The following is a 168,503-nucleotide window of genomic DNA, read 5'->3' on the forward strand; positions in this document are numbered from 1 at the left end:
CGGGTGCGGGCATCGACGCGGCCCTGCTCGGCTCGGTGACCCGGGCCGACGGCAGCAGGCAGCTGACGGTCGGGGGCTGGCCGGTGTACCGCTACGCCAAGGACACCAAGGCGGGCGACGCCCTCGGCGAGGGCGTCGGCGGCACCTGGCACGTCCTGGGCCCCGACGGGAAGCCGGCCGGCCCCGGAAAGGGGGCGGGAACGGAAACGGGCACGGGAATGCAGGGACACGGAATGGAACAGGGGGGAGCGGCGAAGGAAGGGACGAAGGAAGCGCCGAAGGTCGCGCTTTCGGTACGGCAGGACGCGAAACTCGGAAACATCGTCCAGAATGCCGAGGGATGGACCCTCTACCGATTCGACAAGGACAGCGCCTGGCCGATGAAAATCGGCTGTGTGGATTCCTGCACGGACACCTGGAAGCCCGCCCCGCTCGTCGACAAGACGCAGGTGTCGGGAATCGATCCCAAACTGATCGGCTCGGTGAAGAGGCCCGACGGCACGGAGCAGCTGACCATCGACTGCTGGCCGGTCTACACGTTCACCGGCGACAAGGCTCCCGGCGACGTCAACGGGCAGGGCAAGCAGAACCTCTGGTGGGCCGTCACCGACAAGGGCAAGAAGGCGAAGGCGGCCGGCTGAGCCGGCCGGCACACCCCTGAACCGTGGTGCCCGGCCCCCCTCCCCTCCCCGCCGGGCACCACACCCCTTCCCCTCCCTCTCCTCGCTCCGCCCGCTCCCCGTGAGGTCGCCATGTCCCCCTTCCACCGCCGCAGCCGCCGCCTCCTCACGGCCCTGGCCGTCCTGTGCGGAGCACTGCCGGCCGGGGCCTGCGCCGCGGATCCGCCCGCGCACGGCGACGCGACCGCCCACGCGGCGCACGCGGGCGCCGCGCCCGCCGGGAAGGCCACCACGGTGGAGGAGCTCGCCTCCGCCCTGGGCTGCACCGCCGAGTCCGTCACCGAGGCCGACGAACTGCGCCAGGGGGCCTGTTCGACCGGGCAGGGCGCCTACCGCCTGACCACCTTCACCGCCGAAGAGGGCCTGCGGTCCTGGCTGGCGGAGACCCGGACGTACGGCGGGGTCTACCTGGTGGGCGACCGCTGGGTGGTCACCGCCCCGTCCGCCGAAGCCCTGACCGCGCTGCGCGAACGCATGGGCGGCACCGTGGAAACCGGCACCGAGCACACCGGCCACTGACCCCGCAGCCGCGCTCGGGAGGCCCCAACAGGCGCGGCGAGTCGGCCAGTTGTCCGGAAGATCCCTCATTCGCGAGTTGCACGGAGCAGCACGGGAGCCCCCCTTCGGGATGATTCGCACCACCGCCCGCGTACTCCAAGGTGGGCACGGAATCGCCCCTCTCCGAAAGGAACGGCTCTTCGTGCGCATGAAACGCCTCGCGCCCCTGCTCGCCTCCGCCGGCCTCCTCGCGACCTCCGTCCCCCTGCTGTCCGCCACCCAGGCGGCGGCCGCCCCCGCTCCCGGTGACTACCGCCCGCAGCAGCCCTCCTGGCACCGGTGCAGCCCGGACCAGCCGGCCGCGTACGAGTGCGCGACCCTCAAGGTGCCGCTCGACTACCAGCGGCCCCGCGGCGCGGCCATCGACCTCGCCATATCCCGGATCAAGAGCCAGGCCCCGGCCAAACGGCACGGGATCATGCTCCTGAACCCCGGCGGCCCGGGCGGCTCGGGGCTCGACCTGCCGCTGATGATGGACGCGGCCATGCCGAAGGAGGTCCGGGAGCAGTACGACCTGATCGGCTTCGACCCGCGCGGCGTCGGGGCCAGCAGCCCGATCAGCTGCGGCCTGAACGAGGCGGAGCAGAACTTCGAACGCCCGTACCGGCCCGAGACCTTCCCCTCCGACGTCGCCTGGGCGCGCACCGTCGCGGACAAGTGCCGGGAGAAGGCCGGTGCGGTGCTCCCGCACATCACCACGCGCAACACGGCCCGCGACATGGACGCGATCCGCGCGGCCCTGGGCGAGCGGAAGATCTCCTACGTGGGCTACTCGTACGGGACCTACCTCGGCGCGGTCTACACGCAGATGTTCCCGTCCCGGACCGACCGCTTCGTGCTGGACAGCGGTGTCGACCCGCAGTCGATCTGGCGCGGGATGATCCAGGTGTGGGCCACCGAGGCCGAGCCGGCCTTCGCCCGGTGGACGCGCTGGACGGCGGAGCGGGACGGCGAGTACCGGCTCGGCGCGACGCCGCAGGCGGTGTCGGCGACGTTCTGGGGGCTGGTGGCCCGGGCCGACCGGGAGCCGATCGAGTTCCAGGGCATGAAGCTGACCGGTGACGTCATCCGCACCGCCCGCCCCCTGTTCTTCTCCCCGCAGCAGGCGGCCCCCCTGATCGCCGCGGTCAAGGCGGCCGCCGAGGGGGCGCCGCAGCCCGCCGGCGCGGCCGTGCCCGACCTGAAGAAGCTGCTGCGCTCCGCGGCGCCGGCGGACGACAACGGCACGGCGGTGTTCTGGTCCGTGGTGTGCGGGGACACCGCCGCCTGGCCGCGCGATCCCGGCCAGTACGCGCGGGACGCGGCACGGGACAAGGCCCGGTACCCGCTGTACGGGGACTTCGCGTCCAACATCAAGCCGTGTGCCTTCTGGCAGCGGCCCGTCGAGGCGGCCACTCCGATGAAGACCCGGGCGGAGGTGCTGACCGTGCAGAACGAGTGGGACTCGCAGACCCCGCTCAAGAGCGGGCTGGGGATGCACCGGACGCTGAAGGGCTCCCGGATGGTGCTCGCGGCGGGCGGGGAGGGCCACGGCGTGTACCTGGCCGACCCGAACTCCTGCGCCAACGCCCCGGTCGACTCCTACCTGGCCACGGGCCGGCTGCCCGCCCGGGACGTGACCTGCACGGCGTCCCCGGCCCCGGCGCAGCGGCAGGACGTGCTGCCGGCGCCGAAGCCGCTGCCGTTCCCGGCCGGTCCGCTGCGGTTCTGATCCCGCGGGCTCAGCCGAGCAGGGCGTAGACCGTGGAGGCCTTCGCCGCCGGTTCCGCGGCCCCGTCGGGGGTCATGGTGACGTCGGCGAAGGCCATCCGCTTGCCCAGCTTGGTGATGCGCACGTCGATCAGCACGTCGGTGCCGGTCACCGGCCGCTGGAAGCTCGTCGACTGCTGGACGGTGGTCATCGGGCCGTACGCGCCCCGCGCGGCGGACACGGCGATGACGGTGGCGGTGTCGGCGGCGGCCATCAGGGCCTGGCCGGACAGGCCTCCGCCGTCGCGGGCCAGGGAGTCCGACCAGGGCAGCCGCAGGACGGCGTGCCGCTCGCCGGTCTCCTCGACGGTGAGGCCGAGGGCCAGCACCCAGGGGGCGAAGTTGTCGGTGAGGATCTTGTCCGCGTCTGCCGGTGTCAACGTCACCCGGTGATTGTGGCGGCCCGGAGCGGGCCGCCACAAGCCGCGGACCGGACCCCCTAGAGGGAGGCCGCCACTTCGGTGCCCTGGCGGATGGCGCGCTTGGCGTCGAGTTCGGCGGCGACGTCGGCGCCGCCGATCAGGTGGGCCTCGACGCCCTCGGCGCGCAGCGCCTCGTACAGGTCGCGGCGCGGCTCCTGGCCGGTGCACAGGACGACCGTGTCGGCGGGCACCAGGTGCGGTTCGCCGCCCACGGTGATGTGCAGGCCCTCGTCGTCGATCCGCTCGTACGTGGCACCGGCGACCGAGACGACCCCGCGGTGCTTGAGCTCGGCGCGGTGGATCCAGCCGGTGGTGGTGCCGAGGCCGGCGCCGACCTTGGTGGTCTTGCGCTGGAGCAGGGTGACCTGCCGGGGGGCGGCGGGCCGCTCGGGGGCGGTGAGGCCGCCCGGGCCCGCGTACGCGGTGTCGACGCCCCAGTGCCGGAAGTAGACCTCGGGGTCCTGGGCGGCGCCCTCGCCGCTGTCGGTGAGGTACTCGGCGACGTCGAAGCCGATGCCGCCGGCGCCGACGACGGCCACCCGCTGCCCGACGGGGGCGCCGTCGCGCAGGACGTCGAGGTAGCTGACGACGTTGTCCCGGTCCACGCCCTCGATGGCGGGGGTGCGGGGGGTGACGCCGGTGGCGACGACGACCTGGTCGTAGCCGCGCAGGGTGTCCACGTCGGCGCGGGTGCCGAGGCGGACGTCGATGTCGCGGGCGGCGAGCTGGGTGCCGAAGTAGCGGATGGTCTCCTCGAACTCCTCCTTGCCCGGGATGCGGCGGGCCACGTCGAGCTGCCCGCCGATGTGGCCGGAGGCCTCGAACAGGGTGACGGCGTGGCCGCGTTCGGCGGCGGTGACCGCGCAGGCGAGGCCGGCCGGACCGGCGCCGACGACGGCGACGCGCTTCTTCGTGCGGGTGGGCGAGAGCACGAGCTCGGTCTCGTGGCAGGCGCGCGGGTTGACCAGGCAGCTGGTGATCTTGCCGCTGAAGGTGTGGTCGAGGCAGGCCTGGTTGCAGCCGATGCAGGTGTTGATGGTCTCGGAGCGCCCGGCGGCGGCCTTGGCGACGAAATCGGCGTCGGCGAGGAAGGGACGGGCGAGGGAGACCAGGTCGGCACGGCCGTCGGCGAGGATCTCCTCGGCCTTCTCGGGGGTGTTGATGCGGTTGCTGGTGACGAGGGGCACGCCGACCGCGCCCATCAGCCGCTTGGTGACCCAGGTGTAGGCGCCGCGCGGGACCGAGGTGGCGATGGTGGGGATGCGGGCCTCGTGCCAGCCGATGCCGGTGTTGATGATGGTCGCGCCGGCCGCCTCGATCTCCTTGGCGAGGTCCACGACCTCGTCCAGGGTGGAGCCGCCGGGGATCAGGTCCAGCATCGAGAGCCGGTAGATCAGGATGAAGTCGTCGCCGACGGCCGCGCGGGTGCGTCGGACGATCTCCAGCGGGAAGCGCACGCGGTTCTCGTACGCGCCGCCCCAGCGGTCGGTGCGCCGGTTGGTGGCGGCGGCGATGAACTCGTTGACCAGGTAGCCCTCGGAGCCCATGATCTCGACGCCGTCGTAGCCGGCGAGCCGGGCGAGGCGGGCGGCGCGGACGAAGTCCTCGATGGTCTGCTCGACCTCGTCGTCCGTGAGCTCGTTCGGCACGAAGGGGCTGATGGGGGCCTGGATCGCGCTGGGGGCGACGAGGTCCTTGTGGTAGGCGTAGCGGCCGAAGTGGAGGATCTGCATCGCGATCTTCCCGCCCTCGGCGTGCACCGCTTCGGTGATCACCCGGTGCTCGGCGGCCTCTTCCTCGGTGGTGAGGCGGGAGCCGCCCTCGAAGGGGCGTCCGGCGTCGTTGGGCGAGATGCCGCCGGTGACGATCAGGCCGGCGCCGCCGCGGGCGCGCTCGGCGTAGAAGGCGGCCAGGCGCTCGAAGCCGTGCGCGTGCTCTTCGAGGCCGGTGTGCATCGACCCCATGATCACGCGGTTCGGCAGGGTGGTGAAGCCGAGGTCCAGGGGGCTCAGCAGGTGCGGGTACCGGCTCTGGGAACTCATGAGGGGGCGCCTCCTCGCGCGGGGGTGATGCACCTGTTCTAGCGAGGAGGGCCGGGTTTTGCAACTAAGTGCATAACCCGGTGCGCGCCCCCGGCCCCGGGAATCCCGGGCCCGGGGGCGCGCACCGCCGCGGGTGTGGCGCAGTTCACGCCGCGTCCCGCGCCGGGGCCCGTCAGTGGATGACCCTGAAGCTGCGCCAGGGCAGGCTGCGCGGGGCGGTCACGTTCGAGAGCGTCGTGGCCACGTAGATGCCGTCGCCGCCCTCCCCCCGCGCTGCCTCTGCCTGGCCGCAGTTCTCCGTCCGGTACAGGACGATGTCCACGAGGGTGTTGTTCTCCACGTGGGTGGCCCCCTTCGGGATGCCGATCTTGTGGCAGCCCTTGACCGGGGTGTTGGAGTAGCTCAGCTCGACCGGTGAGTCGTGCCCGCGGAACGTGAGCATGCCCACGGTGCTCCGGCCCAGGCCGGAGCAGGCGGAGGCGGTCAGCAGCAGCGCCGCGACCCCCACGATGGTGCTGATCCGTCGGCTGTGGGACATGGGGCGGTCCTCGTCTGTGCGGTGGTGGCGGTCCTCCCCACAGCCTCGCCCGGCCGGGCCCCGGCGGCCTGCGCTGCTCGGCCGACCGGATGAACGGGGCGGAGCCGGGCCCCGGCCGGCCCGGCTCCGCGGCCCTCACGCCCGCCGGAGGCGGACCGTGACGATCTGGAACGGCCGCAGGGTCAGGGGGACGGTGCCGTCCGGGGCGGGGGCGCCGACCGCCGCACCCGGCAGCGGCCGCTCCAGGAGGTCGCTCTCGACCGCCTCCGCGACCGCGAACCCGGGCCGCAGGACGGCCCGCGCCCGGCCGCCCCGGGACTCGTAGAGCCGGACGACCACGTCGCCGGAGCGGTCCTCCGCGAGCTTCACCGCCTCCACCACCACCGCGTCCCGGTCGACGGCCAGCAGCGGCTCCACCGGCCCCGCGCCCCGCAGGATCCGCTCGGGCAGGTTGAACGCGTGTCCCTCGCGCACCGCGTCCCCGATGCCGGCGCCGGGCGCGAGGGAGTAGCGCAGGGTGTGCCGGCCCTGGTCGGTCTCCGGGTCCGGGTAGCGGGGGGCGCGCAGCAGGGAGAGCCGTACGGTGGTGGTCTGGCCGCCGTCCGCCCGGACGTGCCGGGTGACGTCGTGCCCGTACGTGGAGTCGTTGAGCAGCGCCACCCCCCAGCCGGGCTCCTCCGCGTGGATCCAGCGGTGGGCGCAGATCTCGAACTTGGCTGCCTCCCAGGAGGTGTTGGTGTGGGTGGCTCGGTGGACGTGCCCGAACTGCGTCTCGGAGGCGGTCCGTTCGGCCTTGACGTCCAGCGGGAAGGCGGCCTTGAGGAACTTCTCCGTCTCGTGCCAGTCCACCTCCGTGGTGATGTCCACGGTCTTGGCCCCGGCCCGCAGGGTGACGGCCTGGGTGACCGCGGAGGAGCCGAAGGAGCGGGTGACCGTGACGGTGCAGGCCTCCGGGTCCCGCCCGGTGACCTCCAGGGAGTCGAGGGCGGTGAGGTCGGTGACCCGGTTGCGGTAGAAGGCGTCGACGTCCCAGGCGTCCCACATGTTCGGGAAGTCGGGGTGGATCTGGAGCAGGTTCGCGGCACTGCCGGGGGCGAGCGCCTCACGGCCCTCCTCCAGGTCGTACGCGGAGACGAGCAGGCCCCGCCCGTCGATCTCCACCAGCAGCCGTCCGTTGGCCAGGACGTGCCCGCCGCCGTGGCGCTCCTCCACCGTGACCGGCTGTTCGGCGGGGCGGGCCGGGCGCGCGCCGCCGGCCGGGACGCCGCGCCGCTCGTGCGGGGCGCAGTTGAAGACCAGTTCCTCCTCGCCCGCGCCCGCGAGGGCGGTCTGCGCCGCGAGGGTGATCGCGGCCAGTTCCCCGCGGACCCGCTCGTAGGTGGCGCGGGCCTCGCGGTGCACCCAGGCGATGGAGGAGCCGGGCAGGATGTCGTGGAACTGGTGCAGCAGGACGGTCTTCCAGATGCGCTCCAGGTCCTCGTACGGGTACCCGAAGCCCGGTACGCGGACGGCGGCGGTCGCCGCCCACAGCTCGGCCTCGCGCAGCAGCGACTCGCTGCGCCGGTTGCCCTGCTTGGTCCGGGCCTGCGAGGTGTAGGTGCCCCGGTGGAGTTCCAGGTAGAGCTCGCCGGCCCAGACGGGTGCGTCCTCGTACTCGGCGCGGGCCTTCTCGAAGAAGGCGTCGGGCCGTTCGATCTCCACCCGCGGGGAGCCTTCGAGGTCGCGCTGGCGCCGGGCCCGGGCCAGCATCTCGCGGGTGGGGCCGCCCCCGCCGTCGCCCCAGCCGAAGGGCACCAGGGAGCGCGAACCCCGGCCCTTCTCGCGGTAGTTGCGGGCGGCGTGGGCCAGCTGGGCCGCACCGAGGTCGCTGTTGTAGGTGTCGACGGGCGGGAAGTGCGTGAAGACGCGGGTGCCGTCGATGCCCTCCCACCAGAAGGTGTGGTGCGGGAAGGCGTTCACCTGGGACCAGCAGATCTTCTGGGTGAGGAACCACTGCGCGCCGGACAGCCGCACGAGCTGCGGCATCGCCGCGGTGTAGCCGAAGGAGTCCGGGAGCCAGACGTTGCGGGTCTCGATGCCGAACTCGTCGAGGAAGAACTTCTTGCCGTAGAGGAACTGGCGGGCCATGGCCTCGCCGCCGACCATGTTCGTGTCGGACTCCACCCACATGCCCCCGACGGGGACGAACTGCCCGTCGGCGATCTTCTTCTTGACCCGCTCGAAGAGTTCGGGCCGGTGGGTCTTGACCCAGTCGAGCTGCTGGGCCTGCGACATGGCGAAGACGAATTCGGGGTGCTCGTCCATCAGGGCGAGCATGTTGGAGGTGGTGCGCGCCACCTTGCGGACGGTCTCGCGCAGCGGCCACAGCCAGGCCGAGTCGATGTGGGAGTGGCCGACCGCGCTGATCCGGTGCGCGGAGGCGTTCGCCGGGGCGGCCAGCACCCCGGCGAGGCGGGCGCGGGCCGCGGCGGCCGTCCCGGCGACGTCGGCGAGGTCGACCTCGTCGAGGGCGGAGTCGACGGCGCGCAGGATCTCGTAGCGGCGTGCGTCGTCCCCGCCGAGCTGGGCCATCAGTTCGGCGAGGACGTCGAGGTCCTGCACGAGTTCCCAGACCTCGGCCTCGAAGACGGTGAGGTCCATCCGGGCCAGCCGGTAGAGCGGCCGGTCCGCGCTGGTCAGCCGGTCGCCCTCGGCGGTGGGGGCGTGCTCGACCAGGACGGGGTTGGAGGCGGCCTCGACGTACCACTCGACCAGCTCGCCGCCCGTCGCGGCGTCGGCCACCCGCACCCAGTCGTTGTACGGGTTGAGGGCCTTGACCTCGCCGCCGTCGGCCCGGTGCACCAGCCCCTCGCACTGGAAGCCCGGCATCATCCGGTCGAAGCCGAGGTCGAGGACGGCCTCGACGGTTCGGCCCGCCCAGTCGGCGGGCACCTCGCCGGTGACCCTGAACCAGGTGGTGCCCCAGGCGGGCCCCCAGGCGTCGCCGGGCGCGCAGGACGCGTACGGGGCGGCCAGCGCCTCGGCGACGGGCACCGGCTCGCCGGGGGCCTCCCAGCGCTCGACGGCGAGGGGGACGGCGCGGGAGTGGACGGCGGGCCGGATGCGCTCCTTGAGGACCCGGCGGAGGCGTTGTTCGGTGATGCTGCGGTCGTCGTGCACGAGGCGGCTCCAGGAGGTCGTTCGGGGACGTGGACGGACGGCAGGCGGACGGGGGCGGACGGGGGCGAAGGGGTGGGGCGGTCAGGTCTTGACGGCCCCCTCGCCCACTCCCTTGAAGAAGAAACGCTGGAGGAGCAGGAAGAGCAGCACCATCGGGACGAGTGCGGTCATCGCGCCCGCCGCGACGATCCGCTGGTCGCTGGTGGTGGTCGCTCCGGCCAGGGTCTTCAGGCCGAGCTGGAGCGTGTAGTGGTCGCTGTCGGTGAGGACCAGCAGGGGCCACAGGAAGTCGTCCCAGGCGCCCATGAAGCTGGTGATGCAGACGACGGCCAGGGCGCCCCGCGCACCCGGCAGGAACACCCGGGTGAACCGGGTCCACTCCCCCGCACCGTCCAGGACGGCGGCCTCCTCGATTTCCCGGGGGACGGCGAGGAACGCCGCCCGCATGACCATGACGTTGAGGACGGACACCGCGCCGGGCAGCCACACCCCGACGAGGGTGTCGACCAGGCCCATCCCGCGGACCGTGAGGAACATCGAGATCATCACGGACTCGAACGGGAACATCAGCGTCGCCACGAGGACGGTGAAGACGGCCCGGCGGCCCTTCCAGCCGGCCCGGGAGAGGGCGTAGCCGCCCATCGACGCGAACAGCGCGTTGGACGCGACCGCGAGCACCGCCACCACCAGGGTGTTGCCGACGTACCGGGCGAGCGGGAAGGACTCGGCGACGCGCAGGTAGTTGTCCAGGGTGGGGTGCGAGGGCAGCAGCCCGTCGTACACGTTCTCGGTGCGGCCGCGGACCGAGGTCAGGAACTGCCAGACGATCGGCCCGAGCATCAGCACGAGCGTGAGCACGAGGACGGCGTAGCGGGCCGCCAGGCCGCCGCGGCGGCGCCCGCCGCCGGTCCCGGCGGCGCTCAACTCCCGTCCCCCTTCGACAGGCGGTGGCCCAGCAGGCTGAAGGCCAGGGTCAGCAGGAACAGCAGCAGGGAGACGGCGCAGGCGTAGCCGGTCTCCCCGGCGAAGCCGAGGCCGACCTGCCGGATGAGGAAGGGCAGGGTGCGTGCCCCGCCGCCGGGTCCGCCGCTCTCGCCGCCGAGGATGTAGATCTCGGTGAACACGCGCAGCGCGGAGATGGCGGAGAGGGTGCCGACGAGCAGCATCATCGGCTTGACCTGGGGGACGGTGATGCTGAAGAAGCGGCGGACGGGGCCGGCCCCGTCGAGGGCGGCCGCCTCGTACAGGGAGGCGGGGACGTTCCCGAGGGCGGCCAGGTAGAAGACCATGTAGTAGCCGAGTCCCTTCCACACGGTCACGAGCATGGCGGAGAACAGCAGCAGGGTGCTGTCGGTGAGGAAGGGGACCGGCTCCGAGACGACGCCGAGCGCCTCGAAGACGGTGTTGACCAGGCCGTCGCTGCGCAGCACCCACTGCCAGATCAGGCCGACGACGACGGCCGAGGCGATCACCGGGGTGTAGAAGGCCGAGCGGAAGAGGCCGATGCCGGGGACCTTCGTCTGCACGAGGACGGCCAGGGCCAGCGGCAGCAGGACCAGGCAGGGGACGACGACCGCCAGGTAGAGCACGCTGTTGCCGGTGGCGGTCCAGAAGTCGGGGTCGGAGAGCGCCCGGGTGTAGTTGGCGAGGCCGACGAACCGGCCGCCCTGGAGGATCCGGGCATCGGTGAAGGACAGGACGACGGTGTTGAGGAACGGCCAGACGCTGAACAGGGCCACCATGACGAGGCCCGGGGCGAGGAAGAGGTACGGGGTCCACCACGTGCGGTGGACGAGGCCCGGCTCGGCCTCCACGGCCCGTCGCGCGCGCCGCGGCCGCGTCCGGTCCGGCCGGCCGGCGTCCGCGGCGGGGTGCGCGGCGTCCGCAGCGGGTGCGGTCACCTGCGCGTCCCGGCGGCCAGCAGCCGGTTGGCCTCCTCCTGGGCCCTGCGCACCGCCGTCCGGGCGTCCTGCTCGCCCTGGATCGCCCGCTGCACCTCCCTGACCACCGCGTCGCCGACCTGGTTGGTCCACTGGACGGGGGTGTTGGCGTCGAGGTCCGCCGTCTTCAGCTGCTCCGCGCCGATGGCCCGGGCCAGGGTCTCGGCGTCCTTGCCGTCGCCGCGGTCGGCGAAGCGCGGGTCGGCCAGGCCCTTGGCGTTGGAGGGGTAGATGGTGGCGTTCTTCGAGAACTCCACCTGGTTGGGGCCGTTGGTGACCCATTTCGCGAACTCGGCTGCCGCGTCCGGGTGCGCGGTGTCCTTGCGGATGCCGAGGGCCTGGGCGTAGATCCCTATGTGGCCGAGGGTGCCGGTGACGGCGCCCGCGACCCCGGTGCGCTCGTAGACCTGCGGGGCGTTCTGCTTGATGTCGCGGACGAAGCCCGGGGAACCGGGGCCGAAGACGAGCTTGCCGGCGCCGTAGAGCTGGTTGATGTCGTCGGCCTTCAGCAGGGACTCCTTGGGCATGGCGCCCTTGGCGTAGAGGTCCTTCATCCGCTCGACCCAGGCGACGGCCCGGTCCGTGTCGAAGGTGAAGCGGTCCCGCGCCGCGTTGAGGAGGGGGACGCCCGTCTTCTGCCAGTCGCCGGGCAGCCGGCCCTTGGGGTCGGCCATGAAGGCGGCGTACCGGCCGCCGGAGCGGGCGGCGATCTGCTCCGCGGCGTCGAAGAACTGCTCGACGGTGGTGGGCGGCCGGTCCGGGTCCAGGCCGGCCTTGGCGAAGAGGTCCTTGTTGTAGGTGAGGATCTCGGGGGTGACGTACCAGGGGTAGGCGTACACCCCGTCGCCCTTGCCGGGCAGTTTGAACTGCTCCCAGGCGCCCGGTACGTAGTCCCGGGCCACCCCCGGGTCGAGCCGGGCCACGTCGGCGAGCATGCCGCGGTCGCCGAGGAGCTGGAAGGAGTCGGTGGAGAGGTTGACCACGTCGGGCAGGGCCCCGGCCTGGGCGTCGGCGACGAGCTTCTCGTTGTAGCCGTCGCCGGGGACGTCCTCCCACTTCACCCGCACCTTGGGGTGCTCCGCCTCGAAGGAGTCGATGACGCCCTGGACGTAGGCGGTGAACTTCGGTTTGAGCTGGAGGGTGCGGAAGGTGATCTCGCCGGACACCTCGCCGGTTCTGCGGGCCTCCTCGCCGCCGGCGCCGCCTCCGCCGAGGCCGCATCCGGACGCGGTCAGCAGGCCTGCGGCCGCCAGCGCGGCGAGTGCCGTGCGGGTCAGGGGGGAACGGGTCATCGTCGCCGCCTTCGGGGAGGTTCCGGCTCCGCTGCCGGAGGGCGGTGCTCACGCTGGCCGCACGGCCCGGGGGCGTCAACGAGGCCCGCTCCCCGATGGCCTGAAGCGGTTTATCTCCCGGGGCGCCGGGGCGGCCGCCGGCCCCGGCGCGGCACCCGCCGGATCCGGCGCACCCGCGCGCAAAATCCTTTGCGCGGCCGGCGGGCCGCCGCCTAGGTTGACGTCCCATCACGACGTGTAGCTCAGCAGCAGAGCGCCGGGCTCGGGACCCGGAGGGCGCAGGGGCGGAACCTGCCACGTCGGCCATGAACGCACACGCTGACCAGCAGCCTCCGAACCCGTCCCGGCCCGGCCCCGCGCCCGCCGCAGGACCCGCTCCGACACCCGTCCCCGCCGCCGCGCCGGTGGCCGTATCCGTGTCCCCGTCGTACGCGGCGGGCCGGCTCGCCCGGGCGCTCGCGACCGCGCGGGACCACGGCGACGCCGCGACCCGCGAGCGGGCCCTGTCCCGCGCCCGGAAGTGGCAGAGCGTGCTGTCCGGCATCGCGGACGGCTCCCTGCGGATCGGCTCCCGCACCCCCGTCGCCGCGCTGCCCGCCTGGGTCACCCCCGAGGTGGTCACCGGCGGCTTCGCCACCGGAGGCGCCTCGGCCGGGGGACCGCTGCTGCCGTACGAGGAGGAGGCCGCCCGGCGGGCCGGCGTACGGGCGGACCGTGCGGAGCTCTTCGCGCACTTCCTCACCGAGGACGGCCTGGCGCACCTGTGGTCCCTGCTCGACAGCGGCCGCTACGAGGTGCACGTGCCCGAGGAGGCGGCGCTCGCGACCGTGGCGTGGCTGGTGCGCGCCGGGGACTTCGACTCCGCCGCGGAACTCGTCACCGTGCTGCGGCCGTTCGCCGGCCGGCTGCGCTTCTCCCCGCGCCCGGCCGACCGCCCCGCGCCCGGAGTGGACGCCGTGCACCGCCGCACCGTCGGCGAGGCCTCGGCCGCGCTCGCCCGGCGCGGACCCAACACCGCCGTGGAGACCCAGCGCGAGGCGCTCGCCGTCTGGCGCCCCTTCGAGGACGAGCTGCTCGCGCACCGGCTGCTGGCCCACGGGCGGGTGCCCGGCCCGCGGTGGCACGCCGAGGGCGCCGCGCTGCTGGCCCGCTACCGGACGCTGGCCGCCGCGCACACCCTCTGCACGAAGCACCTGGACCCGAGGTCGAACGCCGCGATCCTGCGGCGCGCCCTGGAGGAGGAGGTCGCGGGCCGCGTGCCCGTGCCCCGCCTGGCCGGGCTGCTGCGGGTCGCCGTCGAGTCGATGCTGGCCAAGCGCGGCGCGCCCGGCTCGCCCGGCCACACCCGGCTCCGGGCGGACCAGGCCCGTCAGGCCGCGCTGCCCTCGCACCACGCGCTGGCCGGCCTGGTGCTGCGCCGCATCTCCGCGCTCGACCAGCGCGCGGGCACCCCGGACACGGACGCCCCGGTGGCTCCGGTGAGCGCCGCGGAGGCCCGGGAGACCGGGCTGCCCGCCGGTGCCGAGGTGCCGGCGGCGGTCGGCGCCCCCGTCCGGGCGGCGCTGAGCGCCCCGCTGGAGGTGCTGGTGGAGCGCGGGGTGGTGCCGTCGGCGGAGGTGCTGGCGGAACTGGTGCCGCAGCTCGTCGCGTCGGTCACCGCCGAGCAGTACGCGGACGGGCCGCTGCGGAACCTGATGGCGGCGACGTACCGCGCCTTCCGGAGCCGCCGCTCGCTGCTCCTGCTCGACCTGCAGTCGCAGGTGCGGATCGAGGAACTCCCCTGGCTGCGGGCGGTCTCCGGCCACCGGCACGCCGACGGTGCGGACACCGGGCCGGCCGCGGAGGCGCTGCGCCGCCTCGGCGGGCTGGCGGTGCGCGCCTTCCCGGGCACGCTGCTGCCCAATCCGCTGGTGCGCGAGCTGGGGCAGCTGGCCCGGCAGGCGGAACTGGGCGCGCCGTTCACGGAGGAGCTCGCCGCCGACATCTTCATGGGCACCTTCGGCCCGAAGTTCCTCGTGGCCGCCCGGGTCGCCGGGGAGCTGCTGGAGGAGAGCCTGTACGCCCGGTACTACGGCATCGACTACGCGGTCCTGCGCCGGATGGCGGTGTCCCAGGCTGCCGAAGCGGCGCGGAGCGGCCGTCCGGCGCGCACCGCGCCCGGGTTCGCCGCGCTGTGCGCCGAGCGGGCGGGCGGCGGGCGGGCCTGGTCGACGGCGGCGAACGGCAAGGTGATCGAGCAGGCCCAGATCCTGACCACGCACAACCTGGCCACCCTGGTCGGGCGGGGCGGGGTCACCGTGCCGGGCGGCTGGGAGCGGCCCGCGCGGGAGTGCTTCGAGACCGTGTGCCGGCTGGTGGCGCGGGTGGAGGGGAACCCGCGCCCGCTGTCCACCATCAAGGACGCGGCGTACGCGTGGCGGCAGATGCTGTTCCACCTGTCGCTGTGCGGGCCGGACGGGCAGGCGGCCGTACTGGCCTGGATCGAGGCGGAGTCGGCGCTGCGCCCGGCGCACGTACGGGCCCGGCTGGCCCCGGCGCTGGCCGGTCTGCGCCTGGTGGCCGCGGGCGGCGCCTTCGACGCGGACGGCACGGCCGAATCCGGCCGCGCCCGCCGCCTGCTGGGCTGGACCACGGACGGCCACTGGATGCGCCTGCCCTAGCCGGGCGTTACGGGGGCACCACCCCGGCCGGGCGGGGCCCTCTCCCTCCCGGGCCCGGGCCCGGGAGGGAGCGGCCGGCGCCGGTGGGAGTCGGGGGGCGCCGGTGCGGATCCGGGCGGCCGGGGCCTGGCGCCGTCGCGTCAGGCCACGAGCAGGCGGAGGCCGAGGTCCGCCGTGTCGAGGGTGGCGAGCCGGCCGTTGCGGTCGGCCCAGCGGCCGGAGTCGAGGTCGTCGGCGAGGTGGCGCACCGCCCGCCGTTCGGCCTCCGGTCCGACCCTCGTCCACACCGACACCGCACGGCGCACGCGCTCCTCCAGGTACGCCTCCGGCCGCCGCCAGTACGCCTCGAACAGCCCGTCGGCGCAGTCCCACGGGACGGGCACCGGCTCGACGCGGGCGCCGATCGCGTCGGCCATCCCGGCGAGCGGGGGGAACCCCGCGAGGACGGAGCTAAATTCGGGCAGGTAGTCGCGGGTGAGCCAGAACCGGTCCCGCCACCCGGGCTCGTCGGTGTCGAAGGTGAGCACGACCACGCGGCGGGCCACCCGCCGCATCTCGCGCAGCCCCGCCATCGGGTCGCCCCAGTGGTGAACGGTCGAGACGGCCATCGCGACATCGAACGAACCGTCGTCGAACGGCAGTTCCTCCGCGGCGGCGGCCACGCACGGCGCCGCGCCGGCGGGCCGCCGCCCCCGCATGACCGCCGACGGCTCCACCGCTATCACGTGGCGGTCGGCTGGCTCGTAGGAGCCGGTGCCCGCACCGACGTTCAGCACCGTCCGCGCGTCCCCGAGCGCCTCCCGGATCTGCGCGGCGAACCGCGGATCGGTGCGCCGCGTCGCCGTGTAGGCGTCGCCGATCTCGTCGTACAGCCGTGCGCCCAGCACCTCGAACTGCCTCTCCGGTGTCACTTCCAGTCCCTTCGCCCGTGCTTCCAGTTCCCTGTCGATGGCCGCCACCATGGCGCCGGCCCGGTCGCGCCGCTCCAGCAGCAGGCCGCGCAGCCGGCGCAGGTGCGCGACCGCGTCGGCGGACGGGTCGCCGACCAGTTCGGCGACCTCCCGCAGCCCGAAGCCCAGGCGCCGGTAGCCCAGCACCTCCCGCAGCCGCTCCACGTCGTCCGCCGCATAGGCCCGGTACCCGGCCGCGTTGCGGGCCGAGGGGCGGACGAGACCGATCGCGTCGTAGTGGTGCAGCGTGCGGACGCTCACTCCGGCCAGCCCGGCCACGCGTCCCACGTTCCAGTGATCTTCCACGCCGGCCAGCATGCGGCCTGACGCCGCGTGAGGGTCAACGGCCGGATCCGGAGCCCGGGCATAACACGCGCTGCGGGCGGCCGCCAGGGCTTCCTCGGCGTCCGACCCGAAAGGATCATGGATTTTGCCTTGATCAACGCAATGTGATGGATTGATCACCCACCGCTTCCGCCCGCTCCGCGAAGGAACCCCCATGCGCACGGTCCGCGAGTCGGCCCTCGACGTCCTGCGAGCCCGCGGGATGACCACGGTCTTCGGCAACCCCGGTTCCACCGAACTGCCCATGCTCAAGCAGTTCCCCGAGGACTTCCGCTACGTACTGGGGCTCCAGGAGGCCGTGGTCGTCGGCATGGCCGACGGCTTCGCCCTCGCCTCAGGCACCACCGGCCTCGTCAACCTGCACACCGGACCGGGCACGGGCAACGCGATGGGCGCCATCCTCAACGCCCGCGCCAACCGCACCCCCATGGTGGTCACCGCCGGCCAGCAGGTCCGCGCCATGCTCACCATGGAGGCCCTGCTCGCCAACCCGCAGTCCACCCTGCTGCCGCAGCCCGCCGTGAAGTGGGCGTACGAGCCCCCGCGCGCGGCGGACGTCGCCCCGGCCCTGGCCCGGGCCGTGCAGGTCGCCGAAACCCCGCCGCAGGGACCGGTGTTCGTCTCGCTGCCGATGGACGACTTCGACGTGGTCCTCGGCGAGGACGAGGACCGGGCCGCCCTGCGGACCGCGGCCCGCACCGTGACGCACGCCGCCGCCCCCGCCGCCGAGGTGGTCCGCGGGCTCGCCGCCCGGCTGGCCGGGGCCCGCAGCGCCGTCCTCGTCGCCGGGAACGACGTCGACGCCTCCGGGGCCTGGGACGCCGTCGTGGAACTGGCCGAGCGCACCGGCCTGCCCGTCTGGTCGGCGCCCACCGAGGGCCGGGTCGCCTTCCCCAAGTCCCACCCGCAGTACCGCGGGATGCTGCCCCCGGCCATCGCACCGCTGTCCCGCTGCCTGGAGGGCCACGACCTGGTCCTCGTCATCGGCGCCCCGGTGTTCTGCTACTACCCCTACGTCCCCGGCGCCTACCTGCCCGAGGGCACCGAGCTGGTGCACCTGACCCGGGACGCGGACGAGGCGGCCCGCGCCCCCGTCGGGGACGCGGTCGTCGCCGACCTCGCCCTGACGGTACGGGCGCTGCTCGCGGAGCTGCCCGTGCGGGAGGCCGCCGCCCCGGCCGCGCGGATCGCGCGGGCCGAGTCCACGGCCGAGGTGGACGGGGTGCTCACCCCGCTCGCCGCGATGACGGCCATCGCCCAGGGAGCCCCCGCCGACACCCTCTGGGTCAACGAGTCCCCGTCCAACCTGGGCCAGTTCCACGACGCCACCCGGATCGACACCCCCGGCTCCTTCCTCTTCACCGCGGGCGGCGGTCTCGGCTTCGGCCTCGCCGCGGCCGTGGGCGCCCAGCTCGGCGCCCCCGGCCGGCCCGTGGTCTGCGTCATCGGCGACGGCTCCACCCACTACGCCGTGCAGGCGCTGTGGACCGCGGCCGCGTACAAGGTCCCGGTCACCTTCGTCGTCCTGAGCAACCAGCGCTACGCGATCCTCCAGTGGTTCGCCGAGGTGGAGCGCGCCCAGGGCGCCCCCGGGCTCGACATCCCCGGCCTGGACATCGCGGCCGTCGCCACCGGCTACGGGGTCCGCGCCCACCAGGCGACCGGCTTCGGCGAACTGGTCAAGCTCGTGCGGGAGTCGGCTCTCCAGCAGGACGGCCCGGTGCTGATCGACGTACCGGTCACCACCGAGCTCCCCACCCTGTAGCGCTCCCCCGCCCCGGAAGGCCGGCATGCCCCCCACCAGCGACACCACCTCCCTGCTCCTCGAACGGCTCCGCTCCGCGCTGCCCGCGCAGGCCCTGCTCACCGACCCGGCGGACCTCGCCGCCCACGCCCGGGACTCCGCGCCCTTCTCCGAGTCCGGCACCCCCGCCGTGGTCGCCGTGCCCCGCACGGCAGAGCAGGTCGAGCACGTCATGCGCACCGCCTACGCACTGGACGTCCCCGTCGTCCCGCAGGGCGCCCGCACCGGCCTGGCCGGCGCCGCCAACGCCGTCGACGGCTGCGTGGTGCTGTCCACCGCCGCGATGGACCGGATCCTGTCCGTCGACCCCGCCAACCGCCTGGTGCGCTGCGAGCCCGGGGTCACCACCCGGCGCCTCTCGGAAGCCGTGGCCGCACACGGGCTGGCGTACCCCCCGGACCCGGCCTCCCGGGACCACTGCACCATCGGCGGGAACATCGCCACCGGCGCGGGCGGCATCTGCTGCGTGAAGTACGGGGTGACCGCCGACTACGTCCTCGGGCTGGACCTCGTGCTGCCGGACGGGCGGCGGCTGCGCACCGGCCGGGACACCGCCAAGGGCGTGGCCGGTTACGACCTGACGCGGCTCGTCGTCGGCTCGGAAGGCACCCTGGCGTTGGTCGTCGGCGCCACCCTGGCGCTGCGGCCCGCCCGTCCACCGGCCCTGTCGCTGCTGGCCCAGTTCCCGGCCCTCACCGCCGCCGGGGAGGCCGTCGCCGCGATCACCGCCGCCGGGCACACCCCGTCGGCGCTCGAACTCCTCGACCGGGCCACGACGCAGGCGATCGTGGACCTCGGCACCCACCCGCTGCTGCGGCCCGGCAGCGCCGCCACGCTGATCGTCGAGAGCGACTCCGCCGACCCCTCCTCGGAGCTGTCGGCCATGGAGATCCTCTGCAAGGAGGCCGGCGCCGAGCACATCGCCACATCGGCGACCAGCGAGGAGGCGTACGAGATCATCGAGGCGCGCAGGCTGGTCAGCCCGGCCCTCGCCGCGTACATGGCCTCCCGGGGCGGCGGGCTCACCGCCTTCATCGAGGACGTCGCCGTGCCGCGGACCGCGCTGCCCACGCTGATCGGGCAGATCGAGGAGATCGCCCGCCGGTACGACCTGAAGATCTTCACCCTCGGCCACGCCGGGGACGGCAACCTGCACCCCACGGTCGTCTTCGACGAGTCCGACGCGGACGAGTTCCGCCGCGCCCGGGAGGCGTACGACGCCATCATGGCCGCCGGCCTCGAACTGGGCGGCACCACCACCGGCGAGCACGGCATCGGCACCCTGAAGCGGGAGTGGCTGGAGCGCGAGCTGGGGCCCGTCTCGCTGGAGCTCCAGCGCGGCCTCAAGCGGCTCTTCGACCCCAAGAACCTCCTCAACCCCGGCAAGGTGGTCACGGCATGACCCAGTCCACCGACACCCTGGACACCGGGCGGGGCGGGGCCCCCGCGCTGCCCCCCGTCCGCGCGGGCCTGGCGGAGACCGTGCGCTTCGTCGCCACCCACACCCTGCCGGTCTTCGTGCGCGGCGTCGCCAACCCCCGCTTCCCGGTCATGGCGCTGTACTCCCGCGTCAACCAGCCCGCCTGGTCGAACGCCACGCTGCGCGCGATGCGGGCCCGGCACCGGGGCGCGCCCGTGATGGTGCGCGCGCTCTCCGGGGAGATGCTCGTCCTGTTCGACCAGGCCGACATCCGGCGGTTCTTCGAGGAGCCGGTCTCGGACCTGGCCATGGACGCCGACGACAAGTACGCCAGCCTCTCCGTCTTCGAACCCACCGGGGTGATCTGCTCGCACGGCCCGGTGCGCGAGGACCGGCGCCGGGTCAACGACCACGCCCTGGCCGCCGACCGGCCGGTGCACCCCTCCTGCACGGAGTTCCAGGCCGTCGTCGAGGAGGAGTGCCGGCGGCTCGCCTCCCGCACGGTCGTCGACTTCCCGCTGCTGTGGAAGACCATGACCCGGATCTCCCGGCGGGTGGTGCTCGGCGACCGGGCCGCCGACGACCAGCAGCTGTCCGACTGGCTGGCCGCCCTGCGCGGCCGGGCCAACTGGATGGGCCGCAGCAACCCGGAGGCCGCCAAGGCGCTGTACGCCCGGATCGAGGCCCGGATCACCCGGTACGCGGCCGACGCGCCCGCGCACACCCTGGCCGCCCGCGCCCTCGCCGAGCCCTCGCCGGAGGGCACCGACCCGCTGGGCCAGACCCACCACTGGCTGCTGGGCATCGACCTGGCCGCGCCCGTCGTCGCCCGCACCCTGCTGCTGCTCGCCCACCACCCGGCCGAGCAGGACGCGGCGCACGCCGAGGCCGCCGGCCGCGTCCCCGGGCTGCCGAGGCTGCGGGCCTGCCTGGAGGAGTCGGTGCGGCTGTACCCGATCGTCCCGGACCTCGTACGGGTCACCCGTGCCGAGACCGAGTGGGGCGGGGTGCGCCACCCGGCCGGCACGAACGTGCTGGTGCCGATGGGGTTCCACCAGCGTGACCCGGAGCAGGTCGACGGCGGGAACCTGTTCGCGCCGGGCCGCTGGCTGGCCCCGGACGTGCACCGGGACACCCGGGTGGCCCCGTTCAGCCACGGCGGCGCCCGCTGCCCGGGCGAGTACGTCGCCCTGCTGCTCACCTCCCTGGTCTGCGCCGAGGTGCTCCGCGGCCACCGCCTCACCGGGGCCCGTCCGGTGCTCGACCCGGGGCGTCCGCTGCCGGGGATCCTCGACACGGCCGGCATCCGGCTGCGCCTCGGCCGGCTGTAGGAGGACCTGCCATGACCGAAGCCGAAGCGTCCGTCACCCAGCCGGACATCGCCTCCCTGCACCACGTCTGCCGCGAGCTCGCCGAGGCGGCCGACGCGGTCCGCGACGCGGCTCGCTTCGCCTCCCGCGTCGCCCTCGGCCCCCGGCTGCCGCTGGCGGCGGCCGGGCCGCGCCGGGACCGTGCCGCGCAGCGCGAGCTGCTGCGGACCCTGCTGGACCGCAAGGGCCTGGGCTGGGCCCCGCAGGGCGGCGCCCCGCTCGCCGGGGCGCTGTGGCTGGCCGGGGTGCTCACCAGCCGGGAGAGCCTGGCGGTCAGCCTCGCCGTCACCGGCCTCAAGGCCAGGATCCGGGCGGCGGCCGTGCGCCACCCGGAGCTGCTCGACAACCCGACCACCTCGCGGGTGCTGCGCGCCATCGACGAGGACCGCCAGGCCGAGGCGGTGCGGCTGTTCAAGGGCCTGCTGACGGAGAAGGGCGCGGAGTACGCCCTCGCGCTGCTGGCGCCGTCCTTCACCGACATCATGGCCTGGAACGCGCTGACCGACGAGAACCCCTTCAACGACACCGCCGGCTGGCAGATCGCCACCGGCCGGCCGCTGACCTCCGACTACTTCGTCGGGATCAGCACCTCGGTGTGGGCGTTCCTCAACCGGGGGAAGGGGCGCGCCGAACCGCACACCCCCTCGGCAGCGCTGCTGGACAGCATCGACACCTCGGGCACGATCGTCGGCTACGTCCGCAACATCGGCCGGATCGGCACCAAGGGGCTGCTGCTCGTCCAGCGGGTCGCCGGGCCGGACGGGGAGCAGCGGTTCGTCGTCCAACTGGCGGGCATGGGGCCGGCTTTCGACCAGGAGAGCCCGCAGGACCTGCTGGGCGGCATCGACGCGGTGGGTTCCATCGACACCACCTACACCCGTGCGGTGGTCAGGGCGCTGCGCCGGCTCGTGCCCTCCGGCTCGCAGGTCGCGCTGGTCGGCCACAGCCAGGGCGGGATCACCGCGATGAACCTGGCGGCGAGCCGGGACTTCAACGCGCTGTACACGGTGACGCACGTGATCGCGATCGGTTCGCCGATCGACCAGAAGCGGGCCGCCGATCCACGGACCCGGGTGGTCTCGCTCGTCAACGAGCACGACATCGTGCCGAGCCTGGAGGGCCGGTCCTCGGTGTCCCCGTACGAACTCCCCAAGGAGTTCACCGAGTTCACCTGGACGGACGACACCCACGCCTTCCCGCTGTGCCATGCCGCCGAGCGGTACGCGCACAACCTCGAACACGACGTCCCGCACGCGCGCTCGCACGTCGACTCCGAGCTCGCCGCCTTCCGCGGCCGGGTCACCGGCACGCACCTCTTCACCCTCCACGACCGCTGAGGACCCCGCATGACCGACACCGAAGCGCACACTCCCCCGACGGACACGGCGCCGGCCACGCCGTCGATGCCGGCCCAGACCTCCCTCGGGCACCGGCCGCCGCCCGCGCCGCCGCGGCCGTACGGCCCGCCGGGACTGCTGGAGCGGCTGGAGTCGGCGGCCTTCGCCCGGGTCAACCGCACCCGCGAGTGGTACGAACTGCCCGCCCCGCTGGGCCTGCTGAACCTGGCCGTGATCCGCGAGGACCTGCGCCGCCACAACCTGCACGACACGTTCGGCGCGGGCGGCGAGCGGGACCGCAGGCCCACGAAGGACCTCGCGCCGTACCGCTCGTACGACGGCTCGGGCTACGACCCGTTCGACGAGGACATGGGACGGACGGGCACCCGGCTGGACCGCAACACCCCGCTGCACCTGGCCTATCCGGACGAGGACGAGGCGCTGATGACGCCCAGTCCCCGCGAGGTCAGCCGGCAGCTGCTGGCCCGGCGCGGCTTCACCCCCGCACCCACCCTGAACCTGCTGGCCGCCGCGTGGATCCAGTTCCAGAACCACGGCTGGGCCAACCACGGGGACAACGAGGAGGCCGAGCCGTTCAGCATCCCGCTCGCCGCCGACGACGACTGGGCGGAACAGGGCGGCGGCTGCCCGATGCGGGTGAACCGCACCCGCCCCGACCCGGTGGCGCACACCACCCCGGACGTCCCGCCCACGTACGAGAACACCGTCAGCCACTGGTGGGACGGCTCGCAGGTCTACGGGTCGGACGAGGCCCGCTGCCGCTCGCTGCGCACCGGGGAGGACGGTCGGCTGATCGTCGACGGCGGGCGGCTGCCCGCCGATCCGCGGCCCGGGATGGACTGCCTCGACGCCACGGGCATGAACAGCGACTACTGGACCGGCCTGTCGCTGCTGCACACGCTCTTCGCCAAGGAGCACAACGCCATCTGCGACCTGGTCCGTTCGCACCACCCCACCTGGGACGACGAGCGGATCTTCCACACGGCGCGGCTGGTCAACACCGCCCTGATGGCGAAGATCCACACCGTGGAGTGGACCCCGGGGATCCTCGACCACCCGGTGGTGCACCAGGCGATGCGCGCCAACTGGTACGGGCTGCTGCCCCGCTGGGTCACCAAGACCTTCGGCCGGGTCGGCGGCGAGGTGCTCAGCGGCTCCCGGGGATCGGGCACCGACCACCACGCCGCGCCGTTCTCCATGACGGAGGAGTTCGTCTCGGCGTACCGGCTGCACCCGCTGATCCCCGACGAGATCACCGTCCGCGACCACCGGCGCGGGGTGCGGCGGGAGGTCGTGGGCTTCGACGGCATGCAGGGCGCGGCCACGCGCACCGCGGTCGACGCGTACGGGATGAGCGACCTGTTCTACACCTTCGGCGTCTCGAACCCGGGGGCGCTGGTGCTGCACAACCACCCGGACGCGCTGCGCAACCTGAAGCGGCTGTCGGGCGAGCACGTCGACCTCGGGACGGTGGACGTGCTGCGCGACCGCGAGCGGGGCATCCCCCGCTACAACGCCCAGCGGAAGATGCTGCGCAAGCGGCCCGTCACCTCCTTCGAGGAGCTCACCGGCGGGCACCCGGGCGACACCCCGCTGCTGCGGGAGCTCTACGACGGCCGGCTCGACCGGGTCGACACGCTGGTCGGGAACCTGGCCGAGCCGCGGCCGGCGGGCTTCGGGTTCAGCGACACCCTGTTCCGGGTGTTCGCGCTGATGGCCACCCGCCGCATCAAGAGCGACCGGTTCTTCACCACGGACTACCGGCCGGAGGTGTACACGGCCGAGGGCCTGCGCTGGATCGACCGGAACTCGATGGTGACGGTGCTGCTGCGGCACCACCCCGAACTGGCCCCGGCGCTGTCCGGGGTGGACAACGCCTTCGCCCCCTGGAAGGAGCGGTCGTGAGCGGACACCCCGCCGAAGGCCTGCGCAGTCACGCCGCCGCCCTGCGGGAGCGGGCGGACCGGCTGCGCGGGGCCTGTGACGGCCTGGACTGGAGGGGCCCGCAGGCCGACGCCTTCCGGGCCCGGGTCGAGGAGCTGGCCCGGCGGTGCGCCACGGCCGCGGACGGGCTGTCGCGCTCGGCGGCCCGGCTGGACGGCCGGAGGTAGGCCGGAGCGGTGGGGCCCGGTCCCGGTGCTACTTCATCCGGTACTGGGCCTTCTCCGCGAGCTTGCCGTCCTTGAAGCAGAACCGGAGCACGTCCTCGGTCTGGCCGTCGGCGGCGGAGAGGTACCAGGCGCAGACGCTGCCCGCGGGCTCGGCGGGGCCGCCGTCCTTGAGGGCGTCCTTGACGAAGCTGTCGCCCGAGGGGAGCTTCGCGCGGACCTCGCCCTCGGCGTCGCCGACCTTGACCGCCTCGTAGACCTTCGGGTCGAGCAGGGTCTTGTCGGCCACCTCCAGGACCTTGGCCGCCCCGAAGAACAGCGCCACGAGGAGCCCCACCCCCAGCACCAGCGCGATCCCGCACCCGATGAGACAACCCTTGCGCTGAGCCATGGCCCCGTTCCTCCGTGCCCTCGACGTTCCGGTGCGGTCCGCACCGGTGTGTCAGAGCCTCGCAAGGGGCCGGGCGGGTGCGCCGTACTCCAAAGTCGCGGGCCGGGGCGACCATCGTCGCTGCGTTCAGAGGTCCCCGGGGTCGGTGTTGGCCCCGCACAGGACGACGGCGACCCGTCCGCCCAGCGGCCGCGGTGCGGTGCGCAGGGCCGCGAGCGCGGTGGCGGCGCCGGCCTCGACGACGATCCGGTGTTCGTCCCAGAGGGCCCGGCGGGCGGCGCCGATCGCCTCGTCGGGGACGAGTACCGACACGGCGTTCGCGTGCCGGGCCGCGGCGAGGGCGTCGGCCGAGACGCGGGTGGCGCCGAGGGAGTCGGCGGCGACGGAGTCGACCGGGACGTCGACGGGTTCGCCCGCCTCCAGGGCGGCGTTCAGGGCCCGGCAGTGTTCGGGCTCGGCCGCGACGACGCGTACGCCGTGCTCGCGGGCGGCGGTGGCGACGCCGGCGAACAGCCCGCCCCCGCCGACCGCGACGACGACGGTGTCCAGGCCGGGCAGCGCGGCCCGCACCTCGTCGAGCAGGGTGCCCGCGCCGGCGGCGACGAGCGGGTGGTCGTAGGCGTGGCTGCTCAGGGCTCCGCTCCCGGCGGCGAACTCCCGGCAGGCGGCGAGGGCCTGGTCGTACCGGTCGCCGACGAGCCGTACGTCGGCCCCGTAGCCGCGCAGCCGCTCCACCTTGACGCGCGGGGCGTTGCCGGGGAGGAAGACGGTGGCGGGGACGCCGTGTGCGCGGGCCGCCCAGGCGCAGGCCAGCCCGGCGTTGCCGCCGGACGCGATGGTGACCCCGGCGGCCGGGAGGAGCCCGGCGTCGCGGTGCGCGGCGAGGAAGTTGTGGGCGCCGCGGGCCTTGAAGGAGCCGGTGTGCTGGAGGTACTCCAGGGCGTACCAGACGCCTTCGGAGGCGGGGACGACCGCGGCGGGCCGGACGGCGCCCGCGGTGCGGGCGGCGGCGGCGCGGACGGCGGCGTAGTCGAGCTGCTGTTCCATGGTCGGTCTGCCTTTCTCGGTCTCAGGGCTGTCCCGGTCTCAGGGTGCGGCCGGTCCGGGTGCGGCCGGTCCGGGTGCGGCCGGTCCGGGTGCGGCCGGTCAGGGTGCGGCCGGTCCGGGGACGGGCCGGGCGGCCTCGATGAGCTGGCGCAGGGCGCCGTAGTACACCTCGTGGTCGGTCAGCGGGGGCAGTACGTCGGCCAGCGCGCCGGTCAGGGCGGGGAACGCGGCCGGGTCCAGGGCGGCGATGGCGGCCCGGGAGGCGGCGGTGACCCCGGCCGGGTCGCGGTGGTCGACGAAGGCGGCGCTGCCCAGGGTGAGCAGGTACATCCGCCGGTAGGCGGTCATGGCCGCCGCCGGGGTCAGGCCGGCGGCGATGCCGTCCGCGAGGGCAGGTTCGACGAGACGGGCCAGCAGCTGCCGGCCGAGCCAGGGGCGGCCGCCGCGCAGGGCGAGCAGTCCGGGGTGGGCGGTGAGCAGCCGGTAGAGGGCGCCGAAGCGCTGTGCGCAGGCCTCGTCCCAGCCGGTGCCCGCGGGGACTTCGGGGAGTTGTCCGGCGAGGTGGTCGGTGCACAGGTCCAGCAGTCCGGCGAGGTCGGTGCAGCGGCGCTGGACGGTGGCGTGGGAGACGTCGAGCCGTTCGGCGAGGGCGCGGAAGCTGAGGGCGCCGGGCCCTTCCTCGTCGAGGATGCGCAGTGCGGCGACGGCGATGACCTCGGGGGTGGCCCGGTCCAGGGCGGGTGATCTCCTCGGCATGAGATACACCGTATCAGCCGACGTAACATACGGCGGCACCCCAACCGGCCCGCCACGGACGTGTGACATCGACTGCGGCCATATTGCTGGTCATTGAGACATATCCACCGACTTATGTTGACAGCGGGTAGTCGCACCGCTGCACTGAGGCACGCATTCCCGTCGGTACTCCCCCACGCCAAGGAGACCCCGTGCCGCCTCGCCCGCGCGCCTCGCTCCCCTGCCTCACCGCGGCCGCCCTGCTCGCCCTCGCGCTCGTCCCCGCCCCGGCGGCGGCCGAACCGACGGCGACCTGGGACACCCCGCTCGCCCTCACCCCGCCCATGGGGTGGAACAACTGGGCCCACTACATGTGCGACATCGACGAGGCCAAGGTGGTCGCCAACGCCGACGCCCTGGTCTCCAGCGGTCTCGCCGCCAAGGGCTACGACACGGTGACCGTGGACGACTGCTGGATGCTCAAGGAGCGCGACGCGCAGGGGAACCTGGTCACCGACACCGCGAAGTTCCCGCACGGCATGGCCTGGCTCGGCGAGTACCTGCACGCCAAGGGACTGAAGTTCGGCATCTACGAGGACGCCGGCTCCCTCACCTGCGAGCGCTACCCGGGCAGCGGCTCCCCCGACGGCGGCGGCCCGGACCACTACGCCCGCGACGCACGGCAGTTCGCCTCGTGGAAGGTGGACTACGTCAAGATGGACGGCTGCAACCTGTGGGTGCCGCCCGGGAAGACGAAGGAGCAGGCCTACCGGGACGCCTACAACTCCGTCGCCCGGGCGCTGCGCGACAGCGGCCGCCCGATGGTGCTGTCCGCCTCCGCGCCCGCCTACTTCCAGCAGGGCGAATGGGGCGGCTCCGACTGGCACAAGGTCCTCGACTGGGTCGGCGAGACGGGCCAGTTGTGGCGCGAGGGCCGGGACATCAAGGTCTACGCCCCGGGCGCCCCCGCCACCTCCCGCTGGAGCTCGGTCCTCGGCAACTACGGCTACAACCGCTGGCTCGGCCGGTACGCGGCCCCCGGCAACTGGAACGACCCCGACTTCCTGATCGCCGGCGCCCCCGGCCTCACCGACGCGGAGAGCCGCAGCCAGGTCGGGCTGTGGGCGATGATGGCGGCCCCGTTCATCCTGTCCTCCGACGTGTCCGCGCTCACCCCGGGCGGGCTGGCCGCGCTGGGCAACACCCGGATGATCGGGCTGGACCAGGACCCGATGGGCCGTCAGGGCGCCGTGGTCTCCTCCAACGCGACCTTCGAGGTGCTGGCCCGGCCCCTGGCGAACGGGGACCGGGCGGTGGCGGTGCTCAACCGCTCCGGCAGCGCCCGCGACGTCTCCGTACCGCTGGCGGACGTCGGGCTGCCCGCCGCGTGCGTGGTGGACGCCGAGGACCTGTGGACCGGGCGGCGCACGGAGGTGGCCGACGCGCTGACCGGGCGGCTCGGCGCGCACGACACCGCCGTGTGGCGGCTCACCCCGCACGGCTGCGCCGGGGCGGTGCCCACCGGGCAGATCAACGGGCTCGGCGCCAAGTGCGCCGACGGGGCCAGCACCAGCGGGGCCGGCTCGGTGGTCCTGGGCACCTGCACCGCCGGCGCCGACCAGCGCTGGACCCTGGGCGGCGGCGGGCGGCTCCGGCTGGCCGGCGAGTGCCTGACGGCCCGCGCGGGCGGCCCGGTGGAGCTGGCGGACTGCGCCCCGGGCCGGCAGGCGGGCCAGAGCTGGAGCCACCGGCGCGACGGGGCCCTGGTCGAGGAGACGAGCGGGCAGTGCCTGACCGCCCCGGCCGCGCCCGCGACCCCCGACGCCCCGGCCGAGCGGCTGCGGCTGGCGGCCTGCGGCGACCACCAGCCCGACCAGGCCTGGTCACTCCCCGTCTAGGGGGCTCCGGCGGGGACCCGGTCCAGGGGTACTCCGGCGGGGAGCCGCCCGGCGCCCTCACACTTCCGGGGGAATCGGCGCCGGGCGGACCCCGCCCGGCAGGGGTGCCGGGTTCACTGGCCCGGACCGGAGGGGTGGCCGCCGGAACGATTCGGCGGCCGCCCCTTCCCGATGCGGGCCACGAGGCGACAGGAGTGCACCGACATGTCCGAGACCGCGCACGAGCGCACCCAGCCCCCCGCGCCCGCCGCCGGCATCACCGACGGGGTCGTGGAGCTGCGCAAACGCCGCCCGGCCGGCCCCGCCCCCGAGGGGCGCACCGCCGGCGGCGGCTGCGGCTGCGAGGCGGCGCGGGCGCAGCCGCCGGGCGCGGGGCGCCCGTGAGGGATCCGGAGCTACCGTGGCAGGGCAGGGCGGAGGTGGCTCCGGATGGACCGTGTGGGGCAGGACCGGGGCGGGCGCCCGGCGGGTGCCGTCGCCGGGCTCGCCGCGGCGTTCGCCGGGCTGGCCGTCGCGGAACTCGCGGCGGCGTTCACGCGCCCCGAGGCGGCCCCGCTCACGGCCGTCGGCGGGGCCGTGGTGGACCGTACTCCGGCCGCCGTCAAGGAGTGGGCCGTACGGTCCTTCGGCACCTCCGACAAGCTGGTGCTGACCCTGGGAACGGTGGTCCTGCTGGCCGCGCTCGCCGCGGCGGCCGGGATCCTCGCGCTGCGCCGGCCCCGCGCGGGCTGCGCCCTGGCCGCCGCCACCGGACTCCTCGGGGCGGTGGCCGCGCTGGGCCGGCCGGGCGCGGACTGGCGGGACGCGCTGCCCTCCCTGGCGGGCGGGGCCGTCGCCGCCGGGGTGCTGTACGTGCTGGCGGCGGCCCTGCGACGGCCCGGTCCGGCCACGGGCCGCTCCGGCGGCGCCCGGCCGCTGGACCGGCGCACCTTCGGCCGGCTGCTCGCGGCCACCGTGGCCGCCTCCGCGGCGGCCGGGTACGCGGGCCGGCGGCTCGGCGCCCACGGCGCGGCGGGGGCCACCGCCTCCCGGGCCGACCTGGTCCTGCCGGCCCCCGCCGTCCCCGCGCCGCCCGTGCCCGCCGGAGCGGACCTGCGCGTGCCGGGCCTGGGCCCGTTCCTCACCCCCGCCCGGGACTTCTACCGCGTGGACACCGCCCTGGTGGTGCCCCGGGTCGACGCGGACGCCTGGCGGCTCGACATCCGCGGGGAGGGCGTCACCAGGCCCTTGACCCTGACCCTGCCGGAGCTGCTCGCCCGGCCGCTCCTCGAGCACGACATCACCCTGTGCTGCGTCTCCAACGAGGTCGGCGGCCCCTACGTCGGCAACGCCCGCTGGCTCGGCGTACGCCTCGCGGACCTGCTGCGCGAGGCCGGGGTCCGGCCACCGTCGCGGGGCGGGCCCGCCGACCAGCTGGTGGCCCGTTCGGTGGACGGGATGACGATCGGCACCCCCGTCGAAGCCGTGATGGACGGCCGGGAGGCACTGCTGGCGGTCGGGATGAACGGGGCGCCGCTCCCGTTCGCGCACGGCTTCCCCGTACGGATGGTCGTCCCGGGCCTCTACGGGTACGTCTCCGCCTGCAAGTGGCTGCGCGAGCTGCGGCTGACCACCTTCGACGCGTACGACGCGTACTGGGTGCGCCGCTCGTGGGCGCGGGAGGCGCCGGTCAAGACGCAGTCGCGGATCGACACCCCGCGCCCCTTCTCCCGTCCCCCGGCCGGCCCGGTGGCGGTGGCCGGGGTGGCCTGGGCGCAGCACCGGGGGATCGCCCGGGTGGAGGTGCGGGCCGACGGCGGGCCCTGGCGGGAGGCCCGGCTCGGGGCGGCGGACGGGGTGGACACCTGGCGGCAGTGGGTGTGGCCGTGGGAGGCGACGCCCGGGCGGCACACCCTGGAGGTCCGGGCGACCGACGGCCGGGGCGGGGTGCAGCCGGAGCGGCGTACGGGCACCCTGCCGGACGGGGCGACGGGCTGGCACTCCGTCACCGTGGACGTCCACGCGTAACCGGCCGGAACCGGGCATGGTGAGGGGATGCGCCGCCCCGCGCGCCGCCCCGGGCCCCGCCCCCGTCCCGCATCCCGGCCTCGATCGCGGGGCCCTGGTGCGGATCTGAGGCCGCGTCCCGCGTTCGGCTCCCCCGGTCCGCGTCCCCCGCATAGGGTCGGGGCATGCCGAAGGAAGAGCGGGACCTCGAAGGCAGGGTGGCCCTGGTGGCCGGGGCGACCAGGGGCGCGGGCCGCGCGATCGCGGTCCAGCTGGGGACGCGGGGCGCGACGGTCTACGCGTCGGGGCGCAGTACCGCCGGGCGGCGTTCCGAGTACGACCGCCCCGAGACGATCGAGGAGACGGCCGAGCTGGTCACGGCGGCCGGCGGCCGGGGCGTCGCGGTGGTCGCGGACCATCTGGAGCCGGCGCAGGTGGAGGCGCTGGTCGGGCGGATCGACGCCGAACAGGGCCGCCTCGACGTGCTGGTGAACGACATCTGGGGCGGGGAGCACCTCTTCGAGTGGGAGAGCCCGGTCTGGGAGCACGACCTGGACCGGGGGCTGCGGCTGCTCCGGCTGGCGATCGACACGCACGCGGTGACGAGCCATTTCGCGCTGCCGCTGCTGCTGCGCCGGCCGGGCGGCCTGGTGGTGGAGATGACGGACGGGACGGCCGACTACAACGCGACCCGCTACCGGAACTCGTTCTTCTACGACCTGGCCAAGTCGGCGGTGCTGCGGATGGCGTTCTCCCTCGGGCACGAGCTGGGGCCGCGCGGGGCGACGGCGGTGGCGCTGACGCCGGGCTGGATGCGTTCGGAGATCATGCTGGAGGCGTTCGGGGTGACGGAGGACGACTGGCGGGACGCGCTGGAGAAGGTCCCGCACTTCGCGATCTCCGAGACCCCCTCGTACGTGGGACGCGCGGTGGCGGCGCTGGCCGCCGACCCGGAGGTGTCCCGCTGGAACGGGCAGTCGCTCTCCAGCGGGCAGCTCGCACGGGTCTACGGGTTCACGGACCTCGACGGGAGCCGGCCGGACGCCTGGCGGTACATGGTGGAGGTCCAGGACCCGGGCCGCCCGGCGGACACCACCGGCTACCGCTGAGCCCGCTCCGGGCGCCGGAACAGGGCCGTCGCGGGGGCGTTGCGGGGTGCGCCGGAGTCGCTCCCCGGACGCATCCGCGGAGGGGAGCACGCCTCACGCGTACGCTGTTCGCAACGGGCTAGGGTGGGGACATGTCCTCTTCAGAGCAGCAGACGTTCGCGCCGCCGCCCTCCGTCTGGACCCGGCCGCGGCGACAGAAGGAGCAGCCCGCGCTCAGCCGGGAGCAGATCGTCGCGGCCGCGGTGCGGCTCCTGGATGCCGAGGGCATCGAGGCACTCAGCATGCGCAAGCTCGGCGCGGAGATGGGAACCGCCGCGACCTCCCTCTACCGGCACGTGGCCAACAAGGACGAGCTGATCGAGCTGGTCGTCGACGAGGTCTACGGCGAACTGGAACTCCCCGCGCCCGGCCGTCCGGACGAATGGCGCGAGGCCCTGGGGCAGTGCGGTCACGGCCTGCGCGCGATGGTGCTGCGCCACCCCTGGGTGGCGTCGGTCCTGGGCCAGGTCGGGCTGGCGTACCTGGGACCGAACCTGATCCGGATGTCGGACCGGCTGCTGGGACTGTCCGTGGCGGCGGGCTTCCCCGCCGGCGAGGCGGACCTCGCGGTGAAGGCCGTCATCTCGTACGTCATCGGCGCCACGACCAGCGAGGCCTCCTACCTCTCCCTCCTCGCCCGCAGCGGCAAGAGCGAGGCGGAGTGGCTGGAGTCGCTGCTGCCCGCCGCCGAGGCGGCGCTGGAGGACCACCCCGTGGTCAAGGACCACGCCTACTCCCGGCACGGCCAGGACCCGGCGCGGCTGCGGGACGAGAACTTCGACTACGGGCTCCAGCGGGTGCTCGACGGCCTCGCGGTCCGGCTCGCCCGGGACTGACGCGGGAGGCCGGGTGTCCCGGACCGCGGGGAGCGGCCCGGGGCGCCCGGCGACCCGGATCAGTCGCGGGCGGCGCCGGGCTGCGGGAAGGTCAGCTCGCGGCCCTCGCCCAGCGGGGCGAAGTGCCGGTCCACCGAGGCCGGGCGGACCTGGAAGAGGGCGGCCGGGGACCAGCGCGGACGGCGGTCCTTGTCGATCACCTGGGCCCGGATCCCCTCCACCAGGTCGGGCGTGGACAGCGCGGCCGCGGAGACCCGGTACTCCTGCTCCAGCACCCGTTCCAGCGAGTCCAGTCCGCGGGCGCGGCGCAGTGCGGCGAGGGTGACCTTGAGGGAGGTCGGCGACTTGGCGTGCAGGAGCTGCGAGGTCTCCCGCGCGGCCGCGAGGCCCGACCCCAGGAGCCGCTGGTGGATCTCCTCCACGGTGTCGGCGGCGTAGCAGTGGTCGATCCACTCCCGTTCGGCGGCGAGCGGGGCCTCGGGGGCGGTGGCGCCGTGGAACTTGGGCAGCACCTCGGCGACGGGCCCGAGGGCGAGCTCGCGGGTGAACTCCTCCAGCCAGTCGGAGGGCAGGTAGTGGTCGGCGAGTCCGCACAGCAGGGCGTCGCCGGCCCCGACGGCGGTGCCGGTGAGGGCCAGGTGGGTGCCGAGTTCGCCGGGGGCGCGGGAGAGCAGGTAGGTGCCGCCGACGTCGGGGACGAAGCCGATGCCGGTCTCGGGCATGGCGACCCTGGAGCGCTCGGTGACGATGCGGACGCCGCCATGGGCGGAGAGCCCGACGCCGCCGCCCATCACGATCCCGTCCATCAGGGCCACGTACGGCTTGGGGTAGCGGGCGATGCGGGCGTTGAGCCGGTACTCGTCCCGCCAGAAGTCGAGGGAGCCGGTGGTGCCGGCCTTCGCGTCGGCGTGGATGGCCCGGATGTCGCCGCCCGCGCACAGGCCGCGCTCCCCGGCGCCGCGCAGCAGGACCTGGCTCACGGCGGGATCGTGCTCCCAGGCCGACAGGGCCTCCCCGATCCGCAGCACCATGGAGTGGGTGAGGGCGTTGAGGGCCTGGGGACGGTTGAGGGTGATCAGCCCCGTACAGCCGTCGGTCTCGATCAGAACGGTGTCGTCGGTCACGTCCGTCAGTATGTATGTTCCGCCGCCATATGAAGATCGTTTCTGGTGATCTCGTCAAGTCTGAGCGGATTCGGGGTGCACCAGGTCCGTACCAGGCCCTTACCGGTCCGGTACCGGGTCAGCCGCGGGGGCGGGCCCGGTGTGCGCGCCAGGCGGCGAGGGCCTGCTCGCGGGTGCCGTCCGGGTGGCGGGCGTGCCAGTCGCGCAGGAACCGGTTGAACTCGAACTGGGCGCCGACCTCCTGGGGTTCGGCGGCCCGCTGCCGGGTGGCGTGCCAGTGGGCGACGGCCTCGTCGAGGGTGCGGCCCGCGCCCTGGGCGACGTACGCGCGCATGAAGGCGTCGAAGTGGAAGCCCGGCCCGATCTCCCGCCGGAAGAACTCCCGGAGCACCTGGCTGCACCGCTGCCCGTCGGGGATCACGGTGGCCCCGTCGACCGGCGCCTCCAGCTGCCGCCCGCCGCGCCGGGCCGCCGGGGTCCGGTCCGGGAGCGGGCGCCCGTCCAGCGCGGCGGCGAGCCGCTCCGTCAGGGCGGCCTTGCCCCCGCCGGCGGGGACGCCCGTCCGCCGGGCGAGCCCGGTCAGCTCCTCCAGCGTCCAGTACCAGCGCAGCAGCTCGGCCCCGGACAGCTCCGGGGTCGGCTCGGGCCGGCGCTCCCCCACCTGATTCGCACTCATGTTCCCATCCTAGGGGAGGGCGACACGCCCGGACGGCCGACGCGCGGGCCCGCGGCCGCGCCCGCCGCCCTACGGTCGTCCCCATGACCTCTCCAGGCTCCGCACCGGCCCTCGACGCCGGCACCGCGCTCGTGCTCATCGACCTCCAGCAGGGCATCCTCGCCCTCCCCACCGCCCGGCCCGGCGAGGAGATCCTGCGCAACGGCATCGCCCTCGCCGAGGCCTTCCGCGCGCACAGGCTGCCGGTCGTCCTGGTGAACGTCGCGTGGTCGCCCGACGGCGGCGACCTGCCCACCACCGACGTCGACCGCCCCGGCCCGGCCACGGCCCCGCCGGCCGCCTTCTCCGAGATCCCGGCCGAACTCGCCGCCCTGGGGGACGTCACCGTCACCAAGCGCCACTGGGGCGCCTTCACCGGCACCGAGCTCGACCTCCAGCTGCGCCGGCGCGGGATCCACCGGATCGTCCTGGCGGGCATCTCGACCAGCATCGGCGTGGAGTCCACCGCCCGCACCGCCTGGGAGCACAGCTACGGCCTGGTCTTCGCCGAGGACGCCACCGCCGACCTGGACGCCGACTCGCACGCCCACAGCTTCGCCAAGATCTTCCCCCGCATCGGCCGGGTCAGCTCCACCCGCGAGATCATCGCGGCCCTGGACGCCCTCCACTGAGGGCGGTCCCCATTGTTCAGCGGTCCGGGTCCGGACCCAGCGCCCGCGCGACATCGGCGTGGACCGGGAAGACCCCGTCCGCGCCGGTGATGCGGAACATCCGGGCGACCGGCCCGCTCAGCCCCGCCAGCTCCAGGCTGCCGCCCGCCTCCTGGGCGGCGAGACGGGCGTGGAGCAGGGTGTTGAGACCGGTCGAATCGCAGAACCGCAGTCCCGCCATGTCCACCAGCAGCCGACCGCCCCGGACGACCGCTGTATCGAGGGCCTCCCGCAGCGGCGCCGCCGTGTCGTGGTCCAGCTCACCGCCGAGGGTGAGGAGTACCGCCCCGTCCACCGTCCGCACCTCGACGGTGAACCGCTTGTCGTCCGTTCCGGAGACCATCCGGCATCACCTTCCGTCAGCCGCCCCCTACGCCTTCCCCGGGCCCGACGCTATATGCGGGGCCGGCGCACCCCCGGGACCCCTCGCGGAACCGACCGGGTTTCCCCCGGGCGGCCCGACCCCTGGCGCCCCATGACGCCACGTGGCATCACATGGCACCACGTGGCACCATCCAGCGCCATCCGAACGATGCGACCGAGCCCCCGACCTCCCCCACCCCACCCCTTCCTCTTACGTTTCCGCAGGTCAGTGCCGCTCACCCCGACCGCGACACCACCCGACGCCACCACCTCTTGCACATGGCGCCATAGTGGTGCCATGATGACGCCATGGACCTGACCCCGTATATCGACACCCTCCGCCGCGAACTGGCGGTGGCCGCCGACGCCGGCGGGGACGAAGCCCGCGAGCTGGCCGAGAGACTCACCGCCCCCCTGGAGTCGGCGACCCGGCTGACCCTGCTCAACGTGCTCTCCGCCGCGATGGACGAGATCACCCGCGAGCTCGCCCCCGGCTCGGTCGACGTACGGCTGCGCGGACTGGACCCCGACTTCGTGGTGACGCTGCCGGCCGCCGCCGGCGCCTCCGCCGCCGAGCCGGGCACGCCGGCCGGCACCCCGGCCCCGGCCGAGGGCGACGAGGGCGGCACCGCCCGCGTCAACCTGCGGCTCCCGGCCCACCTCAAGGCCCGCGCCGAGGAGGCCGCGGGTCGCGAGGGGACGTCGGTCAACGCCTGGCTGGTCCGGGCGGTGTCGGCGGCGGTCGAGGGCGGCACCCGGCCGCGCCCGACGGAGCGCATCCAGACCATCGGCCAGAGCGTCACGGGCTGGGTCCGCTAGCCGGCCCGCACACCCGCACCACGCCACCCCACCACCCGCACCACACCCACCACCACGTCCCACCCGCGGGGACGGGACCCAAGACCCAAGAGGACGGGACAGCCATGCCTTCTTTCGACACTCCCGAACCGATCTCGGTCACGGCACACGTCGAGGCCGGCTCCATCCGCTTCACCGCGGTGGACCGCCGCGACACGGTCGTCGAGGTGCGGCCCCGCACCCCGGAGAAGGACCGGGACGTGCGGGCCGCCGAGCAGACCGAGGTCTCGTACGCTAACGGCGTCCTCACCGTCAGGACGCCGAAGCAGCGCAACTCGCTGCGCCGCCCCGGCACCGTCGACGTGACGGTAGAACTGCCCGCGGGCTCCGACGTCGACACCACCGGCGCCTGGACCCAGGTGCTCGGCGAGGGCCGGCTCGGCGAGGTCCGGGTGAAGACCTCGGCGGGCGACGTACGGCTCGACGCGACCGGCCCCCTGCGGCTGACCGCGTCGCACGGCTCGATCACCGTGGACCGCGTCCAGGGCCCGGCCGAGATCACCACCAGCTCCGGCAGCGTGCGCGTCGGCCTCGTGGACGGCCCCGCGGTGCTCAAGAACTCGCACGGCAGCACGACCGTCGGGGCGGCGACCGGGGAACTGCGGGTGAGCGGCGCCCACGGCGACATCGACGTCCGGCGCGCCGAGGACTCGGTCACCGCCACCACGGCCCACGGCACCCTGCGGGTCGGCGAGGTGGCGCGGGGCACCGTCCACCTGGAGACCGGCTACGGGACCATCGAGGTCGGCGTCCGCGAGGGCACCGCCGCCTGGCTCGACGTCAACTCGGGCTCCGGGCAGGTCCGCAACGCGCTCACCGCGGCCGGCACCCCGGAGGAGGCCGAGGACACGGTCAGGATCCACGCCCGCACCCGGCACGGCAACATCGACGTCCTGCGCGCCAAGGCCTGACCTGCCGCCACCGGCCCTGGCCCCGGCACCCCGCCCCCCCCAGCCGCCCCAGCCTTCGAACGGAGGGCCCCATGCCTTCTTCTGTCATGCCCACAACAATCACGGAACGGCCGGCCGCGGTCCGCGCCGTGGGCCTGCGCAAGTCGTACGGCGACAAGACCGTCCTCGACGGGATCGACCTGCACGTCCCCTCGGGGTGCGTGTTCGCTCTGCTCGGGCCGAACGGCGCCGGCAAGACCACCGCCGTGAAGATCCTCTCCACCCTCGTCACCGCCGACGGCGGACGGGCGCACGTGGCAGGTCACGACGTGGCCGCCGCCCCGGACGGGGTCCGCGCCGCCATCGGCGTCACCGGGCAGTTCTCCGCCGTCGACGGGCTGATCACCGGCGAGGAGAACATGCTCCTGATGGCCGACCTGCACCACCTGCCCAAGCGGGAGGGCAGGCGCGTCGCCGCCGGGCTGCTGGAGCGGTTCGGCCTGACGGCGGCGGCGAAGAAGCCCGCCTCCACCTACTCCGGCGGCATGAAGCGCCGCCTGGACATCGCCATGACCCTGGTCGGCGACCCGCGGATCATCTTCCTCGACGAGCCGACCACCGGGCTCGACCCGCGCTCGCGCCACGACCTGTGGCAGATCGTCCGCGAGCTGGTCGCCGGCGGGGCCACCGTCCTCCTCACCACCCAGTACCTGGAGGAGGCCGACCAGCTCGCCGACCGCGTCGCGGTGCTCGACGGCGGCAGGATCGTCGCCGAGGGCACCCCCGAGGAGCTGAAACGGATGGTCCCCGGCGGGCACGTCCGGCTCCGGTTCTCCGATCCGCGCGCGTACCGCGCGGCCGCCGCCGCGCTGGACGGGGCCGTGCGGGACGACGAGGCGCTGTCGCTGCGGATCGCCGGTGACGGCAGCCAGCGCGAGCTGCGCTCCGTACTCGACCGGCTGGATGCCGCCGGCGTCGAGGCGGACGAACTGACCGTGCACACGCCCGACCTGGACGACGTGTTCTTCGCCCTGACCGGCGGCCCCGACCGCGGGGCCCGGACCGAGGAGGACCCCCGATGAGCTCCCTCTCCCCCGCCCTGCGCGACTCGTCGACGATGCTGCGGCGCAACCTGCTGCACGCCCGCCGCTACCCGTCCCTGACCCTGAACCTGCTGCTGACCCCGGTCGTCCTGCTGCTGCTCTTCGTCTACGTCTTCGGAGACGTGATGAGCGCGGGCATCGGGGGCGGCGGCGCCGACCGCGCCGACTACGTCGCGTACCTGGTCCCCGGCCTGCTGCTGATGACCATCGGCAGCACCACGATCGGCACCGCGGTGTCCGTCTCCAACGACATGAGCGAGGGCATCATCGCCCGCTTCCGCACCATGGCCGTCCACCGCGGTTCCGTCCTGGTCGGGCACGTCGCCGGCAGCGTGCTCCAGGCGGTCGCCAGTGTGGTGCTCGTCGGCGCCGTCGGCGTGGCCATCGGCTTCCGCTCGACGGACGCCACGTTCCTGGAATGGCTCGCGGCGTTCGGGCTGCTCGCCCTCTTCGCCCTGGCCCTCACCTGGATCGCGGTCGGGATGGGCATGGTCAGCCCCAACGCCGAGGCGGCGAGCAACAACGCCCTGCCCCTGATCTTCCTGCCGCTGATCTCCAGTGCGTTCGTCCCGGTCCACGCGATGCCGGGGTGGTTCCAGCCGGTCGCCGAGTACCAGCCCTTCACCCCGGCCATCGAGACCCTGCGCGGGCTGCTGCTCGGCACGGAGATCGGGAACAACGGGTGGATCGCCCTGCTGTGGTGCCTCGGCCTCACCGTCCTCGGCTACCGCTGGTCGAAAGCGGCGTACGACCGCGACGCCGGGTGACCGTCCGCGCCCTCTCCCGCCCCTCCGCGCCCGCGGAGGGGCCTCTTCGTTCACGCTGCGTCACCAGCGCCCCCGGTGGACGGGACGGCGGTGGCACGCGTTGCCTCGATGTCATTCCGCGTTCGCTCAGCGGAGGCTCAGATCCGGATAACGATGACATCACTGCGCAAGGGTCTTTGGACCTGGTCACGGGCGAATGGCCGATTTGCCGGTGATGTTCGCCACGGTCCGGAGCCGGACACCGTGGTACATCTTCTCGACCGCCTGCCGGACCACCCACGTCCGGACAGGGGCGCTGAAGTCGGCCGACCGCCGGCATGCAACTCCATCAGCATCCGGGGGTTCGGAACCCGGTCCGCGGCCGAGCACGACGGCGGACCGGCATGGAGCGGAAAGGCGCACCAGAGCATGACCTCGACGCAGGTCGAACAGCACCACGGCGACGACGACGCCACCACGGGCACCACGCCCGAGGAAGGCTACGAGCGCGGACTCGGCAGCCGCCAGGTCCAGATGATCGCCATCGGCGGCGCCATCGGCGTCGGCCTCTTCCTGGGAGCCGGGGCGAACATCGCCAAGGCCGGACCCAGCCTCATCCTCATGTACGCCCTCGCCGGCGTCATCGTCTTCTTCATCATGCGAGCGCTCGGCGAGCTGCTCCTGTACCGCCCCGTCTCGGGTTCCTTCGCCGAGTACGCCCGCGAGTTCCTGAGCCCCTTCTTCGGGTTCGTGACGGGCTGGACGTACTGGCTGATGTGGGTGGTCACCGGCATGGCCGAGCTGACCGCCGCCGCCATCTACGTGCACTTCTGGTTCCCGGACGTCCCCCAGTGGGTGACCGCCCTGGTCTTCCTGGTGGTCCTGTACGTCGCCAACCTCATCTCGGTGAAGATCTTCGGCGAGATCGAGTTCTGGTTCTCGATGGTCAAGGTCACGGCCCTGATCGGCATGATCGTGATCGGCATCGGCGTGGTCACCTTCGGCTTCAGCCAGGCCGGTGACACCGCCGCGGTGTCCAACCTCTGGGCCTTCGACGGCATCTTCCCCAAGGGCGTCGGCTCCAGCCTGATGACCCTCCAGGGCGTCATGTTCGCCTACCTGGCCGTCGAGCTCGTCGGCGTCACGGCGGGCGAGTCCGAGAACCCGGAGAAGACCCTCCCCAAGGCCATCAACACCCTGCCCTGGCGCATCATCGTCTTCTACGTCGGTGCGCTCAGCGTGATCCTGATGGTCGTCAAGTGGACCGAGTTCCAGCCGGGCGTCAGCCCGTTCGTGGCGGCCTTCGCCAAGATCGGCATCCCGGCCGGCGCCGCGATCGTCAACTTCGTGGTGCTGACCGCGGCCCTGTCGTCCTGCAACTCCGGCATGTACTCCACCGGCCGCATGCTGCGCGACCTGGCCGCGAACTCCGAGGCCCCCAAGCTGCTGGGCAAGCTGAGCTCCACCAAGACCCCGGCCGTGGCCATCACCCTCTCCACCGCCCTCATGGGCATCGGCGTCGTCCTGAACTACGTCGTCCCGGAGAAGGCGTTCGGGTACGTCACCTCGGTGGCGACGGCGGCCGGCATCTGGACCTGGATGATGATCCTGGTCAGCCACATCCGCTACCGCCGCGCGGTGGACGCGGGCAAGCTGCCCGCCTCCTCCTTCCCGGCGCCGGGCGGCACCATCTGCAGCTGGATCGCCGTGGCCTTCCTGCTGCTGGTCACCGTGATGATCGCCATCGACCCCGACAGCCGCGTCTCCCTGTACGTGGGCGCCGGCTGGGCGGTCTGCCTGGCCGTCGGCTGGGCCGTGCTCAAGTCGCGCAACCCCGAGGTCGCGGCGCGTGCGGCGGGCACCGCCGACGAGGCACTGGAGCCCGCGGCCCGGTCCTGACCGCAGACCGCACTCCCCCGACGGGGGCGTGCCGGCCCACCCCCGGCCGGTACGCCCCCGTCGGCGTGTCCGGGGTCAGGCGGCCACGACGGCCAGGCTCCCGGTGGCCGCGTCCAGGCTGTCGACGACCGCCGCGAGGCTGCCCGTCGCCGCGTAGACCGCCCGCTGGCGGCGGGCCCCCGTGCCCCGCCCGCGCGTCGCGGACCACAGGGCCTCCGCGGCGCCCAGGTCGCCGGCCCGCTCCAGGCCCGGGGCCGCCCGCTGCAGCAGCCGGTCGACGAGCAGCCGGGCGGGCACCCGCCGGCCGGTCCACACGTCCAGGCCCGGCCCGTCGATCCCGTGCCGCGCGGCCAGCCGGTGTGCGGCGCGCAGCACCCGCTCGGGCGGTGAGGGCGGCGGTGCGCCCGCGTCCACCTCTTCCAGCAGGACCGCCGCGAGGCCGCGTACGAGGACGGCGAGCAGGACGACGGTGTCGAGGTCGGCGTTGACGTCGCTGATGCGGATCTCCAGCGTCGGCACGTGCTCGGAGGGACGGGCGTACCAGTAGACCATCGCGCGGTCGAGCAGCACCCCGGCGCCGACCAGGCCGTCCACGTACTCGCGGTACTGGTGCTCGTCGAGCAGGAGCGGCGGCGGCCCCACGGTCGGCCACGAGGAGTAGGCGACCGAGCGCCAGCTGTCGAGGCCGGTGTCGCGGCCGCAGACGAACGGGGAGTTCCCGGTGATCGACTGGAGGGCCGGCAGCCACGGACGCATCCGGTTCGCCAGCGCCAGGGCCCTCCCCCGGTCCAGGCAGCCCACGTGCACGTGGCAGCCGCAGACGAGCCGGTAGGGCCCCAGGAGCCCGGCGAACCGGCTCGCCATCAGGCGGTAGCGGGCGTTGTCGGTGACGGTGAGCGGCTCCTGCGGCGGGAGCACCAGGCTGCCCGAGGCCACCGCGCGGCCGTGCACCTCCGCCGCTGCCTCCGCGACGGCGCGCCGCAGCCCGAGCAGCTGTTCGCGCAGGTCACCGCGCTCGGCGGCGGGCAGGGTGCAGACCTCCACCTGCGTGTCGTAGAACTCGGTCTGGATCTGACCGCCCAGTGCCGCCGCGAGCGCGCGGATCACCTCCGGAGCCCGGCCCACCGGCGCCCTGCTGTCGCGGTCGACGATGTGGAACTCCTCCTCCACGCCCATGGTCAGCACGTCCATCGGGGCCTCCTCGCCGAGCGGCCGGCGCTTGCCCGCCGGCCGTGCCCCGGGACGGGGCGGCCGGAGGGGGAGGTCCGCGGTTCTGCGGGCCTCCGCACCCGTGTCCACCTCCATCATGCGCAGCACGACGGCCACCCGGCAGGGCGGAGCTCCGGTGTCCGGCATCCGGGGATTTCGACGGGCCCCGTCGGGTGAGGCGGGGCCATGTCCGACCGTGACGCCGTGCGGGCGGAAGCGGGGAGGCGCCCCATGTCCGCTCGTACCTCCTGCGCCCTCGGGGGAACAGCTCCTCCATGGTCCGGTGGTCCTTGAGGATCACCGCGACGACGTCCTGCTCCCTGTTTCCGCGGCCATGGCCCTGCCTCCTCGCTCGGGGGTCCGCCGTCGTGTGGCGCGTGCTCGTTCACGGGCCCCGTCGAAACCTGCGTACGGGCGGCGCGCGTCCGGGCGGGCCCGGAGTTCGACCGGGCCGGGTGCGCCGCCGTCACTGGTTCGGCCCCGTCCGGTGCCATCCGATCGGCCCTCCCGCCTCGCGCGCACCCGCCGGGCGCTGTTTGGCTGGAGGCCGAATCCGCGGGAGGCCCGAGATGCCACAGGACGATCAGCCGCAGGACGGGGGCCAGGACGAGCTGGCCGCACTCAGGGCGCGGGTGGCCGCGCTGGAGGCGGATGCCGCCGGGCGGCCGCCGCACCGGCACCGCACGCGGTCGTTCGTCGGCGCCGTCCTGATCGTGCTCGGCTGCCTGCTGGCGCCGCTGGGCATCGTGGCCTCCTGGACCTCCGACATCGTCGGGGACACCGACCGCTACGTCACGACCGTCGCGCCCCTCGCCTCCGACCCGGACGTGCAGGCCGCGGTGGCGAACCGGGTCACCGGGGCGGTGATGGAGCACATCGACCTCCCCGCACTGCTGGAGGACGTCGCCCCGGACCAGCGGCCGCTGCTGGAGAAGGCGCTGGGGAAGCTCGGCGGCTCGCTCGAAGGGGCGCTGAGCAGCTTCGTCCGGGAGAAGGCGCAGGACGTCGTCGCCTCGGACGCCTTCGAGACGGTGTGGACGGACGCCAACCGGGCCATCCACACCTCCTTCGTCCGGGCCCTGACCGGCAGCGACGAGGGGGCCGTCCGGATCAGCAACGATGCGGTGACCCTCGATCTCGCTCCGGTGATCGAACAGGTCAAGCAGCGGCTGGTGCAGTCCGGGCTGGGGCTGGCGCAGAAGATCCCGGAGATCCACACGGACTTCACCCTCGTGCAGTCGAAGGACATCGGCCGGGTCAAGACCGGGTTCCGGCTCCTGGAGCTCGCGGGGGCCTGGCTGCCCGTCCTGGCCGTCCTCCTCGCCGCCGGGGGCGTCCTGCTCTGCGCCCGCAGGCGCCGGGCCCTCGTCGCGGCGGCCCTGGGCTTCGCGGCGGCCGCGCTGGTCCTCGGCATCGCGCTGACGGTGTTCCGGACGGTGTACCTGGGGGCCCTGCCCGACACGGTCTCCCAGGCGGCCGCCGGCTCCGTCTACGACGCGATGGTCCACCTGCTGCGGCTGTCCGTCCGCACCGTGGTGGTCCTGGGCGTGGTGCTCGCGCTCGCCGCCTGGCTCTCGGGGCCGGGCCGCCGGGCCGGGGCGGCGCGCGCGCTGTGGGGCTCCGGCATCACCGCCACCCGGGCCACGGCCGACCGGCTGGGACTGCGCACGGGCCCGGTCGGCCCGTTCGTGCGGCGCCACCGCACGTGGATCACCTGGATCCTGGTGGCCGCCGCCGTCGTCGCGTACGTGCTGTGGCCGCACCCGACCGGCTGGGTCGTCGTGGGCTTCGCCCTGGCCCTGCTCCTCGCCCTCGCGGTGGCGCAGTTCCTCGCGGAGGAACCGCAGGCGGCGGACCGGCCGCGCGGCTAGGCCGTCTCTTTCGGATCTTGCCGGTTAAGCCCGCGTCGTCCGGTGCCGTGCATCGGCGCGTTGGCGGGGCGCCCTTGTACTGGACGTACTCGGGTGCTCCGCCAACGCGGCGAGGTGCGGTGCCGGGCGGCGCGGGTCAGGCCAGATCCGGAAGAGACGGCCCAGGCCGTGTCCTGCGGATGAGGGCCGCCCGGCCGGGCGGCCCTCATCCGTGCTCCGCGCGGCTCAGGCAGGGAGGGCCTGCACCCGGCCCTCGGCGACCGCGTCCAGCAGGGCCTGGTGGTCCCGCTCGTTCCGGTCGGCGTAGCTCTCCGCGAACCGCTCCAGCGCCCGGTCGAAGACGTCGCCGCCGCCCAGGTACGCGGCGATCGCGATCCGGTCCCCGGAGCGCGCGTGCGCCCGCGCGAGGGTCTCGCCGCACAGCTGCCCGAAGACCCTCATGCCCCGGGGCACCATGTCCGACGGGTCCGCGATCGCCTTCCAGTCGCGCAGCTGCCTCAGGTAGAAGTCCCGTTCGCGGCCGTCGATGCCCTCCTCGCGGGTCCAGCCGAGGAAGATGTCGCCCGCGGACTGCATCAGGCGCTGCCCGGCCACCACCCGCTCGCCCTGGGTGGCGAACTCGCTCGCCCCGACGTGCGCGGCGAGCACCGATGCGCCGGCCTCCTTGGCCTGCAGGATCAGGGGGTCCCTCCCGTCCCGGCCGGTGAGCAGCACGATCCAGCAGCGGGTGCCGACGCTGCCGACGCCCACCACCTTGCGGGCCATGTCGACGACGGTGAACTGCTTGAGCAGGTGGCGGCGTTCGGGCGGGAGCGAGCGGCCGTACCGGTCGATCAGATCGCGGATCTGCTGTTCGAGGACGCCCCGTTCCCGGTCGGGCAGCAGGTCGGCGACGGGCGTGATCAGGTGCGGCACCGCGGCGAAGCGGCGCTCGCCGCGGACCACCTCGGTGAGCTTCCCGAAGGCCTGCAGGCTGTCGCTGCCGCGGGCCTTCTCCAGGGTCCGCGCGACCCGCCGCCGGCCCCGGGCGCGCAGGGCCTCGGCCGCCACCTCCCGCAGCCGGTCGGCGTCCACGCGCGCGTACCAGACGTCCAGGTTGGACATGGTCGCGAATCGGCGCATCCACTCGCGGTACGAGCGCACTGCGGAGCGCACGATCCGGGCGCGTTCGGTGTCGTCGAAGCCGTTCTCCCGGGCCGCGATGACGAGGCTGGCCGCCAGCCGTTTGACGTCCCACTCCCACGGGCCGGGCAGGGTCTCGTCGAAGTCGTTGATGTCGAACAGCAGGTTGCGCTCCGCCGACCCGAGCAGCCGGAAGTTCAGCGCGTGCGCGTCACCGCACAACTGGACGCGCAGGTCGGAGTCCGGGGTGTCGGCCAGGTCCGCGGCCATGATCGCGGCCGCTCCCCGGTAGAACCGGAACGGCGATTCGATCATCCTTCCGTAACGGACCGGGACCAGCTCCGCCAAACGGGTGGCCGACTGCCTTTCGATCACGCCGACCGGATCACGCTTCTTGCGCGAGGGCGCGAACTCCTCGTGTCCCGACCTCGGGGCCCTCTTGCGGGCCGCCCGGCCCCGCGCGGCCCGCTCCTCGGGGGACAGCCAGGGTCCCCCGCCGACCGCGGTCGTACCGTGCAACGGCGTCATGCGAACCTCCCGGCTCATGGTCCCCCGACCCGTGTGCTTCCAGCATGCGCCTCCCGGAGCGGGCGCCCACCCGGACGGCGGCCGATCAGGGCGGTCCGGCCTCCCGCTGCGGGACCGGTCCGCCCAGGCGGGCGGCCAGGTACGGCTCCTGCGCCAGCACGGCGCCCGTGCTGAGGCCGATCGCGATGGCCACGGACAGCACGATCAGCCAGGACAGCAGCACGAAGACCGAGCCGAAGGCGCCGAACTCCGCCAGCACCCGGTTGAGGGCGACCGGCAGGTAGAAGCGCGCGCAGATCGACAGCGCGGTGACGGCGCCTGCGCTGAGCAGCGCCCCCGGCAGGAGCGGCCACCAGCCGACCGCACCGCCCAGCAGCAGGTGCTGGGTCCACCACCAGGCCAGCGTCTGGAGCAGGAAGGTGAGGGGGACGCCCAGCCACAGCCCGGCGCCGAACCCGTCGCGCACCGGCCCCTGCACCACCAGCAGACCCGTCCAGACGGCGATCCAGACGAGCCAGCGCCAGACCGAGACCCGGGCCGCTCCCCGGGGGATCCCCCACGCGCGCTTGCACAGCCGCTGCACCGCCCGGCTGACCGCGGTGGCGGAGAGCAGCACCATCAACGAGCCCACCACCCCCACCGCGTTCTGCACGTCCTCGTCCGTTCCGGCGAAGAATGCGTCGAGTTGCTCACCGGACTCGCCGGTGAGGCCGAAGACGGACCGCAGCGAGGAGGTCAGCTGCTCCTGGAGGCCCTGCGGGGCGATGGACGCGACGACGAAGAGCAGGGGCACGACGGTCAGGAGGACCTGCGCGGCCACCCGGGTGGCGGAGTCGAAGATGTTCACCGCGATCATGCGCTCGGCCAGGTGGGTGATGACGGGGAAGCGGAGCTCGCTGCGGTACCGGATGCGCCGCCCGGCCTCCGCGGCCTCGCGCGAGCGGGTCCGCCACCACGATGCCCTCAGTACGCCGCGCACCGGCCTCCTTCGTCCGCCTCCAGGTTGGCGGACCCGGTCCGGCGCGGCACCTCGGGGCCGCGGGGGACGCGCGGTGCGAACCGTCCCTGCCCGAGGGGAGGATGACGCACGAAAGGCCGTCCTCTCGTGAAGAGAGAACGGCCTCCGACCTGCGAATGCAGAGTCGGGACGACAGGATTTGAACCTGCGACCCCTTGACCCCCAGTCAAGTGCGCTACCAAGCTGCGCCACGTCCCGTTGTGTTGCTCCGTGCCCCTCACCTGGGGTTTCCCCCTCGTGCCGGGCACATGCAGAACATTACCCCACGCCGAGGGGTGCGTGTGCACGAGTGATCGGCGGCGGGCAGGATGGCCGGGTGGAGGAACGGGAACGCGACCGGGACGGTGCGGGGCGGGCGCGCAGTGCGCGGCCGCGGGACGGGTTGGGGCGGCCGCTGCCGTACGGGGCCGAGGGGGTGGCCCGGCAGCCCGAGGGGGTGGTGCGGGCCCCGGAGCTGACGGTGGCGGAGGCGCAGCGGCTGCTGGACGCCGGGATGCCCTTCCACGCGCACGAGGTGTTCGAGGACGCGTGGAAGTCCGGGCCCGCCGAGGACGCGGGGCTGTGGCGGGGCCTGGCGCAGCTGGCGGTGGGGCTGACGCACGCCGCGCGGGGGAACGCCCTCGGCGGGGCGCGGCTGCTGCGGCGCGGAGCCGGTGCCCTGGCCGGGCGGGAGGACGCGTACGGGATGGACGTGGCCGGGCTGGTCGGGTGGGCCCGGGAGCTGGCCGGGCGGGTGGAGGCCGGCGGCGGCCCGGTCGACCCGGTCCGGGAGGCGCCCCGGCTGGGCGGCGCCTGAACCCGGCCGGGAAGAGACGGCCTAGGCCGGCTGGAGGAGGTCCCAGCGGTTGCCGTAGAGGTCCTCGAAGACGGCGACGGAGCCGTACGGCTCGTGGCGCGGTTCCTCCAGGAAGCGGACGCCCTCGGCCGTCATCCGGGCGTGGTCGGCGGCGAAGTCGGCGGTGTAGAGGAAGAAGCCGACGCGGCCGCCCGTCTGGTCGCCGACCCGGGAGCGCTGGGCGTCGTCCTTGGCGCGGGCCAGGAGGAGCGCGGATTCCGTGGCGCCGGGCGGGCGGACGACGACCCAGCGGGAGCCGTCCGGCCGGGGGGTGTCCTCGGCGAGTTCGAAGCCGAGTGCGCGGGTGTAGAAGTCGATGGCTTCGTCGTAGTCGTGGACCACGAGTGCGGTGAGGGCGATGTGGGAGGGCATGGGCCTATTGTGCGCCGAGGAGGACGACCTCCAGGGTGCGGGGTCCGTGCACTCCCTCCACCCGGTCGAGTTCGATGTCGCTGGTGGCGGAGGGGCCGGAGATCCAGGTCAGCGGGCGGGCCGGGTCGAGGCGTTCGAGGGCCTGCGGGACGGATTCCACCAGCTGGCCGGGGACGCGGACCACGCAGACGTGGTGGTCCGGGACCAGGGTGATGCGGCGCCGGCCCTGGTCGGGGCCGCCGTCGAGGACGAGGGTGCCGGTCTCCGCGATGGCCAGGGCGCAGCCGGTGACCACGCTGTCGACGCGGTCGAGGTCGTACGGGGTGGCGGCGGCACGGTCGTGGATCCGGGTAGCGTCGGCCGCCGAGAGCCAGTGCGGGGGCAGGCCCGGTGGCACGAGGACCGTTTCCGAGCCCCGTTCGGCGAGCAGGCGCGCCAGCAGCAGGGCGAGGCCGGCCTCGTCGGTGCGGTGCACCTTCGCCCGGTACTCCGTGAGGTGGGCGGCGAGGAGGTCGGCGGTCTCCGCCGGGGTGCGGCTGCCGTGGACGTGGAGGTAGTCCCGGGGGACGGGCGGGACGTCCGGGGCCTGTGCGTTGGCCCGCCGGATGCGGGCCAGGATGCGGTCCTTGGTGCTCAACCTCGGGTCCCCCGTTCTCGGAGCCACCAGTCGCGGAAGGATTCCGCGGGGATGTCGGGCAGTGCGCGGGTGTCGGTCCAGGCCCGGCCGGGTCCGGGGAGGGTGCGGGGGCGCAGCCGGCGGGCGCGGGCCATCAGCCGCTCCCCCGCGCGCAGTGCTCCGGGGTGGTCGAGGAGCAGCCGGGCAGCACGCATGGCGGCCCGTTCGGCGGTGTGGCCGTGGGCGGGGCGCAGCCGTACGCGGACGCCCCCGCGGGTCACGGGGCCGCCCTGGACCACGCGTTCGCGCAGGTGGACGAGGATCTCGGGGATGTCGATGGCGACGGGGCAGACCTCGTAGCAGGCCCCGCAGAGGGTGGAGGCGTAGGGCAGGGTGGCGTCGATGGCGCTGCCGGTGCCGCGCAGTTGGGGGCTGAGGACGGCGCCGATGGGGCCCGGGTAGACGGAGCCGTAGGCGTGGCCGCCGGCGCGTTCGTAGACGGGGCAGACGTTCAGGCAGGCCGAGCAGCGGATGCAGCGCAGGGCCTGGCGGCCGGTGGCGTCGGCGAGGGTGTCGGTGCGGCCGTTGTCGAGGAGGACGAGGTGGAAGGCGGAGGGGCCGTCGCCCTCGTGGGTGCCGGTCCACAGGGTGGTGTACGGGTTCATCCGTTCGGCGGTGGAGGAGCGCGGCAGGGTCTGGAGGAAGACCTCCAGGTCGCGGAAGGTGGGGACGACCTTTTCGATGCCGACGACGGAGATGAGGGTGTCGGGCAGGGTCAGGCACATGCGGCCGTTGCCCTCGGATTCGAGGACGACCATGGTGCCGGTCTCGGCGACCATGAAGTTGGCGCCGGAGATCGCGACCTTGGCGCGCAGGAACTTCTCGCGCAGGTGCAGGCGGGCGGCTTCGGCGAGTTCGCGCGGGTCGTCGCCGAGGTCCTCGGGGGCGGGCCGGCCCCATGCGCCCATCTCGGAGCGGAAGACCTCGCGGATCTCGCCGCGGTTGCGGTGGATGGCGGGGACCAGGATGTGCGAGGGCCGGTCGTGGCCGAGCTGGACGATGAGTTCGGCGAGGTCGGTCTCGTAGGCGGCGATCCCGGCGGCTTCCAGGGCTTCGTTGAGGCCGATCTCCTGGGTGGCCATGGACTTGACCTTGACGACCTCCCGTTCGCCGGTGGCGCGGACCAGGCCGGTGACGATGCGGTTGGCCTCGTCGGCGTCGGCGGCCCAGTGCACGGTGCCGCCGGCCGCGGTGACGGAGGCCTCCAGCTGAAGCAGGTAGCGGTCGAGGTGGCGCAGGGTGTGGTCCTTGACGGCCTTGCCCGCGGCGCGGAGCCGGTCCCAGTCGGCGAGTTCGGCGACGGCGCGGGCCCGTTTGCCGCGGATGGTGTGGGTGGCGTGCCGGAGGTTGGCGCGCAGTACGCCGTCGTGCACGGCCTCCCGGGCGGCGTCGGGGAACGGCGGGAAGGCGGGCATGCCGAGGTGCGTACCGGTCATGGCAGGGGGTCCTCCTCGGTGGCGGCCAGGATCTCGGCGAGGTGCAGGGTGCGCATCGGGTCTCCGGCGCGGTGGAGGATGCCGCCGAGGTGGGCGAGGCAGGAGTTGTCGGCCCCGCACAGCACCTCGGCGCCGGTGGCGAGGGCGGCGGCGGTCTTGTCGGCGCCCATCGCGCTCGACACGTCGGGGTTCTTGAGGGCGAAGGTGCCGCCGAAGCCGCAGCACTCCTCGGCGCCGGGCAGCTCGCGCAGTTCCAGGCCCTTGACGGCGGCCAGCAGCCGGCGGGGACGGTCGCCCAGGCCGAGGGAGCGCAGGCCGTGGCAGGAGGGGTGGTAGGTGACGGCGTGCGGGAAGTACGCGCCGACGTCGGTGACGCCGAGGACGTCGACGAGGAACTCGGTGAGCTCGTGGACGCGCGGTACGAGGTCCCCGGCGAGTTCCGCCAGTTCTCCGCCGCGCCCCTCCTCGGCGGCCCTGCGGCCGATGCGCGGGTAGTGCTCGCGGACCATGGCGGCGCAGGAGCCGGAGGGGGTGACCACGTGCTCGTACCCGGCGAAGGCGGCGGCGGTGCGGCGCAGCAGCGGCTCGGCCTCGTGGCGGTAGCCGGTGTTGTACTGGGGCTGGCCGCAGCAGCTCTGGGCGGCGGGGAAGTCGACCTGGACGCCGAGCCGCTCCAGGAGCCGTACGACGGCGGTGCCGGTCCGGGGGTACAGCGCGTCGTTGACGCAGGTGACGAACAGGGCGGCGCGCATGATGGGCACAATAGCCCGGTGAAGAAGTTCTCAGTCATCGGCATAGGCGCGGGCGACCCGGAGCACCTGACCCTCCAGGCGGTCAGGGCGATCGGCGCGGCGGACGCATTCCTCATCCTGGAGAAGGGGGAGGAGAAGTCGGACCTGACCGGTCTGCGGCGGGCGATGCTCGACGCGCACGCCCGTCCGGGCCACCGGCTGGTGGAGGGCCGCGACCCGGACCGGGACCGGGATCCGGCGCAGTACGCCCCGACGGTGGACGGCTGGCGCAGTGCGCGGGCGGAGATCTTCGAGCGGTTCATCGCCGAGGACCTGGCGGAGGGCGAGACGGGCGCGTTCCTGGTGTGGGGCGACCCGTCCCTGTACGACTCCACCCTCGCGATCCTGGAAGAGGTGCTGGAGCACGGCCGGGTGGCGTTCGAGCACGAGGTGGTGCCCGGCATCAGCAGCGTGTCGGCGCTGCTGGCCAGGCACCGGACCAACCTGAACCGGGTCGGGCGGCCGGTCCAGATCACCACCGGCCGGCGGCTGGCGGAGGGCTGGCCGGAGGACGTGGACGACGTGGTGGTGATGCTGGACGCCCGGCACGCCTTCACCGCCCACCTGGACCAGGACCTGTACATCTACTGGGGCGCCTACGTGGGCACCCCGGACGAGATCCTGGTGCAGGGGAAGCTGGCGGAGGTGTCCGGCCGCATCGAGGAGCTGCGGACCGAGGCCCGCGCCCGCAAGGGCTGGATCATGGACACCTATCTGCTCAGGCGCTCCTGAGGAAGGCGGGCAGGACCTCGGCGAGGCGCTCGTACTCCTCGGCGCGGTTGTAGAGCTGTCCGCAGACCCGGATGCCGCCGCCGCCCGGACGGGCCCAGACCAGGGTGCGGATGCGGGCCTTCGCGGCGATCTCCTCGCGCAGGGCCGCGGCGGCGTCCTGGGTCTCGGCGGTGCCGGGCGGCAGCAGCAGGGAGCGCATGGCCAGGCCCGGGGTGTGCGGGAGCGGGGTCAGGCCGGGGATGCGGGCGAGCAGCGCGGCCCCGTACGCGGCGAGGGCCTCGTTGTGGGCGCGGACCCCGTCGGCGCCGAGCCGTTCGATGAGGTCGAGGCCCTCGGGGGCGGCCAGCCAGCCGGTGTAGTCGGCGGTGGCGCGGAATTCGACGGAGCGCGGGTAGCCGAGGTGGTCCTGCCAGGACGGGGAGAGGGAGCGGACCCGGGCCCGGTGGGCGGGGGCGACGGCGAGCAGGGCGGTGCCGGAGGGCGCGTAGCCCCACTTGTGGAGGTTGCCGAACCAGAAGTCGGCGCCGGCGGCGACCGGCTCGGCCAGCATGCCCGGGGTGTGGGCGCCGTCGACGACGGTGGTGATCCCGCGCTCCGAGAGCTCGGCGAGCAGCCGGGGGGAGGCGATGAGCCGGGCGGTGGGCGAGCTGACGTGGTCGAGCAGGACCGCCTTGGTGCGGGGCGTGAGCGCGGCCAGCACGGTCTCGCGCACGGCGTCCTCGTCGGGCAGGTGCGGGTCCAGGGCGACGGTGGTCACGCGGGCGCAGCGGGCGGCGGCCGCGGTGACGGTGCCGTAGCCGTGGTCGGTGACGAGCACCTCGTCGCCGTCGCTGAGCGGGACGGCCTCGAAGGCGAGGTTGGCGCCCTCGGTGGCGTTGGAGATGAACGCGAGGCCGTCCGGGTCGGTGCCCAGCCGGGCCGCGATCCGGGTGCGGGCGGCGGCCAGCCGGTCGGGGAGGGCGAAGAAGAAGGCGTCGGGGTCGGCGTGGGCCTCTGCCCGCAGGGCCTCCTGGGCTTCCTGCACGGGGAGCGGGACGGCGCCGTAGGAGCCGTGGTTGAGGTGGGCGACGGCGGGGTCCAGCCGGAAGAGGCCGGGGCCGCCGGGGTAGGCGGGCGGGGCTGAGGGGGCGGACGGCGCGGGCACGGTGACCTCCGGGCGGGACGTGTCGGGTGCGGGCCTCGTGGGCCCGCACCCGGATCATGGGGTCTCGGCGGCCCGGACGGAAGGGCCGCTTGCGCCGGATTGGCCTGCCCGGCCGGTGTCCGGCCCCCGCCGGGGTCCCGTCAGCGCGGGCGGCCGCTGGTCGCCGCGTGGTACTGGAGGTCCTGCACCGGCACCTGGTGGTCCACGGGGTACGGCAGTTCCACCCGCGCCGTGGCCTTCCCGCCGCGGGCCGCCTCCGCCGAGCTGGTCCCGGGGCGCAGGGGCAGCAGTTCGGCGTGGACGCCGGCCGGGGCCGGGTACTCCCGTACGGCAGGGCCGACGGTGCTGCGGACGGTCGCGGGCCCGGTCAGGAAGCTGAGCACCTCCACCGTGTCCCGGGCCGGGGCGCTGCCCTCGCGCAGGGACATCAGCAGGGACTGGCCGCCCGTCGGGACGGCGGCGGCGAACTGGGTGCGGCCGGTGAGGTAGAGCGTGTCGCGCACGATCGGGGGCCAGCCGCCGGTCTTGAAGCGGGTCAGGTAGTACGAGGTGAGGTCCAGGTAGGCGTGGCCGTTGTGCTGGGACGGGGCGAACTGGCTGCCCTCGGAGTAGTCGTTCCAGGTGGTCAGCTGCACCCAGTCGGCGCCGTCCTCGATGGCGTGGGTCCAGGTGGAGCGCAGGGTGGCGGTGTTGCCGGCCTCGTCGTAGACCCCCTGGTTGGGGCGGGCGTCCTGGACGGACACGGGCTGCATCCAGATCCTGCCCTTGGCGTGCGCCCGCCGGACGTCGTCGGTGGCGCCCTGCTGGCCCGTGTGGCTGCGGCTGCCCCACTCGGAGAACCCGTGGCTGAGGGGTGCGAAGGCGTCGGCGTGCGCGCCGAGGTCGAGGAAGAGGGGGACGAGGGCGGTGCGGACCCCGTGCCGGGAGTCCAGCAGGTCCAGGACGCGGCGCCACCAGTCGGCGCTCTTCTGCTCGGCCTTGAAGGGGGACACGACGAGCCGGCCGTCGTCGAGCCGGTGCGCGGCGGGGTTCCTGCCGAGGGCGTCGAGGGCGTCGGCGAGCACCGTGGGGTCGTCGGTGTCCAGTGCGGTCATGTCCGGCATGAGCATGATCTTGAAGGCGGGGTCGGTCTCGTGGGCCGCCCTCATCAGCAGCTCCGCGCGCTCGCGGTGCTTGCCGGTGAGGGAGAGCAGGTCGAGGGTGAAGCCGTCGATGCCCGCGTCGCGGGCGGTGCGGACCTCCTGCCGGAGGTTGGCGTACTCCCAGTCGCCGTCCCGGGGCGGCACGGGCTGCGGGCGGTCGCGGAGCAGGCCGCCGTAGCGCTGGTGCTTGCCGTCCTCGCCCCGGGGGTCGAGGTAGTTGCGGGTGTAGTAGTCGGCTTCGGCGCTCGCGTTGTCGAGGGAGAGCGGGTACGGGGTGAAGTAATGGGCGAACACCAGCTTGCGGCCGGCGCCGCCGGAGCGGAGCGCGGCCGGCGCGGGCAGGTCGAACGGCAGCGGCCCGGGGGCGGGCCGGGCGGTGGTGCCGCTCGGGGCCGGGGGCGTCGGGGAGGGCGGTGCCGGGGAGGGCGGTGCCGGGCTCTGCCCGACGGGGCCCGACCGGGCGGAGGGCCCGGGGGCCGGGGGCGCGCCGGCGGCGGGCGCGGCGGTGTCCTGGCCGGCGGCGGCCGTGAAGGGGTCCCAGGCGAGGCCGGCCGCTGCGGCGGCGCAGACGAGCAGGAGGACGCCGAGCAGCACGGCGAGCCGGTGTCCGGACGGGCGGCAGCGCCGCCGGTGCGCTGTCATCTGGCCCCTCCCGGTGACATCGCCCCTGCGGCCGGGGCTGTCCGGCAGCAGAGCCGGTCCGCGCCCTGCCGACGGCCGTTCGCCGGCCCGGCAGGGCCCCGTCCGGCCGGGGCGTTCTCGGACCATGCACCGGAATACGACATTCCCCTGGCCATGCGGCCGAATTGACGCATAATCGTCGTCACGCGGCGCGAAACAACCCTCGTGCCGTACTGGGTCACGTATGCAACGGGGGGCATCGTGATGATGGGGGACTCCCGGCCGACGTCATCGGGCGGAGCGACCGGAACACTGCCGACCACGTCCACCGGACTCTCCTGCCTGCTCACCGCCGTCCGGCGGGGCCGGGTGCTGACGGTCACGGGCCGGTTCCACGAAGCCCGCAGCCTGCTGGTGCGCGAGGTCGCCCGGCGGCTGGCGTCCAACTTCTGCGACGGGGCCGCCGTGGTCACCGTGAGCCCGGACGGCGGGGTACGCGGCCTGGTGGCCGCGCTGGGCTGCGTACCGGGCATGCCCTTCCTGCCCTGCGGCACGGCGAACGCCGCCTCCTGGCTGGCGGAGCGGGACATGCTGCTGGTCCTGGACGGCAGCGACCGGCTCGGCCCGGAGGCGCTGGCCTGGCTGCGGGACCTGCTCGCCGCAGCGCCCGGCCTGCGCATCCTGGCGTCCGGCCGGCACCCGCTCGCCGTGGGGCAGGGGCGGGTGCACCGGCTCTGAACCGCGGGCGTCCGGACACGGGTCCGCCCCGGCCGGGCACGGGGCCCGGCCGGGGCGGAACGCGTACGGCCCGCTGTCCCCGGGGTCAGCCCAGGAGGGCGAGCGCCTGGTTCAGCGTCGCGGAGGGACGCATCACCTCGGCCGCCTTGGCCGGGTCGGGCTGGTAGTAGCCGCCGATCTCGGCCGGGGCGCCCTGGACGGCGTTCAGCTCGGCGACGATCTTCTGCTCGGACTCGGCCAGCGTCTTGGCGAGCGGGTCGAAGGCCGCGGCGAGCTTCGGGTCGTCGATCTGGCGGGACAGCTCCTGCGCCCAGTACAGGGCGAGGAAGAAGTGGCTGCCGCGGTTGTCGATGCCGCCGAGGCGACGGGTCGGCGACTTGTCCTCGTTGAGGAAGGTGCCGGTGGCGCGGTCCAGGGTGTCGGCCAGGACCTGGGCGCGGGCGTTGCCGGTGGTGGCGGCGAGGTGCTCGAAGGAGGCGGCCAGCGCGAAGAACTCGCCCAGCGAGTCCCAGCGGAGGTAGTTCTCCTTGACCAGCTGCTGGACGTGCTTCGGGGCGGAGCCGCCGGCGCCCGTCTCGAAGAGGCCGCCGCCCGCCATCAGCGGGACGACCGACAGCATCTTGGCGCTGGTGCCCAGCTCCAGGATCGGGAAGAGGTCGGTCAGGTAGTCGCGCAGCACGTTGCCGGTCACCGAGATGGTGTCCTCGCCGCGGCGGATGCGCTCCAGGGAGTACTTCGTGGCCTCGACCGGGGAGAGGACCTCGATGGTCAGGCCCTCGGTGTCGTGGTCCGCGAGGTACGTCTTGACCTTGGCGATGAGCTGCGCGTCGTGGGCGCGGGTCTCGTCGAGCCAGAAGACGGCCGGGGCGCCGGTGGCGCGGGCGCGGGTGACGGCGAGCTTGACCCAGTCCTGGATCGGCAGGTCCTTGGTCTGGCAGGCGCGGAAGATGTCGCCGACGGCGACCTCCTGCTCGATGAGCACGTCGCCCGCGGCGTCGACGACGCGGACGGTGCCCGCGGCGGCGATCTCGAAGGTCTTGTCGTGGCTGCCGTACTCCTCGGCCTTCTGGGCCATCAGGCCGACGTTCGGCACCGAGCCCATGGTGGCCGGGTCGAAGGCGCCGTGGGCGCGGCAGTCCTCGACGACGGCCTGGTAGACGCCCGCGTAGCTGCTGTCCGGGAGGACGGCGAGGGTGTCGGCCTCGGCGCCGTCCGGGCCCCACATGTGGCCGGAGGTGCGGATCATGGCCGGCATGGAGGCGTCGACGATGACGTCGGACGGCACGTGCAGGTTGGTGATGCCCTTGTCGGAGTCGACCATCGCGAGGGCCGGGCCCTCGGCGATCTCGGCGTCGAAGGAGGCCTTGATGGCGTCGCCGTCGGCGAGGCCGCCCAGGCCGTTCAGGATGGTGCCGAGGCCGTCGTTCGGGGACAGGCCGGCGGCGGCGAGGGTCTCGCCGTAGCGGGCGAAGGTCTTCGGGAAGAAGGCGCGGACCACGTGGCCGAAGATGATCGGGTCGGAGACCTTCATCATCGTGGCCTTGAGGTGCACGGAGAACAGGACGCCCTCGGCCTTGGCACGCTCGATCTGGTCGTTCAGGAAGGTGCGCAGGGCGTCGACGTGCAGGACGGACGCGTCCACGACCTCACCGGCGAGGACCGGTACGGACTCGCGCAGCACCGTGGTGGTGCCGTCGGCGGCGACGTGCTCGATGCGCAGCGCGCCGGCCTCGGCGATCACGGCGGACTTCTCGGTGGAGCGGAAGTCGTTCTCGCCCATGGTGGCGACGTTCGTCTTCGACTCGGAGGACCAGGCACCCATGCGGTGCGGGTGGGCCTTCGCGTAGTTCTTCACCGAGGCGGGGGCGCGGCGGTCGGAGTTGCCCTCGCGCAGGACCGGGTTGACGGCGCTGCCCTTGACCTTGTCGTAGCGGGCACGGATCTCGCGCTCCTCGTCCGACTTCGGGTCGTCCGGGTAGTCCGGAAGGGCGTAGCCCTGACCCTGGAGCTCGGCGACCGCGGCCTTCAGCTGCGGGATCGAAGCCGAGATGTTGGGCAGCTTGATGATGTTGGCCTCGGGGGTCTTCGCCAGCTCGCCGAGCTCGGCGAGGGCGTCGGCGATCCGCTGCCCCTCCTCGAGGTACTCGGGGAAGACGGCGATGATCCGACCGGCCAGGGAGATGTCACGGGTCTCGACATTCACACCGGCCGTCGACGCGTAGGCCTGGATCACAGGCAGGAAGGAATACGTCGCGAGGGCCGGGGCCTCGTCAGTGTGCGTGTAGATGATGGTCGAGTCAGTCACCGGATGCTCCGCTCCACAGTCTGCGTCTCTCGTCTGCAACATTGCTCGACATCAAGATATCTCGTGATCGGGCATGTCTGGACAGCCCCCTGCCACAAGACCGGGGAGACGCGCGTCACGGGAACGCGAAAGGCGCCGCCTCCGGCCTCCGGGGCCGGCGGCGGCGCCGCTGCGCCGTGCGTTTCAGGCGGTGACCTGCTTGGGGCTCGCGCCGTACTCGTTCGGTCCGGCGTCGCCCTCGATGGCCATCAGGACGATGATCGCGATCCAGCCCACGAAGGGGATGAAGCCGATCAGGTACCACCAGCCGGACCTGCCGGTGTCGTGCAGACGGCGGATGCTCAGGCCCAGGGTGGGGAGGAACACGCCGAGGTTGTAGATGTAGAAGATGACCGGGTAGCTCCCGAGCACGAAGTCGAGGGCGATGGCCACGGCCATGATCGGGATGCTGCACAGGACGAACATCCAGTACTCCTGGCGGCGCGCGCGGCCGGAGAAGTCCGCGTAGCGCTTGATGACGTCGACGTAGTAGTGCACGAGTCCCCCTATGGACGGCATCGACGGCCCTTCGGCCTGGAAGGGGCCGGGCCCGGGTTATGCCCTCGGACCATCGGGCCCAAGCCACCGGAAGGCGCCTGAATTAGGCCACCGACCTTGGTTTCAAAGGGAGTTGACGACGTCTGCCACAGGCGCCCCGGGCGCCTCAGCCGATGCGGTAGGAGTCCCCGTAGACCTTCCACTCCAGCGGGGTGTCGAGGTTCAGATTGCCCTTCCTCAGGAAGACCCGCTGGGCGGTGTCGACCCGGCTGGTGTCGCTGTGGGCCTCCTCCTGCTTCATCGCCCAGACCCGGGCGTCGAGGAAGGCGTTCAGCCAGGCGGTCTCGTTGCCGCCCTGGGCCGGGGGCTTGGCCTTGGCGAGGGCGCGCTTGCGGATGTTGCGGAAGCTGGTGGAGTCGCTCCCGTCGCCGTGCATGACGATGGCGTCGTAGTAGATGAACTGGCCGAGGGTGCCGACCCCGTCCGACTTGCCCTGCTTGACGGCCGGACCGAAGTAGACCCGGTCGCGCTCGTGGTCCTGGGCCTTCCTGAACTCCGCGTCCTGGGCGGCCCTGGCCCAGTCCTTGGTGAAGTTCGGGTCGAGCCCGGCGTGCGAGTCGCTGCCGTTGACCTTGCGGAGCGCGGGCAGGTACTTGGCCAGCACGTTGCCCGGCTTGACCTGGGTGTAGTACTCGACGAGGTCGAGCATGTCGCCGGTGCCGGAACAGAAGCCGATGATGCCGGCGGTGTAGCCGCGGCCGTCGCCTATGTCCTCGATGTACTTGTACTGGGCCCTCCAGTCGAGGGAGGAGTTCTCGGCACTCGACACGATCTGCATGGCGACGTCCTTCTTCGCCGGGTCGTCGAGTCCGGTCGCGGCCGCCGCGGCGGCAGCGGATGCGGGTGCGGCGGCCGGCGCGGCGGTGGCGTGCGCCGCGGCCGGGGCCGCGAGGAGGGCGGCGCCGAGCACGGCACCGACGGCCATCGTCTTGCGACGGGAAGTGAACACAGGGCCTCCGTGGGGTGGTTGAGTCTTCCCTGATCCGTTAGGAAACTTTCCTACCAGATATCGGAGACAGGGAACACCCCTCCGGACGAGACGTCCGGAATCCGCCCCTCCGGGAGCTCAGCCCTCCCGCCGCACCGCCAGCCGCTCCCGCAGGGCCCGCTTCGCGTCCGGCCACTCCGGGCCGGTGAGCGCGAAGACCACCGTGTCCCGCACGTGGCCGTCCCGCATCACCATGTGCCGGCGCATGATCCCCTCCTGGGTCGCGCCGAGCCGGGCGATCGCGGCCCGCGAGGCGGCATTGCGCACGTCCGTCAGCAGCTCGACCCGGTTCATCCCGAGCTCCTCGAAGGCGTACGTGAGCATCAGCAGCTTGGCCTCGGCGTTCATCCCCGTGCGCTGCCAGGTCCGGCCGAGGAAGGTCCAGCCGATCTCCAGCCGCCGGTGCGCGGTGTTGATCATCATGAGCCGGGTCGAGCCGGCGATCCGGCCCGTGGCCGGGTCCACCGTCGCGTACGCGAGCTCCCGGCCGTCCTCGCGCGCCGCGACGGCGTCGGCGATGAAGCCGCGCACGTCCCTCGGGTGCGGCACCAGGGTCACCGCGAGCTCCCACAGGCTCCCGTCGCGCACCGCCTCGAACAGTCCGTCGTGGTGCCGCTGCTCCAGGGGCTCCAGCCGCACCCGCTCGCCGACCAGTTCCATGCCCGACCTGCCGTTTCCTTCGAGGATCCACTGTTGCCGGCCGGACCCTACGCGGCACTCCCGCCGGCTTCACCCCTGTTTCACGGGCCGGGACGACGGTTCAGATCCAGCCGTTGCGGCGGAACCCCCGGTGGATGACGAAGCAGGCGACCGCCATCACGGCGAGCACGAGCGGGTACCCGTAGGTCCAGTGCAGTTCGGGCATGTGGTCGAAGTTCATCCCGTACACCCCGCAGACCATGGTCGGCACGGCCACTATGGCCGCCCACGCCGTGATCTTGCGCATGTCCTCGTTCTGGGCGACCGTCACCTGCGCGAGGTGGGCCTGGAGGATGGAGTCGAGGAGCCCGTCGTAGGCCCCGATCTGCTCGGTCGCCCGCGTCAGGTGGTCGGCGACGTCGCGGAAGTACGCCCGGACCTCCGGCGGGATCACCGGTATCGGCTGCGTGGCCAGGTGCTGGAGCGGGCGGCCGAGGGGGGCCACCGCCCGGCGCAGTTCGAGGAGTTCGCGCTTGAGCTGGTAGATCCGGCCCGCGTCGCCCCGGCCGCCGTGCTCGCTGAACACGGCCGTCTCCACGGCGTCCATGTCGCTCTGCACCGCGTCCGTGACGGCCACGTAGTCGTCCACCACGTGGTCCGCCATCGCGTGCAGCACCGCCGCCGGACCCTTGGCCAGCTGCTCCGGCTCCGCCTCCAGGGCCTCGCGGACCGGGCCGAGCGTGCCGCGGCCGCCGTGCCGGATGGTGATGACGAAGTCCTCGCCGATGAAGGCCATCAGCTCGCCGGTCTCCACCACCTCGCTCGTCGCGGTCAGCTCCTCGTGCTCGACGTAGCGCACGGTCTTGAACACGGCGAAGAGCGTCTCGTCGTAGCGCTCCACCTTCGGCCGCTGGTGCGCGTTGACGGCGTCCTCGACGGCGAGGGGGTGCAGGCCGAAGAGCTCAGCGAGGCCGGCCAACTCCTGCTGCGAGGGCTCGTGCAGGCCGATCCAGACGAATCCGGCGCCCGTCTTGCGGACCCGGCGCAGGGCCTCCTCCACCTCGGCGCAGCCGTCCTGGCGGATGCCGTCCTGGTAGACCACGCAGTTGACGACGGCGCTGCCGAGCGGGGAGCGGGCGGGGTGGCTGAGGTCGACGGCCCGCCGGTAGCCGCGGCGCACGGCACGGCGCAGGTTGCTGAACATGGACACGGACGTACTCCCCTTCGGCGGATCAGCGGCCAGTCTGCCACCGCCCCGCCCCCGGCCCCGCCACGCGCCCGCGCCGCCGCGCCCGCACCGGGTCTAGCAGGCCGGGGACGAGCCCTTCTGCCCCTTGAGGTCGCGGTTGTAGAGCCAGCCGGTGGCGTTGGTGCCCTCCACGCGCACGAACGTCCACTGGTTGCCGTACGAGTTGACGGCGTAGCAGTGGTACCAGAGCTTCGTGCCGTCCTTGACCAGCGTGCCCTTCGTGCACTGCTGGTACGGGGCGGCCAGCAGGTGGTGGTCACCTGATATATACCCGTATGTCCCCGGCGTCGGGTCCCGGTGGGTCCAGCCCGCGCAGCCCGTCGGCACCGGGGCGGGCTTGCCCGGGGCGGCCGAGGGCGACTTCCCGGAGGGTGACGGCGTGCCCGGCTTCTTCGAGGCGCTCGCAGACGGCTTGGCCGTGGGCCCGGAGCCGGAGGGCGAGGGGGTGGGGCTGCCCGCGCCCGGCTGCCCGCCCGCCGCCGGGGAACCGCCGGCCGCCGGGGTGGGCGCCACCGCGTCCGTGCGGCCGCCGCCGCCCGAGGTCAGGGCGTATGTGACCCCGCCCGCGCCGAGTACCGCGGCCACCGCGACGGCGATCGCGGTGCGGCTGCGGCGGCGCGCCCGGTCCGCGTCCGCCGGGCCGGACCGGGCGGCCGTGGGCGGCTGCCCGGACGGGGGTCCCTGTGGCGGGAAGCCGGGCTGCGGGGCGGGGGCGGGACGCAGCGGAAACGTTACGCCGCCGGGGACGGCCGGCGGCGGGGGCCCGAAGCCGGGCGCCGGGGCCGAAACCGGTGCGGGCGCCGGGACGTAGGGCGACGGCGCCGGGGCCGCGCCGCCCGCCGCCACCTGTTCCAGCATCGCGCGGGCCTGCTCGGCGGTCGGCCGGTGCTCCGGCTCCTTCGCCATCAGCGCCCGCAGCACCGGGGCGAGCGGCCCCGCGCGCCGCGGCTCGGGCAGCGGGTCGCCGACGATCGCCGCCAGCGTGGACCACACCGAGGTGCGGGTGAACGGCGACACCCCCTCCACCGCGGCGTAGAGGGTCATCCCGAGCGACCAGATGTCCGAGGCGGGGCCGGGCTCCCTGCCCTGCGCGCGCTCCGGCGGCAGGTAGTCGAGCGAGCCGACCAGCTGGCCGCTCCGGGTGAGCTTCGCCAGGGCATCGTCGTCGGAGGACTCGATGGTGGCGATGCCGAAGTCGGTGAGCACGACCCGGCCGCCCCGCTCCAGCAGCACGTTCCCCGGCTTCACGTCCCGGTGCAGGACGCCCGCCCGGTGCGCGGCGTCCAGGGCGTCCATCAGCTTGGCGCCGATCGCGGCGGCCTCCTGCGGGTCGAGGGCGCCGTACCGGGTCACCGAGTCGTCGAGCGAGGGCCCGTCGACGAGTTCCATGACGATGACGGGCAGGCCCTGCTCGTGCGTGACGTCGTGGACGGTGACCACCCCGGGGTGCCGGATCCGGGCGGCGGCCTGCGCCTCGCGCTCCATCCGGGTGCGCAGCTCGGCCAGTTCGGCGTCGCCGGAGTCGGTGTAGGCCCGCAGGACCTTGACGGCGACCTCCCGGGCGAGCAGTTCGTCGACGGCGCGGGCGACCACGCCCATGCCGCCCCGGCCGACCACGGAGGTCACCCGGTAGCGCCCTCCGAGCACCTTGCCGACGAGGTCCCCGTCGTTCGCTTCCCCCGCTTGGCCCGCTGGCACCGCATGCTCCGTTCCACGACCGGTCGTCGGTCTCGACGATCTGACGGGGCACAAGCGTAGAGGCACGGCCGGCGGGCGGGCCGGTCGGCCGCCGCCTACCCTTCGGCGCGCGGCAGATGGGTCCTGGCTTCCTCGTAGCCGGCACTGCCGGGCCGCCCGGCCGGGGCGTAGAAGAGGTTGAGCACGCCGGTGTCGAAGGCCTCGCAGGAGAGCAGTTCGAGCGGGACCGCCGGCTCGCCCTCCTCGAAGAGGCGCATGCCCTTGCCCAGCACGACGGGGTGGACGAGCAGCTGGAGCCGGTCCAGCAGGCCGGCGGCCAGCAGCCGGCGGACGACGGACACCGAGCCGCTGATCACGATCGGCTCCTCCCCCGGCTCGTTCTTCAACGCCTCGACGGCCTGGAGGAGTTCCCCGCCCAGCAGTTCGGAGTTGCGCCAGGTGGATTCGAGCGGCCTGCGCGACACGACGATCTTCCGGGCGTCGCCGAGCCGCCTGGCGAAGTCGGCGTCCTCGCCGCCGGCCGCCTCCCGGCCGGGCCAGGCCCCGGCGAAGCTCTCGTACGTCCTGCGGCCGAGGAGCAGGGTGCGGGCGGAGCCGACGACGGCGTCGACGGCCGCGCCCATCCGGTCGTCGAAGTAGGGGAAGTGCCACTCGTGGGGCGCCTCCACGACGCCGTCGAGCGAGATGAACAGCTCTGCGGTGATCTTCCTCATCGGGGCGCTCCGGGGACGTCGGGTCCGTCCCGACCAGTAGACGCCCTGCCGCGGGCGGCCACACCCGGGCGGGGCGGGCTGACGGGGGGGTGCCGCCACGGCTGCGTGAGGGCGCTCGCGGCGAAGGGGTCCGCGTATCGTGCGGGAATGAAGATCATCGACTTCGAACCCGGTGACCCGCGCCTGACCGACGACCTCCTGCCGGTGCTGCGCGAGCTGCGCCCGCACCTCACCGACGCGCTCTTCCGGCAGGTGTACGAGCACGGGCGGGCGCAGGGGCTGCGCTTCACCGGCGCCTACGCCGACGACGGAGCCTGCGTCGGCGCGGCCGGCTGGCGGATCATCGACAACACCAGCTCCTTGCGCAAGCTCTACGTCGACGATCTGGTGACGGCCGCGTCCGCCCGCTCGACCGGCGTCGGGCACGAACTCCTCGTCCACCTGGAGGCGCACGCCCGCGCCGCCGGGTGCCACGAGCTCAACCTCGACTCGGGCACCCAGCGCACCGACGCCCACCGCTTCTACCTGCGCGAGCGCATGGACATCGTGGCCTTCCACTTCAGCCGGGCACTGGGCCGGTGACCTGGTCCGTCCCGCCCAGGCGGCGCAGCGCCTCCCTGCGGGTGAGGGGGGCCACGCGGGATCCGTGGCGTTCGAGCCAGCCGACGACGAAGTCCGGGTCGCGGGTGGAGGTCTCGCGCAGTACCCAGCCCAGAGCCTTGCGGAGGAAGAACTCCCGTTCACCGACGAGGGCGTCCGCGTAACGGGTGAGGCGGCCGGTGTCGGGCCGGCCGGCGCGGATCCCGGGCAGCAGCGCCAGCAGCGCCGCGCGGCGGAGCCAGAAATCGGGGTCGGCGACCCAGCGGTCGAGCACGGCGCCGGCGGCCGGATGCTCCAGCGCGACCGCGCCGGCGCAGTGCACGGACAGCGGGTCCACCAGCGCCCACGTCCGGCACTCCCGCAGCAGGGCCTCGACGTCCTCCAGGTCCGCGGCGCGGAGCGCCCCCGCGTACTGCACCAGCATCTCGACGGCCGCCCAGCGGTGCTCGTACACCGGCGCTCCGCCGTCGGGCGGGGACCACAGGCGGCGGGCGAGGGCCGTGACCTCGGGGGCCGGGAGCCGGCCGAGCCGCCGCCGACCGCGGGTGACGCAGCGCCGGAGGTCGGGTACGCCGATGCCGAGGTGGCGCAGGTCGCTCTTGAGGTAGGCCCGTTGGCTCGCGGCGCGGACCGGGTCCGCGAGTGCGTCCAGTGCGGCCCGGATCTCCCGGGCCGGGTCGTCCGCCGCCGCAGCGGCGTCGTCGTCGCGGCTCACGATCCGTCCTGCGCCGTGCGGCCGGCCGCGGCGCGGGAACGTGGACCGCGTCGCGCACCGGCGGCATCGGCGCCGACGGCGGAGTCCGCCCACTGGTCCGTCTGCCTCGTCAGCCTCCGCAGCAGGGTCCGTGCGGCCTCGAGGTCGGCCCGGGAGAGCCCCTCCCCCATCACCCCGTGCGCGGCCCCGGCCCGGAGGGTGATCGCCGCCAGTGCGCGCCGGCCGTCGGGGGTCAGGGCGAGCAGGGGTGAGGTGCGGTGGTCGGGGTTGTCGCGGAACTCCCCGAGGCCGTCGCGTACGAGTTCGTTGGCGATGCGCTGCACGCCCTGCCGGGTGACCCCGAGGCGGCGTGCGGCCCGTGCCACGGGCAGGGGTTCCTCGCTCACCACGCTCATCAGCTGCCAGCGGGCCTGCGTCTGCCCTTCCGCCGCCGCCAGCGCCTCGCCCGCGCGGCGCAGCGCGCCCGCGGCCTCGAACACGTCGGCCACGAGCAGGGCCAGCTCCTGACTCATTTCCTCGGCTCCCCTCGCAGGTATTCGACAACATGTTGTCGCTATGTCACCATGATGGCATATCCGGCGCGCACCCCGTCCTCGACGCACGCGCACCCCCCACCGGAGCACCAGGGAGACACCATGACCACCAACACCGCGATCGCCGCGCTCCAGGCCGCCCTGGAGCGCGGCGCCGCCGTCCGCCCCGAGGTCGGGGGCTTCCCCTACCTGGCCGAGAGCCTGCGCCAGGCCGGCGTGACCCGCTGCCGCATGGCCGTCCCGTCCAACGCGTTCCTCTACCTGACCGCGCACGGCGACGTCGTGGTCCAGGGCGAGCCGCTGGTCACCGGCCCCGTGCAGGCGCCGCCGTTCGACCGGGAGGCCCTGGTGGCGGCACTGCGCGCGGACCAGGCCGGGAAGACCGCCTTCCCCGAGTTCGTCCGCGCCTCGTGGGAGGCCGGGGTCGTCTGGTACGACGTGGACACCGCGGCCCGGACCTGCACCTACTACGGCACGGGCGGCGACTCCTACACCGAGGACTACCCGGCCGTCGTCCTGCCCGACAGGGCCTGACCCGAAGGACGTCCCCTACGCCGGCCGCAGCTCCTCCATGGCCGTCTCGGCGACCACGCGGGCGACGAGTGCGAGCGCGGGCGAGTCCAGCTTCCACTGCTGCCAGTACAGCGGCACGTCCAGCCACCGGCCCGGCGCCAGCGGCACCAGTGCGCCGGTCTCCAGCAGCGGTTCCGCCTGCGTTTCGGGGACGAGCCCCCAGCCGAGGCCCGCGGCCACCGCGTCCCGGTAGCCCTCCGAGGTGGGTACGAGGTGCCGTGCGGCCGAGGCGGGCGAGGCGCCGCCGGTGAGCGCGCGAACGAAGTCGTCCTGGAGGGCGTCGCGCCGGTCGAAGACGATCAGCGGAGCCTCCCGCAGGTCCCGGGCCGGGGGCCCGGTCAGGTGCCGGGCGGCGAAGTCGGGGCTCGCCACCGGCAGGTACCGGGCCAGCCCGAGCGCCCGTACCGTGCACCCGGCCACCGGGTCGGGCGAGGAGGTGACGGCCGCCATGACCTGGCCCTCGCGCAGCAGCGCCGTCGTGTGGGACTCGTCCTCGCGGTACAGCTCGAAGCAGATGGACGGCTGCTGCGGCACCCGGGTGAGCGCGGGCAGGAACCACGTCGCCAGCGAGTCGGCGTTGACCGCGATCGGCATCCGGACCGGGCCGAGGCCGTCGGCCATGCCCATGCCCAGCTCGGCGCGCGCGTCCCGCTCCAGCCGGGCCAGCTGGCGGGCGAAGCGGATGACCACCTCTCCGGACTCCGTCGGCCGGACCGGCTTGGTCCGCATCAGCAGCACCCGTCCGGTGCGCTGTTCCAGTGCCTTGACCCGTTGGCTGACGGCGGACGGCGTCACGTGCAGGGCAGCGGCTGCCGCGTCGAACGTGCCTTCGTCCACGACCGCGAGGAGGGTCCGGACCTGTTCCAGGGGAAGCTCGTCCATCACGAGCGCTAATGATACGTAAAAATCTTTAGCTGTACGCGAGGGCGCGCGGTCCTTACGGTCGGACCATGACGAACGGCATCACCACAGCACTCCTGGCCGGTTTTGGCACCGGCCTCTCCCTCATCGTCGCGATCGGCGCGCAGAACGCCTTCGTGCTCCGCCAGGGCGCGCGGCGGCACGCCGTCCTGGCGGTGGTCGCGATCTGCGCCGTCTCCGACGCGGTGCTCATCTTCCTCGGCGTGGCCGGCGTGGGCGCCTTCGTCACCGCCTGGCCCGCCGCCCTGACCGCCGTGGCCGTCGCCGGCGGCGGGTTCCTGATCTGCTACGGGATCCTCGCGGCCCGCCGGGTGCTGCGCCCCGCCCCGGGCGCCGCCCTCACCACGGAGGGCTCCACGGCCGGATCCGTCCGCGCCGCGGTTCTCACCTGCCTGGCGATGACCTGGCTCAACCCGCACGTCTACCTGGACACCGTCCTGCTGGTGGGCTCGCTGGCCGCCGACCGGGGCGACCTGCGCTGGGTCTTCGGGATCGGGGCCGGGCTGGCCAGCCTGATCTGGTTCGCCGCCCTGGGCTACGGCTCCCGGCTGCTCAGCGGCCTGCTGTCGCGGCCCGGCGCCTGGCGGGTGCTGGACGGCCTGGTGGCCGCCACGATGGTGACGATGGGCGGAATGCTCCTCGCGCGGGCCTGAGAACGGGCCGGGACGTGGTACTGGTTCCCGTACGCCACCCGGCCCCCCTCGACCCCGACCCCGGAGCCGCCACCGTGCCCGACCGCCCGTCGCCCGAGGCCGTGCGCGCCCCCTACGCGGCCCAGCCGTCCCCGCTCGTCGCCGCGACCGGCATCGTGCTGGACCCGCGCGGACGGGTCCTCGTACTGGCCCCGTCGTACAAGGACTGCCTCGAACTGCCCGGCGGCACGGTGGCGGACACCGAGACCCCGGAGCAGGGCCTGGCCCGGGAGCTGGAGGACGAGCTGGGCCTCTCCGCCCCGGTCGGCCGGCTGCTGGCCGTGGACTCCTGCCCGCCGGGCGCCCTCGGCCGCTCACTGGTGGTCCACGTGTACCTCGTCGGGCCGCTGAGCGACACCGCCGCCGGGCGGATCCCCTTCCCCGACGGCGAGGTGGCCGAGGCCCGCTGGCTCCTCCCGGAGGAGGCGGCGGAGCAGCTGCCGGAACGGCTCGCGCCCCGGCTGCGCGCCGGGCTGGCCGCCCTGTACTCCGGCTCCGTCGCGCACCTGGTCGACGGGGTCCCGCAGCCCGGCTCCCCCGCCGGGCTGGATCCCGCCGCCCGCGCCGCCCTGGAGCACGCCGGGCGCTACGACCCGGCCGGCCACCGCGCGGCCCGACCCAAGGCCCTCACCGCCGCGAACGTGCTGTTCACCGACGGGTCCGGCGGGGTCCTGCTGGTCCGCCCCGGCTACGGGGAGCCGGGCCGCTGGCTGCTGCCCGGCGGGGGCGTCGACAGCGACACCGGCGAGACCCCGCGGGACGCGGCGGCCCGCGAGGTCCGCGAGGAGACCGGCCTGGACCGGGTCCCGGGCCGCCTCCTCGCCGTCAACTGGACCCACCGGCCCGGCTACCCGGCACGGATCCGCTTCCTCTACGACGGCGGGGTCCTGGGCGCGGCCGAGTTCGCGGCGATCCGGCTGCCGCCCGCCGAGCTGCTGGAGTGGCGCACGGCGCGCCGCGAGGAGCTGCGGGGGCTGGTCAAGCCGAAGCTGCGCCGCCAGATCCAGGCCTGCCTGACGGCCCTGGCCGAGGGCACCGGCCCGCTGGAACTCCACTCGGGGCGCCGGGTGGGCCCGGCCTGAGCGGCCCCGCGAAACCCGTGCGGGTGGCCCCGCGACCCCATACCCCCTACCCCTTTGGAGTATCCGCCCAGGCTCCTCTACGATGCCGCCATGACGACGAGTGCGCAGGCAGCACGCGCGGGAAGGCCCTCCGGGCTGCCCGCACGACTGCCCGTACGGCTGCTCCTCGTCCTGGCCGTGCTCCTGGGCATCGTGGGCATGCACGGCCTCGGCCCGGGAGCCGTCCCGCCCGCCGCGGCGCACGCGGTGGCCGCGGAACACCCGTCGGCCGACGAACCCTGTGACTGCGTCCACGCCGACGGCCCCGATCACGAGGGGTCTTCCGGCGGCCACGCCCAGCACGCCGACCCGACCTGCGCCGCGTCCGGCACCAGCGGCGCCCCTGTCCTGCACGCCCCCGCGGCGCCCGGCGGGATCCCCGCCGCGGCCGGCGGCCCGCACGGCACCGTGCTCGGGGCGACGGCGTACGGGCGCGCACCCCCGTCACTGAGCGAACTGCAACTCCTGCGCGTATAGGCGCGGCCCCGCCGGCGTTCCCGTCGGCCGAGCACGCACGCCCGTACGAACCCCGAGCAGGAGAAGCACCACCATGACCGTCAAGCGTTCCCTGATCCGCCGTACCACCGCGCTGGCCGCGGCCGCCACCGCCGCCCTCGTCCTCGCCGCCTGCGGCGGGAAGGCCGACTCCGGCTCCACGTCCCACGGCGGCGGCCACGACGGCGCGGCCTCCGCGTCCGCCAAGCCCTCCGCACCGGCTTCCGCCGGCCAGGCGCAGGCGGCGAACAACTCCGCCGACACCGCCTTCGCCAAGGGGATGATCCCGCACCACCGGCAGGCGGTCGAGATGGCCGACCTGGCGGCGACCCGCGCCGGATCGGCCGAGGTCAAGGAGCTCGCCGCCGAGATCAAGAAGGCCCAGGACCCGGAGATCAAGACCCTGTCCGGCTGGCTGACCGCCTGGGGCGAGCAGGTCCCGGCGGCCGATGCCGCGCAGGGCGGGCACGGCGGCCACTCCATGTCCGGGATGATGACCGGCGAGGAGATGGACCAGCTCACGAAGGCCTCCGGGAAGGCCTTCGACACCGCGTTCCTCGACCTGATGGTCAAGCACCACGAGGGCGCCGTGGCCATGGCCAAGACGGAGCGGTCCGACGGGAAGTACCAGCCCGCCAAGGACATGGCCGCCGCGATCATCAGCTCGCAGAGCGACGAGATCACCCGGATGAACAAGCTCCTCGGCAAGAACTGACCCCGCCGGCCGGGGAGCCCCGCGGGGCTCCCCGGCCGTCCGCTCAGAACCTGCGCTCGGTGCGCCAGGTCGCCTGGCTGGACGGGTTGGTCAGGTCGTACGTCGTACCCGAGAGCCGCCCGTCCGGACCCCGCGTCCCGGTGTACCGGCCCACCGGGCCGTGCGACCAGGCGATGACGAAGTAGACCTGCTGTCCGTCGACCGAGCCCTCCCGGACGGTGCCGACGGTGCTGCCGGAGCGCGCCGACCCGAACAGGCGCCCTTCGGCGTTCTGCGAGAAGTCCACGCGCACGGTGGCGTTGCTCTGGTAGACGTCGTACACCCCGCCCGCGTCGAACCCGGGCACCCGCGCGGACCGCTCCGCGACCGGGGAGGCCGCCGCTCCGCTGGCGGGGGCGGCGAGCCCGGCCCCGGCGACGGAGAGGAGTACGGCGACGGAGGCGGCGGTCAGCAGCGTGGGGATACGGCGTGCGATGGACATGGGCCCTCCAGGGCGGCCGGGACGATCGGCTCCAGTGCACGGTGCACGAAACCTCGCCGGCAGCCCTACCCACCCCCTCCCCCATGAGGCCCCCCTTCACCCGAACGAGTCCCCCGCCCCCTCCGCCACGGCCACGGGCACCCCGTCGGGGCGCCCGCCGAGCAGGGCGGCGATGTGGTCCGCGCAGCTCAGGGCCGCCGTGGCCATGGCGCTGCCGGTCATCCCGGCGACGTGCGGGGTCAGCAGTGCACCCGGTACGCCGAAGAGCGGCGAGGCGAAGGCGGCGTGCTCGTGCGCGAAAGTGTCCACCGCGGCGGCCGCCAGGGGGTGGCCGGGGTCGCGCAGCGCGTCGGCGAGGGCCTGTTCGTCGACGATCCCGCCCCGGGCGGTGTTGAGCAGGACCGACCCCGGGCGCATCTGCGCCAGCTCGGCCCGGCCGATCATCCCCCGGGTGCTCGCGGTGAGCGGTACGTGGAGGGAGATCACGTCGCTGCCGGCCAGCAGTACGGGGAGGGACTCCGCCAGCGGTATCCGGGCTCCGTCCGGCGGGGTGCGGCGGGCAAGGCCGCGTACCTCCATCCCGAGGGCGGCGGCCCGGTCCGCGAGGGCCAGCCCGGTCCGGCCGAGTCCGACGACCCCGAGGGTCAGCTCCGACAGGCCGCGGGGCGGTGCGTCGGGCGAACGCCACCGGCCCCGGTGCGCGGCCGCGTCGTAGGCGCGCAGGTCGCGGGTCAGGGCGAGCAGCTGGGCCAGCGCGAACTCGGCGACGGCGGTGGCGTTGGAGCCCGGGGTGTGGGTGACGGCGACCCCGTGCCGGGCGGCGGCGGCCAGGTCGACGTGGTCGGTGCCGGCGCCGGCCCGGCCGACGACCCTCAGCGGGCGGGCCTGCCCGGGGCCTGTCGCGGCGGCGAGGAAGCCCGCGCGCACGGGTGCGCCGCCCCGGGACTTGACGGCGTCGTAGCCGATGCCGTCCCGGAGGGTTTCGGCGAGCAGGGCCTCCCCGTCGAAGGCGTCGAAGTCGGTGAACTCCACCCGCCCGCCCCACTCTGCCCGCGCCGCACCGGGGTCGGCGACGCGCCGCAGGTTGAGCGTCACGTCCAGGCCGTGGCCGAGCAGCCGCTCCAGCTCACGCCCGAGCAGCTTCCCCGGTGCCGCGTCCAGGACCAGCACCCTCTTGCGCACCATGCGCCTCCCCCGTCGCCGTACTCGTGCGGATCAGGCGCACTGCCAGGTGAACACGGCCCGGTCGAAGCGCCGTTCGGCGAGGTCCTCGGGCCGGATCAGCCAGTACAGGGCCCCGCAGTCGCCCCACATCATCTCCGCGGCGTCCTCGCTGTCGAACTGGGCCAGCAGCACCCAGCGGCCGGCTTCCCCGGCGAGCCGCGGGTCGTCCCAGCCCGCGTCCCCGTCCAGCACGCCGTGCGCGACCTCCAGCTCGACCGGGTTCTGCACGGCGTACGGGTGGCCGCCGATGCGGTGGCCCGGCTCGCCGTCGAAGTCCCAGAGCGCGTCGAGGAACCCCTGCGCGCACACCGGGTGGTCGTAGCGCTCCCCGACGGTGCTGTCCGGGGCGAACTCGGTCTGGACGGACGGGTGCCACGGCTCGGCCGCCGTCATTCCGGCCCGCGCGGTGAGCGGCACGGCGGGGTAGGCGGTGATCCCCTCGGGCGCCGGACGCTCCGCGACCGGGCCGGCGTCGGCCGTGACGTGGATGACGCGGGCGCCGGGCCGGCTCTCCGGGTCCTCGGCCAGCACCGTGGCGTCCCCGCCGTCGAGTTGCCCGTCGAAGTAGAAGAAGAGCAGCGTCCCCTCCCCCGGCAGATCGATGTCCAGGGCCCCGGAGGGCAGTGCGGCGCAGTCGATCGAGGCGACGAACGAGAGCGGGCCGTGCCCCTCCCACACCGGCCACTCGGCATCGGCGGGCAGCGCCGGCAGGCCGCCCAGCCGGCCGACGGCGGGGTCGGCGGATCCGGCGACTGCGAGCCGCAGGCCGGGGCGCAGCAGGGCGGTCCACCGCTCCGCGGTCTCGGCGGGCAGGTGGCGCAGGGCCAGGTCGCGCAGGGCTTCGGCGGATCCGTGTGTCATGCGTCCGATCATGCACGGGACCACTGACAACGGGCCCCGCGGGGTGGCGGGGTCAGCCGCCGACCCGGGCGACCATCAGGGCGATGTCGTCGTCGGCCGCGGCCGGGACGAGGTGGGTGATCAGGGAGTCGCACAGGTGGTCCAGCTGGCGCTGGGGGTCGGCGAGGAGCTGGGTCAGTTCGGCGAGCCGCTCGTCCAGGTCGCTGCCGCGGGCTTCGATGAGGCCGTCGGTGTAGAGCACGAGGAGGCTGCCCGGGGGGACTTCGACCTCGACGGGGGTGAACGCGATGCCTCCGACGCCGAGCGGCACCCCGGGCGGGGTGTCGAGGAGGCGGACGGTTCCGTCGGGCAGGGCGAGGGCGGGCGGCGGGTGGCCGGCGCGGGTGACGGTGCAGCGTCCGGTGGCCGGGTCGCAGACCACGTACAGGAAGGTGGCCAGCATCGGTTCGGCGAGGTCGGCGAGCGCGGCTTCCAGCTGGTGCAGCAGCCGTACGGGCGGGAGGTCCAGCCGTGAGAGGGAGCGTACGGAGGCGGAGAGGCGGCCCATGACCGCGGCGGCGGCGATGCCGTGGCCCATCACGTCGCCGATGAGCAGGGCGGCCTTGCCGCCGGAGAGGGCGAGGACGTCGTACCAGTCGCCGCCGACCTCGTTGACGTCGCTCGCGGGCAGGTAGCGGTGGCTGACCTCGATGCCGGGCGGCGGGGTGATGTGCTGCGGGAGCATGCTGCGCTGGAGGATGACGGCGGTCTCGTGCTCGCGGTGGTAGAGCCGGGCGTTGTCGATGCTGAGGGCGGCGCGGGCGGCGAGTTCCCCGGCGAGGGTGACGTCCTCGGCGGTGAACGGGCCGACCGGGCGGGTGCGGTAGAAGGTGGCGACGCCGAGCACCGATTCCCGGGCCACGAGGGGGGCCATCACGAAGGAGTGCACCCCCGCGGCGAGCAGCTGGGCGGGTTTCGCCGTGTGACGGGCGGCGGGGGCGACGGCCTGGTCGTCGAGGCGGGCGACGAGGAAGGGCTGCCGGGCGGAGAGGGCCTGGGTGTAGGGGGCGGTCGCGGGGAAGGTGAGGGTCCTGCCGAGGGGGGCGAGGATGTCGGTCACCCGGGACCCGGACAGCGGGGCCCGGCCGAGTCTGCGCAGGGCCACCCCGCCGGTCAGGCCCATGCCGGGCTCGTCCCCGCGGGCCAGGGCGTCGAGGACGTCGACGGTGACGGCGTCGGCGAGGCGCGGTACGGCGAGGTCGGCGAGCTCCTGCGCGGTGCGCTCCAGGTCGAGGCTGGAGCCGACGCGGATGCTGGCCTCGCTGAGCAGGGCGAGGCGGCGGCGGCCGGCTTCGGCCTCGACGTGGTCGCGCTGCTGCTCGGTGATGTCGACGAGGGAGGCGATCACGCCGATCGGCATCCGGGCGGGGTCCTCCACCCGGACGTAGGAGCAGGACCACACCCGGTCGTGGTCCGGCTCGGACGGGGTCCGTCCGACGCGGCGGCGGTCGAGGACGGGTTGGCCGGTCTCCAGGACCTGCCGCATGGCCTCCTCCATCTCCAGGGCGTTCACCTCGGGGAGGATCTCGGCCAGGCGGCGTCCGACGTGCGCCGACTCGGGCAGGCCGTTCATGGCTTCGAGGGCGGCGTTGACCTGGAGGAAGCGGAGCTGGGTGTCGAGGATGGCGATGCCGACGGGCGAGCGGGCGAAGAGGCCGTCCCAGACGGCGGAGGATCCCCGGATGCGGCGGGCCGCGTGGGCGTCGGCCGTGAAGACCAGCACCGTCGATCCGTGCTGCCGGTCGGACACCGGTGAGGCCCAGATCTCCACCTCCAGGGGGTGCCCGTCGCGGTGCCAGGCGGTGACGGTGCCCATCACCCCGCGCCCGGAGGCGGCCGCCTCCCACAGGGAGCGGCCGAGGCTGCGGTCGGCTCCGGGGTGCAGCAGGTCGGCGATGTTGCGTCCGAGCATCTGGGGCGGGGTGTAGCCGAACAGCTCCTGCGCGACCTGGTTCCAGCGCACGACGGTCCCGTCGGCGCCGGTGGCCACGAGGGCGACGGGCAGCGCGCCCAGCCAGCCGCCGGCGGCCTGCGCGGCGCTGCTGATCAGCTCGTCGACCGGGACCTGTTCGTTCACCGGGCCTCGCTCATCGGGCCCCGCGAACCGGGGCCCGATCGCGGCGGCCGGTCACGTCGGCCGGCTCCTGTGGCACCTGCACGCCTCCATCGTCTGCCGGTCGGCGGCCCGCCGCCTCCCGGAGCCCGCTAGGTCGTCTCTTTCGGATCTTGCCGGTTAAGCCCGCGTCGTCCGGTGCCGTGCATCGGCGCGTTGGCGGGGCGCCCTTGTACTGGACGTACTCGGGTGCTCCGCCAACGCGGCGAGGTGCGGTGCCGGGCGGCGCGGGTCAGGCCAGATCCGGAAGAGACGGCCTAGCCGGGGCCGTCCGGGCGGAGGTCCGTCCCGCCGACGGTGACCTCGACGCCGCGTGTGGTGACGCGTACGCCGGTGGGCTCCAGGGCGGGTCCCGCCGGGGCCGGGGGCCGGTCGGCGAGGCGCTCGCGGATGCCCTGGGTGAGCCGCTCGGGGGCCGGTGCCCCCATCAGGGAGGCCCCGTCGAGGGCGAAGCCGAGCCGCCCGTCGCGCAGTTCGGGGCGGAGGGTGACGGTGAGCGCGCCGCCGGGCCCGAGGCCCAGGCGCAGGGTGCCGGCGGCGGGGTCGGGTGCCACCTCGGAGACCGGCAGCCCGGACCGGCCGAGCCAGGCCCGGACGGCTCCGGCGGGTACGGTGATCCGCCCGTGGGCGGCGTCCACGGTGCCCCGGCCGGAGCCGCGCAGGGCGATCCCGTCGAGGTCCAGCCGTACGGCGGCGCCGGTGACGGGGCCGAGCGGGGCGTCGTCGCCGGAGACGGTCGCCCCATCGGCCCGGCCCCGGAGGAGGGCCAGCAGCCCGGATCCGTGGAGGTCGGCCCGGGTGGGCCCCAGGCGCGGCCGCAGGGCATCCTCGACGCGGTCCTCGACGACGGCCGTGGCGGCGGCCTCGGCGGCGCCGGTCAGCAGGACCGCGGCGAGGGCGCCGGCGAGGAGGAACCGGGCCCGTCGGCGGCGGGGGCCGCCCGGGGCCGGGGTGCGCCGCTGCGCGGATGCGGCGGCGGTGGTGGCAGTGGCGTTGGCGGTGCGGCTCATGCCCGTGCGGCTCATGCCCGTGCCTCCGGTGCCGGGTGGCCGGGGCCGCCCTCGGGGTCCAGGCGGGGCAGGATCCGGTCCAGCCAGGCGGGGATCCACCAGTTGGCGCGGCCGAGGAGGTTCATGGTCGCCGGGACCAGGACCAGCCGGACGACGGTGGCGTCGAGGACCACGCTGACCCCGAGGCCGAGGGCGAGCATCTTGACGACCGGGTTCGACGAGAGGAGGAAGGCGAGGAAGACGCTGGTCATGATGAGCGCGGCGCAGGTGATGACGCGGGCGGTGGAGGCCAGTCCGGCGGCGACGGCGGCCTCGTTGTCCCGGCCGGACAGCCAGTGCTCGCGGATCCGCGCCAGCAGGAACACCTCGTAGTCCATGGAGAGCCCGAAGACGATCGCGAACATCATCATCGGCACGTACGACTCGACGGGGACGGTCTCGTCGATGCCGAGCAGTCCGGACCCCCAGCCCCACTGGAAGACGGCGACGACCACGCCGAAGGAGGCTCCGATCGACAGCAGGTTGAGCAGGGCCGCCTTGAGGGCGACCAGCGGGCTGCGGAAGACGGCGAGGAGCAGGACGAAGGCCGCGGCGACGACCAGGGCGACGACGAGCGGCAGCCGGTCGGCGAGCACGTCGCGGAACTCCTGCTGGGCGGCGGTCTGGCCGGTGAGGTAGCCGGTGGCGTGGTGCGGGGCGAGGGCGGCGGGGAGGGTCTCGTCGGCCAGCCGGTGCAGCAGGCCGGCGGTGGCCGGGTCCTGCGGGGCGCTGTCGGGCAGGACGGTGGAGACCAGCAGCGTGCCGTCGGGGGTGGGTGCGGGAGGGGTGGCCGAGGCGACGCCGGGCGTACGGTCGAGGGCCTGGCCGAGGTCCCGGGCGAGGGCGGTGCGCTCCTCGGGGGACGTACCGTCCTTGTCCAGGGTGACGACGACCGTGACGGGGCCGTTCGCGCCGGGCCCGAAGCCGGCGGAGACCAGGTCGTAGGCCCGGCGTTCCGTGGAGCCCGTCGGTGAGGCGCCTGCGTCGACGTGGCCGAGCCGCATGGACGCGGCCGGTACGGCGAGCAGCGCAAGAACAGTGGCGCCCAGCAGCAGGAAGGTCCAGGGGCGGCGGCCGACCACGGCGGCCCAGCGCTGCCAGACGTCGGTGCCGCCGTCACCGGGTGCGTCGTCGGGTTCGTCGACGGGGGTGCGGACCCGGAACCGGTCGATGCGGTGGCCGGCCAGGCCCAGCAGGGCGGGGGTCAGGGTGAGGGCGGCGAGCGCGCCGGTCAGTACGGTGGCCCCCGCGGCGACGCCGAGCATGCCGATGAAGCCGACCCCGGAGGCGAACAGTCCGGCGAGGGCCGCCGTCACGGTGAGCGCGGCGACCAGTACGGCCCGGCCGCTGGTGGCGACGGTCCGTCCGGCGGCGTCGGCCGGGTCGGGGAGGGTGTGGAGCAGCTTGCGGTGGCGGGTGACCAGGAACAGCGAGTAGTCCAGGCCCACGCCGAGGCCCATCATCACGGCGAGGGTGGGCGATACGGCGGCGAAGCTGAACCCGGCGGCGAGCAGGCCGAGTCCGGCGAGTCCGGCGAGCAGCCCGATGACGGCGCTGACCAGTGGGAACGCGGCGGCGGCCACGCTGCCGAAGCCCAGCAGCAGGACGATCACGGCGGTGGCGACGCCGATGGCCTCGGAGGTCCGGTCGGCGCCGGTGGGCGCGGCGAGCCGGCCCAGCGGGCCGCCGTACTCGACGGTGACCCCGTCGGCGCGCAGCGGTGCGACGGCCTCGTCGACCCGGTTCACGTAGGAGGGGTCGAAGCGGGCCGGGTTCTCGTCGAAGCGGACGGTGTAGTAGCCGGTGCGGCCGTCGGGGGTCAGGGCGCCGGGGGTGGCGAGCGGGTCGGCGACGCCGGTCACCCCGGGCAGGGCCGCCAGCCGCTTCCCGGCGGTCTCGACGGCCTCCCGGTGTCCCGTCAGGGCCCCGTCGGGGGCGGAGAGGACGACCTGTGCGGGTACGCCCCGGGCGGCGGGGCCCCCGTGGGCGTCGAGGAGGTCGGCGCCGGTCTGGACGGAGGTACCGGGGAGGGTGAAGTCGTCCTCGTACTGTCCGCCCCAGGCCCGGTCGGCGCCGACGGCGGCCAGCAGGACGAGGAGCCAGCCGGCGATCACGAGCCAGGGCCGGCGGGCGCAGCCGCGGCCGGTCCGGTAGAGCAGTCCGTGCGGGGTGGCGGCGGGCGGCGGCCCGGCCTCGTCGGTGGGATTCATGGGCCGATCCTGGCCGGTGATTGCTCGGGGACCATGAGCCGATTGTTAGGGCTGTGTGAGGCCGCGCCGCGTGGCGGGCGGGAGCGCCGGGGCGCCCCTAGCATGAACGGCGAACCGTGCCCGCAGCTCACCGGAGTCGTCATGAACCCCCGCAAGGGGCTCGTCCTGATCGTGGAGGACGACCCGAACATCGCCGCGTTGCAGCGGCTGTACCTGGAGCGGGACGGCTACCGGACGGAGACGGCCGCCGACGGTCCGGCCGGGTTCGAGGCGGTGGCGCGGCTGGCGCCGGCGGCGGTGGTGCTGGACGTGGGGCTGCCCGGGATGGACGGGGTGACGCTGTGCCGCCGGCTGCGCGAGCGGGGTGACTGGACGCCGGTGCTGCTGGTCACGGCACGGGGCGACGAGGCGGACCGGATCCTCGGCCTGGAGCTGGGCGCCGACGACTACCTGACGAAGCCGTTCTCACCGGGTGAGCTGGTGGCTCGGGTGAACGCGGTGCTGCGCCGCGGGGGCCGCACCGCCGCGGTGGCGGCCGTGCACGCGGTGGGCGGGCTGCGGGTCGACCCGGTCCGGCACACGGTGCACGTCGACGGTGTGCCCGTGGAGTTCACCGCGCTGGAACTGGGGCTGCTGGCCCACCTGCTGGAGCACCGGGGCCAGGTCTTCACCCGGGCCCAGCTGCTGGACCGGGTGTGGGGGGATTCCGCGCACCGGGACCAGCGGGTGGTCGACGTGTACGTGTCGCAGATCCGCGCCAAGCTCGGCGGTGCGAGCCCGATCCGCACCGTACGGGGCGTCGGCTACAGCGCGTCCGGGGAGCCCGGGTGAGTCCGGCCCGGCCGGGGCGCGGCTCGCTCGCCCGGGAGCTGGTGCTGTTCGCGGGGCTGGTCGCGCTGGTCGCCGTACTGCTGAGCGGGGTGGCCGCCTGGTACACGGCGCGCGCCACCGCGGAGTCCCAGGAGCGCGACCGGCTGGGGCGGCAGGCGGCGGTGCTCAGCCGGGTGCCGCGGCTGTCGGCGCTGCTCCTGGACACCGAGCAGCTGATCGCCGGCTCGGACGGGGTGCGGCTGGCGGTGCTGGAGCCCTCGGGCGCGTTGCGCGGTCCGGCTTCGGGTGCGGTGTCGCAGGCCGGGCGGGACCGGCTGCTGACCCGCAAGCCGCTGTCGGCGACCGGGACCCTGGACGGCCGGCCGGTCGTCGTCGAGGGGCGGGCCTTCGGGTCGGGCGGGGTGGTGCTGGCCAAGCCGATGGCGGAGGTGGACGCCGCCGCCGCGCGCATGCGCCGGAGCCTGGCCCTGCCGCTGTGCGCGGGGCTGGCCGGGGCGGGGCTCGCCGGGATGCTGCTGGCGCGCCGGATCTCCCGCCCGCTGGCCCGGGCGGCGGCGGTGGCGGGCCGGCTGGCCGACGGCGAGCGCGGCGTCGCGGTGCCCGTCCCGGACGGCGGCGGCGACGGCGACCGGGGCCGGGGGCCGCTGGAGGTGGCGGAGCTCAACCGTGCCATGGCCGTGCTGGACGGTGCCCTGGAGCTCAGCGAGGACCGCAGGCGCCGGTTCCTGCTGTCCGTCTCGCACGAGATCCGCACGCCGCTGACCACGATGCGCGGTTACGCGGAGGCCCTGGCCGACGGTGTGATCCCGCCGGACCGGGTGCCGGAGACGGGCCGGGTGCTGGTGGCCGAGTCGCGCCGGCTGGACCGGTTCCTCTCCGACCTGCTGGACCTGGCCCGGCTGGAGGCGGACGAGTTCCCCGTCGAGCCGGCCCCGACGGACCTGGTGGCGCTGCTCGGGCAGGCCGCCGGGGTGTGGCGGGAGCGCTGTGCCCGGCACGGCGTCGAGTTCCGCTGGGAGCCCCCGGCGGACGGGGCCGCCGGGGCCGTGCGGACCGACGGCTTCCGCGTCCGGCAGCTGGCGGACTGCCTGCTGGCCAACGCGCTGCGGATCACCCCGTCGGGGCGGCCGGTGGTGCTGGCGCTGGCCGCGGCCGCGGGGGGCGGCGTACGGGTCGAGGTCCGTGACGGCGGTCCGGGGCTGACGGAGGAGGACGTGGCGGTGGCGTTCGAGCGGGGCGCGCTGTACGAGCGCTACCGGGGCGAGCGGCCCGTGGGCAGCGGGCTGGGGCTGGCGATCGCGCACGGCCTGGCGCTCCGGCTGGGCGGGACCCTCACCGTGCTGGGCCACGGCCCGGAGGGCGGCGCCGTCTTCGCCCTCACCCTGCCCGCCGCGCCCCGGTAGCCGGTCCCGGGCCGGGACGGGGCCGGCTGCCGGGGCCGGGACGGTTCAGGGGCGCAGGTCGGCTCCGGCCCTGGGGGTGTCGTCGAGGAAGCCGCCCGACTGGTGCTGCCACAGCTTGGCGTAGGCGCCGTCCGCGGTGAGCAGTTCCTGGTGGGTGCCCTGCTCCACGATCCGGCCCCGGTCGAGGACGACGAGCCGGTCCATGGTGGCGACGGTGCTGAGCCGGTGGGCCACGACGAGCGCGGTCCGCCCTTCCATGAGCCGCCACAGGGCGTCCTGCACGAGGATCTCGCTCTCGGAGTCGAGGGCGCTGGTGGCCTCGTCGAGCAGCAGGATCGGCGCGTCGCGCAGGATCGCGCGGGCGAGGGCGACCCGCTGGCGCTGTCCGCCGGACAGCTTCACCCCGCGCTCCCCCACCATGGTGTCGAAGCCGTCCGGCAGGGCGTCGGCGAACTCCGTCACGTGCGCCGCCTCGGCGGCGCGGCGGATCTCGGCGTCGGTGGCGCCGGGGCGGGCGAAGGCGATGTTCTCGCGCAGGGTGCGGTGGAACATCGCCGGCTCCTGCGGCACGTACGCCATGAGGCCGCGCAGGTCGGCCTGGGAGAGCCGGCTGATGTCCTGCCCGCCGACGGTGATCCGGCCCGCGTCGATGTCGGTCATCCGCAGCAGCAGCCGGGTGAGGGTGGTCTTGCCGCCGCCGGACCGGCCGACGAGGCCGATCTTCGTCCCGCTGGGCACGTCCAGGTCGAGCCCGGTGAAGAGCGGTTCCCCGCCGGAGTGGGTGAAGTCCACCTTCTCGAAGCGGACTTCCGCGTCCTGGGACAGCAGCGGTTCCGGGGATTCGGGGTCGAGGACGGTCGGCGGGGTCAGGAGCAGCGAGGTGAACTGCGCGGCCTCCGTCATGGAGCTCTCGAGGCGGCGGTAGATCTGGTTGAACTCGAACATGATGCGGGTCGCGTTGCCGTAGTAGGTGAAGGCGACGACGACCGTCTCGACGCCGTGACCGCGTGCGGCGAGCCCGACGGCGACCAGCAGGCCGAGCGCGTTGGTCAGTACGGACATGGGCGCGACGATGGTGTCGATGCGCAGGTTGCCGTAGTCCCAGGAGCGGAGCATGAGCCGCCGGGACTCGGCGACCCGCGAGCGGTGTTCGGCGGCCTCGCGTTCCTCGGCGGCGAAGGCTCGGACCGTGTCCATGTTCATGAGGCTGTCGGCGACGTGGCCGGAGACCCGGGCGATGGCCGCCTCGCGCTGGTCGACGAGCCGCTGCCGGCGGCGGATCAGCGGTGTGACGAGCAGCCCGGTGACCGCGATCATCGCCAACAGGCCGACGACCAGGAGCGGTTCGTACTGCCACAGCACCACCGAGCCGAAGATCAGGGGCACGAACTTGCCGACGATCTGGAAGGTCAGGGTGTCGACGAACTCCTCGAAGCGGGAGGCGAAGCTCAGGACCCGCTTGGTGAGGGAGCCGGCGAAGTTGTCGTGGAAGAAGGCGGCGTCCTTGGCGAACAGCTCGTCCATGCCGAGCACGTACAGCCGCTCGACGCCGAGTGCGTCGAGCCGGTTGAGGCAGTGCAGCCCGAGGCGCCAGAACGCCTCGGACAGCAGCAGGGCGCCGGCGAAGGCGAGGACGTAGGGCAGGACCGGTCCGATGCCGGAGGCGACGGCGCCGCGGTCGTCCGCGATCCGGCCGACGAGCTTGGCGACGACCAGCGGCGCGACGTAGTTGATGCCGATGTTGCCCAGCGCCGGGAGCAGCATGGCGGGTGCGGCCAGCCGGCGGAGCCGGAACAGCTCCCGTCCGTAGTGGCGCAGTGCGAGGAGTACCGGGCCCCGGCCCGGCGGACTTTGGTGCGATTCGGGAGATCCCATACCAACCCTGTGCGGTGTGAGCGGTGGCAGGACAGGGTTCGCAGTGTTCCGCAGGGCCGCTCGCCCCGTCCAAGCGTTTTCTCCGTCTTTCCGCCGATCGGATGGTGTCTGCCCCGGCGTGCGCCGGACGTGCCCGTACTGTCGGGCGACCGGCGAGAACGCCCGGACGTGCGGCGCCTTCCCTGCACAGAAGCACGGCGTACCCCACCCGGCACCTGGCAGATGCTGGCCATAGTGGCGCATTCGCCTCTCGAATGAGAGACTGTGCGCGCGCGGGCCGTAGCGGCCCGCGCGGCCGGTCCCGTGCGGTCGAGCGGCTCTCGCCGCGACGGGACGACCGGCAGGAGGCCCCCGCGCACCGATCGCGGTGTTCGGTGCGCGGGGGCCCTGCACCACCTCAACGGGTCAGAAGCACTGCTTGTAGTAGACCTTGATGTTGGGGAGCGACTCCAGGTCCTTCCGGCGGTCCGGGTGGTGGGTGAGGATGTACGTGATGCGGGCCGCCAGGTCCGAGCCCCCCGGGACGAAGGGGGTCGGCTTCGCCGCCTTGAGGATGTCGCAGAACTCCGTGATGAGGCGCAGCTGGACGTGGTTCGCGGCGAGCGGGCACAGCGTGGCCGCCACGTCGCCCTGCCACTGCGGGGGCATCTCGGCCGGCTTGCAGTCGAGGTTGTCGACGCCGGGCATCCAGGCGCTGCCGACGATCTGCGCCGAGTGGACGTTCTGCCCGATCGTCTTCGGCCCGCCGGGGCCGGCGATGGTCCCCTGGGTGAGGAGCGTCGGCATGAGCGAGTCGACCCAGCCGGCCGTGCAGTAGGGCGTGCCCCAGGCGATCGAGCGGAAGGCGCCGCTCTTCGTGATCACCTGCACCAGGCCCTTCGGGGTGTCGAGCGGCCCGCCGGGCGAGCTCTCCCACGCGACGACGCCCTGGGCGCTGAGGGCGTCGTACCCGCCTGCGCCCGCGCCGGCCACGACGCCGAAGATCTCCTGGAGCGTGGCGTCCTGGCTGTTCTTGCGGATCCAGAGCTTGAGCGGGTGCGCCGCCGAAGCGACGTACAGCCGCCCGTCGGCCTCGACGGAGACGCGCATCCGCCGGTTCCCGCTCGTCACGTACACCGTGCCGCCCTTGTACCGGAGCACCCCGTCGGGGGCGGTCCACAGGTGCGCCCGGTTGAAGGCGTCCCGGGGCTCACCGAGGGCGAGTGAGACGAGACAGACGGGTCCGGCCGTGTGCAGCGTCGGGGAGGCCACGGCCGTCAGCGCGCCCTTGGCCTTGGAGAAGTCGGGCTTGTCCAGGTCGAGTTGCGGGAACGCGACGAGCAGGGCCGTCCGGAAGGCCTCCCGCTCGTCCTCCAGGTCCAGCAGGAAGCGCGCGTAGTGCGGCCGGCCGGCCATGGCGGTGAGCTCGGCGGCGATCTTCGAGGTGTCGGGCGCCTCGCCGGCCAGCCAGCGCAGCAGGCTCGGATAGGGCGCGGGCGGGGTCTGGGTGCTCATGGTCTTCCCTTCGGTCGGACACGGAACGGTGGACCGGGTGGGGGGAGGATCGGGCACGGCACCGCACGGGGTCCCTGACAGGACCGGGGATTCGCCGTGGGGTGCCCTCCCACGCTACCCCGCGACTTCCCGCCACGCGGCGGAAACGGTCGAACCGGCCGAACAGGCTGAACGGGCTGAACGGGCCGAACCCGGCCCGGAAAAGAAATCCCGGCCGGAGGCGAATCCTCTGGGCGTGCCCCCGCCTCTTATCCGCGTACCGACCGAACGGACACACGCCACAAGCCCCGGAGGAACCATGCTGATCACCGCCCTCGCCGTCGTCGCGGCCCTGCTCGTCGGCGCCTGCACCTGGCACCTGCTGCGACGCTTCAAGAGCCGCGGCTGAACACCGGCCGCACCCGCGCCCGCACCCGAGCCACCCGTCGGAGACGAGCAGCACATGAGACAACGCTCCACCTGGCCGGACGACCGGCTGATCAAGGCCGCCCAGGACGGTGACGTCACCTCGCTCACCGCCGTCGTCATGGAATCGCAGCCCCACGTACGCAAGTTCGCCCTCTCGCTGTGCGCCTCGCCGCAGGACGCGGAGGACGCGGCGCAGGAGGCGCTGATCATCCTCTACCGGAAGATCGGCACCCTCCGGGCCACCGGCGCCCTCGCCTCGTGGATGTTCCGGATCGTCCGCAACGAATGCCTGCGCCAGGTACGCCTGCTCGCAGCGCGGGCCGACGACGCCGGGACCGCGGAGCCGTCCGCCGAGGAGGCGGTGCTGCGCGGCCTGGAGGCCCGGCGGATCGCGGCGGCGGTCAGCGCCCTCCCCCGGGACCAGCGGCAGGTCCTGATCATGCGGGACGTCCAGGGCCTGCCCGGCAGGACCGTGGCGGACGCGCTCGGCCTGAGCACCGCCGCGATGAAGTCCCGGCTGCACAGGGCCCGCGCGACCCTGCGGCGCGAACTGGCACGGACCACCACCACCGACCCGCGACAGGAGCCCCACGACCATGACCCCGGACGAACCCGCCCGGCCGGACTTCTCCAGTAGCTCCGTCCCGCGCCACCTGGCGCGGGGCGCCCTCGGCTTCGGCCTGATCATCGGCTCGATCGCCCTGGTCCCCACGGCCGGCCCGGCCGCCCTGCTGGCGGCCCCGCTGTCCCTGATCGCCTTCCGCGGCTGCCCGACCTGCTGGCTGGTCGGCCTGACCCAGACCGTCTCCCGCGGCCGCCTCCGGCGCACGTGCACGAACGGCACCTGCACCCTCACCAGGGCGGCCCCGGCGGGCACCACCCGGAAGTGACGGGAGGCCGGGGGCGGCGGAACCGTCTCCGGCGGTCAGGACCGCCCGCACCCGACCGATCCTCAAGTCGCGCACGAGCGTCGTTCGGCCAAAGCATGACCGAAACGCCAAGAAGCCCAAGTTCTGAGGAAGCTTCAGGCCACCGGGATGACTCGGCGACGCCTTTCTTCCACCCCCGAGACGGTGATCATTAAGGAGAACCAGCCGGTCAGACGCCTGCTCTGACAGCGCACCGCTCCATCGGTGCCGGCCTCCGAACCACGCATCCCACGGGGGGATTTGTCATGCCCATTTACATCAAGCGCGCCGCGCTCCCGGCGGCCGCCCTGCTCGGCCTTTCCCTGGCAGCCGGACTGCCGGGCCAGGCGAGCGCCGCGTCCGTCTCCACTTGGGACAAGGTCGCCGCCTGCGAGAGCGGCGGGAACTGGAGCATCAACACGGGCAACGGGTACTACGGCGGACTGCAGTTCTCCGGCAGCACCTGGCGGGGCTTCGGCGGCACCCAGTACGCGGAGCGGGCCGATCTCGCCACCAAGACCCAGCAGATCCTCATCGCGGAGAAGGTTCTCGCCGTGCAGGGGCAGGGCGCGTGGCCCATGTGCGGTCCGGCGGCCGGCCTCGGGGCGGACCACGCGAACCCGTTCCCGGACAACCCGACTCCCACCCCCACGCCGGTGAAGAACACGGTGCACCTGCAGCGGGTCACGCCGGGCGGCGACCTGTTCAACGCCGAGGGCGACTACTCCGCGGGCCGCTGGAGCGGCTGGACCAACCAGGGCGCCACCCAGCTGAAGGAAGTCACCAGCGCCGGGACCGGCACCGTCAACCGCGTCTTCGCACTCGGCGGCGACAACCGGATCTACGAGAACGACGGCGACTACGCCACCGGCAAGTGGACCGGCTGGACCCTCCTCGACGGCGCACCGCAGGCCAAGGCCGTCTCCGCCTCCTCCGACGGGAACACCGTCCACCTCGTCGCGATCGGCCTCGACGGCCACCTGTACAACTCCGACCGCAACTTCGCCGGAGGCAAGTGGAACGGCTGGACGGACCACGGCGGCAACGGCCTCAAGCGGGTCACGAGCGCCACGACCAGCGACCACGTCAACCACATCTACGCCACGGACGCCAACGACCAGATCCAGGAACTCGACGCCGACTACGCAGCCGGCAAGTGGTCCAACTGGCAGCCGGCAGGTCCGGCCGGCGGGTTCCAGGCCCAGGACGTGACCGCCACCCCCTCCGGAAGGACGGTCCACCTCGGCGCCATCGGCATGGACGGCAACTGGTACAACACCGACGGCGACTTCGCCCGCGGGACCTGGAACGGCTGGTGGAACGGCGGCGGCGGCAACCTCAAGCGCCTCACCTCCGCCATGGCCAACAACGTCAACCACGTCTACGCCATCCGCACCGACAACACCCTCACCGAACGCGACGGCGACTACACCGCCGGCCGCTGGAACGACTGGGCCACCCCCGCCGGAGGCGGCGAAGCCATCTCCCTCACCGCCAGCTTCACCCAGTAGGCCAGCCAGCGCCTCCGCTCCCCTCCATCCGCAACACGCCCAGAACTTCGGAGAGATTGTCATGCCCATTACATTCTCGGTACGCCGCCGCATCGCCAAGGCCACCCGCATCGCCCTGGCCGCCTCCGTCATCGCCGGCGGGGCCGTAGGCACCGCCCTCGCCACCGAGCCCACCGCGTACGCCGCGACCACCGCCGCGACGTCCACCGTCGGCGGGAAGATCTCCCGCACCGAGATCATCGAGCGGGCCAAGTACTGGCTCGACAAGGGGCTCATCTACAACCAGGGCGGCTCCTACACCGACTCCAGCGGCAAGTCCTACCGCACGGACTGCTCGGGCTACGTCTCCATGGCCTGGCACCTCAGCTGGTCGCCCAACACCATCGCCCTGAACGAGAGCTCGTACCCGATCAACTTCAACGACCTGAAGCCGGGCGACATCCTCAACAGCGACGAGCACGTCTTCATCTTCGCCCAGTGGGAGAACGCGGCGAAGACCTCCTTCTCGTACTACTCCTTCGGCTCCACCCCGGTGAAGTACCGGACCGTCTCCACCGGTGACGCCAACTGGGACGGCCACCCACGGGGCACCTACACCCCGCGCCGCTACCACAACGTCATCGACGAACCCTCGGTGAAGAACACGGTGCACCTGCAGCGGGTCACGCCGGGCGGCGACCTGTTCAACGCCGAGGGCGACTACTCCGCGGGCCGCTGGAGCGGCTGGACCAACCAGGGCGCCACCCAGCTGAAGGAAGTCACCAGCGCCGGGACCGGCACCGTCAACCGCGTCTTCGCACTCGGCGGCGACAACCGGATCTACGAGAACGACGGCGACTACGCCACCGGCAAGTGGACCGGCTGGACCCTCCTCGACGGCGCACCGCAGGCCAAGGCCGTCTCCGCCTCCTCCGACGGGAACACCGTCCACCTCGTCGCGATCGGCCTCGACGGCCACCTGTACAACTCCGACCGCGACTTCACGGCCGGCAAGTGGAACGGCTGGACGGACCACGGCGGGAACAACCTCAAGCGGGTCACGAGCGCCACGACCAGCGACCACGTCAACCACATCTACGCCGTCGACGGCAGCGACCAGATCCAGGAACTGGACGCCGACTACGGCGCCGGCAAGTGGAACAACTGGCAGGTGGCGGGTCCGGCCGGCGGGTTCCAGGCCCAGGACGTAACGGCCTCGGTGTCGGGCACGACGGTCCACCTCGGCGCCATCGGCATGGACGGCAACTGGTACAACACCGACGGCGACTTCGCCCGCGGGACCTGGAACGGCTGGTGGAACGGCGGCGGCGGCAACCTCAAGCGCCTCACCTCCGCCATGGCCAACAACGTCAACCACGTCTACGCCATCCGCACCGACAACACCCTCACCGAACGCGACGGCGACTACACCGCCGGCCGCTGGAACGACTGGGCCACCCCCGCCGGAGGCGGCGAAGCCATCTCCCTCACCGCCAGCTTCACCCAGTAACCGACCGGCCCACCGTGGTGGCCCCGGCACCCGAGGTGCCGGGGCCACCACCCCTGATCTCCGGGAAACACCATGATCCGTCGCCACGCCGCCCTCGGCGTGCTCACCGCCGCCACCGTCCTGCTCATGCCCGCGTCACCCGCCACGGCGCCCGCCGCCAACGCGACGGCCACCGCCGCACCGCCGACCGTGCGCGTGCTGCCCCTAGGCGACTCGCTCACCTACGGCCAGGGCTCGTCCGGCGGCGGCTACCGCCTGCCGCTGCGGGACCTGGCGGCGGGCCAGTCCCGCTACACCCTCGACTTCGTCGGCTCCCTCGCCAACGGCCCCCAGGCCGACCCGGCCCACGAGGGCCACGCCGGGTACACCGTCGACCGGCTGCGGGCCGGGGTGGGCCGCTGGATCGGTGCCGCACAGCCGGACGTGATCCTCCTGCAGATCGGCATCAACGACCTCAACCAGGGCGCCGACCCCGATCAGACCGCCGATCGCGCCCGGGTACTCGTCGACCGGATCTTCGAGATCCGTCCCGGGGTCACGGTCGTCATGCAGGGCCTCGTCCCGACCACCCCCGGCTGGAACCAGCAGGACCTCACCCAGCCCGCCGCCCGCTTCAACCAGCGACTGAAGGAGGTCGAGGCCGCCCAGCAACACCAGCACAGGCGCTTCCGCTTCATCGACGCCCCGGCCCTGACCACCCTCCAGCAGGCCGACGCGGCCCACGCCGCGCAGATGGCGGACGGCCTGCACCCGAACGACCGCGGCTACGCCCGGCTCGCCGCGTCCTTCTTCACCGGACTGGAGCAGGCCCGTACGGCGGGATGGTTCACCGGAGGCCCCCTCCGGCCCGATCAGCCGCGCCTCAAGAACACCGTCCACCTGCAACGCCTCACGCCCGCCGGCGGCCTGTACAACGCCGAGGGCGACTACGCCGCCGGCCGCTGGAGCGGCTGGGGCGACCAGGGCGCCTCGCAGCTGACGGAGGTGACCAGCGCCGCGACCGGCACGGTGAACCGGGTCTTCGCGATCGGCGAGGACAACCGGATCTACGAGAACGACGGCGACTACGCCACCGGCACCTGGTCGGGCTGGTTCCCGCTGGCGGACGCCCCCCGCGCCAAGGCCGTCTCCGCCTCGTCCGACGGGAACACGGTCCACCTCGTCGCGATCGGCCTCGACGGCCACCTCCACAATTCCGACGGCGACTTCACCGCGGGCCGCTGGAACGGCTGGACGGACCACGGCGGCGACAACCTCAAGCGCGTCACGAGCGCCACCACCGCCGACCACGTCAACCACGTCTTCGCCATCGACGCCGACGACCAGATCCGGGAACTCGACGCCGACTACACTGCAGGCCGCTGGAGCGGCTGGAACGCCGCGGGCCCCGCAGGACGCTTCCAGGCACTGGACGTCACCGCGTCCGCCACCGACAACACCGTGCACCTGGGAGCCATCGGCCACGACGGGAACTGGTACAACACGGACGGCGACTTCGACCAAGGGTCCTGGAAGGGCTGGTGGAACGGTGGCGGCGGCAACCTCGAACGCCTCACCTCGGCGGCCGCGAACAACGTGAACCACGTGTTCGCAGTCCGGTCGGACAACTCGGTCATCGAGCGCGACGGCGACTACAGCGCGGGCCACTGGAACGACTGGGCCACCCCCGCCGGAGGCGGCCAGGCCGCCTCGCTGACCGCGTCCTTCACCTTCACGCCGCACTGACGGGGCCCGGGCCCGTGCCGCAGGACGATCAGGCGGGCGACGGCACCGCACAGAACTGACGCACCGCCGCCGCGGAGCGGCACCGCACGGGGCAGGGCCCGGACCACGGCACAGAGGTCCGGGCCCTGCCCCGTACCAGCGCGCCCCATGGCCCCGGACGCACGAAAGGCCGTCCTCTCATGGATGAGAGAACGGCCTCCGACCTGCGTTTCCGCATGGTCGGGACGACAGGATTTGAACCTGCGACCCCTTGACCCCCAGTCAAGTGCGCTACCAAGCTGCGCCACGTCCCGATGCCCGCTGACCTGGGGTTTCCCCTGGCCTCACCGGCACGAGAACAATACCGCACTTCCGGGGGTGGTCGCGCGCACCTTTTCGGTGGCGGGCGCGGCCCGGCGCACGGGACCGGGATGATTGACCTCAAGCGTGCTTGAGGTTGCACGGTTGGTGCATGACACAAGCATCCGCGGACACCGGGCTCCGCCACCAGGATCTGGACCGGCTGATCGCTCTCATGACCGGGGCCGAGAAGCACGGGCCCGCCGCCACTTCCACCCTCGACGTGCTCTGGGTGCTCTACGACCGGGTGCTGCGCGTCGGGCCTGGGAGTGCGCAGGACGCCGGGCGGGACCGGTTCCTGCTCTCCAAGGGGCACGGGCCGATGGCCTACTACGCCGTGCTCGCCGCCAAGGGGTTCTTCCCCGTCGACTGGCTCCCCGGCTTCGGGGCGTACGACTCCCCGCTCGGCCACCACCCCGACCGCACCCTGATCCCGGGCGTGGAGATCGGCAGCGGCTCCCTCGGGCACGGGCTGCCGCTCGCCGTCGGCAGTGCGCTCGGGCTGCGGGCGCAGGGGCTGGACGAGGCCGCCGTGTGGGTGCTGATTGGGGACGCCGAGCTCGACGAGGGCAGCAACCACGAGGCCATCGCCCACGCCGGCTCGGCCGGGCTGGAGGCGCTGCACACCGTGGTGATCGACAACGACTCCGCCACCCACGGCTGGCCCGGCGGGATCGCCTCCCGCTTCGAGTCGGCCGGCTGGAGCGCCGTCACCGTGGACGGGCGGGACCACGCGGCGCTGCACGCCGCCTTCACCGCACCGCATCCGGGCCGGCCGCACGCCGTCGTCGCCCGCGTCGAGAAGAAGTTCTGAGGGGAAGGGACAAGGACGTCATGGACACCATGCGCGAGAGGTTCATTTCGGTCACGTCGCGGCTGCTCGACGAGGACCCCCGGCTGGCGCTCGTGCTCGCCGAGATCTCCATGGACGGGTTCCGGCCCGCCCAGGAGCGGCACCCGGACCGGGTGATCAACGTCGGGATCCGCGAGCAGCTGCTCGTCGGCGTCGGCGGCGGGCTGGCCCTGACCGGGCTGCGGCCCGTACTGCACACCTTCGCCAGTTTCCTCGTCGAGCGACCGTTCGAGCAGGTCAAGCTGGACTTCGGGCACCAGGGCACGGGCGGGGTCCTGGTCAGCGCCAACGCCAGCTACGACTGGCCGGCCGGCGGGTTCACCCACATGGCGCCCGGTGACGTGGCGCTGCTCGACACCCTCGACGGCTGGACCGTGCACGTGCCGGGCCACCCCGACGAGGCGGAGGCGCTGCTGCGGCACGCGTACTCCGCCGGGGACGACCGGGTGTACGTCCGGCTGTCCCAGCAGTCGAACACCGTCCCGCGCCCCCTCGGCGACCTGCGCTTCCGGACCGTACGGGAGGGCCGCGCGGGTGTGGTGCTCGCCGTCGGGCCGCTGCTCGACAACGTCCTCGCGGCGACCGAGGGCCTCGACGTCACCGTCCTGTACGCGGCCACCGTGCGCCCCTTCGACGACGCGGCCCTGCGAGCCGCCGCCGGACGGGCCCGGGCCGACGTGGTGCTGGTGGAGCCGTACCTCGCCGGCACCTCGGCGGCGGCCGCCGGGCGGGCCCTCGTGGACGTCCCGCACCGGGTGCTGCCGCTGGGCGTCGGGCGCGCCGAGCTGCGCCGCTACGGCACGGTCGAGGAGCACACCGCCGCCCACGGTCTGGACGCCGGGTCCCTGCGGCAGCGGATCAGCGGCTTCCTGCGCTGATCACCCCCGGCGGTCCGGCCGGGCGTGCAGCAGCTCCGCCAGTTCGGCGGCGAGCGCCTTGACCGTCGCGAGGCCCTGGGTGCCCCACCGCCTCGGGACCACGTCCACCGCGCACACGGTGCCGAGGACGAAGCCGCGCCGGTCGGTGAGGGGCGCTCCGAGGTAGGAGCGCACCCCGCTCTCGTCGACGACCGCGTTGCCGGCGAAGCGCGCGAAGTCGCGTACGTCCTCCAGCACCAGGGCCCGCCGCCGCACCACCACGTGCGGGCAGTATCCGTGGTCCCGGGGCAGCACGCGCGCCGGGTAGCCGCTGGCCGCGGCGTCCGGACCGTGGTGCATGCCGGCGAAGAACTGCCGTTCCTCGCCGATGAAGTTGACGCCCGCGTACGGAGCCTGGAGGGTCCGGGCCACCCGGCGGGCGAAGTCGTCGAGCTCCTCGTCCGCCCGCTCGCCGAGGTCCAGTTCACGCAGCCGCACGGCCCGTGCGGGCGCCTCCCGGTCCACCGGGGTGAGCAGCAGGTGGCCGGTCGATTCGTAGTGGGTCATGGCGGTTCCCCCGGATCCGAGTGTGGTGGGCGGCCCTGCCGGGCCGTGGACAGCAGGTGGTGCACGAGGGCCGCCAGGGTCCCCGTACCGGAGCGGGTGAGGCGGGCGTCGCACCGGACGACGGGCACGTCCGGGCCCAGGCCGACGGCGTCGCGGACTTCCTGGGAGGTGTAGCGGTGGGCGCCGTCGAACTCGTTGACGGCGACGACGAAGCCGATCCCGCGGCGCTCGAAGAAGTCCACGGCGGGGAAGCAGTCCGAGAGCCTGCGGGTGTCGGCGAGGACCACCGCGCCGAGGGCTCCGGCGCACAGCTCCTCCCACAGGAACCAGAAGCGCTCCTGGCCGGGCGTGCCAAAGAGGTAGAGGACGTGCCGGTCGTCGAGGGTGAGGCGGCCGAAGTCGAGGGCGACGGTGGTGGTCGTCTTGGTCCGCACCCCGTCGAGCCGGTCGGAGCCCTCGCCGAGCCCGCTCAGGAGTTCCTCCGTGCACAGCGGTTCGATCTCGCTGACCGCGCCCACGAAGGTGGTCTTCCCCGCCCCGAAGCCGCCCGCGACCAGGATCTTCAAGGTCGCGGGCAGGGCCGGGGCGGCCGTCTCACAGCCGTCGGCGCAGACCATCGAGCACCGCCCTCAGCAGGCACAGGTCGTCGGCGGCGAAGGAGCCGCCGCCGGTCGGGAAGCGGGGCGACTGTGCCATGACGGCCCCGTACTCCATCAGGTCGGACAGCAGCACCTTCACCACCACGGCCGGGAGCCGCAGCTGCCCGGCGACCTCGGCGACCGTCACGGCCGCGGCACCGGCGCACACCCGCAGGGCGAGGGCGTGCTCGGCCCCGAGCGGGATCCCCGGGCGGACGCCGGTCGCGGTCATCCGGGACAGCAGGTCGAGCGCGACGGCGGGACGGGTCCGGCCGCCGCAGGCCGTGTACGGGCGCATGACCCGGCCCGCGGAGTCGTCGAGCCAGGGCGTGTCCCGGGCGGTGGCCGGGCCGGCCGACGGGAAACCATGGACCCCCCTCGCCCAGGCCCTCATCGCTCCGCGTCGGGGACGGGCCGGCGCGGCGGGGCCGCCAGGTAGGGCCGTACGCTCTTGACCAGCATCGCCATCTCGTAGCCGAGCACGCCCGCGTCGGCCTCCCGGTCGGCGAGCACCGCCAGGCAGGTGCCGGAGCCGGCCGCCGAGACGAAGACGAGCGCGGTGTCGAGCTCGACGACCACCTGCCGGACCTCGGCCCCGTCCCCGAAGCGGGCTCCGGCGCTGCGGCCGAGGGAGTACAGGCCGGAGGCGAGCGCGGCCATGTGGTCGGCGCTGTCGGGGTCCAGGCCGTGCACGCAGGTGACGAGTCCGTCGGCGGTGAGCAGCACCGCGCTGCGGGTGTACGGCACCCGTTGGACCAGACCGCCGAGCAGCCAGTCGAGATCGGAGAGGCTGCCTGTCTTCGTCGCCAGTTCGCCGGCCATGGGGGTGTGCTCCTTGCTGGGGTTCATGCCTGCTCGTCCGACTGGGCGAGGCCGAAGCCCCGCTGGAAGGCCGCCATCAGGCCGGGGTCGTGCACGGGCTGTTCGTTCTCGTCGGCCCGCCGGGCGGCGGGGGCTTCGCGCAGCTGGGGCGCGAGGTGCTGCTGGGCGCGGCGCCGGGGCAGCGGGGGCCGTTCCGCCTCGGGGGCGGGGCCCTGCGGCGGGACGCGGTGCGGCAGGGGGACGGGGGCCGACTGCGGTCCGGTCCCCCGCACGGCGGGCAGGCCCTCCGCGGGGCCGGGCCGGGGGGCGGGGGCCGGTTCCGCGGATCCGGGGCCGCGCGGCCAGGCCGGCTCCAGCCCGTGCGCCACCCCGGTGCCGGCGGCCGGGGGCCGTGCCGGATCCGGTACGGGGCCCCGTGCGGGGGCCGGGTCCGGCAGGGAGCCCGGGTCCGACACGGAGCCCAGGTCCGACACGGAGCCCAGTACGGGCTCCAAGGCCGGAGCCGGTGCCAGGGCCGGGGCCGGCCCCGGGCCGGGAGCCGGTACGGGTCCCGGGGCGGGGGCCGGGGCCTGCTCCGGGGCCGGGCCCCAGGCCCAGACCGACCCGCCGCCTCCCGGCAACGCGGCCGGCCCGGGGCCGGGGGTGCCGGTGCGGTGGGCGTCGTCGCCCCGGCCGGGGTCGGGGTCCGGGTACGGGTACGGGGCCGGGGTCAGGACGCCGTCCGGGCCTCCGGCCGGGGCGGCTGCCGGGCCCCCTTCCGGCGCCCGCCAGAAGTTCCGGGCGGCGTCCGGGGCCGGGACCGGGCCGCGAGCAGCACCGGCACCCGCCGGGTCGGGGGCCCCGTCCGCGACGGAACCCGTCACCGGGTCCGCGTACGGCACGGCCGCCCGGACCGGATCGGCGTAGGGCACCGGCACCTGGGCCTGGGCCTGACCGTCGTACGGCAGGGCCGCCCGGACCGGGTCGGCGCAAGGCGCCGGGGCCGGGTCCGCGTACAGGGCCCGGTCCGGGTACGCCGCCGGGTCCGGGTGTGCGGGCCGGAGGGCGTCCGCGGGCCGGGGCGCCGGCGTCGCGGGCTCGCGCCGGGCAGTGGCCGGAGCGGCAGGACGGGATGGGTCGGCCGCCGGAGGCACGGGCTCGCGCCAGGCCACGGCCGGGGCAGCAGAACGGGACGGGTCGGCCGCCGGAGGCACGGGCTCGCGCCAGGCCACGGCCGGGGCAGCAGAACGGGACGGGTCGGCCGCCGGAGGCACGGGCTCGCGCCGGGCCACGGCCGGGGCGGTCCGGGACGGGTCCGGCCAGGAGACGGTGCCCCACGAGGTGGCCCGGGAGCCGCCCGCCGCGTCGGCCGTGCCCGGGGCCTCCGCGCCGAGCAGGCCCTGGGGCAGCACCAGTACCGCGAGCACCCCGCCGTAGATGTTGGACTTCAGCTCGACCGCGATCCCGTGCCGCCGGGCGAGCGCCGAGACCACGAACAGCCCGATCCGCCCGTCGGCCAGCAGGTGCCGGACGCTGACCTGGTCGGGGTCGCCCAGCAGGGTGTTCATCCGGTGCTGCTCCTCGGCCGGCATCCCCAGCCCGCGGTCCTCGACCTCGACGGCGATCCCGGCGGTGACCCGTTCGGCCCGCACCACCACGTCGGTGTCGGGGGCGGAGAACACCGTGGCGTTCTCGACGAGTTCGGCCAGCAGGTGCACCACGTCGGCGACGGCGTGGCCCCGGACGGTGCCGCCCGCCGGGGGCACCACCTTGACCCGCGTGTACTGCTCGACCTCGGCCACCGAGGACCGCAGCACCTCGCTCAGGTCGATGGGCCGGGTCCACTGGCGCCGGGAGGCGGCCCCGCCCAGCACCGCGAGGTTCTCGGCGTGCCGCCGGATCCGGGTGGCGAGGTGGTCGACGTGGAAGAGCTCCTTCAGCAGGTCGGGGTCCTCGACGGTGTCCTCCAGCCCGTCGAGCAGGGAGATCTCGCGGTGCACGAGCGACTGGAGCCGGCGCGCGAGGTTGACGAAGACCTCCACCTTGCGGTCGCTGTCGGTCGGCGCGGGCGGCAGGGCCAGCCGTACGAGGGTCGTCTGCGCCTGCTCGCGGGCGCCCCGCAGCTCCTGTGCGAGCAGCCAGAACTCGTCCACTCCGGCCTGGTCGCCCTCCGGCGGCGGGCCGCCCCGGTCCCCGCGCACGGTGCGGGCCGTGCCCTCGCCGCGCGCGAGCCGCTCGGCGGCGGTCCGCAGCTCCTCGCGCCCGCGCACGCTGGAGCGGCGCAGCGCCTCGCAGCGGTCCCGTACGGCCTTCGCGGCGCGCTGGGCCCCCAGCAGGGCGGCCGCGAGGGCTCCCACGGCGAGCAGGGCGCAGCCCGCGAGCACCGGCCACAGCCGGTCGTCGCGCGCCCCGGAGCCACCGCCGAGGTGGAGGGTGAACATGACCGCGGCGGCGCCGCTGAGGCCGGCTGCGAGCGTGGGCAGCACGGCGGCGCGGACCAGCTGGGGGCGTATCTGCCGGCCCGGTCCCTTGACGGCGTGTCTCGACGGGGCGTGGCGGGCGGCGCGGAGTCCGGACATCGGCGTCCTCGGTACGTGGGGCCCGGCCCCCAGCGAGTCGCGGGGCCCGGTGTTGATCACCGGATACCCACGCTAGACCGCAGGATCCCGCAGCTGGTGCCCAGTTGGGGAACTTCACCGGGGTGCTTCCCGCTCCCGATGGAGCGCTCGTACGACAGCCCGAATGCGCCGGGAGCGCGTACTCCCGCCCGGCCGGGGGCGTGCGCCGCCCGGCGGGTGCGGTGCTCAGAGCTCCTGGCGCGGCCAGTCCAGGAGGCGGGCACCGATCACGGCGGTCTGCAGCATGTAGCGGTGTTCCGGGTCGGCGGGGTCGGCGCCCGTGAGCTGGTGGATGCGTTCGAGGCGGTAGGTCAGGGTGCGTACGCCCAGCCTGAGCTGCCGGGCCGCGGCGGCCGCGTTGCAGCCCGCGGCGAAGTACACGGTGAGCGTGTCGAGCAGCGGGAAGGCGCCGCCGCGGGCGTTGCGGAGCGGGCCGAGGGTGTGGCGCACGAGGTCGGCCATGGCGTCGCGGTCGCGGGTCAGGACGGGGTAGACGAGGAGTTCGGCGGCGCGCAGCACGGGCCCGGCGAGGTCCATGCGCTCGGCGAGGTCGAGGACGCCGAGGGCCTCCTCGTAGGAGTGGACGACGCCGCCGGCTCCGTCGTGCGGGCGGCCGATGGCGACGCGGGTGCCGTCGACGGCGGCGCGGGCCTGCTGGGCGAAGTGGGTGAGCACCTCGTCCTGGTCGCCGGGGGCGATGCAGACGAGCCGGCCGTCCTTGGCCGTGAGCAGGATGCGGCGGTTGCCGAAGCGGGCGAACAGCGCCTGTTCCACGCGGCGCAGGAGGAAGCCGGACTCCTCGTCGGGCACGCGGTGGCCCGTGACGGCCACGGCGTGGGTGTGCGAGAAGCGCAGTCCGAAGCGCTCGGCGCGCTCGGCGAGCCGGCCGAGGTCGCTGCGTCCGTAGAGCAGGTCGTCGACGAACTCCCGGCGGGCGGACTCCTCTTGGCGGACGGCCGCGTCCTGCGCCTGCTCGAAGCCCGCGGCGAAGGCGTCGATCGCCTGCTCGACGGCGGCGAGGAGGCGGTCGGCGGGTGCGTCCGGGCCTGGCCACGCGGCGCGCGTGGCGAGCAAGTGCCCGCCGACCAGGGCGCGCAGGCCGTGGCCGGCCTCGGCGGCCCGCTCCCCCACCTCCCTGCGGGTCCGCAGCTCGTCCCGGGTCAGGGTCCGTCCGGTCTCGGCCACGTCGGCAAGCAACCGCTCGTAGCCGGCCAGGTATTCGGGGGATATCCGGCGCTCCGCCACCCCGTTCTCCTCTGTTTTCCACACCGCCAATGCAGCGTCAAGGGTACGTAAAGAACCGCGAAATCCGCCAATTCGCCGGACCGGGACCCGGCATGCGGCGCGAGTGACGGACTGCGGCAACGCGGCGGCGGAGAGACTGCCGGAATCCGGCAGTGAAATGCCGCGGCCCGGCGGACCAGAATGTTCATGATCGTTTGCGGCTTACGGCCGCATGCCGTTGATGTCTGCGTTCTTGGAGGACGAACAGTGGATCCGACCGCGGGATTCGGTTTCGCCGCAGGACTCGTCGCGCTGGGCGGGGTGGTCCATTACCTGAGGAACCAGGTGGCGAGCGGGGCGCTCGGGCGCAACTCCGCGGTGGGGATCCGGACCGCGGCGACCATGGCCTCGGACGGCGCCTGGCAGGCGGGACACGCCGCGGCCGCCCCGATGCTGACCGCCGCGTTCCTCACCGCCTACACCGCGGCCGGGACCTCGCTGGCGCTGGCCCTGACCCTGGCGCTCACCGGCTTCGGGAGCCCGGCGGCCGTCATCGTCCCCGCGGCCGGGATGCTCGTGTTCCTCGCGCTCCTCACCACGGCGGCGGTCAAGGCGAATTCGGCCGCACGCGCGGCCGGCGGTCCGGACGGCACGTCCGCACCGCACTGAACGACACCGATACCGATACCCCACACGTCCCAGGAGGACAGCATGAACTTCGCATCCAGAAAGACCATTGCCGCAGTGGCGCTCGCCTCCCTCCTCGTCGGGGGCGGCATCACCGCCCAGACCTCATTCGCGGACACCGGCCACGGAACTTCCGCGCCCGGCAAGGCGCGGCTCAAGGAAGCGGCGAAGAAGACCGCCGAATACAGCGATGCGGATCTCCTGCGACTGCTGCTCGCCGCGCAGGGGCCGATCGCCGACGCACACCCGGAACTGAAGCGGATGCTCGGCTTCAATCCCGACAAGCCGCAGACGGACGACGCGGCCCTGGACCGGGTCGTCTCGGAATACCTGGCCGCCCACCCCGGGTTCCACCAGGACCTGGCCGTGCCCTTCCAGAGCGGCGACCCGGTGCGCGTCGACGCCGCCCTGCGCGACTTCTCCCTCTCCTTCAACGACTGGCTGAAGGCGACCGCCCAGCCCGCGGCCGCCGACGGGGCACCGGCCGTGGCACAGGCCCGGGGCTGGTTCTGGATGGGCGCCTACGTGGCCATCTACGTGAACGCCGTGGGCGCCGCCAACGCCGTCGCCTACACGAACGCGGGAGTCGCCACCAACGCCCTCGCCACGCTCGTCGTCGTCACCTGGTACCTGGAGGACGGCAGCCCGAGCGGCTCGGACATCGAGCGGGACGCCTTCGTCAGCGCCCTGACCTCCGCCCTGACGTGAGGCGCGGCACGACGGCCGCCGAGCAGGACGCGGCCGGTCGCGCCGGGCCCCGGATGCCGGTCCCGGCCCTGGTCTCCGCCGCGGGAGGCATCCTCCTGGTCGGGGCCCTGCTGGCCGGGTCGGTCTTCTTCTCGCTCCCGAGCAACGTGCTCTCCACGCGCGACGGGGGCGATCTCCGGGCCCTGTCGGCACGGGTCCTGCCGCAGAGCTGGGCCTTCTTCACGAAGCCCCCGAGCGACCCCGAGTTCGTGCCGTACCTCGTCTCCGACGGCGACGTCGTCCACGCGGCGCTGCTGCCGAACTCGCGCGCGGAGAACCTCTACGGCCTGACCCGCCGCCAGCGTGCGCAGGGTCCCGAGGTGGCGGCCATGGCGAACCAGGTGCGGACGTGGCGGAACTGCGAGGAGATCGAGGGGGACTGCCCGGCCGTGGTCGCCGGTGCCCCAGAGGCCGTCCCCGTCGAGAACTCCTCCCCGGTCCCGACCCTGTGCGGGCGGGTGGTGCTCGTGGAGACGCGGCCCGTCCCGTGGGAGTTCCGGGACCGGTACGAAGGATGGCGGCTCGACAAGAGGGCCGCCGTGGTGGAGGCGAAGTGTTCGCGGAACGACTGACAACGGGGCCGGCGGCGTGGCTGGAACGGTCCGTCCTGCGCTTCCCCGCCGAGTCCCGGGCCCTCGGGGCGGGCAGGTCGGTGATCGCCCTGGCCCAGGCGTCCGTCCTGGTCTTCACCCCCGCCTCGCACCTCTTCGTGCCGGTGGGCGGGACGGAGACCGGGGTCGACTGCTCGACGGCGGTGCAGGCCGCGTCGCTGTACTGCGTGGCCGGCTCCGCGGACCGGCAGCTGGTCAGCCTGCTGGTGCTGGCCCTGCTCCTCGTCGTCGCGAGCGGGATCCTGCCCCGCTTCACGACCGTCCTGCACTTCTGGGCGTCCTTCTCCCTCGGCCAGTCGGTCTCGCTGCCCGACGGGGGCGACGCCGTCGCCCAGGTCGTCACCTTCTTCCTCGTCCTGGCCTGCGCCAACGACCGCAGGACGTGGCACTGGCAGCGGTCGGGCGGCGAGGACCGGACGGGGTCGCCCTGGCAGGGCCTGGCCTGGGCGGGATGGTGGGGGGTACGGCTCCAAGTGGCGTACGTCTACCTCAACAGCGCGCTCGCGAAGCTGCCCGTCGGCCCGTGGTCGGAGGGCAGCGCGACGTACTACGTCGCGCGGATGGAGAACTTCGGGGCGGCCGGCCTGTTCGCCGACCTGTTCCGGTGGGCGACGGGCATCACCCTGGTCGCCCTGCTGACCACCTGGGGGACGGTCCTCGCGGAATCCGTGATCGCGCTGTTCCTGCTGCGCAGGGGGTCCCGGCAGGTGGTGGCCGCGGTTATCAGCGGGGCCCTGCACGTGCTGATCATCGTTCAGATCGGCATCGTGTCCTTCGGGTTCATCATGATCGGCGCGGTGCTGTGCGCGGCCTCGCGCGGCATCGACGCGTACGCCCCGCGCCTGCGCGGCCGACTCCCACGCCGGCTCCCGCCCGCCTTGGCCGTCCGACCCCGGCCGTGATCAGCCCACCCCCGGCCGTCGTGCGCACCTTCCGCGTGCCCACGACGGCCGGGGGCGTACCCGTCACACCCGTCGTACCCGTCGCACCCGTCCTCGCGTCACCGCTCCCCGGCGAGGTCCAGGTCTCCGGCCCGGGGCTCGCTCGGTGCGGGTTCCGCGGGCCGCGCCGTGCGCCACGGGTGGGTGATCGGGGTGGAGACCGGACGCCACCAGGGCTCGACCGGCAGCTTGCCGGCGGGCTCGAACGGCTCCCCCGGGCGCGGGGCGGCGATGCGCTGGCCCGCGCCGCGGGCGGCGTCGAGGGTCCACTCGGCGGGCTCGGCCCAGGCGTGGAAGGCCAGGTTGAAGGTGCCCCAGTGGATCGGCATCAGCGTGCCGGACGGCTCCCCGCCCTGGAGGTCGAGGTGGGCCCGCACGCCCTCCTCGGGGGTCATGTGGATGTCGGGCCAGTACTCCGAGTACGCGCCGATCTGGATCATCGTGGCGTCGAACGGCCCGTGCTCCGCCCCGATCTCCTTGAAGCCCGGGAAGTAGCCGGTGTCCCCGCTGTGGAAGATCCGGTGCTCGCCACTGCTCACCACCCAGGAGGCCCACAGGGTGAACTGCTGGTTGCGCAGGCCGCGGCCGCAGAAGTGCCGGGCGGGGGTGGCGGTGAGGGTGAGTCCCGCGACCTCGGTGGCCTCGTTCCAGTCGAGCTCGCGCAGCCGGTCCGGGGAGACCCCCCAGCGCTCCAGGTGCGCGCCGACGCCGAGCGGCACGGCGAAGACCGTGTCCGTGCCGGCCAGGGCCTTGATGGTGGGGAGGTCGAGGTGGTCGTAGTGGTCGTGGGAGATCACGACGACGTCGACGGCGCCCAGCGAGGCCAGCGGCACGGGAACCGGGTGGAGCCGCTTGGGCCCGGCGAAGGGGAAGGGGGAGCACCGGTCGCCCCACACGGGGTCGAAGAGCACCCGGCGGCCGTCGATCTCCGCGAGCACGGTGGAGTGGCCCATCCAGGTCAGGCGCAGCCCGCTCGCCGGCGGCTTGGCCAGGTCGGCGAGGGTGGTCGGGTGCACGGGGATGGGCGCCGCGGGGCTGCGCCGGGTCCGCTGCTCCTTGTGGAAGTAGATCTTGGCGAACTCCGCCATCGATCCGGAAGGCCTGGTCCGGGCCCCGACCGGGTTCTGGAAGACCCCGTCGGCGAAGTTCGGCGAGCGCAGGATCCGCTCCAGCCGCGCGCCGGAGGGGTCCGCGCCGAAGGCTTCGGGCCGCAGGGCGCGCAGCCGGGGACGCAGGGGAAGGGAGCCGGTCAAGGCGCCTCCTGAGAAGGTGCAGGATGGGACGGTCGTACGTCTGCTACGACCATCCCAACGCACACCGGCCCCGGAGGATTCCGCCGCGCGGTGTCCGGTCCGCCGTCGCGGCCGTCACACCGTCCGTCCGCCCCCGTCCCCCGGCCCCCGTCCTCGGGCTACAGCGGCAGCAGGTCCGGGCGCTTGGCCTCGACGTGGTCGCCGGAGGACTCGCCGCGCAGCCGGCGGCCGATCCACGGCACGAGGTGCTCGCGCGCCCAGTGGATGTTGTCGCGGGTCACGTCCACCGAGCCGCGCGGCGGGACGGGCGGCCACGGCTGGTCCGGGTCGGCCGGCACCTCGTAGCCGAGGACCTGGGCGGCGCGCAGCGCGACGCGGGTGTGGCCCTCGGGCGAGAGGTGGAGCCGGTCGCCGTCCCAGGCCCGGCGGTCCTGGACGGTCTTCAGGGACCAGAGGTCGAGGACGGGGCAGTCGTAGCGGTCGGCGATGGCGCGGACGTGGACGTTGTACGTCGCGATCTTGCCCCGCAGGTGCTTGAGGACCGGTACGCCCCGGGTGTCGAAGCCGGTCGTGATCATGACGAGGCCCACGGAGGCCTTGAGGTCGGCGAGGGCCGCCTCGAACCGCTCCGCGACGTCGTCCGGGTCGCTGCCGGGGCGGATGATGTCGTTGCCGCCCGCGCAGAAGGTGACGAGGTCGGGTGCGAGTTCCTTGGCTCTCGGAACCTGGTCGGCCACGATCTGGTCGAGGACTTTGCCCCGCACGGCCAGATTCGCGTACCGGAAGTCGTGCTCGTCGCGCCGGTCGGCCAGGAGTACGGCGAGCCGGTCCGCCCAGCCGAGATAGGAATCCCCGGGTCCCGGGTCCCCCACGCCTTCGGTGAAGCTGTCCCCGATCGCCGCGTACGAGCCGATGGTCTTCAGTGTCGTCTTCGTCGCTGCCACAGGACGACATCCTTCACCTTGGCAACCAACCTACGCCAACGTAATGAGGGGTTGACGGGCCGTGATCTATACCACGCGGGGGATAAGGAATAAGTACACGTGGGGCCGGGACCCCCCTCGGGTCCCGGCCCCACGCGCGTTCTCGTGCCGACGGCGGGTGCCGTCAGATGCTCACGCCCTTGGAGCGGAGGTAGCCGAGCGGGTCGATGTCCGAGCCGTAGGACGGGCCCGTGCGGATCTCGAAGTGGAGGTGGGGGCCGGTCACGTTGCCGGTCGCGCCGGACAGCCCGATGGTCTGGCCGCCGGTGACGCTCTGGCCCGCCGAGACGGAGAGCGAGGAGAGGTGGCCGTACTGGGAGTACTTGCCGTCGGCGTGCTTGATGACGACCTCGTTGCCGTACGCGCCGCCCCAGCCTGCGGAAACCACGGTACCCGCGCCGACGGCCCGGACGGTGGTGCCGGTGCCCGCGATGAAGTCGACGCCGGTGTGGTAGCCGGAGGACCACATGGCGCCGCTGACCCGGTACTGGGTGGAGACGCCGCCGGCGACGGGGGAGGTGAACCCGGACGCGGTGGCGGGCGCGGCGGGGGCGGCGGCCTTCTCGCTCTTGGCGGCGGCGCCGGAGCCCTGGGCGGCCGCACCGCCGGAGCTGCGGGCGGCCTTGGCGGCGGCGCCCTTCCCGGTGCTCTTCGGGGCCTGGGCCTTGCCGCCCAGCCCCTCGGAGGCGGCCGGAGCACCGCTGGAGGATTCCTCGGCCGGGGCCGCAGGAGCCTTCGCGGCGGGGGCCGCACCCTGGCCGCCGAGGGTCAGCTTCAGGCCCGGGTGGATGAGGGACGGGTCGGTGCCGACGGCCTCGCGGTTGTCGGCGTACAGCTGCTCCCAGCCGCCGTCGAGGTGGCGCTCGGCGGCGATCTTGGAGAGGTAGTCGCCCGGCACGACCGTGTAGACGGTGGTCGCGGCGGCCTCGGGCGCGGCGGCGGGGGCCGCGGCGAGCGGGGCCTGCGCGCTCTGCGCCGGCGCGGACGTCGCCGGGGCGGCGGCCGGGGCGGCGTTGGCGCCGGCGGCACCCATCAGCGGGAGCGCGAGGGCCGCTCCGCCGGTCCCGGCGACGGCGAAGCCGCGGGATATCGAACGGGACTTCGGACGGCGGTGCTTACCCTTTCCGGGCATGGCGAATTCCTCTCCGTCGCCTGCGAGGTGAGCTGTCGGGTTCGGACTGGAGATGTCCGGCCGTACGTGCGGAGCACGGTTCGGCTTCACCCCTAGCTGCGCCGGAAACGCTCCGGAGCAGCGGCCTACCTGGTTCCCCCGCTCCTGCCGCGCGCGATGGTCGGGTGCGGTTCCCGGGCGGCGGCAGGATTAGGCGGTCCACCCGGATCGATCGCGAAGGTAATCGAGCGGGGCGCCGGGCAACAAGCCGCGAATTCCCTGACGGATTCGCAGATATGGGGGATCAATGGAATTCCGGTCACCCTGCGTCCATTCCGCACCATCAACAACCGCCCCCACAAGGCAATTCGGTTCTCGCGATCAGGCACGCACGGTCACCGTATGATCTGGCTCACGGGGACCGGCCCGATCTCGCCTCCACCTATGGCAAGTTGTTCTCAACCAGACCAATTCGGACACCATGGACCTACGCGGAGGAGTACACGTGACCCAGCAGATACCCCAGCCCCTTCCGGGTGCACCCGAACCCGGCGCGGGGCTGACCGGAGTGCGCAACTTCCGTGACGTGGGCGGGTTGCCGACCCGGGACGGACGACGGGTCAGGCCGGGACGACTGTTCCGAAGCGGACATCTGGCGCATGCCACCGAAACCGACGCAGAGTTCCTCGCGTCGCTGGGCCTGCACACCGTCTTCGACTTCCGCAACGGAGCCGATCAGGCCCTGGAGGGCCCGGACGTCGAACTTCCGGGTGTACGCAACGTGAACATCCCGCTGACGGATCCGGCCGACGGGCGCGACTTCTGGAAGATGGTCCGCGACGGCGAGCTCGACCAGCTCCGCGGCCTCCTCGGGGAGGGCCGGGCCGCCGCCCGCATGAGGGACTCGTACCGCACGATCATCCGCACCCGGACCGCCGAACACAGCCGCGTCGTGCACGCGCTCGCGCTGGACAGCGTGCCGGCGCTGATGCACTGCGCCGCCGGCAAGGACCGCGCCGGACTGTCGGTCGCGGTGACCCTGCTCGCGCTGGGCGTGGAGCGGGAGGCGATCGTGGCGGACTACCTGGAGTCCAACGCCCCGCACAACCGCTACCGGGTGCGCCGGGGCAGCGACGCGCCCGAGTCCCGCTCCCCCGAGGTGATGGAGCTGCTGGCGCCGCTGTTCGACGCCCGCGCGGAGTACCTGCTCGCGGCCTTCGCGGTCATCGACGAGCAGTGGGGCGGCGTGCAGCGCTACCTCGCCGAGGGGCTCGCGCTCGCACCCGAATCCCTGGACCGGCTGCGGGACAGGCTCCTGGAGGGCTGACCCCGGACGGCCGGAGGGGGCCCGGACGGGCCCCCTCCGGCACCGCCGCGCCTCAGCGGTTGCCGACCGCCTGCTTCACCAGGGTCCGGCCGAAGTCCCACATCAGGCCGCCCCCGCCGTGCGCCTCGTCCATGACCTCCCGGAAGGCCCCGACGAACCGCTCCACGTCCGCCTCGTCCACGATGAGCGGCGGGATGAGCTTGATGACCTCCAGGTGGTCCCCGGAGACCTGGGTGAGGATCCGGTGCCTGCGCAGCAGCGGCACCACGACCATCTGGGCGAACAGCCCCTTGCGGGCCGCCTGGAGCATCGCCCACCGGCTGCGCAGCCCCAGCGAGGTGGGCCTGCCGAACTCGATGCCGATCATCAGTCCGCGTCCGCGCACCTCGTGCAGCAGCTCGTACCGGTCCACGAGCGCGGCCAGGCGTCCGCGCAGCAGGTCGCCCATGGCCCGGGCGTTGGCCACCACCTGCTCGTCCTCCATGACGGACAGCACGGCCAGCCCGGCCGCCATCGCCTGGGCGTTGGAACCGAAGCTGGCGGAGTGCACCAGCACCCGGTCCATGGACGAGTACACCTTCTGGAAGATCCAGTCCTTGCCCAGGGTGGCGCCGACGGGGACGTACCCGCCGGAGAGCGCCTTCGCCACGCAGACCAGGTCCGGCTCCACGCCCGGCTCGTGCTGGTACGCGTAGAAGTCCCCGGTCCGTCCGAGGCCGGTCTGCACCTCGTCGGCGATCAGGAGGGCCTTGTGCCGGTGCAGCAGTTCCTGCGCGGCCCGCAGGAACCCTGGCGGGGCCGCGTGCACCCCCTTGCCCTGGACCGGCTCCACCACGAAGGCGGCCACGTCCCCGCGCGCGAGCTCCCGCTCCAGGGCCGTCAGGTCCCCGAGCGCGATCTTCGTGTCGGGCAGCAGCGGGCCGAACCCGTCGCGGAAGCCGCCTTCGCCGTTGACGGACAGCGAGCCGGTGGTCAGCCCGTGGAAGGCGTGGTCGCAGTAGAGGATCCTGGGCCGCCCGGTGGCGCAGCGGGCGAACTTCAGGGCGGTCTCCACCGCCTCGGTGCCGCTGTTGCCGAAGAAGACCCGGTCGAGGTGCGGGCTGTAGGACAGCAGCTTCTCGGCCAGCAGTCCGGGCAGCGGCTGGCAGTCGAAGCGGGTCAGGTCGGCGAGCTGGGCGTCCAGGACGTCGTGCAGGGCCCGGCGCACCACGGGGTGGTGCCGGCCGAGGCCCATCACCCCGAACCCGGCCAGCATGTCGAGGTAGTCGTTGCCCTCGGCGTCCCAGAAGTGGGCGCCCTCGGCCCGCTCGTAGACCTTGTCGAAGCCGATGGTGTGCAGCATGCGGGGCAGCTGGTGGTTGAGGTGACGGGCGTGCAGCTCGTAGCGCTCCCCGCCGCGCTCGGCGAGCAGCGCGGCGAGGTCGAAGCCCCGCCGCGCCCCCTGTCCCCCGGTCATGCCGACGTGTCCCGGTTGCTCGCGACCGTCTCCCGGGCGGCGCGCAGGGACTCCTTGAGGGAGCCCATGGTGGCGAGGACGGCGGTCGGCTCGTAGCCGCAGTGCGCCATGCAGTTGGCGCAGCGCGGGTCCTTGCCGCGGCCGTACTTGCTCCAGTCCGTGTCCTCGATGAGCTCCCGGTACGTGGGCACGTAGCCGTCGCTCATCAGGTAGCAGGGGCGCTGCCAGCCGAAGAGCGAGTAATTGGGAATGGCCCAGGCCGTGCAGGGGAAATCGGCCTTGCCCTCCAGGAAGTCGAGGAAGAGCGGGGAGTGGTTGAGCCGCCAGCGGCGCCGGTTGCCGCCCGCGAAGGCCTTCCTGAAGAGTTCCCGGGTCTGTTCGACGCCGAGGAAGTGCTCCTGGTCGGGTGCCTTTTCGTAGGCGTAGGCGGGCGAGATCATCATTTCGTCGACCTGGAGGTCGTCGTTGAGGAAGTTCAGCACCTCGATGATCGTCTGCGGGGTGTCGGTGTTGAAGAAGGTGGAGTTGGTGGTCACCCGGAATCCGCGGCGCTTGGCCTCCTTGATGGCGGCGACGGCCTCGTCGAAGACGCCTTCCTTGGCCACGGATTCGTCGTGGCGTTCGCGCAGGCCGTCAATGTGGACGGCGAAGGCGAAATAGGGGGACGGGGCGAACTTCTCGATCTTCTTCCGGAGCAGCAGTGCGTTGGTGCAGAGGAACACGTATTTCCGGCGGGCCACCAGCTGGCGCACGATCTCGTGGATCTGCGGGTGCATCAGGGGCTCGCCGCCCGCGATGGAGACCATGGGCGCGCCGGACTCCAGGACCGCGCCGACCGCCTGGGCGACCGGCATGCGCTGCTTGAGCACTCCGGCGGGGTGCTGGATCTTCCCGCAGCCCTCGCAGGCGAGGTTGCAGGCGTAGAGCGGCTCCAGCTCGACGATCAGCGGGAACTTCTCGCGCTTGCGGAGCTTCTGTTCGAGAAGATAGGTCCCGACCCTGATGGACTGTCGCAGGGGCATGGCCATCTGGATTCACCTCCTGGGAAGCAGCAACGAACGGTGCCATTCGTAAAACGCGGGCAGTACGGCACGTAGGACACGGAAGGCAGATATTCCACCGCGAACCGTGCCGATACGGACGAGCTCGTGCTCCGGAGCGTCCACGATCACCCGGACGGCCGCAACCGGGCGTCCCGGTGCGGCGGCCGTCCAGAGGGTGGCCGCGGACTCCATGTCGACCGCGACGGCGCCGGAGGCGCGCAGCTGCGCGCGCTCCTGGCCGCGGACCACGTGGTCGGATCCGGTCAGTGCGCCGGTGTGCACGGTCCGGCCGGGTACGGCGCGGGACAGTGCCTCGGCGAGCAGGGCGGTGCCGGTGCAGGCGACCGCCCCGCGGGGGTCCCGGGTCTCCTCGGCGACGACCAGGTCTCCGGGGTGCATGCCGGGCACCAGCCCGGCGCAGAACCCGGTCGCGAGGACGGCCGCCCGGTGCATCCCGGGCCGTTCCAGGGCGCGGGCCACGGAGCGGCTGGCGGCGCGCGGTCCCATGCCGGTGCGCAGGACCGTTCCGCCGCCTCCGGCCGCGCGGCCCGCGCTGCGCAGGGCCGCCTCCTCGATGCGCAGGGCGCAGGCGACCAGCAGCGGCGGGGGTCCGGCCCCGGCGGGCCCGGCGGGCATCAGGACTCCCCCGCGGACGGGACGCCCCGGCGTTCGGGGCCGAACGGTTCTCCGTGGAGGTACCGGCCGAGGGCGGTGAGCGGGAACACCTGCCGGTAGAGGTGGTAGTTGATGGAGAAGTCCCAGGGGAAGCCGGTCCCGGTGAAGTACGGCTCGTCCCAGGTCCCGTCGGGGCGCTGCGTCTCCACCAGGTACGCCACGCCGCGAGCGACGGCGTCGCCGTCCCGCTCCCCCGCCGACAGCAGGGCCATCAGCGCCCACGCGGTCTGCGAGGCGGTGGAGGCGCCCTTCCCGGCCCAGGAGCGGTCCTGGTAGGAGCGCTGGTCCTCGCCCCAGCCGCCGTCCTCGTTCTGTACGGACTCCAGCCAGCGCACGGCCCGCCGGACCGCGGGGTGCGAGGGGGCGATCCCGGCGGCGGTGAGGGCCGGGACCACCGAGCCGGTCCCGTAGACGTAGTTGGTGCCCCAGCGGCCGAACCAGGCGCCGTCCGGCTCCTGTTCGGCGAGCAGCCAGGCGATGCCGCGCCGGGTGCGCGGGTCGGCGGCCCGGCCCTCGGCGGCGAGCATCTCCACCACGTGGGCGGTGACGTCCGCCGAGGGCGGGTCGATGACCTCGCCGAAGTCGCAGAAGGGGAGCCGGTTGGGGAAGGGGCTGGTGTTGTCGGCGTCGAAGGCGCCCCAGGCACCGTTCTTCGACTGCATGCCGAGGTTCCAGGACACCCCCCGGGCGATGGCCGCCTCGACCCGGCCCGGTTCGGGGTGGCGGATCCGGCGCAGGGCGAGGACCACCTCGGCGGTGTCGTCGATGTCGGGGTAGTTGTCGTTGTGGAACTCGAAGGCCCAGCCGCCGGGCTCCAGTCCCGGCCGGCGCACGGCCCAGTCGCCCGGGCGCCGGATCTCCTCGCCGAGCATCCAGTCGGCCGCCTTCACCAGGGCCGGGTGGTCCGGGCTCAGGCCCGCGTCGGCGAGGGCGATGGCGGCCAGGCAGGTGTCCCAGACCGGGGACTGGCAGGCCTCGACCATCCGGGCACCGTCCTCGCGCCACACGGCGAAGCGGTCCAGGGAGGCGAGCCCGGCCCGCATCACCGGGTGTTCCAGGTCGTAGCCGAGCAGGTGCAGGGCGATCACGGAGTAGACGGCGGGGGGCTGGATCCCGCCCCAGCAGCCGTCGTTCTCCTGGCGTTCGATGATCCAGCGGCCGGCCGCCGCCATCGCCGCCTTCCGCAGCCGGCGCGGGGCGACGCGCCGGTAGAGGTGCAGGGCCTGGTCCATCCGCTGGAAGGCGCCCTCCCAACTGGCCAGCGGGGCCAGGGGTTTGGCGGGGCTGGGGTCGCGGGCGTCGGTGTGCAGCTCGTCCAGCGCGAAGGGGGCGGCGCGGACGGGCCGCAGCGCTGAGACCACGGTGAGCGGGACGATGGTCTGACGGGCCCAGCAGCCGAAGTCGTAGATGTTCAGCGGCACCCAGGGCGGCAGGAACACCAGCTCGGGGGGCAGCTCCGGCAGCCGGTCCCAGCTCCACCAGCCGAACAGGGCCAGCCAGATGCGGGTGAAGACCCGGGCGCCGGCGATCCCGCCGTGGGCCCGGATCCAGGCAGAGGCGCGGACCATGTGCGGGGCGTCGGGCGGGTCCCCGGCCAGGCGCAGGGCGACGTACGCCTCGATGGTGGCGGAGAGCTCGGACGGTCCGCCGTGGAAGGTGGACCAGGTCCCGTCGTCCCGCTGCTCGCCGCGGATGAACAGCGCGGCGGCGCGGGTCACTGCCGCGTCCGGGATGCCGAGGAACTGCCGCAGCAGCAGGTCCTCGGCGTCCATGGTGACGTTGGTCTCCAGGTCGCCCTTCCACCACCCCGCCGGGTCCTGGCGGGCCAGCAGCTCGGCGGTCGCCCGGTCGACGGCCTCCCGTACGCCCTTCGGCAGGCCGGTGTCGCCGCCGGACGGGCCGGCGGCAGCGGCGGCCGGGGCCGCCGTGCTGTCGTGTCGCGGATCCGCGCCGCCGGTGATCGCACCGCCGCCGTCGGTCGTCGCTGTCATGGCTTCCCCTTCGAACAGAGCTTCGGCTGTGCCCGGGTCTGCCGTCGGCCGGGGGTTGCCTAGGGAGGTTCCCCGGCCGGCGACTCGCGATTCATATCCACTTTCCGGCGGAGATCACCTCTTGCGCACGACGACGAAGTCGGCGAGGGCCACGAGCTGCTCCCGCACCCGCTGCGGCATGTCCACGTCGTCGAGCGCCCGGATGGCGATCGCGTGCTGGCGGCGCGCCTCGTCCGCGGTCCACTGGCGGCCGCCGGCGGCCTCGATGAGGGCGGCGCGGTGGGCGAACTCCTCCTCGGAGAAGTTCTCGAAGTCGTTGCTCTTGGCGTCGGCCGCGAGCAGCCGCGCGAGCTCCTCGCAGGCGGGGCCGCCCGCGGCGAGGGCCGCCACGACCGGCAGGGACTTCTTGCGCTGGCGCAGGTCGCTCCAGGTCTGCTTGCCCGTGGACTCGGGGTCGCCCCAGATGCCGAGGAGGTCGTCGACGGCCTGGAAGGCGAGGCCGAGGTGGTAGCCGTACTCCTCCAGCTTGTCGGCCGTGCGGTCGTCCGCGCCGCCGAGCACGGCGCCGATCGACACCGAGCACGCGAGCAGGGCTCCGGTCTTGTTCCCCTCCATCTCCAGGCACTCCTGAACGCTGACGCGCTCGCGGTGCTCGTAGGAGATGTCCTGGGCCTGGCCGTCAATGAGCTTGCGGCTGGCGGTGGTCAGGCGGCGGGTCGCCCGGCCGGCCTCGACGGTGCCCAGCTCCAGCAGCACCTCGTTGGCCAGCGCGAACAGGGCGTCGCCGACCAGGATGGCGAGGGCGGGGCCGTGCACCTTCCACACCGTGTCGCGGTGGCGGCGCTGCTCGTCGCCGTCCATCAGGTCGTCGTGCAGCAGCGAGAAGTTGTGGACGAGCTCGACGGCGACGGCTCCGGGGATGCCGACCTCGGCGGCGGCGCCGGCCGCCTCGGCGGAGAGCAGGGCGAGGGCGGGGCGCACGGCCTTGCCGCCGTCGCCGTCCGCCGGGTTGCCCTGGGCGTCGATCCAGCCGAAGTGGTAGGCGGCGACGGTGTCCATGGGTGCCGCGAGCCGGCTCACCGCCGCGCGGAGCACGGGGGTCGACAGGTCGCGTCCGCGTTCGAGGAGGGCGAGGGTGTCGGACGTCCCCGCTCCCCCTCCCGCCACGCCCGTGCCGGCATCCGTGTTCTCGACAGCCGGGTTCCCCGGGTTCACTGGCTCTCCTCTGGTTCCTGTACGTGCTGTGCCGGTGGTGCTGGTGGTCGTGGTGCTCATACCGCCTCCTGCAGGGGGTGTTCGCGGGGGCGGCCGAGAGCGGCCAGCGCGGCGTGCGCCGCGCCGAGGCCGCTGCGGACGGCGCTCTCCATGGTCGCGGGCCAGCCGGTGGCGGTCCACGCACCGGCGAGGTAGAGCCCCGGCGTGTCGGTGCGGGGGCCCGGGCGCAGCCGGCCGACGCCGGGGCTGGGGGCGAAGGTGGCGGTCCGCTCGCGGGTGACGAAGAAGTCCCGCACCTTCGCGCCGCGCGCGGCCGGCAGCAGCCGCTCCAGCTCGGGCAGGTACTTGGCGCGCAGGACGGAGACGGGCTCGTCGATGTCGTCCTGGGCGACCGACTGGGACAGGGCCAGGTACTGGCCGCCGTCGGTGAGCCCGGAGGCGTCGGTGCGGTCGAACACCCACTGGACGGGGGTGCCCAGGGCCGCGAAGAACGGCTGCTTGAGCACCTTGCGGTCGTAGACGACGTGGACGTTGAGGATGGGCGCGGTGCCGATGTCGAGCAGCTTGTCGGGGTCCGCCAGGGCTCCCGCGGGCAGCAGGGCGTGCGCCTCGCGCTGCGGGACGGCGAGGACGACGGTGCCCGCGTCGAGGGACTCGCCCTCGGTGTCGACCCGCCAGCCGCCCTCCCCGGTACGGGTCACCGCGGTGACCCGGGTGCGCAGCTCGGTACGCACTCCGGCGGCGTCGAGCGCCTTGCGGGCGAGGGTGTCGTGGACGTCGCCGAGCGGGACCCGGGCCCAGCCGATGTCGGCGGCGCCGTTCTCGGAGAGCAGGCCGGTCTTGAAGACCATCGCGGCCAGGCCCAGCGAGGAGTCGCCGGCGACGGCGTTGAGGGTGGCGATGCCGACGAGGTCCCACAGGGCGTCGACCGTGCGCGGGGACTGGCCGTAGCGGGCGAGCCAGGTGCCGAAGTCGAGGCCGTCCAGGGCCGGGTCGGCGGGATCGAGGCGGCGCAGCGCCAAGGCGGCGCGGCCGACGCTCGCGCGCTCGGCGAGGGAGAGGTGCGGGTACGTGGCCAGGGACGCGGCCAGGTGCAGGGGAACGGGCAGCGCGCTGCGGCGCAGCCGCCCGAGGCGGGGCCCGCGGGGGTGGGCCACGTCGAGGACGGGTACGTCGAGCCGGTCCTGGAGCGGGGCGAGGTCCGTGCCGTCGACGCGGTCCAGGAACCACCGGTAGGCGGTGCAGCAGCGCAGGTAGACGTGCTGGCCGTTGTCGACGGTCAGGTCGCCGCGCTTGAAGGAGAAGACGAGGCCGCCGAGGCGCGGGCGCCCTTCGAGGAGGGTGACCCGCAGGCCGGCGTCGGCGAGTTCGAGCGCGGCCGTGACGCCGGCGAGGCCGCCGCCGATGACGACGGCGCGGTCGTCGCTCCCGCCGCTTCCGCTGCCGCTCATGAGGCCTCCCGGGTGGTACGCCGGCCCGCCCGGCCGGAGGGTGCTGCGGAGCCCGCAGGGACAGACGCCACCGCGCCCGGAACGGTTGCCCGCACGCACCGCTCCGGTCCGGGGAACCCGCCGGCGGCGGGTACCGCGTGCCGCGGCCGGGTGCCGGGGCGCGCCGGGCCGGTGCCGGGGGCGGCTGCGCGACCACGGATGGCGCTGTCCTGGACCGTTGCGGACGGCGCCGGGACCCGGCCCGCCGGTCCGGGGAACCCGCCGGGGGCGGGCGCCGCTCCCCGGGGGCGGCTGCCGCCGGGGCGGCCGGGGCCGGCCTGGCCCGCCGCCGGGCGGCTCCGGGCCGGGGCCGGCGGAGGCGCCGGGCGGGAGCCCGCAGCGGCCGGCATCAGGGCCGCCTCCGGGTGCTCTGGCGGGAGACGGTGCGGGCGTCGAGGCCGGACAGGCCGCGGACGGCCACGTACGCCTTCTCGTGGGTCGGCAGCGAGACCCGGCCGCGCAGCACCGCCTCGGGTTCGCGCTCGATGCGGTCCAGGAGGCGCCGGTAGATGCCCGCCATGGCGGCCACGCAGGCGCCGCTGCGCCGGTCGAGCATCGGCAGCAGCCGGTAGCCCTCGGTGAACAGGGCCCGGGCGCGCCGGACCTCGTGGTGCACGAGCCCGGCGAAGTCGGACCCGGCGGGGGCCCGGCCGCCCTCGAAGCCCTCGGAGCAGCCGAACTTGGCGAGGTCCTCGGCGGGCAGGTAGGTGCGTCCGTTGCCGGCGTCCTCGCGGACGTCGCGCAGGATGTTGGTGAGCTGGAGCGCCAGGCCCAGGGTGTCGGCGTACTCGTCCGCGCGGCCGGCGGGGCCGACCGTGCCGAACACGCCGAGCGAGAGCCGTCCGATGGCCCCGGCCACGCAGCGGCAGTACTCCTTGAGGTCGTCCCAGGTCTCGTACTCCTCGCCGCGGACGTCCATCAGGACGCCGTCGATGAGCTCGTCGAGGCCGCCGAGGGGGATCGGGAAGCGGCGCGCGGCGTGCGCGAGGGCGACGGCGACCGGGTCGGTGTCGTCCTCGTCGACCTCCTCGGCACGGATCCGCCCGAGGAGGGCACGGGTCTCCTCCAGCCGGGTCAGCTTGGCCCCGGGCGCGAGGGTGCCGTCGCCGATGTCGTCGACCCGCCGGGAGAAGGCGTACAGCGCGGACATCGCCTGCCGCTTGTCAGTGGGCAGCAGCCGGATGCCGTACGCGAAGTTGCGCGCCTGGGTGCCGGTGACGGCCTCGCAGTAGCTGTAGGCCGCGAGGACCTGGGCGGACGGTGCTGACGCGTGTGCGGTGCCCTCCACGTTCGGGCTCACCCCTTTCTCGGCGCTGTGCGCAGGACGGCGGCCACCTCGCGGAGCAGGAGGCTCCGGGTGGGCTTGGGCGGGCCGGGCAGCACGTCGAAACCGGCGGCGGAGACCGCTCGCAGCGCGGCGCGCCCCCCTCCCGTGAATCCCGCGAGCAACAGCCTCAGCCTGCCGTGGACGCTGCCCACGAGCGGGGTGCCCTCGTCCAGGAGGTCGCGCGCACGTTCGGCCTCGAAGGCGATCAGGGACCGTACGGAGGCGCCGGCGGACGGGGCCCGCAGGTCGGCCTCGGTGACGTGGAAGCGTCGCATGTCCTCGGCCGGGAGGTAGATCCGGTCGCGGCCGAGGTCCTCGGCGACGTCCTGGAGGTGTTCGGTGATCTGCAGGGCGGTGCAGACGGCGTCCGAGCGGCGGACCCGCTCGGGGGTGCTGGTGCCGGTGAGCTCCAGCACGAGGCGGCCGACGGTGTTGGCGGAGAGCTCGCAGTAGGCGAGGAGCTCCCCGTACGTCTCGTAGCGGGCCACCCGCTGGTCCTGGCGGTTGGCCTCGACGAGCCCGAGGAAGTGCTCCGCACTGAGCCCGTGGTCGCGCACGACGGGCTGGAGGTCCAGCAGCAGGGGGTGGCGCGGCGGGCCGTCGGTGCCGCCGAAGACGCGCAGCAGGTCGGCTTCCAGGGCGTCGAGCATGGCGAGCCGGTCGTCGGCCGCGGCGGCGTCGAGGCCGAGGAGGACGGCGTCGCGTCCGCCGGGGGCGAGGTCGCCGTCGCCGATGTCGTCGACCAGGCGGGCGTACCCGTAGACCGCCATGAGGCCCTCGCGCCAGGCGCGCGGGAGGAAGGCGGGGGCGACGGGGAAGTTCTCCGCCGCGGCCTTGCCGAGGGTGGACCGCGCGTGGAGCAGGTCGGGGGTGCCTTCGCCGGCCGGCGGCGCGGGACGGATGCCGTGCCCGGGGGTCACCGCCCGCCGCCCGGGGCGGGGACGGCCGTCGTGCCTGGGGGCCGGAGAATTCCCGTAGCCATTGCCGTCACGTCTCCCGTTCTACACTGCCGACCCAAGTCATCCTATTTCGGACACGCCGCCGGACCTTACCCGGGGGTATCCCCACGGAGTCGGCTGCGGGGAATCGTCCACTCTTGGCGCGATTGAGAACTGGTCCAGCTTACGTTGTACAACGCCGCGGGGGCCTATCGGGTGCCCCCGCGCCCCGGAATGTCGGCCGCCGTCCCTGATCTCCCGCTCTGCCCGCCGGGGCCGCCGCCGGCGCCGCCCCACGCGCGAGGCCCCCACCGCGGCGAGCGGTGGGGGCCTCGGGGCCGGGGCCGGGGGCGGACCCCCGGGTCAGTGGCCGCTGGCCTTCTCGTACGCCGAGACCACTTCCTCGGTGGGCCCGTCCATGAGGAGCTCGCCCTTCTCCAGCCACAGCACGCGGTCGCAGGTGTCGCGGATGGACTTGTTGTTGTGGCTCACCAGGAAGACCGTGCCGGCCTTCTCCCGCAGCTCGCGGATGCGGTTCTCGGAGCGCACCTGGAAGCTGCGGTCACCGGTGGCGAGCGCCTCGTCGATCATCAGGACGTCGTGGTCCTTGGCGGCGGCGATCGAGAAGCGCAGGCGCGCGGCCATGCCCGAGGAGTAGGTGCGCATCGGCAGGGAGATGAAGTCGCCCTTCTCGTTGATCCCCGAGAAGTCGACGATGTCCTGGTAGCGCTCCTTGATCTGCTCCCGGCTCATGCCCATCGCGAGACCGCCGAGGACGACGTTGCGCTCACCGGTCAGGTCGTTCATCAGGGCGGCGTTCACGCCGAGCAGCGAGGGCTGGCCGTCGGTGTAGACCTTGCCGGACTCACAGGGCAGCAGGCCCGCGATGGCGCGCAGCAGGGTCGACTTGCCCGAGCCGTTGGAGCCGATGAGGCCGATGGCCTCGCCGCGGTACGCCGTGAAGGAGACGCCGCGCACGGCGTGGACCCGGCGGACGCCCGGGGCGTCGCCCTTGCCCCGGCGGAGGATCTTGCTCAGCGCGGCGGTGGCGCTGCCCTTGCCGGAGCTGCCCGTGTTGACGCGGTACACGATGTGCACCTCGTCCGCGATGACGGTGGGGACGCGCCCCTGGGTGTTGTCAGCCACGGCCGTAACGCTCCTCAGCCTTCCAGAAGTACACGAAGCCGCCGATGCCGATCACGACGGCCCAGCCGACCGCGAAGGCCCAGACGTGGGGCGGGAGGTTCTCCCGGCCGTAGCCGTCGATCATCGCGAAGCGGACCAGGTCCATGTAGATCGCGGCGGGGTTCCACTGGAGCACGTCCGCGATCCACGCCGGGCGGTCCTTCAGCATCTCGCTGATGGAGAACATCACGCCGGAGGCGTACATCCAGGTACGGGTGAGGAAGGGCATCAGCTGCGCGAGGTCGGGGGTCTTGGACCCCATGCGCGCGAAGACCAGCGCGAGCCCGGTGTTGAAGACGAACTGCAGCACCAGGGTCGGGATCACCAGCAGCCACGACAGCCGCGGGTAGTTCCCGAAGGCCACGGCGACGACGATCACGACGATCATCGAGTACAGGAGCTGCTGGAGCTGCTGCATCGAGAAGGAGATCGGCAGGGAGGCGCGCGGGAAGTGCAGGGCGCGCACCAGGCCGAGGTTGCCCGGGATCGCCCGGACGCCCGCCATCAGCGAGCTCTGGGTGAAGGTGAAGACGAAGATGCCCATCACCAGGAAGGGGATGTAGACCCCCTTCTCCATGCCCCGGCCCGCGTCCAGGATGAGGCCGAAGATCAGGTAGTAGACCAGGGCGTTCAGCAGTGGGGTCGCCACCTGCCACACCTGGCCGAGCTTGGCCTGGCTGTACTGCGCCACCAGCTTGGCCCGCGAGAAGGCCATGATGAAGTGCCGCCGACCCCAGAGCTGCCGCACGTATCCGCCCAGGCTGGGCCGCGCGCCGCTGACGGACAGGCCGTACTTCCCGGCGAGCTCCGCCGGGCTCAGCCCCGCGTCGTCGGACGGCGGCTTGCTCGTGGCGAGGGCGCCGTCGTGGGTTGTGTCACTCACAAGTTGGAACTTTCCGTCTTCAAGATGCGGCAGGAAGGGCATCGGGGGCTGGAACGCCGGACCCGTGATGGGCCCATGGTCCCAGACCCGAGCTTGTCAGATGACGGGCGGGCGGCCCAGCCGCGTCAGCCGCCAGACCGTGCGCCACCTCATCGGACGCCGGGGACCGCAGGGTGTGGTCCAGCCCTCCTTGAACCCGCCGAACCAGGCCTTGAGCGCGGGCGCCGAGGGCCTGCGCACCAGCGTCAGCGCGAGCCAGACGCCCAGGTAGACCGGGACCAGCGGGGCGGGCAGGTTGCGGCGGGCGAGCCACACCCGGTTACGGGCCACCATACGGTGGTACACCGCGTGCCGGGAGGGAGCGGTCGCCGGGTGCAGCAGCACCATGTCCGCCCGGTAGTCGATCAGCCACCCGGCGTCGAGCGCCCGCCAGGCCAGGTCGGTCTCCTCGTGGGCGTAGAAGAACTCGCCGGGGAGCGTGCCGACCTGCTCGAACACCTTCGTCCGGACGGCGTTGGCGCCGCCGAGGAAGGTGGTCACGCGGGAGGAGCGCATCGGGTCCGAGGCGCGCAGCCGCGGCACGTGCCGGCGCTGGGTGGTGCCGGTCTCGGGGTCGGCGATGCGGAAGCTGACGATGCCGAGCCGCGGGTCCTCCGCGAAGGCCTGCCGGCACAGCTCGGCGGTGTCGGTGCGCTCCAGCAGCCCGTCGTCGTCGAGGAAGAGCAGGGCGTCGACGTCGGTGCCGCCGGGCCCGAAGGCCTCGATGCCGACGTTGCGGCCGCCGGGGATGCCCAGGTTCTCCGGCAGGTCGACGGTGCGCACGCCCTCGGGGAGCCCGGTGACCTCGACGCCCTGGCCGACGACGACCACCTCGACGGGGTCGCCCTCCTGCCGGGCGACCGAGTCGAGGAGCGCCTTGAGCTCGTCGGGGCGGTTGCCCATGGTGATGATCACGGCGCCCAGCCGCATCGGCGACGTCACTTCAGCCTGCTGGAGGCCAGGACCGAAACCAGGTGCAGCACGGTCTGGAGCACCGCGATGCCCGCGAGCACGGCGACACCGAGGCGGGAGAAGAAGAGGTCGCCCCGGACCTGGTCGGCGACGGCCAGGACCAGGATCAGCAGGGAGGCCTCGATGCCGAGGATCAGCCGGTGGAACTTGAGCGCGGCCGCTGCCCGGCGGGCGAGCGCCATGCCGGAGGAGCGGGGCTCGGCGGCGGACTCCTGCACCACGGGCTTGCCGGCCTGGTGCCGGGCGACGCCGACCAGGTCGGTCTCGGCCTTGATCAGGATGGCGCCGAGGGCGGCGAGGGTGCCGAGGAAGGCCCACAGCCAGTCGATCCGCCCGCTGCCCCACAGGTCGGCGGCGCGCAGGCCGAAGCCGACCAGGACCGCCGCGTCGCACAGGTAGGCGCCCACCCGGTCCAGGTAGACCCCGGAGAGCGAGTACTGCTTCTTCCAGCGGGCGACCTCGCCGTCGACGCAGTCGAGCAGCAGGTACAGCTGGACCGCGACCACGCCGAGGACGGCGCCGAGCACGCCCGGCACCAGCAGGGCCGGGAGGGCGAGGACGCCGGCGAGGGTCATCACGTAGGTCAGCTGGTTCGGCGTGATCCTGGTGGTGACCAGCATCCGGGTGATGCGCAGGGAGACCTCGCGCATGTACAGGCGGCCGCCCCAGTGCTCGCCACTGCGCCGGTCCTTGACGCCCGGCGGGTGAACGACGGGCCGGAGTTCAGCTACGGATGGTCTGGGCATAGTCGGCGTACGCGTCCCTGATGTCGGCTGCGGACAGGTTGAGGTGCTCCAGGATCGTGAAGCGTCCCGGGCGGGTCTGGGGGGCGTACTCGACGGCCGCGACGAACTCGTCCACGCTGAACCCGATCTGCTCGGGCAACACGGGCAGGGCGTGCCGGCGCAGCACCTCCGTGAACAGGCCGGCCTGGTCGGCGGCCCCCCGCAGGTGCATGGCGAAGGCCGCACCGATGCCGACCTGCTCGCCGTGGAGCGCGGAGCGTCCGGGGTAGAGCAGGTCGAAGGCGTGGCTGATCTCGTGACAGGCCCCGGAGGAGGGGCGGCTGTCCCCGCTGATCGACATGGCGATGCCGGAGAGCACGAGGGCCTCGGAGAGCACGGTGAGGAACTCGTCGTCGCCGCATCCGCCGGGGTGGCGCAGGACCGACTCGCCGGCGGTCCGGGCCATGGCGGCGGCCAGGCCGTCCACGGCCTCCCCGGTGATCCTGTGCGAGAGCTCCCAGTCGGCGATGGCCGAGATGTTGGAGATCGCGTCGCCGACGCCCGCCCGGATGAAGCGGGTGGGGGCCTCGCGGATCACGTCGAGGTCGATGACCATGGCGATCGGCGTGGGCACGCCGTAGGAGCCCCGGCCGTTGTCGTTGTCCAGGATGGACACCGGGGAGCAGATGCCGTCGTGGGAGAGGTTGGTGGCGACGGCCACCATGGGCAGGCCGACCCGCGCCGCGGCGTACTTCGCCACGTCGATGATCTTCCCGCCGCCCAGGCCCACGACGGCGTCGTAGCGGCGGCCCTTTATGTCGTCGGCGAGCTTGACCGCCGAGTCGATGGTGCCGTCGACGACCGGGTACCAGTCGGCGAGCGGCAGGGCCGGCTCCAGACGGGCGCGCAGCGCCTGTCCGGAGCCCCCGCTGATCGCGATCGCGAGCCGGCCGGACGCGGAGATCCGCTGGTCGGCGAGGATGCCGTCCAGCTGGTCCATCGCCCCGCAGCTGATGTCGACGACGACCGGCGAGGGGATCAGCCGCGTCAGTACTGGCATGCGATCGTCCGGCCCTTGGCGAGGTCGTCGTGGTTGTCGATCTCGACCCACTTGACGTCACCGATGGGGGCGACGTCGATGGTGAAGCCGTCGTTGACGAGCTGCTGGTAGCCGTCCTCGTAGTAGAGGTCGGGGTCGCGCTCGAAGGTGGTCTTGAGGGCCTCGGCGAGCTGCTCGGCGGCCTCGGGCTCGATGAGGGTGACGCCGATGTACTCGCCGGTCGCGTCGGCCGGGTCCATCAGCTTGGTGATCTTCCGCACGCCCTGGCCGTCGGCGGTGACCACCTTCATCTCCTCGTCGGCCAGGTTCTTGACCGTGTCGAGGGCGAGGATGATCTTCTGGCCGTTGCCGCGGGCGGCGAGCAGGGTCTTCTCGACGGAGACCGGGTGGACGGTGTCGCCGTTGGCGAGGATCACGCCCTGCTTGAGGACGTCACGGGCGCACCACAGGGAGTAGGCGTTGTTCCACTCCTCGGCCTTGTCGTTGTCGATCAGCGTGATCTTGACGCCGTACTTGGCCTCCAGGGCCTCGCGGCGCTCGTAGACGGCTTCCTTGCGGTAGCCGACGACGATCGCGACCTCGGTGAGGCCGACCTCGGCGAAGTTGCCCAGGGTCAGGTCGAGGACGGTGAGGCTGTCCTCCCGGCCCTCGGGGCCGACGGGCACGAGGGCCTTGGGCAGGGTGTCGGTGTAGGGACGCAGGCGGCGTCCGGCACCGGCAGCGAGGACAAGGCCGATCATGCTGGTTCTCCTTCGTCATGTACGGCGGGTGCCCCGGAGGAGACCCAGAAGCGGATGCTCTCCACGAGCACCACGAGTGCCACGAACACGGCCGTGGCCGTGAGCGCGACGGGGAAGGCGTCACGTGCGAGGACGGTGGCGAGGACCACGGTCAGCAGGACCCTGCCCTCGTGCCCTCCGGTCGTCCGCACGAGCCAGTGCGGGGGAGCGCCCGAGCCGCCACGGATGCGGTAGACCGTGTCGTAGTGATGGTAGGCGACCGCCGCGACCAGTCCGAATGCGGCCGGAAGGGCCCCGGGGACGTCCGCCTTGGCGGCGAGCACGAGCACCGTCACGTACTCGCCGAACCGGAAGAACGGCGGGATCAGCCAGTCGAGGGGGCCCTTGAGGGGGGCGGACACCGCCGCGCCGGCGAAGAGCACGTACGTGACGGCGGTCCCGATCAGCCAGGGATCTCCGAAGTCGCGGGTGACGGCCGACCCGGTCATCAGCAGCGCGACGGCCAGCGCCAGCCAGGGCGCGGCGCGGTCCGGCCGCTTGGTGGGGCGGGGGTAGCCGGTCCAGGCCAGGACGCCCGAGTCGGCGAGGTCGGCGAGGGCCCGGGCGGCCCGGTCCGTCCGCTTCGCCTTGCGGGTCACCGAGCGCAGGACGCGGCCCGCGGTGGTGTACAGCGCGCCGAAGGCGCAGCCGATCAGCAGGGCGTAGAAGACGGTGCGGGGGGTGGTGGCCGCGGTCAGCACCGCGATCATGGCCCAGCGCTCGCCGATCGGCAGGATGATCATCCGCCGGACCCAGACCGTCCAGCCGACGCTGTCGAGCCGGCCGGACAGGGCGGCGGTGGGGCTGGTGTTGGCGGTGGCGTCGTGGTTGGCCTCGTTGAACGAGAAGTCCACCACGTGCCGGCAGGTCATGAGGATCATCGAGCCGAGCGCGAGCCCCCAGACGTCGTCGCCGTTGCGGGCCGCGCCGAGCGCCAGGCCCGCGTAGAAGGCGTACTCCTTCGCCCGGTCGAAGGTCGCGTCGAGCCAGGCGCCCATCGTCGAGTACTGGAGCGAGTAGCGGGCCAGCTGCCCGTCGGTGCAGTCCAGGACGAAGGAGACGAGCAGCAGCACGCCGGCGGTGATGTAGCCCCAGCGCTCCCCCGTCGCGGCGCAGCCGGCCGCGACCAGCGCGGTGATCAGCGAGGCGGTGGTGACCTGGTTCGGGGTCAGGCCGCGGCGCGCGCACCAGCGGGCGATGTAGCGGGAGTACGGGCTGATGAAGAAGGTGGTGAAGAAGCCGTCGCGGGACTTCACCGCGGTGCGCAGGCGCACGGCCTCGTCGTCGACGGCGGCCACGGCGGCGAGGGCCTCGGAGCGCTCGGCCTCCCCGTCCGGCACGGCCGCGACCAGGGTGCCCAGCTCGGGCCGCTGGACGGTGGTCCCGCCGGCCTCCACGGCGGCGGCGAGCCGGTCCGCGTACGGCCCGCTGCCCGCCGGGGCCAGCGCGGCGGCCCGGTCGAGGGCCTCGCGGGCCCCCGCCTGGACGGCGAGGGCGCCGGTCACGGCGCAGGCGTCGAAGCGCGGGTCGGTCAGCGCGAGCCGCAGCGCGTGCGGGTGTCCGACGAAGGCGCTGTCGACGACGGCCACCCGCTCCTGGGCCGGGATCCCGGCGAGGGTGGTGGCGGTGTCTTCGGGACCGGCGGCCGGGCGGACGTCGAACCCGAGCGACCGGAGCTCGTCCTGGAGCGGTGATCCGGGTACCGGCGGGCCGGTGAGGATGACGGTCGGCAGACGAACTCACTCCTTGCGGCGGACATTCCCGACGGCCGGGGCGCCCCGTGGGGGCGGGTGCAGCACGTCGGCAGGGCTGTCGGCAGAGGCTATCGGATGAATGGAAGGCCCCATTCATCAGCTGTTCAGGACGGAACGGGGCCGTTCGGGCCCGGATGTTAGGGTGGATGGCGGCGCACACGGGTCACGTGGGGCGCGAAGGTGGGCCGAAGTGCTCCGGAACGGGAAAAGAGGTGGGTTGATGACCGTCGTAGTGGTCGCGGCCATGCGCAGCGAACTCCGGTACATCCCCGTTTCCTTCCGGGCGTCCGGCCGGGTCTGATCCGCCACAGGTAAGGCCCCGTCGGCCGGAGCCCCCGTTCAAGGGTTCACGTTGACCGACAACACCACTTCCTCAGCCTCCACCCCTTCTTCCTCCGGCTCCGACGACGGCGTCTTCGCCGCCTTCATGGAGCTGCACCGCGGGCTGCCCCGGCAGTCCCCCGGTTCCGACGACTCCACTCGCCGGCTGCTCTCCCTGTGCGGACCGCTGCCCGAGCGGCCGCGCGTCCTCGACCTGGGCTGCGGTCCGGGCCGCAGCGCCCTGCTGCTCGCCGCCGAGGCAGGCGGGGCGGGCCTCGCCGAGGTGACCGCCGTCGACCTCCACCAGCCGTTCCTCGACGAGCTGCGCGCGGCCGCCGCCGCGCGGGGCCAGGACGGGCGCGTCCGTACGGTGCGCGCCGACATGGGCGCGCTGCCCTTCGAGGACGGCTCCTTCGACCTCGTGTGGGCCGAGGGTTCCGCCTACGTGATCGGCTTCGACCGGGCCCTCGCCGAGTGGCAGCGCCTGCTGGCGCCCGGCGGGCGGCTCGTGCTGAGCGAGTGCGAGTGGACCGCCGAGGAGCCCTCGGCCGGTGCCCGCGCCTTCTGGGACCCCCAGTACCCGCTGCGCTCCACCGCCCGCAACACCGCCGCCGCCCAGGCGGCCGGGTACCGGGTGCTCGGCACCCGGCTCCAGCCCGACTCCGACTGGGACGAGTACTACGGCCCGCTCGGCGAGCGGGTCCGGGCGGCCGTGGCCGCCTCCCCGGCCGAGGAGACCGCGCTGGGAGCCGTACGCGAGGAGCTCGCCGTACGGGACCGGCACGGGCACGAGTACGGGTACACCGGCTACGTGCTGGCCCCGGTGACCGCCGGGGACCTGGACCGCTGGCCGTCCCGCCCGGAGGCCCCGGCCGACGTGGCGGCCGTACGGGCCGTCAACCTGGCCGCCTTCGAGACCCCGCTGGAGGCTGATCTCGTGGACGCGCTGCGCGCCGACCCCGAGGCCTGGCTGCCGGGTCTCTCGTACGTGGCCGAGCGTCCCGACGGGAGGGTGGCGGCGCACGCGCTGCTGACCCGGTGCCGGGTGGACGGGGTGCCCGCGCTGGCCCTCGCGCCGGTGGCCGCCGATCCCGCCCTCCAGCGTTCGGGTGCCGGGAGCGCCGTCGTCCGGGCGCTGCTCGCGGCCGCCCGGGAGGGCGGGGAGGCGCTGGTGCTGGTCCTCGGGCACGCCTCGTACTATCCGCGGTTCGGTTTCGTGCCCGCTTCGCGGTTCGGGATCAGGGCGCCCTTCGAGGTGCCCGACGAGGCGATGATGGCCCTGGTGCTGGACGATTCCGTTCCGGTGCCGGCGGGCACGATCTCCTATCCGGCCCCCTTCGGGGTCTGATCCCCGGCTGGACCTCCGCCCCCCGCCGCTTACCACGCGGCGGGGGGCGGACATGCGCGGATGGCCGAAGTGGGGACAAGCCTCTTTTGTACGGCAGACTGAAGGCCGAAGTCCGAAGCGAAGGATGGGTATGCCGATCACACCAGCCACCGACGCCACCAGCAGCGCGTCCGCCGGCACCGGAGCTCAAGAACCGATCATGCTCGAACTGGTCGACGAGTCCGGCAACACCATCGGCACGGCGGAGAAGCTCTCCGCGCACCAGGCACCGGGCCTGCTGCACCGGGCGTTCTCCGTGTTCCTCTTCGACCAGCAGGGCCGGCTGCTGCTCCAGCAGCGCGCCCTGGGGAAGTACCACTCCCCCGGCGTCTGGTCGAACACCTGCTGCGGCCACCCCTACCCCGGGGAGTCTCCGTTCGCGGCCGCGGCCCGGCGCACCCATGAGGAGCTCGGGCTCTCGCCCTCGCTGCTCGCGGAGGCGGGTACGGTCCGCTACAACCACCCCGACCCGGATTCCGGTCTGGTGGAGCAGGAGTACAACCACCTGTTCGTGGGACTGGCCCGGCCCGTGCTGGACCCGGATCCGGAGGAGGTCGGCGACACCGCCTTCGTCACGGCCGAGGAGCTGGCGAAGCGGCACGCGGAGCAGCCGTTCTCCGCCTGGTTCATGACGGTGCTGGACGCGGCGCGCCCCGCGATCCGCGAGCTGACCGGCGACGCGGCCGGCTGGTAGCCGCTGCGCCTTCCAGGTGCGGAAGCCCGGGTACGGGCTGCTGTCGTCGTCCGGGGGTCAGATCCCGGGGGCCGGTGCGGCCAGCGGCAGGGCCGCCCAGATCACCTTGCCGCCGGTCGCGGTGTGCTCGACGTCGCACACCCCGCCGGCCTCCAGGGTGATCTCCCGTACCAGGAGCAGGCCCCGGCCGCCGGTCTGGCCGAAGTCGGCCTCCAGCGCCTTGGGCCGGTACGGGTGGTCGTCCTCGACGGCCACCCGTACCCACTCCCGGCCCACCGCCACCTCGACGGCGACCTCCGGGGAGAGCAGGGCCGCGTGCCGGACCGAGTTCGTCACCAGTTCGGAGACGATCAGCAGCAGGGAGTACACCAGGTCCTGCTGCGCCGGCACCCCCTGGCGGCCGAGCAGGTCGCGGACCGCCCGGCGGGCCTGCGGAACGGATTCTTCAACGGCGGGCGCGGTGAAGCGCCACACTCCCTCGTAAGCGAGGGGGTCGGCCGGAGCCGACACCTCACCTCCCCTGGCCGGCGGGATGCTCCCGCTGTCGTCCATCTTCCGGCCCCCGTCTTCGCGCTCGATCGTCTCCACGTGTCAAGAGTGGGGAAAACCCTGGTCCGGACCGCGCCGCTGACCAGAAGTCAGCGTCAATCGGACGCTTTCTGACCACTGGTTTATGACGGAGTCAGTTGTTGGTCTGTTCCTGATCCGATGCGGGCCCCTTCCCGGCCGCCTCCCGCGTCCCGTCCGCCGCCCCCGGCGCGGCCGCCCCGTCATCGTCGCTGACCAGGCCGAGGATCCGACGGGCCCCCAGGCCCAGCGCCAGCAGGCTGAGTCCGTCGAACAACAGGGCGAGCGAGAAGAAGATTCCGATCACGTACAGGCTGTTGCCGGGCCAGTTGGAGAGGATCAGGAAGCCCAGCAGGATCCCGAAGGCGCCCTGGACCAGCGAGACCCCGAAGTTCGTGCCGCGCACCACCAGGGAGCCCACGAGGCGGAACACGCCGCCGGTCAGGAAGAGCAGGGCCGCGAACATCGTCAGGGCCTCTGCGGTGGCCTCCGGGCGGCGCAGCACCACGAAGCCCGCCGCCAGGTTGATCGCGGCGACGATGACGGCGAGCCAGAAGTGGCCGGTCCCCCGCGACTGGACGGCCTGCACGAGACCGACGACGCCGCCGATGAGCAGCAGCCAGCCGAAGAGGAACATCGAGGTCAGGGTGGCCACGTTCGCGTAGACCAGGCCGACCAGCCCGGCCAGTACGAGGACCACCCCGAGCACGGCCAGCAGTCCGAAGCCGCGCTTGAGCTTCTTGTTCTCCCGCTGCCGCGGGTCCGGGTCACTGCGGTCTGCGCCCATGGGCGTGCCACCTCCTCGGCACCCCCCGGGGGTCGGACTCCCCTTGATCATAGGATCGGCTGCCCGGGATAGCATCCGGCGCATGGACGCAGCCCTCCACCACACGCTGGCCGACGGGGTCGCCACCGTCGTCATCTCCCACCCGGCCAAACGGAACGCCATGACCGCCGCGATGTGGCGGGCGCTGCCGGAGCTGCTGGAACGGCTCGCCGAGGACGAGGCCGTACGGGTGCTGGTGCTGACCGGGGCCGGTCCCACCTTCTGCGCGGGGGCCGACATCTCCTCGCTCACCGGCAAGGAGGACCCGCAGGCCCTGTCCGTCGCGGCCGAGGAGGCCCTCGCGGCCTTCCCGAAGCCGACGCTGGCGGCGATCCGCGGGTTCTGCGTGGGGGGCGGCAGCCAGCTGGCGGCCGCGTGCGACCTGCGCTTCGCGGAGGAGGGCGCGCGGTTCGGGGTGACCCCGGCGAAGCTGGGCATCGTCTACCCGGCGTCCTCGACCCGGCGGCTGGCCTCGGTGACCGGGCCCGCGTGGGCCAAGTACCTGCTGTTCTCCGCCGAGCTGATCGACGCGGAGACGGCCCTGCGGGCCGGGTTCCTGAACGAGCTGCTGCCGGCGGGCCGGCTGGAGGAGCGGGTGGTCTCCTTCGCCCGGATCCTGACCACCCGCTCGCGGCTGACGCAGGCCGCCGCCAAGGAGTTCGCGGACGGCCGCACCGACCGGGACGCGTACTGGGCGGACCAGGCCGCCGCGAGCGGCGACACCGCGGAGGGTGTCGCCGCGTTCCTGGAGCGGCGGGTCCCGGAATTCGGCTGGCGGCCTGGGCCGTCTCTTCCGGATCTCGCCTGACCCGCGCCGCCCGGCACCGCACCTCGCCGCGTTGACGGAGCACCCGAGTACGTCCAGTACAAGGGCGCCCCGCCAACGCGCCGATGCACGGCACCGGACGACGCGGGCTTAACCGGCAAGATCCGAAAGAGACGACCTAGCTGAGGGGGCTCGCCGCGCGCATCCGGGCGACCAGCTCGGCCGGGGCCTTCTCCGGGGAGCCTGCGTCGTAGGGCGGCTGGGGGTCGTACTCGCACAGCAGCTGCACGGCCTGGGCGTACTCGTCCCCGGAGATCCGGCCGAGCAGCCCCAGCCCCATGTCGATGCCGGAGGACACCCCGGCGGCGGTGACGTACTTCCCGTCGAAGACCACCCGCTCACCGGTGGGTTCGACGCCGAAGGGGACCAGCTTGTCGAGGTAGAGCCAGTGGCTGGTGGCCCGGCGCCCGTCGAGCAGACCGGCGGCGGCCAGGAGCAGCGAGCCGGTGCAGACGGAAGTGGTCCAGGTGGTGGTGGCGTCCACGGCCCGCAGCCAGTCGAGCACGGCGGAGTTCTTCATCTCCACCTCGGGGTGCGGCCCGCCGGGCACGATGACGATGTCCGGGCGGGTCACCTCCCCGAGCGCCTTGTCGGCGACGAAGCCGAGCGCGCCGTTGTCGGTGCGGACGGGGCCGGGGCGCTCCGCGACGAACACGGTCTCGGCGTCGGGGATCCGGCTGAGGGTCTCGTAGGGTCCGACGGCGTCGAGCGCGGTGAAACGGTCGTAGAGCAGTACGGCGATCTGCATGGCTCCTCCGGAGCGGTGGGCCGCCCCTGCGTGCGGGGGCGGACGTCTGTATGTGCCGGGCGTCGGTACAACGCCCGGCATGCGGCGAGCGGCACGGCCGGGGCCGGGTGGTGCGGGTCGGCTGCCGCCCCTGCCCTGGCCGGGCGTACTCGGCATCGCGCAGGTCCCGCTGCGCGGGCTGCTCCCCGCCCCGCCCTTCCTCCGTTCCCCGGGCTGCGCCCGGACCCCTCCTGGGGGCTCCGCCCCCAGACCCCCGCGCCTCAAACGCCGGCGAGGCTGGATTTGGCCGGCCGGGGCTGGATGTGCCGGGCGGGTCGCCTGGCGGGCTGGAGTGCGCGCAGCGCACTTCCAGCCCCGCCGGCGTTTGAGGCGCGGGCGCGGTAGCGCCGTACGGGTCCGGGCGAAGCCCGGGGAACGGTGGAAGGGCGGGTAGGGGATCCCCGCTCCGCGCAGCGGCCCACCACCCGCAGACGACCCACCGGCCCCCGCCACCCGAACCGGCCCCGCCCGGCGGGCCGCCGGACGGAGTCCGGCGCAGCGGCGCGAAGCCGGGGAGGCCGCCCGCGGCCGAGCCGCGCGAGCGGCGCGTCAAGAAGGCGACGGCCTCCGGCCGAAGCGGCGGCGGTATTCGGCCGGGGGCTGGCCCAGGGTCCTGATGAAGGCCCGCCGAAGGGCCTCCGGGGTCCCGTAGCCGCACGAGCGGGCGATCTGCGCGACCCCCTCCCCGCCCTCCTCCAGCAGCCGCCGCGCGTGTTCCACCCGCACCCGCTCCACGTACCGCCCCGGCGTCACCCCCGTCTCCGCCTGGAAGGCCCGCGCGAAGTGCCTCGGGGACAGCGCCGCCCGGGCGGCCAGGGCCTCCACGCTCAGGTCGCCGTCCGGGTGCTCGGTGATCCACTGCTGGACGTCCCGCAGCGGTTCCCGCCGCGCCGTCTGCGCGGCCAGCTGCGCGCTGAACTGCGCCTGGTTGCCGGGGCGGCGCAGGAACACCACCAGGTGCCGGGCGATCACCAGCGCCGTGTCCCGCCCGAGGTCCTCCTCCACCAGCGCCAGCGCGAGGTCGATCCCGGCGGTGACCCCGGCCGAGGTGGCGACGGGGCCGTCGCGGACGTAGATGGGGTCCGGTTCCACCGACACCCGGGGGTAGTCCCGGGCCATCCGCTCGCACACCGACCAGTGCGAGGTGGCCCGCCGCCCGTCCAGCAGCCCGGCCTCCGCCAGCAGCAGCGCCCCGGTGCAGACCGCCACCAGCCGCCCCGCGCACGCCCCGTACGCGCGCAGCCAGTCGGTGAGCCGGGGTTCGAAGTCGCCGGTGTAGCGGCCGCCGGGCACCAGGAGGGTGGTCTCCGGGCCGGGGCGGGCGCCGTCGAGGTCGCCGTCGGGCAGCAGGGTCAGTCCGCTGCCGGTCCGTACCGGCGCGCCCCCGAGGGAGGCGGTGCGGATCGCGTACCCCTCCTGCCCCGGGAAGCGGCCGGCGCCGTCGAAGACCTCGACGGGGCCGGTGACGTCCAGGCTCTGCACCCCGTCGTAGAGGACGACGAGCACGTTTCGCGGTGACATGGCTCCATCCTGTGACCGTCGCCCGGATGGCCGCAATGACGGGTGTCCCACCTATCCGGACACGGGCGGAGAGGCGTGCCGCAGCGGGTGCGATCCTTGGGCGGTCCCCCGCCGCATCGTCCGGAGCGCCGTCCTGAACACCGTCTTCGCCGAGTCCCTTTCCGTCGTCCTGCTGCTCGCCGTGCTCGCCTTCGCCGTCCTGCGGCCGCGCGGGCTTCCCGAGGCCGCGGCCGCCGTGCCCGCCGCCGGGGTGCTCGTCGCCCTGGGGGTCGTGTCCCCGGCGGACGCCTGGGAGCAGACGCGCGAGCTGCTCCCGGTGGTGGGCTTCCTCGCCGTGATCCTGGCCCTCGCCCAGCTGTGCGCGGACGAGGGCCTGTTCCGGGCCGCCGGGGCGGCGGTGGCCCGGCGGGCGGCCGGGCGGGGTGCGGCGGGGCTGCTGGGCGGGGTGTTCCTGGTGGCCTCGGCGGTGACCGCCTCGCTGAGCCTGGACGCCACCGTGGTGCTGCTGACGCCGGTGGTGCTGGCGACGTCGGCCCGACTGGGTGCCCGGCCCCGCCCGCACGTGTTCGCCACCGCGCACCTGGCGAACTCCGCCTCGCTGCTGCTCCCGGTGTCCAACCTGACGAACCTGCTGGCCTTCGCCGCGAGCGGGCTCACCTTCACCCGGTTCGCCGCGCTGATGGCGGCGCCCTGGGCGGTCGCCGTCGCCGTGGAGTACGCGGTGTTCCGCCGCTTCTTCCGGGCGGACCTGGCGGCCCCGCCCGAGCACGACCCCGGGGCGGCGGCACCCGCGCCCGTGCCGCGGTTCGCCCTCGTCGTGCTGCTGCTGACCCTGGCCGGCTTCGCCCTGGCCTCCTTCGCGGGGGCGAGTCCCGCCTGGGCCGCGCTGGCGGGTGCGGTGGTGCTGGGCGTACGGGCCCTGCGGCGCCGCGAGACCACCCCGCGGCGGCTGGCGGCCTCCGCCGCCCCGGCGTTCTGCCTGTTCGTGCTGGCGCTGGGGGTGGTCGTACGGGCCGTGGTGGACCACGGGCTCGGCGACGGCCTGGAGTGGCTGCTGCCCGACGGGGACGCGCTGCCCGCGCTGCTGGCCGTGGCCGGGGTGGCCGCCGTACTGGCCAACCTGATCAACAACCTGCCCGCGGTGCTGGCCCTGCTGCCGCTGGCCGCGCCCGGCGGGCCGGGGGTGGTGCTGGCCGTGCTGATCGGCGTGAACATCGGCCCGAACCTCACCTACGTCGGCTCCCTGGCCACCCTGCTGTGGCGGCGCCTCCTGCACGAGCACGGCGAGGACGTCCGGCTGGGCGAGTTCACCCGGCTCGGGCTGCTGACCACGCCGCTGTCCCTCGCGGCGGCGGTGACGGCCCTGTGGGGCGGGCTGCAACTGATCGGCGGGTAGGGCGGCGGCGCGCCGATAGGATCGGGGCATCATGACTGCAACCCTCGTCGCCAAGAACATCACCGCCGCGCACGGTGAGCGCACGCTCTTCGCCGGTCTCGACCTCGTCGTCGCGCCCGGCGACGTCATCGGACTCGTCGGCGTCAACGGCGCCGGGAAGTCGACCCTGCTGCGCCTGCTCGCCGGGCTGGACACCCCGGAGACCGGTGAGCTGCGGCTGTCCCCGCCCGGGGCGGCCGTCGGCCACCTCCCGCAGGAGCCCGAGCGCCGCGAGGGCGAGTCGGTGCGGGAGTTCCTCGCCCGCCGGACCGGCGTGGCCGCCGCGCAGGCCGCGCTGGACGAGGCCACGCAGGGGCTGGTGGACGGCACCCCGGGCGCCGACGACGCGTACGCGGAGACCCTCGACCGCTGGCTGGACCTCGGCGGCGCCGACCTCGACGAGCGCGCCCAGGAGGTCGCGGACGAGCTGGGCCTGGCGGTGGGCCTGGACCTGCCGATGTCGGCCCTGTCCGGCGGCCAGGCCGCCCGCGCGGGCCTCGCCTCCCTGCTCCTGTCCCGCTACGACGTGTTCCTGCTCGACGAGCCCACCAACGACCTGGACCTGGCCGGTCTGGAGCGGCTGGAGCGGTTCGTGACGGGGCTCCGGGCCGGCACGGTGGTCATCAGCCACGACCGCGAGTTCCTGGCCCGGACCGTCACCAAGGTGCTCGAACTGGACCTGGCCCAGCAGCAGATCAACCTCTACGGCGGCGGCTACGAGTCGTACCTGGAGGAGCGCGCGCGGGCCCGCAGCCACGCCCGCGAGGAGTTCGAGGAGTACGCGGACAAGAAGGCCGCGCTCGAAGGCCGGGCGCAGATGCAGCGCAACTGGATGGACAAGGGCGTGCGCAACGCCCGCCGCAAGGCGACCGACAACGACAAGATCGGCAAGGCGCTGCGCGGCGAGTCCAGTGAGAAGCAGGCCGCGAAGGCCCGCCAGACGCAGCGCGCGATCGAGCGCCTGGAGGTCGTGGAGGAGCCGCGCAAGGAGTGGGAGCTGCGCATGGAGATCGCGGCGGCCCCGCGCTCCGGCTCGGTGGTCGCCACCCTGCGCGAGGCGGCGGTCGAGCGCGGCGACTTCTCCTTCGGCCCGGCGAGCCTCCAGATCGACTGGGCGGACCGGGTGGCGATCACCGGGGCCAACGGTGCCGGCAAGTCCACCCTGCTCGCCGTCCTGCTGGGCCGGCTGGCCCCGGACTCCGGCTCCGCGGTCCTCGGCTCGGGGGTCCTGGTCGGGGAGGTCGACCAGGCGCGCGGCCTGTTCCTGGGCGAGGAGCCGCTGCTGGAGGCGTTCTGCGCGGCCGTCCCGGACACCGAGCCGGCGGAGGTGCGCACGCTGCTGGCCAAGTTCGGCCTGAAGGCGGCGCACGTGCTGCGCCCGGCGGCGACCCTGTCCCCGGGCGAGCGCACCCGCGCGGCCCTGGCCCTGCTCCAGGGGCGCGGGGTGAACCTGCTGGTGCTGGACGAGCCGACGAACCACCTCGACCTGCCGGCGATCGAGCAGCTGGAGTCGGCCCTGGAGGCCTACGAGGGCACGCTGCTGCTGGTCACGCACGACCGGCGGATGCTGGACGCGGTGCGCGTGACGCGCAGGCTGGAAGTCGCGGCGGGCAAGGTCACCGAGCTCTGACCCCGCCGGGAGGGACGGCCTAGAACTCGTCCGGGCCCTTGCCGTGCCGGCGGTGCCTGCGCGGCTCGCCGGGGTCCTGGTCCGGGTCGTCGGGGCGGTCGAGGCGGCTCGCCTCGTCCGTGTCCTCGCGCCGCACGGGTGCCACCTCCGGCTCCGGCCCGGGTTCCCGGGACGGCCGGTCCCGCCGGACGTGCGGTGTGCGGTGGTGCGCCGCGTCCTCGCCGTGGAGCGGGACGCCTCCGGCTCCGCCTTGCTCGTCCATGACAGGTCCTCCTCGCCCCCGGGCGGATGTCCCCCTCGCCAGGCTGCTGCCCGGACCCCGGTGTCGCAAACCGGACCGCTCAGTCCCGCCGGGCGGCCGGGGGGCGCCGGTCGCGGGCCATCCTGCGGGCCACGAAGGTGCGCGGCAGGTGGCGGGCCGCGAAGGCGTACGCCTGGTAGTGGCGGCCCGTGACGCTGATCGGGCGGCGCCGGGCCAGGTCGCGCAGGGCCTTGGCGACCACGGCCTCCGGTTCCAGCCAGACCGCGTCGCGCAGGGCGCTGACGTCCATGCCGGCGCGTTCCTGGAACTCGGTGCGGGTGAAGCCCGGGACCACGGCGAGCACGCGGACCCCGTAGGGCTCCATGTCGACCCGGAGGGATTCGCTGAAGGCGGTGATCCAGGCCTTCGCCGCCCCGTACGTGCCGGTCGGGAGCAGGCCCGCAACGGAGGAGACGTTGAGGACGGCGCCCCGGCGGCGGGCGCGCAGGCCCGGCAGGAGCGCGTGGGTGAGCCGGAGCGGGACCTTCACGAGGAGGTCGAGCATCCGCTCCTCGTCCTCCACCGGGTTGTACGGGTAGGGCGCGGGCAGGCCGAACCCGGCGTTGTTGACGAGGACGTCGACGGGCCGTGCGGTGTCGGCGAGCCGGTCGGTGACGGTGGCGAGGGCGGCGGGGTCGAGGAGGTCGGCGGGCAGCACCTCGCAGCCGCTGCCGTGCTCCCGGGCGAGTTCGGCGGCCAGGGCCTCCAGACGGCTCTTGTCCCGGGCGACGAGGACGAGGTCGCAGCCCTTGGCGGCGAAGGCGCGCGCGAAGGCGGCGCCGAGGCCGGCGCTGGCCCCGGTGATCAGTACGGTGGTGGGCACGTGGGTTCGCTTCCTGGGTGTTCAGGCGGTTCGGGTGGCGGGGGCGAAGGCGGCGGCCGCGGGCGAGGCGTAGGCCTGGGCGACGTCGACCAGGAACCTGGCCTCGTCCTCCAGGTCACCGCCCTCGTCCGAGGTCTGCATCGCGGCGGGCAGGTCCAGCGCGGGGGCCTGCGGCGGCGGATGTCCGGGCAGTCCGGCGAGCTTCACCCGCCGGGCCTCCTTCAGTACGCAGGCCAGCGCGGCGGCGGTGCGCCGCTGTTCGGGGACGCCGCTGCCGGCGACGTGGCCGCGCGCGAGCTCCGGCACGCCCGGGGTGACGTACTCCCCCAGGATCAGGATCGCGTCGCGGGTCTCGATGACCTTGCGGTAGACGAGCAGGTTGCGCGGCACGGGCGGCCAGATGAGTTCCAGCAGGCGCCCGGTCCGGGGTTCGGTGAGGACCACGTACGGGACGGCCTGGACCAGGTCCCGCCACAGCGGCCACAGCCGCCAGGCGGTGGCGGCGTCGGCGAGGCCGCGGCGCAGCGCGAACACGGTGGGCACGAGGATCGCGGCGGCGCGCAGCAGGCCGTGGAGGTTCATCAGGAGCGGCAGGGCGGGCACCGCCCAGGTGCTGCCGAAGACCGCCTTGAGCAGGTACGCGAACCAGAACGCCCAGGCCAGGGCGGTGCCCAGGCCGAACAGCCGCAGTCCGAGGGCGAGCGGGCGGCTCTCCGAGCGGCGGCCGTAGCGCCAGCAGACGAAGACGCAGATGGTGTTGGCGATCAGGTGCGCGGAGATCAGCACGAGCCAGTACGCGAGGGAGGGCACCGGCTGCCCGGCGGTCGGGATGGTGTGCGTGCCGTGCCCGTGGGCGGCGGCGTCCAGGGTGATGAGGACGGCGAACCAGAGCACCGTGCCCGCCCAGGAGGCGAGTTGGAGCCTGCGGCCGCGGGTGGCGGCGGCGACGAAGTAGAGCACGGCGCCCGCCGACAGGACGCCGATGAGGTTGCGGACGATGCCGACCGTGTGGGCGTACGAGGGCTCGCGGCTCATGGCGTACGCGACGACGGCGGGCAGGTTCAAGGTCATCGCGGCGGCCGCGGTGGCGACGGCCAGCCACAGTCCGCGCTGTTCCGGGGAGCGCAGGGCGGCGGGGGCGCGGAGCAGGACGGCGATCCACAGGCAGACCACGCCGGGGACGGCGAGCCAGTCGCCGGCGGCGGCGAGATCAGCTGCCATCGCGGTGGCCCCGGGCACAGCCCATGGCGGATTCCAGCCGGGCGAGGGCTCCGCGGGGGGCGGCGCCGCGGCGGGGGTGGCCGGCGGTGGCGGTGCGGATGCGGATCATGCTCGCGAGCATCTCCGCCTCCTGCTCCTCGCGGGTGGTGTAGTTCGTGCGGCCCCTGACGACGGGGGCGCTGCCGTCGGTCTCCTCGCCGTCGAGGGAGTGGTGGCCGAAGAGGATGTGGCCGAGCTCGTGGAGCACGATGTGCTCGCGGTGCAGGAGGGTGGTCTGGGCCTCGTAGAAGACGTAGTCCACGGTCTCGGTGCCGACCCACAGTCCGCACACGCCGGATTCGGCGGCCTCGCGGGGCAGGGGGTGCAGCCGGATGGGGCGGCCGCGCCGGTCGGCCATGTGCGCGCACAGGCCTTCCAGGGAGAACGGGGACGTCAGGTCCAAGTGACCGAGAATCGTCTCGCAGCGTTTGCGCAGACTGAGATCCCGATAGGGCATGCGTTCCCTCTTCGGGCCCTTTCTCGGGCAGCGTCGGTAGGCGTGGGGGGTGGGCATCGGCATGGCGTCCTGTGCCTGGTGGCGGCCTCGGGGCGGGTGGTCCCGGAGGGGAAAAGGGGAACGCCCGTCCGCGCGCGCGAACGGGCGTTCCACCATGCCTACCGATCATTCCCGGGAGTTGGCAAGGAGTTTCCCCTGGCGGGGTGGCTATTCGGCCACTCCTGCCGGAGGCGGTCCGGGCCCCGGCCCGGTCTGTCCCTAGCGGCGGCCCCGGCCCTCTTCGGGGCCGGTCAGGCCGGCCCGGCGCAGGGCGTCGGCCATGGCGCTGTTGGCGGGGGCCGGAGCGCCGGAGCGCTGCCCCGCACCGCCCTTGCCGCCCTGGCTCCCCTGGCCGCCCTGGCGCCGGCCTTCGCCGCCGCGCTGTCCCTGGCCCTGGCCGCCGCGCTGCTGCGGGGGCCGGCCGCCGCCGCGGCGGTCGCCGCCCTGTCGCTCGTCCCGCTGGCGGGGGGCACCGGCGCCGCGCTCGGCACCGGCCTCGTCCTCCAGCCGCAGGGTGAGCGAGATCCGCTTGCGCGGGATGTCCACGTCCATGACCTTGACCCGGACGATGTCCCCCGGCTTGACCACGTCGCGGGGGTCCTTGACGAAGGTCTTCGACAGGGCCGACACGTGGGCCAGTCCGTCCTGGTGGACGCCGATGTCGATGAAGGCGCCGAAGGCGGCCACGTTCGTGACCACCCCTTCCAGGATCATGCCGGGCGCCAGGTCGCCGATCTTCTCGACGCCCTCCTTGAAGGTGGCCGTCTTGAAGGCGGGGCGCGGGTCGCGGCCCGGCTTCTCCAGCTCGCGCAGGATGTCGGAGACGGTGGGCAGGCCGAAGGCCTCGGTGACGAACTGCTCGGGCCGCAGGGAGGACAGCACGGAGGTGTTGCCGATCAGCGCGGCCACCTCGGCGCCCGCCGCCTTGCCCATGGCGCGGACCACGGGGTACGCCTCGGGGTGCACGCTGGAGAAGTCCAGCGGGTCGTCGCCGCCGCGGATCCGCAGGAAGCCCGCGCACTGCTCGTACGCCTTCGGGCCCAGGCGGGCGACGTCCTTGAGGCCCTTGCGGCTGCGGAAGGGGCCGTTGGCGTCGCGGTGGGCCACGATGTTCTCGGCGAGGGTGCCGCTGATGCCGGACACCCGGGAGAGCAGCGGGGCGGAGGCGGTGTTGACGTCCACGCCGACGCCGTTCACGCAGTCCTCGACGACCGCGTCGAGCGAGCGGGACAGCTTCACCTCGGCCAGGTCGTGCTGGTACTGGCCGACGCCGATGGACTTCGGGTCGATCTTGACCAGTTCGGCGAGGGGGTCCTGGAGGCGGCGGGCGATGGAGACGGCCCCGCGCAGGGACACGTCCATGTCCGGGAGTTCCTGCGAGGCGAAGGCCGAGGCGGAGTACACGGAGGCGCCCGCCTCCGAGACCATCACCTTGGTGAGCTTCAGTTCGGGGTGGCGGGTGATGAGGTCCCCGGCGAGCTTGTCGGTCTCGCGGGAGGCGGTGCCGTTGCCGATGGCGACCAGCTCGACCGCGTGCTCCTTCGCGAGGCGGGCCAGCCTGGCGATGGACTCGTCCCACTTGTTGGCCGGGACGTGCGGGTGGATCACGTCCGTGGCCACGACCTTGCCGGTCGCGTCGACGACGGCCACCTTGACGCCGGTGCGGAAGCCCGGGTCCAGGCCGAGGGTGGCGCGGGTGCCGGCGGGGGCGGCGAGCAGCAGGTCGCGCAGGTTGGCGGCGAAGACCCGTACGGCCTCGTCCTCGGCGGCGGCGCGCAGCCGGGTCCGCAGGTCGATGCCGAGGTGCACCTGGATCTTGGTGCGCCAGGCCCAGCGGACGGTGTCGGCGAGCCACTTGTCGCCGGGGCGGCCGCGGTCGGCGATGCCGAAGCGGCGGGCGACGAGGCCCTCGTAGGTGGAGGGGCCGGGGGTGTCGGACGGCTCCTCCGGCTCCAGGTCCAGGGAGAGGACGTCCTCCTTCTCGCCGCGCAGCATGGCGAGGACGCGGTGCGAGGGGAGGGCGGTGAAGGGCTCGGCGAAGTCGAAGTAGTCGGAGAACTTGGCGCCCGCCTCCTCCTTGCCCTCGCGGACCTTCGCGGCGAGCCGGCCGCGGCCCCACATGCGCTCGCGGAGGTCGCCGATCAGGTCGGCGTCCTCGGCGAACTTCTCGGTGAGGATGGCGCGGGCGCCCTCCAGGGCGGCGGCCGGGTCGGCGACGCCCTTGCCGGCGTCCACGAACGCGGCCGCGGCGGCGGCCGGTTCGGCGGAGGGGTCGGCGAGCAGGCCTTCGGCGAGGGGCTCCAGGCCGGCCTCGCGGGCGATCTGGGCCTTGGTGCGGCGCTTGGGCTTGAAGGGGAGGTAGATGTCCTCCAGCCGGGCCTTGGTGTCGGCGGCGGCGATCCGCGCCTCCAGCTCGGCGTCGAGCTTGCCCTGCTCGCGTACGGAGTCGAGGATCGCGGTGCGGCGGTCCTCCAGCTCGCGCAGGTACCGCAGCCGCTCCTCCAGGGTGCGCAGCTGGGCGTCGTCGAGCATCTCGGTCGCTTCCTTGCGGTAGCGCGCGATGAACGGCACGGTGGAGCCGCCGTCGAGCAGCTCGACGGCGGCCTTGACCTGCCGTTCCCGTACGCCGAGCTCCTCGGCGATCCTGCCTTCGATGGACATGGTCACTGTGCGGTCCCGCCTGCCTTCGTGCGTTTGCGTGGAAGGCTGTCAATTGTGGCAGGTGCCGCCCGTGGTCCGCGGGAGCCCCTCAGCCCTTTCCGAACAGGTCGCGCGGGAAGGCCCCGGCGGCTATGGCCCGCTTGACGAAGCCGCCCCCGAGCTCGCCGAGCCGGGCGAGGCCGGCCGCGCCGAGGTGTTCGTACGGGGCGGCGTCGAGGCGGTCGGTCTCGGTCTCCAGGCGCTCGCGGAGCGCGTGCCCCTCCTCGGTGAGCTCGCCGTCGGCGTCGAGGACCCCGCGGGCGCGGAGGCGTTCGGCAGCGGAATCGAGGTCGGACTGCTCCCAGCCGCGGATGCCCTTGACCCACTTCGGGGTCATGCCGCGGCCGGTGGCGGTGTGGCTGACCAGGGCCTCCAGCGGGTCGAGGCCGGTGATCAGCAGTGCGGCGAGGTGGCCGTCGCCGCGGTGCTCGCGCAGCAGGGTGGTGGCGTGCCACAGCCGCAGGTGCGGCTCCTCGGGGACGGGGAGGTCGGCGTGGGCGGCGTACAGGGCCCGGCCGTGGCGGGTGCAGGCCTCGGTGGCGCGCATCGCGAGGCCGGCGGCCTCGGCGAGTTCGGCCGAGGCGATGACCTCGTCGCCGAGGAGGCGGCGCAGGGTGGTGTCGGCGGCACGCAGCCGGGCGGCGAGGACCTGCTCGGGGGTGGCGGTGTCCCAGACGGCGGGGAGGTGGGCGGCGACGAGGTCGTGCCGGTAGTTGTAGAACGCCGCGGTGACCGCGCCGGGCCCGACGGCACCCATGGCGGCGGACCGGCTGGCGAGGTTGACGGCGACGCGGTGTGTGATGCCGAGCGCGCCGAACTCGGTCGCGAGGTCCGGGGAGAAGTAGCTGGTGGCGTGAAGCGGGTTGACGGCGGCGTGCCAGACGCGGCGCGCGGCGTGCGGTGGGAGCGTCATGCGGGGCAGGTTACCGACTGCTCAGTATGCACGGAAGCGGTGCCCTGCGGGGGCCTGCGGGGGCCCAGGGGTACGGGGCCCGGCAGGGAACGGGGCCCGACCGGAGCCCGGCGACAAGCCCGCCGGCCGCCCGGCCCGGCGCTGCCCGAACCCGCCGCCCCGCACAAGGGCGCCGATCGAGCCACTCTCCGCCGCACCCACCCCCACCGCACCACGCCCGCCCGGTCGGCCGGAAATCGCCCTGCGGCCGAGCAGGAACCGCCCGGACCCCACCGGACCGCCCTCGCCCACCTGTCCGAATTCCACCCCTCCCCTGACGCACGGTCAACACGCGCACCCACCCGGCCGAACCGCGCCACCGGCCCGCCCGGCGCCACATCCGCCCATGAATCCGCAGGTCAGCGACACCCTCAGCGACTCCTCCCCAACCCGGGATCATGACGGCCGAATGGCGATCGTGTGACAGCAGGAGCCATGGACATGACCTGAGGCGTCACGGGTGAATACGGTCGAACGACGAGACCTTGAACGGATCTGCCTCCCCTACCCCTTGGAGCTCTTCGTGCACCGCAAAGTCATCGCCCCGAGCGTCCTGGCCGCCTCCCTCCTGCTGGTGATCCCGGCGTCGGCGGCCAGTGCGGGCCCGGGCGCGCCGGGTATCGGCGACACCTACTACCCGGCCAGCGGGAACGGCGGCTACGACGTCTCCCACTACGACCTGCGCCTCCAGTACCAGCCGAAGACCGACCTGCTGGAGGGCACGGCCACCCTGCTGACCACCGCCAAGCAGGACCTGTCCCGCTTCAACCTCGACTTCGGCCTCAAGGTCAGCGAGGTGCGGGTCAACGGCGCCAAGGCGAAGTTCGCGACCTCGGGCGACCACGAGCTCGAAATTACCCCGGCCCAGCCGCTCCAGAAGGACCGTCAGGCCACGGTCGTCGTCAAGTACGCGGGAAAGCCCTCCGAGTTCAAGGTCGACGGCTGGTCCGCCTGGCAGCGGACCCCGGACGGCGGTGTGGCGGCGCAGGAACCGGACGCGGCGGCCTGGTGGTTCCCCAGCAACGACCACCCCCTCGACAAGGCCACCTTCGACGTGTCCGTCAACGTCCCGGACGGCACCCAGGCCATCAGCAACGGCGTCCTCCAGTCGCAGACCTCCCGCCTCGGCTGGACCCGCTACAACTGGCGCTCCAACAAGCCGCAGGCCACCTACCTGGCCACCCTCGCCATCGGCAAGTTCGACATCACCACCGACAAGACGGCGAGCGGCCTGCCGATCCTGAACGCGTACAGCAAGGACCTCGGCGACAACGCCGGCGCGGCCCGCGCGAGCGTCGAGCGGACCGGTGAGGTCGCGGAGTGGCTGGAGGGGGTCTTCGGCCCGTACCCCTTCAACGCCCTGGGAGGCTACGTCCCGAACGTGCCCACCGGCTTCGCCCTGGAGACCCAGACCCGGCCGTTCTACAGCCCGCGCCAGTTCTCGAACGGCGCCAACACCTCGGTCGTCGTCCACGAGCTGGCCCACCAGTGGTACGGGGACAGCGTCTCCGTGGACAACTGGAAGGACATCTGGGTCAACGAGGGATTCGCCCGCTACAGCCAGTGGCTCTGGTCGGAGAAGGAGGGCGAGGGCACCGCGCAGGAGCTCGCCGAATGGGCGTACGCGTCCCGCCCCGCCGAGGACCCGTTCTGGCAGGTCAAGCCCGGTGACCCGGGCCCGGACAACCAGTTCCACGGGGCCGTGTACGACCGCGGCGCGATCGCCATCCAGGCGCTGCGCAACGAGATCGGCGACGAGAAGTTCTTCAAGATCCTCAAGGGCTGGCCGACCGAGCGGGCCTACGGCAACGCCAAGGTCGGGGACTTCGTCCGGTACGCGGAGAAGATCTCGAACAAGCCCCTCGCCCAGCTCTTCGAGACCTGGCTGTACACCCCGGGCAAGCCCGCCTTCGCCCCGCCGGCCACGGCCAAGCCGGGCGCCCGCACCCTCCAGTCCCCGGCCAAGCCGGCCGCGGAGCCCAAGTCCTGGAAGAAGATCGCCGCGACGAACACGGTCCACGACCACCACTGATCCAAAACAGTACGCGGACCCGCGCGCCGGCACCCGTCAGCGGGTGCCGGCCCGCCACTGCGCCCGCGCCGCGCGGGCCCTCGGCAGGTAGCGCAGCCGCTCCGGCAGCACCGGTACGAGGATCCGTACGACCGCACTGAACCGCCGGAGCCGGCGCTCCTGCGCGGGGGTCCACTCCAGCCCGATGGCGGCCCGGGCGTCGGGCGGCATGTAGCCGACGGTGACGAAGGCCCGGAAGCGCAGGTAGCCCGCGCGCAGGGCCGGCCAGGCGACCCGCAGCAGCAGCCGCAGCACCGGGGAGCCCACCTCCGGACGGGGCAGGTCCCCACCCGTCGCGACCAGCTCCCGGGCGACCTTCGTCGGCTCGATCTCCTCGGCCAGCATCCGGCGGTAGTACGGCCAGAACTCCTCGACGCTCTGCGGCATGTCCCGGTCGCGCAGCCCCAGGATCCGGCCCACCCGCAGCCACTCCGCGTACAGCTGCCGCTCCTGGGCGGGGGTGAGGGGGCGGAACAGGTAGCGCCCGGCGTACAGGGCGACGGGGAAGCCGGTGGCGTGCACCCAGGCGTAGCAGTCGGGGTCGAGGGAGTGGTAGCGCCGGCCCCGGGTGTCGGTGCCCTGGATCTCCTTGTGCAGGCGGCGCACCCTGCGCCCCTCGGCGACGGCCTCCGCCCCGCCGTAGACCCACAGCATCACGGAGCGCAGCGAGCGCTCGCCGCGGCCCCAGGGGTCGGTGCGGAAGACGGAGTACTGGTCGACTCCGGCGCCGACGGCCGGGTGGGCGACCTGGAGGGTGAAGGCGGCGGGCAGGGTCAGCAGGGAGCGCACGTCCCCGGCGGTCGACCACAGCACCCCGCCGGGCGGGGGCGGCTCGGGATCGAGGCGCCTTGCAGCTCTTTCGGGCGATATGCGGTCCGTGTCGTCCATGGATCAATTATGCGAGCGCGAGAAGTCCTCGGTCCGGACAGAAAGTCTTGTCGCGGGTGTTACCCAGAGGTAACCGCGGCTGCTTGGATTGCGGCGTCGATCTTCCCCGCTGGATTCCACCGGACTGACGGAGACCCCCATGCCGCAGATCTCGCTCCGCCGCCGCCGCGCCGCCGCCACGGCCGTGGCCGCCACCGCCGCCGCAGCCCTCGCCCTCACCACGGCCCCCGCCGCCGGCGCCGCCGAGGCCGCCGCGACCCCCCGGCTGAGCGTCCTGACCTACAACGTCTTCCTGATGAGCAAGAACCTCTACCCCAACTGGGGCCAGGACCACCGGGCCGCGGAGATCCCCAAGACCTCCTTCTACCAGGGCCACGACGTGGTCGTGCTCCAGGAGGCCTTCGACAACGGCGCCTCCGACGCGCTGCAGGCCAACTCCGCGGCGCAGTACCCGTACCAGACCCCGGTGGTGGGCCGCAGCAAGAGCGGCTGGGACGCCACGGGCGGCTCCTACTCCGCCACCACCCCCGAGGACGGCGGCGTCACGATCCTCAGCAAGTGGCCGATCCTGCGCAAGGAGCAGGTGGTCTACAAGGACGCCTGCGGCGCCGACTGGTGGTCCAACAAGGGCTTCGCCTACGTCGTCCTGAACGTCAACGGCGCCAAGGTCCACGTGGTCGGCACCCACGCCCAGTCCACCGACCCGGGCTGCGGCGCGGGCGAGGCGGCGCAGATGCGCAGCCGCCAGTTCAAGAACATAGACGCGTTCCTGGACTCCAAGAACATCCCGGCGAACGAGCAGGTCATCGTCGCGGGCGACATGAACGTGGACTCCCGCACCCCGGAGTACGCCACCATGCTCGCGGACGCCGACCTCGCCGGCGCCGACACCCGCACGGGGCACCCGTACTCCTTCGACACGGCGCAGAACTCCATCGCCAACTACCGCTACCCGACGGACCCCCGCGAGGACCTCGACTACGTCCTCTACCGCAAGGGCAACGCCCGCCCGGCGGGCTGGGAGAACAACGTGGTCAAGGAGCAGTCGTCCCCCTGGACGGTCTCCAGCTGGGGCAAGTCCTACACGTACTCCAACCTCTCGGACCACTACCCGGTCATCGGCCGCTGACGACCCGGGCCGGACGGCCAAGGCTCCGGGCCACCGCAGGGCGTTCCGCCCGGCCCGGAGTCCTCACCCGTCAGACAGTCGCTCCCGCGCGCTGGGCGAAGCGACGCAGACCCGGCATCTCCGGGTTCATCACCAGCAGCTCGGAGGCGATGGCACGGACCTTCGGCCGGGTCGCTTCCTCCGGGGCGTACGAGGCAAGCGCCCTGAGCGCGTGGAAGGCCTTCTCCGGCTCGTCGAGCCCCTGCCACACACGGGCGATGTCCATGCACATCCGGGCGCGCCTCTCGGCGTTCGGCAGCCGCCGGGGGTCGATCTTCTCCGCATGGGTCAGGGCCTGGTCGTCCTCGCCCAGCACATGATGGACGGAGATCCGGAAGACCCTCGTCTGATCCTCTCCGAACACGCCGGGAATGTAGAGACGCTGGGCAGCCGTCTCCCGGCGTTTCGCCGTTTCCTCGGCCTGCCCGATCAACTCCATGGCCTGAGAACGCCAACCGGCCTGGGCCGCGCTGTACGAAGCGGTCAGCATCAGCGTGCCCCGCATCGCGAGCTCCTCCGGGTGGCTGCCGAGCCGGTCCGCCGCCTGCCTGAGGTGGTCGATGGCCGCCTGGTACTCCCCACCGCGCCGCAGCGTGATGCCCATGGAGTGAGCGGCCTCCCCCATCACCACGGCGCTTCCGGTCAACTCGGCCTGCGCCCGCGCCCTCTCGGCGGCAATGCTCGCGAACGGTCCCTGATAGTTCTTGATCGCGAGCTGCGCGAGCAGGACATAAGCGCGGGCCGCGATGTCGTGGGCCTGCGAAGCGAGCGAGCCGGAGATCAGGGAGGGCAGCGTCCGGCTCAGCCGGCCGTACTGCGCATCCTGGAAGACGCTGCGAGCCTGGACGAGGGCCGGGGCAAGGGCTTCGCGCGATGCGGGACGCGTCTCGGGGAGGCCGAAGAGCGACCTCTCCACCAGCTCCTTCGGGTCGACCGCAGCGGCGGCGCCACCGGGCAGCGCGGCGGCGATGCCGGCTCCCAGACCGAGCGAGAGCACTTTTCGGCGGTGCACGTCATCCCCTTCGAGCCCGACGTCAGCAGCTGTCAAACCCAGGACACCACACAACGAGCCAAGGGTGTCGTCATCCGGCTGGATCCTTCCCGTTTCGACCCGCGACAGCCACGAGCCGGAGTATCCGACCGCACTGCCCACGTCCCCCTGCGACAGGCGCTTGGCGTTCCGCGCCTGCCGCAGCACATCTCCCAGCAAATCACCCATGCACAGAGTGTGCTGATCCACGCACAGACTTTGCAGACCCTCCGTCAGACATCGTCCGAACGAGTCCCGGCCCGTTTACTGAGGACCACGCCACCCCCTCCGGACCGAGGAGCGCGCCATGACCAGAAACCAGCCCGGCCGCTTGCCACCGGCCCGCCGACTCAAGATCGCACCGGCGGTGACGGATGACTGAACCGTACGAGTACGTCCCCCACCGGCTGCTCCGCAAGCGCGTCCGCGACATCGCCTCGGGCACCGAGGGCGAGCTGATGGCGGTGATCAACGAGAACGTCTCCGACACCGGAATCGAGCACTGGACGGAACTGGCCTACATCCGCGGCGCCACCGGCCGGGAGTTCACCACCGCCGTCGAGAACGTCCAGTCGGCATGACCGACCGTCCTTCGGACTGCCACTGATCTCCCGTCGACCCGCGCAGATGCCATCCACCGACACACGAAGGAGGCACAACCGCATGACCCCCCAAACGACCACCGAGGACGCCCACACCCGGGGCGAGAAAGGGGGATGTAGGCCTGCTGTGTGCCGAGACAAACCCAGGACGGCCGCCGGTCGCCGAGACGAGAGGAGCGCGTAGCGATCTGACGCGCCTGTCGGATCCCTGGCCTACTCTGATCGACTTTTCGTGCAGGTACCAGCCCCAGGCGGTCGTCGGACGCTGAGATAGGAGGAGCGCGTAGCGATCTGCTGCGTCCTGGCCGCGCCCCTGGCCCGGAACCGCTGACGCGGGGCCGAATGACAGGCCGGCCAGGGCCCCGGCCCCTCGCCCATCCCTGACGGGCCCGTCCCTCCGTCTTCTGCCCCGTGACCGTTCTTTTGGGGGCTTCCCGGCAGTCTTTCGGCTTTCCGGGGCGGGTCGGCCTGTCAAGGGTGGAGCGAAGCGACATCGCGCAGCGACGCGACGAAGGAGCGCCCTTGACAGGCCGGCACGAACCGGAAGGACGATGGACTGCCGGGAAACCCCCAAACCAACTGTGAGACGGACCCAGGAGCTACCGCTCCCCACCCACCCCGCCCAACCCACCCACCCGCACCCGGGGGCGGGTGGGCAGCCGCCGACCCGCGCCCGGCCCCTCGAGGGGGAGATGGCCGGCCCGGTCGATGGGTGCCCCCACGCCCACCGGGTTCGGCCGTTCGGGTCAGGCGGTCGGCTGGGGGTCCTCGTACAGGCCCTCGATCAGGGGGCCGTACTTCTCGCGGACCACGCGGCGGCGGAGTTTGAGGGAGGGGGTGAGTTCTCCCGTGGCGGGGCCCCATTCCTCGGCCAGGAGGCGGTAGCGCTTGATCTGCTCGGTGCGGTTGAGGCGGGCGTTCGCGGCGGCCACCGCCCGGGCGGTCTCCTCCCGTACGGCAGGGTGTTCGGCGAGCTCCGTCAGGGAGGCGGCCGTGATGCCGCGGGCGGCCGCCCAGGCCGGGGCCAGTTCGGGGTCCAGGACCAGGAGGGCCACCAGGTAGGAGCGGCCGTCGCCGTGGACCAGGGCCTGGCCGATGAGCGGGTGTTCCTTGACGGTGTTCTCCACCAGGGCCGGGGAGACGTTCTTCCCGTTCGAGGTGATGATCAGCTCCTTCTTGCGGTCCGTCAGCCACAGGAAGCCGTCCCCGTCGATCCGCCCGACGTCCCCGGTGGGGAACCAGCCCTCGGCGTCGGCGGCGCTCTCCACCGAGCCGTCGGGGCACAGGTAGCCGTCGAAGACGGTCGCGCCGCGGGTGAGGATCTCCCCGTCCCCGGCGACCTTCAGCTCCAGCCCCTCGATCGGCCGGCCCACCGAGCCCAGCCGGAAGCCGTCGGGGGTGTTGCTGTTGACGGTGCACACTCCGGAGGTTTCCGTCAGCCCCCAGGCGTCCATGATGGTGATCCCCCACCCGGCCCAGAAGCGGACCACGTCGATCGGCATCGGCGCGGTGGCGCTGGCCGTCCAGACGAGCCGGTCGAGCCCGGCCAGGCGCAGCAGCGGGTCCAGGACCCGTTCCTTCGCCCCGGCGTACGAGGCTTCGAGCGCGGCCGGCACCTCCTCGCCGCGTTCCTGGTGGCCGGCCCGGGCGCGGGCCAGGTCCCCGGCGTCGTCGATGGCGCGCCGCTGCTCCTCGGGCAGGCCGGCCAGGACCGCGCGTACCCCGGCGGCGAGCTTCTCCCAGACGCGGGGTACTCCGAAGAACTGCACGGGGCGCAGCTCGCGGACGGCGGCGGCCACGGCGGTGGGGTCGGCGACGAGGCGGACGTGGGCGGCGCGCAGCAGGGGCAGGTAGATGCCGAGGATCCGCTCGGCGATGTGCGCGAAGGGCAGGTAGCAGACGTGCTCGGCGTGTTCGGGGAGGGTGACGCCCCGGTCGAGGCGGACGGACTGGAGCAGGATGTTGCGGTGGGTGAGGCGGACGCCCTTGGGGTCGCCGGTGGTGCCGGAGGTGTAGACGACGGTGAGGGGGTCCTCGGGGCGGGTCTCCTGCCAGGCCTTGTCGAAGTCGTCGAAGTCGTCGGGGCGGTGCAGCCGGGCGCCGCTCGCGCGCACGGAGCCGTAGGCGGTGTGCGGGCCGGCTTCGGCGGCGTCGGCGACGACGAGGCGTTCCAGGGGGGTCGCGGGGTCGTCGAGCAGGGGTGCCCAGCGGTCGCGTTCGCCGGCGCCTTCGACGACGGCGAGCCGGGCCCGGCTGTGGCGGGCGATGTGGGCGATCTGTTCGGGGGCGGAGGTGCCGTAGACGGTGACGGGGACGGCGCCGAGGTGGACGAGGGCCTGGTCGGTGAGCCAGTGCTCGGGGCGGTTGCCCATCATCAGCAGGACGTGGTCGCCCCGTTCGACGCCGAGGACTGCGTAGCCGGCGGCTAGGACGGCCACCTCGTGGCGGACCTCGCCCCAGGTGAGGGTGGTCCAGCCGTCCTCCTCGCGCCAGGAGAGGGCGGGCAGGGCGGGGTGCTCGGTGGCGTTGCGGGCGAGCAGGGCGGGGAGGGTGAGCTCTTCGGGTCGTCCGGGCAGTCGCAGGTTCGTGGTCATGGGCAGCTCCTGGCCGTTTCACATCGTTGGTGCGACAGCAATACTGTTGAACCCAAGCCGTGGATCAGAGAGCGAGGAACGGACGATGGCCGACCACCCGGCGACCGAGCCGATGCTCACCGTGGACGAACTGGCGTCCAAGGCCGGTGTCACCGTCCGCACCGTACGGTTCTACAGCACGCGCGGGCTTTTGCCCCCTCCCGTGATCGGACCTCGTCGCGTGGGGCACTACGGGCCCGAGCACCTGTCGCGGCTCGCGCTGATCGAGGAGCTCCAGCACCAGGGCATGACCCTGTCGGCGATCCAGCGCTATCTGGACGCCCTGCCGGACGACCTGAGCGCGCACGACCTGGCGATCCACCGGGCCCTGGTGGCCACGTGGGCTCCGGACGCCGCGCAGGAGGTGTCGCGGGCGGAGCTGGAGCGGCGGGCGGGGCGGACCCTGTCGGACGGGGACCTGCGGCGGCTGGCGGCGATGAACGTGGTGGCGGACTCCGGTGAGGGGTTCCGGGTGGACCTGGGCCTGCTGCGGCTGGGGGTGGCGCTGCTCGACGTGCCGATCGCCCACGAGACGCTGCTGGTGGCGCGGGGGATCCTGCTGGAGCACGCGCGGACGGCGGCGCACGAGTTGACGGCGTTGTTCCGGGACGAGGTGTGGGGGCCGTTCACCGCGGACGAGGACGATCCGGAGCGGGTGGAGTCGATGAAGGCGCTGTCGGCGCACATGCAGCCGATGGTGGTGCAGGCGCTGGTAACAGCCTTCCAGCGGTCGCTGAAGGAGGAGTTGCGGGCGGCGTTCGCCTCGGAGGGCGGGTAGGTTCGGTCCCATGGCGATCATCCACCGCACCACACTGTCCCCGACCAAGCTCGAACTCCTCGCCGACTGGCTGCCCTTGAGGCCGTGGTACCGGGGCTCGGAGAAGAGCGTCGCGCTCGCCCGGGCGGGCGGGTTCCGGCTGGACGACCCCGAGGGCGAGGTGGGCATCGAGTTCATGGTGGTCACCGACGGATCCGGGGACGGGCCCGTCTCCTACCTGGTGCCGCTGACCTACCGGGGTGCGCCGCTGGAGGGCGCGGAGGCGGGGCTGATCGGCACCCTGGAGCACGGCGTGCTGGGTACCCGCTGGGTGTACGACGGGGCCCACGACCCGGTGCTGGTCGAGCAGTTGCTGGCGCTGCTGGCGGGCGGCGCGGTGGCCCAGGCCCAGAGCGAGACCGACACCCCGGACCCGACGGTCGAGGTGCGCGCCGGGGAGCGGGGCGCGCCGGCGGGTCTGACCGGTCCGGGGAGCGTTGCGGACACCGCCGGGGGCACGGAGGTCGCGGTGGGTCCGGTGGGCCTGGACGCGCCGGTGCTGGCGCTGACCCTGAACCGGGTGCTGCACCCCGGCGACGGCTCCGGGGAGGGGCTGTTCGGGCAGGTGCTGGCCGGCTGGTCCGCCGCGGACGGTGCGGTGGAGCGCGGGGTGTTCGCGTACCTGCGCGCGTAGGCCGAGCGTTCCGGTGCCCCGGGCCCGCCGGTGCGGGCCCGGGGCAGCTCCGGTGCGGGGCCGCCAGGTCGTCTCTTCCGCCTAGTCGGCGTAGGTCTCGCCGCGTTCGGCCTTGGCGACCAGGGAGGCGGGCGGGGTGAAGCGCTCGCCATAGGTGGCTGCCAGTTCGCGGGCGCGGGCCACGAAGCCGGGCAGGCCGCCCTCGTAGCCGTTGACGTACTGGATGACGCCGCCGGTCCAGGCGGGGAAGCCGATGCCCATGATGGAGCCGATGTTGGCGTCGGCGATGGAGGTGAGGACGCCTTCGTCGAGGCAGCGGACGGTGTCCAGGGCCTCGGAGAAGAGCATCCGCTCCTTCATGTCCTCGAAGGGGATCTGCGCGTCCGGCTTGGCGAAGTGCTCGCGCAGGCCCGGCCAGATGCGGCTGCGCCGGCCGTTCTCGTCGTACTCGTAGAAGCCGCCGCCCCCGCTGCGGCCCGGGCGGCCGAACTCGTCGACCATCCGGTCGATGACCCGGTCGGCGGGGTGCTCGGTCCACTCGCGGCCCTCGGCCTCGAAGGCCTTGCGGGTCTCGTTGCGGATCTTGCGCGGGAGGGTGAGGGTCAGCTCGTCCATCAGGGAGAGCACCTTGGCCGGGTAACCGGCCTGGGCGGCGGCCTGTTCGACGGAGGCGGGCTCGATGCCCTCGCCGACCATCGCCACGCCCTCGTTGATGAACTGGCCGATGACGCGCGAGGTGAAGAAGCCGCGCGAGTCGTTGACCACGATGGGCGTCTTGTTGATCTGGCGGACCAGGTCGAAGGCGCGGGCGACGGCCTCGTCGCCGGTGCTCCCGCCCTTGATGATCTCCACCAGCGGCATCTTGTCGACGGGCGAGAAGAAGTGCAGGCCGATGAAGTCGGCGGGGCGCGAAACGCCTTCGGCCAGCCCGGTGATGGGGAGGGTGGAGGTGTTGGAGCAGAGCAGCGCGTCGGGGGCGACGACGTCCTGGATCTCCTGGAACACCTTGTGCTTGAGGGCGGTGTCCTCGAAGACGGCCTCGATGACGGCGTCGCAGCCGGCCAGGTCGGCTGCTTCGGCGGTCGGGGTGATCCGGGCGAGCAGTTCGGCCCGCTTGGCCTCGGTGGTGCGGCCCTTGGCGAGCGCCTTGTCGAGGAGCTTCTCGGAGTACGCCTTGCCCTTGGCGGCGGCTTCGGCGGTGACGTCCTTGAGGACGACCTCGATGCCCGCGCGGGCGCAGGAGTAGGCGATGCCGGCGCCCATCATGCCGGCGCCGAGGACGGCGACCTTGCGGACCGTGCGGGGTTCGGTGCCCCGGGGGCGGCTGCGGCCGGCGTTGACGGCCTGGAGGTCGAAGAAGAACGCCTGGATCATGTTCTTCGCGGTCTGGCCGGTGACCAGCTCGGTGAAGTAGCGGGCCTCGATGGTCAGGGCGGTCTCGAAGTCCACCTGGGAGCCCTCGACGGCGCAGGCCAGGATGTTGCGCGGGGCCGGGTACGGGGCCCCGTTCAGCTGCTTCTTGAGGTTGGCGGGGAACGCCGGCAGGTTCGCGGCGAAGCGCGGGTTGGACGGCGTACCGCCGGGGATCTTGTAGCCGGGGACGTCCCAGGGCTGCTTCGACTCGGGGTTGGCGTCGATGAAGGCGCGGGCCTTTGCCAGCATCTCCTCGGGGGTGGCGGCGAGTTCGTGGACGAGGCCGGCCGCGAGGGCGCGCTGGGGGGTGTACTGGGTGCCCTGGAGCAGGACCTTGAGCAGCGCGTCGGCGATGCCCATGAGGCGGACGGTGCGGGTGACGCCGCCGCCGGCGGGGAGCAGGCCGAGGGTGACCTCGGGCAGGCCGATCTTGGAGCCGGGGGCGTCGAGGGCGACGCGGTGGTGGGAGGCGAGGCAGATCTCGTAGCCGCCGCCGAGGGCCGCGCCGTTGATCGCGGCGACGACGGGCTTGCCGAGGGTCTCGATGCGGCGCAGGGAGCGCTTGATCTCGGTGCCGGTGTCGAAGGCGAGCTGCGCGTCCTCGGGGCGCAGCCGGATCATGTCCTTGAGGTCGCCGCCCGCGAAGAAGGTCTTCTTGGCGGAGGTGTAGACGATGCCGCGGATGGAGTCCTTCTCGGCCTCGGCGCGGTCGGCGATCGCCGCGATGGAGTCCTTGAAGGCCTGGTTCATGGTGTTGGCGGACTGGCCCGGGTCGTCGAGGACCAGGGTGACGACGCCGGTCTCGTCCTGTTCCCAGCGGATCGTGGTGGACTCGCTCATGTTCGCTACTTCCGTGTCGGGGGTGGGATCAGGGATCGGGGATCAGGACGGGTCAGAGTCGTTCGACGACGGTGGCGACGCCCATGCCGCCGCCGACGCAGAGGGTGACGAGGCCGTAGCGCTTGTCCTGGCGCTCCAGTTCGTCGACGACGGTGCCGAGGAGCATGGCCCCGGTGGCGCCGAGGGGGTGGCCGAGGGCGATGGCGCCGCCGTTGACGTTGACCTTGTCGAGGGAGACGCCCATGTCCTTGACGAAGCGGAGCACGACGCCGGCGAAGGCCTCGTTCATCTCGATGAGGTCGATGTCGTCGATGGTGAGTCCGGCCTTGGCGAGGGCCTTGCGGGTGGCCGGGGCGGGGCCGGTGAGCATGATGGTGGGCTCGGAGCCGGAGACGGCGGCGGAGACGATGCGGGCGCGGGGGCGCAGGCCGTTGCGCTCGCCGGCCTCGCGGGTGCCGATGGCGACGAGGGAGGCGCCGTCGACGATGCCGGAGGAGTTGCCGGCGTGGTGGACGTGGTCGATCTTCTCGATCCAGTGGTACTTCTGCAGGGCGACGGCGTCGAAGCCGCCGAGGTCGCCGATGTCGGCGAAGGAGGGCTTCAGCTTGGCGAGGGTGTCGGCGGTGGTGCCGGGGCGGACGAACTCCTCGTGCTCCAGGACGACCAGTCCGTTGCGGTCGGTGACGGGGACCACGGACTTGGCGAAGCGGCCCTCCTTGATGGCGGTGGCGGCCCGCTCCTGGGAGAGGGCGGCGTACTCGTCCACGTCGCGCCGGGAGAATCCCTCGATGGTGGCGATCAGGTCGGCGCCGATGCCCTGGGGGACGAAGCCGGTGTCCCAGTTGGTCATGGGGTCGGCGAACCAGGCGCCGCCGTCGGAGGCCATCGGGACGCGGGACATGGACTCGACGCCGCCCGCGAGGACCAGGTCCTCCCAGCCGGAGCGGACCTTGGCGGCGGCCAGGTTGACGGCTTCCAGGCCGGAGGCACAGAAGCGGTTCTCCTGCACGCCGGCCACGGTGTCGGGCAGGCCCGCGGCGATGGCCGCGATGCGGGCGATGTCGGAGCCCTGGTCGCCGACCGGGCCGACGACGCCGAGGACGATGTCGTCGATGGTGGCGGGGTCCAGGCCGGGGTTGCGGTCGCGCAGGGCGTCGATGAGGCCGACGACGAGGTCGATCGGCTTGGTGCCGTGCAGGGCGCCGTTGGCCTTGCCGCGGCCGCGCGGGGTGCGGATCGCGTCGTATACGTAAGCTTCGGTGCTCACTGTCAAGCCTTTCGGGGGGAGTTAGCCGAGCAGGGAACGACCGATGATCTCCTTCATGATCTCGGTCGTGCCGCCGTAGATGGTCTGGATGCGGCCGTCGGTGAAGGCCCGCGCGACCCGGTATTCGGTCATGTAGCCGTAGCCGCCGTGCAGCTGGAGGCAGCGGTCGGCGACCCGCTTCTGGAGTTCGGTGGCCCACCACTTGGCCATGGAGGCGTGGACGTGGTCCAGTTCGCCGTTGGAGTGGTCGGTGATGCAGCGGTCGAGGAAGGTGCGGGTGACCGCGCACTCGGTGGCCATCTCGGCGATCTCGAAGCGGATGTGCTGGAGCTTGGAGAGCGGCCGGCCGAAGGCCTCGCGCTCCTTGACGTAGGTGGTGGTGATCTCCAGCAGGTGTTCGGCGGCGGCGATGGCGGCCATCGCGATGCCCATGCGTTCCTGCGCGAGGTTGGTCATCAGGTGGACGAAGGCGCCGTTCAGTTCGCCGAGCAGGTTCTCCTTGGGGACGCGCACGTCGTTGAAGAAGAGCTCGGCGGTGTCCTGGGACTTCTGGCCGATCTTGTCGAGGTTGCGGCCGCGTTCGAAGCCCTCGGCGCCGCGTTCGACGACGAGCAGGGACAGTCCGTGCGCCCCGCCCTCGGGGGTGGTCTTCGCGACGACGATCACCAGGTCGGCGAGGATGCCGTTGGAGATGAACGTCTTGGAGCCGTTGAGCAGCCAGTGGTCGCCCCGGTCCTCGGCGCTGGTGCGGATGCCCTGGAGGTCGGAGCCGGCGCCCGGCTCGGTCATGGCGATCGCGGTGATGGTCTCGCCGGAGCAGAAGCCGGGCAGCCAGCGGCGCTTCTGTTCCTCGGTGCCCAGCGTGGTCAGGTAGGGGCCGATGATGTCGTTGTGCAGGCCGATCGCGAGCCCGGGTGCTCCGGCGCGGGTGAACTCCTCGGCGAGCACCGCCGCGTAGCGGAAGTCGGGGTTTCCGCCGCCCCCGTACTCCTCGGGGACGGCGAGGCCGAGCAGGCCCTGCCGCCCGGCGGCCCGCCAGGCGTCCCGGCTGACGATGCCGTCCTTCTCCCACTGCTCGTAGTGCGGCAGCACCTCCTTGTGCAGGAAGGTGCGCACGGTCTCGCGGAACGCCTCGTGGTCGGCGTCGTAGATGCGGCGTTGCATCGGGGCCCCCTACAGCCAGCTCTTGACGGTTTCGATCAGCCGGGCCGGCTCGGGGCCGACCGGGGTGACGTTGAGCATGGTGACTCCGGCCTCCCGGAAGGCCTCGACGCGCTCGCGCACGTACCCTTCGGGGCCGCACAGGGTCATCAGCTCGCAGAACTCGTCCGGGACGGCCGCCGCGGCGTCGCGCTTGCGGCCGGCGAGGTAGAGCTCCTGGATGCGGCGGGCCTGTTCCCCGTACCCGTAGGCGACGGCGAGGTCGTTGTAGAAGTTCTTGCCGACGGCGCCCATCCCGCCGACGTACAGGGCGATCTGGGGCCGGGCCAGGTCGCGGGCGGCGGCCGCGTCCTCGCCGATGGCCAGCAGGCCGCCCGCGACGGTCTGGAGCGGGCCCAGTTCCGGTGCGCGCTCGGCGGCGCCTTCGGCGAGGGCGCTCCCCCAGACGGTGTGGGCCTTCTCGGGGATGAAGAGGGTGGGCAGCCAGCCGTCGGCGATCTCGGCGGTGAGCGCCACGTTGGCCGGGCCGAGGGAGGCCACGTACACCGGGATCCGGTCGCGGACGGGGCGGGTGAGGATCTTCAGGGGTTTGCCGTGCCGGCCGCCCTTGGCGGCGGGGAGCGGCATGTCGGTGATGCCGTGGTGGTCGATGGTCTCGCGGCGCCAGATGCGGCGGCACAGGTCGACGGTCTCGCGGGTGCGGCCGAGCGGCTTGTCGTACGGCTTCCCGTGCCAGCCCTCGATCACCTGCGGGCCGGAGGCGCCAAGGCCGAGCAGGGCGCGGCCGCCGGAGACGGCGTCCAGGCCCGCGGCGGTCTGGGCGATGAGGGCGGGGGTGCGGGAGTAGACGTTGACGATGGCCGAGCCGATCTTCATCCGCTCGGTGCGTGCCGCCAGGTAGCCCATGATCGTCGGGGAGTCGAAGCCCCAGGCCTCGGCGACCCAGACGGCGTCGAGGCCGGCCGACTCCAGCGCGGCCGCCTCGTCGGCGGCGCGGCGCGGGTCGCCGGCGTAGTCGAGCAGCATGGACAGTTCCATCAGGCCTCTTTCGGGAGCAGTGCCGGTACGCCCCAGTCGGCGGCCACGGAGCCGGTGTCCGCGCCGGGCATGGCGGGGCCGGAGGCGACGCGGGTCGGGGTCGCGGAGAAGCGCGGGGCGGGGGCGGGCTGGAGGGTGCCGCCGAACTCGGTGAAGGTGGCGCGGGCGGCGAGGTGGGGGTGGTGCGGCGCCTCGCGCAGCGAGAGCACGGGCGCCACGCAGGCGTCGGTGCCCTCGAAGACGGCCGTCCACTCCTCGCGGGTGCGGGTCCTGAAGCGGGCGGCGACGGTCTCGCGCAGTTCGCCCCAGCGGGCGAGGTCCTTGCGGGCGGGGGCCTGCTCCTGGATGCCGAGCAGGGCGGTGAAGGTGTCGTAGAACTGCTGCTCCAGCGCGCCGACGGCCATGTACTGCCCGTCGGAGGTCTCGTAGGTGCCGTAGAAGGGGCAGCCGCCGTCGAGGAGGTTGGCGCCGCGCCGGTCCTGCCAGCCGCCGGCCGCGACCATGCCGTGGATCATGGCGGTGAGGTGGGCGGTGCCGTCGACGATGGCGGCGTCCACGACCTGCCCGGCGCCCTCGGGGCCGCGGGCGTGGTGGAGGGCGGCGAGGATGCCGATGACGAGGTAGAGGGAGCCGCCCGCGTAGTCGCCGACCAGGTTGGCGGGGACGGCCGGGGGCTCTCCCGGGTTGCCGATCATGCCGAGGGCGCCGGTGACGGCGATGTACGCGATGTCGTGCCCGGCGGTGTGGGCGAGGGGGCCTTCCTGGCCCCAGCCGGTCATCCGGCCGTAGACCAGCCGGGGGTTGCGGGCCAGGCACGCGTCCGGGCCGACGCCGAGCCGCTCGGCCACCCCGGGGCGGAAGCCCTCGATCAGCACGTCGGCCCGCTCGACCAGGTCCAGCACCAGGCCGGGGCCCTCGGCGGACTTCAGGTCGAGCAGGACGGAGCGCTTGTTGCGGTTGGTGACGTCGTGGGCCGGGTCGATCGCGAGCCCCCCGCCCCCGGGCCGGTCCACACGGACGACGTCGGCGCCGAGGTCGGCGAGGAGCATGGCGGCGAACGGACCGGGGCCGATGCCCGCCAGTTCGACGACGCGTACTCCCGCGAGCGGGCCTGCTGTCACTGCCATCGTGCCCCCGGCATCCTGGTGTACGGGTGGGTGGTGTGCAGGTGTGTGACACAACCGATGTAACACCAGTGATGCTAGGAAGGCGCCCCACTCAGCACAAGAGCAAGCGCTTAGCAGGTTTCCACCGTGGCTCGATCCCGCCGGGAGCCGCGCCGCCCCGGCGCGTCGGCCGCCGCCCCGTCAGGCGCCTTCCGCGGCCCGGGCGTCGAGCAGCGCGACGTGCCGTTTGAGCGCGACGGTCCGGTAGCTCTCCTCCACCCACTCGCACAGCACCTCCACCGACGGGGCGCCCCTCTCCCCCAGCGGCACGGAGACCCAGCCCGACCGGCCGAGGCCGTAGCCGGTGGGCGCGGCGCCGGGGGCGGTCATCGCGTGCCCGTGCAGGTCCTCGTCCTTGAGCTTGACGGACAGACCGGGCGGCTCGGGGCCGTCCGCGTTCCCCAGGAAGACGAAGATCTTCTTGTTGACCTTCACCACCCCGTCCTCCGGCCCCCAGGGATGCTCCTCCACCGCCTCCGGCAGCCCCAGCGCGAATTCCCGCACGGCCTCCCACTTGCGCACCGCAGCCTTCACCGACGCCTCCCACTCACCACAGGTCGCACCTGCTCGCACGGACAGTCGGTGTCAACGCTAACCTCGGCCACCGACACCAGCTGGGAGGAACGGTCCATGACCGAGCAGGTCCACAACGAGCCCGTCCGCGGCGGCCGTCCGGGGCGGGAGTTCGACGTCGTGCTCTTCGGAGCCACCGGGTTCGTCGGGGCGCTGACCGCCGAGTACCTGGCCCGGCACGCGCCCGCCGGCTGCCGCTGGGCGCTGGCCGGGCGCGACCCCGGCAAGCTGGAGCGGCTGCGCGCGCGGCTGGCGGCCCAGAACCCGGACTGTGCGCGGCTGCCGCTGCTGCGGGCCGACGCGGCGGACGGGCGGGCGCTGCGCGAACTGGCCGCCCGCACCCGGGTGGTGGCCACCACGGTCGGGCCGTACGTCCACCACGGGGCGGAGCTGGTCGAGGCCTGCGCCGAGCAGGGCACCGACTACGCGGACCTCACCGGCGAGCCGGAGTTCGTGGACCGGATGTACGTCGAGCACGACGCGCGGGCCCGGGAGACGGGGGCGCGGCTGGTGCACGCGTGCGGGTTCGACTCGATCCCGGCCGACCTGGGCGCGTACTTCACGGTGGGCCTGCTGCCCGCCGGGGTGCCGCTGCGGGTGGACGGGTTCCTGCGGGCCGGGGCGCTGGCCTCCGGCGGCACCGTCGCCTCCGCCCTGACCGCGCTGGGCCGGGGGCCGCAGACCCTGGCCGCCGCGCGCACCCGCCGGCTGCACGAGCCCCGGCTGCCGGGGCGCCGGGTGCGCGGGCCCCTCGGCGCCCCGCGCTTCAGCCGGGAGACCGGGACCTGGGCGTTGCCGCTGCCCTCGCTGGACCCGCGGATCGTGACCCGGTCGGCGGCCGCGCTGGAGCGGTACGGGCCGGACTTCCGCTACCGCCACTACGTCTCGGTGCGGCACCTGCCGGTGGCGGTGGGCCTGACGGCGGCGGTGGGTACGACGGCGGCGCTGGCGCAGGTCCCTGCCGCCCGGCGGTGGCTGATGGGCCTGTGGGAGCCGGGCAACGGCCCGGACGAGGAGCGGCGCGCCCGCAGCTGGTTCACCGTCCGCTTCGTCGGCGAGGGCGGCGGCCGGCGGGTGTTCACCGAGGTGTCGGGCGGCGACCCGGGGTACGGGGAGACCGCGAAGATGCTGGCGGAGTCCGCGCTGTGCCTGGCGTACGACGCCCTGCCGGAGCGGGCGGGCCAGCTGACCACGGCGGTGGCGATGGGCGACGCCCTGGCGGACCGCCTCCAGAAGGCGGGCATCCGCTTCCGGGTGGCGGCGGTGGACTGACCGAGGCGGACCGCCGCCGTCGGACCGACGGCGGCGGCGGGACCGGGCCCTTGGGCACCCGGGCCCGCCGCCGCCCGGGCAGCCCGCCGGCTAGCGCCTGCCGGGCTGCGCGTGCGCCTTCTCGCCTTCGTGCCCGTCCCCGTGGGCGGGCTTGATCTTCGTGGACGCGGAGCCCGTGTCGTTCTTCCCGTGCGGGTCCTCGTCGTCACCGAAGACCGTGGCGGTGTTCGGCACCGCGGTCGGCTTGGAGACGTTCCCGGCGGTGCCGGTGACCTTGATCTTCACGCGGCCGCCCTCGCGCAGCGCGCCGCCCGTGCAGGAGAGCAGGCCGCCTTCGATCTCGCACCCCTCGGTGTCCGTGGCGGGGTCCAGCACCTTCTCCGGGAGGTCGTCTACCAGCGACCAGCCGGAGGAGACGCCCTTGTGGTCGTTCTTCACCGTGATCTCGTAGGCGATCTCCCCGCCCGCCTTGACCACCTCGGGGCCGCGCTTGTGCACCGACAGGTCGGCGGAGGAGTCGAAGAAGCAGGAGGTGGCGTCGACGTTGGTCAGCGACTGCTCCGGCAGCGTCTGCCGCGAGAGCACGGTGAAGTGCGGGTTGGATCCGGTCGCGTTCCTCACGCGGACGCGGATCAGCTCTCCGGAGTTGCGGAAGAACCCGAGGTCGCCGTTGCCGTAGACGAAGACGCCGCCGAAGTCCGAACCGCCCGGCAGGACACCGGGGAAGAAGTCCGCCTTCTCGTTGTCGGTGTCGATCCGCGTGATGGCGCCGGCTTCGGTCGATCCCCAGAGGAACCCGTCGCGGAAGGCGATGTCGAAGACGTCCAGTTCCGTGGGGGCCAGGTCCGGGACCTCGATCGCCCGGGTCACCCTGCGCTTCTCGACGTCGATCCGGTAGATCACGCCCGTGTTGTCGGCCAGGACGTAGTAGTTGCCCTCGTCGTCGAACGTGCCCGAGATGTAGAGGGCCTTCGGCAGGCCCTGGATGCCGCCGAGTACGGTGGCGTGCCCCTTGCCGTCGAAGCGGACCAGCCGGTTCCCGCCGTCCGGCTCCCCGAAGGTGGTCCCGTAGAGGAAGCGGTCGTGCGGGTTCACTCCGATGGCGTTGTAGAGGAAGGGCGTGACGTCGCCCAGCTCGGCGAACGCGACCTTGCCGGGCTCCCGTTCGACGGTGTGGAGCTGGTCCGGATCCCCCATCGAGAGGTAGATCTTCCCGTCGCACGCGACGGGGAGCCCGTCCGGGTGCCCGGGTTCGGAGACCGCCGCGGAGCCGCCGGCGCCCCCGGGGGCGGCAACGGCGCCGGCCGGGGGCGCCGGCGCACCGACGGCGAGACCCGTGAGGACGCCGATCGCGCCCAGCACGGCCACCCCCCGCCGCTGCCGCTTCCCCCGGACCGCCCCGTTCGTCCCTCTGCTCACGCCTCTGCCCCTTCCGCCGCCAAGCACAGCCGGGCTGCGCACGGTTGGTACCGCACGCACCTCACGTACCGGACAAAGACGAGCACAAGGGGCATGGGGTGGCGCGGGGCGGCTCGGGCTTCACCGGCCGAGTTCGCTCAAATGCACCAGGAGCGCGAACACATGGACGACCGCGGCTCAGCGGAGGGCGTCGACGGCCTCGCGGAGGGCGCGGCGGCACAGGGAATCGGCGTGCCGGGTGGTTTCGGGAATGCGGAAACGGGGGCTCAGCGCGAGGGCGTGGGCGCAGGCGTTGTCCAGCGAGACGCGGTGGCCGACGGACACGTACACCGGCTTGATCCCGCGCTGGGTGCGCAGCGCCCGCCCGACGACGGCGCCGTCGGGCGCGAGCAGCGGGGAGGCCTCGCCGCGCGAGAGGCCCGGCTCCTCGAAGGTGAAGGTGAAGGGGTTCTTCGCCACGCCCATGCTGGGCAGACCGGTGACCACCCCGAGGTGGCAGGCCAGGCCGAAGCCGCGCGGGTGGGCGAGGCCGTAGCCGTCGCAGACGACGAGGCCGGGGGTCACGGGGAGGGCTTCCAGGGCGGCGAGCACGGTCGGCAGCTCGCGGAAGGCGAGCAGGCCGGGCACGTAGGGGAAGCTGACCTGCCCGGCTGCGGTGGATTCGGCCACGACCTCCAGGGTGGCGGCGTCCAGCACGACGGCGGCGGCCGCGACCAGGTCCCGCTCGTCGTCGTAGGCCACGTCCACCCCGGCGATCAGCCCCTGGCCGGGCGGGGGGCCGACCTCGTCGAGCACGACGAGGGCACGCAGTTCGTCCTGTATCGCCCGGGCCTCGGCCTCACTGGCGGGGGTCTTCACAGTCGTCATGATGGTGCGAGGGTAGCCTGGCGATCATGTTCGTCATGGAGCTCACCTACACCGCGCCCATCGAAGCCGTCGAGGAGCTGATGGACGCCCACCTCGCCTGGCTGGACGGCCACTACGCGTCCGGGGTCTTCCTCGCCTCGGGCCGCAAGGTCCCGCGCGACGGCGGGGTCATCCTGGCCGCCGGGGTCTCCCGCGCCGAGATCGAGAAGATCGCGGAGTCGGACCCCTTCGCGGTGGCGGGCGTCTGCGGGTACCGCGTCACGGAGTTCATCGCCAGCAAGACTTCGGCGGACCTGGCGGGGGTCCGCCAGCCCCTGCCGTAGCCCTGGCCGGGCATCGTCCGCTACCGCTGCGCGGGGCCTGCCCCTCCCCGCCCTTCCACCGTTCCCAGGGGCTGCGCCCCTGACCCCGTTGCGCTCGATCGCCGCGCGGGCTGGAATCCGCGCAGCGAATTCCAGCCCCGCCGGCGATCGAGGCGCGCGCGTCCGGGCGGAGCCTAGCGGCGTTCCAGGCGGGCCACGCGGCCCTTCTCGCCCGCCGCCCAGCAGCCGCCGTCGGCCGCGCAGTCGACGGTGTCGAACGACCCCGTGTCCAGCTGCCGCCAGGTCCGCCCCGCGTCCGTGGTGACGTCCGTGCCGGTCGGGCCGACCGCCAGGGCCGTGGTGCGCCCGTACGGGTACCAGGCCGCGCCCGAGCGGTAGGCGGGCGGCGGGGTCGCCGCCCCGGTCCAGCTCCGGCCGCCGTCGGCGGTACGGGCCGCGGCCTGCGGTGAGGCCTGGCCGGTGCGGTAGTCGCCGCCGACGGCGAGGCCCGTCGTACGGTCGCGGAAGGCCAGGGCGAACACTCCGCGCGCCGGGTCGCCGCCGGGGACGGTGGAGTCGGCGACCCGCCAGGTCAGGCCCCGGTCGGCGGAGTGCAGCACCCGTGCGGCCGCTCCCCCGCCGGTGGCCAGCCACACGTCCCGCGGCCCGGAGGCCGTCAGGCACTGGCCGCTCGCCGCGAACCCGGCCTCGCCGGGCAGCGCCTGCGACATCCCCGCGGCCGGGAGCACCCGCCAGCTGCGTCCGCCGTCGTCGGTGGCCAGGAGGCGGAACCGCCCGTCGACCGGGTCGCTGACGGCCAGCCCGTGACGGGAGTCGAAGAAGGTCAGGCAGTCGTAGAAGGCACGCGGATCGGTGTTGCGGAAGGCCTCGGTCCAGGTGGCGCCGCCGTCCTCGGTGCGCAGGATCCGGGAGGCCTCGCCCTCGCCGATCGACAGGGCGACGGCCCGCCGCCCGTCGAAGGCCTCGATGTCGCGCAGCTCCAGCTTCTCGGCCACCGCCCCGGGCGGCGAGACGTCCTGCCAGCTGCGGCCGCCGTCCGCGGTGCGCAGCACCCTCCCCTGGGAGCCCGCCAGCCAGGCCGTGCCGCGGCTGACGGCGGCCAGGCCGCGGAATCGGACGCTCTCGACGCCTTCCCGTCCGGTGTCCTTGACCGCCCAGCCGACGCCCCGCGAGCCGGGTGCGGACGCCGCCGGGGACGGGTCCGCGCCGGTGTCCGCCGATGCCGGCGTCACGGCCGCGGCGATCAGCAGGGTCGCCGCGCACATGCCAACTCCCAGAAGTCTCATGGCGCCGGAAGCTAACGCACCCCACGGGGCCCGTCCAGGGGGCCTCCATCCGCCCCTACGGCCCCTCCGGCATCCGCTTACGCCTGTGGAGCGATCGAATACCGGACGTATTGGGCCCGCCTCACGGGCCGGACCGCCGCCCCGGCGGCCTTTGACTGCACGTGACCACCACTCACTCTGTGCGATCACACGGGTGAGATCGCGCCAACCGGTGACACAGCTCACGTCATCCGCCATGCACGGATGTGCCGATTCCGGCGTCTATCCGGTTGCCGGGCACCACCCCACAGCCCGACAGCAGATCCGCCGCAAGGGAGCGAGCCTTGATCACTGTCATCGAGCAGGCCGTGCAGGCCCGACTGATCGCCACCGCACCGAAGGTCGAGACCGTCCCCGTCACCCTCTGCTACGACCGCTCGGATCCCTTCGCCGTCCGCATGGCCTTCCCGGCCCTGGCCACGCTCGAAGGCGTGGAGGTCTCCTGGACCTTCGCCCGCGAGCTGCTGATGTCCGGGCTCCGCCACCCGGCCGGCTGCGGCGACGTGCGCGTGCGGCCGTACGACGGGGACCGGACCACGGTCGAGTTCCACGCGCCCGAGGGCGTCGCGATCGTGCTGATGACCACGGCCGAGCTCCAGCGGTTCCTCGAACGCACCTCGGCGCTCGTACCCCCGGGCCTGGAGCACCGTTACCTCGACATGGACCACAGCCTCGACGAGCTGATGCGCGGCTCCCGCTGATTAATTCGTTTGCGGGCGGCCACGGGCCGCCCGTAGCTTCGTGAAGGCCTTGTAGTCGCCGAAACGGAGTAGGACATTGCTCTTCTGAGGTCCGAGACACCGACCGCCCTCACTCACCGCACTTCGCGATCCCTGTGACAGTCGGCTGTCTCCCCGCGTTGCACGCACCATCCACGCAACCTGGAGGCCTCCATGAGTCATGCCCCTGTTTTCGCCACCTGCACCGCCCTCTCCTTCGACTGGCCCGACGGCAGCCCCGTCTTCGACGGGTTCGACCTGACCGTCGGGCCCGGCCGGACCGGCCTGGTCGGACTCAACGGCTGTGGGAAGTCCACCCTGTTGAAGATCCTCGCCGGTGAACTGACCCCGTCCTCGGGGCAGGTCTCGGTCGCCGGGACCATCGGCTACCTCCCCCAGAACGCCACGCTCGACACCGCCCTGCGGGTGGACGAGGCGCTCGGCATCCGTGCCGCCCGCACCGCCCTGCACGCCATCGAGGCCGGTGAGGCCACCGAGGCCAACTTCACCGCCGTCGGCGACGACTGGGACGTGGAGGAGCGCGCCCTCGCCGTGCTCGACCAGCTCGGCCTCGCCGGGATCGGCCTGGACCGGACCGTCGGCGAGCTGTCGGGCGGCCAGTGCGTCCTGCTCCGGCTGGCGGCGCTGCTGCTCGCCCGGCCGGACGTACTGCTCCTCGACGAGCCCACCAACAACCTGGACCTGCGGGCCCGGCGCCGCCTGTACGCGGCCGTCGAGTCCTGGTCCGGGGTGATGGTGCTGGTCAGCCACGACCGGGAACTGCTGGAGCGGGTCGACCAGATCGCCGACCTCCGCGAGGGCGAAGTCCGCTGGTACGGCGGCAACTTCACCGACTACGAGCGGCTGCTGGCCACCGAGCAGGAGTCGGCCGAGCGGATGGTCCGGGTCGCCGAGGCCGACGTACAGCGCCAGAAGCGCGAACTGGCCGACGCCCAGGTCAAATTGGCCCGGCGCAAGCGGTACGGCCAGAAGATGAACGAGAACAAGCGCGAGCCGAAGATCGTCATGGGGGCCCGCAAACGCGCCGCCCAGGAGTCGGCGGGCAAGCACCGCATCATGCACGCCGAGAAGCTGGCGGACGCCCGCGAGCGGCTGGACCAGGCCGTCGAGGCGGTGCGCGACGACGCCGAGATCCGCGTCCGGCTGCCCGCCACCCAGGTCCCGCCGGGGCGCCGGGTGCTGACCCTGAGCGATCTGCACCTCGCCCACGGCGGTGCGCGGGTCGCGGGCGAGTGGGAGGTGCGCGGCCCGGAGCGGATCGCCCTGGTCGGCGCGAACGGATCGGGCAAGACGACCCTGCTGCGGACCCTCGCCGGGCTGCTGCCGCCCGCGTCCGGGGAGGCGGTGACCCACGTCCCCGCCCGCTTCCTTCCGCAGCGGCTCGACGTGCTGGACGACGAGCGCTCGGTGGTGGAGAACGTCTCCCGGTTCGCCCCGCACGCCACGAACAACGTGGTCCGGGCCCGGCTCGCGCACTTCCTGTTCCGGGGCGCCCGGGCGGACCGGCCGGCCGGCACCCTGTCGGGCGGCGAGCGCTTCCGGGCGGCGCTGGCGGCGCTGCTGCTGGCCGAGCCGGCCCCCCAGCTGCTGATGCTGGACGAGCCCACGAACAACCTGGACCTGGCGAGCGTGCGGCAGCTCGGTGCGGCCCTGGACTCCTTCGAGGGCGCCCTGCTGGTGGCCAGCCACGACGTGCCGTTCCTGGAGTCGGTCGGCATCACGCGCTGGCTGGTGCTCGACGGCGGTGTGCTGCGGCCGACCTCCGCCGAGGAGGTCCGGGGGTCAATGGGGCAGTAGGGCCCAGGACCTGCTCCCGCCGAGCGGGGTCAGGACCGGGGTGAGCCCCCAGTCGCCCCCGCAGGACTCGGCCACCCGGGCCAGCAGCCACATCGCGCGGCTGCGCCGGCCCCGGCACTCCTCGCCCTCCGCGGGCGAGGAGTGCGCGGGGTGCCGGTCGTAGAGGACGATCCGCAGGGCGTCGTAGCGCCAGCGGAGTCCGAGCACCATCTCCCGGCCGGGTGTGAAGCGGTCCGCGCAGGCCACCAGCTCGGAGGCGGCGAGGGCCGCGGGGTCGCCGAGGCCGGCCAGCCCGTGCCGGTCGAGCAGGGACCGCACTGCCGAGCGGGCGCTCGCCGCGCAGTGGGCGCCGCCCGGGAGCCGTACGGAGTGGCACAGCTCCCGCGCCAGGAGCGGGACCGGGGCCCGGCGCACCTCGTCGACGGGTCGCGGGCCGCGGAGGGTGCCCGTCATCGTGGTGCTCCACCTCTCGGGCCGGGCGGGGTCGCGCCGCGTGCATGATGCGCTACCGACCGTAGCGCAGGCGGGTGCGCGGAGCCACCGTTCGTACGACCAGATGGTGCTTTCCCGCGCCATGTCCGGATCCCGGCCCGGCCGGTCCGCGGGGCGGTCCCGGCCGTCAAGGCACCGCCGCGGACCACCTTCCGGCGTGATTCTCACCCCCGCGGAGCAGCCCGGCACCCTCTCGAACTGCACAGATAACCGGATGTAGCGGGACAGACCAACGGCTGGGGCTTGGCGCTCCTTGATGTCGCGCTTAACCTACGACTCCGTAGGCTACGGAACCGTAGGTAATTCGCTTTGTCCCCAGGAGCACCAGTGACGATCACCTCTCCCCACCTCGGCAGCTCGGAGGCGTGGACCGACGCCAAGCTGCTGTACGCGCTGGAAGAGGTGGTCGAGAAGGAGCTCAACCGCCACCTGAAGGTCACCAAGGACTGGATGCCCCACGAGTACGTCCCGTGGAGCGACGGCCGGAACTTCCCCGGCTTCTTCGAGGACGGCGAGGCCTGGGACCCCCAGCAGTCCAAGGTCACCGACATCGGCAAGATCGCCCTGGTCGTGAACCTGCTGACCGAGGACAACCTCCCCAGCTACCACCACGAGATCGCGACCCTGTTCGGCCGCAACGGCGCCTGGGGCACCTGGGTGCACCGCTGGACGGCCGAGGAGGGCCGCCACGGCATCGTGATGCGCGACTACCTGCTGGCCTCGCGCGCCGTGGACCCGGACAAGCTGGAAGCGTTCCGGATGCAGCACATGTCGGAGGGCTTCGAGTCCGACAACAGCCACTCGATGCTGCACTCGGTCGCGTACGTCGCCTTCCAGGAGCTGGCGACCCGCATCTCGCACCGCAACACCGGCCACCAGTCCGGTGACCCGGTCTGCGACCGGATGCTCGCCCGCATCGCGCAGGACGAGAACCTGCACATGATCTTCTACCGGAACCTGCTGGGGGCGGCCTTCGAGATCGCTCCCGACCTGACGATGCAGGCCGTGCGGGACGTCGTCGTCAACTTCCGGATGCCCGGCCACGGCATGCCCGGGTTCGAGCGGATGGCCGCGCAGATGGCGATCGGCGGGGTCTACAACCTGCGGATCCACCACGACGACGTGCTGAGCCCCGTGATCCGCTTCCTCAAGATCATGGACATCCAGGACCTGGGTCCGGACGGGCAGAAGGCTCAGGAGGAGCTCGGGCTCTTCATGAACGGCCTGGACAGCGAGGCCCGCAAGTTCGACGAGCGCCTGGCCGCGCGCGCCGCGCGCATGGCCGCCCGCAAGGGCTGATCCACCACCCGGAACCCCCGGCCCGGCCGGGGGTTTCGTCGTGCCCGGTCCGCTCAGCCGCGCGGGCGCAGGGCGGAGCGCTCGGCCTCCGACAGGCCGCCCCACACCCCGAAGCGCTCGTCGTTCGCGAGCGCGTACTCCAGGCACGCCGCCCTGCCCTCGCACGCCCCGCAGAGCCGCTTCGCGTCCTGGAGCGAGGACCCCGGCTCCGGGAAGAAGAAGCTCGGACCGGTCTGGGCGCACAGGGCCTGGTCGTACCAGGCGGGGGCGGCGAGGGAGTTCATCGACATGCGCCGATCGTGAACCCGCCGGATGGACGTCTCATCAACGCCTGATCAACAGCGGGGCTCAGGGGATCGGGAAGGCGGTGCCCGGGTCGGCGTGGGCGACGGGGCCGGCGAAGCGGGACGCGGCGCGGGCCACCGCCCCGGCGGGGGTGAGGGCGCGGCCGACGTGGGTGACGATCAGGCGGCCCGCCCCGGCGGCGGACGCCGTGTCGCCGGCGTCCTCGGGGGTGTGGTGGACCCGCTCCTCCCCGTCGGCGGGCGGACGGTCGCTCTCCGCCTCGCACAGCAGGACGTCGCAGCCTGCGGCCAGCTCCGTCAGGGCGGGGCACGGAGCCGTGTCGCCGGAGTAGACCAGGGAGCCGCCCGGCGCGTCGACGCGGACGGCGAAGGCCGGGATGCCGTGGGCGACGGCCCGGCTGGTCAGGGTGAGGGAGCCGACCCGCGCCCGGTGGCCGTCGTACAGCTCGTGGACGTCGAAGGCGGCTTCGACCGGGCTGCGGGCCGAGGTGTTGGTGAGGAAGTGGGCCAGCCGGTCGGCGGTGCCGGGCGGCCCGTACAGGGGGATCGGCGCGGGGAGCCGTACGTCCGCGTAGAGGGCGGCGTAGTAGGCGGTGAGCAGGTCCGCGCTGTGGTCGGCGTGCAGGTGGGAGAGCCAGATCGCGTCGAGGCCGTCCAGCCGGACGTACCGCTGCAGCTGGGCCAGCGTCCCGCTGCCCGCGTCCATCCACACCCTCGTGCCGCCGCCGGCCACCAGATAGCCGGAGCACGGGTTGTCCACGCTCGCGTAGGGGGTCGCGGAACCCAGGACGGTGAGCCGGAGGAGGTCGCTGGTCATCCGGCGAGTCTAGAACGGCGCATTAGGGTGACGATCATGGAAGACATCGAGTTCGTGTGGGGCGAGCCGGAGCGGCGGGCCGCGGCGGGGGACCTCGCGTACCTGGGGGAGCTGGGGGCGCAGCTCTCCGACCGGCGCGAGGAGGCCGCCCTGCGGGCCCGTACCTACGGGGAGCAGCTGGCGTACGTGGTACGGGTGCTGGCCCTCACGCCCGGCCGGGACGCCCTGGTGGAACTGATGCGGCTCGTCGACGGCAAGCGCGCCGCGTCGGACCTGTGGGGACTCGCCTCGCTCCTCGCGGAGCACCATCCGGCCGCCGACCTCGTCGCCGCCGTCTTCGACCGGCCCGGCGCGGGGGCGACGGACCACCTGGGTCCCTGCCTCTACCACGAGCTGCTGCTCCGGGGCGCGGACATGGCGGGCGTCCCGCAGCCGTGGTCCTCGCACACCCTGGCCTGGCTCCCCCGGCAGCTGCGCGACTTCGAGGCCGGAGCCGAATTCCCGCGCCGCACCGTCAGCGGCTCCGCGGGCGGGTTCTGGACCAGGATCCCGGCCGAGGGCCGCCTGGACCCGCCGGTGCCCCGCACCACCGAGCGGTCCGCGCTGCGGAACTCGGTCACCGCCGAGGTCCACGAGAGCATCGTCTCCGCCCCCGAGTCGGGCGACTGGGGCCACGCCGACGCCTGGGTCTTCCTACCGGAGGAACCCCTCGCCCCCGAGCAGGTGCCCGCCCTGCTGCCGATGCTGCCCATGCCCTGCACCGACGTCGGCCCCACCTACCGCTTCGAGGTCGCCCGCAGCCCGCTGGGCGAGGTCTGGCGGCTGCTGTTCGCCTCCGCCTCGATGGGCGGGGTGTACGGAGGGGGCGTGGGCGGGGCCTTCGGGCGGATGTGGGCGTGGCGGTCGCTGGCGGGCCTGGCGGGCGCGGAGGCGGGTGCCGGCGCGGAGGAGGTGGAGCGCCTGGCACGCGCGACCACCTGGTTCCGCTTCGAGGCCGACTCGGGCTGGTTCCACAACGAGATCGGCGCCGACTACGGCATCGCGGCCCTGTCCCCCGACGGCCGTCGGCTGGCCGTCCTCGCGGCCACGGACACCGACTGACGGGACCCGGCCGCGGCAGCCCGCCCGAGCCAGTCGGCGAGTACCGCGAAGTCCGCGTCGGTGAGGCCCGTACGGGGGTCGACGCGGTGGAGCAGCGCGGGCGCGGGGTGGTGGGCGGCGACCCAGGCCCGGTCGGCGGGGGTGATCTCGTCGTCGGCCCAGGCGAAGGGGCGCCCGCCCGCGCGGTCCACGAGGGTCCGGGTCTTCCAGTGGAGCCCGCCCCGGCCCTCGCCCTCGGAGGGCTCCGGCCAGTCGACCACCGGCAGGCGGGGCAGGCCGAGGCGCGGGGAGAGCGTCTCGTTGGCCTCGTCCTCCCAGGTCGTGGCCCACACCAGCACGCCCGGCAGCGCCAGCAGCCGGGGCCCGAGGGCGGGGTCCAGCCGGGCGAGCAGGGGGTTGCCGGACTCCTCCCTGGGACCGGCCGGCAGCCGGTAGCCGGTCCCGCCGAAGGGGATCAGCGGGCCGTCCACGTCGAGGAAGAGCAGCGGGAGCGGGGCGGCAGCGAAGGTCATGCCGTCAGGCTAGGCCGTCTCTTTCGGATCTTGCCGGTTAAGCCCGCGTCGTCCGGTGCCGTGCATCGGCGCGTTGGCGGGGCGCCCTTGTACTGGACGTACT

General features: G+C 73.8%; 152 protein-coding genes, 3 tRNA genes and 1 riboswitch (1 of these 156 only partly in view). Of the genes, 62 read left to right on the top strand and 93 right to left on the bottom strand.

Going from position 1 to position 168,503, the window contains the following annotated elements:
* The 3 genes from ACIPW5_RS03435 to ACIPW5_RS03445 form a co-directional block, all read left to right on the top strand.
* Nucleotides 1-641, top strand: the 3' portion of a protein-coding gene (locus ACIPW5_RS03435) for an SCO0930 family lipoprotein (RefSeq protein WP_401240091.1). It extends 403 nt beyond the left edge of the window; 641 of the gene's 1,044 nt are visible here — the last part of the coding sequence; its start codon lies off the left edge, out of view; the stop codon is at nt 639-641.
* Nucleotides 642-752: 111 nt separating this feature from the next.
* Nucleotides 753-1,199 carry a hypothetical protein gene (locus tag ACIPW5_RS03440; protein ID WP_401239683.1) on the top strand — a complete coding sequence of 149 codons (447 nt, stop codon included), beginning with the start codon at nt 753-755 and terminating at the stop codon, nt 1,197-1,199.
* Between the two features lie 187 nt (nt 1,200-1,386).
* The gene (locus tag ACIPW5_RS03445) at nt 1,387-2,949 is read left to right on the top strand and encodes an alpha/beta hydrolase (RefSeq protein WP_401240094.1); all 1,563 of its coding nucleotides are present in this window, start codon (nt 1,387-1,389) and stop codon (nt 2,947-2,949) included.
* 10 nt (nt 2,950-2,959) lie between these two features.
* Here ACIPW5_RS03445 and ACIPW5_RS03450 read toward each other — a convergent pair whose 3' ends face one another.
* From ACIPW5_RS03450 to ACIPW5_RS03480, 7 genes are all read right to left on the bottom strand, one after another.
* A complete protein-coding gene (locus ACIPW5_RS03450) occupies nt 2,960-3,373 on the bottom strand; it encodes a PaaI family thioesterase (RefSeq protein WP_401239686.1) in 414 nt (137 codons plus the stop codon).
* 53 nt (nt 3,374-3,426) lie between these two features.
* Nucleotides 3,427-5,451 carry an FAD-dependent oxidoreductase gene (locus tag ACIPW5_RS03455; protein ID WP_401239688.1) on the bottom strand — a complete coding sequence of 675 codons (2,025 nt, stop codon included), beginning with the start codon at nt 5,449-5,451 and terminating at the stop codon, nt 3,427-3,429.
* A gap of 172 nt (nt 5,452-5,623) precedes the next feature.
* The gene (locus ACIPW5_RS03460) at nt 5,624-5,989 is read right to left on the bottom strand and encodes a hypothetical protein (protein ID WP_401239690.1); all 366 of its coding nucleotides are present in this window, start codon (nt 5,987-5,989) and stop codon (nt 5,624-5,626) included.
* A gap of 135 nt (nt 5,990-6,124) precedes the next feature.
* On the bottom strand, nt 6,125-9,148 hold the full coding sequence (locus tag ACIPW5_RS03465; RefSeq protein ID WP_401239693.1) for an alpha-mannosidase: 3,024 nt from the start codon (nt 9,146-9,148) through the stop codon (nt 6,125-6,127).
* A gap of 81 nt (nt 9,149-9,229) precedes the next feature.
* A complete protein-coding gene (locus ACIPW5_RS03470) occupies nt 9,230-10,072 on the bottom strand; it encodes a carbohydrate ABC transporter permease (protein ID WP_401239696.1) in 843 nt (280 codons plus the stop codon).
* On the bottom strand, nt 10,069-10,890 hold the full coding sequence (locus tag ACIPW5_RS03475) for a carbohydrate ABC transporter permease (protein ID WP_401240097.1): 822 nt from the start codon (nt 10,888-10,890) through the stop codon (nt 10,069-10,071). Before ACIPW5_RS03475 ends, ACIPW5_RS03470 begins: the two co-directional genes overlap by 4 nt.
* 155 nt (nt 10,891-11,045) lie before the next feature.
* The gene (locus ACIPW5_RS03480) at nt 11,046-12,380 is read right to left on the bottom strand and encodes an ABC transporter substrate-binding protein (protein ID WP_401239699.1); all 1,335 of its coding nucleotides are present in this window, start codon (nt 12,378-12,380) and stop codon (nt 11,046-11,048) included.
* Between the two features lie 231 nt (nt 12,381-12,611).
* On the opposite strand from ACIPW5_RS03480, the gene ACIPW5_RS03485 reads away from it, so the two are divergent.
* Nucleotides 12,612-12,686 (top strand) — tRNA-Pro (locus ACIPW5_RS03485).
* The gene (locus tag ACIPW5_RS03490; protein WP_401239702.1) at nt 12,686-15,040 is read left to right on the top strand and encodes a hypothetical protein; all 2,355 of its coding nucleotides are present in this window, start codon (nt 12,686-12,688) and stop codon (nt 15,038-15,040) included. Before ACIPW5_RS03485 ends, ACIPW5_RS03490 begins: the two co-directional genes overlap by 1 nt.
* Before the next feature lie 140 nt (nt 15,041-15,180).
* Here the strand turns inward: ACIPW5_RS03490 and ACIPW5_RS03495 are convergent, their stop codons facing one another.
* Complete coding sequence (locus ACIPW5_RS03495; RefSeq protein ID WP_401240099.1) at nt 15,181-16,278, bottom strand: methyltransferase domain-containing protein; 1,098 nt, start codon at nt 16,276-16,278, stop codon at nt 15,181-15,183.
* A gap of 211 nt (nt 16,279-16,489) precedes the next feature.
* On the opposite strand from ACIPW5_RS03495, the gene mdlC reads away from it, so the two are divergent.
* Genes mdlC through ACIPW5_RS03525 form a run of 6 tightly spaced genes read left to right on the top strand, consistent with a single transcriptional unit; the run spans nt 16,490 to nt 24,398 of the window.
* Nucleotides 16,490-18,100 (top strand): benzoylformate decarboxylase, encoded by a 1,611-nt coding sequence (gene mdlC / locus ACIPW5_RS03500; RefSeq protein WP_401239705.1) that lies wholly within the window; start codon nt 16,490-16,492, stop codon nt 18,098-18,100.
* 25 nt (nt 18,101-18,125) lie between these two features.
* Nucleotides 18,126-19,541 carry an FAD-binding oxidoreductase gene (locus ACIPW5_RS03505; RefSeq protein WP_401239708.1) on the top strand — a complete coding sequence of 472 codons (1,416 nt, stop codon included), beginning with the start codon at nt 18,126-18,128 and terminating at the stop codon, nt 19,539-19,541.
* Nucleotides 19,538-20,890 carry a cytochrome P450 gene (locus ACIPW5_RS03510; RefSeq protein WP_401239711.1) on the top strand — a complete coding sequence of 451 codons (1,353 nt, stop codon included), beginning with the start codon at nt 19,538-19,540 and terminating at the stop codon, nt 20,888-20,890. The genes ACIPW5_RS03505 and ACIPW5_RS03510 overlap by 4 nt, the downstream gene beginning before the upstream one ends.
* An 11-nt stretch (nt 20,891-20,901) precedes the next feature.
* Nucleotides 20,902-22,266: an alpha/beta fold hydrolase gene (locus ACIPW5_RS03515; RefSeq protein WP_401239714.1), complete on the top strand. Its 1,365-nt coding sequence runs from the start codon at nt 20,902-20,904 to the stop codon at nt 22,264-22,266.
* 9 nt (nt 22,267-22,275) lie between these two features.
* Entirely contained in the window at nt 22,276-24,192 is a 1,917-nt protein-coding gene (locus ACIPW5_RS03520; protein WP_401239716.1) for a peroxidase family protein, read from the top strand.
* Nucleotides 24,189-24,398: a hypothetical protein gene (locus tag ACIPW5_RS03525; protein ID WP_401239719.1), complete on the top strand. Its 210-nt coding sequence runs from the start codon at nt 24,189-24,191 to the stop codon at nt 24,396-24,398. Before ACIPW5_RS03520 ends, ACIPW5_RS03525 begins: the two co-directional genes overlap by 4 nt.
* A gap of 28 nt (nt 24,399-24,426) precedes the next feature.
* Here the strand turns inward: ACIPW5_RS03525 and ACIPW5_RS03530 are convergent, their stop codons facing one another.
* The 3 genes from ACIPW5_RS03530 to ACIPW5_RS03540 form a co-directional block, all read right to left on the bottom strand.
* Nucleotides 24,427-24,786 carry a hypothetical protein gene (locus tag ACIPW5_RS03530; RefSeq protein WP_401239721.1) on the bottom strand — a complete coding sequence of 120 codons (360 nt, stop codon included), beginning with the start codon at nt 24,784-24,786 and terminating at the stop codon, nt 24,427-24,429.
* 126 nt (nt 24,787-24,912) lie between these two features.
* Nucleotides 24,913-25,833 carry a serine/threonine dehydratase gene (locus ACIPW5_RS03535; protein WP_401239724.1) on the bottom strand — a complete coding sequence of 307 codons (921 nt, stop codon included), beginning with the start codon at nt 25,831-25,833 and terminating at the stop codon, nt 24,913-24,915.
* A gap of 99 nt (nt 25,834-25,932) precedes the next feature.
* Nucleotides 25,933-26,589, bottom strand: coding sequence for a TetR/AcrR family transcriptional regulator (locus tag ACIPW5_RS03540; RefSeq protein ID WP_401239726.1), 657 nt, complete (start codon nt 26,587-26,589; stop codon nt 25,933-25,935).
* Nucleotides 26,590-26,780: 191 nt separating this feature from the next.
* Here ACIPW5_RS03540 and ACIPW5_RS03545 point away from each other — a divergent pair, with 191 nt between their 5' ends.
* The 5 genes from ACIPW5_RS03545 to ACIPW5_RS03565 all read left to right on the top strand — a co-directional run bounded on the left by ACIPW5_RS03545 (nt 26,781) and on the right by ACIPW5_RS03565 (nt 32,436).
* Complete coding sequence (locus ACIPW5_RS03545; RefSeq protein ID WP_401239728.1) at nt 26,781-28,466, top strand: ricin-type beta-trefoil lectin domain protein; 1,686 nt, start codon at nt 26,781-26,783, stop codon at nt 28,464-28,466.
* A gap of 204 nt (nt 28,467-28,670) precedes the next feature.
* Nucleotides 28,671-28,850 (top strand): hypothetical protein, encoded by a 180-nt coding sequence (locus ACIPW5_RS03550; RefSeq protein WP_401239730.1) that lies wholly within the window; start codon nt 28,671-28,673, stop codon nt 28,848-28,850.
* Nucleotides 28,851-28,895: 45 nt separating this feature from the next.
* Nucleotides 28,896-30,473, top strand: a complete 1,578-nt coding sequence (locus ACIPW5_RS03555) for a molybdopterin-dependent oxidoreductase (protein ID WP_401239732.1) — start codon at nt 28,896-28,898, stop codon at nt 30,471-30,473.
* 164 nt (nt 30,474-30,637) lie between these two features.
* Complete coding sequence (locus ACIPW5_RS03560) at nt 30,638-31,561, top strand: SDR family oxidoreductase (protein WP_401239734.1); 924 nt, start codon at nt 30,638-30,640, stop codon at nt 31,559-31,561.
* Between the two features lie 131 nt (nt 31,562-31,692).
* The gene (locus ACIPW5_RS03565; RefSeq protein ID WP_401239736.1) at nt 31,693-32,436 is read left to right on the top strand and encodes a TetR/AcrR family transcriptional regulator; all 744 of its coding nucleotides are present in this window, start codon (nt 31,693-31,695) and stop codon (nt 32,434-32,436) included.
* 59 nt (nt 32,437-32,495) lie between these two features.
* Here ACIPW5_RS03565 and ACIPW5_RS03570 read toward each other — a convergent pair whose 3' ends face one another.
* Both ACIPW5_RS03570 and ACIPW5_RS03575 read right to left on the bottom strand, forming a co-directional pair.
* Nucleotides 32,496-33,560: an enoyl-CoA hydratase/isomerase family protein gene (locus ACIPW5_RS03570; RefSeq protein ID WP_401239738.1), complete on the bottom strand. Its 1,065-nt coding sequence runs from the start codon at nt 33,558-33,560 to the stop codon at nt 32,496-32,498.
* Nucleotides 33,561-33,678: 118 nt separating this feature from the next.
* Nucleotides 33,679-34,236 carry a DUF6434 domain-containing protein gene (locus ACIPW5_RS03575; RefSeq protein ID WP_401239741.1) on the bottom strand — a complete coding sequence of 186 codons (558 nt, stop codon included), beginning with the start codon at nt 34,234-34,236 and terminating at the stop codon, nt 33,679-33,681.
* Between the two features lie 83 nt (nt 34,237-34,319).
* Here ACIPW5_RS03575 and ACIPW5_RS03580 point away from each other — a divergent pair, with 83 nt between their 5' ends.
* A complete protein-coding gene (locus tag ACIPW5_RS03580) occupies nt 34,320-34,907 on the top strand; it encodes a hydrolase (RefSeq protein WP_401239744.1) in 588 nt (195 codons plus the stop codon).
* 16 nt (nt 34,908-34,923) lie between these two features.
* Here ACIPW5_RS03580 and ACIPW5_RS03585 read toward each other — a convergent pair whose 3' ends face one another.
* Nucleotides 34,924-35,289, bottom strand: a complete 366-nt coding sequence (locus ACIPW5_RS03585; protein ID WP_401239747.1) for an STAS domain-containing protein — start codon at nt 35,287-35,289, stop codon at nt 34,924-34,926.
* Between the two features lie 329 nt (nt 35,290-35,618).
* Between ACIPW5_RS03585 and ACIPW5_RS03590 the strand changes: the two genes are divergently transcribed.
* The 5 genes from ACIPW5_RS03590 to ACIPW5_RS03610 all read left to right on the top strand — a co-directional run bounded on the left by ACIPW5_RS03590 (nt 35,619) and on the right by ACIPW5_RS03610 (nt 40,805).
* Nucleotides 35,619-36,128, top strand: a complete 510-nt coding sequence (locus ACIPW5_RS03590; RefSeq protein WP_401239750.1) for a hypothetical protein — start codon at nt 35,619-35,621, stop codon at nt 36,126-36,128.
* A 104-nt stretch (nt 36,129-36,232) separates the two neighbouring features.
* Nucleotides 36,233-37,078, top strand: coding sequence for a DUF4097 family beta strand repeat-containing protein (locus tag ACIPW5_RS03595; protein WP_401239752.1), 846 nt, complete (start codon nt 36,233-36,235; stop codon nt 37,076-37,078).
* A 71-nt stretch (nt 37,079-37,149) separates the two neighbouring features.
* Nucleotides 37,150-38,139: an ATP-binding cassette domain-containing protein gene (locus ACIPW5_RS03600; protein WP_401239754.1), complete on the top strand. Its 990-nt coding sequence runs from the start codon at nt 37,150-37,152 to the stop codon at nt 38,137-38,139.
* Complete coding sequence (locus tag ACIPW5_RS03605) at nt 38,136-38,927, top strand: ABC transporter permease (protein WP_401239757.1); 792 nt, start codon at nt 38,136-38,138, stop codon at nt 38,925-38,927. The genes ACIPW5_RS03600 and ACIPW5_RS03605 overlap by 4 nt, the downstream gene beginning before the upstream one ends.
* 408 nt (nt 38,928-39,335) lie before the next feature.
* A complete protein-coding gene (locus tag ACIPW5_RS03610; RefSeq protein ID WP_401239758.1) occupies nt 39,336-40,805 on the top strand; it encodes an amino acid permease in 1,470 nt (489 codons plus the stop codon).
* Nucleotides 40,806-40,880: 75 nt separating this feature from the next.
* Here the strand turns inward: ACIPW5_RS03610 and ACIPW5_RS03615 are convergent, their stop codons facing one another.
* Nucleotides 40,881-42,161 carry a glutamate--cysteine ligase gene (locus ACIPW5_RS03615; RefSeq protein ID WP_401239761.1) on the bottom strand — a complete coding sequence of 427 codons (1,281 nt, stop codon included), beginning with the start codon at nt 42,159-42,161 and terminating at the stop codon, nt 40,881-40,883.
* A 422-nt stretch (nt 42,162-42,583) separates the two neighbouring features.
* Here ACIPW5_RS03615 and ACIPW5_RS03620 point away from each other — a divergent pair, with 422 nt between their 5' ends.
* Nucleotides 42,584-43,885 carry a hypothetical protein gene (locus tag ACIPW5_RS03620; RefSeq protein ID WP_401239764.1) on the top strand — a complete coding sequence of 434 codons (1,302 nt, stop codon included), beginning with the start codon at nt 42,584-42,586 and terminating at the stop codon, nt 43,883-43,885.
* A 225-nt stretch (nt 43,886-44,110) separates the two neighbouring features.
* On the opposite strand, the gene ACIPW5_RS03625 is transcribed toward ACIPW5_RS03620, so the two are convergent.
* From ACIPW5_RS03625 to ACIPW5_RS03635, 3 genes are all read right to left on the bottom strand, one after another.
* Nucleotides 44,111-45,535 carry a DUF2252 domain-containing protein gene (locus ACIPW5_RS03625; RefSeq protein ID WP_401239766.1) on the bottom strand — a complete coding sequence of 475 codons (1,425 nt, stop codon included), beginning with the start codon at nt 45,533-45,535 and terminating at the stop codon, nt 44,111-44,113.
* An 85-nt stretch (nt 45,536-45,620) separates the two neighbouring features.
* On the bottom strand, nt 45,621-46,514 hold the full coding sequence (locus tag ACIPW5_RS03630) for a YhjD/YihY/BrkB family envelope integrity protein (protein WP_401239768.1): 894 nt from the start codon (nt 46,512-46,514) through the stop codon (nt 45,621-45,623).
* A gap of 163 nt (nt 46,515-46,677) precedes the next feature.
* Nucleotides 46,678-46,751 (bottom strand) — tRNA-Pro (locus tag ACIPW5_RS03635).
* Between the two features lie 118 nt (nt 46,752-46,869).
* Between ACIPW5_RS03635 and ACIPW5_RS03640 the strand changes: the two genes are divergently transcribed.
* Nucleotides 46,870-47,349 carry a DUF309 domain-containing protein gene (locus ACIPW5_RS03640; RefSeq protein WP_401239770.1) on the top strand — a complete coding sequence of 160 codons (480 nt, stop codon included), beginning with the start codon at nt 46,870-46,872 and terminating at the stop codon, nt 47,347-47,349.
* 21 nt (nt 47,350-47,370) lie between these two features.
* Here the strand turns inward: ACIPW5_RS03640 and ACIPW5_RS03645 are convergent, their stop codons facing one another.
* The 4 genes from ACIPW5_RS03645 to ACIPW5_RS03660 are packed head-to-tail and all read right to left on the bottom strand — an operon-like array spanning nt 47,371 to nt 50,624.
* Nucleotides 47,371-47,760 carry a VOC family protein gene (locus tag ACIPW5_RS03645; RefSeq protein ID WP_401239773.1) on the bottom strand — a complete coding sequence of 130 codons (390 nt, stop codon included), beginning with the start codon at nt 47,758-47,760 and terminating at the stop codon, nt 47,371-47,373.
* 4 nt (nt 47,761-47,764) lie between these two features.
* The gene (locus ACIPW5_RS03650) at nt 47,765-48,397 is read right to left on the bottom strand and encodes a lactate utilization protein C (RefSeq protein ID WP_401239776.1); all 633 of its coding nucleotides are present in this window, start codon (nt 48,395-48,397) and stop codon (nt 47,765-47,767) included.
* On the bottom strand, nt 48,394-49,872 hold the full coding sequence (locus ACIPW5_RS03655; protein WP_401239778.1) for a lactate utilization protein B: 1,479 nt from the start codon (nt 49,870-49,872) through the stop codon (nt 48,394-48,396). The genes ACIPW5_RS03650 and ACIPW5_RS03655 overlap by 4 nt, the downstream gene beginning before the upstream one ends.
* Nucleotides 49,869-50,624: a (Fe-S)-binding protein gene (locus ACIPW5_RS03660; RefSeq protein WP_401239780.1), complete on the bottom strand. Its 756-nt coding sequence runs from the start codon at nt 50,622-50,624 to the stop codon at nt 49,869-49,871. Before ACIPW5_RS03660 ends, ACIPW5_RS03655 begins: the two co-directional genes overlap by 4 nt.
* An 18-nt stretch (nt 50,625-50,642) precedes the next feature.
* On the opposite strand from ACIPW5_RS03660, the gene cobF reads away from it, so the two are divergent.
* A complete protein-coding gene (cobF, locus tag ACIPW5_RS03665) occupies nt 50,643-51,395 on the top strand; it encodes a precorrin-6A synthase (deacetylating) (RefSeq protein ID WP_401239782.1) in 753 nt (250 codons plus the stop codon).
* Here cobF and ACIPW5_RS03670 read toward each other — a convergent pair.
* Nucleotides 51,382-52,539 (bottom strand): aminotransferase class V-fold PLP-dependent enzyme, encoded by a 1,158-nt coding sequence (locus ACIPW5_RS03670; protein ID WP_401239785.1) that lies wholly within the window; start codon nt 52,537-52,539, stop codon nt 51,382-51,384. The two genes, cobF and ACIPW5_RS03670, sit on opposite strands and share 14 nt — an antisense overlap.
* A 140-nt stretch (nt 52,540-52,679) precedes the next feature.
* On the bottom strand, nt 52,680-54,323 hold the full coding sequence (locus ACIPW5_RS03675; RefSeq protein WP_401239788.1) for a glycoside hydrolase family 71 protein: 1,644 nt from the start codon (nt 54,321-54,323) through the stop codon (nt 52,680-52,682).
* A gap of 243 nt (nt 54,324-54,566) precedes the next feature.
* Here ACIPW5_RS03675 and ACIPW5_RS03680 point away from each other — a divergent pair, with 243 nt between their 5' ends.
* Nucleotides 54,567-55,040, top strand: a complete 474-nt coding sequence (locus ACIPW5_RS03680; protein WP_401239790.1) for a hypothetical protein — start codon at nt 54,567-54,569, stop codon at nt 55,038-55,040.
* Nucleotides 55,041-55,125: 85 nt separating this feature from the next.
* Here ACIPW5_RS03680 and ACIPW5_RS03685 read toward each other — a convergent pair whose 3' ends face one another.
* From ACIPW5_RS03685 to ACIPW5_RS03715, 7 genes are all read right to left on the bottom strand, one after another.
* Nucleotides 55,126-57,345 carry an NADP-dependent isocitrate dehydrogenase gene (locus ACIPW5_RS03685; protein WP_401239792.1) on the bottom strand — a complete coding sequence of 740 codons (2,220 nt, stop codon included), beginning with the start codon at nt 57,343-57,345 and terminating at the stop codon, nt 55,126-55,128.
* Nucleotides 57,346-57,528: 183 nt separating this feature from the next.
* A complete protein-coding gene (locus ACIPW5_RS03690; RefSeq protein ID WP_401239794.1) occupies nt 57,529-57,903 on the bottom strand; it encodes a DUF805 domain-containing protein in 375 nt (124 codons plus the stop codon).
* Between the two features lie 145 nt (nt 57,904-58,048).
* Nucleotides 58,049-58,867 (bottom strand): chitosanase, encoded by an 819-nt coding sequence (locus ACIPW5_RS03695; RefSeq protein WP_401240102.1) that lies wholly within the window; start codon nt 58,865-58,867, stop codon nt 58,049-58,051.
* 141 nt (nt 58,868-59,008) lie between these two features.
* Nucleotides 59,009-59,590 (bottom strand): GNAT family N-acetyltransferase, encoded by a 582-nt coding sequence (locus ACIPW5_RS03700; protein ID WP_401239797.1) that lies wholly within the window; start codon nt 59,588-59,590, stop codon nt 59,009-59,011.
* A 100-nt stretch (nt 59,591-59,690) separates the two neighbouring features.
* Nucleotides 59,691-60,773, bottom strand: coding sequence for a magnesium/cobalt transporter CorA (gene corA, locus ACIPW5_RS03705; protein WP_401240104.1), 1,083 nt, complete (start codon nt 60,771-60,773; stop codon nt 59,691-59,693).
* Between the two features lie 99 nt (nt 60,774-60,872).
* Nucleotides 60,873-62,516, bottom strand: coding sequence for a protein kinase (locus tag ACIPW5_RS03710; RefSeq protein WP_401239800.1), 1,644 nt, complete (start codon nt 62,514-62,516; stop codon nt 60,873-60,875).
* Nucleotides 62,517-62,611: 95 nt separating this feature from the next.
* Nucleotides 62,612-63,229 (bottom strand): dihydrofolate reductase family protein, encoded by a 618-nt coding sequence (locus tag ACIPW5_RS03715; protein ID WP_401239801.1) that lies wholly within the window; start codon nt 63,227-63,229, stop codon nt 62,612-62,614.
* 147 nt (nt 63,230-63,376) lie between these two features.
* On the opposite strand from ACIPW5_RS03715, the gene ACIPW5_RS03720 reads away from it, so the two are divergent.
* Nucleotides 63,377-63,811, top strand: coding sequence for a GNAT family N-acetyltransferase (locus ACIPW5_RS03720; RefSeq protein WP_401239804.1), 435 nt, complete (start codon nt 63,377-63,379; stop codon nt 63,809-63,811).
* On the opposite strand, the gene ACIPW5_RS03725 is transcribed toward ACIPW5_RS03720, so the two are convergent.
* On the bottom strand, nt 63,789-64,544 hold the full coding sequence (locus ACIPW5_RS03725; protein WP_401239807.1) for a DNA alkylation repair protein: 756 nt from the start codon (nt 64,542-64,544) through the stop codon (nt 63,789-63,791). The two genes, ACIPW5_RS03720 and ACIPW5_RS03725, sit on opposite strands and share 23 nt — an antisense overlap.
* The gene (locus ACIPW5_RS03730; RefSeq protein ID WP_401239809.1) at nt 64,541-65,056 is read right to left on the bottom strand and encodes a MarR family winged helix-turn-helix transcriptional regulator; all 516 of its coding nucleotides are present in this window, start codon (nt 65,054-65,056) and stop codon (nt 64,541-64,543) included. The genes ACIPW5_RS03725 and ACIPW5_RS03730 overlap by 4 nt, the downstream gene beginning before the upstream one ends.
* Nucleotides 65,057-65,179: 123 nt before the next feature.
* Between ACIPW5_RS03730 and ACIPW5_RS03735 the strand changes: the two genes are divergently transcribed.
* Nucleotides 65,180-65,611, top strand: a complete 432-nt coding sequence (locus ACIPW5_RS03735; protein WP_401239811.1) for a DUF1398 family protein — start codon at nt 65,180-65,182, stop codon at nt 65,609-65,611.
* 15 nt (nt 65,612-65,626) lie between these two features.
* Here the strand turns inward: ACIPW5_RS03735 and ACIPW5_RS03740 are convergent, their stop codons facing one another.
* On the bottom strand, nt 65,627-66,532 hold the full coding sequence (locus tag ACIPW5_RS03740) for a LysR family transcriptional regulator ArgP (protein WP_401239813.1): 906 nt from the start codon (nt 66,530-66,532) through the stop codon (nt 65,627-65,629).
* A gap of 68 nt (nt 66,533-66,600) precedes the next feature.
* On the opposite strand from ACIPW5_RS03740, the gene ACIPW5_RS03745 reads away from it, so the two are divergent.
* From ACIPW5_RS03745 to ACIPW5_RS03760, 4 genes are all read left to right on the top strand, one after another.
* On the top strand, nt 66,601-67,224 hold the full coding sequence (locus ACIPW5_RS03745; RefSeq protein ID WP_401239815.1) for a LysE/ArgO family amino acid transporter: 624 nt from the start codon (nt 66,601-66,603) through the stop codon (nt 67,222-67,224).
* A gap of 14 nt (nt 67,225-67,238) precedes the next feature.
* Nucleotides 67,239-68,345 (top strand): NUDIX domain-containing protein, encoded by a 1,107-nt coding sequence (locus ACIPW5_RS03750; RefSeq protein ID WP_401239818.1) that lies wholly within the window; start codon nt 67,239-67,241, stop codon nt 68,343-68,345.
* Between the two features lie 90 nt (nt 68,346-68,435).
* Nucleotides 68,436-68,861 carry a DUF6153 family protein gene (locus tag ACIPW5_RS03755; RefSeq protein ID WP_401239821.1) on the top strand — a complete coding sequence of 142 codons (426 nt, stop codon included), beginning with the start codon at nt 68,436-68,438 and terminating at the stop codon, nt 68,859-68,861.
* Between the two features lie 73 nt (nt 68,862-68,934).
* Complete coding sequence (locus ACIPW5_RS03760) at nt 68,935-69,594, top strand: DUF305 domain-containing protein (protein ID WP_401239824.1); 660 nt, start codon at nt 68,935-68,937, stop codon at nt 69,592-69,594.
* 43 nt (nt 69,595-69,637) lie between these two features.
* Here the strand turns inward: ACIPW5_RS03760 and ACIPW5_RS03765 are convergent, their stop codons facing one another.
* The 6 genes from ACIPW5_RS03765 to ACIPW5_RS03790 all read right to left on the bottom strand — a co-directional run bounded on the left by ACIPW5_RS03765 (nt 69,638) and on the right by ACIPW5_RS03790 (nt 77,571).
* Nucleotides 69,638-70,075, bottom strand: a complete 438-nt coding sequence (locus ACIPW5_RS03765) for a hypothetical protein (RefSeq protein ID WP_401239827.1) — start codon at nt 70,073-70,075, stop codon at nt 69,638-69,640.
* A gap of 96 nt (nt 70,076-70,171) precedes the next feature.
* A complete protein-coding gene (locus ACIPW5_RS03770) occupies nt 70,172-71,260 on the bottom strand; it encodes an NAD(P)-dependent oxidoreductase (protein WP_401239830.1) in 1,089 nt (362 codons plus the stop codon).
* 30 nt (nt 71,261-71,290) lie between these two features.
* Complete coding sequence (locus ACIPW5_RS03775; protein WP_401239832.1) at nt 71,291-72,160, bottom strand: YwqG family protein; 870 nt, start codon at nt 72,158-72,160, stop codon at nt 71,291-71,293.
* Between the two features lie 52 nt (nt 72,161-72,212).
* On the bottom strand, nt 72,213-74,276 hold the full coding sequence (locus tag ACIPW5_RS03780; protein WP_401239835.1) for a SpoIIE family protein phosphatase: 2,064 nt from the start codon (nt 74,274-74,276) through the stop codon (nt 72,213-72,215).
* Between the two features lie 293 nt (nt 74,277-74,569).
* Nucleotides 74,570-75,337, bottom strand: a complete 768-nt coding sequence (locus ACIPW5_RS03785) for a hypothetical protein (protein ID WP_401239838.1) — start codon at nt 75,335-75,337, stop codon at nt 74,570-74,572.
* Nucleotides 75,334-77,571, bottom strand: a complete 2,238-nt coding sequence (locus ACIPW5_RS03790; protein WP_401239841.1) for an MMPL family transporter — start codon at nt 77,569-77,571, stop codon at nt 75,334-75,336. The genes ACIPW5_RS03785 and ACIPW5_RS03790 overlap by 4 nt, the downstream gene beginning before the upstream one ends.
* 102 nt (nt 77,572-77,673) lie before the next feature.
* Here ACIPW5_RS03790 and ACIPW5_RS03795 point away from each other — a divergent pair, with 102 nt between their 5' ends.
* Nucleotides 77,674-78,402 (top strand): response regulator transcription factor, encoded by a 729-nt coding sequence (locus ACIPW5_RS03795; RefSeq protein ID WP_401239842.1) that lies wholly within the window; start codon nt 77,674-77,676, stop codon nt 78,400-78,402.
* Nucleotides 78,399-79,805 carry a sensor histidine kinase gene (locus ACIPW5_RS03800; protein WP_401239845.1) on the top strand — a complete coding sequence of 469 codons (1,407 nt, stop codon included), beginning with the start codon at nt 78,399-78,401 and terminating at the stop codon, nt 79,803-79,805. The genes ACIPW5_RS03795 and ACIPW5_RS03800 overlap by 4 nt, the downstream gene beginning before the upstream one ends.
* Nucleotides 79,806-79,850: 45 nt before the next feature.
* Here the strand turns inward: ACIPW5_RS03800 and ACIPW5_RS03805 are convergent, their stop codons facing one another.
* The gene (locus ACIPW5_RS03805) at nt 79,851-81,680 is read right to left on the bottom strand and encodes an ABC transporter ATP-binding protein (protein WP_401239848.1); all 1,830 of its coding nucleotides are present in this window, start codon (nt 81,678-81,680) and stop codon (nt 79,851-79,853) included.
* 405 nt (nt 81,681-82,085) lie between these two features.
* Nucleotides 82,086-83,174, bottom strand: a complete 1,089-nt coding sequence (locus ACIPW5_RS03810; RefSeq protein ID WP_401239850.1) for a hypothetical protein — start codon at nt 83,172-83,174, stop codon at nt 82,086-82,088.
* A 442-nt stretch (nt 83,175-83,616) separates the two neighbouring features.
* On the opposite strand from ACIPW5_RS03810, the gene ACIPW5_RS03815 reads away from it, so the two are divergent.
* The 5 genes from ACIPW5_RS03815 (at nt 83,617) to ACIPW5_RS03835 (ending at nt 89,215) form a co-directional block, all read left to right on the top strand.
* A complete protein-coding gene (locus ACIPW5_RS03815; protein WP_401239854.1) occupies nt 83,617-84,219 on the top strand; it encodes an RNA polymerase sigma factor in 603 nt (200 codons plus the stop codon).
* On the top strand, nt 84,179-84,472 hold the full coding sequence (locus ACIPW5_RS03820) for a hypothetical protein (protein ID WP_401239857.1): 294 nt from the start codon (nt 84,179-84,181) through the stop codon (nt 84,470-84,472). Before ACIPW5_RS03815 ends, ACIPW5_RS03820 begins: the two co-directional genes overlap by 41 nt.
* A gap of 284 nt (nt 84,473-84,756) precedes the next feature.
* Nucleotides 84,757-86,001: a transglycosylase family protein gene (locus ACIPW5_RS03825; protein ID WP_401239860.1), complete on the top strand. Its 1,245-nt coding sequence runs from the start codon at nt 84,757-84,759 to the stop codon at nt 85,999-86,001.
* A 61-nt stretch (nt 86,002-86,062) separates the two neighbouring features.
* Nucleotides 86,063-87,490, top strand: coding sequence for a hypothetical protein (locus ACIPW5_RS03830; RefSeq protein ID WP_401239861.1), 1,428 nt, complete (start codon nt 86,063-86,065; stop codon nt 87,488-87,490).
* Between the two features lie 72 nt (nt 87,491-87,562).
* Nucleotides 87,563-89,215 (top strand): GDSL-type esterase/lipase family protein, encoded by a 1,653-nt coding sequence (locus tag ACIPW5_RS03835; RefSeq protein ID WP_401239863.1) that lies wholly within the window; start codon nt 87,563-87,565, stop codon nt 89,213-89,215.
* A gap of 216 nt (nt 89,216-89,431) precedes the next feature.
* Here ACIPW5_RS03835 and ACIPW5_RS03840 read toward each other — a convergent pair.
* Nucleotides 89,432-89,508 (bottom strand) — tRNA-Pro (locus ACIPW5_RS03840).
* Nucleotides 89,509-89,666: 158 nt separating this feature from the next.
* Here ACIPW5_RS03840 and ACIPW5_RS03845 point away from each other — a divergent pair.
* Together ACIPW5_RS03845 and ACIPW5_RS03850 are read left to right on the top strand one after the other, a co-directional pair.
* Nucleotides 89,667-90,368, top strand: coding sequence for a transketolase (locus tag ACIPW5_RS03845; RefSeq protein ID WP_401239866.1), 702 nt, complete (start codon nt 89,667-89,669; stop codon nt 90,366-90,368).
* A 20-nt stretch (nt 90,369-90,388) separates the two neighbouring features.
* The gene (locus tag ACIPW5_RS03850; RefSeq protein ID WP_401239869.1) at nt 90,389-91,285 is read left to right on the top strand and encodes a transketolase family protein; all 897 of its coding nucleotides are present in this window, start codon (nt 90,389-90,391) and stop codon (nt 91,283-91,285) included.
* Here the strand turns inward: ACIPW5_RS03850 and ACIPW5_RS03855 are convergent, their stop codons facing one another.
* From ACIPW5_RS03855 to ACIPW5_RS03880, 6 genes are all read right to left on the bottom strand, one after another.
* Entirely contained in the window at nt 91,286-91,831 is a 546-nt protein-coding gene (locus ACIPW5_RS03855; RefSeq protein WP_401239870.1) for a GAF domain-containing protein, read from the bottom strand.
* Entirely contained in the window at nt 91,828-92,448 is a 621-nt protein-coding gene (locus ACIPW5_RS03860; RefSeq protein WP_401239873.1) for a GTP-binding protein, read from the bottom strand. The genes ACIPW5_RS03855 and ACIPW5_RS03860 overlap by 4 nt, the downstream gene beginning before the upstream one ends.
* A complete protein-coding gene (locus ACIPW5_RS03865; protein ID WP_401239876.1) occupies nt 92,426-92,863 on the bottom strand; it encodes a DUF742 domain-containing protein in 438 nt (145 codons plus the stop codon). The genes ACIPW5_RS03860 and ACIPW5_RS03865 overlap by 23 nt, the downstream gene beginning before the upstream one ends.
* Nucleotides 92,860-93,291, bottom strand: coding sequence for a roadblock/LC7 domain-containing protein (locus ACIPW5_RS03870; RefSeq protein WP_401240107.1), 432 nt, complete (start codon nt 93,289-93,291; stop codon nt 92,860-92,862). The genes ACIPW5_RS03865 and ACIPW5_RS03870 overlap by 4 nt, the downstream gene beginning before the upstream one ends.
* 23 nt (nt 93,292-93,314) lie before the next feature.
* Complete coding sequence (locus tag ACIPW5_RS03875; protein ID WP_401239879.1) at nt 93,315-95,849, bottom strand: ATP-binding protein; 2,535 nt, start codon at nt 95,847-95,849, stop codon at nt 93,315-93,317.
* A gap of 225 nt (nt 95,850-96,074) precedes the next feature.
* Nucleotides 96,075-97,133 (bottom strand): PucR family transcriptional regulator, encoded by a 1,059-nt coding sequence (locus ACIPW5_RS03880; RefSeq protein ID WP_401239882.1) that lies wholly within the window; start codon nt 97,131-97,133, stop codon nt 96,075-96,077.
* Between the two features lie 246 nt (nt 97,134-97,379).
* Between ACIPW5_RS03880 and ACIPW5_RS03885 the strand changes: the two genes are divergently transcribed.
* Genes ACIPW5_RS03885 through ACIPW5_RS03900 form a run of 4 tightly spaced genes read left to right on the top strand, consistent with a single transcriptional unit; the run spans nt 97,380 to nt 100,059 of the window.
* Complete coding sequence (locus ACIPW5_RS03885; protein WP_401239885.1) at nt 97,380-97,781, top strand: SdpI family protein; 402 nt, start codon at nt 97,380-97,382, stop codon at nt 97,779-97,781.
* Between the two features lie 42 nt (nt 97,782-97,823).
* Nucleotides 97,824-98,507 (top strand): hypothetical protein, encoded by a 684-nt coding sequence (locus tag ACIPW5_RS03890; protein ID WP_401239888.1) that lies wholly within the window; start codon nt 97,824-97,826, stop codon nt 98,505-98,507.
* Complete coding sequence (locus ACIPW5_RS03895) at nt 98,504-99,118, top strand: SdpA family antimicrobial peptide system protein (RefSeq protein ID WP_401239891.1); 615 nt, start codon at nt 98,504-98,506, stop codon at nt 99,116-99,118. The genes ACIPW5_RS03890 and ACIPW5_RS03895 overlap by 4 nt, the downstream gene beginning before the upstream one ends.
* A complete protein-coding gene (locus ACIPW5_RS03900) occupies nt 99,100-100,059 on the top strand; it encodes a sporulation-delaying protein SdpB family protein (RefSeq protein ID WP_401239893.1) in 960 nt (319 codons plus the stop codon). Before ACIPW5_RS03895 ends, ACIPW5_RS03900 begins: the two co-directional genes overlap by 19 nt.
* Nucleotides 100,060-100,157: 98 nt before the next feature.
* Here ACIPW5_RS03900 and ACIPW5_RS03905 read toward each other — a convergent pair whose 3' ends face one another.
* The 3 genes from ACIPW5_RS03905 to ACIPW5_RS03915 all read right to left on the bottom strand — a co-directional run bounded on the left by ACIPW5_RS03905 (nt 100,158) and on the right by ACIPW5_RS03915 (nt 103,466).
* On the bottom strand, nt 100,158-101,351 hold the full coding sequence (locus ACIPW5_RS03905; protein WP_401239896.1) for an MBL fold metallo-hydrolase: 1,194 nt from the start codon (nt 101,349-101,351) through the stop codon (nt 100,158-100,160).
* Nucleotides 101,352-101,509: 158 nt separating this feature from the next.
* Nucleotides 101,510-102,295, bottom strand: a complete 786-nt coding sequence (locus tag ACIPW5_RS03910; RefSeq protein WP_401239898.1) for an SGNH/GDSL hydrolase family protein — start codon at nt 102,293-102,295, stop codon at nt 101,510-101,512.
* A gap of 163 nt (nt 102,296-102,458) precedes the next feature.
* Nucleotides 102,459-103,466 (bottom strand): peptidoglycan DD-metalloendopeptidase family protein, encoded by a 1,008-nt coding sequence (locus tag ACIPW5_RS03915; protein ID WP_401239901.1) that lies wholly within the window; start codon nt 103,464-103,466, stop codon nt 102,459-102,461.
* Nucleotides 103,467-103,470: 4 nt separating this feature from the next.
* Nucleotides 103,471-103,672: riboswitch (cyclic di-AMP (ydaO/yuaA leader) on the bottom strand.
* A gap of 278 nt (nt 103,673-103,950) precedes the next feature.
* Between ACIPW5_RS03915 and ACIPW5_RS03920 the strand changes: the two genes are divergently transcribed.
* Nucleotides 103,951-104,772, top strand: coding sequence for a tyrosine-protein phosphatase (locus tag ACIPW5_RS03920; protein WP_401239904.1), 822 nt, complete (start codon nt 103,951-103,953; stop codon nt 104,770-104,772).
* A 52-nt stretch (nt 104,773-104,824) separates the two neighbouring features.
* On the opposite strand, the gene ACIPW5_RS03925 is transcribed toward ACIPW5_RS03920, so the two are convergent.
* The 15 genes from ACIPW5_RS03925 to ACIPW5_RS03995 form a co-directional block, all read right to left on the bottom strand.
* The gene (locus ACIPW5_RS03925) at nt 104,825-106,228 is read right to left on the bottom strand and encodes an aspartate aminotransferase family protein (RefSeq protein ID WP_401239907.1); all 1,404 of its coding nucleotides are present in this window, start codon (nt 106,226-106,228) and stop codon (nt 104,825-104,827) included.
* A complete protein-coding gene (gene hpnH, locus ACIPW5_RS03930; RefSeq protein ID WP_401239910.1) occupies nt 106,225-107,256 on the bottom strand; it encodes an adenosyl-hopene transferase HpnH in 1,032 nt (343 codons plus the stop codon). Before hpnH ends, ACIPW5_RS03925 begins: the two co-directional genes overlap by 4 nt.
* A gap of 6 nt (nt 107,257-107,262) precedes the next feature.
* Nucleotides 107,263-107,847 (bottom strand): 1-hydroxy-2-methyl-2-butenyl 4-diphosphate reductase, encoded by a 585-nt coding sequence (locus ACIPW5_RS03935; protein ID WP_401240110.1) that lies wholly within the window; start codon nt 107,845-107,847, stop codon nt 107,263-107,265.
* A gap of 59 nt (nt 107,848-107,906) precedes the next feature.
* Nucleotides 107,907-109,937 carry a squalene--hopene cyclase gene (shc, locus tag ACIPW5_RS03940; RefSeq protein WP_401239913.1) on the bottom strand — a complete coding sequence of 677 codons (2,031 nt, stop codon included), beginning with the start codon at nt 109,935-109,937 and terminating at the stop codon, nt 107,907-107,909.
* A gap of 114 nt (nt 109,938-110,051) precedes the next feature.
* Entirely contained in the window at nt 110,052-111,152 is a 1,101-nt protein-coding gene (locus ACIPW5_RS03945) for a polyprenyl synthetase family protein (RefSeq protein ID WP_401239915.1), read from the bottom strand.
* Between the two features lie 56 nt (nt 111,153-111,208).
* Nucleotides 111,209-112,603 carry a hydroxysqualene dehydroxylase HpnE gene (gene hpnE, locus ACIPW5_RS03950; protein ID WP_401239918.1) on the bottom strand — a complete coding sequence of 465 codons (1,395 nt, stop codon included), beginning with the start codon at nt 112,601-112,603 and terminating at the stop codon, nt 111,209-111,211.
* Between the two features lie 388 nt (nt 112,604-112,991).
* A complete protein-coding gene (hpnD, locus tag ACIPW5_RS03955) occupies nt 112,992-113,930 on the bottom strand; it encodes a presqualene diphosphate synthase HpnD (RefSeq protein ID WP_401239921.1) in 939 nt (312 codons plus the stop codon).
* A gap of 8 nt (nt 113,931-113,938) precedes the next feature.
* Nucleotides 113,939-114,871: a squalene synthase HpnC gene (hpnC, locus tag ACIPW5_RS03960; RefSeq protein WP_401240113.1), complete on the bottom strand. Its 933-nt coding sequence runs from the start codon at nt 114,869-114,871 to the stop codon at nt 113,939-113,941.
* A 399-nt stretch (nt 114,872-115,270) separates the two neighbouring features.
* Nucleotides 115,271-116,053 carry an ABC transporter ATP-binding protein gene (locus ACIPW5_RS03965; RefSeq protein WP_007267598.1) on the bottom strand — a complete coding sequence of 261 codons (783 nt, stop codon included), beginning with the start codon at nt 116,051-116,053 and terminating at the stop codon, nt 115,271-115,273.
* Nucleotides 116,046-116,975 (bottom strand): ABC transporter permease, encoded by a 930-nt coding sequence (locus ACIPW5_RS03970; protein ID WP_401239924.1) that lies wholly within the window; start codon nt 116,973-116,975, stop codon nt 116,046-116,048. The genes ACIPW5_RS03965 and ACIPW5_RS03970 overlap by 8 nt, the downstream gene beginning before the upstream one ends.
* Before the next feature lie 96 nt (nt 116,976-117,071).
* Entirely contained in the window at nt 117,072-117,944 is an 873-nt protein-coding gene (locus ACIPW5_RS03975) for a glycosyltransferase family 2 protein (protein WP_401240116.1), read from the bottom strand.
* Between the two features lie 8 nt (nt 117,945-117,952).
* Entirely contained in the window at nt 117,953-118,732 is a 780-nt protein-coding gene (locus ACIPW5_RS03980) for a CDP-alcohol phosphatidyltransferase family protein (RefSeq protein WP_401239927.1), read from the bottom strand.
* Complete coding sequence (locus ACIPW5_RS03985; protein WP_401239930.1) at nt 118,710-119,771, bottom strand: iron-containing alcohol dehydrogenase family protein; 1,062 nt, start codon at nt 119,769-119,771, stop codon at nt 118,710-118,712. Before ACIPW5_RS03985 ends, ACIPW5_RS03980 begins: the two co-directional genes overlap by 23 nt.
* A complete protein-coding gene (locus ACIPW5_RS03990; protein WP_079430632.1) occupies nt 119,759-120,511 on the bottom strand; it encodes a sugar phosphate nucleotidyltransferase in 753 nt (250 codons plus the stop codon). The genes ACIPW5_RS03985 and ACIPW5_RS03990 overlap by 13 nt, the downstream gene beginning before the upstream one ends.
* The gene (locus ACIPW5_RS03995; protein ID WP_401240118.1) at nt 120,508-122,283 is read right to left on the bottom strand and encodes a DUF5941 domain-containing protein; all 1,776 of its coding nucleotides are present in this window, start codon (nt 122,281-122,283) and stop codon (nt 120,508-120,510) included. The genes ACIPW5_RS03990 and ACIPW5_RS03995 overlap by 4 nt, the downstream gene beginning before the upstream one ends.
* A 448-nt stretch (nt 122,284-122,731) precedes the next feature.
* Here ACIPW5_RS03995 and ACIPW5_RS04000 point away from each other — a divergent pair, with 448 nt between their 5' ends.
* Nucleotides 122,732-123,973: a GNAT family N-acetyltransferase gene (locus ACIPW5_RS04000; RefSeq protein ID WP_401240120.1), complete on the top strand. Its 1,242-nt coding sequence runs from the start codon at nt 122,732-122,734 to the stop codon at nt 123,971-123,973.
* 130 nt (nt 123,974-124,103) lie between these two features.
* Nucleotides 124,104-124,706: an isopentenyl-diphosphate Delta-isomerase gene (gene idi, locus ACIPW5_RS04005; protein WP_401239933.1), complete on the top strand. Its 603-nt coding sequence runs from the start codon at nt 124,104-124,106 to the stop codon at nt 124,704-124,706.
* A gap of 57 nt (nt 124,707-124,763) precedes the next feature.
* Here idi and ACIPW5_RS04010 read toward each other — a convergent pair whose 3' ends face one another.
* Nucleotides 124,764-125,258, bottom strand: coding sequence for an ATP-binding protein (locus ACIPW5_RS04010; protein ID WP_128637566.1), 495 nt, complete (start codon nt 125,256-125,258; stop codon nt 124,764-124,766).
* Nucleotides 125,259-125,388: 130 nt separating this feature from the next.
* Nucleotides 125,389-126,060: an HdeD family acid-resistance protein gene (locus ACIPW5_RS04015; RefSeq protein ID WP_401239935.1), complete on the bottom strand. Its 672-nt coding sequence runs from the start codon at nt 126,058-126,060 to the stop codon at nt 125,389-125,391.
* Nucleotides 126,061-126,142: 82 nt separating this feature from the next.
* Here ACIPW5_RS04015 and ACIPW5_RS04020 point away from each other — a divergent pair, with 82 nt between their 5' ends.
* Nucleotides 126,143-126,907, top strand: a complete 765-nt coding sequence (locus ACIPW5_RS04020; protein ID WP_401239938.1) for an enoyl-CoA hydratase/isomerase family protein — start codon at nt 126,143-126,145, stop codon at nt 126,905-126,907.
* A gap of 136 nt (nt 126,908-127,043) precedes the next feature.
* On the opposite strand, the gene ACIPW5_RS04025 is transcribed toward ACIPW5_RS04020, so the two are convergent.
* Together ACIPW5_RS04025 and ACIPW5_RS04030 are read right to left on the bottom strand one after the other, a co-directional pair.
* Nucleotides 127,044-127,673 carry a DJ-1/PfpI family protein gene (locus ACIPW5_RS04025; protein ID WP_401239940.1) on the bottom strand — a complete coding sequence of 210 codons (630 nt, stop codon included), beginning with the start codon at nt 127,671-127,673 and terminating at the stop codon, nt 127,044-127,046.
* Between the two features lie 588 nt (nt 127,674-128,261).
* Entirely contained in the window at nt 128,262-129,233 is a 972-nt protein-coding gene (locus tag ACIPW5_RS04030) for a GlxA family transcriptional regulator (protein WP_401239942.1), read from the bottom strand.
* Between ACIPW5_RS04030 and ACIPW5_RS04035 the strand changes: the two genes are divergently transcribed.
* Together ACIPW5_RS04035 and ACIPW5_RS04040 are read left to right on the top strand one after the other, a co-directional pair.
* Nucleotides 129,232-130,629, top strand: coding sequence for an SLC13 family permease (locus tag ACIPW5_RS04035; protein ID WP_401239945.1), 1,398 nt, complete (start codon nt 129,232-129,234; stop codon nt 130,627-130,629). The two genes, ACIPW5_RS04030 and ACIPW5_RS04035, sit on opposite strands and share 2 nt — an antisense overlap.
* A 31-nt stretch (nt 130,630-130,660) precedes the next feature.
* A complete protein-coding gene (locus tag ACIPW5_RS04040) occupies nt 130,661-132,298 on the top strand; it encodes an ABC-F family ATP-binding cassette domain-containing protein (protein ID WP_401239947.1) in 1,638 nt (545 codons plus the stop codon).
* A gap of 19 nt (nt 132,299-132,317) precedes the next feature.
* On the opposite strand, the gene ACIPW5_RS04045 is transcribed toward ACIPW5_RS04040, so the two are convergent.
* The 6 genes from ACIPW5_RS04045 to ACIPW5_RS04070 all read right to left on the bottom strand — a co-directional run bounded on the left by ACIPW5_RS04045 (nt 132,318) and on the right by ACIPW5_RS04070 (nt 138,791).
* Nucleotides 132,318-132,560, bottom strand: a complete 243-nt coding sequence (locus ACIPW5_RS04045) for a hypothetical protein (RefSeq protein ID WP_401239949.1) — start codon at nt 132,558-132,560, stop codon at nt 132,318-132,320.
* A 79-nt stretch (nt 132,561-132,639) separates the two neighbouring features.
* A complete protein-coding gene (locus ACIPW5_RS04050; RefSeq protein WP_401239952.1) occupies nt 132,640-133,422 on the bottom strand; it encodes an SDR family NAD(P)-dependent oxidoreductase in 783 nt (260 codons plus the stop codon).
* A gap of 21 nt (nt 133,423-133,443) precedes the next feature.
* Nucleotides 133,444-134,643 carry an MAB_1171c family putative transporter gene (locus ACIPW5_RS04055; protein WP_401239955.1) on the bottom strand — a complete coding sequence of 400 codons (1,200 nt, stop codon included), beginning with the start codon at nt 134,641-134,643 and terminating at the stop codon, nt 133,444-133,446.
* A complete protein-coding gene (locus ACIPW5_RS04060) occupies nt 134,633-135,085 on the bottom strand; it encodes a hypothetical protein (protein WP_401239958.1) in 453 nt (150 codons plus the stop codon). Before ACIPW5_RS04060 ends, ACIPW5_RS04055 begins: the two co-directional genes overlap by 11 nt.
* Before the next feature lie 312 nt (nt 135,086-135,397).
* Complete coding sequence (locus ACIPW5_RS04065; protein WP_401239960.1) at nt 135,398-137,845, bottom strand: Tex family protein; 2,448 nt, start codon at nt 137,843-137,845, stop codon at nt 135,398-135,400.
* 82 nt (nt 137,846-137,927) lie between these two features.
* Nucleotides 137,928-138,791 carry a hypothetical protein gene (locus tag ACIPW5_RS04070; RefSeq protein WP_401239961.1) on the bottom strand — a complete coding sequence of 288 codons (864 nt, stop codon included), beginning with the start codon at nt 138,789-138,791 and terminating at the stop codon, nt 137,928-137,930.
* A gap of 562 nt (nt 138,792-139,353) precedes the next feature.
* Here ACIPW5_RS04070 and ACIPW5_RS04075 point away from each other — a divergent pair.
* Nucleotides 139,354-140,862: a M1 family metallopeptidase gene (locus ACIPW5_RS04075; RefSeq protein WP_401239964.1), complete on the top strand. Its 1,509-nt coding sequence runs from the start codon at nt 139,354-139,356 to the stop codon at nt 140,860-140,862.
* A gap of 36 nt (nt 140,863-140,898) precedes the next feature.
* On the opposite strand, the gene ACIPW5_RS04080 is transcribed toward ACIPW5_RS04075, so the two are convergent.
* On the bottom strand, nt 140,899-141,789 hold the full coding sequence (locus tag ACIPW5_RS04080) for an oxygenase MpaB family protein (RefSeq protein ID WP_401239966.1): 891 nt from the start codon (nt 141,787-141,789) through the stop codon (nt 140,899-140,901).
* Between the two features lie 139 nt (nt 141,790-141,928).
* Here ACIPW5_RS04080 and sph point away from each other — a divergent pair, with 139 nt between their 5' ends.
* A complete protein-coding gene (sph, locus tag ACIPW5_RS04085; protein WP_401239968.1) occupies nt 141,929-142,918 on the top strand; it encodes a sphingomyelin phosphodiesterase in 990 nt (329 codons plus the stop codon).
* A 70-nt stretch (nt 142,919-142,988) separates the two neighbouring features.
* On the opposite strand, the gene ACIPW5_RS04090 is transcribed toward sph, so the two are convergent.
* Nucleotides 142,989-144,176, bottom strand: coding sequence for a helix-turn-helix domain-containing protein (locus ACIPW5_RS04090; RefSeq protein ID WP_401239971.1), 1,188 nt, complete (start codon nt 144,174-144,176; stop codon nt 142,989-142,991).
* A gap of 185 nt (nt 144,177-144,361) precedes the next feature.
* On the opposite strand from ACIPW5_RS04090, the gene ACIPW5_RS04095 reads away from it, so the two are divergent.
* On the top strand, nt 144,362-144,568 hold the full coding sequence (locus ACIPW5_RS04095) for a hypothetical protein (RefSeq protein WP_401239975.1): 207 nt from the start codon (nt 144,362-144,364) through the stop codon (nt 144,566-144,568).
* A gap of 767 nt (nt 144,569-145,335) precedes the next feature.
* On the opposite strand, the gene ACIPW5_RS04100 is transcribed toward ACIPW5_RS04095, so the two are convergent.
* Nucleotides 145,336-147,183 (bottom strand): AMP-dependent synthetase/ligase, encoded by a 1,848-nt coding sequence (locus ACIPW5_RS04100; RefSeq protein ID WP_401239978.1) that lies wholly within the window; start codon nt 147,181-147,183, stop codon nt 145,336-145,338.
* Between the two features lie 85 nt (nt 147,184-147,268).
* Here ACIPW5_RS04100 and ACIPW5_RS04105 point away from each other — a divergent pair, with 85 nt between their 5' ends.
* Both ACIPW5_RS04105 and ACIPW5_RS04110 read left to right on the top strand, forming a co-directional pair.
* Nucleotides 147,269-148,000 (top strand): MerR family transcriptional regulator, encoded by a 732-nt coding sequence (locus tag ACIPW5_RS04105; RefSeq protein WP_401239980.1) that lies wholly within the window; start codon nt 147,269-147,271, stop codon nt 147,998-148,000.
* Nucleotides 148,001-148,010: 10 nt separating this feature from the next.
* Nucleotides 148,011-148,673, top strand: coding sequence for a 1,4-alpha-glucan branching protein (locus ACIPW5_RS04110; RefSeq protein WP_401239982.1), 663 nt, complete (start codon nt 148,011-148,013; stop codon nt 148,671-148,673).
* An 81-nt stretch (nt 148,674-148,754) separates the two neighbouring features.
* On the opposite strand, the gene ACIPW5_RS04115 is transcribed toward ACIPW5_RS04110, so the two are convergent.
* The 6 genes from ACIPW5_RS04115 to ACIPW5_RS04140 all read right to left on the bottom strand — a co-directional run bounded on the left by ACIPW5_RS04115 (nt 148,755) and on the right by ACIPW5_RS04140 (nt 156,092).
* The gene (locus ACIPW5_RS04115) at nt 148,755-150,926 is read right to left on the bottom strand and encodes a 3-hydroxyacyl-CoA dehydrogenase NAD-binding domain-containing protein (protein WP_401239984.1); all 2,172 of its coding nucleotides are present in this window, start codon (nt 150,924-150,926) and stop codon (nt 148,755-148,757) included.
* Nucleotides 150,927-150,978: 52 nt separating this feature from the next.
* Nucleotides 150,979-152,193 carry an acetyl-CoA C-acetyltransferase gene (locus ACIPW5_RS04120; RefSeq protein WP_401239987.1) on the bottom strand — a complete coding sequence of 405 codons (1,215 nt, stop codon included), beginning with the start codon at nt 152,191-152,193 and terminating at the stop codon, nt 150,979-150,981.
* Between the two features lie 21 nt (nt 152,194-152,214).
* Nucleotides 152,215-153,357, bottom strand: coding sequence for an acyl-CoA dehydrogenase family protein (locus tag ACIPW5_RS04125; protein WP_401239989.1), 1,143 nt, complete (start codon nt 153,355-153,357; stop codon nt 152,215-152,217).
* Nucleotides 153,358-153,366: 9 nt separating this feature from the next.
* Entirely contained in the window at nt 153,367-154,392 is a 1,026-nt protein-coding gene (locus ACIPW5_RS04130; RefSeq protein ID WP_401239991.1) for an LLM class F420-dependent oxidoreductase, read from the bottom strand.
* Nucleotides 154,392-155,519, bottom strand: coding sequence for a CaiB/BaiF CoA transferase family protein (locus tag ACIPW5_RS04135; RefSeq protein ID WP_401239993.1), 1,128 nt, complete (start codon nt 155,517-155,519; stop codon nt 154,392-154,394). Before ACIPW5_RS04135 ends, ACIPW5_RS04130 begins: the two co-directional genes overlap by 1 nt.
* A 180-nt stretch (nt 155,520-155,699) precedes the next feature.
* On the bottom strand, nt 155,700-156,092 hold the full coding sequence (locus tag ACIPW5_RS04140) for an MmcQ/YjbR family DNA-binding protein (RefSeq protein WP_401239996.1): 393 nt from the start codon (nt 156,090-156,092) through the stop codon (nt 155,700-155,702).
* Nucleotides 156,093-156,188: 96 nt separating this feature from the next.
* Here ACIPW5_RS04140 and ACIPW5_RS04145 point away from each other — a divergent pair, with 96 nt between their 5' ends.
* Nucleotides 156,189-157,403 (top strand): saccharopine dehydrogenase family protein, encoded by a 1,215-nt coding sequence (locus ACIPW5_RS04145; RefSeq protein ID WP_401239997.1) that lies wholly within the window; start codon nt 156,189-156,191, stop codon nt 157,401-157,403.
* A 90-nt stretch (nt 157,404-157,493) separates the two neighbouring features.
* Here ACIPW5_RS04145 and ACIPW5_RS04150 read toward each other — a convergent pair whose 3' ends face one another.
* Together ACIPW5_RS04150 and ACIPW5_RS04155 are read right to left on the bottom strand one after the other, a co-directional pair.
* Nucleotides 157,494-158,822 (bottom strand): DUF6923 family protein, encoded by a 1,329-nt coding sequence (locus ACIPW5_RS04150; RefSeq protein ID WP_401240000.1) that lies wholly within the window; start codon nt 158,820-158,822, stop codon nt 157,494-157,496.
* Between the two features lie 177 nt (nt 158,823-158,999).
* On the bottom strand, nt 159,000-159,689 hold the full coding sequence (locus ACIPW5_RS04155) for an endonuclease V (RefSeq protein WP_401240001.1): 690 nt from the start codon (nt 159,687-159,689) through the stop codon (nt 159,000-159,002).
* Between the two features lie 26 nt (nt 159,690-159,715).
* Here ACIPW5_RS04155 and ACIPW5_RS04160 point away from each other — a divergent pair, with 26 nt between their 5' ends.
* Nucleotides 159,716-160,012, top strand: coding sequence for a YciI family protein (locus ACIPW5_RS04160; RefSeq protein ID WP_401240004.1), 297 nt, complete (start codon nt 159,716-159,718; stop codon nt 160,010-160,012).
* 173 nt (nt 160,013-160,185) lie between these two features.
* On the opposite strand, the gene ACIPW5_RS04165 is transcribed toward ACIPW5_RS04160, so the two are convergent.
* Entirely contained in the window at nt 160,186-161,277 is a 1,092-nt protein-coding gene (locus tag ACIPW5_RS04165) for a WD40/YVTN/BNR-like repeat-containing protein (RefSeq protein ID WP_401240006.1), read from the bottom strand.
* A gap of 344 nt (nt 161,278-161,621) precedes the next feature.
* Here ACIPW5_RS04165 and ACIPW5_RS04170 point away from each other — a divergent pair, with 344 nt between their 5' ends.
* On the top strand, nt 161,622-162,038 hold the full coding sequence (locus ACIPW5_RS04170) for an SsgA family sporulation/cell division regulator (protein WP_401240008.1): 417 nt from the start codon (nt 161,622-161,624) through the stop codon (nt 162,036-162,038).
* 192 nt (nt 162,039-162,230) lie between these two features.
* Nucleotides 162,231-163,874 carry an ABC-F family ATP-binding cassette domain-containing protein gene (locus ACIPW5_RS04175; RefSeq protein WP_401240011.1) on the top strand — a complete coding sequence of 548 codons (1,644 nt, stop codon included), beginning with the start codon at nt 162,231-162,233 and terminating at the stop codon, nt 163,872-163,874.
* Here the strand turns inward: ACIPW5_RS04175 and ACIPW5_RS04180 are convergent.
* The gene (locus ACIPW5_RS04180; RefSeq protein WP_401240015.1) at nt 163,860-164,327 is read right to left on the bottom strand and encodes an ATP-binding protein; all 468 of its coding nucleotides are present in this window, start codon (nt 164,325-164,327) and stop codon (nt 163,860-163,862) included. The genes ACIPW5_RS04175 and ACIPW5_RS04180 overlap by 15 nt on opposite strands.
* A 366-nt stretch (nt 164,328-164,693) precedes the next feature.
* On the opposite strand from ACIPW5_RS04180, the gene ACIPW5_RS04185 reads away from it, so the two are divergent.
* On the top strand, nt 164,694-165,665 hold the full coding sequence (locus ACIPW5_RS04185; RefSeq protein ID WP_401240017.1) for an acyl-ACP desaturase: 972 nt from the start codon (nt 164,694-164,696) through the stop codon (nt 165,663-165,665).
* Nucleotides 165,666-165,718: 53 nt separating this feature from the next.
* On the opposite strand, the gene ACIPW5_RS04190 is transcribed toward ACIPW5_RS04185, so the two are convergent.
* Both ACIPW5_RS04190 and ACIPW5_RS04195 read right to left on the bottom strand, forming a co-directional pair.
* A complete protein-coding gene (locus ACIPW5_RS04190) occupies nt 165,719-165,955 on the bottom strand; it encodes a WhiB family transcriptional regulator (RefSeq protein WP_401240019.1) in 237 nt (78 codons plus the stop codon).
* A 58-nt stretch (nt 165,956-166,013) separates the two neighbouring features.
* On the bottom strand, nt 166,014-166,787 hold the full coding sequence (locus tag ACIPW5_RS04195) for an MBL fold metallo-hydrolase (RefSeq protein ID WP_401240021.1): 774 nt from the start codon (nt 166,785-166,787) through the stop codon (nt 166,014-166,016).
* A 36-nt stretch (nt 166,788-166,823) separates the two neighbouring features.
* Here ACIPW5_RS04195 and ACIPW5_RS04200 point away from each other — a divergent pair, with 36 nt between their 5' ends.
* On the top strand, nt 166,824-167,888 hold the full coding sequence (locus ACIPW5_RS04200) for a DUF6183 family protein (RefSeq protein ID WP_401240024.1): 1,065 nt from the start codon (nt 166,824-166,826) through the stop codon (nt 167,886-167,888).
* Here the strand turns inward: ACIPW5_RS04200 and ACIPW5_RS04205 are convergent.
* Entirely contained in the window at nt 167,819-168,400 is a 582-nt protein-coding gene (locus ACIPW5_RS04205; RefSeq protein ID WP_401240026.1) for a hypothetical protein, read from the bottom strand. The two genes, ACIPW5_RS04200 and ACIPW5_RS04205, sit on opposite strands and share 70 nt — an antisense overlap.
* Nucleotides 168,401-168,503: the final 103 nt, after the last annotated feature.

This window comes from Streptomyces sp. NPDC090077 (genome assembly GCF_044747545.1).
In the GTDB taxonomy this organism is placed as follows: Bacteria; Actinomycetota; Actinomycetes; order Streptomycetales; family Streptomycetaceae; genus Streptomyces.

Bases quoted from the DNA above. Each gene is read 5' to 3' on its own strand.
- ACIPW5_RS03825 (WP_401239860.1), top strand. From the start codon at position 84,757: ATGCCCATTTACATCAAGCGCGCCGCGCTCCCGGCGGCCGCCCTGCTC.
- ACIPW5_RS04010 (WP_128637566.1), bottom strand. From the start codon at position 125,258: ATGGACGACAGCGGGAGCATCCCGCCGGCCAGGGGAGGTGAGGTGTCG.
- sph (WP_401239968.1), top strand. From the start codon at position 141,929: ATGCCGCAGATCTCGCTCCGCCGCCGCCGCGCCGCCGCCACGGCCGTG.
- ACIPW5_RS03655 (WP_401239778.1), bottom strand. From the start codon at position 49,872: ATGACCGGTACGCACCTCGGCATGCCCGCCTTCCCGCCGTTCCCCGAC.
- ACIPW5_RS03550 (WP_401239730.1), top strand. From the start codon at position 28,671: ATGTCCGAGACCGCGCACGAGCGCACCCAGCCCCCCGCGCCCGCCGCC.
- ACIPW5_RS04070 (WP_401239961.1), bottom strand. From the start codon at position 138,791: ATGACGCTCCCACCGCACGCCGCGCGCCGCGTCTGGCACGCCGCCGTC.
- ACIPW5_RS04180 (WP_401240015.1), bottom strand. From the start codon at position 164,327: ATGACGGGCACCCTCCGCGGCCCGCGACCCGTCGACGAGGTGCGCCGG.
- ACIPW5_RS03790 (WP_401239841.1), bottom strand. From the start codon at position 77,571: ATGAATCCCACCGACGAGGCCGGGCCGCCGCCCGCCGCCACCCCGCAC.
- ACIPW5_RS03740 (WP_401239813.1), bottom strand. From the start codon at position 66,532: ATGGACGAGCTTCCCCTGGAACAGGTCCGGACCCTCCTCGCGGTCGTG.
- shc (WP_401239913.1), bottom strand. From the start codon at position 109,937: ATGACAGCGACGACCGACGGCGGCGGTGCGATCACCGGCGGCGCGGAT.
- ACIPW5_RS04090 (WP_401239971.1), bottom strand. From the start codon at position 144,176: ATGGGTGATTTGCTGGGAGATGTGCTGCGGCAGGCGCGGAACGCCAAG.
- hpnE (WP_401239918.1), bottom strand. From the start codon at position 112,603: ATGAGCGGCAGCGGAAGCGGCGGGAGCGACGACCGCGCCGTCGTCATC.
- ACIPW5_RS03530 (WP_401239721.1), bottom strand. From the start codon at position 24,786: ATGGCTCAGCGCAAGGGTTGTCTCATCGGGTGCGGGATCGCGCTGGTG.
- ACIPW5_RS03775 (WP_401239832.1), bottom strand. From the start codon at position 72,160: ATGACACACGGATCCGCCGAAGCCCTGCGCGACCTGGCCCTGCGCCAC.
- ACIPW5_RS04025 (WP_401239940.1), bottom strand. From the start codon at position 127,673: ATGCAGATCGCCGTACTGCTCTACGACCGTTTCACCGCGCTCGACGCC.
- ACIPW5_RS04035 (WP_401239945.1), top strand. From the start codon at position 129,232: ATGGCTCCATCCTGTGACCGTCGCCCGGATGGCCGCAATGACGGGTGT.
- ACIPW5_RS03875 (WP_401239879.1), bottom strand. From the start codon at position 95,849: ATGTCCGGACTCCGCGCCGCCCGCCACGCCCCGTCGAGACACGCCGTC.
- ACIPW5_RS03980 (WP_401239927.1), bottom strand. From the start codon at position 118,732: ATGCCCAGACCATCCGTAGCTGAACTCCGGCCCGTCGTTCACCCGCCG.
- ACIPW5_RS04145 (WP_401239997.1), top strand. From the start codon at position 156,189: ATGACCGAGCAGGTCCACAACGAGCCCGTCCGCGGCGGCCGTCCGGGG.
- ACIPW5_RS03695 (WP_401240102.1), bottom strand. From the start codon at position 58,867: ATGGCCGTCGGTGCCGTGCTCGGCGCCGCCCTCCTCGCGGCCCCGGCC.
- ACIPW5_RS03990 (WP_079430632.1), bottom strand. From the start codon at position 120,511: ATGATCGGCCTTGTCCTCGCTGCCGGTGCCGGACGCCGCCTGCGTCCC.
- ACIPW5_RS03460 (WP_401239690.1), bottom strand. From the start codon at position 5,989: ATGTCCCACAGCCGACGGATCAGCACCATCGTGGGGGTCGCGGCGCTG.
- ACIPW5_RS03585 (WP_401239747.1), bottom strand. From the start codon at position 35,289: ATGGTCTCCGGAACGGACGACAAGCGGTTCACCGTCGAGGTGCGGACG.
- ACIPW5_RS03520 (WP_401239716.1), top strand. From the start codon at position 22,276: ATGACCGACACCGAAGCGCACACTCCCCCGACGGACACGGCGCCGGCC.
- idi (WP_401239933.1), top strand. From the start codon at position 124,104: ATGCCGATCACACCAGCCACCGACGCCACCAGCAGCGCGTCCGCCGGC.
- ACIPW5_RS03510 (WP_401239711.1), top strand. From the start codon at position 19,538: ATGACCCAGTCCACCGACACCCTGGACACCGGGCGGGGCGGGGCCCCC.
- ACIPW5_RS03805 (WP_401239848.1), bottom strand. From the start codon at position 81,680: ATGGGATCTCCCGAATCGCACCAAAGTCCGCCGGGCCGGGGCCCGGTA.
- ACIPW5_RS03595 (WP_401239752.1), top strand. From the start codon at position 36,233: ATGCCTTCTTTCGACACTCCCGAACCGATCTCGGTCACGGCACACGTC.
- mdlC (WP_401239705.1), top strand. From the start codon at position 16,490: ATGCGCACGGTCCGCGAGTCGGCCCTCGACGTCCTGCGAGCCCGCGGG.
- ACIPW5_RS04115 (WP_401239984.1), bottom strand. From the start codon at position 150,926: ATGAGCGAGTCCACCACGATCCGCTGGGAACAGGACGAGACCGGCGTC.
- ACIPW5_RS03810 (WP_401239850.1), bottom strand. From the start codon at position 83,174: ATGAGCACCCAGACCCCGCCCGCGCCCTATCCGAGCCTGCTGCGCTGG.
- ACIPW5_RS03865 (WP_401239876.1), bottom strand. From the start codon at position 92,863: ATGAGGGCCTGGGCGAGGGGGGTCCATGGTTTCCCGTCGGCCGGCCCG.
- ACIPW5_RS04160 (WP_401240004.1), top strand. From the start codon at position 159,716: ATGTTCGTCATGGAGCTCACCTACACCGCGCCCATCGAAGCCGTCGAG.
- ACIPW5_RS03615 (WP_401239761.1), bottom strand. From the start codon at position 42,161: ATGCCGGACACCGGAGCTCCGCCCTGCCGGGTGGCCGTCGTGCTGCGC.
- hpnH (WP_401239910.1), bottom strand. From the start codon at position 107,256: ATGGCCATGCCCCTGCGACAGTCCATCAGGGTCGGGACCTATCTTCTC.
- ACIPW5_RS04020 (WP_401239938.1), top strand. From the start codon at position 126,143: ATGGACGCAGCCCTCCACCACACGCTGGCCGACGGGGTCGCCACCGTC.
- ACIPW5_RS03605 (WP_401239757.1), top strand. From the start codon at position 38,136: ATGAGCTCCCTCTCCCCCGCCCTGCGCGACTCGTCGACGATGCTGCGG.
- ACIPW5_RS03850 (WP_401239869.1), top strand. From the start codon at position 90,389: ATGGACACCATGCGCGAGAGGTTCATTTCGGTCACGTCGCGGCTGCTC.
- ACIPW5_RS04055 (WP_401239955.1), bottom strand. From the start codon at position 134,643: ATGGCAGCTGATCTCGCCGCCGCCGGCGACTGGCTCGCCGTCCCCGGC.
- ACIPW5_RS03915 (WP_401239901.1), bottom strand. From the start codon at position 103,466: ATGCCCGGAAAGGGTAAGCACCGCCGTCCGAAGTCCCGTTCGATATCC.
- ACIPW5_RS04110 (WP_401239982.1), top strand. From the start codon at position 148,011: ATGGCGATCATCCACCGCACCACACTGTCCCCGACCAAGCTCGAACTC.
- ACIPW5_RS03715 (WP_401239801.1), bottom strand. From the start codon at position 63,229: ATGAGGAAGATCACCGCAGAGCTGTTCATCTCGCTCGACGGCGTCGTG.
- ACIPW5_RS03795 (WP_401239842.1), top strand. From the start codon at position 77,674: ATGAACGGCGAACCGTGCCCGCAGCTCACCGGAGTCGTCATGAACCCC.
- ACIPW5_RS03985 (WP_401239930.1), bottom strand. From the start codon at position 119,771: ATGCCAGTACTGACGCGGCTGATCCCCTCGCCGGTCGTCGTCGACATC.
- ACIPW5_RS03610 (WP_401239758.1), top strand. From the start codon at position 39,336: ATGACCTCGACGCAGGTCGAACAGCACCACGGCGACGACGACGCCACC.
- ACIPW5_RS03645 (WP_401239773.1), bottom strand. From the start codon at position 47,760: ATGCCCTCCCACATCGCCCTCACCGCACTCGTGGTCCACGACTACGAC.
- ACIPW5_RS03765 (WP_401239827.1), bottom strand. From the start codon at position 70,075: ATGTCCATCGCACGCCGTATCCCCACGCTGCTGACCGCCGCCTCCGTC.
- ACIPW5_RS03860 (WP_401239873.1), bottom strand. From the start codon at position 92,448: ATGGTCTGCGCCGACGGCTGTGAGACGGCCGCCCCGGCCCTGCCCGCG.
- ACIPW5_RS04000 (WP_401240120.1), top strand. From the start codon at position 122,732: ATGGAGCTGCACCGCGGGCTGCCCCGGCAGTCCCCCGGTTCCGACGAC.
- ACIPW5_RS03820 (WP_401239857.1), top strand. From the start codon at position 84,179: ATGACCCCGGACGAACCCGCCCGGCCGGACTTCTCCAGTAGCTCCGTC.
- ACIPW5_RS04165 (WP_401240006.1), bottom strand. From the start codon at position 161,277: ATGTGCGCGGCGACCCTGCTGATCGCCGCGGCCGTGACGCCGGCATCG.
- ACIPW5_RS03620 (WP_401239764.1), top strand. From the start codon at position 42,584: ATGCCACAGGACGATCAGCCGCAGGACGGGGGCCAGGACGAGCTGGCC.
- ACIPW5_RS03770 (WP_401239830.1), bottom strand. From the start codon at position 71,260: ATGGTGCGCAAGAGGGTGCTGGTCCTGGACGCGGCACCGGGGAAGCTG.
- ACIPW5_RS03785 (WP_401239838.1), bottom strand. From the start codon at position 75,337: ATGAGCCGCACGGGCATGAGCCGCACCGCCAACGCCACTGCCACCACC.
- ACIPW5_RS04190 (WP_401240019.1), bottom strand. From the start codon at position 165,955: ATGTCGATGAACTCCCTCGCCGCCCCCGCCTGGTACGACCAGGCCCTG.
- ACIPW5_RS04135 (WP_401239993.1), bottom strand. From the start codon at position 155,519: ATGGCAGTGACAGCAGGCCCGCTCGCGGGAGTACGCGTCGTCGAACTG.
- ACIPW5_RS03680 (WP_401239790.1), top strand. From the start codon at position 54,567: ATGATGGGGGACTCCCGGCCGACGTCATCGGGCGGAGCGACCGGAACA.
- ACIPW5_RS04015 (WP_401239935.1), bottom strand. From the start codon at position 126,060: ATGGGCGCAGACCGCAGTGACCCGGACCCGCGGCAGCGGGAGAACAAG.
- ACIPW5_RS03755 (WP_401239821.1), top strand. From the start codon at position 68,436: ATGACGACGAGTGCGCAGGCAGCACGCGCGGGAAGGCCCTCCGGGCTG.
- ACIPW5_RS04195 (WP_401240021.1), bottom strand. From the start codon at position 166,787: ATGACCAGCGACCTCCTCCGGCTCACCGTCCTGGGTTCCGCGACCCCC.
- ACIPW5_RS03580 (WP_401239744.1), top strand. From the start codon at position 34,320: ATGACCTCTCCAGGCTCCGCACCGGCCCTCGACGCCGGCACCGCGCTC.
- ACIPW5_RS03455 (WP_401239688.1), bottom strand. From the start codon at position 5,451: ATGAGTTCCCAGAGCCGGTACCCGCACCTGCTGAGCCCCCTGGACCTC.
- corA (WP_401240104.1), bottom strand. From the start codon at position 60,773: ATGTTCAGCAACCTGCGCCGTGCCGTGCGCCGCGGCTACCGGCGGGCC.
- ACIPW5_RS03565 (WP_401239736.1), top strand. From the start codon at position 31,693: ATGTCCTCTTCAGAGCAGCAGACGTTCGCGCCGCCGCCCTCCGTCTGG.
- ACIPW5_RS03555 (WP_401239732.1), top strand. From the start codon at position 28,896: ATGGACCGTGTGGGGCAGGACCGGGGCGGGCGCCCGGCGGGTGCCGTC.
- ACIPW5_RS03730 (WP_401239809.1), bottom strand. From the start codon at position 65,056: ATGAGTCAGGAGCTGGCCCTGCTCGTGGCCGACGTGTTCGAGGCCGCG.
- ACIPW5_RS03625 (WP_401239766.1), bottom strand. From the start codon at position 45,535: ATGACGCCGTTGCACGGTACGACCGCGGTCGGCGGGGGACCCTGGCTG.
- ACIPW5_RS03830 (WP_401239861.1), top strand. From the start codon at position 86,063: ATGCCCATTACATTCTCGGTACGCCGCCGCATCGCCAAGGCCACCCGC.
- ACIPW5_RS03600 (WP_401239754.1), top strand. From the start codon at position 37,150: ATGCCTTCTTCTGTCATGCCCACAACAATCACGGAACGGCCGGCCGCG.
- ACIPW5_RS03925 (WP_401239907.1), bottom strand. From the start codon at position 106,228: ATGACCGGGGGACAGGGGGCGCGGCGGGGCTTCGACCTCGCCGCGCTG.
- ACIPW5_RS04200 (WP_401240024.1), top strand. From the start codon at position 166,824: ATGGAAGACATCGAGTTCGTGTGGGGCGAGCCGGAGCGGCGGGCCGCG.
- ACIPW5_RS04205 (WP_401240026.1), bottom strand. From the start codon at position 168,400: ATGACCTTCGCTGCCGCCCCGCTCCCGCTGCTCTTCCTCGACGTGGAC.
- ACIPW5_RS03675 (WP_401239788.1), bottom strand. From the start codon at position 54,323: ATGACAGCGCACCGGCGGCGCTGCCGCCCGTCCGGACACCGGCTCGCC.
- ACIPW5_RS04030 (WP_401239942.1), bottom strand. From the start codon at position 129,233: ATGTCACCGCGAAACGTGCTCGTCGTCCTCTACGACGGGGTGCAGAGC.
- ACIPW5_RS04175 (WP_401240011.1), top strand. From the start codon at position 162,231: ATGAGTCATGCCCCTGTTTTCGCCACCTGCACCGCCCTCTCCTTCGAC.
- ACIPW5_RS03745 (WP_401239815.1), top strand. From the start codon at position 66,601: ATGACGAACGGCATCACCACAGCACTCCTGGCCGGTTTTGGCACCGGC.
- ACIPW5_RS03560 (WP_401239734.1), top strand. From the start codon at position 30,638: ATGCCGAAGGAAGAGCGGGACCTCGAAGGCAGGGTGGCCCTGGTGGCC.
- ACIPW5_RS03720 (WP_401239804.1), top strand. From the start codon at position 63,377: ATGAAGATCATCGACTTCGAACCCGGTGACCCGCGCCTGACCGACGAC.
- ACIPW5_RS03975 (WP_401240116.1), bottom strand. From the start codon at position 117,944: ATGCGGCTGGGCGCCGTGATCATCACCATGGGCAACCGCCCCGACGAG.
- ACIPW5_RS03660 (WP_401239780.1), bottom strand. From the start codon at position 50,624: ATGCGCGCCGCCCTGTTCGTCACCTGCGTCAACGACGCGCTGTACCCC.
- ACIPW5_RS04105 (WP_401239980.1), top strand. From the start codon at position 147,269: ATGGCCGACCACCCGGCGACCGAGCCGATGCTCACCGTGGACGAACTG.
- ACIPW5_RS03505 (WP_401239708.1), top strand. From the start codon at position 18,126: ATGCCCCCCACCAGCGACACCACCTCCCTGCTCCTCGAACGGCTCCGC.
- ACIPW5_RS03845 (WP_401239866.1), top strand. From the start codon at position 89,667: ATGACACAAGCATCCGCGGACACCGGGCTCCGCCACCAGGATCTGGAC.
- ACIPW5_RS03890 (WP_401239888.1), top strand. From the start codon at position 97,824: ATGAACTTCGCATCCAGAAAGACCATTGCCGCAGTGGCGCTCGCCTCC.
- ACIPW5_RS03475 (WP_401240097.1), bottom strand. From the start codon at position 10,890: ATGGTGGCCCTGTTCAGCGTCTGGCCGTTCCTCAACACCGTCGTCCTG.
- ACIPW5_RS03540 (WP_401239726.1), bottom strand. From the start codon at position 26,589: ATGCCGAGGAGATCACCCGCCCTGGACCGGGCCACCCCCGAGGTCATC.
- ACIPW5_RS04130 (WP_401239991.1), bottom strand. From the start codon at position 154,392: ATGGAACTGTCCATGCTGCTCGACTACGCCGGCGACCCGCGCCGCGCC.
- ACIPW5_RS03815 (WP_401239854.1), top strand. From the start codon at position 83,617: ATGAGACAACGCTCCACCTGGCCGGACGACCGGCTGATCAAGGCCGCC.
- ACIPW5_RS04125 (WP_401239989.1), bottom strand. From the start codon at position 153,357: ATGCAACGCCGCATCTACGACGCCGACCACGAGGCGTTCCGCGAGACC.
- ACIPW5_RS03590 (WP_401239750.1), top strand. From the start codon at position 35,619: ATGGACCTGACCCCGTATATCGACACCCTCCGCCGCGAACTGGCGGTG.
- ACIPW5_RS04040 (WP_401239947.1), top strand. From the start codon at position 130,661: ATGACTGCAACCCTCGTCGCCAAGAACATCACCGCCGCGCACGGTGAG.
- ACIPW5_RS04045 (WP_401239949.1), bottom strand. From the start codon at position 132,560: ATGGACGAGCAAGGCGGAGCCGGAGGCGTCCCGCTCCACGGCGAGGAC.
- ACIPW5_RS03575 (WP_401239741.1), bottom strand. From the start codon at position 34,236: ATGAGTGCGAATCAGGTGGGGGAGCGCCGGCCCGAGCCGACCCCGGAG.
- ACIPW5_RS03515 (WP_401239714.1), top strand. From the start codon at position 20,902: ATGACCGAAGCCGAAGCGTCCGTCACCCAGCCGGACATCGCCTCCCTG.
- ACIPW5_RS04080 (WP_401239966.1), bottom strand. From the start codon at position 141,789: ATGGACGACACGGACCGCATATCGCCCGAAAGAGCTGCAAGGCGCCTC.
- ACIPW5_RS03700 (WP_401239797.1), bottom strand. From the start codon at position 59,590: ATGGAACTGGTCGGCGAGCGGGTGCGGCTGGAGCCCCTGGAGCAGCGG.
- ACIPW5_RS04100 (WP_401239978.1), bottom strand. From the start codon at position 147,183: ATGACCACGAACCTGCGACTGCCCGGACGACCCGAAGAGCTCACCCTC.
- ACIPW5_RS03480 (WP_401239699.1), bottom strand. From the start codon at position 12,380: ATGACCCGTTCCCCCCTGACCCGCACGGCACTCGCCGCGCTGGCGGCC.
- ACIPW5_RS03870 (WP_401240107.1), bottom strand. From the start codon at position 93,291: ATGGCCGGCGAACTGGCGACGAAGACAGGCAGCCTCTCCGATCTCGAC.
- ACIPW5_RS03490 (WP_401239702.1), top strand. From the start codon at position 12,686: ATGAACGCACACGCTGACCAGCAGCCTCCGAACCCGTCCCGGCCCGGC.
- ACIPW5_RS03855 (WP_401239870.1), bottom strand. From the start codon at position 91,831: ATGACCCACTACGAATCGACCGGCCACCTGCTGCTCACCCCGGTGGAC.
- ACIPW5_RS03690 (WP_401239794.1), bottom strand. From the start codon at position 57,903: ATGCCGTCCATAGGGGGACTCGTGCACTACTACGTCGACGTCATCAAG.
- ACIPW5_RS03445 (WP_401240094.1), top strand. From the start codon at position 1,387: ATGAAACGCCTCGCGCCCCTGCTCGCCTCCGCCGGCCTCCTCGCGACC.
- ACIPW5_RS03735 (WP_401239811.1), top strand. From the start codon at position 65,180: ATGACCACCAACACCGCGATCGCCGCGCTCCAGGCCGCCCTGGAGCGC.
- ACIPW5_RS03760 (WP_401239824.1), top strand. From the start codon at position 68,935: ATGACCGTCAAGCGTTCCCTGATCCGCCGTACCACCGCGCTGGCCGCG.
- ACIPW5_RS04155 (WP_401240001.1), bottom strand. From the start codon at position 159,689: ATGACGACTGTGAAGACCCCCGCCAGTGAGGCCGAGGCCCGGGCGATA.
- ACIPW5_RS04095 (WP_401239975.1), top strand. From the start codon at position 144,362: ATGACTGAACCGTACGAGTACGTCCCCCACCGGCTGCTCCGCAAGCGC.
- ACIPW5_RS03440 (WP_401239683.1), top strand. From the start codon at position 753: ATGTCCCCCTTCCACCGCCGCAGCCGCCGCCTCCTCACGGCCCTGGCC.
- ACIPW5_RS03535 (WP_401239724.1), bottom strand. From the start codon at position 25,833: ATGGAACAGCAGCTCGACTACGCCGCCGTCCGCGCCGCCGCCGCCCGC.
- ACIPW5_RS03835 (WP_401239863.1), top strand. From the start codon at position 87,563: ATGATCCGTCGCCACGCCGCCCTCGGCGTGCTCACCGCCGCCACCGTC.